This window comes from Agromyces subbeticus DSM 16689 (genome assembly GCF_000421565.1).
GTDB classification, from domain to species: Bacteria; Actinomycetota; Actinomycetes; order Actinomycetales; family Microbacteriaceae; genus Agromyces; species Agromyces subbeticus.
Genome location: NZ_ATXG01000004.1, coordinates 56,897 through 222,312, shown reverse-complemented (window position 1 = coordinate 222,312; position 165,416 = coordinate 56,897). Strand labels below are relative to the sequence as shown.

Genomic DNA, 165,416 nt, shown 5'->3' with positions numbered 1-165,416 from the left:
GGTGACGGCGGCGGGCTCGGCGGCGTCGCCGCTCACGACCTCGGTGGTCGCGTCCTGCGACGACGAGTCGCCGATGACCGAGATGGCGTTGCCGCTGAGCGTGATCGGCAGGTCGAGCGAGAGACCCGCTTGGGTTCCCGACAGGATGCCGTCGTCGCCCGTCGTCTCCGACGCGTGGGCGACTCCGGCGCCGAGGAGCGTGAGGCCCCCGGCGAAAAGGGTCGCGTACAGCGCCCTCAAGAGCAGTTTCTTCATGATCCAGTCCTCCTGAACTGATGGGGAATGTCGCTCCCGCGCAGGGAGCGATGACCGTCTTCCGCCTCACGTGCAGGCGGAACGGCCCCCGTCAGTCAGGGGTGGAGTCGGTGGGGTAGACCGGCGACGACGGCAGCTCGTCGTCGACCGAGTGAAGTGCGAGCGACGCGAGCGCGTCGAGTTCGAGGGCGGCGAAAGCCGCGTCTGAAGTGCCGGATGCCGCGCCGCCGGCGCCGGATCCTGATGCGCCCGAGCCGGAGCCGGTGCTGCCGGCGGGCGTGCTGGGCGCTGGCGAGCTGTCGCCGGGAGGCGCCCCGCCGTCACTGGGCAGGACCGTGCCCGACGCACCGAGAACGGCAGTGCTCGCCGCGGCGGTTCCGAGCGCGACGGAGCCCTGGGATCCGCCGAACGCCGCTGCGCCCGGTGGCGCACTCGACGATGCACCCGGCGAACCGCCGGGCTCGGGAAGCGAGGGAACGCCGGGCAGGCCCGGCTCGGAGCCGTCGGAATCGCCGGGAAGCAGCGGGATCGACGGAAGCTGTGGGAGCACGCCGCTGCCGTCGGTGGGCAGCGTTGGTGCGGTGCCGACGACCGCGCCGAGCGTGTCGTCGACGAGGCCGGTGACCGGCCCGAGCACGCCGCCGACGGTGCCGGCCGGAAGCAACTGGCCGACGATCGGCAGGCCGCCGACGAGGCCGTCGACGAGACCAGTGACGGGGGCGGTGATGCCGCTGACGGTGCCGCCGCCGGCGATGCCACCGCTTGTGACGGCGCTGAGGGTGCCGGTGACGCCGTTCACGACCGAGCCGACCGTGGTGTTCACGCCGCCGACCGCGGTGTTCGCGGTCTCGGTGACGGTGTCGACGGTGGCGGGAACGACGACGGCGACGGGTTCTGCGACCGGCGCGGGCAGCACCTCGACGACGGGTTCGACGACCTCGTTGACCGGGGTGACGACCGTCTCGACGACGCCGCCCACGAGACCGCCGACGGCACCCGTGACGTCGGTCACGCCGCCGAGCAGCGAGCCGACCGTGCCGAGCAGCCCGCCGCCGGAATCACGTTCGTCGGCCGAGGCGCTCGGGGCGCTCGAGAAGAGGCTGATCACGAGCCAGGCGGCCGAAAGCGCCGAGGCGAGGAGGGCATAGCGGAGCCACGGCACGTGCCGTGCGGCATCCGCGGAGCTCATGGCGACCACCTTCGTTTCCCTGCTCGCAAGACTACGGGGCGGTCTGCGCACGAGTCGACCCCCCGGACGGGGGTCGATTTCGACCGCGACACCTGACTGGATGTCGACCGGATTTCACCGGTTCGTGATATCGGCGACGGTCGTGCCTGCGAGAATCGTGCAATGCACCTGCTCGCTGCGCTCAGCATGAAGAACCGCGCGCTCATCGCCCTCATCACCGTCGTCGTCGCGATCTTCGGGGGCATCTCGCTCACGAGCCTGAAGCAGGAGCTGGCGCCGTCGATCGAGTTCCCGCAGCTGTCGATCGTGACGAGCTATCCGGGCGCGTCACCCGACATCGTCAACGCCGATGTCTCGACGCCGATCGAGACCGCGATCCAGGGCATCACCGGGCTCGAGTCGACGTCGACGACGAGCTCGACGGGCGTCTCCCGCGTCGTCGCGAGCTTCACTTACGGCACCGACCTCGCCTTCGCCGAGCAGAAACTGCTGTCGGCCGTCAACCGCATCGCCGGCCAGCTGCCCGACGACGTCGAGCCGCAGGTGCTCGCGCTCAGCCTCGATGACTTCCCGGTGCTGCAGATCGCGGTCACCGGCGTCGACGACATCAGCGCCCTCTCCGACGAGATCGAACGCACGACGCTCGGCGAGATCACCGATGTCGACGGCGTGCGCGATGCAACCCTCGTCGGCGAGGTCGGCCAGAGGGTGACGATCACGCCCGATCCCGCGAAGCTCGCGGCCCTCGGGCTGAGCCAGCAGGCGATCCGCGATGCGCTGCAGCAGAACGGCCTGCTGGTGCCGGCCGGCACCATCACCGAGGGCGACTCGACGTTCGCCGTGCAGACCGGGGCGCGCCTCACGAGCGTCGACGACATCGCGGCGTTGCCCGTGCTCGGCGCGACCGAGCAGCAGCTTCCGGATGTCCCGGTCGAGACGCCCGCCGAGGGCACCGAGCCGCCCGGCTCTGAAGATCCGGCGGCCGAGCTGCCCGGTGGGGCAGACCAGGGTGCGCAGGCGATCGCGGCCCCGACCGCGGTTCCCGTCGCGGCGACGATCGCCGACGTGGCATCCGTCGAGCTGACCGACAACCCCGTCTCGAGCATCTCGCGCGTCGACGGCGAGCCGGCCCTCACGATCTCGGTCACGAAGCTGCCGGCCGCGAATACCGTCGAGGTCTCGAACGCCGTGACCGCGCTGCTGCCCGACCTCGAGTCGTCGCTCGACACCACGAACGCGGGAGCAACGTTCACGGTCGTCTTCGACCAGGCGCCCTACATCGAGCAATCGATCGAGTCGCTCGCCACCGAGGGGTTGCTCGGCCTCGCGTTCGCCGTGATCGTGATCCTCGTCTTCCTGCTCTCGATCCGCGCGACCATCGTCACCGCGATCTCCATCCCCACCTCGGTGCTCATCACGTTCATCGGGCTGCAGGCGGCCGACTACACGCTCAACATCCTGACCCTCGGTGCGCTCACGATCGCGATCGGCCGCGTCGTCGACGACTCGATCGTCGTCATCGAGAACATCAAGCGCCACTTCGTCGAGGGCGTCGACCGGGCCTCGACGATCGTGCGCGCGGTGCGCGAGGTCGCCGGCGCCATCACGGCATCGACCATCACGACGGTCGCGGTCTTCCTGCCGCTCGCGCTCGTCGAGGGCGTGACGGGCGAGCTCTTCCGCCCCTTCGCCCTCACCGTCACGATCGCGCTCGCCGCGTCGCTCCTCGTCTCACTCACGATCGTGCCCGTGCTCGCGTACTGGTTCCTGAAGCCGGCGAAGCTCGCCAAACACGAAGATCCGGCCGAGGTCGCCTCGGCGGCGTTCGTCGACGACGTGTGGCTCGCCCCCGAGCTGCGCGACGAGTCGGGCTCGAGCGGGCTCGTTCCGGCCGGCTCGACCGCGGCCGCGACATCCGCTCGCCCGACGGCCGCTGCACCCGGCGCTGCCGCCGCGGTCGACGAGCTTGAGCACCCGTCGCGCCTGCAGCGCGGCTACCTGCCGATCATCGAGTGGACCCTGAAGCACGGCGCGGTCACCCTCGTCATCGCGGTACTCATCCTCGGTGGCACGGTCGCCCTCACGCCGTTCATGAAGACGAACTTCCTCGGCTCCTCGGGTCAGAACACCTTCCAGGTGACGCAGCAGCTGCCGGTCGGCACGAGCCTCGACGCCATGGATGCCGCATCCGAACCGGTCGAACAGGAGATTCGCGGCACCGAGGGCGTCGAGACCGTGCAGACGTCGATCGGCACCGGGCGGGGCCTCACCGCGGCCTTCAGCGGCGGCAGCTCGACCATCAGGTACTCGGTCACCACCGACGAGGGTGCCGATCAAGACGCGCTGCAGGCGACGGTGCGCTCCGAGCTCGACGAGCTCGACGACGTCGGCGAGGTGACCCTGGCGGCCTCGAGCGGCTTCGGCGCCTCGAGCGACATCGAGGTCGACATCACGGCGTCGAACGCCGAAGACCTGCAGGCCGCGACCGACACGGTCGTCGACGAGCTCGAGGGCATCGACTCGCTCGCGCAGGTGTCGTCGAACCTGTCGGAGTCCCAGCCCTACGTGGCCGTCGAGGTGAACCGAACGGATGCCGCGGCCGCGGGCTACTCCGAGGTCGCGCTCGGCGGCTTCGTGTCGGCCGCGATGCAGCCGCAGAGCGCCGGTTCCATCGTGATCGACGAGAAGACCCTGACGATCTACCTCGCCGCCGACAATCCGCCGACGACCGTCGAGACGCTCTCGGCGCTCGAGGTGCCGACGCCCGCCGGACTCGTGCGGCTCGATACCCTCGCCACGGTCGAGAACGTCGACGGGCCGGCATCCGTCACGACGGTGCAGGGACTGCGCAGCGCGACCGTCTCGGCGACGCCCTCGGGTGACGACCTCGGCACCGCGAGCGGCGCGGTGGCCGCCGCCGTCGACACGGTCGACCTGCCGGCCGGCACCACGGCGTCCATCGGCGGCGTCACCGCCGACCAGCAGGAGTCGTTCTCGCAGCTCGGTCTGGCGCTGCTCGCGGCGATCCTGATCGTCTACATCGTGATGGTGGCGACCTTCCGTTCGCTGCTGCAGCCGCTCCTGCTGCTCGTATCGGTGCCGTTCGCGGCGACCGGCGCGATCGCGCTGCAGGTGATCACCGGCATTCCGCTCGGCGTCGCCTCGCTCGTCGGCGTGCTCATGCTGGTGGGCATCGTCGTGACGAATGCCATCGTGCTCGTCGACCTCGTGAACCAGTACCGCGATCGCGGCATGAGTGTGCGCGATGCGCTCGTGCACGGTGCGTCCCGACGTCTCCGCCCGATTCTCATGACGGCGCTCGCGACGATCTTCGCGCTGCTGCCGATGGCGCTCGGCATCACGGGTCACGGCGGCTTCATCTCGCAGCCGCTCGCGCTCGTGGTGATCGGCGGCCTCGTGTCGTCGACCGCGCTCACGCTCGTGGTGCTGCCCGTGCTGTACGACCTCGTCGAGGGCGGGCGCGAGCGTCGCCGGGCGAAGCGTGCGGCGAAGGTCGTTGGCGGGTCGGAGGCGGCGGTGCCGCGGGAATCCGCGACGCGAGCGGCCGCCGATGCCGAGCCTGAACCCGGCGCAGATATCTAGGCCGGGCTCACCGCCGATGTCGACGTACGTGCTGATCCCCGGTGCCGCGAGCACGCCCTGGCACTGGCACTTGGTGGAGGCCGAGCTTCAGCGCCGTGGCCACGGGGTGGTGGTCGTCGACTTGCCGATCGATGACGACTCAGCCGGGCTGGCGGAGTACGCCGACGCGGTCGTCGATGCCATCGGCGATCGCGAGGGGGTCATCGTGGTGGCGCATTCCTTCGCGGGGTTCACGGCGCCGCTCGTCTGCGAGCGCTTGCGTGTGGAACGACTCGTGCTGGTCACCGCGATGATTCCGTCACCGGGGGAGTCGCCGAGCGACTGGTGGTCGAATACCGGGTACGAGCAGGCGCGACGCAAGCAGGAAGCGCGCGACGGCGGCACGTCCGACGAGATCGGCCTGTTCTACCACGACCTGCCGGCCGAGCTCGCCGCCGAGGCGTTCGGGCGACAGCGGCGGCAGTCGGGCACCCCGTTCGAGCAGCCGTGGGCGCTTGCAAGGTGGCCTGACGTGCCGACGACGTTCCTGTTGTGCCGTCACGACCGGTTCTTTCCCGCCGAGTTCATGCGCCGGGTCGCCCGCGACCGACTGGGAATCGTCGTCGACGAGATCGACGGCGGCCACTATGTGATCCTCAGTCGCCCGCTCGAGCTGGCCGACCGTCTGGAGTCGTACGCGGCCTGAACGGCGGGTTCATCTCGCAACCGCGCGGCGCGCGGACCAGACCGTTGGACGCCCGGCTACTCGGCGTCGGTCGACTGGTCCATCACGTAGATGGTCATGCCGCCGGCATCGCTGTACGTCGCGGAGTAGCCACCCGGGATCTCGGACGGCTCCTCGACGACCGTGAGGCCGCTCGGTCGGCCCTCGTGGAACGCGAGCACGTCGTCGACGATGAACAGTGGGCCGGCGGGCGCGGTCGGGTCGTTCGCGTCGAGCATCAGTTGCACGTCGGTGCCCGGCATCGTGAGCGCGATCGTCGTGTCGCCCTCGCGCCAGATCTCGTCGCACCCGAACCCGTCACGGTAGAGCGCGAGCGAGGCCTGCAGGTCGGACGTCGGCGCAAACAGGAATTGCAGTTTCATGAGCGGCCCTTCGTGTCGTAATTGCGTTTTGGCACAGCATAACGCCATTATGTAACCATGCGCGAGTGGATTCCGGTACCGACCTCGGCCAAGGGGCGGCTCGCGCTCGCCGCGGTGCGCGCGTTCGGAGCGCGCCCGTTCGACGCGGTCTCGGTCGGAGACCTCGCCGCAGAGGCGAATGTGACCACGGGCGCGATCTACCATCACTTCGGCAGCAAACTCGGGCTCTACGGGTTCGTGCGCGCCGACGTCGAGCAACGACTGCTCGATCGCATGGCCGGAGCGGCGAGCTCGGTCGCCGGCGACCGGGACTCGATCGCCGCGGTGCTCGGCGTCGGATTCGACTTCGCCGTGCGCCTGGAGTTCCAGCGGATACTGGCCGACGCGCCCACGGCCGTCGCGGGCGATGCCCTGGCCGACCTCCTCGACACGCTCGTCGCGCCTGCGGCGCCGCCACTCGGGCGCGTGCTGGCCGCTGCCTGGCGTGCGGCGGTGCTCGCGACGTGCGATGGCGGCGACGTCGAGGCGGCCCGCGCGGCGCTGCTCATGCTGCGCCTCGCGAGGTGAGCGGGGTCGGCGCCGGCTGCTCGCTGCTCGACGTGCTGCCCTAGTCGGTGCCCGACTCGGGGGATGCAGCGAGCCCCGCGATCTTCGCGAGCAGTGACGCGCGCTCCTGCTCGTTGCCGGTCAGCCGAACGGCGGTCTCGAGCTCGCCGCGAGCCTCGCCGGTGCGCCCGAGTCGGCGCAGCAGCTCACCGCGCACCGCGGGCAGCGGTGCGTAGCCGGCGAGCCTGCCGCCCTGCACGAGCTCGTCGACGATGCGCAGCGCGCTGGCCGGCCCCGTCGACATCGCGACGGCGACGGCCCGATTGAGGTCGACCACGGGTGACGGCGCGAGCCGCCCGAGCGCCTCGTAGAGCACGACGATGCGCGCCCAGTCGGTGTCGTCGACGGATGCCGCGACCGCGTGGCACTCGGCGATCGCCGCCTGAAGGCCGTAGGCGCCGCGGCCGCGGCCGACGCGATCGGCGCGTTCGAGCGCCTCGCTGCCCCGGGCGATCTGCGAGCGGTCCCAGCGCGAGCGATCCTGCTCGTCGAGGGAGATGGGGGTGCCGTCGCGCCCGGTGCGCGCAGCGAAGCGCGACGCGGTGAACTCCATCAGTGCGACGAGCGATTGCGCCTCGGGCTCGCGCCGCATGAGGCCAGCGACCATGCGCGCGAGGCGCAGCGCCTCGGCCGAGACATCCGGTCGCACCCAGGCCTCGCCGGTGGCCGGCAGGTAGCCCTCGTTGAAGATCAGGTAGAGCACCTGCAGCACCGAGGCGAGCCGCGCGGCGTACTCGTTCGGCTCGGGCACTTCGAACGGCACCTTCGCGGCGGCGAGCGTCTTCTTGGCGCGCACGATGCGCTGCTGGATCGTCGCGGTCGGCACGAGGAAGGCCCGCGCGATCTCTTCGCTCGAGAGGCCGCCGACGATGCGCAGGGTCAGTGCGATCTGCGCCTCTCGCGAGAGCACCGGGTGGCACGACACGAAGATGAGGCGCAGGATGTCGTCGTCGATGGTGTCGGGGTCCCAGAAGGTATCGGATGCCGCGGCGCCGTCGCGCTCGAGATCGTGCGCCATCGCGGCGTACCGCTCGTCGAGCCGCTCGCGGCGGCGCCAGCCGTCGATGGCCCGGCGCTTCGCCACCGCCGTCAGCCACGCGCCCGGGTTGTTCGGCACACCCTCGACTGGCCACTGCCGCAGCGCCTCGACGAGCGCCTCCTGCGCGAGATCCTCGGCCTGCCCGACGTCGCCGACGAACCGGGTGAGCGTCGCGACGATGCGCGCCGATTCGATGCGCCAGACGGCGGCCACGGCGCGCCGGGCCCGGTCGGCATCGGCTGGTGCCGAACCGACCGTGCCCGGGGCATCCGTCTCGTTCATCTGCTCACGTCTCGTTCGGCGCTCGTGCGGTCTCGGGGGGCGGTCACTCGGCCGGGGTGCCGAGCTTGCCTTCGGCTTCGGCGCGCCAGCCGGCCTCCTTCTGGATCCACTCGTTGTCTTGCGGGAAGTCCTCGAGCTCGGTGATTCGGCGCACCTCGAGCTTCGAGCCCGGGCCGAGGGGGCAGCGCTTGGCCCATTCGGCGGCCTCTTCGGGGCTCGAGGCCTGGATGATCCAGAAGCCGTTGAACAGCTCCTTCGTCTCGCCGTAGGGGCCGTCGGTGACGACGGGCGGGGTCGAGTCGAAGTCGACGACGAAGCCCTCCTTCGCATCGGTGAGACCCTCGCCGGCGAGCAGCACGCCCGCCTTGATGAGCGACTCGTTGTAGGCACCCATCGCGGCGATGACCTCGGTGAAGTCGAGGTTCTCGTATGCCTCGACGGCTGCGTCGTTGGACCGCATGATCAGCATGTACTTCATGGTGGTTCTCCTTCGTGGGAGGGGGCCGAAGTGCCCGCCTCACTCTGGCGTCGAACGAGCGGGGGCCGGATCGACATGTCGTGAGAATTTTCTTTCTCATGCTGCCAGTGCGCGGGTGCCCTCGTCATCCCTTCCGGAAGCGGGACGCGGATCCTGAAGCCGGCATCGGTGCCGGGCGCGCCTCTCGGGGCCGCCGAGAGGGGTGTGCTGTCATGGCGGAGTGACCGCGCCGAACCCCACTCAGTTCGACGGCGTCGCTGCCCCGTCGCCGTTCCCGCCGATCGCGGACTTCGCCTTCCTCTCCGACTGCCACACCGGCGCCCTCGTCGCGCCCGACGGGGCGGTCGGATGGCTCTGCGCACCGCGCTTCGACGCACCGAGCGTGTTCGGCGCGCTGCTCGACCGGCAGGCCGGTTACTTCAAGGTCGGTCCGTTCGGGCTCGACGTGCCCTCGGCCCGCGCCTACGAGCCCGGCACGAACACGCTCGTCACCACCTGGCGCACCTCGACCGGGTGGATCGAGGTGCGCGACGCCCTCACGATCGGGCCGCGACTCGGCCCCGACCTGACCACGCCGCACACGCGTCCGCCGACCGACGACGATGCCACCCACTCTCTCGTGCGCACGATCGCGTGCCTCGAAGGACGCGTCGAGGTCGAACTCGTCTGCGAGCCGGTGTTCGACTACGGCCAGACGGCCGCCACGTGGACGAGCGACGACGAGCATGTCGCGACCGCCACCGGCGGCGAGCAGTCGCTGCGACTGCGCACCGACATGTCGCTCGGCATCGAGGCCGGCCGGGCCAGGGCCAGGCACGTGCTGCACGCCGGCGAGCAGGTGTACAGCTCGCTGTCGTGGGCGGCCGACCTCGGCGGTGCGGCGAGCCTCGACGAGGCGGTCGCGCAACTCGACTCCACGACCCGGTTCTGGCGCGAGTGGCTGAGCGCCGCCCGCGTGCCCGACCACCAGTGGCGCGAGGCCCTCGAGCGATCGGCGCTCACGATCAAGGGGCTCACCTACCTGCCCACCGGCGCAACCGTCGCTGCGCTCACAACCTCGCTGCCCGAGACGCCCGGCGGCGAGCGCAACTGGGACTATCGCTACAACTGGATCCGCGACTCCTCGTTCACCGTGCAGGCCCTGCACTACCTCGACCTCGATTGGGAGGCCGACGAGTTCATCCAGTTCATCGCCGGGCTCGAGCCCAACGAGAACGGCGCGCTGCAGATCATGTACGGCATCGACGGCCGGCGCGACCTCACCGAGTCGACGCTGCCGCACCTGTCGGGCTACGAGGGGGCCAGCCCAGTGCGCATCGGCAACGGGGCGTTCGACCAGCGGCAGAACGACGTCTACGGTTCGGTGCTCGACGCCATCCTCATGCACACGCGGCGCAGCGGGCGTCTGCCGCGTGCACTCTGGCCGGTGATCCAGGCGCAGGCCGAGAACGCCGCCGCGGTGTGGCGCGACCCCGACCAGGGCATCTGGGAGGCGCGCGGCGAACCGCGCCACTACGTGTCGTCGAAGCTCATGTGCTGGGTCGCGCTCGATCGGGCGTCCAAGCTCGCCGAGATCCGCGGCGATGCCTCGCTCGTCTCGGCCTGGCGCGCGGTGGCCGACGAGATCAGCGCCGACATCCTCGCGAAGGGCGTGACCGAAGCCGGCGTGCTGCGACAGCACTACGACACCGACTCGCTCGACGCCTCGACCCTGCTCGCGGCGATCCACGGGTTCCTGCCCGCGAGCGACCCGCGACTGCGTGCCTCGGCGCTCGCCATCGCCGACGAGCTGACCGACGACGGCTTCGTGCTGCGCTACCGCACCGACGAGACCGACGACGGGCTGTCGGGCCGCGAGGGCACCTTCCTCATCTGCTCGTTCTGGCTCGTCTCGGCGCTGACGATCATCGGCGAGGGCGTTCGCGCCCGCGCGCTCATGGAGAAGCTGCTGCGCATCGCCTCGCCCCTCGGCCTCCTCGCCGAAGAGCTCGACACGAGCAGCGGCCGGCACCTCGGCAACTTTCCCCAGGCGTTCTCGCACCTCGCGCTCATCGAGGCCGCGCGGCGCATCATCGCGATCGAGCGGCTCAACGAGTTCCGCTGAGCGGCGCGGCGCGCGGATGCCTCAGCTCGCGCGTTCGAGCACGGCCCGCGTCGAGGCCTCGGGCCGAAGATCGAGGCGGCGCAGCAGTTGCGCGTTCGCCGCGACGATGACCGTCGAGAGCGACATCAGGATCGCCCCGACCGACATCGGCAGCACGAATCCGATGGGCGCCAATACACCCGCGGCGAGCGGCACCGAGAGCAGGTTGTACCCGGCGGCCCACCAGAGGTTCTGCTGCATCTTGCGGTAGCTCGCCCGCGACAGCTCGATCACCGAGATGACCGAACGCGGGTCGGATGACGCGAGGATCACGCCGGCCGAGGCGATCGCGACGTCCGTTCCGGCGCCGATCGCGATGCCCACGTTCGCCTGCGCGAGCGCGGGGGCATCGTTCACGCCGTCGCCGACCATCGCGACGCTGAGGCCCTCGGCCTGCAACTCCTGCACCTTCGCGGCCTTGTCTTCGGGGCGCACGCCCGCGTACACGCGGTCGATGCCGAGCTTCGCGGCGACCGTGCGGGCCACCGGCTCGGCGTCGCCCGTGATCATGACGACCTGCACGCCGAGCGCGTGCAGCGCGTCGACCGCCTCCTTCGACTCGGGGCGCACCTCGTCGGCCAGCGCGATCGCACCCGCGACCTCGCCGTCGACGAGCACGTGCAGCACCGTCGAGCCGGCTTCGGCCCAGGCGACGGATGCCTCGAGCGGCTGCCGCCCTTCTCGCTCGAGCATGCCGGGGCCGCCGACCTGCACGGCGCGCCCGTCGACGGTCGCGCGCACGCCGATGGCGGCGGACGCCGTGAAGTCGCGCGCGGCGCGGGCGCGGAAGCCGCGGCGGGCGGCGTCGGCGACGATGGCCTTCGCGAGCGGGTGCTCCGAGTCGCCCTCGGCCGACGCCGCGAGCCCGAGCACCTCGTCGAGGTCGTGGCCAGGTGCCGCCGCGGCATCCGTCACTGCAGGTTCGCCCTTGGTGAGAGTGCCGGTCTTGTCGAAGAGCACGGCGCCCACCGTGCGCATGGTCTCGAGGGCGAGACGATCGGTGACGAGCACGCCGCCCTTCGCCGCCCGCTCGGTCGCGATCGAGACGACGAGGGGGATGGCGAGGCCGAGGGCGTGGGGGCAGGCGATGACGAGCACCGTGATGGTGCGCACGACGGCGTCGTCGGGGTTGCCGAGAAGTGTCCACGCGATGGCCGTGATCACGGCCGCACCGAGCGCGAACCAGAACAGCCAGCCCGCGGCCGTGTCGGCGAGGCGCTGCGCCCGCGAGCTCGAGGCCTGGGCCTGTGCGACGAGGCGCTGGATGCCCGCGAGTGCGGTGTCGTCGCCGACCGCGCCGACCCGCACGCGGATCGCGGTGTCGGTGGCGACTGTGCCGGCGACGACGTGGTCGCCTGGCGCGCGGCTGACCGTCGACGACTCGCCGGTGATCATCGACTCGTCCATGGCGGCGGTGCCGTCGACGACCTCGCCGTCGGCCGGCACCCGGCCGCCCGGGCGAACGATCACGACGTCGCCGACCGTGAGCTCCGAGGGGGAGACGGTCTCGGTGCCCGACGGCGTCACTCGCTCGGCCTCGTCGGGCAGCAGCGCCGCGAGCGCCTCGAGCGCGCTCGAGGCCTGCATGATCGAGCGCATCTCGATCCAGTGGCCGAGCAGCATGATCACGATGAGGAGCGCGAGCTCCCACCAGAAGTCGAGGTGGTGGCTCAGCAGCATGAGGCTCGCGCCGAGCGAGGCGAAGTACGCGACGGTGATCGCGAGGCCGATCAGCAGCATCATGCCGGGCTTGCGCGCCTTCAGCTCCGACCAGGCGCCGGTGAGGAAGGGCTTGCCGCCCCAGAAGTACATGACCGTGCCGAGCACCGGCGAGATCCAGGGGATCACCGGATTGTCGGGGAGGGTGTAGCCCAGGATCGACGCGAACATCGGGCTGAACGCGATCGTCGGCACGGCGATCACGAGCATGATCCAGAAGAGGCGGCGGAACTGGCCGACGTGGTCGCCGTGGCCCGCGTGCCCACCGTGCCCCGCGTGATCGCTCGTGTCGTGGCCTGCGTGGTCGCCGTGCGCGCTCATTTCGTGGTTGCCGTGACCGTCGTGGGCCGCGGCTCCATGGCCCGAGTGGCTGCGCATGTCGTGTCCGGCGTGCGGGCCGTGGGTGCTCGTGTCGTGTCCGGCGGCCTGGTGCGCGGAATGATCATGAGCCGCCTGTGCGGGCACGGGCTCGTGCTCGGCTTCGTTGCCTGAGTCGTGGTGCTCGTGGCCACCGTGCGTCGTGCTCATCGTTCTCCTCCGTCTGCTGCTCTGGGTGAGCCTATACCCCAGTGGGGTATCTGTCATCTGGTGGAACGCGTGATGGCCCGCACTATTCCCGGCCCGGGCCGGCGACCGTTCGGTTTCGACGCTAGCAGTCGTGATCATGCGGTTCGCGGTGCGAGAACACGCGTGCACGCGGCATCCGTCTCGTGCTGTGATGGCCGCATGGACATCTTGGTGCTCGGCGGAACGCAGTGGTTGGGACGCGAACTCGCGGCGGAGGCGCTGCGCCGCGGCCACGCCGTGACCTCGCTGGCTCGCGGTGAGGCCGGCGCGGTGGCCGAGGGCTCACAACTCGTCGTCGCCGACCGCTCGCAGCCGGGCGCCTACGACGCCGTCGCCGATCGCGAGTGGGACGCCGTCATCGACGTGACCCGGCAGCCGGGGTTCGCCAAGCGCGCGGCCGCCGACCTCGCGGGGCGTGCAGCGCATTGGACCTTCGTCTCCTCCGGAAACGTCTACGCGGCGCAGAACGAGCCCGATGCCGACGAATCGGCAGAGCTGATGCCGCCGCTCACCGACGACGAAGCGACCGCCGAGACCTACGGCGAGGCGAAGTCGGCGATCGAACAGGTCTACCGCGACGCCCTCGGTGACAGGCTGCTCGTCGTGCGGCCCGGTCTCATCACCGGGCCGGGCGACCCCTCGGGGCGCGGCGGATACTGGGTGGCGCGTGCCGCGCGCGATGACGAGCCGATGCTCGTGCCCGACATCCTCGATGACCCGGTGCAGGCGATTCACGTCGACGACCTCGTCGCGTTCACCCTCGACGGCATCGAGCGGCGGCTCACCGGAGCGTTCAACGCGGTCGGCGATCGCACGACCTTCGGCGACTGGCTCGAGCGCTCGCGTGCGATCGCCGGGCACACCGGCGAGGTCGTCGCGGTGTCGCCCGAATGGCTCGCCGAGCAGGGCGTCGCCGAGTGGTCGGGCCCCGAGTCGCTGCCGCTCTGGATCATCGACCCCGAGTGGAACGCCTTCCTCGCCCGCTCGAATGCCGCGGCCGTGGCCGCGGGGCTGCGCCTTCGCCCGCTCGACCAGCTGCTCGCCGAAGTGCTCGAGTGGGAACGCAGCCAGGGCCTCGACCGCGAGCGCGGCGCCGGGCTGAGCGCCGACCGCGAACGCGAGCTGCTCGCGGCGCTCCGCGGCCCGTCGATCGAGTAGCGACGCAGGAGCGTTTCGAGACCCGGCGCGTGGTCTCGATACGGCGCTGGCGCGCCTACTCGACCGGCGAGCACCGTCTGGCATCGCAGACGGCGGTGATGACGGATGCCTCGGTTCGCGGCATCCGTCATTGCTAGCGTCGGGTCATGGGCACCGCTGCGCTTCCGAACGATCCACTCTGGCCCCGGGCCGGTGACTGGCCTCCGCTCGACGGGCTCGCCGCTGGCGAGCGCGCCGACCTCGCGCTGCTCGGCGTGCCGGCCTTTCGCACCTCGCTCTCGCCGACCGGTGCGCACGAGACGCCGGCGGCGATCCGTGCGGCGCTGCGCCGGTACAGCCCGGCGATCATGGCCGACCGTGGTGTGGGCGGTCGAGCCGACGCGCGATCCCTCGATGAACTCGTGCTCGTCGACGCGGGCGATGTCGCCGAACCCGACGGTGCCGAGGGCGAGTGGCGCGTGCGCGCGGCGGTCGCCGCGGCATCCGCTCGCTCGCGGGTCGTCGTCGCGCTCGGCGGCGACAACTCGCTCACCTCGCCGGTCGCGCTCGGCGTCTGGGGCGAGCGGCTGCCGACGGCCGGACTCATCACGCTCGACGCCCACTACGACCTGCGCGATGGCGTCAGCAACGGCTCGCCCGTGCGCCGTCTGCTCGAGGCGGGCCTCGACGGCCGCCGCATCGTGCAGATCGGAATCGCCGACTTCGTCAACTCGCGCGAGTACGCCGATCGAGCCCGCGACGCGGGCATCACCGTCGTGCACCGCGACGAGCTGCACCGCCGCCCCATGGCCGACGTGTTCGCCGAGGCGCTCGAGATCGCGGGTGCCGGCGGTGGCCCGATCCACGTCGATCTCGACGTCGACGTCTGCGACCGGGCGGTGGCGCCGGGCTGCCCGGCATCGGTGCCCGGGGGGATCTCTGCACACGAGCTGAGGCAGGCCGCGCGAGCGGCTGGAGGCGACCCGCGAGTCGAATCCGTCGACCTCGCCGAGGTCGATGCGACCGCGGATGCCCCAGACGGGCGTACCGTGAGACTGGCGGCGCTCTGCGTGCTGGAGGTCGCTGCGGGCGTCGCACTGCGCTGATCAGGCTTGGTGCGAGACCCTTCGACGGGAAGGACGCGATGTGAAGACCCTCGTGCTCATGCGCCACGCGACGTCGAGCTGGGACACCCCGGGCCTCGCCGATCACGACCGGCCACTGAATGAGAGCGGTGTGCGCGACGCACCGCGGATGGCCCGCCGCCTCGCCGACCGCGGCATCCAGCCCGACGTGATCCTCACCAGCACCGCCGAGCGCGCACGGTCGACGGCGGCCCTCGTGGGCGCGGCGCTCGGCACGAGCGTGCGGCGCATCGTCGCCGACGACCGGCTGTACTCGGCATCGGTGGATGCGCTGCTCAAGGTCGTGCGCTCGCTCGACAACCGCCTCGCGTGCGCGATGCTCGTCGGCCACAACCCCGAGATGACCGAGCTCGCCACGCGCTTCTTCCGCGATGCCGAGGCCATGCCGGCGGCCGCGGTCGCCGTGTTCCGCTTCGACACCGCCTCGTGGTCCGACGTGCGCATCGCCGCGTATGCCGGGCACAGCGCAGCGCCGCCCGTGAGCGTCACCTTCGACGCCCCCGACCGGCCGCACGAGCCCGGCCGCTGATCGCGGGTCGGCGCGGGCCCGGCCCGTGGCAGACTCGGGCACATGAAGACCCTGCTGCTGGTGCGCCATGCCAAGTCCAACTGGGAACAGCCGGACGTCGCCGACCACGACCGTCCGCTGAACCACCGGGGCCGCCGCGACGCGCCCGACATGGGCCGGCGCCTCGCCGCTCGCGGCGTCGCACCCGACGTGATCCTCTCGAGCTCGGCGGTGCGGGCTCGCACCACCGCGGCGCTTCTCGCCGCCGAGCTCGGCTACGACCCCGAGCGCATCGTCGGCGATGAACGGCTGTACGCGGCATCCGTCGACCGGGTGCTCGAGGTCATCGGCGAGCTCGGCGACGAGGTGTCGTGCGCGATGGTCGTCGGGCACAATCCAGAGACCGCGGCGCTCGTGCACCGGCTCTCGGGTGAAGATCACGAGATGCCGACGGGCGCGGTCGCCGAGTTCGCGTTCGACGTCGCGTCGTGGGCCGATCTCGGCGAGGCCGGACCGGTCGCCGCCCGCGTGGAGACGCCGCGCAGGTGACTGTCGATTCCGCCGGTGACAGCACGCGCCCGCGTCACTAGTCTCGATTCCAACGGGGAGGGATGCCATGTCGTTCATCACGCGGGGATTCAGCGGGCGCAGTCGTGAGCGCGACGAGCGGCTTCCACCAGGGCAGACGCTCGTGCACGACTTCCCGGTGCTGTCGGCGGGGCCGACGCCCGAGGTCGACACGGCCGAGTGGGAATTCTCGATCGTCACCGAGACCGGGGGTGAGCATCGCTGGAACTGGGACGAGTTCATGGCGCTCGAGATCGAGGAGATCGAGACCGACATCCACTGCGTCACGCACTGGTCGAAGCTCGGAACCCGGTGGCGCGGCGTCTCGCTCGACACGCTCTTCGAAGACGTCGAGACGCAGTACGACTTCGTCATGGCGCACAGCTACGGCGGGTACACGACGAACGTGCCGCTCGACGAACTGCTCGACGGCAAGGCCTGGATCGCGTTCGAGTTCGACGGCGAACCGCTCGATCCCGAGCACGGCGGACCCGCGCGGCTGATCGTGCCGCACCTGTACTTCTGGAAGAGCGCCAAGTGGGTGCGCGGCCTCGTCATGCAGGGCGAAGACGAGCCCGGCTTCTGGGAGCAGAACGGCTACCACCTGCACGGCGATCCGTGGAAGGAAGAGCGGTACTGGTGAGCGATCGGCCGAGTCTGTCGACGGATGCCGCGGCGCGTGCGGTGCCCGGCGGTGGCGCGCTGACGCCGGCGGCAACGGGGGCAACGGCCGCGCCGGCCGCGCCGGCCGCGCCGGCCGCACCGCCCGCGCGAAGCGCCGTACCGCGGGCGGCCTGGCACTCGGCCGCGGTTGTCGCCGTCACTCGCGAGACGCCCACCGCCGCACGCCTCGAGCTCGAGGTCGACGGCTGGCCGGGCAACGCCGCGGGCCAACATCTCGATGTGCGGCTCACCGCCCCCGACGGCTACACGGCGACTCGCTCGTACTCGATCGCGTCGTCGGGGCCGGGCAGCCGCGTGGTGCTCGCGGTCGACAAGCTGCCCGACGGCGAGGTGTCGCCCTTCCTCGTCGACGAGTTGCGCACGGGCGACCTGCTCGAGGTGCACGGGCCGCTCGGCGCCTTCTTCGTGTGGAGGCCGGTCGAAGAGCGCTCGCTCGCCCCCGCGAGGCCCGTGCAGCTCATCGCCGGCGGTTCGGGCGTCGTGCCGCTCTTCGCGATGGCCCGGGCGCACGCCGACGCCGAAGACCTCACGCCGTTGCGAATGCTCTACTCGGTGCGCACCCCCGACGACGTGTACTTCGCCGACGAGTTGATGGCGCTCGCCGAGGCATCCGACGCCTTCCGTCTCGACCTCGTGTACACGCGACGCATCCCCGCGGCGTGGCCGACGCCGCCCGGGCGCATCATGCGCGAGGCGCTCGCGGCCGCCGTGATCCCCGCCGCCGAGCGGCCGCTCGTCTACGTGTGCGGCTCGACCGGGTTCGTCGAACGGGTCGCGTCGTGGCTCATCGAGCTCGGGCACGATGCCGGCTCGATCCGCACCGAGCGATTCGGAGGCACCTGATGCAGCACCTCGACGGCAATGCCGTGGCCGGCCAGCTCGCCGACTACTTCTCGTTCGACGTCACCGCGGCGACCGCGCGCTGCAACGGCTGCGGCAGCATCGCGGAGTTCGCCCGTGCGATGGTCTACCGCAGCGGAGCCGGCACGGTGGTGCGTTGCGGCTCGTGCGACCAGGTGCTGGCGACCATCGTCGAGGCGGGCGACCGCGCCTGGATCGGGTTCAGCGGCGTCAGCGCGATCGAGGTGCGGCGAGGCTGAGCAGCATCGCGGTCGCGGTCGCGGCCGCGATCGCGAGTGGCGCTGCGGAAGGCGGTGGATTCATGTGGATCGGCTGGATCGAGTTCGACGTGCTGCTCGGCGACGTGCACTCGCTGAAGGGCAAGCGATCGGTCATCCGTCCGATCCTCGCCGAGCTGCGACGCGCGACCGAGGCGAGCGTCGCCGAGGTCGGCGAGCAGGACTTGCACCGGCGCAGCGTGATCGGAGTCGCGGCGATCGCCTCGGCCGCCGACCGGGTGACCGAGACGCTCGATCGAGCCGAACGACTCGTCGCCGAGCGGCCCGATATCACGCTGCTGTCAGCGCGTCGCCGCATGCACCACAGCGACGACGACTGAGGTCACGAGACGACCGAGCGGATGCCGCGGCTCACGCTCCGGCGACGACGGCGCCGTTCCTCCAGACCCGCGCGACGAGCGGCACCCCCGGCCGATAGGCGAGGTGCACGTGGCTCGGCGCGTCGAGCAGCACGAGATCGGCGCGCGCGCCGGGTCGGATCGCGCCGACATCCGTGCGCCTGAGCGCAACCGCACTGCCCGCGGTCGACGCCCACAGCGCCTCGGCCGGGGTCATGCCCATATCGCGCACGGCCACCGCGATGCAGAACGGCATCGAGCTCGTGAAGCTCGAGCCCGGGTTGCAGTCGCTCGCGAGGGCGACGGTCACGCCGGCGTCGATCAGCCGGCGTGCGTCGGGGTACGGCTGGCGGGTCGAGAACTCGACACCCGGCAGCAGCGTCGCGACGGTGTCGGATGCCGCGAGCGCCGCGACATCCGCATCGCTCAGGTAGGTGCAGTGGTCGACCGAGGCGGCGCCGAGTTCGACCGCGAGGCGCACGCCGCCGCCTTCGCTGAGCTGGTTGCCGTGCACCCGCACGCCGAGCCCGGCGGCGGCCCCGGCTTCGAGCACGCGACGCGACTGCTCGGGTGAGAAGGCACCGCGCTCGCAGAAGGCGTCGACCCAGCGGGAGTGCGGTGCGCACGCGGCGAGCATCTCGCCGATGACGAGGTCGACGTAGGCCTCGGCCGCGCGCGCGGTGGTCTCGGGGTCGTCGGCGGGGCCGTACTCGGGATTCTCGCGGAACTCGGCCGGCACGACGTGCGCGCCGAGGAAGGTCACCTCGTCGGTGACTTCGCGCGCGAGCCGCACGAGTCGCTCCTCGGCCTCGACCGAGAGTCCGTAGCCCGACTTGATCTCGAACGTCGTGGTGCCCTGCGCGTGCAGCTCGCCGACGAACCCGGCGAGGCGCTCGCGCAACTCGTCGTCGGTCGCCGCTCGCGTCGCCGCGACGGTCGAGCGGATGCCGCCGGCCTCGTACGGCCGACCGGCCATGCGCGCCGCGAACTCCTCGGCGCGGTCACCGCCGAACACGAGGTGCGTGTGGCTGTCGACGAATCCGGGAATGACGGCGCGGCCGCCGGCGTCGACGATGCGCGTTCTCACGGCATGGGGAACCGCCGAGGCGGCGCCGACCCAGGTGGTGCGGCCGCCCTCGACCAGCACAGCGGCGTCGCGGATGATGCCGAGCGGCCCGCCATCACGATCTGGGGCTGGGTCGTTCGTGACGAGCTCGCCGATGTTCGTCAGCAGCATGTCGACGTCGACGCCGACGCCCATGCCCACGCTGTCGCTCACGCGCTCCACCCTTCCACGGGCTCAGCCCTCCATCATGGGCACGCGCAGGCCGCGCTCGCGGGCCACCTCGACAGCGCGGTCGTAGCCGGCGTCGACGTGCCGCATGACGCCCGTGCCGGGGTCGTTCACGAGCACCCGGGCGATCTTCTCGGCGGCGAGCTCGGTGCCGTCGGCGACGATCACCTGCCCGGCGTGGATGGAGCGGCCGATGCCGACGCCGCCGCCGTGGTGGATCGACACCCACGTCGCGCCCGACGCGGTGTTCAGCAGGGCGTTCAGCAGCGGCCAGTCGGCGATCGCGTCGGAGCCGTCGGCCATGGCCTCGGTCTCGCGATAGGGGCTCGCGACCGAGCCCGAGTCGAGGTGGTCGCGGCCGATCACGACCGGAGCGCTGAGCTCGCCCGACGCCACCATCTCGTTGAACTTCAGTCCTGCGAGGTGACGCTCTTTATAGCCGAGCCAGCAGATGCGGGCGGGCAGGCCCTCGAAGTGCACCTTCTCACCGGCTTTCGTGATCCAGCGGCGCAAGTGCTCGTCGTCGGGGAACAGCTCGAGAATGGCGCGGTCGGTCGCGGCGATGTCGGCCGGGTCGCCCGAGAGCGCGGCCCAGCGGAACGGACCCTTTCCCTCGGCGAACAGCGGGCGGATGTAGGCGGGCACGAAGCCGGGGAACGCGAACGCCCGCTCGTGCGCGAGCCCGCCGAGCTCGGCCTCGCGGCGGATCGAGTTGCCGTAGTCGAACACCTCGGCGCCTGCATCCTGGAATCCGGTCATCGCCTCGACCTGCTTCGCCATGCTCGTGCGGGCGCGCTCGGTGAACTGCTCGGGGTCGGATGCCGCGAGCTCGTGCCACTCGGCGAGCGACACGCCCTCGGGCAGGTAGCTCAGCGGATCGTGCGCGCTCGTCTGGTCGGTGACGATGTCGATTGCGACGCCGCGCGCGAGCAGTTCGGGGAAGACCGTCGCGGCATTGCCGACGAGCCCGACCGAGAGCGGTGTGCGCGCCGCCTTCGCGGCGAGCACGCGCTCGACCGCGTCGTCGAGGTCGGCCGTGTACTCGTCGAGGTAGCCGTGCTCGACGCGGCGGGCGAGCCGGGTCTCGTCGACGTCGACGATGAGCACCACGCCCTCGTTCATCGTGACGGCGAGCGGCTGCGCGCCGCCCATGCCGCCGCAGCCGCCGGTGAGCGTGAGCGTGCCGGCCAGCGTGCCGTCGAACGATGCCCGTGCGATCGCGCCGAACGTCTCGTAGGTGCCCTGCAGGATGCCCTGGGTGCCGATGTAGATCCACGAGCCCGCGGTCATCTGGCCGTACATCGTGAGGCCGAGCTGCTCGAGCCGGCGGAACTCGGGCCACGTCGCCCAGTCGCCCACGAGGTTCGAGTTGGCGATGAGCACGCGCGGCGCCCACTCGTGCGTGCGGAAGACACCGACGGGCTTGCCCGACTGCACGAGCAGCGTCTCGTCGGCCTCGAGGCCCTCGAGCGTGCGCACGATGGCGTCGAACGCCTCCCAGTTGCGGGCGGCCTTGCCGGTGCCGCCGTAGACGATGAGGTCTTCGGGGCGCTCGGCGACCTCGGGGTCGAGGTTGTTCATGAGCATGCGCAGCGGCGCCTCGGTCTGCCAGCTCTTCGCGGTCAGTTCGGTGCCGCGGGCGGCACGCACGGTGCGTCGGGTGGTGGATGCTTCGGTCATGCTCCGATGCTCGCCCACCTGATCGGCAGCGGCAACGGATGTCGCTGCCGAGTTGTCTGGGATGCCAGACGCGGGCGCTCAGCTGAAGGGGCTCAGCCGACCGCGACGCCGCGAGCCGCCATGAACGGCTGTGCGTCGACTGCGGTGCCGTCGATGCGCACCTCGAAGTGCAGGTGGCATCCGGTCGAAGCGCCCGTGCTGCCGACCGCGCCGATCAGTTGCCCGGCGGCGACCGAGTCGCCCGGGGCGACGAAGATGCCGCCGTCGACCAGGTGCGCATAGCCGGTGGAGACGCCGGCGCCGTGCTCGAGCAGGATCCAGTTGCCGTAGCCGCCGTTGCCTCGTGCCTCGACGACGATGCCGCTCGTGGCCGCGAAGACAGGAGTGCCGCAGCTGGCCGCGACATCGGTGCCGCGGTGGAACTCGTTGACGCCGGCGAGCGGCTTGTTGGGTCGCGGCCCGTAGCCGTCGGTGCGCTTGCCCGCGACGGGGGCTGCCCAGCCCTGCTCGCTCAGCTGGCCGGCATCGCGCGGCAGCGAATCGATGAGGGAGACGCTCGTGGCTGCCACGCGCGTCTGCAGCCCCGAGAGGTCTTGGCGAGCGGCTGCCACGGCGCGTTCCACGTCGGCGACCGCGTCTTGCGCGGCCTCGACCGGCACGGCGTCGACGTCGGCCCATGCGGCGGCGGCCTGCTCTTCGGCCACGACGGCTTCAGCGTCGCGCTTCTCGGCGAGCTTCTGCAACTTGTCGGCGTCGCCGGTGATCTGCTCGACGCGAGCGACTCCGCCGAGGCCGGCGAGCAGGTCTTTGCCAGAGCCGAAGGCCGCGGCCATCGAGTTCAGGGTGGAATCGCCGCCGCGGGCCGCAGCGAAGGCGAAGTCTGCCGCGGTGTCGGCGTCGTGGCGCGCCTCATCGGCCCGTTCCTGCAGGTCTTCGGCGAGAGCGCGGGCGATCTCGCGTGTCGAGCGCGCCGTCTCGAGCTCGGCCTCGGCGGTGCGGAGGTTCGCCGTCGCCCGATCGAGGGCCGTGCGTGCCGTGAGCAGCGAGCTGAGCTGCGGGTCGGTGCCGTTCGAGACGCGGGCGTACGGCCCTGCCCCGACGAGCACCTGGCCGCGCGGGGCGGCGACGGGTGCGGTCGGTGCCGGTGCCGCCGGCGTTTCGGTGGTCGGCGGCGCGGGTGTCTCGGTCGGGGTGGGGGTCGGTTCCGGAGTCGGCGTCGGGGTGGGGGTCGGTTCCGGAGTCGGAGTCGGAGTCGGCGTCTCGGTCGGAGTCGGCGTCTCGGTCGGAGTCGGCGTCTCGGTCGGCGTCGGCGTCTCGGTCGGCTCCGGCGTGTCGGTCTGCTCCTCGGTCGCGGGAGTTTCTGCCTCGCCGGTTGGTTGATCGCTCGACTCGCTCGGGGCAGCCGGTGCATCGTCGGTCGCCGGCTCGGACGGCGCGACCACGGCATGGGTCGCCGGCACGATCTCTTCGGCCGTGGCCGGGCCGACGCCTGAAATGCCGAGCAGCACCGCGGCGGCAGCAGCCGCGAGGGCGAGACCATCGGGCCGGGCGCGGCCTACGCGAAGGGGCGTTTGCAGGCCACGGGGGCTTCGTTTCAGCGACATGGCTTCCGTTCGTCGTCGGCTTCGGGGCCGACGTCTCATTCAGTGTCTCAGGGCCGGCGCGACCGCACAACACCTGATAGTACGGCCGTCGAGCCCTGTTCGGGTGACAAATCTACGAAGTGTGCGCACCGCAGCGCCGGTCCGCACGAACTCGACACCTGTCGGCCACCTCTCCTTCTTCATCGTCACCCCGATCGCTCACCGGATCGCTCGATGCTGACCACGGCATCGCAGGATGCAGCGCTGCATCGAGATCCTCGCCGCGCTTCCGACCCGACGCCACACGGATGTGGGAGCCCATGCACACGTCACCGAGGATCGCCTTCTCGCAGTTCCGCTCCGGCGAGGACCCCATGCTGCTCGCGTGGGCCCGGTTCCGAAGCCGGCTGGCGCCGGCCCCCGACGTCGCATCGATCGGCGACCGGCTCGGCAGCGTCGCGAAGGAGCCGCTCAGTATCGAGCGCACGATCTGGCGGCTCTTCGCGTCGAACAACCGTGAGGTCGCGCGCAGCGCCCGCGTCTACGGTTCCTTCCTCGCGGCGCGCGAGCACGTCTTGATGCTCCAATCGCGAGTCGCCGAACTCGACGTGCAGTTCGTGCGGGGCCCGGAGACGGGGTCGTACGGGTGGACCGTGGCGCTCGATGATCGCGCCGCGGCGACCTGCGCTCGGTGGTACCCCTCGTCGGCGTGCACCGAAGCCGTGACGAGCGCCCTCGTCCTGCTCGATCACGCGGACGTCGCGAAAGAGTGGCGGTGGGCCAGTGGCGGCGGTGGTCAGAGGCCGGTGGCCGAGACGTCGACGTGGAGATGAGGTCAGCGCGCAGTTCGGCCGCTGGCACCGCCGGCATCGCCGGTGCGGCGCCGCGATGATGGACCCTCCAGGCCTCATCGCCGGGCGGTACCGGCTCGGCGAGCTGCTCGGCACGGGCGGTTCGGCATCCGTCTTCGCTTCGGTTGACACGATGACCGGGGGACACGTCGCCCTCAAACTGCTGCATCCCCACCTCGCTGAGCGCCCGAGCGCCCGCGATGCGTTCCTCGAGGAGGCTCGACGGGTGCGGCGTCTGCGCCACCCCAACATCGCCGGCGTGATCGATGTCGGAGTCGAGACCGCAGCAAGCGGCCCGGTCGCCTGGATCGCACTGGAACGCGCCGCCGGACGCAGCCTCTCCGAGCACCTCGGCGAGCATGGTGCGCTGAGCATCGTCGAAGCGGTTGCCGTGCTCGACGGTGTGCTGCGTGCACTCGAGGCTGCGCATGAGGTCGGCCTGGTGCACCGCGACGTCTCTCCTGCCAACGTGATGGTCGGTCGAGATGCTTCCGGGGTGATCGCGGTCGACGGGGTGCGCCTCCTCGATTTCGGGCTTGCGGATGCCGCGGGCAGGGCTGCCATCGGCACCGACATCCTGCGCAGCGAGGCCGAGGTGAACGGCGGCAGCCGTGTGGGTGTCATCGGCAACGTCGACTACATGTCGCCGGAGCATGTGCGCGGACTCGCCGTCGACGAGCGGGGCGACGTGTACCAAGCCGGGGCCGTGCTCTACTTCGCCGTCACCGCCCGCTCGCCGTTCCCGCGCCCGACCGCGGCGGCGACGATGCAGGCGCACCTCGAGAGCCCGCCACCGGTGCCGTCGGTGGTGGACTCGCGCATCCCGCGCGAGATCGACCGGATCGTGGTGCGCGCGCTGCTGAAGGATGCCGGCGACCGGTTCGGTTCGGCAGCCGAGATGCGGGCAGCGCTCGGCACGATCGGCGAGTCCCTCAACGCGACGCCGGTGACGAGAGTGCTCGGAGCGACGAGGGCGCCCACTCGTCTGCCGGTGAATGAACGCACCAGGGTGCAGCCGACGCGGGGCGTCGCACAGGCCGGCGGAACGACAGGGCGGCCGCGTGCTGCGCGGGGAGGCGGCACGATCGGCGCCTGGATCTCGGGCGGCGGGCTCCTCGTGATCGTTTCCGCGATCCTCGCGTCGGTGGCGGCCGGTGCCCCGGCGGTTCCGATTCCGACGCCCCCATCGCAGCAGCAGGTGGTGCAATCGCCGGCGCCATCCGAGGTGCCGCCGCCGTCGAGTGAGCCCGAGGCGCCGCCGGCGGTCGCGCGGGTCGCCATTCCGGATGTCACGCTCTCGAGCCTCGCCGACGCGCAGCGGGCGCTCGCCGATGCCGGTCTCGAAGTGGGCGAGCTCCTGGTCGTCGAATCAGAGCACCCGGGCGACACTGTGCTCGGGTCATCGCCGTCGGCAGGTGCATCTGCCGACGAGGGCTCCGTCGTCGCACTCACGGTCGCGTCGGGCTTCAACCGAATTCCACGCGTCATCGGGCTCTCGCGCGCCGAGGCGCTCGCCGCTCTGCAGAACGCGGGCTTCACGGTCGCGATCGGCACGACGCGCACCGCCGCGGTCGCGCACGGCACGATCGTCGGCACCGATCCGGTGGAGGGCGCATCGTTGATGTTGAAGACGACGGTCACGCTCCTCGAAGCCGAGCCGCCTCCGCGCGTCACGCCGTCACCGCCGCCGCCGACCGCGACTCCGCCGTCGTCCCCCGAACCGGGGGTATGAGAATCTCGGTGGCCGTTCCCAGTCCAGCCGTCCTTCGCGCAGGCGCCACCGATCGTTCACATCACGCGGCGACGGTGAACGCGTGAACCGGCGCTTCCGCGCCGATACCGGAACCCAGCACCCGAGCCCGAGGTCTCAGATGTCCCCGTCGTCAATTCGATCGGCGCGATCGTGAACGATGATCGCACCGCCGGCGGCACCACGACCACCGTGTTCTTCGCCGATCAAGAACCGCAAGCGCACCCGCCGGCCGAGGCGAGGGAGCTGAAGCCTCGCCAGTCGCGCTCCGACGCGGTCTTCCGTGCCGTCAGTTTCTCGGCCGGTGGCATGACAGTGGCCATCATGTTGTCCGTCGGCGTGTTCCTTTCGCTGCGCGCGGGCTCGGCGATGCAAGTGGCGGGCCTCGACTTCCTGTTCGAGCAGAAGTGGTCGCCCGAGACCGGGGAGTTCGGCATCGCCGCCGTGCTGTTCGGCACCGTCACGATCGCCGTCATCGCGATGTGCGTCTCGGTGCCCTTGGCACTCGGCACCTCGCTGCTGATCTCCGAAGTGCTCATGGGCCGGCTCAAGCAGTGGTCGATCACTCTCGTCGACCTGATGGCCGCGGTACCCAGCGTGGTGTTCGGACTGTGGGGGCTCTTCTTCCTGCAGGAGAGCATCATCCCGGTCTCGCGCTGGATCTCGACCTACTTCGGCTGGATCCCGTTCTTCGCGGTGACCGACGAGACCGGGGCGGCGATGACCGACGCGAGTGCGTTCACCTCGTCGGCGTTCATCGCGGGAATCGTCGTGGGGCTCATGGTGGTGCCCACGCAGACCTCGATCATGCGCGAGGCGTTCATGCAGGCGCCGGCCGGCGAGCGCGAGGCGGCCTACGCCCTGGGGTCCACGCGCTGGGGCATGATCACCGCGGTCGTCCTCCCGTTCGGCCGGGGCGGCATCATCGGCGGCACGATGCTCGGCCTCGGGCGGGCGCTCGGGGAGACGATCGCGGTCTACATGATCATCTCGCCGATCTTCGCGATCAACTGGCAGGTGTTGAAGACCGGCGGCAACTCGGTGTCGGCGCTCATCGCCCTGCGATATGGCGAGGCGAGCGAGTTCGCGCTGTCGGCGCTGATGGCAGCCGGCCTTGTGCTCTTCCTCATCACTCTCGTGATCAACTTCGCGGCCTCGTCGATCGTCGCCAGGTCGCGCTCCGGCGCCGAGAGCGAGGTGTGATGTCGCTCACCACGTTCGAACCCGCGCTCGCCGGTGAGCAGGAGACCGAGCCCCGAGCCGCGGTCCGCACGAGCCTCCCGGTGCGCGAGGGCATCGAGATCGGCCCGCGCCGCCGCATCCGCTCTGCCCGCCTCGACGACCGTTACGCACTGTTCGGCGCGGGCGCGGCCGCCCTGGCCATCGCGGCACTGCTCTTCGGCTGGATCGCGCCGCTCAGCGGCGTCGTCGGGTTCTTCGTCGTCGCGTTCCTCGCTTTCGTCGCGATCTACGCCCTGCTCGTGAGCAGCACCGGCGATGGGCGCGAGGTGACCGACCGGGTCATGACGGTCATGCTCGCGAGTGCCGGTGTCATCCTCTGCGGCGCCCTGATCTTCGTCGTCGTCTTCACGCTGCTGCGCGGGCTTCCAGCCCTCGTGCACGCGAACTTCTTCTTCCAGGACATGGAGTTCGCGGGCCCTCTCGACGGGCTCGACCTCGGCGGCGTCGCCCACGCGATCGTCGGCACTCTCATCCAGATCGGCATCGCCCTGGCGATCTCGATCCCGCTCGGCATCGTCACGGCGTTGTTCCTGAACGAGGTCGGCGGTCGCTTCGCACGCTTCGTGCGCACGATCGTCGACGCGATGACGGCGCTGCCTTCGATCGTCGCGGGCCTCTTCATCTACTCGGCGATCATCCTCGGCCTCGGGCTGCAACGGTCGGGGTTCGCGGCCGCGCTCGCCATCACGGTCATGATGCTTCCGATCATCGTCCGCGCGTCCGACGTGGTGCTGCGCCTGGTCGCCGGCAATCTGCGCGAGGCGTCGTACGCCCTCGGGGCGTCGCGCTGGCGAACCGTGTGGCACGTGGTGCTTCCCACGGCGCGCTCGGGCCTCGTCACGGCCGTGATCCTCGGCACTGCCCGCGGCATCGGCGAGACCTCGCCCGTGCTGCTCACCTCGGGCGTCACGAACGTCATGAACACCAACCCGTTCGAGGGCCCGATGATCTCGCTGCCGCTGCAGGTCTTCACCTTCGTGGGTTCGCCCGAGCCCAACATGATCGCGCGCGGCTTCGGCACGGCCGCCGTGCTGCTGCTGCTCGTGCTCGCGCTCTTCGCGATCGCGCGGGTCATCGGCGGACGAGGCCCCGCCGACCAGTCGCCGCGCAGCCAGCGCAGAGTGCGGGCCGCGTCGGTACGCGACGTCGAACGTATGGATGCCGCGTCCGCCCGCCGCGAGGCATCCGCTCAACCGCAGGAGGAACCGCAATGAGTCTGCTCACGCGTCGGATGACCAGACTGGTCGCCGTACTCGGCGCACTGGTGGTGGCAGTGAGTATCAGCGGCCCCGCGAGCGCCGCGGGATGGGAGCCCATCAACGGCACCGGGTCGACCTGGTCGCAGAATGCGCTCGACCAGTGGCGCAGAAACGTCTCCGCCAACTACGGCATGCAGGTGGGGTACACCGGGAGCGGCTCATCGGCCGGCCGCACCGACTACATCAACGGCGCCGTCGACTTCGCCGTCTCGGAGATTCCGTTCCAGTCGAACCCCGAAGACGGGTCGCCTCCCGAGGTGCCGCCGCGCGGGTACGCGTACATGCCGATCGTCGCGGGTGGCACGGCGTTCATGTACCACTTGAACATCGGGGGCAAGCGGGTCACGAATCTGCGCTTGTCCGGCGCCGTGATCACGAAGATCTTCACGGGCTCGATCACGAAGTGGAACGACCCCGAGATCCAGTCCGACAATCCGGGCCTCGCGATGCCCGACAAGGCGATCGTGCCCGTCGTGCGCTCCGACGGCTCGGGCTCGTCGGCGCAGTTCTCGCTCTGGATGTCGAAGCAACATCCCGACCTGTGGACCGCGGGCATGCGATCGCAGTTCCCGATTCCGGCCAACGGCAAAGGGCAGGCCCGCTCCGACGGCGTCGCCGGATACGTGAGCCAGGCCTACGGTGAGGGCGCCATCACCTACGTCGAATACTCCTACGCGATCGAATCGGGCTTCCCGGTCGCCAAGGTGCTGAATGCCGCCGACTACTACGTCGAGCCGACGGCGAACTCGGTGGCCGTTGCCCTGCTGCAGGCGCAGATCAACACCGACGCGGCTTCTGCCGAGTACCTCACCCAGATTCTCGACGGCGTCTACAACAATGGCGATCCACGCACCTACCCGCTTTCGAGCTACTCGTACATGATCGTGCCGACCGTCGTCGGCGGCACCTTCACCGAGGCGAAGGGCGCGACGCTCGGCGCGTTCGGAAGCTACATGCTGTGCGAGGGGCAGCAGCAGGCGGCCGATCTCGGGTACTCGCCCCTGCCCATGAACCTCGTGCTCGCGGGCTTCGACCAGATCAAGCGCATCCCGGGCGCGGGCTCGGCAAGTGTCGACCCGAACGCGTGCAACAACCCGACGTTCAAGCCGGGCGACTCACCGAGCAGCAACCAGCTCGCGCTCACAGCAGCGCAGCCTGCGGAGTGCGACCGGCGTGGTCCGAACCAGTGCACGACGGGCACGGCCGGTGCGAAGGAGGACACCCCGGTCACGGGCACTGGCGGAGGCGGCTCGGCTGCCGGCGGCGCTGCGGGCCCGGGTGCTGCCGACGCACCGGTCGCAGGAGGGCCCGCCGCCGCAGGCACAGCCGTCTACGACGAGTTCGGCAACCTGATCTCGGGCGATGGGGCCGTGGCGGGTGTCGCGACCGCTTCGCCGTTCACGATCGGCGACGACGGCTGGGGCTGGGAGGAGTCCGTCATGCTCGGTGCGGTCGTGCTGCTGCTCGGCGCGGTCATCCTTCCTCCATTCCTCTCGCCGAGGTTGCGGCGGGCCAACGGCCCAGGCGACACGTCGACGACAGGTGCGGCCCGATGAGCGAGCAGATGACGGATGCCTCGCGCGGCGCGGTCTGGACTCAGGCGGGCTTCTCCGGGCTCGTCGTCGGACTTCTGGTCGCGGGCGTCGTCGGATTCGGGAGCGCGGTGGTGCCGGCCGATCCCGCAGTCGCCGCCGACGAGCCCACGTCGAGCGCGGTGACCGTGACGAACGCCGCCGACGCGCTCGTGCCCGAGGGGGCACCGTTCCCCGATCTGTCGGTGACGGTTTCACAGACCAGCGACCTGGTGTCGCAGGGCATCCGGGTGAGCTGGACGGGCGGGGAGCTCTCTTCGGCGCCCGGAGGAACGGTCGGCGGGTCGAACTTCCTGCAGATCGCGCAGTGCTGGGGCGAGGATCCCGAGCACCCCGGGCACCCCGACCGGCGTACCTGCCAATACGGCGGCACGCTCGGGTGGGGCGCCATGCGCGATGGCTTGAGGTCGTTGGAGAGCATCGCCACTGAGGACGTGCAGTACAGCGGTGATCTGGGCGGCTTCGCCTATACCGGCATCCCGTTCGTCGCCTCGAATCCGGACGGCATCGTCGATGAGCGTGCCGCCCCGGCCGACCGCGTGCTGAACAACTTCACGACGAACGCCGACGGGCAGCCGGTCAAGAAGCCCGACGCCGAGATGTCGAACCTCAACACGAACCAGTTCTTCACGGCGTTCACGACGAATGAGGTCAAGTGGGCGGCGTCCGGTGCCGACGGGTCGGGCTCGGTGCCCTTCGAAGTGCAGACGGCCATGCAGTCCACCGCGCTCGGTTGCGGCTCTCCCGCCCCTCAGGCTGACGGAAGCGTCGTCGGCCAGTCGTGCTGGCTCGTCGTCATCCCGCGAGGCACCGGCGACTCCGGTGAGGCCGAGATCAAGCAATCGGGACTCTGGTGGGACGCCTGGGAACACCATCTCGCCGTGAAGCTCGACTTCAAGCCGCTCGGCGTACGCTGCGAGATCGGCGCCGCGGAACGACAGTTGGCGGGCAGTGAACTCGTCGCCGGGGCGATCGCGTCGTGGCAGCCCGAGCTCTGCCTCGGCGAGAACGGGTCGCCGTTCGTGCTCAGCCAAGGCAGCGAGGCCGACGCACTGGCGAAGGCGGCCGGCACGACGCCGAGTCCGCTGGCGTTCACGTCGCGCCCGCTCGATCTGAGCCGTGTTGCAGACACAGCCGACCCCGTCGCGTATGCCCCTGTCGCGCTGTCGGGCATCGCGATCTCGTTCTCGATCGACCGCCAGCCGCATCCGCAGGAGGCGACGCCTGAGGAGAAGGCGCGAGCGGGGCTGCCGATGACCGACTTGAAACTCACGCCGCGACTGGTGGCGAAACTGCTGACTGCGTCGTACACCGACTCGCTGCCGTCGGGCGCCGACAGGTCGCATATCGGCTACAAGAGTTTCGCCGAACCTGGGAAGAACTCACGCACGATCATTCAGGACCCCGAGTTCCGAAAGATCAACGACGACGAATGGTCGTCGCAGATCATCGTGTCGGCCTCGGTCGCCGACATGCTCACGCCGTCGGGCAGGTCCGACCTCGCCGTGCGCCTCTGGGAATACGTGCTCGCTGACCCCGAGGCGAAGGCATGGCTCGACGGCGCGCCCGACGAGTCGGGCATGATCGTGAATCCTTGGTATGCCACCAATCCTGAGGTGAATCCGACGGGTCAGGCCCTGGCGCTGCCGACCGAGAGCTTTCCCAAGGCCGACCCGATCGAGAAGCCCGACACCACCGTCAGCGACCCGGCGAACGGCAGCGGCCCGATCAACCTCGTGACCTGGCGCCCGTACAGCGGCAGTTACGCAGACGGCGCCTATCATGTGCTGCGCGGCGACGGAATGCTGCTCGGCGGTTGGGACAACGTCGCCGTGCCGCCGAAGTACGCCAAAACGGTGCGCGAGCTCTTCGGCAGCCAGAAGGTGATCGGGCTCACGACGTCACCCGCGGCCGAGCTGTACCAGACCGTGACGGCGTCACTTCGCAACCCTGCCGGGCAGTTCGTGCAGCCCACGCAAGCGAGTCTGGCCGCCGCCGCAGCCGCCATGACGCCCACCGCAGCACAGCCGAAGGTCGTCGCGTACGACCCGTCGGCCGCCGTCGCGAAGGCGGCCTCCACGTCGTACCCGCTCGCGATGCCGGTGTATGCGGCGCTGAATCCGAAGCAGACCGACGCCGCGCTCCGCGCGGTCTACGCGAACCTGATCCGCTTCGCGGCTCGAGATGGGCAGACGCCCGGGACCGATGTCGGCGAACTGCCGCCCGGCTATGCACCACTGCCGCAGCCTTGGGTCGACCAAGCGCTCGCCGCCGCGGACGCCATCGAGACCGGTGCGCTGCCGAGTTCGCCGCCGGCCGCAGGAAGCACCCCCACGGCTCGCGGTCAGTCCCTGACTCCGACTCGCTCGTCGCAGCAGCAGGCCCCGGCGGCCACGGATCTCGTCGCCTCGCCGACCGCGACTGGCGAATCCGCCGGCGACTTGATCGGTACCGCAACGCCCGACGACCCCGAGTTGGGCCTCTCGGCCGCGGCCGTGCCTGCGGGGCTCCTCGCAGGCCTCGGCACGGCGTTGGCGGTTCCGTTGATGACGCGCTTCAGGAGGCGATCGTGAGTGCCGCTGCACAGCCCACGTACAGCCGTCCTTCGCTGGACCAACGCCCGCTGTTCACTCTGCAGGCCCAGCCTCAGATCGGGGCGCGGGCGCCCCAAAGACTTGGCGGCCCCCCAATGGAGAGCCGCCAAGACGACCGCTTGTCAGAGCGGACGTTTGTCACACCACATCCCTCGAGAAAAGGAAAGTTGTGAACAAGAAGAAGGTTATCGCAGCCGCCGCTGCCTTCGGCGTGGCTGCTTCGCTCTTAGCTGTCGCTTCGCCGGCGAACGCCGAGCCGGTGTCTGGCAGTTACGTGGTCGTCGGCTCCGACACTCTGCAGGACGTGATCAACGCCCTGGCCAACGGCACGGGTATCACGGGTGGAAACGTCCGTTCGCTCGCGGGCGACCAGCCCATCGGGTCGTTCGACGCCACGGGCTCTTCCTCGATCCAGACCAAGCCGAACGGCGTTCGCTTCGGTCGTCCGAACGGCTCGAGCGACGGCGTGAAGGCGCTCAGCCGCTCGATCGACGGCGCGAACTACACGTCGCTGACCCCAGGTGGGCCCGCGAACGTCAACATCACCGGCCAAGTCGACATCGCGCGCTCGTCATCGGGTGCGACGCAGGTCGTCGACGGTGCACTTCGGTACATTCCGTTCGGGCGCGACGCACTCTCGTACGCGCACTCGGGCGGCGCGAACGCGGCGTTCGACAATATCGACCAGGCGACGCTCAAGGGCCTGTTCGAGTGCACGATCACGCAGGTCGGCGGTGTCACGGTCACCCCGGTGATCCCGCAGGCGGGCTCCGGCACACGCAAGGACTTCCTGTCGAAGATCGGCTCTTCCGAGTCGGGCATGCAGGAGGTGTCTGAGGGTGGCTGCGTCAAGGTCGGCCAGGAGCACGACACCAACAGTCTCGCCGACGGCTCGGCCTTCCCGGCGAACGCCGTGACCGCGATGTCAGCCGCTCAGTGGGTAGCGCAGAACACCGGTGCGGGCATCGACCGCCGCGGGACCGGCGTCAAGATCGGCTCGCCGATCGCCGGCACGCCGGCCGTCACCGGCACCGGCGCCTCGATGGTGCCGAACCCGGCGTTCTACTCCAACAGCACCTGGGGACGTGACGTGTACCTCGTCGTCGAGAACGCCCGCATCACAGTCGGCGACCCGAAGTACGACGCGGGCCTCGCCAACGTCGTGAGCAATGCCGCCGCCAAACTCAGCAACACCCAGAGCACGCTGCCCTCGCAAGCTGGCTCGGTCAAGAAGAAGTTCGGCTTCCTCGCGCCGTCGACCACGACGCCGTTCCGGGCGAACCTGTCCGCTTAGTCCCGCACCACATCGATTCCCCTTTCAATACTCGTAGAGAAGGAATGCAATGAACATCAGCAAGAAGTGGAGCGTGGCTGCGGCCACGGCTCTCACCCTCGCCATCGTGGGCGGCGGCGCGGTCTCCGCGAACGCGGCCCCTGGCGACCCCGTCAACCCGCAGCCGAACGGCTCGAAGGGCTCGTTCTTCCTGTACAACGCCGACACTGGAGAACTCGCCGACGGCGACACGACCCGCGTCTACACGCGGAGTGAAGGCCTCATCGCCTCGGCGAGCTCGACCGACGTGCTCGCCGAGATCAACCCGGCGCCCGCTCGGCCAGTCACGGGCGCGACGCCCTTCACGGGCGTGTACCGCTTCCTTTCGACGACTGACGCCGCCGACCGCGACGGTGGAACCAACACTTGGAACGCGTTCGCGACTGACGCGGCCGCGGGCCCCAACGGCGGAACCATGGTTCCCGACTTCACCCTCGACGCGATCTTCTCGGGCCCCGGTGGCATTGCGGATGACATCGCCGCCGGTGGCACCTACTGGTATGGCGTCGCCTACACGATCAACAGCGGTGTGACCGTCGTCGGCACCGTGTACCGCGAGATCAACATCACAGCCGGCTCTGGCAACTACACCGTCGGTGCGGTCGAGGTCGAGGGCGCTGCGCCTGCAGATCTGATCACCGAGGCCGACCTCGTCACGGCGAACCCGGCGCTCGTCACCGAGACCGTCGACAGCAAGCAGCTCGCGATCACCGCGGGTGCGGCGAACGCCAACAAGACCCTGAGCGTGGGCGTCTTCTCGGCGGGCGCGCGCAGCGAGCTCGGCACGGTCGTTCTCGATGCGAACGGTGCGGGCACCGTCGACGCGTCCGCCGTCGCGGTGGGCGCGGCGAGCAAGTTGTTCCTCTACGAGCTCAACGGTCCCGACGAGGCACTCGCAGCGTGGGACAACTTCACGCTCACGTCGACGGCGCCCGTGTACGACACGAGTGACACCACCGATCTCACGGTCACGGTGACCAACTCGGGTCGCTTCGAGCTGGTGGCTCCCGCCGCCACGCTGATCGACCTCGGCAACGTGCGTCGTAACCAGACGACCGTGCCGGTCGCGCTGGGTCAGTTCACGGTGTTCGACGACCGCGACGTGCTGAGCGGCTGGAACCTCAACGTCACCGCCGCGGACTTCGCGGGTGCGGGCAACACCACGGTCGCCAAGAACGCGCTGGGCTACGCCCCGCGCGCGGTTGCGCTGACCGACGGCGTCACCCTCGGCGCTGCCAAGGCCGCGGGTGCCGGTGCGTTCGGTGTTCTCGCCGAAGGCATCGCCGGCTCGTCGACCGCTGAGGTGGGTGCCGTTCTCGACACCGACCTGACGTTCAAGGCTCCGATCAACGCGGCCAAGGGCGTGCACACCTCGACCCTGACGCTCGACCTCGTCTCGAAGTAGTCCTCGAGCGGTCGTCAGGCAGATGACACCCGTGTGGGAAAGGCGCCTCGTGCGTCTTTCCCACACGGCGTGCGCATCTCCAACGATTTCACCCCGCCTCACGCGAGGCGCCTGAGCGAAATGCACAGCCCGTGACTGCAGTCCTCTTGCCCCAACTTTTCGCCCGTCGTGCCGCCCGAGGCATCCGTCGGGTCGTCGTCGTCGCTTTACTCGGCTGCATCGCCCTCGTGGCCGTGATTGCAGGCGACCCCTCGGCAGCCAGGGCCGACGACACCATCGGCATCTCGGGTCAGCCTGCCGGTGCCGACGGCACGCCAGACGGCCGCACCCGGTTCAGCTACAGCGCCGACCCGGGCCAGCAGGTCGCCGACCAGTACCTCGTGCGCAACGCCGGCTCGGTGACGCAGTCGTTCACGGTGCTCGCGACGGATGCGTTCAACGACGAAGACGGCAGCTTCGGTCTGCTCGAGACCGGGGCGGAGGCGACGGATGCCGGTGCCTGGGTGCACTTCGAGAGCGGAGCGAACCGGCTGCAGTTCGACCTCGCGCCAGGGGAGTCGCGACTCGTGCCGTTCACCGTCGATGTCCCGGCGGACGCCGGCCCAGGCGATCACGCCGGCGGCATCCTGGCCTCCGTCGTGACTCCGGGGGAGCAGGTCAACGTCGACCGGCGCCTCGGCACTCGCATGTACTTGCGCGTGTCGGGCGAGATCCAGGCTGCGCTGACGATCTCGAGCGTCGACAGTCAGTACGTCGGCGACTGGTGGAACCCGTTCAGCGGTGGCGTGCGGGTGCTCTACACGATCCAGAACACCGGCAACGTCGCCCTCGCCTCCAACGTCTCGCTCGGCGTTCGCACCTGGTTCAGCGCCCCCGCGTCGGCGAAGCAGGGCGACGGCAAGCCCGAGCTCCTGCCCGGGTTCACCCGGACCTTCGAAACCGAGGTCCCCGGCGTTGCGGCCTGGGGCTATCTCAACCCGTGGGTGACCCTCAATCCGTTCGTCGAAGGCGACGATGCGAGCAAGAAGATGCCGGTCTCGGCAATCTCACGCGACACCGTGCTCATCGCCCCGCCGTGGCCGCTCGTGATCGCCGTCGCACTCGTCGGCCTGTACATCGTGTTCAGCAAGTGGCGCCGCCGGGCCGACGCGAAGCGTGCCGCGGCGTGGATCGAACACACCGAGCGGGAGACGCGACGCAAGATCGAGGCCGAACGTGAGCGAGAGCTCGTGGGTGCCGCTGGACCGGCAGGAGTGAACCGTGATCGATGAGCGGCGTACGGTCGTCCGGCGAATCGGGACCCTCGGCGGCATCCTGCTCGTCGCGTCATTCGTCGTTGCCGGCTTGGCGACGGCAGATCGCGCGGCGTGGGCTGAAGAGACGGCGCCGGGCGAAAACCTGACGGTCGACGTGAGTGACGGGGTCGTGCCGCCGACGGGTCGGCCGACCGCGCCGCCGAAGGGGCCGCCCATCACACCGCCCGGTCGGCCCGGCGCGGGCCAGCAGGGCTCCGGCGCGTTCGTCGACACGGCCGGCGCACCGGCAGCCGTCCTGGCCGCTCCACCGGCGGCCGACGAGGTCAGTCTCGGCGGCGTGCTCTTCGTGGGCGGCCTCGCCGGTGGGTACTCACCGTCACTCGACCCGCTCGCCGGGCAACTGCAAGTGTGGTTCACCGTGCGCAACGCGTCGAAGTCGACGATCGACGGCTCGGCCGACTTCTGGCTCGAAGGGCCGTTCGGCAACCGCATCAGCCAAGTCGACGCCGTCGAGGTCGCCGCACTGGAACCCGGCGAGAAGCGAACGATCAGTGCCACGCTGCCGGGCGTGGGTCAGTGGACGTTCGTGACGGTTCACACCCGATTCACGCCGCCTGCGCAGGTCGACAACGCCGAACTGTCGCCGTTCACTCGCGACGCGAACGTGTTCGCGCCACCGTGGCTGATCGGTGTCGGAATCGTCGTCGGACTCGGATTCGCCGCGATCGGCCACTTCCTCCGACGGGTCGGCGCGCCGCTGCGATTGGGCGAGGCGGCGTGACGCTCACCGAACGGGATGAGTACGGGTTCGAGAGTTCCGACACCGACGGGGGCTTCTCGACCATTCCCAGATCATGGCCGACGCCACCAGCCAAGCCGCCGAAGCCGCCGAGAGTTCCGAAGCCCCCTCGCCGCATGCCGACGGCACCACGCCCGCCGATCGTGCTGTCGCCGCGTGAGCAGTTCATCCGTGGCGCACTCATCGTCTGCTCGGTGCTGCTGCTCGCACTCGTGCTCAATGTCATGGTCATCGGTCAGGTTCGCCATTTCGTGACGCAGCAACAACTGAGCGACACCTTCCGTGCCCAGCTGGAGGAGGGGGTCGCCCCGGTGAGCGAGGGCGACGTGCACGACGTGCTGTTGCCCGACGGTGCGCCGGTGGCACTGCTCGAGATTCCGCAACTCGGCATCAAGGAGATCATCGTCGAGGGCACCGACTCCGCCACGACGGAACTGGGCCCCGGCCATCGACGTGACACGGCGCTGCCCGGCCAGGCCGGCGTGAGCGTGCTGCTCGGCCGTGCCGCAGCGTACGGCGGGCCGTTCGCGCGCATCCAGGAGCTTGCTCCCGGCGATGAGTTCACGATGATCACCGGGCAGGGCGAGCACACGTTCGAGGTGATCGGGCTGCGCTACGCGGGCGACCCTGCACCCCCGCGCCTCACCGCCGGCGAGAGCCGGGTCATCCTCACGACCGCGCGCGGCGCGCCATTCTGGCCTTCCGGCATCGCGCGCGTCGACGCCCGCCTCACGAGCGAAGCACAGCCGAGAGGCGTGCGCCTGACGAACTTCGTCACGCTGCCCGAGTCCGATCGCGAGTTGCACGGCGACACGTCGATGCTCTGGGCGCTGGTGTTCGGCCTGCAGTTCCTCCTGATCGTCGAGTTCGCCGCAGTGTGGTCGTACCGGAACGTCGGGCCGCGCCGCACCTGGATCGTCTTCATTCCGCTCACCCTGCTCGCCGGCCTCTGGGTCACCGGCGAGATCGTGCGGCTGTTGCCCAACCTGCTCTGACCAGCGATCCGCCGACCCGCGACCCCCCTGACCCCGCGCCCCCTGACCCCGCGCCCCCTGAAGGAAGCCGACCATGACCGAAGACCTGACCACCGTCGAGGCGATTCCCGAGAGCCGCATCGGATTCCGCGGCATCCGACTGCCGAGCTTCACTCGTATCATGAGGCCCGAACCCGCCTCGAACGGCCTCGTCACGGCGCCGACCGAGCTCGCCACCCTCGAGGGCCGCAACATCTCGGCGTGGTTCGGCGATCACCAAGTGCTCGATCGGGTGTCGCTGACGATGGAAGCCGGCGTGATCACGTCGCTCATCGGGCCGTCCGGATGCGGTAAGTCCACGTTCCTCCGCATCCTGAACCGCATGCACGAGCTCGTGCCGTCGGCGTCGCTCGCCGGTGAGGTGCTGCTCGACGGTGAAGACATCTACGACCCGGCACGCAAGCTCGTCGAGGCGCGCAAGCACATCGGGATGGTCTTCCAGAAGCCGAATCCGTTCCCGGCCCAGTCGATCTACGACAACGTCGTCGCGGGTCTCACGCTGACCGGAACGCGTGTGTCGCGCGATGAGCGCGACGAGCTCGTCGAATCGTGCCTCACGAAGGCCGGCCTCTGGAAGGAGGTCAAGGACCGTCTGCGTGCGCCGGGTGCCGGGCTCTCGGGCGGCCAGCAGCAGCGGCTCTGCATCGCGCGATCGCTCGCGGTGCGACCGCGCGTGCTGCTCATGGACGAGCCGTGCTCGGCACTCGACCCGACGTCGACGCGCGTCATCGAGGAGACGATGCTCGAGCTGGCGGACGAGGTCACGATCGTCATCGTGACGCACAACATGCAACAGGCGCAGCGGGTCTCCCAGCACTGCGCGTTCTTCCTCGCCTCGCAGGGCACACCCGGCGCGATCGTGGAGCACGGCGACACCGATGCGATGTTCGCCGACCCGATCGACCCGCGAACGTTCGACTACGTGAACGGGCGGTTCGGGTGACGCCGGCACCGTGAGCCGAACCGCCCGGCAACCCGGCGGCGAGCGCCGCCTCAGCGTGCGCGGCTCACGGTCGACTCAGGCGAGCAGCCCCGCTGCATCCGCTGCACGCGACACCACCGCACCCGAGGCCACGAGCCCCGAGATCGCCTCGATCTCGGGGGAGAGGTAGCGATCGGGGCCGGGCACCGCGCCCGTCTCGGCCACGAGCGAGACGACGGCTCCCGTCGCGGCTCCCGGCACGAGCGGTGCCCGCAGCGCGAGCCCGCGGGCGGCGGTCATGACCTCGATCGCGAGCACGCGACCGAGCCCGTCGATCGCCCGACGGAGCTTGCGACCAGCAGCCCAGCCCATCGACACGTGGTCCTCCTGCATGGCCGACGACGGGATCGAGTCGACGGATGCCGGAACCGCGAGCCGCTTCAGCTCGCTCACGATGCCCGCGGCGGTGTACTGCGCGATCATCAGGCCCGAGTCCACGCCGACCTCGTGGGCGAGGAATGGCGGCAGGCCCTGGTTGCGCGCGCGGTCGAGGAACCGGTCGGTGCGGCGCTCGCTCATCGACGCGACATCCGCCACCGCGATCGCGAGGAAGTCGAGCACGTACCCGACGGGCGCCCCGTGGAAGTTGCCGTTCGACTCGACGCGTCCGTCGAGGGTGAGCACGGGGTTGTCGATCGCGCTCGCGAGCTCGGCGTCGGCGACGGATGCCGCGTGGGCGAGCGTGTCGCGGGCGGCGCCGTGCACCTGGGGTGCGCAGCGCAGGGAGTAGGCGTCTTGCACGCGAGTGCATTCGGGTCCCTTGTGGCTCGCCACGATGGGCGAGCCGGCGAGCAGCGTGCGCAGGTTCGCAGCGGATGCCGCCTGGCCGGCGTGCGGCCGCAGGCGGTGGAGGTCTTCGGCGAACACGGCGTCGGTGCCCATGAGCCCTTCGACGCTCATGGCCGCCGCGATGTCGGCGGTGGTCAGCAGCATCCGCAAGTCGTCGATGGCGAGGGCGAGCATGCCGAGCATGCCGTCGGTGCCGTTGATGAGGGCGAGGCCCTCCTTCTCGCCGAGGCGCAGCGGCGTGATACCGGCGGCGGCGAGGGCTTCACTCGCCGGTCGAGTAGCCGACGAAGGAGGCGTATCGAGACCCGGTGCGCTCGAGGTCTCGATACGCTCCTTCGTCGCTACTCGACCGACGGTATCGACGCGAACCTCGCCCTCGCCCATCGCCACGAGCGCGCAGTGCGCGAGGGGGGCGAGGTCGCCGGAGCATCCGAGCGAGCCGTACTCGCGCACGACCGGCGTGATGCCCGCGTTGAGGATGGCCGCGTAGGTCTCGGCGGTCTCGCGGCGCACACCGGTGCGACCGGTCATGAGCGTCGAGAGGCGCAGCAGCATGAGCGCGCGCACGACCTCGGTCTCGACCTCGGCGCCCGAGCCGGCGGCGTGCGAGCGCACGAGGCTCGACTGCAGCTGGGCGCGGCGGTCTTCGGCGATGAAGGTCGTCGCGAGTGCGCCGAAGCCCGTCGAGATGCCGTAGTGCGGCTCGGGGTCGGCGGCGAGGCCCTCGATGATCGCGCGGCTCGCGGCGACGGCGTCGAGCGCGGCGGGGTCGAGCACGACGGGTGCCCCGTGGCGCGCGACCGCGACGACGTCGTCGATGCCGAGGGCTCCGGTGCCGACGGTGACGGATGCCGCGGCGCGGACGGGTGCGGAGATGCTGCTGCTCATACCTCCGATTCCACACCGCGCTCGCGCGCGCGGGAAGCGTGCGCGCAGGGTCATCGTCCGGTATCCCAGATCTAGACTGAGCTCGGAGGAGAGATGACCGAGCAATCCAAGGTGCCCGCGGCCGACCAGACGCTCGCGATCCTCACCCACCTCGCGGCGCAGCGCGGGCCGGTGCCCGCCGCGACGATCGCGCAGGCACTCGCGATTCCTCGTTCGACCGTCTACCACCTGCTCGCCGTCATGCAGGAACGCGGCTTCGTCGTGCACCTGCCCGAAGAGCGACGCTACGGGCTCGGCGTCGCGGCGTTCGAGCTGTCGAGCGGCTTCTCGCGGCAGCAGCCGCTCGCCCGCCTCGGCCGGCCGCTCGTCGCCTCCCTCGTCGACCGGCTCGGCGAGAGCGGCCACCTCGCGGTGCTGCACGGGCGCGACGTGCTCTACCTCGTCGAGGAGCGCGCGCCGCGCCGCCCCTCGCTCGTCACCGACGTCGGCGTTCGCTTGCCCGCCCACCTCACCGCCACGGGCCGGGCGATGCTCGCCGAGCTGCCGCCCGCGCAGCTGCGCGCCCTCTATCCCGAGCGGTCGGCGTTCGCCGCGCGCGTCTCGGCCGGTGAAGCGGATGCCGCGGAGTGGAGCTACGGCCGGCTGAAGCGCGTGCTCGCGGCGGTGCGCGAGGCCGGGTTCGCCGCGGAAGACGGCGAGGTCACGGGCGGCCTCGCCTCGGTCGGGGTCGCGGTCGTCGACCATCTCGGCTGGCCGGCCGCGGCGATCGCGGTCACCTTCCCCGACGATGCACGGGCCGAACTGCAGGAGCAGGCCGTCGCCGGGGTGCGCGACGCGGCGGCATTGCTGTCACGGCGTATCCGCGGCATCCGCTGATCGGGTCTCCCTTCGGGACCACCCGTATCGCACCGGACCACCGACATCCGGGGTCCCGCGCGAAACGAGTGGTCCCGAACCCGGCGCGGGGTCACCGCGGGGTCAGCGCGCGGTCGGGGCGAGCCAGCGACGCAGCAGGCGGGTGATGAAGGGCAGCGCCCAGAATGTCATGACCGGGGTGAGCAGCAGTGTGGTGACGAGCACCTTCAGGGCGACGGCGAGGTCGTCCCAACCGGGCACGAACGAGGTGACGAGCAGCGTGAAGACGAGGTTCACCGGGAAGAAGCCGAGCCAGATCGTCACGGCCTGCTTCCAGCGCGGCGGCGCCGGCGGCAGTTCGTCGAGCGAAGTGGATGCCGCGGCATCCGCCACCGGAACCGAACCGGTCGCCGGGTCGTCGAACCAGCCCTCGATGCCGCTGCGTCGACGGCTGCGCTCGGAGCGCACGAAGCCCTGGCCCATCGAGAGCCACCAGGTGCGTTCCGAGGAGCGCTCCCACGCTTCGAGCGTCTCTTCGCTCGCGAAGCGGTAGAGCATGTGCCAGACCTGCGAGCCCTCGCCGGCGCGCACCCAGCCCGAGCCGAGGAACCCCGGGTACTTCGCGGCGAGATTCACGCCGGTCTGCACCCACGCGGTCGCCTCGGCGATGCGCTCGGGGTCGACCTCGCGCCGGATCGAGACCGTGATCGGTTCACCGGCCATTCGCCACCCCCTCAGCTGTCTTCGAGTGTAGGTGAGCGGCCGATTCAGCGGCGTCCGAGCGGTCGGTTCAGAGCTGGTCGGCGACCACCGCGGCAGCCCGCAGCCACGCGTCGTTCGTCTCCGACGACAGCGCGTCGAAGTCGATCGTGCCGCCGTCGACGAGCGCGTCGTCGTAGGGGATGGTCGTGACCGCGGCGGTGAGCGCACCGAAGTGATCGGTGAGGCGCTGCTCGAGCTCACGGTCGGGCTTTTCAGAGGGCGAGGTGAGAATCGTCACGGCCCGCTCGACCTTGTCGCCGAAGCCCTTCTCGGCGAGCCCGTCGAGCAGCCAGGCGGCACTCGCGGCGGTGTCTTCGCGCACCGTCGAGACGATCACGAGCTGGTCGGCCGCCGCGACGGCCGCCACCCAGTTCGAGGCGCGCATGTTGTTGCCGGTGTCGACCACGAGCAGCCGGTAGTAGCGCGACAGGGTGCGATGCAGGCGGTCGAACGCGGCGTCGTCGATGGTCGAGGTCGCCGCGGCATCCTCGTCTGAGGCCAAGACGTCGAAGCGGGCGTCGACCTGCGTGCGCACGTACTCGTCGAGCTGGCTGAGGCTCGCGACGCTCGGGTTCTCGAACCGCTCGAGGTCGTTGAGCAGGTCGACGGCGGTGCGGTGGTGGGGCGAGTGCTGGGCACGCCAGCCGAGCGTGCCTCGGGTCTCGTTGTTGTCCCACGCGAGCGTGGAGCCGCCGCGAAGCCGGCCGAAGGTCGCCGCGAGCAGCAGCGTGCTCGTCGTCTTGTGCGCGCCGCCCTTGGGGTTCAGCACCACGATCGTGCGGGGGCCGTCGAGCCGCTTCTGCACACGGGTGGTCTGCTCGTGCTTCGACTGCTCGGCCGCGCTCGGCTTCGGCGAGATGAGGCCGCCGCTGAGCCGGCGCACCCGGCCCTGCCAGCCGGTGGTCGCGCGCAGCGGGCGCACCCGCGGGCGGCTCGAAAGCAGGTCGTCGACCGTCGGGCGGTGCGGCTTTGCGCCGGCCGCCGTCGGGGACGAAATGGGCGTCGGTGCCGGGGGCACAAGCGCTGGTGCTGCTGCCGGGGCCGGTGTCGGGCTCGAGACCCGTGCCGGCGCCGCCGAGACGGGCGGCGGGGCGGATGCCACGGGGATCGAGAAATGCGGCGGCACGACGGGAATCGGAGCGGTCGAGGTCGGCGCGACCTCCGCGAACTCCTCGGCTGCGAGCGCCGATGGCGCCTCGGTCACCCGGCCGTCGGGTTCGACGGTCAGGGTCCAGTGCGACGAGTCGTCGATGAGCGAGGCCGTGGCGGCTGCCCCGAGGCGCTGCGCGCGATCCTGCACGAACGCGACGACCTGGTCGCGAAGTGCGCCGCCGTCGGCGGCTTGGATGCCGGTGACAGTGCCATCGGCGTGCACGTCGGCCTGCGTGGCGGAGGTCAGGAAGACCGTGACGCCATCCTGCGTGTTGGTCGGTGTCGACAAGACGTTCCCCTCGGTTGGTGCGCGTGGAGCGGAGTCGATGCGCAGCTCTGATGCAGTGTGCACTGCGTCTCGCTTCGGCGGTATGCGCGCATTCCGCCGCCCCGGCGCGTCGACGATCCCCACGATCAGTGTACGGGGATGCCTTGCATGGGCCCGATCGGGCCGCCTACCGCCCGCCGGCCCGGTTGGCAAGGGGTTCCCGCTCGACCGTCGCAGGGCATAGCTTCGCGGCATGGATCGGACTGGAACCGGTGACGGTGGATTGAACGACGACGAGCTGACCGAGAAGGACACGAGCTACAGCCCCGCGAGCGAGGCCGAGACCCGGGCCAAGCAGGCCGACCCGGTGCCCGACTCGCTCGAGCCCGACGTGGCGGAGCGGGTCAGGCTCGCTCCGGGCACCGGCGGGCCAGACGACCCGGGCGACGTCGAGATCGATGCCGGCGAGATCGATGCCGGCGAGATCGATGCCGGCGAGATCGACGTCGACGACGGCTCACCGCCTCGAGACTGAACACGTCGACCAATCCGCCGGCCCGGCTGCTCCGAACTTCCATATGCACGGCGATCGCCGTGCCTGAGAAGGAGGAATCTCATGCGAAACTCTCCGAACCGCATCGTTGCGGTCATCTTCGGTGCGGTCTACCTGCTCGTCGGGCTGCTCGGATTCGCCGTCACCGGCGGGGTCGGCTTCGTCGCGACTGAAGGAGGACTCGTCCTCGGCCTCTTCGAGGTGAATCCGCTCGCGAACGTGGTGCACCTGCTCATCGGTGCGGCCTTCCTGATCGGCGGCATCGTCTCGGCCGCCGCCGCGAAGGCGGTCAACGGCACGGTTGGCGCCACCTACCTGCTTCTCGGCATCGTCGGCTTCTTCATCGCCGACACCGCCGCCAACATCCTGGCGCTCAACACGGCCGACCACTTCCTGCACCTCGCGAGTGCGATCCTCCTGCTGGGTGTCGCCCTCGGCACCGAGCGTTCCGGACGCGTGGCGACGGCATAGGGGCCGGTCATGCAGGCACTGGTTGTGGCCACGCGCAGCTGGCCGATGCTCGCCGCCTTCGGCGCCGGACTCGTGCTGATGGCGCTCGCCGCCGGTGCCGGGGGAGCGGCGCAGCCCGCCCTGATCGTGCTCGGCATCGCCGCGCTCGGTTGGGGTGTGCTCGCGCTTCGGGCGGGGCGAGTGCTCGTTCCGTCCGTCGTGCTCGTCGCGACCGCCGTCACCCTCGTGGGGATGGCGGCGGCGGTCGCGACGGGCGCGTCAGTGGCGACGGATATCCCGCCGGGGCCACTCGCCGCGGCATCCGTGTTCATCGTCGTGATGGCACTCTCAGCAGGGCTCGAGCTCCGCGGTCGCACCCGCCGCGCTCGTCGAGACGAGCCCCTTCCCGCTGGTCGAGGAGCCAGCGCGCCCCGTCCCGCTGGTCGAGGAGCGAGCGAAGCGAGCGTCTCGAGACCCGCCCGCCGCGAGGCATCCGTCGCCGCACGGCTCATCGGCCTCGCCTCGGGCGCTGCACTCGTGGCCGCGCTCGCGACCCCCGCTCTCGCCGCAACCGAGGCGGGCGAACAGGCGGTGCCGCACGGCATGCATCAGCTCGACCCGATTGAGCAGCCGGGCGGCCACGGGCACTGAGCCTCACGCGCCGCCGGGCGCTCCGCCGTCGGCCGGCATGAGCGCCGTCGCGAGGATCACGGTGCGACGGCCATCGTGGCCGGCATCGGCGGCGATGTAGGGCGCGAGAAGTTCGCCGAGCCCCGCCTGGATCACCGCGAGGTCATCGCGAGTGACGTGCAGCCGCATCTCGCCGAAGCCGAGGAACTCGCGGAAATCAGGGTCTTCAGCCGCGCTCGCCCGGTCGAAGTTCTCGCCGACATGGGCGAGGAACGTGAGGAAGGCCTGCTGCAGTTCACGGCTGCCCATCTCGCGCAGCTCCGCGTGGTCGACGTGGGCCATGCGCTCGCCGAGGGCGAAGGTGCGCTCGACTGCACCGCGCACGCGGCGCTCGTCGACGACGGTCAGGATGTCCGCGTCGACGAGCGCGGCGACATGACGGTAGAGCGTCGCCTGCGGGATGTCGGGCAGGGCGCTGCGCAGGTCGGCCGTTGTGACCTCGCGCGCGCCGAGTTGCTGGATGATGCGCAGCCGCACGGGGTGCATGACGACATCGGCGATCGGCGACGGTTTGCGCATGGGCCCTCCGGCTCACTATTCTCAACGTGAGAACATTCTCATTGCTCTCGTTCGAGTATGCCACCGAAGGGATCCCGACATGATCACCGCATCGAGCGACACCGCGTCGCCGCAGACCGCCGGCGCACGCCGCACGACCACTCGCCGGGACCGGGCGATGAGCGGGGTGCCGATCGAGGTCGCCGGCCTCGCCAAGCGCATCAGCGGTGTCGACGCCGTGCGCGACGCGAGCTTCGTCGCGGCGCCCGGTCGGGTGACCGGATTCCTCGGGCCGAACGGGGCGGGCAAGTCCACGACGCTCCGGATGCTGCTGGGCCTCACCCGGCCCGACGCCGGCACGGCGCTCATCGGCGGCATCCGATACCAGGAGCTTCCCGACCCCACGGGCACCGTCGGCGCGGTGCTCGACATCGCCGCGGCGCACCCCGCCATGACGGCGCGCGGGCACCTGCGGAGCTTCGCCGCCCTCGGCGGCCACGACGCCGCTCGCGTCGAGCGGGTCGCCGAACTCACGGGCATCTCCGAGTACCTCGATCGTCGCGCGGGCACCTTCTCGACGGGCATGCGCCAGCGGCTCTCGCTCGCCACCGCCCTGCTCGGCGACCCCGACGTGCTCGTGCTCGACGAACCGTCCAACGGCCTCGACCCGGCCGGCATCGTCTGGCTGCGCACGTTCCTCCGCGAGTTCGCCGCGAGCGGCCGCACGGTGCTGCTCTCGAGCCACGTGCTCACCGAGCTGCAGCACGGCATCGACGACCTCGTGCTCATCGACCGCGGGCGCGTCACCTGGAGCGGCCCGCTCGCATCATTCACCGATCGCGGCACGAGCCTCGAGGCGGCGTTCCTCGAGCTCACGTCCACCGCAGCATCCGACATCGAAGGAGTCCGCGCATGAGCCGGCTGATCCGCGGCGAGTTCGCCAAGCTCTTCGCCACCCGTCTGCCCCTCTGGTCGCTCGTCATCGCGGCGTGCTGCGGCGGCGGGCTCACCGGGCTGCTCGCCCTCGTCGGTCCCGAGAACGCCACGCCGCCGCTGCCCGGGCTCGACACCGCCGAAGGCGTCGGCATCGTCGTCGGCATGAGCGGCCTGCTGCTCTTCGTGCCCGCGCTCATCGGCACGATCGCGGTGACCGGCGAATACCGGCACCGCACGATCGGCACGACCTTCCTCACCGCGCCGCGCCGGGGCCGCGTGCTCGCCGCCAAGCTGCTCGTGTTCGGCGCGCTCGGCATCGCCTACGGGCTCGTCGCCTCGCTCTTCGCCGGCACTGCGGTCATGGTCGGTGCAGCACTGCAGGGCGTCGAGCTCGGCGTGCAGCTCGGCGCGCTCGCGGCACTCCTTGGGCGCCTCGCGCTCGCGGCGGCCGTGTACATGATCCTCGGCGTCGCGATCGGCGCGCTCGCGCGGCACCAGCTGCTCGCGGTGGGCATCGTGCTCGGGTACTTCTACTTCCTCGAGCACGTGCTGATGATCATCCCCGGCGTCAACGTGATCCACCCCTATCTGCCCGGCGGGGCGACCGCGGCGCTGACCGACTTCACCTTCCTCAGCGACGCCATCGCCGAACAGCTGCCGCTCGCCGCGGCAGCCACCACCTCGCCATTCGTCGGTGCGCTCGTGCTGCTCGGTTACGCCGCGGTCGCGGCGTGGGTCGCCATCGCCATCCCGCTCCGCCGCGACCTGCGCTGAGCGCGCCCGAGCAGTTCCCGCCGGGCCATTGCGGCCGACGAGACCCACCCCTAGCCTGTGAACGTCAGTTGCTCCAACACATCGAGAGCCAACGACGATGGCGTCACGCTCGTGCACCTCGGGGGAGGTCGCGTCATGACCGGTCCGCATCACATCGCGCTCGTCGCACACGACAACAAGAAGGCCGCCCTGCTCGACTGGGCGGACTTCAATCGCGGTTCACTCGCGCGACATCACCTCTATGCCACCGGCACCACCGGCGGCATGCTGTCGACGTCGCTCGGGTTGCCCGTGACCCGCTTCCTGTCCGGTCCGCACGGCGGCGACCAGCAGATCGGGGCGAAGATCGCCGAGGGTCACCTCGACGTGCTCGTCTTCTTCTGGGATCCACTGTCGGCGCAGCCGCACGACCCCGACGTCAAGGCGCTGCTGCGCATCGCGACGGTCTGGAACGTGCCCACCGCGCTCAACACGGCCAGTGCCGACATGCTCATCTCGTCGCCGCTGCTGACCAACGGCTACGCGCACCAGCGGCCGCACCTGTCGCGAGGTCACGAAGTGCACGACCTCGCATCCGGTTGAGCCGGGCGCTGCCGAGCAGCGCGATCGTGAGCAGCGAGAGTGCGATGACCGCCTGCAGCGGGCCGAACCCGGTCACGAGCACGACCGCCACTCCGGCAACGCCGCATACGGCGTCGATCGCGGTGAAGGGTGTCGAGGGAATCGGGCGGCGGAAGGATGCCGCGACGGACGCGCCGCCCGGCACGCTCGCGGTGCCGGACGCCCGTCGCGCACGCTCGAACCGGCTGAAGAGGAGGGTGACGGGCACCACGACGGCCGCTGCCACACTCAGCCACATCGGCCGGCTCGCCCACCAGTCGACACTGAGCGGCTCGGGCAGCGCGAGGCCGAACGTCGCGTTCGCGACGAGCAGCGCGCCGGCGAGGCCGACGAGCACGGGCATGTGCCAGAGATAGACCGTCATTGCGCGTTCGCCCACGGCCGAGACCAGCCGCGAGGCATCCGCTCGCTCGACCCACGCCCTGATGGCCGGGCGTGCCAGCTGGAAGAGCGCGAGCTGGGCGATGCCGAGCAGCACGAGGCACACGGTCGGCGGGTTCAGGTTGACGTACATGTCGACGGAGTACAGGCCGCTCGCGGTGAGCAGGGCGAGGGCGCCGAGGGATGCCGCGGCGATGCCGACGAGCGCCGTGCGCCCGAGCCGGTCGAGGCCGCCGTCGGCCAGGTGGAAGCCGAGCTGCTGCACGAGGAGCCACACGAGCAGCAGGTTCAGGAAGCCGATGCCCTCGATGCCCGTCGACAGTCGCAGCGCATCGACGGCGACGCCGCCGCCGAGGAGGGCGATCGGGGTGAGCGTGCGCGCTCGTTCATGCGCACGAACCATGAGCGGCACGAGCGCCGAGGTGGCGAGGTAGACGCCGAGGAACCAGAGCGGTTGGCCGATGCGGAAGCCCGCGGTCGCCACGAGCTCCGGCGCGAGGCCCGAGAGGCTGAGCGCGACGAGCGTGCCGCCGACGACCGCGACGAGGGCGATCGCGGGCCGCACGAGCCGCTCGACCCGCGCACGAATGTAGTCGCCGTCGCTCGCGCCCCGACCGCGCATCGAGCGCCAGTGGTGGAAGCTCGAGAAGCCGCCGGCGATGAAGAAGAGGGGCATGATCTGCAGCACCCAGGTGACCGGGCCGAACCAGGCCTGGTCTTCGAGCGCGTTCTGCAGCACGGGGCCGTCGGGGCCGACGCTCACGCCGACCATCATCGCGTGCAGGGCGAAGACGACGACGAGCAGCAGCGCCCGGATCGCGTCGACGCTCGAGTCGCGGGCGACACCCGACGGGCGGGGCGCGGATGCCGCGGGGCGAGCCGCGTCGCCGGCCCGACCTGATCCGGACGAGCGTACGAGTGAGTCGGTCATGACCAGCCCCTTCCGGGCGGCCCATCCGCCCACGCAGGCAGGTTAGGAACGCGGCGGCGAGGTGATCATCACCCGGCGGAGCGGTTCCGTGCCCGTACTGCGGTAGGGGTGGCGCCGGAACGGCTCAGGAGCCGGGCTGCACGAGCCCCGTGTCGTACGCGAGCACGACGGCGTGCACGCGATCGCGCAGCCCGAGCTTCGAGAGGATCTTGCTGACGTGCGTCTTCACCGTCTGCTCGGCGATGAAGAGGGCGGCGGCGATCTCTGAGTTCGAGAGCCCGCGGCCGACGAGGGTGAGCACTTCGCGCTCGCGCTCGGTGAGACCGGCCAGTCTCGTGCCTGAGGGGCGTGGCGGCGGGCCCGAACGGGCGAAGTCCTCGATCAGCCGCCGCGTCACGCTCGGCGCGAGCAGCGCGTCGCCCGCTGCGACGATGCGCACGGCGGCGACGAGCTCTTCGGGCGTCGCATCCTTCAGGAGGAACCCGCTCGCGCCCGCGCGCAGCGCCTCGTAGACGTAGTCGTCGATGTCGAATGTGGTCAGCATCAGCACGCGCGGCACGTAGTCGCTCGATCGAGGCGGCGTCTGCAGCGCCTTCGTCGCCTCGATGCCGTTGCGGCCCGGCATGCGCACGTCCATCACGACGACGTCGGGTCGCAGCTCATGGGCCATCGACACGGCTTGGTCGCCGTCGGCGGCCTGCCCCACGATCTCGATGCCTGGCTGGGCCGCGAGAACGGCCGCGAACCCCGCGCGCACCATCGCCTGGTCGTCGGCGATGAGTACCGAGATCGTCACACCGTGCCTCCATCCGACCCGAGTGGAAGGGTCGCGAGTACACGGTAGCCGCCGCCGCGCCGGTGACCGTACTCGGCGCGCCCGCCGAGCAGCGTCGCGCGCTCGCCGATGCCGATGAGACCGTGGCCGCCGCCCTTCGCGTCGGGCCCCGGGGCATCCGCCGCCGCCTCGTTCTCGATGCACACGACGAGGTCGTCGCCGAGCACTTCGACCGAGACGAACGTGGCGGCACCGGGCGCGTGACGCACGACGTTGCTGAGCGCCTCCTGCACGATGCGATACGCGGCCATCGAGGCGAGGCCGGTGTCGGGCAGCGACTCGGCGACCGTCAGCGTGACCGGCACGCCGGCGCGTTCGACGGATGCCGCGAGCTCGGGCAGTTCGGTGAGCCCGGGCTGCGGGGCGGTCTCGGCGGCGGCGTCGGCGCTGCGCAGCACGCCGAGCAACTGCCGCATCTCGGTCATCGCCGAGCGTGCGGATGCCGCGATCTCGCCGAACTCGGCCTTGGCTTCTTCGCTCAGCCCCTCGACGCGATACGGCGCGCTCGTCGCCTGCACGTGGATGATCGAGAGCCCGTGCGCGACGACGTCGTGCAGCTCCCGGGCGATGCGGTTGCGCTCCTCGACGAGCACGCGCCGCTGCTGCTCGGAGGCTGAGTGCTCGCGCTCGCGGAAGAGCTGAACACCGATGAGCCGCCACTGGGCGAGAACGACGGCCACGGCGAAGGCGAGTGCCGTGACGACCGCACCGGTCACCATGCTGGAGGCCGCTCCGGCGTCGACGAATGCGAACGGCATCGTGACGGCGACCGCTGCCGCCCAGGCGACGACGCCCACCTTCCAGTCGTGCATGAGTCCGAGCACGATGAGCAGGGCGCCCTGGGCGATGATCGACGTCACGGGCCACGGCCACGGCGCCCCGTCGGAACCGGCCGAAAGCAGTGCGAAGACGAGCAGGCTCGCGGAGGAGAGCCCGGCGGCGAGCCATGGCCACCGCACCGAGATGGGCAGGGCGCCGGCGAGCGCGAAGCTCGTGGCGAAGGCGGCGAGCAGGTGCACTCCGTAGACGGTCGCGCCCAGCGGGATCGACACCGTGAGCAGCATGAACGCGAGCAGGGAAGTGCTCACGAGCATCCACGCACGGAACTGGCGCTCGTCGGCGCCGGGGCCGGGCAGTCCCCGAATGCCGCGGGCGACCGACGCGTCGCCGACCGCTGCGGTCGCCGCGGTGACCGTGACGGCGGGTGGCGCCGGCGGGCGGGGCGGTTCGCCGTTGGCGGTTCGATGGGTGCTTCGAGTCTCGTCCATTGTGTCCGTCACTCTGCCAGCGTCGCCGCGTCGTGGCATCCCCCTGAAGAGCGATTGGCCGCCCGTACCCGGGTAGGGGAAGCTGAGCGAAGTGGGCGGGTCAGCCGTGCGGCGCCCGGCCGGGCGGCGGCGTCACGCCGTCGTTCACGGAGTCGGGTCGCTGCCTGACCGAGTCGCGTACATCGCGCTGGCGCTGCTCGCGGTTCTTCGCGATGAGGCGATCGTCGCGAAGCGGGAGCTGCACCTGCTCCTCGGCGGCGATGCCAGAGCGCAACTGACGCGTGCGCTCCACTTCGGTGTCGAGCACGGCGCCGAAGATCAGGGCGAGTTGCGACAGCCAGATCCAGAGCAGGAAGGCGATGGCACCGCCGAGCACGCCGTAGGCCCGCTGGTAGCTGCCGAAGCCGAGCACGTAGAGCGCGAAGAGCGCCGTCGTGATCGCCCACGCGAGCAGTGCGCCGATCGCGCCGACGCTGATCCAGCGCACGTTGCGGCGCTTGACGTTCGGTGCGGCCCAGTAGAGCAGTGCGATGACACCGATGCCGATGGCGGCCAGCAGCGGGAGCTTGCCGAGGTCCCACCACACCGCCACGCCCTCGTCGAGGCCGAGCACCCGCGCGGTCGCCTCCGCGACCGGCCCAGTGACGACGAGGCAGACGGCGGCGATCGCCCCGAGCACGAGGAGCGCCGCGGAGAGGAGGAGGGTGATCGGCCGCATCTCCCAGAACGGGCGGCCCTCTTCGACTTCGTAGATGCGGTTCATGCCGCGGCCGAACGAACCGACGAAGCCCGACGTCGCCCAGAGCGCGCCGGCGAGCCCGGTCGCGAAGGCGAGCCCGGCGTGCGAGGCGTTCAGCAATTGGTCGATCGGTTCGCTCAGCGCATCGACGACGGACCCGCCGCCGAGCTCGGCGACCACCTTCAGTGCGTCGCCGACGACGGCCTCGGCGCTGCCGAAGATGCCGAGCATCGCGAGGGCGGCGAGCGTGGCCGGCAGCGAGGCGAGCACCGTATAGAAGGTGAGTGCCGCCGCGATGTCGTTCACCTGGTTGATGCGGTACTCGTGCACGGTGCGCCTGAAGATGACCCGCCAGTCGTCGCGCGAGAGCCGGATCGGCGAGTCGTGGCGAGCCGTGGCGTCGTCGTGCGCCGCATCGTGCGCGGACGGATGCACAACGCCCCGCGCAACGTGATCGTGGCGGGCTCCATCGTGCTCAGGCATGCCGCCTCCCATCGGGAACGCCCCCGAGCCTACGACGACGGCCTGCTGCAGCGCACGGGCTTGCCGGAAGCGCCGAGCGGCGGTAGGCGGCAAGCGGTCAGGCGAGGTGGGCGTGCAGGAATGCGGCGACGCGGGCCCGCCACGATTCGTCGAGGATGCCGATCGAGTGCTCGGCGCCGGGCGCCACCGTGAACTCGACCGGCACGCCGGCCGCCGCGAGCTCGGCGGCGAAACGGGCTGACTGGCCGAGTGGCACGACCTCGCCCTCGGCATGGCCGATCAGGAACGGCGGGTCGCTCGCGTCGGCGTGGTGCCCAGGCGAGGCATCCGCCGCCTGCTCGCAGCTCTCGTCGCGCTCGCGGGGCTCGCAGTCGAGGTACTCGCCGACGATGCGGCGCAGCCAATCGGATGCCCCGTCGGCGTCGAGCTCCTCGGCGCCGAGTGCCAGGGGGCCCGACAGCTCGGCGACCGCCGCCACCCGGGAGCCCTCGTCGAGCGGCCCGTCGCCCATGGTGCCGAGCAGCGCCGCGAGGTTGCCGCCCGCCGAGCCGCCGAACGCGCCGATGCGAGCCGGGTCGATGCCGAACCGCTCTGCCTGCTCGGGTGCGCGCAGCCACTCCACCGCGAGCGCGACGTCGTCGATCGCCGCCGGGAACCGTGCCTCCGGCACGAGCCGGTAGTTCACGGATGCCGCGACGAAGCCCTCGCTCGCGAGCCAGAGGCACACGTTGCGCCAGTCGGCGTTGGCCTTGTCGCCTCGCGCCCAGCTGCCGCCGTGGATCGAGACGACCGCCGGGAGGAGCGTCGAGGAGAGGTCGGCGCCGGCCGGGGTGCAGATGTCGAGCGTGAGCAGCGTGCCGTCCTCGCGCGCGCCGTACTCGAGGTCGGCCTCGACGCCGACGCCGGCCGGAGCGGTGAAGGTGCGGATGCCGACGATCGCGGTGCCTGCCAGCTCGCTCGCGGCATCGGAACCCCCGGGATCGATCTCGCGGAGCTGCGTGTGGAATCCCGAGAGCGCGCCGATGCTCGCGATGGCGGCTGCAGCGGCCGTGACGGCCCACGCGACCCGCTTGGCGCGGGTGCCGGAGCCGCCTGTGCTTCGGGTCGAGGTCACACCGGGCTCCGGTTCAGGGGTGGAGTGATGCTACCTCAGGTTCGCGAGCGATGGAAACGCTTACTCGAGCGCGGAGAGCGACTTCGCGAAGCACACCGAGTGCGCCTCGCCGACGTACTGGCCGAACTGCGGGATCTCCCGGTAGCCGTGGCGCGTGTAGAGCGCCTGAGCGGCGTCGTGCAGGTCACCGGTCTCGAGCACGATCTCGCGGATGCCGCGGCTCGCGGCATCCGTCTCGATATGTCCGAGCAGTGCGCCGGCGACTCCCATGCCCCTGGCCCCGGGATCGACGAACATGCGCTTCAGCTCGCCGCTCTCGGCATCCGTCTCGGCGACCAGCGCGGCGATGCCGACGGCGCGCTCGCCGTCGCGCGCGACGTAGAACGCCACCTCGGGCTGCTCGAGCGTGGTGATGTCGAGCAGGAAGTTGCTCTCGGGCGGGTACAGGCTCTGCGCGTAGGCGGTGCTGCCGTCGAGCAGGAGCTCGATCTCGGGCTGACGGGGGGATTCGACGGCGACGGTCACTGGGTGGCTCACTCGGCGAGCGTACGACTGGCGCATTTCGCCGGTGTTACGCGGTTCGCCGGTCGAGTAGGCCCGCCAGGGCCGTATCGAGACCGTGACGGGCCTCGATACGCTCGCTGGCGCTCGCTACTCGACCGGCGAGCGCCGCTTGCGGGACTTTCCCAGATGATTCCGGTAATGTTGCCGAGTCGGTTCTGGACACCGCGCTGTGCGCGGATGGGTTTGTGAGTCCAAAGGGCCGGTTTCGAGGCAGAGGCCTCGAATAGTCACCGTATGTGAACGGCCCCGGTCGACGATGCTCCGGGTTCTCAGTGTGCTGCGCCTGCAGTGGCGCTGCCATGTACATGAGTACAACCCAGGAAGTCACCATGCCCAAGAACAAGAAACCCCAAGGCGGCAGGCCCGCCAAGAACTTCGATCCCTCGTACGCGAAGGGCGGCTCGAAGGGCGGCCCGGCGCGCGCCGGAGCTCCGAAGGCCGGATCGCGCAGCGAAGGCCACCGCGGCTACCGCGCCGAGCCGGTCGACGCTCCCCGCAAGGATCGCTGGTCGCGCGACGAGCGCGTCGCCACCGGCCGTGCACCGCACCGTTCGGAGCGCGACAGCCGCGAGGAGCGCCCCGCGCGTTCGTTCGACCGCAACGATCGCCCGGCTCGTTCCTACGATCGCGATGCTCGCCCTGCGCGTTCGTACGATCGTGACGACCGTGCTCCTCGTACCGGTGACCGCAACGAGCGTCCCGCGCGTTCGTTCGACCGCAACGACCGCCCGGCTCGTTCGTTCGACCGCAACGACCGCAATGACCGCCCGGCTCGTTCGTACGATCGTGACGACCGTGCGCCCCGTACCGGTGACCGCAATGAGCGCCCTGCGCGTTCGTTCGACCGCAACGAGCGGCCCGCGCGTTCCTTCGATCGCAACGACCGCCCGGCTCGTTCGTACGATCGTGATGACCGTGCGCCCCGTACCGGTGACCGCAACGATCGCCCTGCGCGTTCGTTCGACCGCAATGATCGCAACGACCGCCCGGCTCGTTCGTACGATCGTGATGACCGTGCGCCTCGCACCGGTGACCGCGATCAGCGCCCCGCGCGTTCGTTCGATCGTGACGACCGCGCACCCCGCTCGAACGACCGCACCGATCGCCCGGCGCGTTCGTTCGACCGCAACGACCGCCCGGCGCGCCCCGCGTACCGCGAAGACCGACCGGCGCGTTCCTTCGATCGTGACGACCGCGCCCCTCGCCGTGATCGCGACGACCGCCCCGCACGTTCGTTCGACCGCAACGATCGGCCCGCGCGCACCGATCGCCCCGCTCGTTCCTACGACCGCGACGACCGTGCCCCCCGCCGCGACGTCGATCGCGCCGGCTTCAACGATTCGGGTCGCCGCGAATCGAGCTTCTACCCGGCCAAGGATGCGAACCACCGCCACTCGGCGAACGACGACGTTGTGCTCGAGCGTCTCGAGGCCGACGCCATCCAGGCGACCGAGGTCGATGGCGTGAGCTTCGCCGACCTCGGGCTCGGCGGCAACGTCGTGCGCGTGCTCAAGGAGCTCGGCGCCGAGTCGCCGTTCCCGATCCAGGCCGCGACCATTCCCGACGTGCTCGAGGGCCGCGACGTGCTCGGCCGTGGCAAGACCGGCTCGGGAAAGACCATCGCGTTCGGTGCTCCGGCCGTCGAGCGCCTCATGGCGCTCTGGGCTGCTTCGGGCAAGGCCGGCGGCAAGCGCCAGATGGGCCGCAAGCCCCGCGCGCTCATCCTCGCGCCGACGCGCGAGCTCGCCCTGCAGATCGACCGCACGGTGCAGCCGATCGCGCAGAGCGTCGGCCTCTTCACCACGCAGATCTACGGCGGCGTGCCCCAGGGCCGCCAGGTCGGTGCGCTCCAGCGCGGCGTCGACATCGTGATCGGCACGCCCGGTCGCATCGAAGACCTCATCGAGCAGCGTCGACTCGACCTCTCCGAGGTCGTCGTCACCGTGATCGACGAGGCCGACCACATGTGCGACCTCGGGTTCCTCGAGCCCGTGCAGCGCATCCTCCGCCGCACCGCGGAGGGCGGCCAGAAGCTGCTCTTCTCGGCGACCCTCGACAAGGGCGTCGCGACGCTCGTCGACGAGTTCCTCGTCGAGCCGGCCGTGCACGAGGTCGCCGGCGAAGACCAGGCGTCTTCGACGATCGAGCACCGCGTGTTCGTGATCGGCAACCACGAGAAGCGCGACATCGTCGCCGAGCTCGCCAACCGCGAGGGCAAGACGCTCGTCTTCTCACGCACCCGCGCGTTCGCCGAAGACCTCACCGGGCACCTCGAGGACTACGGCATCCGTGCCGTCGCCCTGCACGGCGACCTCAACCAGTCGCGCCGCACGCGCAACCTGCAGCAGCTCACGAGCGGCAAGGTCAACGTGCTCGTGGCGACGGATGTCGCGGCACGCGGCATCCACGTCGATGACATCGACCTCGTGATCCAGGCCGACGCGCCCGACGAGTACAAGACCTACCTGCACCGCTCGGGCCGCACGGGCCGCGCCGGCAAGACCGGCCAGGTCGTCACGCTCATCCCGCGCAACCGCCAGCGTCGCATGGTGGAACTGCTCGACCGGGCAGAGATCGACGTCGACTTCGTCGACATGCGCCTCGGCGACGACTTCCTCGGCGAGCTCGAGCGCGGCGCGGCCTCGCCGGTCGACGAGCTGAGCTTCGTCGACGTCGCGGCTGAGGCCGCTGATGACGTCGAGGCCGACGCGATCGCCGAGGTCGAACTCGTCACCGAGACCGAGACCGAGTCGGAAGTCGAAATCGTCGAGGTCGTCGAGGTCGTCGAGACCGACGTCACCGACGAGCAGCGCGCCGGCTGAGACATCCGCTCGCTCTGAGCTGAAGCTCGCACGAGTCGCACGATGGCCCGCATCCCACCGGATGCGGGCCATCGTCATTTCCGGCCTCGCCGGATCCCGGCGACCGGTTAGGCTGGCGCTCCGAAGCGGCGACGATGGAGGGCGAACGTGAAGCTCGAAGATCCGGTCGCCGAACGGCGCGAGCGGCGTCGGCGCCTCGAAGGGCGGCCGGCCCTGCTCGCCCTGATCATCGTGGCCGTCGTCGTCGCGACCGGGTGCGCCGTGGCTCTCGGCATCATGATCGGCGCGACGGCCGAAGACATCCGGCACTCCATCATCGACAGCGTCTTCGACGATCGGGAGTCGGGGCCGGTCTTCTGGAGGCCGGCGACGCCCGCGGTGCTGTGGATCCTCGCGACATTCGGCCTGCTCGGTTCCGCGGCGTCGGCATCGTGGGCGATCGATGCCTATCGTGGCGGCGAACGCACCCCCGTGGTGCTCGCTCCCGCGCTGGCGGCGGTCGTCGTCACCGTCGTCGCCATCGACGCCACGAGCTGGCTCGAGCCGCTGCAGGTCGGCACGCGCGTCGATCCCGTCTTCCACCACGACGTGCCGTGGAACGCCGGGTCGTGGGTGGCGTACACCGCGAACGTCTGGCTCCCGGTGCTGCTCATCGTCGCGGTCGCGGCCGGCCTCGTCGTCGTCGCCGTGCACAACCGCCGACTTCGCGAACAGCGGATGCTGCGCACCCGGCTTCTGCGCGACGGCGAGGGCGACCGCGTGCCCGGCATGCTCGTCGGGGTGACGGCTCGCACGGCGACGAACGACGTCGGGCAGCGCTCGGTGGTCGGCGCGACGGTCGAGGTCCGGTTCACGGATGCCGCCGGCGTCGGGCATCGGATCAGTCGCTCGACCCGACGACGAGACGTGCTGTCAGGCGGCATCGCGGTCGAGGTGCTCTACGACCCGGCTCGTCCCGACGACGAGCGCGCGGTGTTCCTGGCGTTCGACCGCGATCCGACGCCCGCGGAGTGGGTCGGCGCGATCGAGTGAGCCAAGCGGCCGAGGCCCGCTTATCGCGACGGTCGGCGACTGGCAGCGGCTGCGCGCCACGCCCGACCAGCGGGTGAGCACTGAGTCGTGCGCTGCACTCGGCCAGCATGGCTCGCGCCATGCGCCTCGTCGTCTCCGGTGGTCTCTCCGCTGCAGCCCTCGTCCTCCTGTTGAGCGGGTGCGTCGCGCCCGCGCCGGAGCCGATCACCGAGCCGACACCCGTCGTCGGCCTGCTGACGTGCGACGATCTCGCTCCGGAGGGCCTGGTGGCGGGAGCAATGACCGGTGCCGACGGAGTCGCTCCCGAGCCCGTGCCTGCGATTCGCCCGAACGACACGTTCGCCGCCGTGCAACTCGCGGCGGCCGGCGGCCTCGAGTGCTCGTGGCGGGTCGGTGAGGCCCCGACGACGATCTACGACGGCGCCGGCGCCGGCGGCTTCGCCTATCTCACCCTCGAGGTGCTGCCGAACGCTGCCGAGCAGTGGCAACCGGCCTGGGCGGGCGACTCGCCGTCGGACGACATCCTCGAGGTCGGCGGCATCGAGGCGTCGACGGCGGTCGGGGAGTCGGGGTGGCAACTCACCGCCCCTGTGGCCGAGTCGTGGGTGGCGATGCGTCTCAGCGCACCGGGGCTCGGCACGACGGGCACCCGCTACGACGGGCTGGCGCCCGACGAGGTGCTCGCGCGCCTCGGCGCACTCGCCGAGGCGTCGTTCGCAAACCTGCAGCAGGCGTCTTCCGCGCAACTGGCCTGGCCCGGCGCGGAGTTGCGGCAGGGCGACGCGGTCTGCAACGGCGGACTCGACCCCCAGGGAATCGGGATGGCGCTCAGCGAAACGTACACGGAGGTCGAGGTCCAGGATCCGACCGCGAGCGCACCGCGGTCGTTCCAGGATGCGGTCGGCGCCGCAGCGCGGTCGTACGCCTGCGACTACCTCACCGACACGACACGAGGGCCGCACATCGCGGTCGTGTACGGCGCGGGCGAACTGTTCGAGTGCTCGGTCAGCCCGACGTCTCGTCGGCCTTCCAAGAGCTCGACCTCACGGCCGTGCCGGGCTACGCCGTCGGTGATGCCGCGATCGTCGCGCTCGTGACCGACGGCCCGGCCTCGCCCGTGCTGCTCAAGGTCGGCGACTCGATCTACTCGATCCACAGCAAGGACGGTGCCGCGTCCGTGGCCGAGGCGATCCTCGGCCAGATCCGCTGACTTCGGCCGACCCGCTGGAAGGCATCGACAGGCGGAGCGCGCCGTCGCCATCGACGCGACACTCACGGTTGCGACCCTGTGCGTGGCGAAGAAGGTCGTGGTGACCGCCGCGCTCAACAACGCCGCGCGAGTGCCCGGTCGGTGACCTTCGGGCCGGCTACGGAGGCACGATCATCTCGGCGGTGGACTGCTACCGGTCACCTGGAGTTAGATCGCTCCCGGGCCGCGGCTACTCTCTGAAGCGGTGCGGTGCGAACCGCCGTTGTCCTTTGGGAGGTCGCAGACCTCCCGGAGCCATAGAAGATCAGGCACTACAGTGCTCGCATCCTTGTATATGCTCATGACGCAACCCGCCCCGGCCGATGGATTCGCCAGCGCCAATGATCCGAAAAGAGATCCGCCCGGTGTCGACCCGATACATCCGCAGCCGCGTAGCTGCTGGCGCACTCTTCATCACCTGCCTCCTCACCGCTACGGTGTCGCCCACTCAGGCGGAGCCCCTGTCCGACCAGCCGCTCGAAGATGTCAAGTCTGTGGAGGGCCCGCTCCCTCGTTCGCTGTGGAGCGACCTCCGCGCTGACGATGAGCCAGCGGCTATCGACGGAAGGGCCCCTAACGGGGCGAGAGAAGCTACGTCGGAGTCGGATGGACTCGCCAGATCGGCCGCTGCGCCGATCAGTCTCTCCGGCACGGTCGTGCTGACCGACGCCGAGGGCAATCCTGTCGTCGATTCGAGCGCTCAGCTCTACGTCAGGGTGCGTGCGAGGGGCGTGACATGGGGCTTCCCAGGCGCCTTCGGTTCGACGTTCTCGCTCACGAATCTTCCTGCGGGCGACGACTACTTCCTCGAGGTCGAGGACCTATCCGGGCGATACGCCACGACGTTCTCGGGTGGAACCCCGTTCGAGGCCGATGCCGAGGAGTTCGATGCGAGCGCTTCTGGCATCGAGATCAGAATGCCACTGGCCGCACAAGTCTCAGGACGGCTCGACGTCACGACCCAGGGGTGGCGGAACGATTTGGTGATCGAGGCATGGCGAATCGACGAAGCGGACGGCAAGCTCCGTCTCGTCCTCACCATGTGGGACAACCCGATGGCCAACCCCGGGTTCAATCTCGCGCTCTTTCCTGGCGCATACGTCTTCCGAGCCCATTCCGGCGGGGAACGTGATCTGAGTGCCGAATTCTTCCGCGAGACCGAATACCTCGACGAGGCGGAGGTCGTCAACCTCGCACCGGGCGAGCAGTTCTCGGGCCTCGACTTCCTGCTCTCGGAGTTCACATGGAAGGTGTATCGGAGTTCGGGTCCGGATCGCTACGCCACGTCGGTTGCGGCGACGCAGGCCTTCGATCCCGACCTCCCTGTGCTCTACATCGCGAGTGGCGAGAACTGGCCCGACGCTCTGAGCGCCGGCCCGGCGGCTGCCGCCAGGGGTGGGGCGCTCCTGCTGACGCAGCCGGGTGCTCTGCCGGCCGTCGTGGCTCGAGAGATCGAGCGCTTGGCACCCCGAGAGGTGGTCGTCGCAGGCGGGGCGGGTTCGGTCTCTCCGACCGTGTTCGAGCAGGTCCGATCGATCGTTCCGACGACGAGGCGGGTCGGTGGCGCCGACCGCTATGAGACGTCCCGGAACCTCGTAATCGACGCCTTCGTTGAGAAGCCGTATGACAACGTCTTCGTGGCCACCGGCCGCGACTTCCCCGATGCGCTCTCGGCGGGTGCGGTCGCCGGTCGCCGCCACGAACCGGTTCTCCTCATCGATGGGGAGCGGGCGGGAATCGACGCCGCCACGAGCGCCGTTCTCTCTGACCTCGACGTGTCGGCCGCCTTCCTCGCCGGTGGAACGGGAGCCATCACGGCATCGATCGAAACGGAGCTCGTCGAGTCCGGCATGGTCGCCCGCGTCGCCCGTGCTGCGGGAATCGACCGGTACGACACGAGCGCCAAGATAGCCGATGCATTCCCAGCTTCATCACTGAACGACCTCGTGTTCATCGCACAGGGCACCGGGTTCGCGGATGCGCTTGCGGGCGGCCCGGTGGCAGCCGCAGTCGGTGCGCCATTGCGACTGTCGCGGCCCGAGTGCATTCCCGAGGGCACGCTCTACGCCATGTGGATTCAGAGTGAGGACGAAGTCGTGCTCCTGGGAGGAGAAGGCGCCCTGAGCGAGGATGTCGCCTCGCTGACTGTGTGTGGTTGATCCCGATCGGCTGAAGTGAAGGGTCGAAGGCCCGTGTGCGGTGACCGCGCCCCGCTCGACCTCCCGGCCGCGGCGGGATACTCAGGCGGCCATGTCCGCGGTGCGCTAGTCACCCATGGTCCGGCGTCGCCGGTCCTCATGCTGGTGGGCGACTCCGTCTACCTGATTCAGAGCAAGTCCGTCGGCGAAGCGGTGCTCATGCAAATCCCCTGAGGCCGCGTCGCGCATGTCGTGACTGGCGCCCGCGACATCCGTTTGCCATAATTACTTCCTGAACGGTCGGTCACTAATTCCGATCGACGGATGCCGCGAGCCCACGCCTACGCTGGGTGCAGCGTTCCACCACAGACAGTGCGGTCAGGAGTGGCAGTGCCCATCAACAGCAGCGTGGCCGAGGCCTACCTCGTCGGAGGCGTTCGCACGCCGGTCGGCCGCTACGGGGGCGCGCTCGCCGGAGTGCGCCCCGACGACCTCGCCTCGCTCGTCGTCGGCGAGGCAGTGCGACGCGCCGGGCTCGAGCAGGCCGCGATCGAGGCGGGCGCGATCGACGAGGTCATCCTCGGTGCCGCCAACCAGGCCGGGGAAGACAACCGCAATGTCGGCCGCATGTCGGTGCTGCTCGCCGGGCTGCCCGACTCGGTGCCCGGCATCACCGTCAACCGGCTCTGCGCATCGGGCATGTCGGCGATCACGATGGCGGCGCAGGCGATCCGGGCCGGTGACGCCGACCTCATCATCGCCGGCGGCGTGGAGTCGATGACGCGCGCGCCGTGGGTGCAGGCCAAGCCCGAGAAGGCCTGGGCCAAGCCCGGTGCCGCGTACGACACCTCGATCGGCTGGCGTTTTCCGAACGCCAGGCTGCTGGCCCGTGACAAGGCGACGTATTCGATGCCGGAGACGGCCGAAGAGGTCGCGCGACTCGACGGCATCACCCGCGACGAGGCCGACGCCTTCGCCCTGCGCTCGCAGCAGCGAGCCGCTGCGGCCATCGCCGCCGGGCGGTTCGAGGCCGAGATCGTCGGCGTGCCGACTGCTCGCGGTGAGGTGCTCGTCGACGAGGGCCCGCGACCTGAGACCACGATCGAGGCGCTTGCCGGCCTGCGTGCCGTCGTGCCCGGCGGCTCCGTCGTGACGGCGGGCAATTCGAGTGCGCTGAACGACGGGGCATCCGCCATCGTGGTCGCGAGCGCGGCCGCCGTCGAGCGCTACGGCCTCACGCCACGGGCTCGTGTCATCGTCGGCACCTCAGCCGGCTTGGCGCCCGAGATCATGGGCCTCGGTCCGGTGCCCGCGACCGAGAAGGCGCTCGCCCGCTCTGGGCTGTCGATCGCCGATCTCGGCTCCATCGAACTCAACGAGGCGTTCGCCACGCAGTCGATCGCGTCGATGCGCCGCCTCGGCCTCGACCCCGAACGAGTCAACGCCGACGGCGGGGCGATCGCCCTGGGGCATCCGCTCGGCTCGTCGGGGTCGCGACTCGTGGTGACGCTGCTCGGTCGCATGGAGCGCGAGGGGTCACGGCACGGACTCGCGACGATGTGCGTCGGCGTCGGCCAGGGCGCCGCCCTCATCGTGGAGCGCGTGTGATGCGCGCGGGTCGCGAGACCTCGCGCTCCTCGTCGATCGGCGATGAGGGCCCGCTCCTCATCGAGCGGCTCGACGACCGGGTCGTTGCGACGCTCAACCGACCCGAGAAGCGCAACGCCATCGATCAGGCGACGATCGATGCGCTGCACCTCCTGTGCGCCGAGCTCGAGGCGATTCCGCGCACGCTCATCCTCACCGGGGCCGGTGGCACCTTCGCGTCGGGCGCCGACATCGCTGAGCTTCGCGAACGGCGGGCCGACGATGCGCGCGCCGGCATCAACGCTCACGCCTTCGTGCGGCTCGCGCTGCTGCCGATGCCCGTGATCGCCGCCCTCGACGGCTACGCGCTCGGCGGCGGCGCCGAGCTCGCGTACGCCGCCGACATCCGCATCGCGACACCCGCGCTGAAGATCGGCAACCCAGAGACGGGCCTCGGCATCATCGCCGCGGCCGGGGCGAGCTGGCGGCTGAAGGAGATCGTTGGCGATGCGCGGGCGATCGAACTGCTGCTGACCGGTCGCACCGTGGGTGCGGCCGAGGCGCTCGAGATCGGCCTCGTGAGCGAGCTGCACCCGGCCGATGAGCTGCTGCCGGCGGCGCACGCCATCGCCGATCGAATCGCCCGCAACGATCGCGCTGCAACGATCGCGACGAAGCGCGTCTTCCGGGCGCGGCGCGACGCGCACCCCGCCGTCGATCTCGACGAGCAGGCAGTGCTCTTCGAGAGCCCCGAGAAGCTGCGGCGCATGACCGAGTTCCTCGAGAGGAAGCGCAGATGAACGACACCGCGACGGGCGCTCCCGCCGACGTCGGCGTGCTCGGCGGCGGGCGCATGGGCGCCGGCATCGCGCACGCGTTCCTGCTCGCGGGGTCGCGCGTAACGGTCGTCGAGCGCGATGCGGATGCCGCGGGCGCGGCGTCGGCCCGAGTGCTCGAGTCGGTCGCGACCTCCGTGGCCCGCGGCACGGCCGACGACGAGCAGAGTGCGATCGCCGCGCGCTTCGCCGCCTCGACCGAGGTGGGCGACTTCGCCGGCTGCGACCTCGTCGTCGAGGCCGTGCCCGAAGACCTCGAACTGAAGATCGATGCCCTCACGCGCGTCGAGGCGGTGCTCGCGCCCGGCGCGGCGCTCGCATCGAACACCTCGTCGATCTCGATCGATCAGCTGGCCGCACTGCTCGACCGGCCTTCGCGGTTCGTGGGCCTGCACTTCTTCAACCCGGTGCCCGCATCGTCACTCGTCGAGATCGTGCGCGGCGAGGCGACCGACGGCCTGCTCGTCGAGCAGGCGCGGGCATGGGTGCATGCGATCGGCAAGACACCGATCGTCGTCGCCGATGCGCCCGGCTTCGCATCGTCACGACTCGGCGTGGCCCTCGGGCTCGAGGCGATCCGCATGCTCGAAGACGGCGTCGCATCGGCGGAAGACATCGACGCCGCGATGAGCCTCGGCTACAAGCATCCCGTGGGCCCGTTGCGCCTCACCGACATCGTAGGGCTCGACGTGCGGCTCGGCATCGCCGAGTACCTCTCGAACACGCTCGGCGAGCGCTTCGCCCCGCCCGCACTGCTGCGCCGCATGGTCGCCGAGGGCAAGCTCGGCCGAAAGACCGGCGAGGGCTTCTACCTGTGGGATGCCCCGTGAAAGGAACACCGATGACCGAGATTCTGCCGAGCTACGTGAACGGCGCGTGGTGGACCCCCGATGCCACGGCCGCCGCAACTGCGAATGAGGTGCGCGACGCATCGACCGGCGAACTCGTCGCTCGCGTGTCGACCGAGGGGCTCGATCTCGGCGCCGCGCTCGAGCACGCCCGCACGGTCGGGCAGGCCTCGCTCGGCGAACTCACCTTCCACCAGCGGGCGGTGCTGCTCAAGCAGATGGCGCTCGCCCTCACCGAGCGCAAGGCCGAGCTCTACGAGGTCTCCGCTCGCACCGGCGCCACCAAGCAGGACTCGTGGGTCGACATCGACGGCGGCATCGGCGTGCTCTTCACGTACTCGTCGAAGGGCAGACGCGAGATGCCGAACTCGAAGGTCTACGTCGACGGCGCTGTCGAGAACCTCTCGAAGGACGGCTCATTCCTCGGACGGCATATCTACACGCGCCTGCCCGGCGTCGCGGTGCAGATCAACGCCTTCAACTTTCCGGTGTGGGGTTCGCTCGAGAAGTTCGCGCCCGCCTTCCTCGCCGGCGTGCCAACACTCGTGAAGCCCGCGACGCCCACCGGCTACCTCGCCGAGGCGTTCGTGCGCATCCTCATCGAATCGGGTCTGGTGCCCGAGGGCTCGCTGCAACTCGTCTCGGGCAGCGTGCCCGACCTCTTCGACCACTTGCGCCTCGGCGACCTCGTCGCCTTCACCGGCTCGGCCTCGACCGCCGAGAAGCTGCGCCGGCACCCGTCGGTGCAGACCGGCGGTGTGCGCTTCACGGTAGAGACCGACTCGATCAACGCGAGCGTGCTCGGCACCGACGCGGTCGAGGGCACGCCTGAATTCGACGCCTACGTGAAGCAGCTCGTCGCCGAGATGACGTCGAAGGCGGGGCAGAAGTGCACGGCGATCCGTCGGGCGATCGTGCCTGCGGCATCCGTCGACTCGGTCATCGACGCCGTGCGCGCCCGCATCGCCGAGCGCGTCGTGCTCGGCGACCCGCGCGCCGACGGCGTCACCATGGGGCCCCTCGCCTCGCTCACCCAGCGCGACGAGGTGCTGCGCCAGGTCGGAAAGCTCACGGCCGGTGGCGGCGAGCTCGTGATCGGCTCGACGGATGCCCCGAGCGTCAGACGCTCCGAGGGCAGCGGCGGCGAGACATCCGACGGCGCATTCGTGGCGCCCATGCTGCTTCGATTCGCGGATGCCTCGAGCTCGGCGCTGCACGAGGTGGAGGCGTTCGGGCCGGTCTCGTCGATCGTGGGCTACGACTCGATCGCCGAAGCCGTCGCCCTTGTGGCTCGCGGCGGTGGCTCGCTCGTGACGAGTGTCGCGACGCATGACCCCGCGGTCGCCGTGGAACTCGCCGGGGGCATCGCGGCGTACAACGGCCGCGTGCTCTTCCTCGATCGCGACGATGCGCGTTCGTCGACCGGGCACGGCTCGCCGCTGCCGAACCTCGTGCACGGCGGGCCGGGTCGGGCCGGCGGCGGAGAAGAGCTCGGCGGCATCCGCGCGGTGCTGCACCACATGCAACGCACGGCGGTGCAGGGGTCTCCCGAGATGCTGACCGCCCTGACCGGGGTGTGGCACACGGGATCCGCATCGCAACCCGGCGGCGTGCACCCGTTCCGCAAGTCGCTCGCAGAGCTGAAGATCGGCGACCAGGTCGTGTCGGGCTCGCGCGAGGTGACGCTCGACGACATCGAGACCTTCGCGGCGTTCACGGGCGACACGTTCTACGCGCACATGGACGAGGCGGCAGCATCCGCGAACCCGTTCTTCCCCGGCCGGGTCGCGCACGGCTACCTGCTCGTGTCGTGGGCGGCGGGCCTCTTCGTGGACGCCGCGCCCGGGCCGGTGCTCGCGAACTCGGGCCTCGAGAACCTGCGGTTCGTGACCCCGGTGTCGCCGGGCGACTCGATTCGGGTCGAGCTCACGGCGAAGCAGATCACGCCGCGAGAGACCGACGAGTACGGCGAGGTGCGCTGGGACGCGGTGCTGAAGAACCAGAACGACGAGCTCGTCGCCTCGTACGACGTGCTCACCCTGGTCGCGAAGGAGCTCGCTCCGGCGTAGGAGCGCCTCGGCCTCTTTAGGACGGAAACTGACCACTACGCTGCGTACCGTCGTGGTCATGGACAACGACACCGACATCCGGCCCTTCCGCATCGACATCCCCCAGGCTGACCTCGACCATCTGAACGATCGACTCGCACGAACCCGGTGGCCCGACGAACTGCCGGGCGTCGGGTGGAGCTACGGCACTCCGTCGAGCTACCTGAAAGGACTGGCCGAGTACTGGCGAACGTCGTACGACTGGCGTGAGCACGAGGCGAAGCTGAACGCGTTCCCTCAGTTCACGACGACCATCGACGGCCAGAACATCCACTTCCTGCACGTGCGCTCACCCGAGCCGAACGCCCTGCCGTTGATCCTCACCCACGGTTGGCCCGGCTCGATCGTGGAGTTCTTGGAGGTCATCGGGCCGCTGACCGACCCTCGCTCCCATGGCGGCGATCCGGCCGATGCGTTCCATGTCGTCGTGCCGTCGATGCCCGGATTCGGCTTCTCGGGGCCGACGCACGAGACCGGCTGGGACCTCTCGCGAATCGCGCGTGCCTGGGCGCAGCTCATGCAGCGTCTCGGATACGAGCGCTACGGGGCGCAGGGGACCGACAGCGGATCGGTGATCTCGCCGCTGCTCGGCCGGTTCGACACTGACCACGTGGTCGGAGTGCATGTCAACGGCAGCCTCGGATTCCCGTCGGGCGACCCGGCGGAGTTCGCGCGCATGACGGAGGCCGAGCAGGCTCGGCTCGGCGCGCTGCAGCAGGAGATGGACGAGAGCTCGGCGTACGCGATCCTGCAGTCGACGAGGCCGCAGACGGTGGGCGTGGGGCTCTCGGACTCGCCGGCCGGTCAGCTCGCGTGGATCGTGGAGAAGTTCAAGGAGTGGACGGATCCTGCCAACGAACTGCCCGAGGACGCGGTCGATCGTGATGCGCTGCTCACCGATGTGAGTGTCTACTGGTTGACGGGCACGGCCACGTCGTCGGCGCGGCTGTATCGCGAGGGCCGGGCGAGCTGGGGGCAGCAGACGGTGCGATCCGAGGTGCCATCGGGCGTTGCGGTGTTCCCGGGCGACTTCGGCATCCGTACGATCGCCGAGCGCGATGACAACGTCGTGCACTGGTCGGAGTTCGACCGCGGCGGTCACTTCCCGGCCATGGAGGTGCCCGACCTCCTCGTCGGAGATGTGCGGACGTTCTTCCGCGGACTGCGGTGACGCGTGGCGGCGCCGGGCTCGTTCCGGCGTCGCCGTGCCGCGTCGCGGTGTGATCGGCCAGCCGGTGGGCGGAGGTCAGCCGCGGAGGGCGAGCACGAAGGGCAGCACCTCGGAGGCGCCGGCCCGGCGCAGCTCACGGGCGGCGATGGTCAGGGTCCACCGGCTGTCGGCCTGGTCGTCGACGAGCAGCACACCGCCCGCGGGCACGTCGAGGCCGTCGGCGGTGAAGCGCTCCCAGAGCCCGGCAAGGCGGAAGGCGCTGTTGCCACCGGGCTGGCCGGTCGGGCCATCGCCGGCCGACGAGAGAGCGCCGAGATACGGCAGGCGCCCGACGTCTGCGAGACCGCGGGCGAGCGAATCGACGAGCAGGGGGCGTGAGCGCGAAGGCATCGCGACGACGGCGACCGGGCGCTCGGCCCAGCCCCAGTCGGCGAGCACGCGCACGCACGCGGCGAGCACCTGGGGCGACACGGGAGCATCGGGCGCGCCGGCGGCGAACAGCTCGCGCAGCGTGCCGCCCCAGCCGAGGTCGGTGAGGCGGGCCAGCGCCCGGCCCTCGCCCGCTTGCTCGGCGGGGGGGATGCGCCCCTTCACCGGCACGCCGAGTCGGTCGGCACCGGTGGGCCACTGACGTCGCGGCTCGACGGGCACGCCGACGCGGTCGAGCGACTCGGCAGCCGACGCAGTTGCCGATGCCTCGATCTCGCGCGGGAACCAGACGCCCGCGCAGTTGTCGCACCGCCCGCAGGGCGCCGCCGTCTCGTCGTCGAGCGATCGCTGCAGGAACTCCATGCGGCATCCGCCGCTCTGCTCGTAGTCGATCATGTGCTGCTGCTCGGCCTCGCGCTCGGCCGCGATGCGACGATAGCGCTCGGCGTCGTAGACCCACGGCTCGCCGGTCGCGACCCAGCCACCCTGCACGCGCCGCACGGCGCCGTCGACGTCGAGCACCTTGAGCAGCAGTTCGAGCGGCGTGCGGCGGATGTCGACCATCGCCTCGAGCGCCGGCGTTGAGACGGGCGTGTCGCCGAGCGCGGCGATCACCCGCTCTGCGCGGTCTTGGTCGGGCATCGACGCGGTGGCGAAGTAGTGCCAGATGGCGCCGTCTTCGGTGCCCGGCAGCAGCAGCACGTCGGCACTCTCGCTCGCACGGCCGGCGCGACCGACCTGCTGGTAGTAGGCGACGGGCGAGGAGGGCGCTCCCAGATGCAGGACGAAGCCGAGATCGGGCTTGTCGAAGCCCATGCCGAGCGCGCTTGTGGCGACGAGCGCCTTGACCTCGTTGCGCTTCAGCATGCCCTCGGACTCGGTGCGCTCGTCGGTGTCGGACTGCCCGGTGTAGGCGCGCACCTCGTGCCCGCGTTGTCGTAGCAGGCGAGCGGTGTCGTTGGCCGCCGCGACGGTGAGCGTGTAGATGATGCCCGAGCCGGGCAGGTCGTCGAGGTGGCTGAGCAGCCACGCCAGTCGGCTGGGCGAGTCGGGCAGTCGCAGCACACCGAGCCGCAGCGACGCGCGCGCGAGCGGCCCGCGAATGGTGAGCACCTCGCCGGCGGTGCCGAGCTGCTCGGCGACGTCGGCGACCACGCGGCTGTTGGCCGTCGCCGTGGTCGCGAGCACCGGCACCTCGGCCGGCATCTGCGCGATGAGCTCGCGCAGCCGCCGATAGTCGGGGCGGAAGTCGTGGCCCCAGTCGCTGATGCAGTGCGCCTCGTCGACCACGAGCATGCCGATGCGTCGCACCAGCGCGGGCAGTTGCTGCTCGCGGAACGCCGGGTTGTTGAGCCGCTCAGGCGACACGAGCAGCACGTCGACCTCGTCGCGGTCGAGCTGGGCGAGCACATCGCCCCACTCGTGTGCGTTGGTCGAGTTGATGGCCACGGCGCGCACGCCGGCGCGCTCGGCCGCGGCGATCTGGTCGCGCATGAGGGCGAGCAGCGGCGAGACGAGCACGGTCGGCCCGGCTCCCTGCTTGCGAAGCAGCAGGGTCGCGACGAAGTACACCGCCGACTTGCCCCACCCGGTGCGCTGCACGACGAGCGCGCGCCGACGGCCCTCGACGAGCGCGTCGATCGCCTCGAACTGCCCGTCGTGGAACTCGGCGTCGTCGCGCCCCACGAGTTCGCGCAAGGCGACGAGTGCGGCGGCGCGAGTGTCGGCAGGCGGTGCGTCGAGGGTCATGGGGTCCACTCTGCTGCACGCCGCCGACAGACGGCTGGGCGATCGGATGTCGGGTTCCCAGCGCACCCGTATCCGATGCTGTGGAGGCGCGGTCAGGAGTTTCACAGCTGAGCACACGTCATGAATCGCGTCATCCGCCATCTCTTGGTTGGTGGCAATGAACAGCCACCCGTCCTCACCCGAGAGGACCAGCCCGACCGGCGTGCACCGCACGTCACGCATCGGCGCCACCCGTGCGCCCCTGCACCGGCACGCTTGCGCGATACCCAGCGCAGGCGCTGCCGGTCGTGCCCGAACCTCCCGGATGTGGAGCCGACGCAACTGCGCCGCGCCCCACGTGAGACGTCCGTGGAGAAAGGGAAGCAACAGTGATGAACATCGCGATCGGGTCATCCCGAGATCGTGCTCGACGACTGCAGACGCTGCTGGTGTTCGCGATCTGCCTCGTGCTCGGTGTCGCCGCGAACGTGCTCATGATCGGCACGGCCGCCCATGCAACCGGAGGCACGCCGATCTCGATCGACGACGTCGCCTTCGTGCACGACGAGTTCGACGACGGCAGCCAACAGGAGATCACCGTCAAGTGGAGCGTGCCGGGCGAGGCCGCGAACCCGGTGAGCGTGACCGTCGACCTGCCCGACGGGCTCAGCGGCCATGAAGACCGTTTCGCCATGATCGACCCAGACGGCGAGGCCGCGGGCGAGTGCGTCGTCTCGAGCTCGAACATCACCTGCACGGTCGACCCCGCCTACATCGACGGGCACGAGTTCGACATGCAAGGCGAATTCACCTTCCGGGTAAACGTGTGGCTCGAGAACCTCGAGACCGAAGAGCGGGTCTTCGAGTTCGGCGACGTCAGCGACACCGTCACCGTCGGCCCGAACCCGAGCCGCTGCTTCGAGAACTGCGAGTTCGGCGGCTGGGGCGCGTCGAAGAGCGGTTCGTATCGCAACCTCGAAGACACCATCACGTGGTGGGTGGGCGTGCCCGGCGGAGCCGACGGCATCCCCGCGGGCCGCGACATCGTGGTGGAAGACCAGCTCGACCTCGGCGCCTTCGAACTCGTCGGCGCCCCCGTCGTGTACGAGGCCCGTTCACTCGCCTACGACTCACTCGGCCGGCAGAACCCCGTCTTCGCAGCGAAGCCGGCATCGGAGGTCAACGTCTCGGCCGATGGCCTTCGCGTCGACTTCACCTCGGTGCGCGGACTCGGCACCCGAGCCCCCGAAGGCCAGCAGGGCATCACCGGCTCGATGTACGAGGTCGTGTGGACCGTGAAGGTGCTCGACGAGGGCAAGGCCAAGACCTACCAGAACACGGCGAAGTACAGCGTCGAGGGCGTCGAGCCCGGCACCACGACCGGCACGGCGACCCGCGTGTCGGGCTCGGGCACCGTGGTCGGGCGCAACTTCGGCAGGTTCCAGCTGACGAAGGAGCTCGCGGGCGACACGTCGCTCACGCCCCAGTTCACGGTGAACTACACGGCGACGCTCGACGGAACCGTGACCGAGCAGCGCACCATCCCGCTACGCGCCGGCGAGTCGTTCCTCAGCGATGAGCTCTTCAAGGGCACCACCATCACGCTCGACGAGATCACGCCCGTCGAACCGTCGAACGTCACGTGGGCCGACCCGGTCTTCGTGCTGCCCGACGGCACCGAGAGCGAGCGACTCGAGCTCACCTTCTCGTCGGCCGAAGGCAACCTCGGCGCCGTCACGCAGATCCGGCTGCAGAACCGCGCGACCCTGCAGAAGGGCTCGCTCTCGGCCCACAAGACCGTGGTGAACGACGACGGCATGCGTATCCCCGATGACACGACCTTCACCCTGAACTACCGTTGGGCCGCTGACGCGGGGAAGGGCATCCCGCAGGGCGGTGGCTCGGTCGAGCTACCGCTCGACGGCGAGCGCATCGAGATTCCGAATCTTCCCATCGGGGCGGTCGTCGACTTCATCGAGAGCACGCCGACCGCCGTGCCCGGTGCGAGCTGGCAGGCACCGGTGATCGAGCCCGCCCGAATCGTCGTCGACGCCTCGAGCCCCGACGTCGACGTCACCGTGACGAACACGCTCGCACGCGACTTCGGCGACTTCGAGATCGTCAAGCGCCTCGACGGCAACGCCGCCGGACTCGTCGACGACCCGACCTTCACGGTCGAGTGGTCGTACCCGGCCGACCCCGAGCGCGGCGTCTACGAAGCCGGCAACGGCGTGGTCGAGGTCACTGCTGGCGGTGCGCCGGCCGTCGTCGAGCACCTGCCCGCCGGTGCAACGGTCACGCTCGAAGAGGTGCTCGAGCGAGTGGAAGGCGGCACGTGGGCAGAACCCGTGTTCAGCCAGAAGACGTTCACCGTCGTCGCGGGCAACCGCCTCACGATCGACCTCGACAACGAGCTCACGCTGAACGCGGGCTACTTCTCGGCGCGCAAGGCGCTCGAGGGCACCGGCGCGATGCTCGTGCCGGCCACCGACGCGTTCACCATCCACTACAGCTACGAGGCCGGCATCGGCTTCGCGGCCGGTGAGGGCGAACTCGTCGTGGGCGCCGACGGATCGACGGCCACGAGCGGCCCGCTGCCCTACGGCGCCGTGCTGCAGCTCGCGGAACTCGCTCCGCAGCCCGTGCTCGGCGCAACCTGGGGAGAGACACCTGAGTTCTCCACCGACACAGTGACGATCGGCGACGGCACGACGGTCGACGTCGTCCTCACCAACACGATCACCCGTGACGTCGGGGCGTTCAGCCTGCAGAAGCAGGTGGAGGGCAGCGGCGCGTACCTCGTCGGGGCCGACCGTGAGTACACGTTCACCTACGAGTACCCCGCCGGCCCGAGCTTCGACGCGCTCGAGCCGACCGAGGTCGCGGTGCCGGCCGACGGCACGACCGTGACGGTCGACGACATCCCCGCAGGGGCCGTCGTCACCGTGCGCGAGGTGACGCCGGAAGCCGTCGTCGGCGGCACCTGGGATGCGGTGGAGTTCAGCGAATCGAACACCTTCGTCATCGGCAACGGCCAGCAGGCCGACGTGCTCGCCGTGAACACCCTGCACCTGAACGACGGATTCCTCTCGGTGCGCAAGGCGGTCGACGGCTCGGGCGCTTCGATGCTGCCGAGCGATGCGACCTTCACCGTGCGCTACGAGTACCCGGCCGGCAACGGCTTCTCTGGCGGTGCCGGCCTCCTCACGCTGTCGGCCGACGGCGCTGCCATGACGAGCGAGGCGATTCCGTTCGGTGCGGTGGTGACCCTCACCGAGCTCGCCCCCGCCGCGGTCGACGGCGCCAGTTGGGCCGGCGCCGTGTTCAGCGATGACGTCGTCGTGATCGGCGATGGCACCGTCGGCGCGGTCACGCTGACGAACACCCTCGAGCGGTATCCCGCCCCGGGCCTAGCCTCGACGGGCGTCGAGGGGCTCATGCCCGCGGTGGCGGGCGGGGCGCTCGCGCTCGTGCTCGGTGCCGCACTGCTGCTCATGGCCGCGGTTCGCCGCCGCCGCGCGTAGCGGTCGAAGACTGAAGGCCGGGTCGCGCATCCCCGAAGCGCGGCCCGGCCTTCTTCATGTCGCCAGTGGCTCAGACGGCCGGGGCATCCGCTCATTCCCCACCTCAGAGGGCCGATGAGCTCCGCGTCGAAGAATAGGGCGATCTGCGGATGTCGCGTGCCCGCCTTAGGGAGGAATCTCGAGTCATATCAACACAGGAGTCGACATGTACATCGCAGAATCCAGCTTTCCCCACCTCGTCGCTGCGAACGACGAACGACTCGCCACCGCACTCGAGCGCCGCAGGGTCGCCACCGAGCGCCGGTTGGAGTCGGCGGCGGCTACGACCAGACGGCCCCGGCGGGCGACCGCGCGCTGGGGCACCCGTCACCAGGTCGTCGACCCGGTCGATGCCGCCTGCTGCGCGACGGCGTGACGAACGATCGATGGAGGTTGCGGCGCTAAATGTTAGTGACTAACATTTAGAGACGTGACCGACACGCCGCGCCTCGACCCTGAGCGCACCACGAAGCGACAGCGCACGCTCGCAGCGCTCGCCGATGCCGGGCTCGAACTGTTCGAACGGCAGGGGTACGACGCGACCACGGTCGGCCAGATCGCGCGGGCGGCCGGTGTCACCGAGATGACCTTCTTCCGCTACTTCGCTGCGAAGGAGCACCTGCTGCTCGACGACCCCTACGACCCGGTGCTCATCGTCGCCATTGCGGGGCAGCCGCGCGCTGATCCACCGTTCCTTCGGGCCGCGAGCGGAGTGCGCGCCGCCTGGCGTGCGCTGCCCGAGCCCGAGGCGCCCATGATCCGGCGGCGGGTGCGCATCATCGCCCAGACGCCGGCGCTGCGCGGCGCGATGTGGCGGTCGACGGGCAACACCGAACGAGCGATCGTCGAGCAACTGGTGGCCGACGGCGCGACGCCCGGGGTGGCACGGGTGGCCGCGGCATCCGTGCTCGCCGCCCTCGTCGCGGGGCTGTACTCGTGGGCCGAGGGTGAAGACGCCTCGCTCGCCGACGCGATCGAAGACGCCCTCGACGTGATCGTGGTTCGGCGATGACGGCGTCGGCCGCGTCGGTCGCTCCGGTCGCACCGCGGCTGGATGCGCGACGACTCGTTCGCGAGTTCCCCGGCGGGGCCGGCGTGCACGACGTCGACCTCGCCGTCGCGCCGGGCGAGATCCATGCGATCGTCGGCCTCAACGGCGCCGGCAAGACGACGCTCATGCGCCTCGCGCTCGGCATGCTCCGCCCGCAATCGGGCACTGTGCGCATCGACGGCGTCGAGATCGCGGATGCCCCGGCGTCGCTGTGGGCTCGCGTCGGGCAGCTGGTGGAGCATCCGCTCGCCTACGCCGAGCTCGATGGGAGGTCGAACCTCATCGTCGCCGCCCGCCTGCACGGCATCGACCGCCGCGCTGCCGGCGACCTCGTCGACCGGGCGATCGCCGAGTTCGACCTCGCCCGGTATGCGAGCGTGCGGGCGAGTCGGCTCTCGCTCGGCAATCGTCAGCGCATCGGCCTCGCCGCGGCGCTGCAGCACGATCCGACGCTCATCATGCTCGACGAGCCGACGAATGCGCTCGACCCGTCGGGGGTGATCCTGCTGCGCGAGTCGCTGCTCCGTCGCGCCGGGGCGGGCGCTGGCATCCTCGTCTCGAGTCACCACCTCGACGAGGTCGCGCGCATCGCCGACCGCATCACCGTCATCAACGCAGGCCGTGTGGTGGGGGCGCTCGACCCGGCCGGCATCGACCTCGAGCGGGCGTTCTTCACGATGCTGCACGCCGACGACCGCGAGCGGGATGCCGCATGAGCGCGCTCTTCGGCACGGCGGTGGCGGTCGAGGCGGGCAAGGCGCGCGCGTCGCGAGTGATGCTCTCGATCACGGTGATCCTCGTGGCCGGTGTCGCCGCGCTCGCGAGCGGCATGCTGTTCGGAGTGGCATCCGGCGACGAGCAATTGCTCGCCAAGCTCGGGCCGCTCGCCCGAGCGGGCGGCTGGGCAGGGCTCGTCGGAGTGGTCGCGCAGATCACGTCCGCCGGCGGGTTGCTCGCATTCGGTGTGGCGCTCAGTTGGCTGTTCGGCCGCGAGTTCGCCGACGGCACGGTCGGCGGCCTCTTCGCGCTGCCGGTTCGTCGCTCGACCATCGCGCTCGCGAAGCTCACGGTCTTCCTCGCGTGGGCCGTCGGCGTCGCGGTGCTGCTGACCACCATCGTCGCAGTGCTCGGGCTGGCGTTCGGCTACGGCGCGACCGATGCGGCCGGCACCGTCGAGCTCGTGCGCATTCCGGTGCTCGTCGTGCTCACCGCGCTCATCGCGGTTCCCGCAGCGTGGGTCGCCACCCTCGGCAGGGGGCTGCTCCCCGGCATCGCGGCGACGGTGGTGCTGCTGGTGCTGGCCCAGGTGATGGCGGTGATCGGCGTCGGCGCGTGGGTGCCAGTCGTGGCGCCGGCGCTCTGGGCGATCGACCCCGGCGCCGTGCCGGCGGCGAGCCTCGCCATCGTGCCGAGCGTGCCACTCGTGTTCGGTGCGCTCTGCGCGCTGGCCTGGTCGCGCCTGCAGCTCGATCGTTGAGCTCGGTCCTCGAGCTCGGTCGCTGTCGGCCCTATTCGGCCGGCGGGTACTCCGCTGCCCAGTTGATCGCCGCGCGCTCCTGGTCGAGCGGGAACACCCGGAAGCCGCCCGGCACGAGCCCGCCGAAGGCCGTCGCGACGCCGGCGAGCACGTCGTGGTCGGTCACGATCGCCGCACGGCCCCAGCTCGAGAGCGGCAGGCCGACGAGCTTCGCGTCCTGCCACATGGCGCCGACCGAGAGGTGGTCGAAGTCGTCGCCCAGCACGGCAACGACATTCACGTGCTCATGCTCGGCGAGCACGGCGTCGATCGCGGGAACGAGCACGTCGCGGTAGTCGGCCGCGTCGATCGTGCCGATTGCTCGAAAGCCGATCACGCCGTCGGGCAGGTCTACGAGCGGTTCGATCATGCCGTTCCCCCTTCATCGCGGGCCGCTTCGTCATCGCCGCGGCGCCGAGTTCAGCCGAGCAATTCCTCGACGCGGTTCGCCGTGGGCATGCGCAGCCCGTCGAGCGCGACCGCGATGACGTCGTCGGCGAGCTTGTCGGCGTCTTCGCGACCGCCGGGGCGATACCACTCGACGATCGAGTTGATCATGCCGAACAGCAGGCGCGAGACGACGCTCGCATCGATGTCGGAGCGCAGGGTGCCCTCGGCCTGCGCCTCTTCGACGAGGGCGGTGACGGCCTTGTCGAACGCGCGGCGGCGGGCGAGGGCGCGGCGCTCGACCTCGGTGTTGCCGCGCACGCGCAACAGCAGGGTGACGTTCGCGAGCTTCGAGACGAGCACGTGCACGGCGCCGCGCAGCACCTGGTCGACCCGGTCGGCGGCGCGGCCGCCCGCGGCATCCGCTTCGTTCAGCACGCCCTCGAGGGCGCTCAGCGCATCGTCGAGGGCGCGTTCGAGGATCTCGTCTTTCGAGGCGAAGTGGTGGTAGATCGCCGACTTCGACAGCCCCAGGCGGTCGGCGAGCACGCCCATGGAGGTCGCGTCGTAGCCATACTGGTTGAAGGCGGCGACGGCGACCTCGAGAATGCCCTGCTGGTCGTAGCCGGGGCGGCCTCGTCGAAGTGATCCGTTGTCAGACATCGCCCTCATCTTCGCATCCTCGACCTGCGCAGCCGCGAAGTGACGCGAATCGACGTTCCGCACGCCATGGTGCGTCGATTCGCGTCATCTCGGCGTTCCGCTCAACGCGCCGACGAACGCAGGTCGTAGACGCGCTGGTACTTGCCCTCGCTGCGGGGCAGCGCGCCCGGCTCTTCGAGCTGCACGGCGACGGATGACCCGATGCCCTCCTTGATGCGCTTGGCGAGCACGACCGTGGCGGCCTGGCAGACCTCGACGTCGAGATCGGGGTGCCGCTCGATGCGCACGGTCAGGTCGTCCATCGTGCCGGTGCGGCGGAGCTCGAGGATGAAGTGCGGCGTGAGCTGTTCGATGCCGAGCACGATCTCCTCGATCTGCGTCGGGAAGAGGTTCACCCCGCGCAGGATGATCATGTCGTCGTTGCGACCCGTGATCTTCTCGATGCGCCGCATGCCGGGTCGCGCGGTGCCCGGCAGCAGCCGCGTGAGGTCGCGCGTGCGGTAGCGGATGACGGGGAACGCCTCTTTCGTGAGCGAGGTGAAGACGAGTTCGCCCATCTCGCCGTCGGCCAACTGCGCGCCGGTCTCGCCGTCGATGATCTCGGGCAGGAAGTGGTCTTCCCAGATGTGCGGCCCGTCTTTCGACTCGAGGCACTCGTTGCCGACGCCCGGGCCCATGACCTCGCTGAGCCCGTAGATGTCGAGCGCGTCGATGCCGAGGCGCTGTTCGAGCTCGTGGCGCATCTCATTGGTCCACGGCTCGGCGCCGAGCACCGCGACCTTGAGACTGGTCGAGCGCGGGTCGATGCCCTGCTCGACCATGCAGTCGGCGATCGTCAGCAGGTAGCTCGGCGTGCAGAGAATGGCGTCGGGCTCGAAGTCGACGATGAGCTGCACCTGGCGCGCGGTCTGGCCACCAGACATCGGGATGACCGTGGCCCCGAGCTTCTCGATGCCCGCGTGCGCGCCGAGACCGCCGGTGAAGAGGCCGTAGCCGTAGGCGTTGTGCACCTTCATGCCGGGGCGGATGCCGCTGGCCCGCAGCGATCGAGCGACGAGCGTCGCCCAGCGATCGAGGTCGCCGGTCGTGTAGCCCACGACCGTCGGCCGCCCGGTGGTGCCCGATGAGGCGTGGATGCGGGCGACCTGCTCCATCGGCACGGCGAACATGCCGAACGGGTAGGTCTCGCGAAGATCGGCCTTCGTGGTGAAGGGCAGCTTCGCGACATCCGACAGCGAGCGGATGTCGCTGGGATGCACGCCCGCCTCGTCGAACTTCTTCGTGTAGAGCGGCACGTGCTCGTAGGCATGCTGCACGGTCTGCTGCAGTCGCTCGAGCTGCAGCGCCTCGATCTCGGCGCGCGACATCCGCTCTTCGGGGTCGAGCTCGTCAGGGGCCGCGGGGGAGAGGCCTGAAACGGTGGGGGAGGTGGTCGTCGTCGACACGTGGTGCTCCTGGATTCGGTCGTCGGTCGAGTAGCGCGAAGCGCGTATCGAGACCCTCGAGTTCGTAGTGGTCTCGATACGCTCCGCTACTCGACTGACGGGTGGCTGCGATTGGTGGAGATCGAGCGGCCGCGGAACTCGGCGACGGGTTCGCCGCCCTCGTCGACGACCGAGACGTCGTAGAGTCCGGTACGGCCGCTTCGGGTGCGGCGCACCGCGGTCGCGGTGAGCGTCTGCCCGGCGACGGTCGACTTCAGAAAGGTGATGTCGGCGCCCGCCGCGACGGTGACGGTGTCGTCTTCGTTGCAGGCGATCGCGAAGGCGGTGTCTGCGAGCGTGAAGACGAGCCCGCCGTGGGTGATGTGGAACCCGTTGGTCATGTCGTCGCGCACCCGCATCGAGACGATCGCGATGCCCGGCTCGTCGCGCTCGACGACCATGCCGAGGGCGGCGGAGGCGGCGTCTCGCTGCATCATGGCGCGGTTCGGCGCCGAATCGGCCGTCGAGGTCGTCGTCGGGGCATCCGGCATCTGCAGCTCCTCATCGAGTTCATGCGATCGGCACGCCGTTGCTGCGGCGCACGACTTGACTATATACTAACTGAACGATCGGTTAGTAATGTCGGATGCCACGAGCGCCCGCAGACCCGGCGCAAGCCGCACAACACACAGGAGTCGACGATGACCTCTCCCGCTGACCTCAGCGTGGTCGAACGAGAACTCTCCCCTGAGGAGGTGCAGTTCGACGACCTCATCGCCAAGGACTCGCGCATCGAGCCGCGCGACTGGATGCCCGACGCGTATCGCAAGACGCTCATTCGCCAGATCTCGCAGCACGCGCACTCCGAGATCATCGGCATGCAGCCCGAGTCGAACTGGATCACGCGCGCGCCGAGCCTGAAGCGCAAGGCCATTCTCATGGCCAAGGTGCAAGACGAGGCGGGCCACGGCCTCTACCTCTACTCGGCAGCGCAGACGCTCGGCATCACGCGCGAAGAGATGATGCTGCAGCTCATCGAGGGCCGCGCCCGGTACTCCTCGATCTTCAACTACCCCACGCCGACCTGGGCCGACATGGGCGCCATCGGCTGGCTCGTCGACGGCGCCGCGATCTGCAACCAGGTGCCGCTGTGCCGTGCGTCCTACGGCCCCTACGGCCGCGCGATGGTGCGCATCTGCAAAGAGGAGTCGTTCCACCAGCGGCAGGGCTTCGAGATCCTGCTCGAGCTCATGCAGGGCACCGAGGCGCAGCGCGAGATGGCGCAAGACGCCGTGAACCGCTGGTACTGGCCGTCGCTCATGATGTTCGGGCCACCCGACGACGAGTCGCCGAACTCGGCGCAATCGATGGCGTGGAACATCAAGCGCTTCTCGAACGATGAGCTGCGCCAGCGCTTCGTCGGCATGCTCGTGCCGCAGGCCGAGGTGCTCGGCGTGACGCTGCCCGACCCCGAGCTGCGGTTCGATGAGGAGACCGGGCAGTACGACATGAGCGAGATCGACTGGACCGAGTTCAACGAGGTGCTCGCCGGGCGAGGCCCCGCGAACGCCGAGCGCCTGCGCCGTCGTCGCGAGGCGCACGAAGACGGCGCCTGGGTGCGCGAAGCCGCCGCCGAGTACGCCCGCAAGCAGGCCGAGCGGAGTGCGGCAGCATGACCGCCGGTCGAGTAGCGAGCGCCAGCGAGCGTATCGAGACCCTGAGGAGACGACGATGAGCACACCCGGCGAGACCGGCACCGAGGCGTGGCCCCTGTGGGAGGTCTTCGTGCGCGCCAACCGCGGGCTCTCGCACGTGCACGTCGGTTCGCTGCACGCGCCCGACCCAGACATGGCCGTGCGCAACGCCCGCGACCTCTACACCCGCCGTGGCGAAGGCATCTCGATCTGGGTCGTTCCGGCAGAGGCGATCACCACGAGCGACCCCGACGCGAAGGGCGCCTTCTTCGAGAGCCCGGCCGGCAAGAACTACCGCCACGCGGTCTACTACACGAAGAGCGAAGGGGTGAAGCACCTGTGAGCGGACACGGCGACGAGCACGCGCACGGTCACGTCTCCGTCGACGAGCTGAAGCTCGCCGAGGAGTTCACCGGTGCGCAGGCGGGCGGTGAAGGGCAGGTCGCAACGGCGGATGCCGCGGAGTACGCCCTGCGCCTCGGCGACGACGCCCTCGTGCTCGCCCAGCAGCTCGGCATGTGGATCGCCCGCGCCCCTGAGCTCGAAGAAGACGTCGCGCTCGGCAACATCGCCCTCGACCTCATCGGGCACGCCCGCTCGCTGCTGCACTACGCGGGCACCGCGACCGGCCGCAGCGAAGACGACCTCGCCTACTGGCGCGACGAGCCCGAGTGGCGGAACGCCTGGCTCTTCGAGCAGCCGAACGGCGACTTCGCCCACACGATCACACGTCAGCTCGCGGCATCCGTGTACCTCGTCGAGCTGTATGCCCGACTCGCGGACTCGACGGATGCGACGCTCGCGGCGATCGCCGCGAAGTCGCTGAAAGAGGTCGACTACCACCGCGACCACGCGACCCAGTGGGTGCTGCGGCTCGCCGGCGGCACCGACGAGTCGCGCCGCCGCATGATCGCCGCGATCACCGACACCTGGCCGTACGTCGACGAGCTGTTCCATGATGACGAGCTCGTCGAGCGGTTGACGGCCGACGATGTCGCGGTGCTGCCGTCGACGCTGCGCGAGCCGTTCGACGCCGTCATTGATGCCGTGCTCGCCGAGGCGGAGCTCGAGCTGCCGAGCGGCCGCACCGCGTTCATCGCCGCGGGCGGCGGACGCGAGGGCCGGCACACCGAGCACCTGGGGCCGCTGCTCGCCGAGATGCAGGTGCTCGCCCGCGCGCACCCGGGGGCGTCGTGGTGACCGCCACCGCCGGTCGAGTAGCGAGCGCCAGCGAGCGTATCGAGACCCTCGCAGGTGGCCTCGATACGCGTCCTCCTTCGTCGGTCGCTACTCGACCGGCGGAACAGGTCGCCCGGCCGGTGCCGACCGATCCCGCGGCTGCGCGCGCGTGGCACGTCGCCGCGACCGTGACCGACCCCGAGATCCCCGTGCTCACGATCGAAGACCTCGGCGTGCTGCGCGCGGTCGAGGTCGGCGACGACGGTGCCGTGCGCGTGCAATTGACCCCCACGTACAGCGGATGCCCTGCGCTCGACGCCATGCGCGACGACGTGCTGCTCGCGCTCACGCATGCCGGCTACGACGAGGTGCGCGTCGACCTCGTGCTCGCCCCGGCGTGGACGACCGACTGGATGAGCGAGGCCGGCAAAGAGAAGCTGCGTCGCTACGGCATCCAGGCGCCGACCGGGCACGCCGCCGTGCGCGGATCGGGCCCGGTTCGGGTGCAGCTCGCGGTGAAGTGCCCGCGCTGCGACTCGCTCGACACCCGCGAGCTCGCCCGATTCGGATCGACCTCGTGCAAGGCGCTCTACGAGTGCCGCGACTGTCTCGAGCCCTTCGACTACTTCAAGGTGCTCTGATGGCCGCCAAGAACCTCGGCTCGGTTGGTCGAGTAGCGAGCGCCAGCGAGCGTATCGAGACCTCGGGTCTCGATACGCGTCCTCCTGCGTCGGGCGCTACTCGACCGACGAGTGACCTCGCCGGCGCGGCATCCGTCGCCGGTGCGTTCCTGCAGAGCGCCGTCGGCGGCGAGCACGTGGCGAAGCGACGTCGCGCGCGGTTCCACCCGCTCACGGTCGCCGAGGTGCGCCCGCTCACCGACGACGCCGTCGAGGTCACGTTCGAGGTGCCCGACGAGCTCGCCGACGACTACAGCTACCTGCCCGGCCAGTACGTCGCGATCCGGGCCACCCTCGACGGCAAGGAGCTGCGCCGCAGCTACTCGATCTGCCGGCCGCCACAGCGCCCATCTGCCGGAATGGGGGGCAGCATCTCGGTCGCGATCAAGCGCGACCTCGGCGGGCGGTTCTCGACGTGGGCGAACTCCGAACTGAAGGCGGGCGACACCCTCGACGTGATGAGCCCAGAGGGCACGTTCACCTCGACCCTCGACGACCTCGACGGCAAGCACCTCGTCGGCATCGCCGCCGGATCGGGCATCACGCCGCTCATGGCGCTCGCGCACACGGTGCTCGCCCGCTCGGCGTCGGCGCGCTTCACGCTCGTCTACACGAACCGCTCGACGCGCGACGTGATGTTCCTCGAAGAGCTCGCCGAGCTCAAAGACCGCTACCCGGCGAGGCTCGCGCTGCACCACGTGCTCTCGCGAGAGCAGCGCACGGCGCCGCTGCTCTCGGGGCGCATCGACGCCGAGAAGCTCGAGCGCATGCTCGAGGTGCTGATCCCGCCCGCGACGGTCGACGAGTGGTTCCTGTGCGGCCCGTTCGAGCTCGTGCAGCTCGCGCGCGACACGCTCGCCGCGGCATCCGTGCCCGTCAAGCACGTGCGCTACGAGCTCTTCACGACCGACACCGCCGACCGCGTCGAGGGCGAGCGCGGTCGCCCCGTCGTCGTCGAGCGCGGCGAGCCGACTGTTGCGATCGAGTTCACGCTCGACGGGCAGTCGTCGACGGTCGAGAGCCCGGTGAGCGCGAACGAGTCCATTCTCAACGCGGCGCTGCGGGTGCGCCCCGACGTGCCGTTCGCGTGCGCCGGCGGCGTGTGCGGCACCTGCCGCGCCCGCCTCATCACGGGCGATGTCGCGATGACCGAGAACTACGCCCTCGAGCCCGACGAGCTCGAACGCGGCTACGTGCTCACGTGCCAGTCGCATCCGAAGTCCGACCGAGTCGTCGTCGACTACGACGTGTGACGCCGGTACCCTGCGAACGGGTCGAGGAAGACCCGCTGAACGGAGCATCATGATCGAACTGACCGTGACCGACGGCGTCGCCGAGATCGTGCTGAACGCGCCGGAGAAGCTCAACGCGCTCGACCCGGCGGCGATCGCCGAGCTGACGCAGGCCTACGTCGAGGCCGAGCGGATGTCGCAGCTCGGCGAGGTGTGGGCGCTCGTGCTGCGCGGCGAGGGGCGCGCATTCTGCGCGGGCCGTGACATCTCGGGCGTCGACCCGCGCGAAGACGACGTGCTGGGCTACCTCGGCGGCCTCGTCGAGCCGCTGCTGCAGCGCATGGCGGGGTTCCCCGCGCCGACGTTCGCGGTCGCCCACGGCGCGTGCCTCGGCGTCGGACTCGGCCTGCTCATCGCGAGCGACATCGTGTACGTCGCCGACACCGCGAAGATCGGCTCGCCGTTCGCGAACCTCGGGGCCACCCTCGACTCGGGAGGGCACGCCCTCTTCGTCGAGCGGCTCGGCGCGCACAAGACGATGGACCTCATCGTGACCGGTCGCCTGATGTCGGGCACCGAGGCGGTCACCGCAGGGCTGTTCTCGCAGGTGTTCGCCGCCGACGAGGTGACGGATGCGGCCCGCGCCGCGGCCCGAGCCGCGGCATCCGGAGCGACCCAGGCGTTCGTCGCCTCGAAGCGGCTCGTCGCCGCCCTTCGCGACGAGCGGCTCGGCCTCTGGGCATCGATGGCCGAGGAGAACCGCGCCCAAGCCGCGCTCTGCGACACCGCCGACTACCGCGAGGGCTTCGCAGCGTTCCAGGAGAAGCGCAAGCCGGTCTTCACCGGCTCACGCTGACCGCGGAGCCCTGCCCTGCGATCGACTCGAGATCGGCGTGCCCTCGAAGTAGTGCGTACCGAGTCCGACGGTGACTGCAGTGACGGCACCGGGCACCCACACGTCGGCGACGACGCCGTACGGCACCACGACCTCGAGCAGCACGCGACCCGCCTCGATGCGCCATGAACTCGTGATGCGGCCGTAGGGGGAGTCGAAGTCGACGCGGGCGTGCGAGAGCTGGCCCGTGACGAGCGGTCGCACGATGACGCGCCGCCAGCCCGGCGCGGCCGGAGCAAGACCTCCGACCGATCGGTGCAGCCAGTCGGCGACCGCTCCATAGGCGTAGTGGTTGAACGACGTCATGGTGCCCGTGTTCACGCTGCCGTCGGGCAGCATCGAATCCCATCGCTCCCAGATCGTGGTGGCGCCCATCGTGACGGAGTACAGCCACGACGGCGGTGCGGTCTCGAGCAGCATGCGATGGGCGACATCGGGGCGGCCGCCCACGCACAGGGCATCGAGGATGAGCGGTGTGCCGACGAAGCCGGTGGCGACGCGATACTCGGCGGCGATGACCAGTTCCACGAGGCGGTCGCCGGCGGCGTCGCGCGCGCCGGGGTCGGCGATGAGGTCCCAGCAGAGCGCGAGCGCGTAGACCGTCTGGCAGTCGCTGAGAACGCGCCCGCCCGGGGTGACGTACTCGTGGTTGAACGCACGGGCGATGCGCTCGGCGAGCAGTCCGTAACGCTGGGCGTCGTCGGCGCGGCCGAGCGTCGTCGCCGCGGCAGCGAGCAGGCCCGCCGACCGTGCGTAGTACGCCGTGGCCACGACGTAGGGGTCGGCCGCGGCCTTCGCCGGTTCCTCGGGCGGTGCCGTCGGGTCGAGCCAGTCGCCGAACTGGAAGCCGGTGTTCCAGAGGTGATCGTCGCCGGCGAGGCTCGTCACCTTCTCGACCCACGCACGCATCGACGGATACTGTCGTTCGAGCATGTCGCGATCGGCATACGACAGGTGCAGCGCCGACGGCACGATCGTTGCGGCGTCGCTCCACGCCGCAGCGGCGGGGTTCTCCTCGCGCAGCACGTCGGGCACCACGTACGGCACTCCGCCGTCTGGGCGCTGCTCTGCGGCGAGGTCCTCCAGCCACCCGGCGAGGAAGCCCGAGGTGTCGAAGAGCGTGGCGGCGGTGGGGGCGAACACCTGGATGTCGCCGGTCCAGCCCAGCCGCTCGTCGCGCTGCGGGCAGTCGGTGGGCAGGTCGAGGAAGTTGCCGCGCATGCCCCAGACGACGTTCTCGTGCAGTCGGTCGACGAGCGGGTCGGATGTCTCGAACCACCCGGTTCGGCGCAGGTCCGAGCCGAGCACGAGCGCCGTCACGTCGGCGGGTTCGAGCGCGGGCACTCCCGTGATCTCTGCATACCGGAAGCCGTTGAAGGTGAAGGTGGGATGCAGCACCTCGCGTTCGGCCCCGCTCAGCACGTAGCTCGAGGTCACCTTGGCGCTGCGGAGCGGACGCAGGGCGAGCTCGCCCGCCTCGAGCACCTCGGCATGGCGAACGGTGACCTCGTCGCCGGCACGGCCACCGCGCACGACGAGCTCCACCCAGCCGACGAGGTTCTGCCCGAAGTCGACGATCGTCGCGCCCGAGGGCGAGACCGACACCGCCGCGACCGGCACTCGCTCGGTCACGCGCACCGGGGGGCTTCGACGCGCCACGAGCCGCGCGCGGTCGCCCGGCACGATCTCGACGGGCTCGCTCGACGCGCGGTCGGGCACGTTCGGCACTCGCATGTCGCGACGCTCGCCGTCGTAGAGGTCGTCGAAGAGGATGCCGCTCGGGCTCGCCCGCCACGAGGCATCCGTCGCGATCACCCGGCGTGAGCCGTCGGTGAACTCGAGCTCGAGCTGCGCGAGCAGAGCGAGCCGGTCGCCGTAGCTCGAACGGTTGCCTGGCCAGACGAGCTGACCGCGATACCAGCCGTTGCCGATCATGGCGCTCAGCGTGTTCTGCCCTCGGCGAAGCTCGCCGAGCACGTCGTGCGCCTGGTACCGCAAGCGGCGCTCGTAGGCGGTCCAGCCCGGGGCGAGCACGTCGTCGCCGATGCGGGCGCCGTTCAGCGAGGCCTCGTAGACGCCGTGCGCGGTCGCGAAGAGCCGGGCGCGCACCGGCAGCTCGTCGAGGTCGAAGTCGGCGAAGACGAGCGGAGCGCCGTCGGCGAGCCCGCCGATCGACACCGGGCTCACGAACTCGGCCGACCAGTCGTCGACGTCGAGGAGGCCGATCTCGAGAGGAACGGAGTCGCTCCACTCGGTCCACCGAGGGCCGGAGCCGACGCGCACCCGCACGCGGCCGTGCTGCCGGGACTCGAGTGGGGCGAGCGGCCAGTCGACGAGCACGCTCTCACCGCTCGCGACGGCGGCGACGGATGCCGCGCCTGACGCATTCCGGAACTCGACCTCGTAGCGGTCGGACCGCCAGCCGGCGTCGACCGTGTCGAGCACCCACGAGAGCCGGGGCGCCGGGGTTCCGAGCGCAGCACCGGGATCGGCCTGCTCGAGCTGCAGGCGTTCGACCGTCGCGGTCGGCGCGTCAGGTGGTCGCGGCGGTTCTGCGGCGCCTGGTAGCACCGGGTTGTGCACTGTCATCTACTCGAGCCCGGTTCCGACGACGCCCTTGATGTACCACTTCTGAAGCACGATGAAGACGATCAGCACCGGGATCATGGCGATCACGGCGCCGGCCAGGCCGACGGCCGGCGAGATCGTCGAGTTCTCTCCGCCGGCGAGGGGCGCGAGCGCGACGTTGATCACCCGTTGCGCCGGGTTCGGCGCGACCACCAGCGGCCAGATGTACATGTTCCAGGCCGTCAGGAAGCTGATGGAGCAGAACGTCGCGAGCGCCGGCTTGGCCAGCGGCAACGCGATCGAGCCGAAGACGCGCGGCCACCCGGCACCGTCGATGCGGGCCGCCTCGATCAGGCCCGGCGGGAGCGTCGCGAAGAACTGGCGGAAGAGCAGGATGGCGAACGCGCACTGCGCGGCCATCGGGATGATGAGGCCGGCGAAGGAGTTCAGCCAGCCGAGCTGGAACGTCACGACGAAGAGCGGGATGAGCGTGAGGTTCGCGGGCACGAACATCGGCACGACGAGCGTCGCGAGGATCAGCCCCGTCCACTTGAACGGGATCTTGGCGAGGGCGAAGGCGGCGGGCAGCGAGATGAGGAGCTGGAGACCCACGACACCGAGACTGAAGATGAAGGTGTTGCCGATCACCTGCGGCGTGAGGAAGTTCCACGCGTCGGCGAAGTTCTGCCAGATGGGCGTCTCGGGCAGCAGCGGCTGCGGGAAGGCGTTGATCTCGCGTGCCGACTTGAGCGAGCCCGACACCATGAAGAGCAGGGGGATCGCGAGCACGAGTCCGCAGACGACGACGAGCGCGTAGCGAAAGGCGTTGTAGAGGCGCGGATGCATCAGCTGCGCTCCTTCCGGGTGCGGACGATCGCTCGAGAGAGCAGCACGATCACGATGATCAGTACGAGTTGGAAGAGGGAGAGCGCGCTCGCGTAGCCGATGTCGCGCTGCGTGAACGCGACCTTGTACGAGTACAGCGCGAGCGACTGCGTGGTGCCGAGCGGACCTCCGTCGGTCATGATCAGCGCGATCTCGAAGGAACCGCTGACGAAGCCGACGGCCTGCAGCACGGCGATGAGCAGGGTCGTGCCCCACACATTGGGCCAGGTCATGCTCCAGAGCTGACGCCACTTGCCGGCGCCGTCGAGCGACGAGGCGGCGTAGATGTCTTCGGGCACCCGCTGCAGGCCGGCGAGGTAGAGGATGATGACGATCGGCAGCGCGCCCCAGATCATCATGATCACGAGTGCGGGCCGCGCCCAGGTCGGGTCGGAGAGCCAGTTGGGGCCGTCGACGCCGAAGAGCGCGAGGAACTGGTTCACGAGCCCGCTGCGCCCGTTGTACAGGTTCACCCAGATGATGGCCGCGACCGCGGCGGAGGCGATCATCGGCGTGAAGTAGAGCACGCGCCAGGCGCCGATGCCGGGCATATTGCTGTTGACCACGACGGCGAGCAGGAACCCGATGATGATCGTGGGAATGACGCCCATGACGACGAACAGCACGGTCACCCCGAGGGCCTGCCACATGTCGGGGTCGGTGAACAGCCGGACGATGTTGTCGAGGCCGACGAAGACCGGTGTGCCGAAGAGGTCCCACTCGAAGAAGGCGAGCACGAGACCGCCGACGGCCGGCACGATCACGAAGATGAAGAAGCCGATCATCGCCGGCGAGACGAAGAGGGTGGCGGTGAGCGCGTCGACTCGGCGGTTGCGGCGACCCGGGGGGTGCGCTGCCGGCACGAGCGGTCGGGCGGCATCCGCGCTGGGCGGAGGGGTCTTCGTCAATGGTGGTGCTGTCACGGGTGGTTCCTCCGAACGGGATCCGGGTGCGGGAACCGACGTTCCCGCACCCGATTCTCGACCTACTTGGTTTCCTTGGCGATGGCGTCGTTCACGGTCGCCTCCGCCTCCTGGAATGCTTCGGCGATGTCGCGGCCCTCGAGGAGCACCTGCTGTGTCGCCTTCTTGGTCGCCTCGGACATGACGCTCGCGCTCGCGCCCGGCATCTGGGTGAGCAGCACCGCGGTGCGGGCGGACTCGCCGAAGATCGCGATGTTGGCGGGCGGGGGCGAGACGTCCTTCCAGGTGCCGTTGTCGATGCCGTCGTCGGTCGGCGGAATGACCCCGCCCACCTCCTGGGCGATCTTCATGCCGGCGTCGGTGTCGTAGAACCAGGAGAGGAACGCCCACGCGGCATCCTGGCTCTGGCTCGTCTGCGCGATCGAGAGGCCGTACGAGCCGCCGCCGGCCGTCGAGTTGCCGTCGATCGTCGGGAGCACCTGCACGTCCCAGTCGGCGTCGGCGAGCGTCGTCTTCGTCTGCGGCACGGCGCCGCGCGAGCCGATGCCCATCGCGATGCTGCCGGAATCGAACTTGAGCGTGGGGTCGTCGGCGGTCGTCGTGTACTCTCCCGACGCCGTGCCGTATGGGGCGAGCAGGGTCGTCCAGGCCTCGATGGCCTCGGGCTGCCCGATGCCCGACGTGCCCGTCTCGGGGTCGTAGACGAAGCCGCCGTAGGCCTGGATGACCGGACCGTAGACGATCTGCGCCGTGCCGTCGCCGAGCGGAGCGGCGAGCCCGGTGATCGCGCCACCGGACTTCGTCTGGATCTCCTCCGCAACCCGGTACATGTCCTCCCAGGTCCAGTCGGCCTCGGGGTACTCGGTGACGCCGACCTCGTCGAAGAGCGTCTTGTTGTAGAAGAGGCCCACGGAGTCGGCGCTCACCGGAAGACCGGTGACCTGGTCGGGGTTGTCGAGCGGGCGGTACTGCCCGACGAACTGCGGCAGGAAGTCGTCGATCGTCAGGTCGCCGAGCTTGCCGTCGTCGATGCCGGGGGCGAGATCGAGCGTGACGTTGTTCTTGGCGAGGGTGTCGGCGAGGAAGTCGACGTTGAAGAACACGTCAGGAAGCTCACCGCTGAGCCGGGCGGTCGCAAGCTGCTGCGCGTACTCGGCAGCGTCGTCGGTGGTGCTGCGCACCTCGACCGTGCGGTCGGGGAACGCCTCCATGTACGCGTCGGCGTATTCCTGGAACTGGGGCTCGAGGCCCGTGACGGTCGTGAGCACGATGGTGCTGCCCTCGACCTCACCGGCTGCGCCGGTGGCGTTCGAGCCGGCGCATGCCGCGAGCAGCGGCAGCACCGCGAATGCTGCGGTGGCGACGGCCAGTCGACGGTTGCGTGTAGGACGTGACGTCATTGTCCACATTTCCTTTCCTGTGGTGGGTGCAAGGGGCGGAGATGGCGTCGTCCGGGGGCAACACCGTTGTTGAAACCTTTCACTTCATCGTTCTTCACCCGCATGAGAATGTCAAGCGTCGATATCAAAACGTTTCAGAGCAGTGATCTGTCGCCGAGCAACCGGGACGGCGGCCACGCCAGCGTCGCAGCGCCGGGGTCATGATACGTTTCAACGATTCTCCGCACGAAAGGGACGTCGATGACGATGCAACCTCCGGGTCGAAGCGACGCGGCCGAACGCCTGGCGCATCCGAGTTCCAGCATGACGGCCGAGGGCTTGCGGGTCGATGCGCGCACGACGCTGCGCACCGATCGGTTCATCGCACTCGCGACGACTTCCCGCCCTCGCCTGTCGTGGACGGTGCCGCTCGTGCGCGATGGTCAGTCGCAGACGGCTTTCGAGGTGTGCGTGCTCGATGAGACCCGTTCAGCGACCATCTGGACGAGCGGGGTCGTCGAGAGCGGGGACCCATGGGTGCGGGTCGCCGTCGACCTGCCCGCCCACTCGCACCATCTCGCCACCGTGCGCACTCGGGACGAGCGCGACGAGTGGTCGGACTGGTCGAAGCCCGTGCCGCTCGAGACCGGACCCCACACGATCGCCGACTGGGGCGGCGCCGAATGGGTGTCCGCGCCGGCGCTCAGCGTGCTCCGCCGCGCCTTCGACGTCGCGAGCACTCCGCGCCGCGCGCGCTTGCACCTGACCGCGCAGGGACTCGTGCGCGCCAGCCTCAACGGCCGCCCGGTCAACCCCGCATCGAGCGATCCCTCGCGCGCCGATGCCGATCGCGCACTGTTCCGCAGCTACGACGTGAGCGATCTCCTTCGGCTCGGTGACAACGCGCTCGACCTCGCGATCGCGCATGGCGAGTGGAAGCGCACGGGTCTCGACCCGCGGGTGCTCGCGGTACTGGTGGTCGAGCACGGCGACGGCTCCCGCTCGTTCCACGGCACGGGCGAGGGCATGGTCTCGGGTGCCGGGCCGGTCACCATCGAGGACCCCTTCTACCTCGAGGCCCACGAGCCCGGTCGAGCGATCGAGTTCGCTGCGGCATCCGTCGCCGTGCTCGACGCGGCCGAGCGCCCTGCCGGGTTCGGCGAGCCGCCCGCGAACGTGACGCCCGACCCCGGCCCGCCACTGCATGTCGTCGAGACCATCATCCCCGCGCTGGTCGCCGCACCCGAGCCGGGCGTGCTGCTCTTCGACGTCGGGGTCAACGTGGCGGGGCGCAGCCGCCTGATGTTCGAGGCCGACCTGCCGGCAGGAACGGTGATCGAGACCGTGCACGGCGAGCACCTCGGCGCCGACGGTCGACTCGACACGACGAACCTGACGATGCCGTTCGATCTCGGGCGGGTGCGCCAGGCCGTGCGGTACACGATCGGAGCCGCGGACGGCGACGGGTCGAGCCGCGTGCTCGAACCGTGGTTCAGCTATCACGGGTTCCGCTACCTCGAGGTGCGTGGCGTTCCCGACGAGGCGATCGTGCGCGTGGAGGTGCGCACGCTGCACAGCGATCTGCGCCCGAGCGGCACGCTCGCCACCGATTCCGTCGCCGTCGACACGCTCATCACGCGCGGCCGACGAACCCTGCTCAACAACGTGCACGGCATTCCGGAGGACTGCCCGACCCGCGAGCAGGCGGGCTGGACCGGTGACACCGCGAGCGCCGCCGACTTCGACTTCTCGGCGTTCGACATGCAGGCCTTCTTCACCAAGTGGCTCGGCGACCTCCGAACGAGTCGGCAACCGAACGGCGCGATACCCGCGATCGCACCCGACGTTCGGGCTGAGCGCATTCCGTCCGATCCTGTCTGGGGTGCAGCGCTGCAGCGGGTGCTCGAAGGGCACTGGCTGCACTACGGCGACCTCGATGTCGTGCACGAGACACTGCCGACGCTGCGAGCATGGGTCGACTTCCAGCTCGGCTGCGCCACTGCCGACGGCATCATCGGGGGCTCGCCGATCAGCTACGGCCACGACTGGCTCGGGCTCGAGCAGACCCCGCCCGAGCTGCACCACACTGCGGCGACGCTCGATGCGCTGCGCGTGCTCGCCGAGTTCGAAGAGCTCGTCGGCGCCACGGATGTCGCGGCTGCGCGTCGTGCGCAGGGCGACGATCTTCGGCGGGCTGCGCGAGCGAGCTTCGTCGACTCGGCAGAGGGGCGCCTGTCGGTGGGCAACGGCTCTCAGGGCTCGCTCGCGATCGCGCTCGAGAGCGGATGGCTCACTGCCGCCGAATCGGTCGTCGCCGTCGGCCGGCTCGAACGCGACGTGCGTGCACGCGGCAATCGGCTCTCGTCGGGCTTCGCCACGACGCGCACCGTGGTTCGCGCGCTGGCGCGCCACGGTCATTCGCAAGCGCTCTTCGACGCACTGCACCAGCCGGCGGAGCCGGGCATCGGCGCGATGCTCGACCACGGACCCGGAACGTTCTGGGAGTGCTGGTGGATCGACCCAGAGAACACCGGCACCGGTTCCCTCGATCACATCGGTCTCGGCGGTCCATTCGCCGGATGGGCCTGGCAGTCCCTCGCCGGCGTGCGGCCCGTCGCGGGCGGATTCTCGCGATTCGTCGTCGAGCCGCGAATGGTCGACGGACTCACGACCCTCTCGCTCGAGACCCGTACGGTGCGCGGCACGATCGAACTGCACTTGCGCCGTGACAGGTCGAGACTCGAGCTCGACCTGGTCGTCCCCGTCGGATCGGAAGCGGTCGTGCGGCTGCCCGGCGCGGCCGAGGAGACGGTCGGATCCGGTCGGCATCGGTTCGTCGCCGCAGTGAGCGTGCCCGCGCGCGTGGCACCCGTGGTGCAACCGCCGTGGCGGCCGCCGGCGTGGGCGCCGTCGTCGACCGACGTCGACGGCGACGAGTTGCTGCTGCAGTCGGCGATCGCCGACCGGCGCTTCGAGGTGGCGGGGTCGGCCGAGTCGATCGCCGTGGTCGACCGATGTGTGTGCATGCCGGTGCCGCACGCGCAGCTCGAAGGGCCGCTCCTGCACGTGACCGGTGTGGAATCGCTCGCACCCGACGGCCCGCTGGCCAGAATCACCATGCCGGCTCCCGCCGACCTGTCGGACGCCCGATTCGTCTTCGCGATGTTCGACCTGTGCGCCGACGACTCGATGCGACCGGTCGAGACCGTTCTGCGCGTCGTCGCCGCTGATGGAACGACCCTCGAGACGAAACAGCGACTCTGGCCTGCGGGCTGGAATCGAACGACGCTCGATCTCGTCGGATGGGCCGGAGCGGCCTCGGTGGTAACGATCGAGGCCGGGCTCGACTACCTCGACGCAGTGGCGGAGGCCGGCTCCTCGGCATCGCCGCAGCGACCCGCTGCCTTCCACCTCGGTCGCGTCGGATCCTCCCGCGCGCGCCGCACCTGGCCGTAGGCACGCGGGCGTCTACACCACGGCACACGACGACGGACCGAGCTCACACGTCGAGGATCGCGACCGGGGTCGACTGGAACTCGCGCTCGTGCAGCACTGCCTTGAACCAGTGGGCCGACTTCTTGTAGGCACGGTCGCCCGTCTCGGGATGAACGCTGAGCAGACCGAAGCGCATCGTGTACGCGGCGGACCACTCGTAGTTGTCGAGCAACGACCACGCGTAGTAGCCCCGCACGTCGAGGCCCGACTCATGCGCAAGGACGGCGTTCTCGAGGAACGCGGCGAGGTACTCGATGCGCTCGTCGTCGACTTCCGCTCCATCACGCATCTCGCCCTCGAGAGCCGTGCCGTTCTCGGTGATGTAGATCGGCACGGTGACGCCGTACTCGTCGCGCACCAGACGAACGGCCTCGGTGAGGGCGTCGGGGTAGAGTTCCACCCCGTTGGAGAGGTAGTTCCCGCCCGGCTGATGGTTCTCGCCCTCGAATCGATCGGTCGCGTCCGTGTTCGAGTCGACCATCACGCGGGCGTAGACGTTGATGCCGAGGAAGTCGATCGGCTCGCCGGCGAGCCGGGCATCGCCGTCTTCGATCACGGGGAGCGTGCCCTCTGCTTCGAGCCGGTCCAGGATCCGCGGGCTGAGGCCGCCCGCGAAGAGCTCGTCGAGGAAGAACCGGAAGCTGTCGTCTTCATCGCGGAGTGCGATGCGGTGGTTCTCGAGTGTGTCGGCGACGACGTGACGCTTCCACACGTCGATGACGATGCCGATCTCGCCCGTTGCACCCGATTCGCGGAACGCGCGCACGGCCCTGCCGTGCGCGAGCATCGCGTTGTGCATCGCCTGCTTGCCCCGCTTGGGGTCGTCGAGCCCCGGAGCGAAGATCGGCATGCCGTACCCGACCCACAGCGCGATCGGCTCGTTCAACGTCGACCACAACGGCACGCGATCCCCGTACCGCTCGAATGCGACGCGCGCGAACTCCTCGAACCAGTCGGCGACGTCGCGATTCGACCAGCCGCCGCGGTCTTGCAATGCCTGGGGGAGGTCCCAGTGGTAGAGCGTGACATTGGGCTGGATGCCGGCGTCGATGAGGCCGTCGATGAGCCGGTCGTAGAATTCCAGCCCCGCCTCGTTCACCTCGCCGACCCCGTTCGGCAGGATCCTCGACCAGCTCAGCGACAACCGATACGAGTCGACGCCGAGGTCCTTCATGATCGCGATGTCTTCTTCGAACCGGTCGTAGTGATCGGCCCCTCGGTCGCCGGGCACATTGCCACGGGTGTTGCCCGGGGTCTGCGAGAACGTGTCCCAGATGGATGGACCCCGTCCGTCGCGGTCCACGGCTCCCTCGATCTGGTATGCGCTCGTCGCCACACCGAGAATGAACCCCTCGGGAATCCGTATCCGTGTCATCGTTCTCCTCTTCCTGGCGAGTCTGAGGTCATGGCGAATCCTGGGCGTGCAGGCGCGCGTACGCTCCCTGCGCCGCGAGCAGGGCGCCATGATTGCCCACCTCGACGATGCCTCCGTGATCCATCACCACGATGCGGTCGGCACCACGGATCGTCGAGAGCCGGTGCGCGACCACGAGTGAAGTGCGACCCTGCATGAGGGTGTCGAGCGCGCCCCTGACCTTCGCCTCCGATTCGCTGTCGAGCGCGCTCGTCGCCTCGTCGAGCAGCAGGATGCGAGGGTCGCGGATGAGTGCTCTCGCGATCGCCAGCCGCTGCCGCTGCCCGCCCGAGAGCCGGGCACCGCGCTGGCCGACCATCGTCTCGAGACCCTCGGGCAGCTCGTCGACGATCTCGGCGGCATTCGCATCGACGAGTGCTCGCCGCACGCGATCCTCCGAGACATCCGTCAGCCCATAGGTGACGTTCTCCAGGATGCTGCCCTCGAAGAGCACCGACTCCTGCGGAACGACTGAGACGAAACTCCGATAGGTGCGCAGGTCGAGGCGTTCCATGTCGCGTCCGTCGAGCAGCAGCCGACCGGCGGTGGGGCGGATGAATCCGAGCACAAGATTGATCGTCGTGGACTTGCCCGACCCCGACGCCCCGACGAACGCGACGGTCTCACCGGGCTGGATATCGAGGTCGATGTGATCGATGGTCGGCCGATCGGCATCCGGAAATGAGAACCCGACCCGTTCGAAGGTGATCTGGCCGACGACGCGGTCGACCACGGTCTTGCCCTCGTTGCGCTCGAGATCGGGATCCTCGAGCACCTCGGCGATCGACTTGATCGATTCGACGCCGCGCGAGACGATCGGGGTGAGCCCGACGAGCTGGGTGATCGCACTCGTCAGCGTCGCGAAGTACGTGCTGAGCAGCACCACTTGGCCGGCGGTGATCGGCACGATGCCCGAGATGGCCGCCCATCCCGCGAGCCCGAGACAGAGGGTCGACAGCACCTGGAACGAGACCCACGACATGCTCTCGAATCGGGAGTTCAGGCGGTCGAGCGCGAGGCCGGCCCGCTTGACGTTCTCCGCCGTCTCGGCCACGCGGGTCGAGGCGGTGCGTTCGAGCCCGTGCGCGCGCGTGATCGGGATGAGCGAGGCCATTTCGCCGACGCGTGCCGACAGGTCTTCCATCTCGCGCCGGAACGCCTCGTTGCGTCGGGCCGCGCGATGCCGCATGCCGGCTACGAGGCCGGCCGCGATCGGCACGGTGATCGCGAAGACCAGGAGGAAGGCGGGAGCCTGGATCGCCGTCACGGTGATCGAGCCGATCAGGATGCTGAGCGAGACTGCGACGACGGGGAAGACCTGCTGCATGAGCAGTTCGACGTTCTCGACGTCGCGAACGATCTTCGTCTGGATGATCGATGCGCTCTTGCGCGTGTGATAGCCGATGGAGAGGCCCTGCAAGTGGTCGGTCAGGGCATTGCGCAGGTCAGCGGCGACCGAGCGGTACGCCCTGCTGTACATCCGCACGTACCAGATGTGATTCGGGGTGTTCAGGAGCAGCACGAGCACCGTTCCGGCGACGAGGATCCAGAGCCGCCCGAAGTCGGCCCCGTCGCCCCCGCCTTCGGTACCGGCGACGACGGTGTCGATGATCTGCGCCGTGAAGACGGGCACGAGCCAGATGGGGCAGTCCTTGACGGCGTGGAACAGCACCGCCGCGACGACACGACCTCGATAGGGGCGAAGCATGCTGCCGATGGACCGGATGGGGTGACTTGCACGGACGTGCACAACAGCTCCGAAGCTCGGGGGCGGGTGCGGACCAGAGCGCGACGGCTCGTGATCGGTCACCTCGGGAAAGCGAGACTGAAAGGTTTCACTGACGAGTCATCATGGAGTGATGCTCCGGGGCTGTCAAGCACCGGTCAGCGTGGAGAGGAGCTCTCTCGCACGATGAGCTCGGGCGAGAGCTTCAACTGCTCGTGGCTGTGATCGGGGTCGTCGGCTTCGTCGAGCACGAGGCGGATGGCGTGCTCGGCGAGTAGACCCGTGGACTGGCGCACTGTGCTGAGAGGGACGATCGCGGACTCGGCGTAGTCGATGTCGTCGTAGCCGACGACGGCGATGTCGCGTGGCACGCTGAGCTGATCGGACATCACGAGCGCCTGCAGCACCCCGAGGGCGAGCAGGTCGTTCGCCGCGAACACGGCGTCGGGGCGCTCGGCGGCGGGCATCGCCTCGATGACCGCGCCGGCGGCGCGACCGTCGGCGATGGTCTGATCGTCGGTGTCGACGTGCGTGAGGCGCACGCCCTGGTGCTCGGCGCAGACCCGCTGCGCACCGAGCCACCGGTCTTCGACCTGATGCAGGGGCCCGCCGAGGAAGGCGATGTGGCGCCGGCCCGACTCGATCAAGTGGCGTGCGACGAGCTCGCCGCCGGCTCGGCCATCGAGTGTGACCGAGCAGAAATCGCGATCGGCGTGGATGTCGAAGAGGATGAGCGGCATGCCCCGGGCGCGCAGCCGCCGCATGCGCTGCGTGATGCCGTCAAGTGGCGCGACGAGCATTCCCCGCACCCGCTGCTCCTCGAAGAGATCGAGATAGCGATCTTCCCGGGCCTCGAGCTGGTCACTCGAGCCGAGCACGACGGTCTGGCCGGCCTCCTCGGCGGCCGCTTCGGACGCGTGCGCGAGGTCGGCGAAGAACGGGTTGGCCACGTTGAGCACGATCATGCCGAGCGTCGTGCCGGCGCCCATCTTGAGCTGGCGAGCGAGGTCGTTGCGCACGAATCCGAGTTCGTCGATCACCGCGAGCACTCGAGCGAGGGTCGTGGGAGAAACTCGATCGGGTTTGTTGAGCGCGTTCGAGACGGTGCCGACCGAGACTTGGGCCGCTTCGGCGACATCCCGTATGCCGACTGCCCTGCCCATCGCCCCTCCGACCGTTCGGTGTGAGCTCCATCCTAGGAGTCGGCCGGGCCGTGAACCGACCATTCGCCCGGCTCGATCTGAAACTTTTCAATTCGCAGCGGCGCTTCGGGTCGTCGACCACGCGCCCTGCATGTCCGCGCATCCGTGGCGGAACCTGTTGACAGTGGCCGGATTCTTGAATACGATGCGTGAAACGTTTCAGTATCACCGACATCGAGCAATGGAGCTATCCGATGGGCATGAGCAGCAACCGTTTCACGGCGAGTCGACGTTCGTTCCTCAAGGGGGCCGGTCTCGTCGCCGCCGCGACCACGCTGGTGGGGCGCACTGCGCAGGCCGAGACCGCAGCCGCGGCGGAGGCCGCGACCTATCGACTCGAGAACGGCTTCGTCAGCATCGCCGGCGCGTACGGCAAGCTGACCCGGCTGGCGTGCGATCCAACGGGCAATGGGCAGTACCAACCCACCGCATTCAGCTCGCTGTACATCGGCGAGTCCGACTTCTACGAGGCGGGCTTCAACGACGGCGTCGCGTGGACGGCGACCGAGACCACCCTGAACGTCACGGGCATCCAGATTCCGTCGGCGTCGGACCTTCGGCAGGCTCAGCTCAATGCGCCGGTGCCGCTCAACCCCGGACAGACGCTCGGCCAGACGTTCACGGCGTCGGCGCACCGCTTCTTCCGCGTGGGCGGCCAGTTCCCGACGTGGAGCAACCAGAACTCATCGATGAAGCTGACGCTCTACTCGGGTACCCCGGCGACCGGCCTGACCGAGATCGGCAGCACGGTCGTGAGCCCGGTGCAAGACAACGGCTGGGCCTACGTCGACGTGCCGGCCCAGCCGGCCGGCGTCTACTACCTCGAGGCGTCGGATGCCGCGGGCACGCCTGGGTGGTGGGCGCAGGGCGGCTCGACCACCGTCGATGTCGGCGGCTCGTCGTACGCCGATCGCACCCAACTAAGCGGGCGCACGATGACGATCGACGTCGTCGGCTTCAACGTCGATGGCCTCGCATCGTGGCAGTTCGAACTCAATGGTCCGACTCTGCAGCTGTCGTACGAGCTGGAATGGCAGGGCGACCCGCGCGCCGATCCGGGCCTCACGATGAACACCTCGTGGGTCAAGGACGGCTACTCGATCGACGCCGCCGACGGGGTGCTGTTCAGTCGCTTCATCGGTGACGACGGCTACTACATCCCGTCGCAGCAGTTGAAGCGCCGTGCCGCGTGGACCAACCCCGTGCTCGGCAACAAGTGGGTCGGAGCCACCGGAACCGGCCCGTACGACCTTCGCATCTCGGCGCCCGTGCCGATCCTCGACGGCACGATGGCCGCCGACTCGATGGCCCTCACGCTGAACACGGGCGGCACCGACGCCGCGACGGTGATCTCGCGTTCGATCGCCATCGAGGTGCAGCCTCACACCGACGCCCTGCCCGACGTCTTCCCCGTCTTCACCGCATCCGACGACGTGCGAGCCACCCAGCTCTCGACGTTCTACTGGGAGAGGGCGCTGAGCTTCCGGTTCAGTGGGCACGCCGCCGACTGGGCCGATTGGGAGGGCCGCATCCTCGACTGGACGGGAACGGTCGGCGCCGACGAGCAGTCCGCCAGCCTGCTCAACACGAAGCTCGACGACAACGGGTACGTCTGGTCGTGGCCGGACTCGCAGGGCTGGCCCTTTCCCGATCCGAAGCTCTACGACAGCAGACACTTCACCTCCAACGCGATGTACGTGCTCGCGACGTGGCGCTACTTCTCATGGACCGGGGATTCCGCGTTCCTCACCACCATGCTGCCGCGGGCGAGGAAGGCCATGGACTTCTACCTCGACTCCCTCGGCGGGAGCAGCGGAGCCGTGACGATCGACTCGCCCGACCACAGCGGGCGAGACGGCGCCGTTCCCTCCAACTACTGGGACATCACCTCGCACGGGCATCTCGACGCGTACGTCAACGCGTACTTCTACGGTGCCCTCGAAGCGATGGCGCAACTCGAGGACTTCGTCAAGGAGAAGAAGCGCGCGAAGCAGCTGAGAGCGCTGCGGCCGATCGTCGCGCAGCGCTACAACGAGCTCTTCTGGAACGACACCGACGGTCGCTACATCCAGTCCATCGATGTCGACGGAGTCGTGCACGACTACGGTGCGACCTACGTCAACCTCGAAGCCGCGTCGTTCGGACTGCCCTCCGAGGGCCAGGCCGCACGGATCTTCGAGTGGCTCGACCACGGCCACACCGAGCTGCAGGACTCGGTCGTGCTCATCGAGGGCGGCGGCCTGGCGCCGAAGATCGAGCCCGACCGCACCATGGGGCAGAGCTTCACCGCCAACGCCGCGTTCACGAGCGTCGCCGCGCGGTTCCCGACCTACGGCACGCGCGGCGCCACGTTCACGATGACCCTGTACCAGGGCGTGCCCGATGGCACGTCACCGGTGCAGATCGCCGAACGGCAGTTCAGCGACTGGGGCGACGGCAGCGTGGCGCACATCGACGTGCCGAAGCAGGCGCCCGGGGTGTACTACCTCGAGGTCTCGAACGTCACGGGCACGCTCGCATGGTGGTCGTCGATGACGTCGGTGCCCGGTGCGCTCGCGTATGCCGATGGGCTCCCCGCAGTGGATGCCAGGTCGCGGTTCGTGGCAGCACTGGGCGAGCACTTCGAGGGGCCGGCCGACATCTACTCGAGATGGGTCTTCGCACCGAGGGCGACGACTCGACGCAACAACTACTGGTTCTTCCTCAACAATCTCAACACCCCGTGGGAGCACCAGGTGCAAGACGGCGGAGCGATCCTCTACACCTCGGGCTTCGACGTGATGGCCCGTGCCCGATACCGATCGGCCGACGACGCCTGGGCGCGGTTGACCGCGATTCTCGATCGGTGGAACGAGCCGGACCACATCTCGGGCGGCACCCCGCTCTTCCGAGGCGAGAGCACCGTCGACAGCGGCACCGGCAGCACCTCCGTCGGAACGGACATCCCATTCCCCGAGAGCGGCCTCGTGCCCGCGAGCTTCATGTACGCCTTCATCGGCGTCGAGGCGGAGCCCGATGCCCTCGTGATCACTCCGAACCTGCCGTCGACACTGAGCCATGCCGGTGTGCGCAACCTGTACTGGCACGGCAAGCGATACGAGGTGCGGGTGACGCGCGACCGCATCACGGTGGAGGGCGGCGGCAACACGGTGACCCGGCCGTACAAGGCTGGCAAGCCGGTGCGGTTGAAGGCCGCACAACTCGCGCCCTGAGGCGCGTTGCTCGACCGCGCGTCTCAGTTCACTGGCCGGATTGGTCGTGGTCGGAGATGTCGCGGTCGAGGTCGTCTTCGATCAGCAGGTCGCGGCGCACGTGGTCGCTGCGATAGGCCGAGCGTCCGAGCATGTGCGCCGTCATCGGCTGGGTGAGCAGCTGGAACGTCATGACGAGCACCACCGTCGTGAGCACGCCCCACGTGGGCACCTGCACGACGATCGCGACGAGCACCGTCGCGAGGCCGAGCACCTGCGGCTTCGTGGCGGCGTGCAGGCGGGTGAGCACGTCGGGAAAGCGCACGATGCCGATGCCGGCGGCCATCGACAGGAAGGCGCTCACGAGGATGAGCAGCGCGACAGCGATCTCGGCGGCGCTCACGAGGCATCCTGCTTCGCCATGAATCGTGCGATGGAGATCGAACCGACGACCGCGAACATCGCGAGCACGAGCATCACCACGAGGGTGTCGGTGTGCGTGTTGATCGCCATCTCGGCGCCGAGCGCGCAGATCGCGATGGCGAGCAGCACGTCGGTCGCGAGGGCCCGGTCGAGAATCGACGGGCCGCGGATGATGCGGAAGACGGCCGCGATCGCACCGATGCCGAACATCACGCCAGCGATGATGCTGACGATCTCGAGAAACGTCATGCGCGGACTCCCTTCGAGTGGTCGTGTGCTGCGCGGCGTTCACGACGAGCGGCCCGAACGGATGCCGCCTGCCCGCGGGTGCCGATGGCGAGCACGATGCGCTCCTCGGTGCCGAGCACGTCGCGCCGCACCCGGTCGATGTCGGCCTGGGTGCGGGTGCCGAGCGCGTGCAGGTAGAGCAGGCCGCGCTCGCGGTCGATGTCGACCACCACGGTGCCCGGCACGACCGAGATCGCCTCGGCCGTGAGCGTCGTGACGAGGTCGGAGCGGGTGAGCAGCTGCACGGCGATGATCGAGTTCATCGGCTTCCACCGCGGGTCGATCGCGAGCACGGCGACCTGCAGCGACGCGATCGTGACGTCCCACATCATGCGGAGGCCGAGCAGCAGCCCGCGCCACACGTTGAAGCGACCGCTCAAGAGCACCGGTGGCAGGTACAGCACGCGGGTCACGCCGATCGCGAGCAGCACGCCGGTGACCACGGTGAGCACGGTGACCTGGTCCCAGAGGAAGACCCAGAGGAACACGAGGGCGACGAGGAGCGGCAACTGGCGCCAGACGGAGCGCCAGCGCGAGACATCCGCTGCAGCATGCGTCATCGGATGCCTCCCGGGAACACCGTCGAGACGTACACGCCTGCGTCGAGGAGGTTCTCGGCCGCGCGGCCGGTGAGGTCGAACATGGGGCCGGCGAAGACGGTCAGGCAGATCGTGAGCATCACGAGCGCGCTCGTCGCGACGACCATGAGCACTGGCGTCGTGCGGGTCGCGGTCACCGTCGCGCCCTCGGGCGCCTCGAGCACCGAACCGAGCAGCACCGACTCGTAGCCCTCGAGTTCTGAGCGACCACGCCAGAACGCCATGTTCCAGAACCGGGTGAGGGCGTAGAGCGTGATGAGCGAGGTGAGTGCGCCGACGCCGATCACGACCCAGATGAGCCAGGCCGTGCCCGGGGCATCCGCTGCGCCTTCTGCGCCGGCGAGGAACAGGCCGGTCTTGCCGAGGAAGCCGGAGAACGGCGGGATGCCGCCGAGGTTCAGCGCCGGAATGAAGAACAGCACGCCGAGGAGCGGCGAGGCCTTCAAGAGGCCCGCGAGCCGGTTGATGGAGGTCGCGCCGCCGAAGCGCTCGATGAGTCCGGTGGTGAGGAAGAGGGTCGTCTGCACCGTGATGTGGTGCACGACGTAGTAGATCGTCGCCGCGTAGCCGAGCTGCGAGCCGAGCGCGATGCCGAAGATCATGTAGCCGATGTGGCTGACGAGCGTGAACGAGAGCAATCGCTTGATGTCGGCTTGCGTGAGCGCGCCGAGGATGCCGATCAGCATGGTGAGTGCGCCGACCACCATGAGCAGCACCGTCACGTCGCTCTCGACGAACATCACCGTCTCGGTGCGGATGATGGCGTAGACGCCGACCTTCGTGAGCAAGCCCGCGAACACGGCGGTCACCGGTGCTGGCGCCGTCGGATAGGAGTCGGGCAGCCAGAACGACAGCGGGAAGACCGCCGCCTTGATGCCGAACGCGATGAGCAGCAGCAGGTGGAGCATGAGCTGCACGCTGTCGGGCAGCTCGGCGAGGCGCACCGAGAGCTGGGCGATGTTCACGGTGCCGGTCGCGCCGTAGACGAGGGCGATCGCGCTCAGGAAGAAGAGCGAGGAGACGAGGCTCACGATGATGTACGTGACGCCCGCGCGGATGCGCTCGCCCGTGCCGCCGAGGGTGAGCAGCACGTAGCTCGCCGAGAGCAGGATCTCGAAGCCGACGTAGAGGTTGAAGAGGTCGCCGGCGATGAAGGCGTTGAAGACGCCCGCCGACAGGATGAGGTAGCTCGGGTGGAAGATCGAGACCGGCGTCTCGCGATGCTGGTCGGCGATGCCCTGGCCCACCGAGTACACGAGCACGACGAGCAGCATGATCGCCGAGATCACGAGCATGATCGCCGAGAGTCGATCGACGACGAGGGTGATGCCCCACGGGGCATCCCAGCCGCCGACGTAGACGACCGCGGGGCCGGTGGTGTCGACGGCGACGAGCAGCACGGCGGCGATCACCGTGACCGCCGAGAGCACGCCGAGGCTCACGGCCATCTGCGCTCGGCGGTGCCGGCCGAGGATGAGCGCGCTCGCCGCCCCGAGCAGGGGCAGCAGCACGACGAGAGGCACGAGCACGGCGGTCACGGCTTGCCCTCCTCGTCGTCTCGATCACGAGCGGATGCCTCGAGCTCGAGCTCCTCTTCGAGGTCTTCGTCGGGCTCTTCGTCACTCGCGTCGATGAGGTCTTGAATGGCCTGGTCGTCGGCCGCCGAGCTGCGGATGAGGTCGGCCGCCTCTTCGGCGTCTTCGGTGAGGTCGGCGGTGTCGTCGACGAGGTCACCCTCCGCGCCGAGCTGGGCCAGCCACCACGAGCGGTAGATGAGCGCGAGCATGAAGGCGGTGATGCCGAGGTTGATGACGATCGCGGTCAGCACGAACGCCTGCGGAAGGGGGTCGGAGATCTCGTCGGCGTCGACGCCCTCACCGAGCAGCGGTGCGAGGCCGGGTGCGCCGCTCATCAGGTAGATGAGGATGTTCACGGAGTTGCCGACGAGCAGGAACCCGATGAGCACCCGGGTGAGGCTGCGCTCGAGCATGATCGAGACGCCGGCGCCGAAGAGCACGGCCATGAGCGCGACGAGGGTCAGTGAGGCGGTCACGATCGTGCCTCCTCGGTGCGTTCGACGCTGGGCTGGCGGGCGCCGTCGCCCGGCAGCCGGGCACCGGCCGAGTACTCGTCGCCGTCGGCGAACTCCGCGCCCTCACCGGGGGTGCCGCCGTGTTCATCACCGTGCTCGCCGTCGCCCGTCGTGAACGCGCCGTCGCCTTCGTCGGCCGTCTGCCGCTCCTCTTGGCGATCGACCTCGCCGCCGAGCGAGCGCAGGATGTCGAGCACGAGGCCGACGACCACGAGGTAGACGCCGATGTCGAAGAGTGTGGACGTGCCGATCGAGATCGTGCCGAGCAGCGGCACCTCGGTCTCGAACCACGCGGATTCGAACACCGGGCCCCCGAAGAGCAGCGAGCCCGCTGCGGTGCCGGCGGCGAGCAGCAGACCCGTGCCGAGCAGACGGCCGGCGTCGACCGGTGCCGCTTCGCCGAGTTCGTAGCGGCCGCCGGCGAGGTAGCGGGCGACGAGGGCGAGACCCGCGAGCAGGCCGCCCGCGAAGCCGCCGCCGGGGGCGTTGTGGCCGACGAAGAGCAGGAAGACCGACACGATGATCGCGGGGTGGAAGAGCAGCCGCACGAGCACCTCGATGAGGATCGAGCGGTTGCGCGGCGAGATGGTGCGGCCCGCCAGGAGCCACGTCTGCCGGGTCTCGGCGGCCTCGCCCGCGGCATCCGATTCGCCAGCAGTGTCGGCGAGGCTCGTGCGAGGCGCCCGAATGCTCCAGGCCGGCTCGGGCACCGGACGCAAGCGGTCGCGACGGTTGACGCCCTCGTCGACCGCGTCGAGGCGCGGCGCCCCGCCGGTACGGCCCGACACGAAGATGAGGCTCGCGACGCCGGTCGCCACGGCGACGAGCACCGAGATCTCACCGAGGGTGTCCCACGCGCGGATGTCGACGAGCATGACGTTCACGATGTTCTTGCCGTGCGCCTCGAGCGCGAGCGCGGGCAGACCGCCGGCGATGGTCGGCTGGATGCGTGCGCCGAGCGCGACGAGGCCGAGCACTGCCATGACGAGACCGGCGAGCGCACCGATGATGCCCCGCGCGAGCTTGTGCACCGGCGGGTTGCGCTGCGCGATCTGCTTCGGCAGCCGGCGCAGCACGAGCACGAAGACCACGAGCACGATCGTCTCGACGAGCGCCTGGGTGAGCGCGAGATCGGGTGCGCCCGACATGCCGAACAGCAGCACGAGGCCGTAGCCCGTGACGCTCACGAGCAGCACCGCGGTCATGCGCTGGCGAACCGTGGCGGCGGCGACTGCGGCGATCGCCATGACGAGGGCGAGGAACGGCTGTGCCGGGTAGTCGAAGAGGCGGATGCCGGCGGGCCACGACGTGTTCATGATGGATGCCGCGCCGAGCCCGCCGATGAAGACGGTCATGATGATCGCGAGGTAGCCGGGCAGGCCGCGGGCCTGGATCGCCGTGGTGATCGAGGCCGCGACCCGGTCGACGACCGACACGATGCCGAGGTAGCCGCGCGCCGAATCGAGCACCGGTGCGACGGAGGCCTGCAGACGGGCGACGCGCTGACGGCCCCACACGAGCAGGGCACCGAGCGCGAAGACGACGGCCGAGAGCGCGAGCGCCGGCTCGAGCCCGTGCCAGAGCGCGAGGTGGTAGTCGTGGCCGCCCGGCAGCTCGTCGGCGTAGCTCGCGAGCAGCGGTTCGATGAACGGAATGGCGAAGGTCGACACGACACTCGCCGCTGCGAGCAGCCCCGGGGCGACCGCGATCGCGGGGCTCTCGGCGTGCAGCGGCGTGTCAGCGACATCCGTCTTGGAGAAGAAGGCGCCCCAAATGAATCGCACCGTGTAGGCGACCGTGAGCACCGAGCCGGCGACCGCGCCGATGAGGGCGACCCACGCCCACGAGTCGCCGGCCGCGACCGCGTCGAGGAAGGCGGTGAACACGGCCTCTTTGGCGACGAAGCCGATGAGCGGGGGCACGCCGGCCATCGAGGCGGCGGCGATGAACGCGATCGTGGCGATCACCGGCATGCGCCGGCCGACGCCCGAGAGCTTGCGCCAGTCGCGCGTGCCGGCGGCGTGGTCGACGATGCCGACCACGAGAAAGAGAGCGGCCTTGAAGAGCGCGTGCGCGAGCAGCAGCGCGACGCCCGCGAGCGCTGCGTCGCGCGTGCCGAAGCCCGTCACCATGACGAGGAAGCCGAGCTGGCTCACGGTGCCGTAGGCGAGCAGAAGCTTGATGTCGTACTGGCGAAGGGCGCGCCAGCCGCCGACGAGCATCGTGAGCGCGCCGAGGCCGATGACGATCGGATGCCACACCTCGAGCTCCGCGTAGCCGGGGGCGAGGCGGGCGACGAGGTAGACGCCCGCCTTCACCATGGCGGCGGCGTGCAGGTACGCGCTGACGGGTGTGGGCGCGGCCATCGCCGCCGGCAGCCAGAAGTGGAACGGCACGAGCGCGCTCTTCGAGATCGCGCCGAGCAGCACGAGGGCGATCGCCCACTCGCCGGCCGCACCCGTGACGGGGTCGGCGATGAGTTCGGAGAGGCTCGTGGTGCCCCCGGCAACGGCGAGGATGACGAGGCCGACGAGCATCGCGAGCCCGCCGAACGTCGTGACGGTGAGCGCCTGCAGCGCGGCACCGCGGCTCTCTTTGCGGCCGGTGTAGTGGCCGATCAAGAGGTAGGAGAGCACGCTCGTGGCCTCCCAGAACGTGAACAGGATGAACACGTCGTCGGCCGTGACGAGGCCGAACATGACGCCCGCGAAGGCGAGGAGGAGGCCCGCGAAACGGCCGAGCGCGGGCTCGTCGTCGGCGAAGTAGTGCACGCAGTAGAGCAGCACGAGAGCGCCGACGCCCGTGACGATGAGCGCGAGCAGCAGGGCGAGCGCGTCGAGCCGGAAGCTCAGCGAGATGTCTAGGGCGGGAATCCACGGCACGATCTCGACGACGGGCGTGCCCGCGAGCACGCCGGGCAGCCAGGTCAGCAGCAACACGAAGACCGCGGCGGGCAGCAGGGCGATGACCGCGAAGACGCGTCGGCCGAGCCAGCGCGCAAGCAGCGGCATGACGAGCGCGGCAGCCGCGAAGGCAGCGAGGCTGGCGATCATTCACCCTCCTCGCGCTCGCACCGTCCTCCGAGTTTATCGGCAGGCGGTTTCGGGCCCGAGGCGTGTTGTATGCCCAGAGCGGAATCGAGGCGCGGAGGGCGGATCATTGCTCGCACCGGTGTGCCTGGCGGAGCGCCAGTTCATCCGCCGTCGCTGACTGTTCGAGAGCTTTTATGGAATCTCGATAAACCTCGATAAAGCTCCAAAGAGGCTTACATTGGCCGAGCTGCAGCGCAACCCCGCGGGCGCGTTGACGGGTATGTCGTGGTTGTTCCCGAGCGGCCAGCAAGCCGTGAAGGATGGGGTGTTCCGGTCTCAGTCAGGCCGCATCGTGGCAAATACCTTGACCGATGGTTGGACTGCCTACGACTCGCGGTATGGGTTCGATGGGGCTGGTCGTTTGGTGTCGGCGGTGATCCCGGGTCATGCGCTCACGTATGGGTTCGCGGCATCCGATGGGTGCGGTGTGAACGCTGGTGCGGGGTTGAACGGCAATCGTACGAGCTCGACCGATCTGCCCGATGGTGGCACGGCGGTGACCACGTCGTACTGCTACGACCACACCGACCGGCTGACCCAGACGACCGTGACGGGCGCCCCGGCGGGTCCAGGCTTGTCGCCGGTGGCCGGTGGTATCCCGGCCACCAAGTTGGTCTATGACGCGCACGGCAACACGAAGACCCTCGCTGATCAGACGCTCGGCTATGACGTGTCGGATCAGCATGTGAAGACGAAGCTGACGGACGGCACGGTCGTGGCGTATGTGCGGGATGTCACGGGCCGCATCATCCAGCGCACCCAGACCCCGGCGGGGCAGAACCCCGCAGTGAGCGTGACCCGGTGTGGGTTCACGGGTGGCGGTGACAGTCCGACGTTGACGTTGGATGGGCAGAACTCCGTGATCCAGCGGGTGGCGGGTCTGCCCGGCGGCGTCACCGTTGCCGTATCGGCTGGCGCCCAGTCGTGGTTGTATCCGAACATTCACGGCGACATCACGGTCGCAGCGGATGCCGCGGGCACCCGCAGCACGGGCGTGCACCGGTACGACCCGTTCGGTCAACCCGTTGATCCGCTGACCCGGCAGATCGGCACACCGACCGCGGATGACGCGGGGCCCGATACGTTGCCCGGTGATGCGGATTGGGGGTGGCTCGGCCAGCACCGCAAGCTCACCGAACACGCTGGTTCGATCATGACGATCGAGATGGGTGCCCGCCAGTACGTGCCCGCGCTGGGGCGGTTCCTCGAGGTCGACCCTGTTGAGGGCGGCGTAACGAACAACTACGACTACCCCGCCGACCCCATCAACAAACTCGACCTCAGCGGAGAACGAATGTGGGACGCGGCGTTCACTCCGCGTGATGCCGGTGGAGGCGGCCGCGGAGGTGGCGTATCGGCGCCCGCCGCGCTTCGCTCACCCGTTGTCTTGAAGAGTATGAAGGCGATCACCACGCGCCTTCGGGCGCACCATCAGGCAGGTGTCCGCATGTTCGAGAGCGGAGGGATTAAGCTCACGAATGGTCAGCAGCGTGCGGCAGCATCGTACCCTTACCTCCGCAAGGCGTTCCAGGGATACCAGATCGACAAGTGGGTGAAGCAATCCGTGGCGAATGATCCTGCTTTGAAAGGGGTGGGGATTACGAAGCCAGGTCAGGCTGGGCCGGACTTCTACCTGAAGGGTGGGAACCAGTGGTGGGACATGACAGCGCAGGGCCAATGGTCGATACACACCAGGAGGTACGGCAACTGGGGCGAAGGCACTGGACTGTTCTGGTGACTCTCGTCCAACGAGGGGCGATGAAGTGAGCAACGCCGCTCTTCGCCGTCGATGGTCAACGCCTGATGGGGCCATGCTCGCGGCACAGGCTGCGGCGTTTCTGTCGCAAGGCGGCGACACGCGCGGTGCCGAATTGTTCGGCACATTTCAAGGGCGCATTGATTTGCGCGGCCTTACTTTCGAGGATCCGTTCGTTGCGCCAAGGCTCGACGGGCGAGGACGCACCACGGGTGTCACAGATGACTTCGTTGAGCTCGATGGCGTACATCTGGCGAATATCGACCTGAGTCATTCGAGACTGCGATCGTTCAGGTTCTTTGGCGTCGCCATTGAGAACTGCGTCTTCGACCAAGCAGACTGCACGGACTGGCGCATGTGGAACACCCACGTGCGCGACAGCTCTTTTCTTGGCGCGAAGATGCGTGGAAGCGCCCTCGCTGCGTTGGCCGAACCTGGCCCGGTTGCTGAGACCGCTTTGCCGTTGTGGACAGGAGTCTGTTTCGACGGAGCGGACTTACGGGATACATCGATGTCGGCGGGCGCCGTGAATTCCTGCACCTTCGAGCGCTCGAAGTTGGATCGCGCAACATTCGAAAACGTCAGCATAAGCGACTGCAGATTCACCGGTTCCATCAAGCGGGCGGAGTTCTTCGGGTACCCGAGAGGCGGGAGCGGCCCGCGATGTCGACCGATGACGCGGGTGGACTTCAGCGAGGCGCACTTCGTCGACGTGACCTTCCGTGGATGCCGCTTCGTGGACGTTCAATTTCCGGAAGATCAACGACTCCTCATCGTCGAGGACATCCACTCGCTGGCACCTCTCGCGTTGCCGCTCCTCGCCGGCGATTCGCTCGAGGAGCGTATCGCGCGCGCACTGATCGAAAACGTGGGGCCCCCCGATCCGTCTGACTCGACTGCAGTGTTCGAAGCTGTGGGCGAAGATGATCCAGCGTTCGACCTAATCGCGCAGGTTCTCGAACGGGCGCGAACCGCTTCCCGTGACGAGCACTATCCGTTGGAGTGAAGCGATGTTCTCTGACGGTCTTCGAAGTCATGGACAGGCGATCGAGCGGGCAACCGTGTGCGAGGTGGCGGGGCTGGCCCCGAGCCACGGCCTCGGCCGGTACGCTCCAGTTTGTAAGTTGGCCCTGGGAGCAGCGCTGTGAAGCCGCGCATAGCCCTCGTTTTCGGTGCTTTCCTCCTCGTCATAGCAACGTTGACAACTCAAGTCGTGCGACTTGTTGCCGAAGGCATGAGCCTGGGTGAAGCGATCCTTTGGATCCTTGTCGTCGTAATCGGCTGCGTCGTCGGGGGCCTACTCGTAACGATTTTGGCGGGTGGAAAACACCGGCGGTTGCGAAATGTTCTTGCATCGAGGGGCGTGCAGCATGTCCACCTCATTTACTGGACGCAGGAGCTCCGTCATTCGCTCGAATCGGTCGCAGTCGTGACTGAGCGCGAAGCAAAGGCGTCGGAATACGGGGCGGTTTCACTCGACAGGGGAGGTCTTGCGTTCTGGTCGATTCAGAAAGCAGGCCAGGCCAATCCCCGGAGGGTCGCGCAGATTCCTTGGGGCGTGGTCAAGAGCGCCGAGAGTGCACTTCTTCCTCTCTCTGGCACCGAGTTTTACGGCATCGCCATCGGTGTTCGAGATGATCATGGCGACACGAAGCTCCCACTCATCGTCGCAAGTTCACGGTTTGGCGCCTTGGTATTTCGGCATTCCGCCGCCGCTCTCGAAGACGCGATCGATCGACGTGCTTCCATGACCGGACCGGCGTAGTGGCCGGGCAGAGTCGCTGAGGCGGTGTGGAGTGACCTGGTCTCAAGACATGGAGCCCAGATAGCCATCGAGCTCGTTGTCGGCGTCGGCGCCGACTCTACGGGGCCGGCGGCGTCAGCGGCGGATGATGCGCCGCTCGATGGCGGCGGCGACCGCTCCCGCCCGGGTGTCGACGCCGAGCTTCGTGTAGATGTGCGAGAGGTGCGACTTCACCGTCGCCTCCGAGACGAAGAGCTCCTTCGCCATCTCGCGGTTGCCGAGGCCCTGTGCCAGGAGTTCGAGCACGGCGACTTCGCGTTCGGTGACGACGGGGCCGGGGGAGGCCGCGCGGCGCACGAGCGTGGCCGCGACGGAGGGTGCGAGCACCGTTTCGCCGCGCGCGGTCGCCCGGATGCCGGCGAACAGCTCGGGCGCAGGGGCATCCTTCAGCAGGTAGCCGCTCGCCCCGGCATCGAGGGCGCGCAGGATGTCGGCCTCGGTGGCGTACGTCGTGAGCACGAGCACGCGGGGTGGTTCGTCGAGTGCCCGTAGCTCGGCGGTGACGGCCGCGCCGCCCGGGCCGTCGCCGAGATCGAGATCCATGAGCACGACATCGGGCCGGGTCGCGGCGACGACCGAGCGTGCCGTCGCGAGGTCGCGCGCTTCGCCGACGACTTCGAGGTCGTCGGTGCCCGAGATGAGCGCGGAGAGTCCAGCGCGAACGACGGGGTGATCGTCGACGAGCACGAGGCGCACGGTCATTCGGCCTCCAACGGCAGCTCGACCGACACCGTCGTGCCGTCGCCGGGGGCGCTCTCGATCGAGGCGCGACCGCCGAGCCCCGCGGCGCGGTCGACGATGCCTTGCAGGCCGCGGCCCCGCCCGGGGCGCCCCGGCTGTGCGCTCGATGCATCGGCCGCACGGCCGGCGACCGCGTCAACGTCGAACCCGCGGCCGTCGTCGCGCACGTCGAGCCGCACCTCGTCGGGGAGGAAGGTGAGCGTGACGGCGACACGGCCGGCCCCGGAGTGCTCGATGGCATTCGCGAGGGCACCGCGGGCGGAGCGGAGCAGGCCGCCCGCGACATCCGCCGCCAGAGGGACCGGCTCGCCATGCACGTGCAGACTCACCTCGGGGCGGGAGTTCGGCCCGGCCACCTCGTCGACGAGGCGCCGCAACGCCGACGGCAGTGCCTCGCCCGAGGCGTCGTCGGCGAGCTCGACGGGCGGCAGCCCGTGCACCACCCGGCGCACCTCGGCGAGTCCGTCACGCGCGGTCGCGGCGGCCACGCCGGCATGATCGCGCGCGACGTCGGGGCGCCGATCCCAGTCCTGCTCGGTCGCCGCGAGCAGCAGCGTGATGCTCGCCAGTCGCTGCCCGACCGAGTCGTGGATCTCGCGTGAGAGCCGCTGACGTTCGGCGAGTGCGCCGGCCCGGTGCTGCGCCTGCAGCAGCTCGTGCTGCGCGTCGGTCAGCTCGTCGAGCAGGGCCTGACGTGCGGCCGACTCGCGCTGCAGCGCGCGGTAGACGAGCACGGTCACGAGCGCGATGCCGATCGGGCCGGCGATCACGGTGGGGTCGACGCCCTCGGCGATGCGCAGTTCGGCGGCGGTGACGAGCGCCGTCATGAGCACGACGACGGTCAGCGCGCCGTGGAACGGCAGGACCTGCAGCACCGCGAACCCGAGCGGCACGGCGCACCAAGCGAACGAGGGGGCCGCGAGCGTCAGCAGTGCCCAGAGCACGGTGACGGTGACGACCCACGCGGTCGGCCACCACGAGCGCGTCGGCAGGAGCGGCCGGAGCGAGTACGCGACCGTGAGCAGCGCCGCACCGGTGAGCACGAACACGCCGTCGGCACCGAGGCCGTGGCGTTCGAGGTACCGAAGGGCAGAGGTGACGACGAGCACGATGAACACGAGCGCCAGCCAGCCGTCGAGCCGGGCGACGGGCGCGAGGATGCCGCGGACACCGCTGATCTCTGGGTCACTGCGGTCGGAAACGGACATGATCGCCCAGCCTAGGCACGCCGCGGCGCAGCCGGCATCATCCGATCGGCTACCCGATGGCAGCCGATCTCCCGACGCCGGCATGCGCGATGGGGATGGAGTCTGGATGAGCACGCCGAGACCGGCATGCAGAGAAGGGGAATCCCATGAAGCGCATCATCGCAACCGCGCTCGCCGCAGCGAGTCTCACCGCTGGAATCACGACCGCGACGATCACGACCGGCGCCGACCAGGCAACGGCAGCCGAGGCATCCGCTGCTCACCTCAACGGTCGCAACCAGGAGCAGAACCAGGGCCGTCCCGACCGGTACCTGCTGCCGGGTGACGCGGCGGGCTCCCGCTTCGAGGGCATCGGCGTCGACGAGCGTCGGGGACTGTTCTACGTGAGCGAGGTCACCGGCGGCGAGATCCACCGCGGCACTGCTCGCGATGCGCAGGCGGAGGAATGGCTCGCGGGCGACGGCACCGACGGCCGCTTCACGGCTCGTGGCATCACCGTCGACGCGGCGGGCAACGTCTACATCGCGGGCGGCCCGAACGGCATCGGCAACCCCGACCGCCCCGACCTCTGGGTGTACTCGCAGCAGGGCGAGCTGCTCGCCGCGCTGCGCGCGCCCGGCACCGCCGACGCCTTCCTCAACGACGTCGCGATCGGCGCCGACGGCGCCGCGTACTTCACCAACTCGAACGATCCGCAGATCTTCCGCGTCGCGCAGTCGGCCGACGGCTGGTCGGCCGAGCTGTGGGCGGATGCCGCGGGCACGGTCGATCGCGTCGCGGGCTTCAACCTCGGCGGCATCGTGCTCTCGGCCGACCGCAGCGCGTTCGTCGTCGCGCAGGGCAACACCGGGCAGCTGTGGCGCTTCGCCACGGCGGATGGCGCGGTCTCCGCGATCGACACGCAGGGCGCCGACCTCGTCAACGCCGACGGTCTCGTGCGACAGGGCAACGAACTCACCGTCATCCGCAACTTCTCGAAGATGGTCGCGACGATGCGGGTCTCGGCGGACGGCGACTCGGTGAACCGCGTCACGCAGCAGGCGAGCGACCCCGACCGCGTCTACACGACCGCGAAGATGCTGCACGGACGCCTGCTCGCGGTCGACAGCAAGTTTGACGAGCAGCCGGCACCCTCCGGCCCGTACGACGTCGTCGGGTCGCCGTGGAGCTGATCCGCATCCGTCGCAGTGGCGCCGTCGCGGTCATCGCGGCGGCGCTGCTGCTCGCCGGGTGCACGGCTGTGCCTGAGACATCCGCTTCGCCCCCTTCGACGCCCTTGAGCGCGACCCCACGAGAGGATGGTCGCATGACCGAGACCCCAGCTCCTCAGCTACCCGACCCCGACGGCACGCTGCTCGCTGCGGCCGCCGCGGGGGACGCCGCCACCGTCGACCTCGCGATCCGCGCGGGCGCGTGGCTCGAGGCACGTGACGAGCGGCAGCGCACCGCACTGCTGCTGGCCGTCACCGGCGACCACGTCGAGGCCGCGAAGCTGCTCGTCACCGCGGGCGCCGACCCCGATGCCCTCGACGACCGGCACGACACCCCCTGGCTCGTCACTGGTGTAACCGGCAGCGTCGCGATGGCCGAGGTGCTGCTGCCCGCCGACCCCGACTTCACGATCGTGAACCGCTACGGCGGCATCTCCGTGATCCCGGCGGGCGAGCGCGCCCACGTCGAGTACCTGCAGCGCGTGCTGCAGACCGACATCGACGTGAACCACGTCAACGACCTCGAGTGGACGGCGCTGCTCGAAGCCGTCATCCTCGGCGACGGTGGCCCGCGGCACCAGGAGACGGTGCGCGTGCTGCTCGAGGGCGGCGCCGACCGTTCGATCGCCGACCGCGATGGCGTCACCCCGCTCGAACACGCTCGTGCGAAGGGCTACGACGAGATCGTGCGGCTCCTGTCGTGACTCGTCGGCCGAGTATCGGGCGACGAAGGAGCACGCGTATCGAGACCACGTTGCGCGCCGCTGGGTCTCGATACGCTTCGCTACTCGACCGGCGAGTCAGGATGCGCCGTCAGGCAGCAGCACCGCCCAGATACGCATTGCGCACCTCGGGCAGCTCCACGAGCTCGGCAGGCGTGCCCTCGAGCACGACACGACCCCGCTGCATGACCACAGCCCGGTCAGCGATGCCGAACGAGGCGCGCACGTTCTGCTCGACGAGCAGCACCGCCATGCCGCGACCGCGCAGCTCGGTGAGCACCTTCATGATCTCGGCGACCACCTTCGGGGCGAGTCCGATCGAGGGCTCGTCGAGCAGGATCGCCTTGGGCGAGGCCATGAGGCCGCGGCCGATCGCGACCATCTGCTGCTCGCCGCCCGAGAGCGTGCCGGCAGCCTGACCGAGGCGTGGCTGCAGCCGGGGGAACAGCTCGAGCACGGCCGCGAGGTCGCCCTTGCCGCCGCGGCTCCACGCTCCGAGCATCAGGTTGTCGCGCACCGAGAGGGTCGGAAAGCACAGCCGGTTCTCGGGCACGTGGGTGAGCCCGAGCGCCGCCATCTTCTCGGTCGCCTTACCGGTGATGTCGACGCCGTCGAGGGTGACGGTGCCGGCGGTCGGGCGAATGAGGCCGTTGAGCGCGCGCAGCAGCGTCGTCTTGCCGGCGCCGTTCGAGCCGACGACGGTGACGATCTCGCCCGGCGCGACCGAGAGGCTCACCCCGTGCAGAATCGCGAGCTTGCCGTACCCGGCGTCGAGGTCGCTGACGGCGAGGGTCATGACTGTTCCTCCAGCTCTTTGAGCTCGGCCTCGGCCTCTTCGGCGTCGGTGCCGAGGTAGGCGACGATGACCGCGGGATCGTTGCGCACCGACTCGGGGTCGCCGTGCGCGATGAGCACACCGTCGTCGAGCACCGCGACGGTGTCGGCGAGCGCCATGACCTGGGCGACGTCGTGCTCGACGAGCACGATCGTGAGCCCGGCGTCGCGCAGCGCCCGTAGCAGCGTGGCGAGCAGCTCGCGCTCGTGGCCCGAGAGCCCGGCCATCGGCTCGTCGAGCAGCAGCAGGGCGGGCTCGGCGGCGAGCGCCCGGCAGACCTCCATCATGCGCTGGCGACCGAAGGGCAGGTCGCCAGCGGCGAGGCCCGCGACGTCGCCGAGCCGCATCGAGTCGAGGATGTCGCGGGCGACCTCCTCATGCGTGTACTGCTCGCGGCCCTGCAGCCCGAGCATGCCGCGCAGGATGCCGGCTCGGCCCTTGCGGTAGCGGCCCATGTAGACGTTGCCGACGACGTCGGTCGACGAGAATACCTGCAGGTTCTGGAACGTGCGGGTGAGCCCGGCCTCGGCGCCGACGTGCGGCTTCCTGCCCTGGATCTCGTTTCCGAGAAAACGCACGGTGCCCGACGTCGGCGCGATCGCGCCCGTGATCATGTTGAAGCACGTGGTCTTGCCGGCGCCGTTCGGGCCGATGAGGCCCATGATGCGCCCGGCCGGCACGGTGAAGCTCACGTCGTCGACGGCGACCACGCCGCCGTAGCGCTTCGTGAGCCCGGTGACCTCGAGGATCGGCTCGCCGGCCGCGATCGGTGTCGAGACGGTGGGGATGCGAGGGGCGGATGCCGCGGCATCCGTCGTGTCGTCGAGACCCTCGGTGCCGGCGCTCGCGGCGCTCTCGCCGGGTAGCCCGCCGAAGGCGCGCGTCGGCACATCGCCCGCACCCGCGTCGGCGGTGCCGTCGGGCACCGGCCGCGACGCGGCATCCGCTCGCTTGCCCATGCGCCTACGAATCGCCGCCCACGCCGTCTTCACGACTTGATAGAGCCCGCCGGGCAACAGGATGATCACGAGAATGAGCACGAGGCCGTAGCCGATGAGCTGCACCTCGCCGGTAGCGCCGGGGATGATCGCGGGGATCAGCTCGCGCAGGCCCTCGGAGAGCAGCTCGACGATGAACGCACCCGCGATCGCGCCCCACACCGAGCCGAGCCCGCCGATGACGACCATCAACAGCAGTTCGACCGAGACGTGGAATTCGGCCACCTGCGGCGAGACGATCTGCACCTGGTAGGCGTAGAACACGCCGCCGAGGCCGGCGAAGCCCGCCGAGAGCGTGAAGACCTTCACGCGCAGGGCGTAGGTGTTCACGCCGAGCGACTCGGCCGCGAGCTCGGAGTCGTTGACCGACGAGAGCGCGCGGCCCGCCCGCGAGCGGGTGAGGTTCAGCGCGAGCACGAGGCCGATGAGCACGAACGGCGCGACGAACCAGAAGAAGAGGCCGTTGTTGTCGATCGGGATGCCGAAGACCTCGGGCCGGCCGTAGCCGTAGATGCCGGTCGTGCGCCCGGTGAAGTCCCACTCGCGCACCGCGATCATGACGATGAAGCCGAGCCCGAGCGTCGCGAGCGCGAGGTAGTGACCGCGCAGGCGCAGCATCGGCAGGCCCACGAGCAGCGCCGCGAGCATCGCCGCGACGACCCCGCCGACCGCGGCGACGAGGGCGGGCTGCTCGAACTTCTGCAGCAGGATCGCGTGCGTGTAGGCGCCGATCGCGAAGAACGCCGCTTGGCCCAGCGAGACTTGCCCCGCGAGGCCCATGAGCAGCGAGAGGCCGATGGCCGGCAGCGCGAAGATCATCGAGAAGACGGCGATGTTCATCATCGACGAGCTCGCTGTGAACGGCACGATCGCGATGATGACCGCGAGCACGGCGACGCCGATGATGGTGCCGCGGTTGTTGGGCCAGAAGCCGGTCTTCGACCGGATGGCGGCGTTGTTCAGCAGTGACATCTCACACCCTCACGGCGTTCGGGCGCAGCACGAGGCCGGCCGGTCGGATGATGAGCACGATGATGAGGATGAAGAACGCGACGGCGTCCTTCCACCCGGATGCCACGTAGCCGGCGACGTACGACTCGATGATGCCGAGCAGCAGCGCGCCGACGATCGCCGCGCGGAACGAGACGAGCCCGCCGAGCACTGCCGCCACGAAGCCCTTGAGGCCGAGCAGCAGGCCGCCCGACCAGATCGAGAGGTAGATGGGCGAGCTGACGACGCCGGCAGTCGCGCCGACGAAGCCGGCGATCGCGAAGGCGATGACGGATGCCACGGCGGGCGAGATGCCGACGATGCGGGCCGCGACCGGCTGCTCCGCGCTCGCGCGCAGCGCCTTGCCCCAGCGGGTCTTCTCGTAGAAGAGCAGCACGCCGCCGCCGACCACGACGAGGGCGCCGAGCATCCACAGTTCTTGCGAGCGGATGCTGACGCCGCCGAGGGTGAGGTCGTTGCCCGGGAAGGCGGGCAGGCGCCGGCCCTCGGCACCCCAGATCAGCAGCATGATCGCCTGCAGCAGGGTCGAGACGCCGAGGGTCAGGATGATCGAGACGAGCGTCGTGAGGTTCTTGACGCGGGCGATCACGAGCCGCTCGATGAGCACCGAGGCGAGCGTCACCGACACGAGCGCGATGAGGATGGCGACCGGCAGCGGCAGCCCGGCCGTGACGAGCGAGATGCTGCCGAGGCCGGCGAGCGTCGCGTAGTCGCCCTGGGCGATGTTCACGACGTGCCGCACCGTGTAGGTGGCGATGAGGCCGACGGCGAGCAGGGCGTACACAGATCCCTGTGAGAGCCCTGCCACCGTCAGCTGGAGGAAGTCGGTCAACGGATGCCGCTCACTCTTCGTAGAGGGTCCAGCGGCCGCCCTCGGCGAGCGCCATGATGAGGGCGTCGGCCGTGAGGCCCGAGTGGTTGTCAGGCGTCATCGTGAAGATGCCCGAGATGCCCACGAGGTCGGTGGTCGCCTCGATCGCGTCGCGCAGCCCCTCGGGCTCGGTGCCCGCGGCCTCGATGGCCTGCGTGCCCACGAGCCAGGCGTCGAACGCGTGCCCGGCGAAGCTCGAGGGGGAGCTGCCGAACTCGGCGGAGTAGTCGGCGATGAACTGGTCGATGACCTCTTTCTGCGGGTCGTCGTCGGCGAGCTGGTCGGCGACGAGCAGGCGGCCCATCGGCGCGATGACGCCGTCGGCGGCGGGGCCCGCGGCCTCGAAGAACGCGTCGTTCGCGACACCGTGCGACTGGTAGACCGGCTTGCCCACGCCGAGCTGCACGTAGGCGGCCTGCGCGAGACCGGCCGACGGGGTGATGCCCCAGATGATGACGGCGTCGGCGTCGGCACCGCGGATGTTCGTCATCTGCGCGGTGAAGTCGGTCGCGCTCGGCTCGAAAGACTCGGTCGCGGTGAGCGTGATGCCGCGCTCTTCGCCGAGCTCGGTGATGATGTCGGCGATGCCCTCGCCGAAGCCCGTCGCGTCGCGAACGAGGGCGACCTTCGTGTAGCCCTTCGACTCGGCGTCGTCGAGGATGCGCTCGAGCACGACGAGGTCGTTCTGCGCGGTCTTGAAGACCCACTCCGAGCCGTCGACGATCGCGGCGTTCGCGGCGACCGAGATGGTGGGCACCTGCGCGGCCTCGACGAGCGGGCGCATCGCGAGCGACGGGCCGGTGCGCGAAGAGCCGATGATGAGGTCGACGTCGTCGTTCTCGATGAGCTGCGTCGTCGCCTTCGCGGCGCCGTCTTCGGTCGACTGGTTGTCTTTGATGATGAGCTCGACCTCGCGGCCGTCGATGCCGCCGTCGGCGTTGAGCTGCTCGGCGAGCATGTTGAGCGTGTTCTGCTCGGGAACGCCGAGGTTCGCGCCGACGCCCGTGATGTCGAGCACGGCGCCGATCTTGATCGGGCCCTCTTCCGAGGCGCCGTCGCCACCGGAGTCGCCGCCGAAGTTCGACGCGCCGCAACCGGTGAGTGCGAGGGCGATGGATGCCGCGACCGCGGCGGGAACGAGCAGACGGCGTTGCACACGGTGCATGGGTGAACTCTCCTTTGAGCCCTGGCGGGTTCTCGTCACTGAGTAGGGTGTTGATTCATGACCGACCATTCGGTCACTATTTCGACTCTCTCGACGATACGTTGCGTGAGGAGGCATCCGCAAGCCGCCGTTATGCAACGGAGACACGGATGCTGCGGCTCGGCGCCGCCCGCGGGCTTGGCAGGATGGAGGGATGCCGATTCTCATCGATGTGCACGAGCTCGCCGAACGCCTCGAGGCAGGGCTGCGCACCGTCGTGCTCGACGTGCGCTGGTCGCTCGCCGAACCCGACGGCTCGGCGGCGTACCGCGACGGGCACGTTCCGGGCGCGGTCTACGTCGACCTCGACCACGAGCTCGCCGACCACGCCGTGACAGGGGAGGGGCGGCATCCGCTGCCCTCGGAAGCCGCCTTCACGACAGCCATGCGGCGGTGGGGCCTGCGCGACGGCGACGCGATCGTGGTCATGGACGACCTCGGCAACCAATCGTCGGCTCGCGCGTGGTGGCTGCTGCGGCACGCCGGCGTCGACGACGTGCGCATGCTCGACGGGGGCCTGGCAGCCTGGGTCTCGGCGGGGCATCCGCTCGAGACCGGAGACGTCGTTCCCGAGCCGGGGGATGCCGCCGCGCACTTCGGCTCGATGCCGGTCATCGACATCGACGCCGCTGCCGACTTCGCCACCGGCGGCGTGCTGCTCGACGCCCGCGCCGCGCCGCGGTACCGCGGTGAGGTCGAGCCCATCGACCCGCGCGCGGGTCACATTCCGGGCGCGCGATCGGCGCCGAGCGGTGACAACCTCGATGCCGGCGGGCGGTTTCTGCCCGCCGAGGTGCTGCGCGAGCGGTTCGCCGAGCTCGGCATCACGCCCGGCATCGCGGTCGCCGCCTATTGCGGATCAGGCGTGACCGCCGCGCATGAGGTCGCGGCCCTCGCCATCGCCGGCATCGGTGCTGCGCTGTACCCGGGTTCGTGGAGCCAGTGGTCGAACGACGATTCGCGTCCGGTCGCCACGAGCGCGTCGCCCTCGCCGGTGGCGTAGCGAGCGCTTCCCGTCGGTCGAGTAGCGAGCGCTAGCGAGCGTATCGAGACCCGGTGAGCTGGTCTCGATACGCGTCCTCCTTCGTCGGGCGCTACTCGACCGGCGGAGCTGCGGCCGAGCGCTACTCGACCGACGAGACGGTCGCACCGACGCGGTCGTCGGCGCGATACCGCACGCCGACGGTGCCCGGATCCGCGACATCGAGGCTTCGAGTGACCGAGGCGCCCGACTCCGGCAGATCGATCGTCGCGGCGACGGACCCGTTGACGACGAGCTCCACATCGGTGCCCGGCCGCCCGGACACGGTGACAGTCGCGTCGCCCTCGCCAGAGCGATCGACGGTCACCACGGGTACGACGAGTTCGACGACGGTCGAGACGGCGCCGCTCGTCGTGCCGTTGGCGTCGGTCTGCACGATCGAGACCCGAGTGTCACCTGCGTCGAGTCCCTCGAGCAGCATGGTCCAGAGGCCGGTCTCGTCGGCATTCGCCGAGACGCGACCTGCTGTCGTCGTCGCCGACACGCGCGCCCCGGGCGAGGCCGTGCCACTGACCCGTGGTGAGACGAGTCCCTCGGCCGTGTCGACGGCGGTGATGGCCGGTGCGGGCCTCTCGGCGCCTTCGGACGATGGCGTCGCGCGCTGGGCCGGAGCCTTCGCCGGCGCCTTCGGGGGCGACTGGTGCGGCAGCGGCACTGGGGGCTTCGCAGACGACGCCGGACGCGGAGCGCTCGGCGATTCCACGTCGTCGGGTGCCGATGAAGCTGACCGCTGGCCGTCGATGTGAGGGTCGGAGAGGTTGGTGTCGGGCACGGCGTGGGCCTGGGCGTCGGGATCCGGCCGGGCACCCGGCGCCTGAGCAGCACCGATCTCGACGGGGTGCCCGTCGGTCGAGAGCAACCCGGCCTCATGCGCGAACCCGGCGGTCACGATGAGTGCGAGCATGGCGGCCGAGGTGCCGGCAGCAACGAGCGACTGTCGGCGTGGCGACGGCGGAGCAGCCAGTGCGGCCACCTTCGAGCGCCCCCGGCGAGGCCGTGGTGCCGCGGCGGGGACGACCAGTCTGCTGCGGCACAACGCCGGCTTCTGGCGCCGCGGCGGCTTCGTCGCTTGCGGCGCAGCATTCTGGCCGTCATCCGCTCGTGCGGGCGCGGTGTCGACCATCGCGAAGGCGGCCGGAAGCGCTGCCAGCACACGGGCGCGAGTGGGCGTCAGTGCGCTGAGGTCATCTGGCGTGTCGTGGCGGAGCAGTTCGAGCAGCTCGGCGCGAGCGCGACTCAGTGAGGCCTCGATGCTCACTTCGCCGAGCTCTGTGCGAGCGGCGATCTCAGGCACCGAGAGCCGCTCGACGATGGCCAGACGAAGCAGGCCGACTGCGTCGGCGGGCAGGTGGCCGAGCGCTTCACTCACCCGGGCAGCGAAGTCGGGTGTCGTGACGAGGTTGCTGAAGCCGGGATGGTCGGACATGGGGGCGCAGCCCTCTCTCGGGCGGTCGGTGACGCGGGGGAGGTTCGAGTGCGGCTGGGAAGACGGATGTCGCCGCGGCTCCCGACTCTCAGCGAATCGAGGCGGTCGACAGGATAGCGGATCCTCACGATGCGTGGGCGGGCGCCTGTGGAATGGTGACGGTCTGGCGGCCGAGTCGCCTCACTCGTGCGGCACCGGTATTCCGGCAGCGCGCAGCTTGGCCTCGGTCAGCGCGGTCAGCCGGGTCGAGATCGGCGCCTGGTTCTCGCCGTGAGTGTTGATCAGCGTGTACTTGGCGGCGGCGCCGATCCACGCTCGCATGACCTCCGGATCACCCAGCAGAGCCGGGTTCGCGAGGTAGAGATCGGCCATGGCGGCGGCGAGTTCCTCGATGCGCGGGTCGTCGGGGTCCCAGTTCTCGGCCTCCCACCCGAGCTGGATCAGTTCGACGTACCGAGGATCGTCGAGTCGAAGCTCGGTCTGGGCCACGAAGGCGTCGAAGCCATCGGGCAGCAGAGCGCGGGCCAGCACCAGACCTTCGCGCTGGCCGGCCACGTAGTCGGCACTGAACCCGAGCGTGCGCATGCGGTCGAGCACCGCGCACGCACGATCGGGCAGCAGGGCTCGGTCGCCGTCGGCGAGCCGGTGCAGGGTGCTGCGACGCTCGATCAGGTCGGCGATCTGCGCGGTCAGTCGTTGCTCGACATCGGTCAGGGCGGCGGCGAACTGCTCGGAGCCCGCGTCGAGCAGGGAGGCGATCTCGGCCAGCGGCACGCCCGCCGTGGCCAAGGTGCGAACCTGCACGAGCCGCAGCAGCTCTTCGGAGCCGTAGCGCCGGTACCCCGAGCTGTCGCGCTGCGGCTCCTCGACCAGGCCGAGCCGGTGATAGTGCCGCACGGTCTTCACCGTGACACCGGCGAACGCCGCCGCGAGGCCGATCGTGAGTCCTGCGGTCACGCCCTCAACGACCCCTCGGCTCGAGGGCGGCGACCTCGCGAACCGCGGCGGCGACAGCCGGGGAGTCCTTGCGCAGGATGCTGCCGTGGTTGCTGGCGACCTTCGAGCTGATCTGCAGGTTCGGGTTGCGCGCCAGTACCGGGTCGACGGCCTTTCGCATCTGCTCCTGCAGGTCGTCGCGGCTGCCGACCGCCTCTCCGGAGGCGACGACGTATCGAACCGGCACGGTCAGGCCGTCGAGGATCGGTTCGAGCGCGGCATGCAGCCGGTGCGACTCGATCGCGAGCTCGGCATGCACCTCAGCCGAGAATCGCGCGGCCATGCCGAGCCGGCGAGCCAGCGGCATCATCGGCCTCATGCGTCGGAACACCGTGCGGATCTCGTCGTGGCCGGCCTCGTCGGTCCAGCCGACCGGGTAGGGCCCGTCGACGCCCACCACGCCCCGAGCACGCGCAGGGTTGCGGCTCGCCCAGTGCACGCCGAGCAGGGCTCCGTACGACCAGCCCACCAGCAGCGGCCGGTCGACACCTCTCGCCTCGAGCACGGCGTCGATATCGCGCATGCACGCCTCGAACGAGTAGTCGGCCGAGAGCTTGGATTTTCCGCGTGCTCGCTCGTCGAAGGTGATGTGGCGCACCTCCGAGCCGAGCTCGGCGACGACGCCGCGCCAGTGGCGCTTCGAGGCGTACGAGCCATTCAGGTACACCACGGGGATGCCGGGGCCGCCGGTGTCGGTCACGGCCAGCGCCGTGTCATCGACCGGCACCATGCCGGTCCAGGTCGTGTGCGATCGGGTCGATGTCGATGTGCTCATGTCGTCAGCGTGCACCCTGACCCAAGGTCAAGGTCAACAGGTGTTCCCGATCCTTCTCGACGACCCTGCGTTTTCAGTGACGCAGGCGCCATCCCTACGATGCACGCCGGCCGATCGCGATGAGCGTCGTCACGTCGATCGAGGTCACGCCTCGTTCAGCGAGTGCGGCGAGGTAGCGTTCGCGCACGCCGGCGATCATCTCGTCGTCGAGCTCGTCGAGCTCGTCGAGCAGCACGCGCAGCGCAGTGCCGAGCACGAGCGACCAGGCGAGGTCGGGTGTGAGATCGAGGTGCCGCTGCACGGCTTCGGCGCGCACCCCGACGAGCCCGAGGCCGGTCAGCCACTGGGCGAGACTGCCGGGGGTGTCGATCTGTTCGAGGCCGGCCGAGCGCGGCGCGCGCTCGTCGAGACCCTCCCCACCGTCGGGCAGCGCCGCGGCGAGCAGTTCGGGCAATGGGTCGAACGCCCCGCGGGCCCACACCGTGATCGCCACGCGGCCGCCGGGGCGGGCGCGTTCGATCAGGTGCCGCGTGCCGGCGTCGAGATCGGGGAAGAAGAAGACGCCGAGCACGCACTGCACGAGGTCGTAGCCCGTGGGCTCCCAGCTCGTGACATCGTCGACGTGCAGGCGCAGCTGCGGCATCCGCTCGCCCGCTCGCTCGCGCGCGACCGCGACCAGCGGCTCGGCGAGATCGACCGCGTCGACGACGCCGCCGATGCCCACGAGCTCGGCGGTCGGCAGCGCCGATGCCCCGTCACCGCAGCACGCATCGAACACGAGTTCGTCGAAACGGGGCCGCGCGCGTGCCACCGCGGCGGTCGAGATCGGATTCCAGAGCACGTCGTCGAGCTCGGTGAAGGATGCCGCCGCGGCCGCGAATGCTCCACCGAAATCAGGTTCCCCCACCGTGCTCCCCATCTGCTCATTGTGGCCCTGATCGGCCCGGATCGAGGGAAATCGGGCGGTCGTGCAGCGAATCGGGCGGTGCGTCGCGGCGACATCCGATGCCCTTCGTCGGCGATCGAACCGGCCGATTCAGGCAATCGAAAGCAGAACGGTGCAGACTGGAGCCACTCTGCTCACGATCGAATCGAGACATCCCCTCATGAACCGTGCCCTGCGCCGCGCCGCGCCCCTCGCGCTCGCCTCCGCGGCAGCCCTGCTCCTCGCCGGTTGTGCCGGCAGCCCAGCACCCGAGGCATCGGAGACTCCCGCCGCCGCCGCGTGCATGGACGTGAAGCCCGGCGAGCTCAGCGACGGCGTGACCGTCGAGGGCGAGTTCGCCGCATCGCCGACCGCGACGTTCACCACGCCGCTCCAGGCCGACGAGCTCGAGCGCACCGTCGCGATCGAGGGCGATGGCGACGAGACCGTCGCCGGCGACCCGATGAACGTCGTCGTCACCGCCTTCTCGGGCACGAGCGGCGAGTCGCTGTTCTCGCAGCCCACCACGATCACCGCGGGCGACGAGGCCGTCTTCGAGTCGTTCCGGGCCGGCATCGACTGCGTGCCGGTCGGCTCGCGCACCGTGACCGTGGCGCCCGCGTCGACGCTCTACGGCGAGACCGGTAACGAGACCATCGGCGTCGCACCCAACGAGACCGTCGTCATCGTGATCGACATCGTCGAGGTACAGCAGCCGCTGAAGCCCGCCGAGTGGACCGAGAACGTGCCCGAGGTGAAGTTCGGCGCCGAGGGCGAGCCGCCCACCGTCACCCTGCCGGCCACCGACCCGTCGACCGAGCTGCAGCTCAAGGTGCTCGAAGAGGGTGACGGCGCCGAGGTCGGCGAGGGCGACAACGTCACCGTCAACTACCAGGGCATCAGCTGGGACACCGGCGAGATCTTCGACCAGAGCTACACGCGCGGCGAGCCGGCGAGCTTCACGACCGACGGCGTGATTCCGGGCTTCGGCGCGGCGCTCGTCGGCCAGAAGGTCGGCACGAAGCTCATCGTGACGATTCCGCCGGAGCTCGCGTACGGTACGGATGCCGCGGCGCACGCGCTCGGCGGCCAGACCCTCGTGTTCCTCGTCGAGATCGTCGACACCGCACCCGCCGCGGAGTAGCGCGCTGATCGAAGGGCCGGACGGCATGCCGTCCGGCCCTTCGTCGTTCCCGCCGTCCGGCCTTTCGGCTGGCGTGCCCCGGTCAGCGGCCCCAGGTCAGCCACGCGATGACCGCGCTCGCCGCGAGGAAGCACGCCACGAACACGGTGTCGCGTGCCCGCCAGGGTGAGCGGTAACGCTCGGTGCGGGTGGGATGCGCGCCGAAGGCCCGGGCGTCCATGGCGAGGGCGACGCGCTCGGCGTGCCTGATGGCCGAGGCGAGCAGCGGCACCGCATAGCCGAGGGCGCGTCGCACGGCCGCGACCGGCCCGCGCCCGGCATCCGTGCCGCGCACGCGGTGAGCGGCCCTGATGATCTCGAGCTCGTGGCCGAACCTCGGAACGAAACGCAGCGCCGCGAGCGCCGTGTAGCCGAGGCGGTACGGCACCCGCAGGTTCTGCACCATCGAGCGCACGAACTCGGGACCGGTCGAGGTGACGCCGGCGATGAGCGAGAGCAGCAGGATCGCGAGGATGCGCAGCGCTGTCGCGAGTCCCACGAGATAGGCGGCGAGCGAGAAGCTCCAGTCGCCGATCGAGACGAGGGTGACGGATGCCGCGGGCTCGCCTGTCACGCTCGACGGATCGATCCATACGCCGAACGTCACCCCGAGCACGAGCGCCGCGACCGGCGTACCGAGCAGCAGCGCCGCAACCGCGCGCCCCGGCAGCCGGGCACCGACGAGCAGCACCGCCGCGGCGAAGACGACGAACGCGAGCGGCACGGCGATGCCGCGGCTGAACATCACGAGCACCATCACCGGCAGCGGTGCGGCGAGCTTCGCGATCGGGTTCAGGGCGGAGAGGAAGCGGGCGGGGCGCCGCGAGCGGTGGGCGGCGAAGGGGTCGAGGGCGCCGGATGCCGCGTGGTCGCCGCCTGCCGGAAGCACGCCGCCGCCCGCGCTCACGAGCCCGCCGCCGAGGAGACGGGCAATTGCGACATCCGACTCACACCGTGCCATGACGGATGCCGCACGAGCCCGCGCGTCGCCCGGGCGAGGGGCGGATGCCGCAGCCCCGCCTGCTCGACGAGCGGCCCGGCGAGCACCTCGGCCGCGGGGCCGACGGCGAGAAGCCGGCCGTCGTGCATCGCGGCGATGTGGCTCGCGTAGTCGGCGACGAGCTGCAGGTCGTGGGTGACGACGAGCACGGTCGTGCCCTCGTCGTTGAGCGTGCGCAGCATGTCGAGCAGCTCCGATGCGCGGGCGCGGTCCTGCCCGAACGTCGGCTCGTCGAGCGCGAGCACTGGAGCTCCCGCGATGAGGGCGGTGCCGACCGAGAGGCGCCGCTTCTGCCCGCCGGAGAGGAGGAACGGATGCTGCTCGCGCAGCGACTCGAGCCCGAACCGTCGCAGCATCGCGTCGATCTGCGGTTCGGCCTCGGCATCGGGAGTGCCCTGCACGCGAAGGCTCTGGGCGAGCTCCTCGGCGACGGACGGGGCGATGAACTGGTGCTCTGGGTTCTGGAACACGAAGCCGATGCGCCGGGCGCGATCGCGGGCGTCGCATCGGGCCGGGTCGACGCCCTCGACGACGGTCGGGCCGCGCCGCCCGCCGCGTTGCACCGAGAGTCCGCGCGCTCGAATGACCGGATCGGCCTCGATGACACCCTGACCGAGCCGCCGGGAGACGGCGGCGGCAGGTGCGGCGTGCGGCGACGTCGGCGAGTGCACCGCGGGCCGAGGCGACAGCGCCGTCGACCGAACGGGCGAAGACGCGCTGAGCGGTGCCGGCAGCACGGGCACGGCGTCGAGCGCTGCGCCGAGCTCGGCCGGCGTGAGGGGCAGCGGGTCGAGCACGACGCCGGCGTCGCGCAGCCGCATCGCGGCGAGCGTCGACACGGGCAGCCAGACGCCGAGGGCGGCGAGCTCGTCGGCGCGCTCGCGCAGCGTCTCGCGGGCGGGGCCGTCGATCACGAGTCGTCCGTCGGCGTCGAGCACGATGACCCGGTCGACGATGTCGACGGCCGCGTCGAGGTTGTGCTCGACGAGCACCACGGCGTGGTCGCGGTCGCTCGCGAGCTCGCGCAGCACGGCGTAGACCTCGTCGATGCCGGCGGGGTCGAGATTCGCGGTCGGTTCGTCGAGCACGAGCACGGGCGCCGCCATCGCGAGCGCGCACGCGATCGCGAGTCGCTGGCGGCCACCACCCGAGAGGGTGTCGGGGTTCTCGGCGCGGCGGCTCCAGAGACCCACGAGCTTCAGCGCCCGCTCGGCGCGTTCGAGCACCTCGGACGCCGCGACGAGCTGATTCTCGGGCGCGAAGCACACCTCGTCGAGCACCGTACCGGTGACGATCTGGGCGTCGGGGTCCTGGAACACCATGGCCACGTGCTCGCTCAGCGCGCCCACGGGGTGCTCGCTCGTGTCGAGCCCAGCCACGAGCACCGTGCCGTCGAGCGTGGCGGGCACCGCGTGCGGGATGAGCCCGTCGAGCGCGAGGGTGAGGGTGGACTTGCCGCAACCGCTCGGGCCGAGGATCAGCACGACCTCGCCGCGTGCGACCGTGAACGACACGTCGATCGGGGTGGCCGATCGCGCTCCCTCGTGGCGGATGCTCACGCGGTCGAGCTCGAGGAGCGGCGGGTGGGGCATGGCTGGCCTGGGCGGGTTTCGATCGGCGGACGGCCCGCGACGCGGCATCCGTGGTGGTTTGAGGAAAGCCTAACCTCACCAGCCGAGCCGCCGCTGGCCCGTGCCGCAGCTCTCTCGGGAATGCCCCGGTCAGCTCCGATGTTGTATCAGTGTTCGGGTGTGGAACCACCGCACCGGAAGGAGGAGAACGTGGGCATCAGCTATGTCGAGTTCGAGGACGAAGCCGGGATCCTGCGTCGCTATCGGAAGCACGTGAACGGCCGGGGCCTCGTCGCCACGACCGCCAAGGTCGACCCCAGCGCGTTCGTCGACCCGACGGCCTACGTCGACCCCGGTGCCGAAGTGCAGCGGGGCGCCCGGATCGGCCCGGGCGGATGGGTCGAAGGCGACGCGATCGTCGCCGAGCGCGCCGTCGTGGGCGTGAACGCGCACATCGGCCGCCGCGCCGTCGTCGGACGCAACGCGGTCGTCGGCCCGTACGCCACGATCGGCAGCGACGCCAAGGTGCAGAACGGTGCACGCGTGCCGCGCGAGCTCACGCTCGCCGACGGCGACGAGTACCGCGCCTCGACCGACGACCTGCGCCGGCTCGGCCTCGCGGCCTGAGCCGGCAGCATGCCCGGTCGGCAGCACCGGTCGGGCGAACCGACGGCCTACTGTCTCGCCATGGCGATGCGCATGCGCTCGTCGGGATCGATGAAGTGGTCGTGGTCGTCGTCGCCGAGATCGATCTGCACCCAGCCGATCCTGCCGGTGAAGCGGCTCGACTGCGGGGTGTAGTCGGGGCTGACGGCCGTGCCGGACTCGTACCCGATATCGGTCGTCTCGTCGGCTGAGAAGACCATCGCCTGGGTGGCATCGACCCGTCCGGTTCCGACGGCCTCGCCGTCGTAGTACAGCGTGACGCCGCCGCCCTTGGCGAGCCCGCCCCCGTCGTACGCGAACTCCATGCGAACCTGATGCGTGCCCGCCGGAATCGGCCGGTCGGCAACGGCGTCGAACGACTGGATACCGAGCACGTTGTACACGAACTTCGCACGCCCCTCCGTGGCGTAGAAGCTCCACCCCCCGAAGCGCCCGCCTTGAGCGATGAGCACGCCGTTCGCCCCGCCGTCGGGCACCTCGACCTCGGCCGTGACCGACCACGACTTGTTCTTGATGCTGACCACGCTGTTCTCGGTGAGACGCCCCATGCCGGAGAAGAACTGCTGCGAGGTGCCGCGGATGAGCGTCGGCCGCCCGGCCATGTCCGCGTTCATGCGTTCGCCGGTACGGTCGTCGATGGGGAGCACGTTGTACTTCACCGCCTCGATCAGCCAGAGGCGCTGCAGTTCGTGCAGCTTGTCGGGCTGCTCCGCCGAGAGGTCGCGCGCCTGGCTGAAGTCACCGCCGCTCCCGTCGTACAGCTCCCAGACGTCGTCGTCGAACGCGGGCAGCGTGCCGCCGACCATCTCCCAAGGGGTGCGATGCTTCGTCACGGCGCTCCAGCCCCGGTGGTAGATACCGCGGTTGCCGAACATCTCGAAGTACTGCAGGTCGTGTCGCTCCGGGGCATCCGCGTCGTTGAAGCTGTAAAGCATGCTCGTGCCCTCCATGGGCGACTGCTGCACGCCGTTGACCATGGTGGGCTCAGGCAGCCCCGCCGCCTCGAGAATGGTCGGGGCGACGTCGATGCAGTGCGTGAACTGCGTGCGCAGCCCGCCCTTCTCGGAGATTCCGTTCGTCCAGTGCACGATCGTGCCGTTGCGGGTGCCGCCCCAGTGCGAGGCGACCTGCTTGGTCCACTGGAACGGTGTGTCCATCGACCAGGCCCAGCCGACCGCGTAGTGGTTGTAGGAGCTCGGCGACCCGAATTCGTCCATCTTCGAGCGCATGAACTCAGGGGTCTCGAGGGCGGCCATGCCATTGAAGTTCGCCATCTCGTTGAATGCGCCGTTGACGGTGCCTTCAGCGGATGCCCCGTTGTCGCCGATGATCACATAGATGAGCGTGTCGTCCATGACGCCGAGGTCGTTGATCGCGTCGAGCACTCGGCCGACGTGGTGATCGGTGTGTTCCAGGAAGCCCGCGTACACCTCCATCTCGCGCTCGAGCACGGGCTTGAGGTCGTCGGGCATGTCGTCCCAGGCCGGGATCTCCGCGTGTCGCGCCGTGAGTTCCGCGTCGGCCGGGATCACGCCGAGCTCCTTCTGGCGAGCGAAGGTGCGTTCGCGCTGCACATCCCAGCCATCGGCGAAGGCGCCGGCGTACTTCTCCGGCCACTCCTTCGGCACGTGGTGTGGTGCGTGCGTGGCGCCGGGGGCGAGGTAGACGAAGAACGGCTTCTCGGGCGCGAGCGCCTTCTGCATCCGGATCCAGCTGATCGTGTGGTCGGCGAGGTCCTCGGTGAGGTGATAACCCTCTTCGGCCGTCTTGGGCGGCTCGACCGGGGCGGTCCCCTCGTACAGCGCCGGATCCCACTGGTTGTTCTCCCCGCCGAGGAAGCCGTAGAACGTCTCGAACCCGCCGCCCGCCGACGGCCACGCATCGAACGGGCCGACGGGCGAGGTCTGCCAGACCGGCACTTCATGGCATTTGCCGAACTGGGCCGTGGAGTACCCGTTGAGCTTCAGGGTCATCGCGATCGGTGCCATCGTATTCGGCCGGAGCGAACTATTGCCGGGTGCCGAGGTTGCCGTCTCGGTGATGCTGCCCATGCCGACGGAGTGATGGTTGCGGCCGGTCAGCATGGCTTGGCGGGTCGGCGCGCAGAGTGCGGTCGTATGGAAACGGTTGTACTTCAGGCCGCCGGCGGCCAGCTTCTCGAAGTTCGGCGTGCGGCAGGGGCCGCCGAACGCGCTCGTCGCTCCGAAGCCCACGTCGTCGAGCAGGATGACGAGCACGTTCGGCGCGCCATCAGGCGGAAGCAGCACCTCGATCGGCGGATACGCGGTCTGCGGGTCCTTGGCGTCGTAGGTTGTCAGGCCGGGCACCGGGCGATCCGGAATGGGCAACATCGAACGTGCATGGCGATCAGGAATCATGACTTCCTCCAGTGAGGTCGCAGAGTGATGACCCGAGCCAAGCTAGCCATCCGGCGCGCATTCCGAATCACCCACTTCGGGTGATGCGCGCCCGGCCGCGGTCGAGCAGCCTGAACCCGAGCGCGGCAAGCTGTCGCGCAGGCGGTCGGATTCGACGAACGGAGCACCATGGACGAGCACGCGTTGGATGAGCTGGGCCCGGTCGACTATCTGGTGGTCGAGTTTCCGGCAGGCGAGGCGAACTTCACCGGGGAGATCGTGCGGGAACTCGTGAACCTGGTCGACGCGGGCACCATTCGGGTGATCGACGCCATGGTGCTGACGAAAGACGAGAACGGTGCACTGGATGCCGTGGAACTCGCCGATGCCGGCGACCTCGGCGCCCTCGTGGAGATCGAGTCGCAGTTGGCCGAACTGCTCGCGGCAGACGACGTGGCGCACCTCGCCAACGCCATGGAACCAGGCAGCACCGCGGGGGTGCTGGTCTACGAGAACCTCTGGGCGGCTCCGTTCGCCGCAGCGACCCGCCGCGCCGGCGGTCAACTGATCGCGAACGGCCGAATTCCCATTCAGGCCATCATCGCCTCGATCGAGGCCGATGCACTTCACGAGACGGCAGGAGTCTGAGATGCCTTTGAGACGAGCACGAATCGGACGCGTCGGCGTCATCGGCGCCCCGGTTGCACGTGCGGCGGTCGTCACGGCCGCGGTGCGTCCGGGACCGGCACCCGTTGCGAAGGCCGCCGTCGTCGGCGCAGCTCTGACACCCGGGCGACGACGACGCATCTAGCATGGTCGCCGAGACGTTCGACATCGTCGTGCGAGGGGAGCTCGTGCCGATGATCACCGATGAGCTCGACGGGTTCGAAGTGATTCCGACCGGTGCGGGCACGACGCTACTGCGCGGGGTGGTTCCCGACCAAGCTCGCCTGATGGGCGTGCTCGACCTGCTTCGGAGCTTCAACATCGAGATCGAGGCGGTCATGCACGTGCAGCATCCGCCGGGCTGAGCCGGCCGGCCTGCGATCCGAGCAGCCCCAGTTCTTGTGCGCGCGCGATCGCGGCGCTTCGCCCGTTGACCCCGAGCTTGCGGTAGATGTGCGCCATGTGCGTCTTCAGCGTGTTGACCGAGACGAAGCAGAGTTGTGCGAGTTCTGCGCTCGTGGAATGGCCGGGCAGGCGGTCGAGGATCTGGAGCTCGCGCTCGGTGAGCGGGTCGATGAGCTGGTCGTTCGCCGTGGGCGCGCGCAGCTCGTCACGGCGGAGCAGCACGGCCTGCGCGATGCCGCCGCGGGCGGCCGCGAGTTCCGCGACGAGTTCGAGCGGCTGTGGTCCGGCATCGACGAAGAGCGCGACGAGGCCCTCGGGAGCGGCGAGGTCGAGTGCGACCTGCATCTCCTCGAGAGCCGTGGCATGCTCGCCGAGCGATTCGGCGATCCAAGCCGCTGCCATTGCGCGGAGGATCGTTCCGCGCGGGCCGGCCGCGGTGAAGACCGCGTCGTCGGCCGCGAATCGGCGGCTCGCGGCATCCGGCTGCCCGAGCGCCAACTCTGCAGCGATGGCCTCGAAGGTGCTCGCGGCGCCCGTCGATTCCTCGATCTCGCCGAGATGACGCGCATCGGCACTCCGCCCGGCGCGGCGCAGCAGCGACATCTGCGTCGACCGCAGCCGTTCGCGGATCACCGGCGCCGGTGCAGGTGCTGCGCCGAGCCGCACGAGGTCGACCATGCCGAGCGCTTCGTCGTGACGGCCCTCGGCGCTGGCGAGCAATGCGCGCTGGTGCCGCGTGATCCAGCCCAGTTGCGTGCGGTGGTTGGCTTCGGCCCGGATCCCGCCGTCGCGGAGCGGCGCCGCGGCGGCTTCGGGCCGGCCGCGCTCGAGTGCCACCAGCGACTGCGCGAGATAGGCGTCCGCGATGATCGGATGCGTCAGCAGCCCGACCTCACTCGCCGTGTGCACCGCCTCGGCCGCAAGCTGCTCGGCCTCGGTCGTTCGGCCGCTCCAGATCCGCAGCAGCGCGAGTGAGCCCAGCATGCCGACACGGAAGGGAGGGTACGCGATGCCGTCGCTCGCGAACGCGCGTTCCATCCAGATTCCCGCAGCGTCGAGATCACCGGACAGGAAGAGCGCCCGCCCGCCCGAGCCCAACGCGAGCGTCATCATCAGCTCGGGCGTCGAGAGTCCCATGATGTCGGGCAGCGACACGTCATCGCGTCGCACGATCAGCTCGAGCAACTCGATCGCCTCTTCGGCGGCCCGCAGGCAGGTCTCGGGGTGGGAGCTCCACTGCGTCGTCGCCGAGATCCACGTGAGTGCGACCGCCCGTTCGCCGAGGCTCGCCTGCGGGTCGCCGGCGACCCGGCTCAGCAGTTCGACCGCTCGCGCAGCCTCGCCCTGCATGCCCACGAGGATGCCGAGTTCGATCGTGACGTCGCGTCGCGTCGCACGCACGTGCTCGGGCACGCTCGTGATCCAGCGGATCACCGTGCGCATCTCGCCTCGTTCGAAGATGTCGCTGCCGCGGGTCATGATCGTCGCGAGCGCTCGGTCCCAGTCGCGGGCGCGCAGGAGGTATTCGACGGCAGGCACCAGTTCCCCGACGGCGAGGTGGAAGTCGGCGGCCCGCTCGAGCAACCGCACCTCCTCTGCGGCATCCTCGGCGCGCAGGCGATAGCGCAGCAGGTCCCTGAAGAGGTGATGGAAGCGGTAGCGCTCGCGCCTCGAATCGAGGCCGACGACGAACATCGATTCGAGTTCGAGCTGTTCGAAGAGGCGCTGGGCGTCGTCGCGTTCGAGCACGTGGTCGACGAGGTCGGCGGTGAGGATGTCGAGCGGCGACATCCGCAGCAGGAGCTCTCGTTCGGCGGCGGGCACCGCGTCGAGCACCTCCTCGGTCAGGTAGTCGGCGACGAGGCGGTCGCTGCCGTCGAACTCGGCGACGAACTCGGCGCTCTCGGCGGTGTCGGCGTGGAAGCGCAAGGTGAGCGCCGCCAGTTGCAGGCCGGCCGCCCAGCCCTCGGTGCGGCGCACGAGCACGTCGATCGTCTCGGTGCCGAGGTCGCGTCGCGCGACGCGGGAGAGCAGGCTCGCCGACTCCGCGTCGGTCATGGCGAGGTCGGACTGACGCAGCTCGAGCAGCCGGCCACGCAGCCGGAGCCGACTCCAGGCGATCGGCGGGTCGATCCTCGTCGAGATGACGAGGTGCACGTTCGGAGGCAGCGCGGCGACGAAGCGGCCGAGGTCTTTCAGCAGTGCCGTGTTGCCGAGATGATGCAGGTCGTCGAGCACGATCACGATGGGTGGGAACGACTCCAACTCCACCCGGAGCGCACTCAGCAACGCCTCACCGAGGCCGCCGGTGTGCAGCGCCGAGAGCCGTGCCAGCTGGCGAACGGCGGGGCGCACCTGTGCCAACGCCTCGAGCAACCGGCTCGTAAATCGCACCGGGTCGTCATCGGCCGGCTCGATGTCGATCCAGGTGAACGGCAGCGACGGGTGATCAGCAGCCCATTGCTGCAGCAGCACGGTCTTGCCGGCTCCGGCCTGCGCGACGACCAGCGTGACCGGCAGGCTCAACGCAGCGGCGAGCCGCCGCTTGAGCGCCGGTCGCTCGATCAGATATTCGGATGTGAGACGTTCGACCACTCATGCCCCCGCAACTCGGCGCAGAACTCTCTCTGGGTCAGTATGCCTGAGCGAAAGCCCGGCCCACCCCACCCGAACGGGGGTCACGCATGCGTGTCATCCGATCGGGGTGATGTGCCGGTCGTGCCGGTCGAACTAGCTTCGAGCCGACGCGGCGTGATTCCCACGATCGCGAAGGGAAGGGAACGCTCATGAGCATCTGGGATTTCTTCGCATGGTTCTTCTGGTTCTACATCGCGGTCTCGTGCCTCATGCTCTACATCTCGGTGCTGTTCGATGTCTTCAGGGATGACACCCTGAACGGCTGGGGCAAGGCGATCTGGGTGCTCGCGCTGATCGTGCTGCCGTTCCTCGGAGCGATCATCTACCTGATCGCCCGTGGCCGCTCCATGTCGGGGCGCAACGCTGCGAGGGCGCGGGCCGATTCGGACGAGAGCGCCGACTACATCAGGAGTGTCGCCGCGACGACGTCGGCGCCCGCCGAGATCGAGTCCGCGAAACGGCTGCTCGACAGCGGAGCGATCACGGCCGAGGAGTTCGAGGTGCTCAAGGCGAGGGCGCTGAGCTCTACCGCTTAGCCCCCGCGCAAGAGCTGTGGCGTCTCAGGCGCCGGTCTTACGCTGGAGCACATGTCGAATTCTGCAGAGACCGACACGACCGACACGACCACGGCCACCGAGGCTCCGAGCCCCGACTGGTGGAAGTCCGCCGTCGTCTACCAGGTGTATCCGCGCAGTTTCCAAGACAGCGACGGCGATGGCATCGGCGACCTCCGCGGCATCCTGAACCGGCTCGATCATCTCGAGCGGCTCGGGGTCGACGTGGTCTGGCTCTCGCCGATCTATCGCTCGCCGCACGCCGACAACGGCTACGACATCAGCGACTATCGCGACATCGATCCGGCCTTCGGCACGCTCGACGACTTCGACGAGCTGTGCGTGGCGCTGCACGGGCGCGGCATGAAGCTCGTGATGGATCTCGTGGTGAACCACACCTCCGACGAGCACCCGTGGTTCATCGAGTCGCGCTCGAGCCGCGACAACCCGAAGCGCGACTGGTACTGGTGGCGCCCGCCCCGCGAGGGCGCTGCGCCCGGCACGCCCGGCGCAGCGCCGACGAACTGGGAGTCGTTCTTCGGCGGCTCGACCTGGCAGTTCGACGAGGCGACCGGCGAGTACTACCTCCACCTGTTCGACGTGAAGCAGCCCGACCTGAACTGGGAGAACCGCGAGGTGCGGGCCGCGGTCTACGAGATGATGCGCTGGTGGCTCGATCGCGGCGTCGACGGGTTCCGCATGGACGTGATCAACCTCATCTCGAAGCATCCTGAGCTGCCCGACGGCCCGGTGCGCGAGGGGCGCCGCTACGGCGACGGTTACGCCTTCTACGCCGGCGGGCCGCGCCTGCACGAGTACCTGCAGGAGATGTACCGCGAGGTCTTCGGAGGCCGAACCGGGCTCATCACCGTCGGCGAGACGCCGGGGGTGACGATCGACGAGGCGAAGCTGTTCACCGACCAGGCGCGGCGCGAGGTCGACATGGTCTTCCAGTTCGAGCACGTCGGGCTCGACCACGGCGTCTCGAAGTTCCGCCCGCGACAGCTCGCGCCGGGCGAGCTCGCCGCCTCGCTCACCCGCTGGCAGGAAGGTCTCGCCGACGTGGGCTGGAACAGCCTCTACCTCTCGAACCACGACCAGGCGCGCTCACTCAGTCGCTTCGGCGATGACGACGGCTTCTGGCACGAGTCGGCGACCGCGCTCGCCACGATGCTGCACCTGCAGCGGGGCACGCCCTACGTCTATCAGGGTGAAGAGCTCGGCATGACGAACGCCCCGTTCGACGAGATCGGCGACTACCGAGATGTCGAGTCGCTGAACCATTATCACGCGGAGGTCGCGAGCGGCACCGCGGCCGCCGAAGCGGTCTCGGGCCTCGGGCTCATGAGCCGCGACCACGCCCGCACACCGGTGCAGTGGGATGCCTCACCGAGCGCCGGCTTCACGAACGGCACGCCGTGGATCGCCGTGAACCCGAACCACACGAGCATCAACGCGGCCGCGCAATACGGCGACCCGTCATCGGTGTTCGAGTACTACCGGCGCCTCATCGCCCTGCGCCACGAGCGGCCCGTCGTCGCGCACGGCAGCTTCGAGCGAGCGGATGCCGGTCACCCCGCGATCTTCGCCTTCGAGCGCGTGCTGGGGGCCGAGCGACTGCTCGTCGTGGTCAACCTGTCGGGCACCGAGCACCGGCCCGAGTTCGCTCCGGAACTCGTGGAGCGATGGGGCGGCGCCGAGGTGGTGCTGACGAACGCGGTGACGGATGCCCCGCCCTCGACCCCGTCGGAGCTGCTGGGGCCGTGGGAGGCGAACGTCTTCGCGCGCTCGTCGGCCGAGTAGCCCGCTCGTCGGTCGAGTAGCGACGAAGGAGCGTATCGAGACCCCGCACGTGGTCTCGATACGCTCGCTGGCGCTCGCTACTCGACCGGCGAGGGCGCGGCGGCGAACAGCTCGCCCGCGAGCAGCTCGAGCGTCTGCTCGCGCCCCGGCGTCGCGTCGTGCGGCTCGGTCTCGTACGAGCCGCCGATGGGCGCGAGCATGATCTCGTCGATGCCGTGACGCTCGGCCAACGTGCGCAGTTCGCCCGCCGCGCTCGCCGGGTCGGCGATGATCCAGCGCTTCTCCATGGCGGCGATGATCTCGTCGCCGATCGAGTCCGTCGGCGCTGCGAGCGCCTCTTCCACGGTCTCGAGCGGCAGCATGGGCCGGTTCGTTCGCAGCCGTGCCATCGAGTGCAGTTGCGGCAGTGCCCGCGCCCGCGCCTCCTCGACCGTGGGCGCGACCGAGGCGTTCACCGTGAGGAACGTCTCGGGCACCGGGTGCGCCTCGCTCGGCTGGTACTCGGTGCGGTAGAGCTCGAGCGCCCGTTCGAGGCCCTCGCCCGAGAAGTGGTTCGCGAAGACGTACGGCAGGCCGAGCGAGGCGGCGAGTTTGGCCGAGTAGTCGCTCGATCCGAGCAGCCAGAGCGTCGGGACATCCGTCGCCGCCGGGGTCGCCGTGATCGCGTACTCGCGCCCGCTGGTGAGACGCAACGTGGCGCCATCGGGCGAGAGCAGCGAGAGGATGTCGGCGATGTGGTCGGGGAAACGGTCGACGTCGGCGGTCGGTCCCGAGATACGCAGCAACTGGGTGATCACCGGATCGCTGCCCGGCGCGCGACCGATGCCGAGATCGATGCGACCGGGCGCGAGCGCCTCGAGCGCCGCGAACTGCTCGGCGACGACGAGCGGCGCGTGGTTCGGCAGCATGACGCCGCCTGACCCGACCCTGATGCGCTCGGTCTGCGCCGCGATCGCGGCGATCAGCACGGGCGGCGTCGTCGAGGCGACCGACGGCATGTTGTGGTGTTCGGCGAACCAGTAGCGGGTGAAGCCGAGCCGGTCGGCCAGCTGCGCCAGGCGAACGGATGCCGCGAGCGCGCCCGAACTCGTCTGGCCGCTGCGCACCGGAATCAGGTCGAGCACGGAGAGGCGCGGTGAAGAAGTCATCCCTCTCGCCAACCCGCCCGCGACGCGCCGTATTCCGAGCCGCGCGCGCCTGAGGGTCGCCTGAGTGGGGGTGTCGCTCGCGAGCCGTGCTTCATAGGCTGGAGTGTGAGCGACATCGCTGTCGCACCACTCGATTCCTGGGGAGGAAACGATGACGGTTCACTACGAATTGCCCACGGCAGCCGACTTCGCGACGCTGGCCGGCCCGCACCATCCCGCGATCACGGTCTACGTGTCGGCATCCCCGGTGGTGAGCGAACGAGAACGCGCCGAGATCGCCGTGAAGAGCGCCTTCGACGAGGCGTTCGAGCGATTGAAGGGCACGGAGGTCTCCGGCACCGACATCGCCGCGATCCGTGCCGAACGCGATCGCATCCTCGGCGACCAGACGCTCTGGGGCTCGCTCGCCCGCTCGATGGCGGTCTTCGTTTCGCCGGGATTCAGCGAGGTGTTCGTGCTGCCCAACCGGCTCGACGACGCCGTGCACGTCGGCTCGCACTTCACGCTCGGTCAGCTGTTGCGTGCGCCGAGTCAAGATCAGGAGGCGTTCGCGCTCACGCTCTCGGCCAACGAGTGGGGGCTCTGGCACGCGACGCCCACCGAGCGGGCCGTGAAGCTCGACGTCGACGCCGCCTTCGACAAGAGCCTCGACGACGCGATCAACCGCGACCCGTCAGACGACGACAAGCCGCGCGGGGGCATGCACGGCGACCGCGGTGTGCAGGGCGACGAGCGCAAGAAGGGGTTCTTCGAGTTGTACGCCAAGCGCGTCGCCGACGCGGTGCGCCAGGAGCTCATGCACCGCGACGCCGACGAGCACGTGCCGCTCTTCGTCTTCGCCGCCGAGCCGTTGCTCAGCCTCTTCATCGACCGGGTGCACAACGGCCGACGCATCGTCGGTGTCGCCGGCGCACCCGATCGGCTCGGCGCCGCTGAAATCGACGATGCCGTGCGAGAGCAGCTGTCGTCCATGAACATCGCCGAGGCGGATGCCGCGCTGCGCGGGCTGACCGAGGGCACCGCCGGCCGCGTCGAACGCGACCTCGCCGCGATCGGACGCGAGGCCGCCGAGGGCCAGGTCGAGGTGTTGTGGTTCGACTTCACGAAGTCGGTCAACGGCACGCTCGACCGCGAATCGGGCGCGATCCGGTTCGCGAGCGGTCAGGGCGCCGGAGAGCAGCTCGACGACGGCACGCACGCCGGCGACCTGCTGCCCCAGTTGGCCCTGCTCGTCATGTCGAAGGGCGGCAAGGTCGTCACGGTGCGCAGCGACGATCTCGACGGCGCGGTCTGGTCTGCACCGGCGATGGCCGAGTTGCGGTTCGCCCTGGCGTAGCGACCTTCGTCGGGCGACGAGACATCGGATGCCGCGGGCGCAGGCGAGCCGCGGCATCCGCTCGTTCGAGGCGACCGTCGGGTCGGTCGCTCGAACCGGGTGTTCGGTCAGCGGCGCGCGCCCACGCGCTCGCGGAGCGGCAGGATGAAGCCCTCGCGCCAGCGGAACCGGATGACGACCTCTTGTGCGCGGGCGTCTTCGATGATCGCCTCGACCGCGGTTTCGGCAGGCCGGTGCGGGCCGTCGGTGCGTGGAGGCGTCTCGCGAATCTCGAGCCAGAGGCTCTCGGGGTGGGGCACGACGCCGGGGTTCGCGGCGACGAGTTCGAGCTTCCAGCCGGGGCTCGCGCAGAGGCCGGAGCCCGAGACGTGGATGAGGCGGATGCTGGGCGTTTCGATGACGATCGCGCGGAAGTCGGCGGCGGAGAATTCGCAGTGCTGCAGTGCGTTCATGCATTCGAAGCTACGGCCTGAAAAGTGAGACGTCCTCAGTGCTGGCGCTGAGATCGGCCGGGGCCGGCGCTGAGATCGGGCGATCGGGGGCCTGGGTCGAATCGATTCGTTTCGGCGGCTCCGCCCCTATGCTGAACCAATGCGATTCGGAATGTTCGTTCCCCAGGGTTGGCGCTACGACCTCGTCGGCATCCCGCCGGCCGAGCAATGGCAGGCGATGCACTCGCTCGCCGAGCTGGCCGATGCCCCCGATTCGGCGTGGGAGTCGATCTGGGTCTACGACCACTTCCACACGACGCCCGTGCCCTCGGCGACCGAGGCCACGCACGAGGCCTGGAGTCTCGTGGCGGCGTTCGCGGCGTCGACCTCGCGCGTGCGGCTCGGCCAGATGTGCACGTGCATGAGCTACCGCAACCCCGCCTACCTCGCGAAGGTCGCGGCGACGATCGACGTCATCTCGGGCGGCCGGCTCGAGATGGGCATCGGCGGCGGCTGGTACGAGCACGAGTGGCGGGCCTACGGCTACGGCTTCCCCGAGATCCCCGAACGGCTCGGCCGCCTCCGTGAGGGCGTCGACATCATGCACCAGGCCTGGACCACCGGTTCGGCCACGCTCGACGGCAAGTACTACCAGGTCGACGGCGCGATCGTGCAGCCGCAGCCGCTGCAGGCGGGCGGCATCCCGATCTGGATCGCCGGTGGCGGCGAGAAGGTCACGCTGCGCATCGCCGCCAAATACGCGTCGTACACGAACTTCGCCGGCTCGGCCGAGGAGTTCGCGCACAAGAGCGAGGTGCTGCGCGGGCACTGTGAGAAGCTCGGCACCGATTTCGACGCGATCACGCGGTCGTCGGAGTTCCACACCATCGTGGGCGCCGACGACGCGGATGTCGCGCGACGCGTCGCAGCCGTCGAGGCGCGGGTCGCACCGTTCCTCGGGCCCGAGAAGACCGCCGCCTACATGTCGGCCTATCGCGGCCCCAGCGGGGCGGTCGGCACGCCCTCGCAAGTGGCCGCGAAGCTCGCCGAGCGCCGCGAGCTCGGTCTGGGGTACTCGATCCACTACTTCCCCGAGGCGGCGTACGATCGCTCGGGGCTCGAGCTCTTCGCGGCCGAGGTCATCCCCGCGCTGCAGTAGTCGGTCGGCGCCGCCTCATCGCAGAGGTGTCGCACTGGAGTACCCGATGTGCGCGTGAGTACCGCCCTGCGCGCACTTCGGGAGTACTCACGCGCGCATCGGGTACTCGAGCGTGAGGTGGCCGGCGTGGCGACTAGCGGAGGCCGCGCATGAGCAGGCCGAGCAGCCGCGGAAGGTCGTCGGATGCCTCGGCGCGGGCGCCGGTGTCGCGGCGGGGGCGTGACGCGGCCCACGCGAGCGAGCCGGCCATCACGAAGAGGTCGCGTGCCGAGACATCCGCCGTCACGGCGCTCTGTTCGCGGGCTCGATCGAACAGTCGACCCGTCGCGTCGACCAATGTGCTGCACGAGGCGCCGAGCGGGGACTGCTTGTTGTTGATCGACTGGACGATGGAGTCGGGCAGGCCGTCCCACGTGTTGGCGTGCCGCGCGAGCGCGAGCAGCCAGGTGTCGAGGGCGGCACCGGCGTCATCGTCGGCGAGCAGCTGCTCGGCGAGCTCGTTCAATGCCAGACGGCTCTCGACGAGGGCTGCCTCGAGCAGGCAGTCGCGATTGGGGAAGTGCCGGTAGAGAGTGCCGGGACCGACGCCGGCACGGCAGGCGATGTCGTCGAGCGAGGCCTGTGTGCCGTGCTCGGCGAACGCGTCGCCGGCCACCCGCACGATGGCTTCGTAATTGCGGCGCGCGTCTGCGCGCATGGGCCGCGTCGGTGCGGCGGCTTCGATGCTCACGGTTCCTCCTGCGGGGCCGCAGGACGGCCCCTCTTGACAAAGCGGAGACTATCTCCGTATTGTCGTCGACAAGGGGAGACTCTCTCCGGATAACAGCGTAACCCAATGAGACCAGGAGCACCACCAATGAGCGAAGCGCCACCCGCGACCGTCTCCGAGACATCCGTGAGCGACGAAACGAGCGGCACCCCGGCGACGCGACGAGCAACGGGTTCCGCCAGCGCCGCGGCATCCGTCACCGCCCAGACCGGCACCCGCCAGACGGCCACCCGACTCACCGGCCGCACACTGCTCGGCCTCATCGTCGTCTTCATCACCCAGCTCATGCTCGTGGTCGACGCGAGCATCGTGAACGTCGCGCTGCCCCACATCCGCGACGAGCTCGGCTTCAACCCGACGAACCTCTCGTGGGTCGTGACGTCCTACGCCCTCGCGTTCGCCGGACTCATCCTCTTGAGCGGTCGTATCGGCCAGATGATCGGGGCGCGGCGAGCGCTCATCATCGGCACCGTGATCTTCATCGCGGCATCCGCGCTCGGCGGCTTCGCCGTGAACCCCGAGATGCTCGTGACGGCTCGCGTGCTGCAGGGCGTCGGCGCGGCGCTCGCGGCGCCCTCGACCCTCGTACTGCTGCTCGAGAACACGGTTCCGGGCGCACAGCGCAACCGGGCGATGGCCCTCTTCGTGCTCGCGGCGGGCTCGGGCGGCGCCATCGGCCTGATTCTCGGCGGCGTGCTCACGACGAGCCTCGGCTGGGAGTGGGTGATGTTCGTCAACGTGCCGATCGGACTCGTGATCGTCGCCGGCGCGCTCGCCTTCCTGCGCGAAACCTCGCGCAGCCGCGCCCGGCTCGACCTCGGCGGCGCCTTCACCTCGACGCTCGCCATGGTCGCGCTCGTCTACGGCTTCACGGTCGCTGCCGAGTCGGGGTGGCTCGACCCGCGCACCCTCGTCGCCTTCGCGGTCGCCGCCGCGGCGCTCGTCGCCCTCGTGCTCATCGAGCGTCGTCACGCGAGCCCGGTCGTGCAACTCGCCTACTTCCGCGCCCCGCGCACCGCGGTGCCGTTCTGGGTCATGCTCTTCGTGCCGGCCGGCATGTTCGGCTTCTTCTACTTCGCAACGCTGTTCACGCAGAACGTGCTCGGCTACGACCCGCTCGGCACGGGGCTCGCCCTGCTGCCCTTCGTCGGCAGCATGCTCATCGTCAACCAGCTGACGCCGCGATTCGTGGCACGGCTCGGCGAGCGGATCGTGGCGGTGACGGGCCTCGCGCTGCTGGCCGGCGGCATGCTCTGGATGGCGCAGCTCGGCACCGAGAGCACCTTCCTCTCCGGCATCCTCGGCCCGGCGATCGTGCTCGGCTTCGGGGCCGGCCTGACCTTCGCGCCGATCACGTCGATCGTCATGGCGCAGGCGCCGTCTGCCGAGTCCGGCCAGGCGTCGAGCCTGCTGCAGGGCATGCAACAGCTGGGTGGGTCGATCGGCGTCGCGGGCCTCACGACGGTCTTCGCGGCCGTCGCCGTCAGCGGCGGCGAGGCCCGGGGCATCGCGGCGGCGCTCATCGGGGGCACGGCATTCCTCACGGTCGCGCTCGTGCTCTTCGCAGTGTGGGGCCGGCGGGCACCGTCGGTCGACGGCACGGATGACACGCCCGCCGCCGCCCGGGCCCGACACGATGCCGCCCCGCGCGGACGAAACCTCGCAGCCGAGCTCGCGTTCAACCGCCCCGTCGACTGATCTCGCGAGATTCGCCGCGCCGACAGCCCCAGCGCCCTCTGTTGAGGAGCAGACTGGGGCGGTCGGCGTCGACGGTGCGCCTGGGTGGGGGATGCGAATGTGCAGATCGTGCGTGGCCGCTGAGCCGATGACATCGACGGCCGAGCGGTGCACCTCGTGAAGAAGTGGTCTGTCATCGCGATCCTCGGCAGCGCGCAGTTCGTGATGGTGCTCGACGGAACCGTCATGAACGTCTCGATCTCCACCGTGGTCGACGACCTCGACACGAGCGTCGCCGCGATGCAGGGCGCGATCACGTTCTACACCCTCACGATGGCGGCGTTCATGCTGCTCGGGGCGAAGCTCGGCGATATCTGGGGTCGTCGTCGAGCGTTCGTGATCGGCTCGTGCGTGTATGCCGTCGGATCGCTCGTGACGGCGCTCAGCCCGAACGTCGCGTTCCTCTTCCTCGGCTGGTCGGTGATCGAGGGGCTTGGCGCCGTGCTCGTGATTCCGGCGATCGCCGCGCTCATCGCCGACAACTACGAGGGGCACGAACGGGTCACCGCCTACGCGATCATCGGCGCTGCCTCCGGTGCCGCGGTGGCGGCCGGGCCGCTCATCGGCGGATTCCTGACGACGTACCTGAGCTGGCGCTACGTCTTCGTCGCCGAGGTCGTGATCATGATCGGCGTCGTGCTCTTCTCGCGCGCAGTGACCGACCGCACTGGAGCCCGGCCGGCGCGCATCGACCTGCTGAGCGTCGTGCTGTCGGCCGCGGGCCTCGTGCTCGTCGTCTTCGGCATGCTGCAGAGCAAGACCTGGGGCTGGGTCATCCCGCTGCAGTCGCCCGAGATCAACGGCGTGGCGATCGCGCCGCTCGGCGTCTCACTCACGATCTGGCTCATGCTCGCGGGGGCACTGCTGCTCTGGGCGTTCGTCGATCGGCAGCGGCGCCTCGTGGAGTCGGAGCGCGCGCCGCTCGTCGATGTCGCGCTCTTCGCCATCCTGCGGCTGCGGAGCGGCCTCACCGTGCTCGCGGCGCAGTACGCGCTCACGGCCGGGCTGTTCTTCATGGTGCCCGTGTACCTGCAGATGACGCTCGGGCTCGACGCGCTCGAAACCGGCATCCGGATCTTCCCGCTCTCGATCTCGCTCATCCTCTTCTCCATCCTCGGCACCAAGCTGTCGCTCATCTGGTCGCCGCGGCGCATCATCAGGGCGGGGCAGATCATCCTGGTCGTGAGCGCCGTCGTGCTGCTCGGAGCGGTCGATCTCGAACTCGAGAACCTCACGTTCGGGGTTGGCATGTTCGCAGCCGGTGCCGCGCTCGGGCTGCTCGCCTCGCAGATCGGCAATGTCAACATGTCGAGCGTCGACGAGGCGCAGTCCAGCGAGGTCGGTGGGCTGCAGGGCGTGTTCCAGAACCTCGGCTCCTCGCTCGGTACCGCACTCATCGGCTCGGTGCTCATCGGTGCGCTCGCCACTTCGTTCGGCTCGGCAGTCGCGACGAGCGAGCTATCGGCCGACACCCGCTCGGTCGTGCAGCAGGCGACGGCGGGCGGCGTCGAGATCGTGCCCGCGGCATCGGTCGACGACCTGGCAGAGCAGGCGGGACTGAGCGAAGCGGATGCCGCGAAGCTGACGGCGATCTACGAGCGGTCGCAGATCGAGTCGCTGCGGGTGGCGTTCGTCGCGCTGATCGTCATCGCGCTGGGGTCGCTGTTCTTCTCCAGGGGCATACCTGCCGATGTCGCCGGCCGACCGCGCGATGAACAGACCGACGACGCGGCGATCGGGGAGAAGCGATGAGCGCCGCGAGCGCCGCAGGCGCGGCTGAACCGGCACCGACCGACTTCGTCGCGCGCGCCGACTGGGGCCGAGCGGCCAGGCGCCGGGTGCCGCGGTCTGCGCATGCCGAGTGGCAGCCGGCGGCCGACCGCATCGATCCCGTCTCACTGCTCGAGCAGCAGGCCGCGACGCGCGTGGCCGAGCTCGTGCCGATCCGCCACGCGCGCATGATGGTGTCGCCCATCAACTTCTTCCGCGGTGCCGCGCTGCTCATGGCTGCAGATCTGTCGACGACGCCCGACTCGGGCATCGTCGTGCAGCTGTGCGGCGATGCCCACCTGTCGAACTTCGGCGTGTTCGGCACCCCCGAACGCAGGCTGCTCTTCGATATCAACGACTTCGACGAGACGCTGCCGGGCCCGTGGGAGTGGGACCTCAAACGACTCGTCGCGAGCTTCGAGGTGGCCGGGCGCCACCGCAGCTTCAGCGACGCCGATCGTCAGGCGATCACCCGCGCTGCGGTGCGCGGCTATCGCGAACGGATGCGCCGTGCCGCGGAGTCGCGCGTGATCGACGCCTGGTACGACCGGCTCGACGCCGACGACGTCTCGCGGTGGGTGCGCACCGAGCAGCAGGCTCGCGGCCTCGACAAGCGGCTCGTGAAGCGCACCGACGCGGCGCTCGCCAAGGCGCGCTCGCGCGACAGCGTTCGTGCGCTCTCCAAGCTCGTGCACGTGGTCGACGGCCAGCTGCGGATCGCTGCGGCCCCGCCGCTCATCGTGCCCGTCGAAGACCTGCGACCGGCCGGGCGCTCGGCGGCCGAAGACGAGCAGGTCATCCGCGAGGTGCTGCGCGACTACCAGACCACGCTGCCGGGCGCGCGGCATCCGCTCGCGGAATACAGTTACCTGCACCTGGCTCGCAAGGTCGGCGGCGTCGGAAGCGTCGGCACCCGAGCGTCGATCGTGCTGATGCGGGGTCGCGACGACGACGACCTCCTGCTGCTGCAGGCCAAGCAGGCCGAGGCGTCGGTGCTCGAGCGATTCCTGCCGCCCACCCCGTACGCCGAGCACGGTGAGCGCGTCGTGCGGGGGCAGCGGCTCATGCAGGCCGCGACCGACGTCTTCCTCGGCTGGCAACGCGTGACCGGACACGACGGCGTTGCCCGCGACTTCTACCTGCGGCAGCTGTACGACTGGAAGGGCGGCATCGACATCGACGAGATGCTGGTGTCGGGTGCGGAGCTGTATGCACGCGCTTGCGGCGAGACCCTCGCACGGGCCCACGCCCGCTCAGGCGACCGGGTGGCGATCGCGGCGTACCTCGGCTCGAGCGATCGCTTCGACCGGGCGCTGGTCGAGTTCGCGGTCGCGTACGCCGACCAGAACGAGCGCGACTTCGACGCCTTCACGACGGCCGTGGCATCCGGTCGCCTGTCGGCGAGCTCGCCGAGCTGAGCCGGGAACCGTGGGCGAGAGCGCTTGCTGTTGTCGCCTCGCGGTTGCCTCAGCGGGTCCGCGTGCCCCCCGCGCATCCACCCAGCAGATACGCACGTTCTGGAACGCTCAGAGCGTGCGTATCTGCTGAGTCGATTCGGGGAGTGTTGTGGGCCAGCCGCTCGCCGGGCGGGCGACGCCCGCTTCGTCGGTGACGGCGGCGTAGGGGAGCGCGAGCAGGTCGCCGGCCATGAGATCGGCGGGCAGGTCGACCGGCCGAGGGGCGAGGCATCCGCTCGCCGCCGACCCGACACTCGCCGCGGCCCTGACGCTCGCTCCGGCCCTGATCGTGGTCGGCGTCGTGCGTGCGACCGAGACCCGGCCGATGAGTCGGGCTTCGGCCCACGCGGGGTCGAGCGGCTCGAGGTCTGCGTCGATCGTGACCGTGCGGCCGCCCTGGTCGACGGATGCCTCGAGCACGCACACGACCGCGACTCCCGTGCTGCCCGTGACCGCGGTGGCGGGGCGAGTGCCGGAGCCCGCTCCGGTGCCGGGCACGACGGCCCGCCCGAGGTGCACGGCGGGCGTGCCGCACAGCTCGGCCAGTCGGAGCAATGAGACACCGCCGACCTCGACATCGGTGATGCTCGGGTCGGTCGCCGCGGGCCAGAGATCGGGATCGATCGGATCGGGGATCGATCGCCGAAGCGTCGGCAGCAATCGCGTGAGGGTCATCGGACGTGCACCGCCGCTCCGTCGCAGCACGAGTGGTGGTGAAGACTCGTGATCGCGCCGGTGGTCGAGGGCATGCCTCAGTTCTACGCCCGATCGCCAAGGGGGCGCCCGTTTGTTACGCGCTCCGAACGCCGAGCGCCGGTTTGCTCATGCGTTGCTTACGCAGCGATGGGCTCGCTGCTACGCCGCGGTGGCCCCGCTGCTACGCCGCGACGGCCTCGTCGAGCTTCGCCGCGAGCTCCGCGTCGGTCGGCTCGGTGAAGTGGGTGCCGTCGGGGAAGACCACCACGGGGATCTGCGTGCGACCGCTGATCGCCTTCGCCCGGTCGGCGCCGTCGATGACGAGTTCGAGATCGACGTAGTCGTACTCGACCTCGAGTCGGTCGAGCAGCGCCTTCGATCGGCGGCAGTCACTGCACCACTCGGCGCCGTACATCGTGACGCGGGCAGGGGTGAGGTCGGAGGCAGAGGAAGTCATACCAATAACCTACGTAGGTACCCTGTGCGGTATTCCCAGCTACGGGCGCCAGTGCCAGACTCGACCCCATGCGGTTCGAGACGACGATGACCCAGACCGGCAACAACACGGGCATCGAGGTGCCACCCGAGGTGATCGAGGCGCTCGGCGCCGGCAAGAAGCCGCCCGTCATCGTGAAGGTGAATGGCTACGAGTACCGCAACACGGTCGCGGTCATGGGCGGCCGGTTCATGATCTCGTTCAGCTCCGACAAGCGCGCGGCGACCGGCATCCGCGGCGGAGACCCGATCGTGGTCGACCTCGAGGTCGACACGGCACCGCGCACGGTGGAGGTCCCGGCAGATCTCGCTGCGGCCCTCGACGGCGCACCTGGGGCGGGGGCCGCGTTCGACGCGTTGTCGCCGAGCGCGAGGAAGGCGCACGTCACGTCGGTCGAGGGCGCGAAGGCGGCCGAGACGCGGCAGCGCCGCATCGACGGCATCGCCGCGAAGCTCTCGGGCAGCTGACGCCGCCGGGTCGTGCGAACCCGCGCAGGGGCGGAAGATCGATCAGCGCACGCCGACCAGTCGGATGAACGCGCTCAGCTGCGCCACTCCCTCTGGCGTGTAGGGCAGCGCGTCGAGAAGCCCTGGGGAGTAGAGCAGGTACGCCGCCCACTTCGCTCGCGAGATGGCGACGTTCAGCCGGTTCTTGAGCAGCAGGAACTCGACACCGCGCGGGGCCGCTGCCGCTGATGACGCGGCAAGAGAGACGATCGCAACGACAGCCTCTTGGCCCTGGAACTTGTCGACCGTGCCAACGGGCACCTCGGTGAGCCCCGCAGCATCGAGTGCCGCGCGCACGACGGTGAGCTGCGCGTTGTACGGAGTCACGACGATGAGGTCGCGCTGGGCGAGCGGCCGAGAGCGAGCGGATACCGCGGCATCCGCCGACTCGACTGACTCCGCCGACTCCGCCGACTCGACCCAGTCGCGCCCGAGGAGCGACAACGCGAGTTCGACGACGGCGAACGCCTCTTCGACCGACGCCGTCGTGTTGCCGGCGTGCTCGACGGGAATCGCCGTCAGCCCGGGTGCGACACCCTCGAGGCTGCGCTCGGACGCCACGCGGTGCGAGTGCAGTTCGCCCTCGTACGAGAGCAGCGAGACCGGCCGCGCGACGGCGGGGTGCATGCGCCGGCTCTCGGCGAGGAAGTACCCGAACTCGGCGGGCAGCACGTCGTGGCCGTCGGCGATCCAGCCGAGTGCCGAGGTGTCGACGGGTTCGGGATGGTTGCCCTGGCTCACTTGCGGCAACTGCTGCGGGTCGCCGAGCAGCAGCAGGTTGCGGGCGGCGACGGCCGTGGCGATCGTCGAGGCGAGCGAGAACTGGCCGGCCTCATCGATGACGAGCAGGTCGAGCGAGCCGCGCGGCACGCGGTCGGTGTTGGAGAAGTCCCACGCGGTGCCGCCGATCACGAAGCCCGAGCTCTGGTGCGCCGCCGTGAAGTCGGCCACCCCGTTCTTCGCGATCGCGGTGTAGGTGTGGGCGCCGGGCGCGCTCGGGTCTTTCGGGGCCTTGGCCACGAGTTCGGCGTCGAGCCCCGCGCCGATGACGGTGTCGAGCACGTTCTCGACGACGGCGTGCGATTGCGCGACGACGCCGACCTTCCACGCGTGCCGGCCGACGAGTTCGGCGATCACGTGCGACGCCAGATAGGTCTTGCCGGTGCCGGGTGGCCCCTGCACGGCGAGGTAGGAGCCGTCGAGCGAGCGCGCCGAGGCGACGACCGCAGCCACGTAGTCGTGGTCGGCCGAGAGCGGAGCGAGCGGCACGCCGCCGCGAGTGCGCGGCGGCACCCGCCGCAGCACGTCGATGGCGGGGTTCCTCGGCCACGCGGGGTAGGCGCGGGCAACTCCCTCGGCCCACTCGAAGATCGCACCCTGCTGCCGGCCGGCGGGCGGCGGTGTGCCGGGCACGATGGCCATCGGCAACTCGTGCCACGTGGAGCCGGCGATGGCACGCTCTTCGACGACGAGGCCGTCGTCGAGCACCTCGAGCACCCGAACCGCGTTCTGGCCGCGCGAGCCCGGGCGCAGGCCTTGCCGCGCGAAGGGCGCCGGCGGCTCGTAAAGCGCGAAAAGCTCGGCACCGATGCTGAACCGCGAGCCCGGCGCGATGCGCCCGCGCAGCATCACCTCGCGCCGGTCGACGCGGTGGTGGTCTTCGCGGTACCAGCGCTGGGTGACCGCGGATGCCTCGGGGTCGACGACGAGCACGTCGCGATGGTCTTCCCACGCGTCGAGCGGCTGCTCGACCCGGAAGAAATGGGCCCACCAGAAGCTCTTCGCTTCGCGGTCGTGGTAGTCGATGGCCGCCGCCGCGAGTGCGAGCGCCGTGTGGTCGGCGTCGCGATCGGGGTCGTCGGGCGGCCCGGCGATGGCCTGCAGGTGCAGTGCGAGCGGCGAGGGCTCGTAGACCTTGCCCGCGGCCTTCGCGGCCTGCACGAGCATCGACTCGGGCACGGGCTCGACCCCGGCGTCGCGGGCGAGGCCCAGCAGCCAGTCGCGCAAGCGCAGGGTCGAGACGCAGTCGTAGCGGTTGTAGTCGGCGAGGTCGTCGAGCACGTGCTGCGCGGCCGCCGAGCCGCTGAGACCGGTGACCGGGTCGGTGCCGCCCGTGGCTGCGTACTCTCGGGCCCGCACGTACTCGAGGATGGAGTCGCCGCCCGACTTCACGTCGGCCTCGCGCAGCTCGGTGCCCATGTAGAGGGGCTCGAGCTTCTTGATCGAATACGAGCGGCTGCCCACGCGCACCGCGCGCTTCACGACGGGATAGAGGTCGACGAAGACGCCGTCGTTGAGCAGTTGGTCGACGGCGGCCTCGCCGACGCCGTGGCGCGCGGCCATGGTGAGCAGGTGGGTGCGCTCGTAGCTCGCGTAGTGGTAGATGTGCATGTTCGGGTGCGCCGCGCGTCGTAGCGCCACGAGTTCGAGGAACTGCTCGAGCGCCACCCGCTCTTCGGCGAAGGAATGCGCCCAGAGCGGCGTGAACTGCTCGTCGTTGTCGACCATGCCGAAGAGGTAGTCGAGGCCCCAGTCGTCGGCCGCGCCCTCGGTGTAGAGCGGGTCGCCCTCGAAGTCGAAGAACAGGTCGCCGGCGTCGGGCTCGGGAATCGCGGCGAGCGAGGCCGCATCGCGTACGACGACGGGCGGGGGCAGCGGTGGGTCGTCGGGGGAGCGGAGGCCCGAGGCATCTGCTTCCGCCTCAGCCGCTTCGGCCTGGAGCTGCAACCGCGCCTGCACCCGGAGGTTCTCGATGGTCGCATCGAGCACGCCGGGCACCGGGCCGACGGATGCCGCGAGCTCGTCGATCGTCGTGATGCCCGCCTCGAACAGTGCGGTGCGCTGGGTGACCCTGAGCCCGGCGACCAGAAGCACGTCGCGGTGGCCCTGCACCTCGAGGTCGCACGTGGGACAGCGCCCGTCGAGCGCGTAGCGCGGGTCGCCCCACTCGACCGGGCCGGTCTCGGCGAGCCGGTCGGCGACGATCAGCTCGAGCCGCTCGCGGCGCAGGCGGTAGACGGGGGCGATGTCGTCGAGCCGGTGCACGCTCGTCGAACCGTCGCCGAGCAGCAGCTCGACGGTGTCGGCGCACGGCACTCCGGTGCGTTGCAGCTGCTCGGCGTAGGCCGCGAGCTGCAGCAGTGCCGTGACCCGCGCCCGGCGCGCGAGCTTGGAGTCTTGCACGAGGTAGCGGCCGTCGGGCTGGCGCACGATGAAGTCGGCGAACCCGATGAAGCCCTCGTCGGCGAACGTCGCCTGGAAGACGACGGGTGCCCCCGCGGCGAATGCGGCCTGCGTCGCGGCGACGGCCGCCGCGACCGCTTCAGCGTCGCGCACGTCTGGGCGCTCGATCTCGACCACGCCCTCGCCGAGCTCGGCACGGTACGACTCGAGCACTCGCAGCTCGTGCTGGTCGCCGAGCCGGCCCGAGCGCTCGAGCATCGCGTCTTCAGGATCGGGCACCTTCTCGATGCGGCCGAGTTTGGCGTCGAGCGCTCGCAGGAAGGCGAACTCGCACTCGGATGCCTTCTTCAGATCGCTCGCGCTCGTGACGACCGAACCGTCGACCAGATACATCCGGGCCCCTTCCGCCGCCAGGCTCTCACCGTATCGGCGGCGGCCGACATCGGGGCCATCCGGTGCTGCGAACTCAGCCGGCGCTGCGAGCTCAGCCGGCAGGTGACGCGGCGACCAGCAGTGCGCCGCGCGGCATGCCGAGCATGCCCTCGACGGCGTGCCCGATGAGCGAGCCGCGCGAGGCGGCCTCGCCCCAGAGCACGAGGGCCTGCGCGTTGAGCCCGTCGATCATGCCGAGCAGCTGCCAGGCGACGGATGCCGCGTCATCAGTCTCGAACTCCCCGGCCGCGACGCCCGACTCGATGACGCCCTGCACGACCGCCTGCCAGGAGTCCATCTGCTGACGCACGCTCGCCGCGAGCGCGTCGTTGCGCCGACCGAGCGCCCACGCCTCGACCCAGACGACGGTGACGTCGTCTCGAGTGCCGTCGAGCAGCGTGGTGAGGAGCACGGCGAGGCGTTCACGCGGGGTCGGGTGCTCGGCGAGCAGCGACACGACCTCGTCGATCTCGGCGCTCACGACGCCCGCGAAGGTCGCGGCCACGAGCGCCTCCATGTTGGGCTCGTAGTGGGCGACGAGCGCGGGCGCGACATCGATGCGCGTGGCGACGCTGCGCAGGGTCACCGCGGCGAGGCCCTGCTCGAGCGCGATCGACCGCGCGGCATCCGCGATCTCGGATGCACGCTCGGCCGGGCTCTTGCGTTCGGCCTTCTTGCGAGGAGGTCTTGACATCGTGGCCCCAGTCTATGTACATTCGCTGCAGTTGTTGATCATCTGATCAATAGTGATCGTGTCCCCGATCACGACGAAATGAGACCCCCAACATGAGCAACGAAGCCAACCGGGCCCCCGCCACCCCCGCCACCCCCGCCCCCGCCGACCGCGCCCCCACCGCCGACCGTGCCGGCCACGTCGAGCAGCACGGCGCCGACCACATCCCGACCTCCGAGCGCCACGGCCGCCCGCGCGAACTCTTCTGGGTGTGGATGTCGGCGAACGTCATCTACCTCTACTTCGTGATCGGCGGGGTGCTCATGCTCCTCGGCCTCTCGCTGTGGGAGGCGCTGCTCATCACGGTGCTCGGCAACCTCTGGTGGGCGGTCGTGGGCCTCCTCGCGATCAGCGGCCCGGCCTCGGGCACGCCGAGCGTCGCGGTCATGCGGGCCATGTTCGGTGTGCGCGGCAGCCGGGTCTTCGGCGCGGGCCTCGGCGTCGCCATCGGCATCTTCTACGAGATCATCAACATCGCCTTCGCGACCCTCGCCGCGCTCGCGCTCGTGGGCCAGTTCGGCGTCGCGCTGCCGCCGGGCGCCGAGTGGGCCGTGCTCGTCGTCGTCGCGGCGCTCAGCTTCGTCATCGGCGTCTACGGGCACGCGACCATCCTGAAGCTCGCACCGTACTTCTCGGCCGCGCTCGCCGTGGTGTTCATCGTGCTCGCCGTGTTCGTGTTCGGCGCCGCCGACTTCGCCTACGAGCCGGTTCCGCTCGCTCCCGCGGAGCACTGGGCGATGCTCCTGCTCGGCTTCGCGATCGTGGCGTCGAGCCCGCTGTCATGGGGCACGGGCGCCGACTACGCCCGCTACCTGCCGACGGATGTCTCGAAGCGCGCGGTCGCCTGGTGGACCGCGCTCGGCGGCTTCGTTCCCGCCATCGTGATCGGCACGCTCGGCGTCATCGCCGGCACCGCGATCGACATGACCGACCCGCAGCTCACGATCGCCGAGATCGTGCCCGGGTGGTTCACGCCGGTCTTCCTCGCCATGATCGTACTGTCGAGCATCACGAACAACGTGCTCGTCGCCTACTCGACGGGCCTCTACGCCCAGGGCCTCGGGCTCCGGGTCTCTCGCGCAGCGACCGTCGTGATCACGGGCGCCGTCGCGACTGCGATCGCGGGCTGGTTCGTGTTCCTCGCGCCGAGCTTCCTCGACACGCTGAACGCGTCGCTCGAGCTCGCGGTGACCGTGCTCGGCCCGCTCGTCTCGATCTACGCGGTCGACATCCTGCTGCGACGCAACCGCTACGACGGCCGCGCGCTCACCGACGAACGCCGTGGCAGCCCGTTCTGGTACGACCGGGGCGTGTTCTGGCCGGGTGTCGCCGCGATGCTCGTCGCCACCACCGTCGCGGCCCTCTCGGCGAACACGACGCTCTACGTCGGCCCCATCGCGGCCGCGCTCGGCGGCGCCGACCTCTCGGCCATCGTCGGCCCACTCGTCGCGGGCGGGCTCTACGCGGTGCTGTGGCTCACCACGAATCCCTACCGAGACCCGGCTGCGCGCCCCTCTGCATCCACCCGCAATGATGAGAGCACGGATGCCGCGGCATCCGTCGACCGCACCCTGGAGGTACCCGCATGACCTGGCACATGCCGTCCGAGACCGCACCCCACGAGCGCACCTGGATGGCGTTCCCGGTGGCCGACACCCCAATCGAGGTGTCTGCCGAGGAGACTGCGGCGACCTTCGCCGCGTGGGCCGAGGTGGCGAATGCCGTCGTCGAGTTCGAGCCGGTCACGATCCTCGTCGACGCGAACGCGCTCGACGTGGCCCGCGAGCTGCTCGACCCGCGCGTGGAGGTCGTCGAGTGCCCCGTCGACGAGTACTGGATGCGCGACCACGGACCCACCTTCGTCGTCGACGATGAACGCCCCGGCGTGCTCGGCGCGGTCGACTGGACCTTCAACGGCTGGGGCGCGCCGAGTTGGGCGCGCTGGGACAAGTCGGGCGAGCATGCCCGCTTCGTCGCCGAGCTCGTCGGAGCCGAGCTCGTCTCGAGCGCGCTCGTGAACGAGGGCGGCGGCATCCACGTCGACGGCGAGGGAACGGTGCTGCTCACCGAGACCGTGCAGCTCGATCCGCGTCGCAACCCCTACGCAGACAAGCGCCGCGTCGAGGCCGAGATGGCCCGCACGATCGGGGCGACGAAGGCCATCTGGCTGCCGCGCGGCCTCACCCGCGACTATGACGACTTCGGCACGAACGGACACGTCGACATCGTTGCGACCATCACCTCACCGGGTCAGGTGCTCGTGCACGCGCAGCGCAACCCCGAGCACCCCGACTTCGAGGTCAGCCGCGAGATCGTCGCGCTGCTCGCCGGGTCGACGGATGCCGCGGGTCGTACCCTCGAGGTCACCGAGCTGCCCGCGCCGTCGGTCATCCGTGACGACGAGGGCTTCGTCGACTACAGCTACGTCAACCACCTGGTCGTGAACGGCGGCGTCATCGCGTGCGGCTTCGGCGACGACGAGGCGGATGCCGCGGCGCGCGAGATCCTCGAGGCGGCCTACCCCGGTCGGCGTGCCGTGACCGTCGACGCGCGGCAGATCTTCGCCGGCGGCGGCGGCATCCACTGCATCACGCAGCAGCAGCCGGTGGTGGCGCGATGAGTGATGCCGCTCCTCGCCACTTCGACGTGGTCGAGGCGTCGATCGCCGAGTTGCGCGCAGCGCTCGAGTCGGGCGCCGCGACATCCGTGAGCCTCGTCGAGGCGTACCTCGCCCGCATCGCGGCGTACGACGTTCCCGGCACCGCGACCGCGCTCAACGCGCTCGTCGTGCTGAACCCCGACGCCCTCGTCGATGCCCGTGCCTCCGACGAGCGCCGCGCCCGCGGAGAGTTGCTCGGTCCGCTCGACGGGATCCCGTACACGGCCAAAGACAGCTACCTCGCCGAAGGGCTCACCGCCGCTGCCGGTTCGCCCGCGTTCGAGCACCTCGTCGCGCAGCGCGACGCCTTCACGATCGAGCGCTTGCGCGGCGCCGGAGCGGTGCTCATCGGCCTCACGAACATGCCGCCCATGGCGAACGGCGGCATGCAGCGCGGCGTGTACGGCCGCGCCGAGAGCCCGTACAACGCCGACTTCCTCACAGCCGCCTTCGGCTCGGGCTCGTCGAACGGCTCGGGCACCGCGACCGCAGCCTCGTTCGCGGCGTTCGGTCTCGGCGAAGAGACGTGGTCGTCGGGCCGTGCGCCCGCTTCGAACAACGCGCTCTGCGCGTACACGCCCTCGCGCGGCGTCATCTCGGTGCGCGGCAACTGGCCGCTCGTGCCGACCATGGACGTCGTCGTGCCGCACACCCGCTCCATGGCCGACCTGCTCGAGGTGCTCGACGTCATCGTCACCGACGACCCCGAGACGCGTGGCGACTTCTGGCGCGCGCAGCCGTGGGTCGAGATTCCGGCCGCGTCGGCGGTGCGCCCTCCCTCGTACCGGGCGCTGCAGTCGACGGATGCGGCGGCCACGGGCGGCTCGCTCGCGGGCAAGCGCTTCGGTGTGCCGCGCATGTACGTCAACGCCGACCCCGAGGCGGGCACAGCCGAACCCGGACGCACGCCCGGCATCGGCGGCTCGACAGGGCAGCGCATCGAGACCCGCGACTCGGTGATCGAGTTGTGGGAGGCGGCCCGGAGTGACCTCGAGGCCGCCGGTGCCGAGGTCGTGCTCGTCGACTTCCCGGTCGTGTCGAACTACGAGGGCGACCGACCGGGCGCACCCACGATCGAGACGCGCGGACTCGTGAGCCACGAGTACCTGCGCCGCGAGATCGTCGACCTCTCTGCTTGGGCCTGGAACGACTTCCTCGACGCGAACGGCGACCCCGCGCTGCATGCGCTCGCCGACGTCGATGGCGAGCGGATCTTCCCGCAGCCCGAGGGCACGCTGCCCGACAGGTACGCGGGATTCGAGGACGACATCGCCGAGTACCCCGAGTGGGCGCGCTCGCACCCCGGCGCGACGTTCGCCGACATGCCCGAGCTCGAAGCCGGCTTGCGCGGCCTCGAGGAGACCCGCCGCATCGATCTCGAGCAGTGGATGGACGAGCTCGGGCTCGACGCCGTGGTCTTCCCCGCAGTCGCTGACGTCGGCCCGGCCGACATGGACGTCGACGAGGCATCCGCCGATCTCGGCTGGCGCAACGGCGTGTGGGTCGCGAACGGAAATCTCGTGCCGCGCCACCTCGGCATTCCGACCGTCACCGTGCCCATGGGATTGATGCGTGACATCGGCATGCCGGTGGGCCTCACCTTCGCCGGGCGGGCCTACGACGACTCGGCGCTGCTCGCGCTCGCCGCCGCGTTCGAGGCGCTGCCGACCGCGACGCCGCGCCGCGTAGCACCGCCGCGCACGCCGTCGCTCTGAGCCGGGCGCGGCGGGCCGAGGCTCGCCGCAGCCCGGGCTAGTCTGGCGCCATGGCGGTCAGTCCGAGCCGTACGGCGGTCTACGCGCGTCGGCGCAAGCGTCGCATGGCGCAGCACACGCACGACCTCAGCGACGAGCAGTGGGCCGCGCTCGCCGCCGAGTGGCCGGGCTGCGCCTACTGCGGTGCGAGCGACCGGCCCCTGCAGCGCGACTGCGTCCAGCCGATCTCACGCGGCGGCCGTTACACGCTCGGCAACGTCGTGCCGGCCTGCGGCTCGTGCAACGCGAGCAAGTCGAACGACGAGGTCACGTCGTGGCTGCGGCGCAAGAAGCTCGACGAGCGGGCATTCCTGCTGCGGCATCACGAGGTCGGCGTTGCGCTGGCGCTGCGGTTCCCGGTGCCCGAGGCGCTGCAGGACTGAGCCCCTCGACGGCATCCACGTCGACCGCTGAGCACGAACCCCTACAGAGGGCGTGACTCCGCCATCGTCCGTCGGTAGCGCTCAGGATGCATCAATCGCAACGCCGTCGTCGAGATCACCGTCACCTGCGTCGCGAGCAGGCGGCTCGCGACCTTGGAGTCGCGGAGCTGCGCCGCCGCCGTCGATCACGTCTGTCTCGACCAGCAGCACGATCCCGTCGTCGTCGAAGTCGTCGCTGACGAAGGCACCGCGAGCATTCTGGGAATGCCGCCAGCACAGGGTGGAGAGTGCGCCGTTCCGTCGGGTTGTGGAGGACGACTCAGCCCGGTGCGGCCTGTGCTGCCTGGTATACGCCGGTGACCGCGGCTGTCGATCAGCTGACGTCGACCGTGACCTCGTGCAGGCCGGTCGCGCCGTCGGGCACGACGCCCTGGCGGTCTGCGATCTGCATTTCGCCGTCGGCGCCGAGGGCACGCACCCGTACGGTGTGCGTTCCCGCGGCGGCATCCGACCACTCGTAGCGCCACTGCACCCAGGTGTCATCCGAGATCGCCGTCGCGAGCTCGGCTTCGCGCCACTCGCCGTCGTCGATCTGCACTTCGACGCCGTCGACACCGACGTGCTGGTGCCAGGCGACGCCGGCGATCACGGCGGCGTCGGCGGAGACCGACTGGCCTCGGCGCGGCACGTCGATGCGCGACGAGAGCTTGATGGGGCCGCGCTCGCTCCAGCCGCGATCGGTCCAGTAGGCGGATGTCGCGTCGAACCGGGTGACCTCGAGGTCGACGACCCACTTGGTCGCCGAGACGTAGCCGTAGAGGCCGGGCACGACCATGCGCACGGGGAAGCCGTGCTCGGCGGGTAGCGGCTCGCCGTTCATGCCGACCGCGAGGATCGCGGCGCGGTCGTCTTGCAGCACCTCGAGCGGGGTCGACGCCGTGAACCCGTCGACGCTTCGCGAAAGCACCATGTCGGCGTCGGGGGTCGGCGATGCGCGGGCGAGCAGTTCGCGAATCGGATACCCGAGCCATACCGCGTTGCCGATGAGCTCGCCGCCGACCTCGTTCGAGACGCACGCGAGGGTCGTGATGCTCTCGTCGAGGGGCAGGGCGAGCAACTCGTCCCACGTGATCGTGATCTCGCGTTCGACCATGCCGTGGATGCGCAGACTCCAGTCGGCGGGGTCGACGGCCGGCACGGCAAGGGCGGTGTCGATGCGGTAGAACTCGCCGTTCGGCGTGATCAGCGGGGCGAGGCCGTCGATGCCGAGCTCGGCGCCGGCGGGCACGGTCGCAGTGGTCGCCGCCTTCGGCAGGATGATCGCGTCGCGCACCGCGCTGATGGCCCGGGTGCCGGCCTGCAGCGCATAGCCGCCGGCCGCGGCGATCGCGCCCAGCACCACGGCGCCGCCCGCCCAGCCGAGGAACCGCCGCCGGTCGACGCCTGCGTCGCCCTCGCCGGTTGAGGAGTGACGTGTCACCTCAACCCGCGATGGCAGTCGCATCACGAGCAGCCGCAGTGCCACCACTGCCGCGATCGCCGCGAGCGCCGACGGTGCGATCGCCAGCATCGGCGCGTTCGCGCGAGTCGAGGCGGCGATGGCGCCGGCCACTCCCACGAGCCCGAACAGCACCTGACCCCACGGCGGCCTGCGCGCCTCGAGCACCCCGGCGGCACCCGCGACCGCGAGCAGCACGAGGCCGATGCCCACGAGCAGCGCGGCCTTGTCGGCGGTGCCGAACAGGCCGATCGCGGCATCCTTCGCCCACGGCGGCGCGACGTCGATCAAGAGCGCGCCGACGACCACGAACGGGCTCGACGCGGGCGCGAGCACGGCGGCGGAGAGTTCGCCGACTCCCGCTCCGAAGGCGACGGATGCCGCGCCAGCGGTCGCGGGCAGCACCAACCTGCGTGCGGGGCCTGCAGAGCCGCTCGTCTCGGGCATGCGCACAGCGTACGCGCGTCGTGCGCACATGGGCTTTGCGCGCATGGCTGTACGCGCATCCGCCCGCGCGAATGTCAGCCCCTCGTGTCAGAATCGTGAGTTGCGGGCGCGCCGGCCCGCGCCGAGGGGAGCAGCCGAATGACCGCGACCGACCAGATCACTGAGCCCGCCACTGAGCCCGCCGTCGAGCACGCCACCGCGGGCACCGCAACGACGGGGCACATCGCCGACGCGCACGACCTCATCGAGGTGCGCGGTGCTCGCGAGAACAACCTGAAGAACATCTCGCTCGACATCCCGAAGCGCCGGCTCTCGGTGTTCACGGGCGTGTCGGGCTCCGGCAAGTCGAGCCTCGTGTTCGGCACGATCGCCGCCGAGTCGCAGCGCCTCATCAACGAGACCTACTCGGCCTTCCTGCAGACGTTCATGGCCTCGCCGTCGCGCCCCGAGGTCGACAGCCTGCGCAACATCTCGGCCGCGATCATCGTCGACCAAGAGCGCATGGGTGCCAACTCGCGCTCGACCGTCGGCACGGCGACCGACGCCAACGCGATGCTGCGCATCATCTTCTCGCGGCTCGGCCAGCCATACGTCGGCCCGAGCTTCCACTTCAGCTTCAACGTTCCCGCCGGCATGTGCATGCGCTGCGAGGGCATGGGCGAGGTCAACGACATCGATCTCGACGAGCTCTTCGACCGCGACAAGTCGCTCGCCGAGGGCGCCATCACCATTCCCGGCTACACCGCCGACGGCTGGATGGTGCGCATCTACTCCGAGGGCGGCTTCCTCGACCCCGACAAGAAGATCCGCGACTACACCGAGCAGGAGCTGAGCGACTTCCTCTACAAAGAGGGCGTCAAGGTCAAGGTGCAGGGCATCAACATGAGCTACGAGGGACTCGTGACCAAGGTGCAGAAGAGCCTGCTCTCCAAAGACCGCGACGCGATGCAGCCGCACATCCGGGCGTTCGTCGACCGCGCCGTCACGTTCACCGCCTGCCCCGAGTGCGGCGGCTCGCGCTTGAACCAAGAGGCGCTGGCGTCGAAGATCAAGGGCATCAACATCGCGGATGCCGCGGCGATGCAGATCTCCGACCTCGCCGTGTGGCTCGAAGACCTCTCCGACCCCGAGATCGGCCCGCTCGTCGAGTCGCTCAAGGAGACGATCGACTCGTTCGTCGAGATCGGCCTCGGCTATCTGAGTCTCGACCGCACCTCTGGCACGCTCTCGGGCGGTGAGGGCCAGCGCGTGAAGATGATCCGCCACCTCGGCTCGAGCCTCACCGACATCACCTACGTCTTCGACGAGCCGACCGTCGGCCTGCACCCGCACGACATCCAGCGCATGAACGAGCTGCTCGTGCGCCTGCGCGACAAGGGCAACACCGTGCTCGTGGTCGAGCACAAGCCCGAGGTCATCACGATCGCCGACCACGTCATCGACCTCGGCCCCGGCGCCGGCCGGGCCGGCGGCGAGATCTGCTTCGAGGGCGATGTCGCGGGCCTCCGCGCCTCGGGCACGCTCACCGGCCGTCACCTCGATCACCGTGCCACCCTGCGCGAGACGGTGCGCGAGGCATCCGGTCACCTGCAGATTCGCGATGCCCGCCAGCACAACCTGACCGGTGTCGACGTCGACCTGCCGCTCGGCGTGCTCACCGTCGTCACGGGTGTCGCCGGTTCGGGCAAGTCGTCGCTCATCCACGGCAACGTGCCGAAGTTCGACAACGTCGTGGTGGTCGACCAGGCGCCGATCCGCGGCTCGCGCCGGTCGAACCCGGCCACCTACACGGGCCTGCTCGACACGATCCGCACGGCGTTCGCGAAGGCCAACGGCGTGAAGCCGGCGCTGTTCAGCGCGAACTCGGCCGGCGCCTGCCCCAACTGCAAGGGCATCGGCCTCGTGTTCACCGACCTCGCCATGATGGCCGGCGTCGCGAGCGTCTGCGAGGAGTGCGGCGGCAAGCGTTACACCGCCGAGGTCCTCGAATACACGCTGCGCGGCAAGAACATCAGCGAGGTGCTCGACATGCCGGTCGATGCGGCACTCGAATTCTTCGAAGAGAAGCCCGCGCGGGCCGTGCTGCAGCGGCTGAGCGACGTGGGCATCGGGTACCTCGGCCTCGGTCAGTCGCTCAACACGCTCTCGGGCGGTGAGCGCCAGCGCCTGAAGCTCGCGATCAACATGGCGAAGAAGGGCTCGATCTACGTGCTCGACGAGCCGACGACGGGCCTGCACCTCGCCGACGTCGACAAGCTGCTCGCGCTGCTCGACCGGCTCGTCGACGACGGCAACACCGTCATCGTCATCGAGCACCACCAGGCCGTGATGGCGCATGCCGACTGGATCGTCGACCTCGGCCCCGGCGCCGGCCACGACGGCGGGCGCATCGTGTTCGAGGGCACGCCGCGCGAGCTCGTCGAGGCGGCGGCGACGGATGCCGCGACGCTCACGGGCACGCACCTGCGGGCGTACGTCGGGGCGTGAGCCCAGTGGGTTGAGGAGCGAGCGAAGCGAGTGTCTCGAAACCCGCTTGCCCCGGCGTGCGGGGTTTCGAGACGGCGCTGGCGCGCCTCCTCGAGCAGCTAGTGGCTTCGCACGAACTCCGCGACCTGCGCCGCGAGCCCGGCTCCGATCTCGGCCGCCGGGCGCTTGGCGCCCTTCACCTCGAACGAGTGATTCGCGTCGTCGACCCAGTCGAGCGTCGCGTTCGGCCCGATGCGGCGCACGACGTCGTCGAGCTGCTCGTTCGGAGCCGCGAACGGATCGTTGCGCCCCTGCAGGAAGAGCATCGGCACCGTGATGCCCGGCAGGTGCTCGTCGCGCGGCTTCTCGGGCTTGCCCGGGGCATGCAGCGGGTAGCCGAGGAAGACGAGCCCCGCAGCGGCCATGCCCTCGGCCACCGCCATGGATGCCATGCGCCCGCCGAACGACTTGCCCGCCGCCCAGATCGCTTTGTCGGGGCACCCGTCATCGGCCGCGCGTGCGGCCGCGACATGCATCACCGCGCGCCAGGTCGCGATGGCGAGCGGTGGCCGGTCGGGAAACCGGCGCCCCGCTTCGCGGTACGGGAAGTTGAACCGCATGGTCGCGAACCCCTCGGCGTCGAGCGCGCGAGTGAAGCCGCTCATGAACGGATGCTCCATGCCGGCGCCGGCACCGTGCGCGACGACGATCGTGGCCGCTGCGCCCGACGGCCTGGCGTACACGGCCGAGACGGGCACGCCGTCGATATCGATCGTGATGGACTGCTCGGCCGTCGTCATGCCTCAATGCTGCCGCATGCGGGTGCGTCGTGCTCCTGCCGCTGGCTACGAGTCGAACAGCTCGAAGATGCCGCCGATGCCCTCGATCACGTTGCCTGCGCCATCTGCGAGATCGCCGACGGCCGCGGTCAGCTCGATGACGCTGCCGGCGGCCTCGATGGCGAGTGCGATGTCGGACGTGGCCTCGACGAGATCGCCGAGTGTCGCGAGGTTGCCGAGCTCGTTCACCTCGAGCTTGAGCTTCGCGATCCACTCGCGCTCGAGGCCGAAGAGCACGGCGTAGGGCAGCAGTCGCTCGTGCAGGTGGAACCGGGCGACCGCCGCCTCGCCGGGTGCGGCGGGCGAGGGCGCGGCGGGCGAGGGCGTGGCGCCCGGAGATGCGTCGGCCGCGCCGGGCGCCGTCGGTCGCGGAGCGTCCGAGGCATCCGTCGCTCGAAGCTCTGCGCCGCTCGGCGACTGCAGCACCCTCAGTCGCTCGGCTTCGGCCAGCCGGATGTACTGCCGCAGGCCGGCGAGGTGCTCGCGCCGGGAATCTGCGGCCGGCAGGAACTTGCGCCACGACGCCGGGGTGACGAAGATGGTCGCGATCGTGGCGCCGAGGGCGACGAGCGTCGCGATGAGTGCCGGCCAGTCGCCGCTGACGATCGTCGTGACGAGGAACAGCGCCTCGACGAGCATTCCGAGGTAGGCGAACACGGTGAGCGTGACGCCCGGCCAGGTCACGCGCCGCTCAGCCACGAGCCCGTCGCGCGCGAGGGCGTGCTCGGTGTTCAGCAGCAGGCTCTTCAGGCGGCCGGCCAGCGCTCGACGGTCGGCGGAGAATCGCCGCACCCGAGTGCCCGTGTGGTCGGGGCCGAAGAGCGCCTCGAGCAGCGCACCCTCCTCGGTCGTCAGCACGATGCCGGGCACGAGTTCGACGCCGATCGGGTCGCGCTTGCCCTCGCCGGCGAGCAGGCGCACCTTGCGCTTCACGGCGAGGTCGATGAGAGC

General features: G+C 70.0%; 137 protein-coding genes (1 of these 137 cut by a window edge). 76 read left to right on the top strand and 61 right to left on the bottom strand.

Features of this window, described 5'->3' with window-relative positions; genetic code table 11:
• A partial coding sequence (locus tag H521_RS0108960; RefSeq protein WP_022892689.1) for a chaplin family protein occupies positions 1–255 on the bottom strand: 255 nt, incomplete at its 3' end.
• Between the two features lie 91 nt (positions 256–346).
• Positions 347–1,444, bottom strand: a complete 1,098-nt coding sequence (locus H521_RS0108955; RefSeq protein WP_022892688.1) for a hypothetical protein — start codon at positions 1,442–1,444, stop codon at positions 347–349.
• Between the two features lie 162 nt (positions 1,445–1,606).
• Here H521_RS0108955 and H521_RS22445 point away from each other — a divergent pair, with 162 nt between their 5' ends.
• Together H521_RS22445 and H521_RS0108945 are read left to right on the top strand one after the other, a co-directional pair.
• Positions 1,607–5,047, top strand: a complete 3,441-nt coding sequence (locus tag H521_RS22445; protein ID WP_022892687.1) for an efflux RND transporter permease subunit — start codon at positions 1,607–1,609, stop codon at positions 5,045–5,047.
• Positions 5,016–5,732: an alpha/beta hydrolase gene (locus tag H521_RS0108945; protein WP_245560961.1), complete on the top strand. Its 717-nt coding sequence runs from the start codon at positions 5,016–5,018 to the stop codon at positions 5,730–5,732. Before H521_RS22445 ends, H521_RS0108945 begins: the two co-directional genes overlap by 32 nt.
• Before the next feature lie 56 nt (positions 5,733–5,788).
• Here H521_RS0108945 and H521_RS0108940 read toward each other — a convergent pair whose 3' ends face one another.
• On the bottom strand, positions 5,789–6,133 hold the full coding sequence (locus tag H521_RS0108940) for a VOC family protein (RefSeq protein ID WP_022892685.1): 345 nt from the start codon (positions 6,131–6,133) through the stop codon (positions 5,789–5,791).
• A gap of 57 nt (positions 6,134–6,190) precedes the next feature.
• Here H521_RS0108940 and H521_RS0108935 point away from each other — a divergent pair, with 57 nt between their 5' ends.
• Complete coding sequence (locus H521_RS0108935) at positions 6,191–6,700, top strand: TetR/AcrR family transcriptional regulator (protein ID WP_022892684.1); 510 nt, start codon at positions 6,191–6,193, stop codon at positions 6,698–6,700.
• A gap of 40 nt (positions 6,701–6,740) precedes the next feature.
• Here H521_RS0108935 and H521_RS0108930 read toward each other — a convergent pair whose 3' ends face one another.
• Together H521_RS0108930 and H521_RS0108925 are read right to left on the bottom strand one after the other, a co-directional pair.
• The gene (locus H521_RS0108930; protein WP_022892683.1) at positions 6,741–8,060 is read right to left on the bottom strand and encodes an RNA polymerase sigma factor; all 1,320 of its coding nucleotides are present in this window, start codon (positions 8,058–8,060) and stop codon (positions 6,741–6,743) included.
• 43 nt (positions 8,061–8,103) lie between these two features.
• Positions 8,104–8,538 carry a YciI family protein gene (locus H521_RS0108925; RefSeq protein ID WP_022892682.1) on the bottom strand — a complete coding sequence of 145 codons (435 nt, stop codon included), beginning with the start codon at positions 8,536–8,538 and terminating at the stop codon, positions 8,104–8,106.
• Between the two features lie 220 nt (positions 8,539–8,758).
• On the opposite strand from H521_RS0108925, the gene H521_RS0108920 reads away from it, so the two are divergent.
• Positions 8,759–10,642 (top strand): glycoside hydrolase family 15 protein, encoded by a 1,884-nt coding sequence (locus H521_RS0108920; protein ID WP_022892681.1) that lies wholly within the window; start codon positions 8,759–8,761, stop codon positions 10,640–10,642.
• A gap of 21 nt (positions 10,643–10,663) precedes the next feature.
• Here H521_RS0108920 and H521_RS0108915 read toward each other — a convergent pair whose 3' ends face one another.
• Positions 10,664–12,928, bottom strand: a complete 2,265-nt coding sequence (locus tag H521_RS0108915) for a copper-translocating P-type ATPase (protein WP_022892680.1) — start codon at positions 12,926–12,928, stop codon at positions 10,664–10,666.
• Between the two features lie 198 nt (positions 12,929–13,126).
• Here H521_RS0108915 and H521_RS0108910 point away from each other — a divergent pair, with 198 nt between their 5' ends.
• The 8 genes from H521_RS0108910 (at position 13,127) to H521_RS0108870 (ending at position 18,467) form a co-directional block, all read left to right on the top strand.
• Positions 13,127–14,125 (top strand): NAD-dependent epimerase/dehydratase family protein, encoded by a 999-nt coding sequence (locus H521_RS0108910; protein ID WP_022892679.1) that lies wholly within the window; start codon positions 13,127–13,129, stop codon positions 14,123–14,125.
• Between the two features lie 146 nt (positions 14,126–14,271).
• Positions 14,272–15,210: an arginase family protein gene (locus tag H521_RS0108905; RefSeq protein ID WP_022892678.1), complete on the top strand. Its 939-nt coding sequence runs from the start codon at positions 14,272–14,274 to the stop codon at positions 15,208–15,210.
• A gap of 40 nt (positions 15,211–15,250) precedes the next feature.
• Positions 15,251–15,778, top strand: a complete 528-nt coding sequence (locus H521_RS22440) for a SixA phosphatase family protein (protein ID WP_022892677.1) — start codon at positions 15,251–15,253, stop codon at positions 15,776–15,778.
• Between the two features lie 42 nt (positions 15,779–15,820).
• The gene (locus H521_RS0108895; RefSeq protein ID WP_022892676.1) at positions 15,821–16,306 is read left to right on the top strand and encodes a SixA phosphatase family protein; all 486 of its coding nucleotides are present in this window, start codon (positions 15,821–15,823) and stop codon (positions 16,304–16,306) included.
• Positions 16,307–16,373: 67 nt separating this feature from the next.
• On the top strand, positions 16,374–16,967 hold the full coding sequence (locus H521_RS0108890) for a sulfite oxidase-like oxidoreductase (protein WP_022892675.1): 594 nt from the start codon (positions 16,374–16,376) through the stop codon (positions 16,965–16,967).
• Complete coding sequence (locus H521_RS22435) at positions 16,964–17,851, top strand: FAD-binding oxidoreductase (protein WP_022892674.1); 888 nt, start codon at positions 16,964–16,966, stop codon at positions 17,849–17,851. Before H521_RS0108890 ends, H521_RS22435 begins: the two co-directional genes overlap by 4 nt.
• Positions 17,851–18,108: a DUF6510 family protein gene (locus H521_RS0108880; RefSeq protein WP_022892673.1), complete on the top strand. Its 258-nt coding sequence runs from the start codon at positions 17,851–17,853 to the stop codon at positions 18,106–18,108. The genes H521_RS22435 and H521_RS0108880 overlap by 1 nt, the downstream gene beginning before the upstream one ends.
• Before the next feature lie 62 nt (positions 18,109–18,170).
• Positions 18,171–18,467, top strand: a complete 297-nt coding sequence (locus tag H521_RS0108870; protein ID WP_022892672.1) for a DUF503 domain-containing protein — start codon at positions 18,171–18,173, stop codon at positions 18,465–18,467.
• Between the two features lie 31 nt (positions 18,468–18,498).
• Here H521_RS0108870 and hutI read toward each other — a convergent pair whose 3' ends face one another.
• The 3 genes from hutI to H521_RS0108855 all read right to left on the bottom strand — a co-directional run bounded on the left by hutI (position 18,499) and on the right by H521_RS0108855 (position 23,063).
• Complete coding sequence (gene hutI, locus H521_RS0108865) at positions 18,499–19,722, bottom strand: imidazolonepropionase (protein ID WP_026482101.1); 1,224 nt, start codon at positions 19,720–19,722, stop codon at positions 18,499–18,501.
• Between the two features lie 63 nt (positions 19,723–19,785).
• Complete coding sequence (hutU, locus tag H521_RS0108860) at positions 19,786–21,459, bottom strand: urocanate hydratase (RefSeq protein ID WP_026482100.1); 1,674 nt, start codon at positions 21,457–21,459, stop codon at positions 19,786–19,788.
• 92 nt (positions 21,460–21,551) lie between these two features.
• Positions 21,552–23,063 carry a M23 family metallopeptidase gene (locus H521_RS0108855; RefSeq protein WP_156891337.1) on the bottom strand — a complete coding sequence of 504 codons (1,512 nt, stop codon included), beginning with the start codon at positions 23,061–23,063 and terminating at the stop codon, positions 21,552–21,554.
• Between the two features lie 299 nt (positions 23,064–23,362).
• Here H521_RS0108855 and H521_RS0108845 point away from each other — a divergent pair, with 299 nt between their 5' ends.
• From H521_RS0108845 to H521_RS0108790, 12 genes are all read left to right on the top strand, one after another.
• Positions 23,363–23,875 (top strand): hypothetical protein, encoded by a 513-nt coding sequence (locus H521_RS0108845; RefSeq protein WP_156891335.1) that lies wholly within the window; start codon positions 23,363–23,365, stop codon positions 23,873–23,875.
• A gap of 55 nt (positions 23,876–23,930) precedes the next feature.
• A complete protein-coding gene (locus H521_RS0108840) occupies positions 23,931–25,625 on the top strand; it encodes a protein kinase domain-containing protein (protein ID WP_084512162.1) in 1,695 nt (564 codons plus the stop codon).
• A 171-nt stretch (positions 25,626–25,796) separates the two neighbouring features.
• On the top strand, positions 25,797–26,846 hold the full coding sequence (gene pstC, locus H521_RS22430) for a phosphate ABC transporter permease subunit PstC (protein ID WP_022892665.1): 1,050 nt from the start codon (positions 25,797–25,799) through the stop codon (positions 26,844–26,846).
• On the top strand, positions 26,846–28,099 hold the full coding sequence (gene pstA / locus H521_RS22425) for a phosphate ABC transporter permease PstA (RefSeq protein ID WP_022892664.1): 1,254 nt from the start codon (positions 26,846–26,848) through the stop codon (positions 28,097–28,099). The genes pstC and pstA overlap by 1 nt, the downstream gene beginning before the upstream one ends.
• 17 nt (positions 28,100–28,116) lie before the next feature.
• The gene (locus H521_RS0108825; protein ID WP_022892663.1) at positions 28,117–29,700 is read left to right on the top strand and encodes a phosphate ABC transporter substrate-binding protein PstS; all 1,584 of its coding nucleotides are present in this window, start codon (positions 28,117–28,119) and stop codon (positions 29,698–29,700) included.
• Entirely contained in the window at positions 29,697–32,309 is a 2,613-nt protein-coding gene (locus tag H521_RS0108820) for a hypothetical protein (protein WP_022892662.1), read from the top strand. The genes H521_RS0108825 and H521_RS0108820 overlap by 4 nt, the downstream gene beginning before the upstream one ends.
• Positions 32,310–32,499: 190 nt before the next feature.
• Entirely contained in the window at positions 32,500–33,624 is a 1,125-nt protein-coding gene (locus tag H521_RS0108815) for a hypothetical protein (protein WP_022892661.1), read from the top strand.
• Positions 33,625–33,673: 49 nt separating this feature from the next.
• Positions 33,674–35,068, top strand: a complete 1,395-nt coding sequence (locus H521_RS0108810; protein ID WP_022892660.1) for a hypothetical protein — start codon at positions 33,674–33,676, stop codon at positions 35,066–35,068.
• 131 nt (positions 35,069–35,199) lie between these two features.
• Positions 35,200–36,339: a COG1470 family protein gene (locus tag H521_RS22420; RefSeq protein ID WP_156891333.1), complete on the top strand. Its 1,140-nt coding sequence runs from the start codon at positions 35,200–35,202 to the stop codon at positions 36,337–36,339.
• Positions 36,329–37,105: a hypothetical protein gene (locus H521_RS0108800; protein ID WP_022892658.1), complete on the top strand. Its 777-nt coding sequence runs from the start codon at positions 36,329–36,331 to the stop codon at positions 37,103–37,105. The genes H521_RS22420 and H521_RS0108800 overlap by 11 nt, the downstream gene beginning before the upstream one ends.
• Positions 37,106–37,239: 134 nt before the next feature.
• A complete protein-coding gene (locus H521_RS0108795) occupies positions 37,240–38,118 on the top strand; it encodes a sortase (RefSeq protein WP_084512159.1) in 879 nt (292 codons plus the stop codon).
• 160 nt (positions 38,119–38,278) lie between these two features.
• Positions 38,279–39,100 (top strand): phosphate ABC transporter ATP-binding protein, encoded by an 822-nt coding sequence (locus tag H521_RS0108790; protein WP_040424286.1) that lies wholly within the window; start codon positions 38,279–38,281, stop codon positions 39,098–39,100.
• Between the two features lie 75 nt (positions 39,101–39,175).
• On the opposite strand, the gene hutH is transcribed toward H521_RS0108790, so the two are convergent.
• Positions 39,176–40,816, bottom strand: a complete 1,641-nt coding sequence (gene hutH / locus H521_RS0108785) for a histidine ammonia-lyase (RefSeq protein WP_022892654.1) — start codon at positions 40,814–40,816, stop codon at positions 39,176–39,178.
• A 93-nt stretch (positions 40,817–40,909) separates the two neighbouring features.
• On the opposite strand from hutH, the gene H521_RS0108780 reads away from it, so the two are divergent.
• Positions 40,910–41,692: an IclR family transcriptional regulator gene (locus H521_RS0108780; RefSeq protein ID WP_022892653.1), complete on the top strand. Its 783-nt coding sequence runs from the start codon at positions 40,910–40,912 to the stop codon at positions 41,690–41,692.
• Between the two features lie 102 nt (positions 41,693–41,794).
• Here the strand turns inward: H521_RS0108780 and H521_RS0108775 are convergent, their stop codons facing one another.
• Positions 41,795–42,394: an antibiotic biosynthesis monooxygenase gene (locus tag H521_RS0108775; RefSeq protein WP_022892652.1), complete on the bottom strand. Its 600-nt coding sequence runs from the start codon at positions 42,392–42,394 to the stop codon at positions 41,795–41,797.
• A gap of 67 nt (positions 42,395–42,461) precedes the next feature.
• Positions 42,462–43,874 (bottom strand): MinD/ParA family ATP-binding protein, encoded by a 1,413-nt coding sequence (locus H521_RS0108770; protein WP_026482095.1) that lies wholly within the window; start codon positions 43,872–43,874, stop codon positions 42,462–42,464.
• A gap of 232 nt (positions 43,875–44,106) precedes the next feature.
• Here H521_RS0108770 and H521_RS22415 point away from each other — a divergent pair, with 232 nt between their 5' ends.
• The 3 genes from H521_RS22415 to H521_RS0108755 all read left to right on the top strand — a co-directional run bounded on the left by H521_RS22415 (position 44,107) and on the right by H521_RS0108755 (position 45,507).
• Entirely contained in the window at positions 44,107–44,388 is a 282-nt protein-coding gene (locus H521_RS22415; RefSeq protein ID WP_156891331.1) for a hypothetical protein, read from the top strand.
• An 81-nt stretch (positions 44,389–44,469) separates the two neighbouring features.
• Positions 44,470–44,877, top strand: coding sequence for a DUF4383 domain-containing protein (locus tag H521_RS0108760; protein WP_022892649.1), 408 nt, complete (start codon positions 44,470–44,472; stop codon positions 44,875–44,877).
• A 9-nt stretch (positions 44,878–44,886) separates the two neighbouring features.
• Entirely contained in the window at positions 44,887–45,507 is a 621-nt protein-coding gene (locus H521_RS0108755) for a hypothetical protein (protein ID WP_022892648.1), read from the top strand.
• Positions 45,508–45,510: 3 nt separating this feature from the next.
• Here H521_RS0108755 and H521_RS0108750 read toward each other — a convergent pair whose 3' ends face one another.
• Complete coding sequence (locus tag H521_RS0108750; RefSeq protein WP_022892647.1) at positions 45,511–46,065, bottom strand: helix-turn-helix domain-containing protein; 555 nt, start codon at positions 46,063–46,065, stop codon at positions 45,511–45,513.
• A gap of 79 nt (positions 46,066–46,144) precedes the next feature.
• Here H521_RS0108750 and H521_RS0108745 point away from each other — a divergent pair, with 79 nt between their 5' ends.
• From H521_RS0108745 to H521_RS0108735, 3 genes are all read left to right on the top strand, one after another.
• Positions 46,145–46,960, top strand: a complete 816-nt coding sequence (locus tag H521_RS0108745) for an ABC transporter ATP-binding protein (protein ID WP_022892646.1) — start codon at positions 46,145–46,147, stop codon at positions 46,958–46,960.
• Positions 46,957–47,754 (top strand): ABC transporter permease, encoded by a 798-nt coding sequence (locus tag H521_RS0108740; RefSeq protein ID WP_022892645.1) that lies wholly within the window; start codon positions 46,957–46,959, stop codon positions 47,752–47,754. Before H521_RS0108745 ends, H521_RS0108740 begins: the two co-directional genes overlap by 4 nt.
• 135 nt (positions 47,755–47,889) lie before the next feature.
• Entirely contained in the window at positions 47,890–48,336 is a 447-nt protein-coding gene (locus H521_RS0108735) for a methylglyoxal synthase (RefSeq protein ID WP_026482093.1), read from the top strand.
• Here the strand turns inward: H521_RS0108735 and H521_RS22410 are convergent.
• The 6 genes from H521_RS22410 to H521_RS0108705 form a co-directional block, all read right to left on the bottom strand.
• Positions 48,245–49,687 (bottom strand): acyltransferase family protein, encoded by a 1,443-nt coding sequence (locus H521_RS22410; protein ID WP_022892643.1) that lies wholly within the window; start codon positions 49,685–49,687, stop codon positions 48,245–48,247. The genes H521_RS0108735 and H521_RS22410 overlap by 92 nt on opposite strands.
• A 124-nt stretch (positions 49,688–49,811) precedes the next feature.
• Positions 49,812–50,483, bottom strand: coding sequence for a response regulator (locus tag H521_RS0108725; RefSeq protein ID WP_022892642.1), 672 nt, complete (start codon positions 50,481–50,483; stop codon positions 49,812–49,814).
• Positions 50,480–51,802 (bottom strand): sensor histidine kinase, encoded by a 1,323-nt coding sequence (locus H521_RS22405; protein WP_169513976.1) that lies wholly within the window; start codon positions 51,800–51,802, stop codon positions 50,480–50,482. Before H521_RS22405 ends, H521_RS0108725 begins: the two co-directional genes overlap by 4 nt.
• Before the next feature lie 88 nt (positions 51,803–51,890).
• Positions 51,891–53,012 (bottom strand): YihY/virulence factor BrkB family protein, encoded by a 1,122-nt coding sequence (locus H521_RS22400; protein WP_169513975.1) that lies wholly within the window; start codon positions 53,010–53,012, stop codon positions 51,891–51,893.
• Positions 53,013–53,109: 97 nt separating this feature from the next.
• On the bottom strand, positions 53,110–54,126 hold the full coding sequence (locus tag H521_RS24980; protein WP_022892639.1) for an alpha/beta hydrolase: 1,017 nt from the start codon (positions 54,124–54,126) through the stop codon (positions 53,110–53,112).
• A gap of 60 nt (positions 54,127–54,186) precedes the next feature.
• Positions 54,187–54,663 (bottom strand): GNAT family N-acetyltransferase, encoded by a 477-nt coding sequence (locus H521_RS0108705; protein WP_026482092.1) that lies wholly within the window; start codon positions 54,661–54,663, stop codon positions 54,187–54,189.
• Between the two features lie 356 nt (positions 54,664–55,019).
• Here H521_RS0108705 and H521_RS22390 point away from each other — a divergent pair, with 356 nt between their 5' ends.
• The 9 genes from H521_RS22390 (at position 55,020) to H521_RS0108650 (ending at position 68,481) form a co-directional block, all read left to right on the top strand.
• A complete protein-coding gene (locus H521_RS22390) occupies positions 55,020–57,512 on the top strand; it encodes a DEAD/DEAH box helicase (RefSeq protein ID WP_022892637.1) in 2,493 nt (830 codons plus the stop codon).
• A gap of 147 nt (positions 57,513–57,659) precedes the next feature.
• Positions 57,660–58,544: a hypothetical protein gene (locus tag H521_RS22385; RefSeq protein WP_022892636.1), complete on the top strand. Its 885-nt coding sequence runs from the start codon at positions 57,660–57,662 to the stop codon at positions 58,542–58,544.
• A gap of 119 nt (positions 58,545–58,663) precedes the next feature.
• The gene (locus H521_RS0108690; protein WP_156891327.1) at positions 58,664–59,641 is read left to right on the top strand and encodes a hypothetical protein; all 978 of its coding nucleotides are present in this window, start codon (positions 58,664–58,666) and stop codon (positions 59,639–59,641) included.
• Positions 59,642–60,449: 808 nt separating this feature from the next.
• Positions 60,450–61,952 (top strand): cell wall-binding repeat-containing protein, encoded by a 1,503-nt coding sequence (locus tag H521_RS0108680; protein WP_022892633.1) that lies wholly within the window; start codon positions 60,450–60,452, stop codon positions 61,950–61,952.
• Positions 61,953–62,339: 387 nt separating this feature from the next.
• On the top strand, positions 62,340–63,539 hold the full coding sequence (locus H521_RS0108670; protein ID WP_026482091.1) for an acetyl-CoA C-acyltransferase: 1,200 nt from the start codon (positions 62,340–62,342) through the stop codon (positions 63,537–63,539).
• On the top strand, positions 63,539–64,318 hold the full coding sequence (locus H521_RS0108665) for an enoyl-CoA hydratase/isomerase family protein (protein ID WP_022892630.1): 780 nt from the start codon (positions 63,539–63,541) through the stop codon (positions 64,316–64,318). Before H521_RS0108670 ends, H521_RS0108665 begins: the two co-directional genes overlap by 1 nt.
• Positions 64,315–65,184 (top strand): 3-hydroxyacyl-CoA dehydrogenase family protein, encoded by an 870-nt coding sequence (locus H521_RS0108660; protein ID WP_022892629.1) that lies wholly within the window; start codon positions 64,315–64,317, stop codon positions 65,182–65,184. The genes H521_RS0108665 and H521_RS0108660 overlap by 4 nt, the downstream gene beginning before the upstream one ends.
• 11 nt (positions 65,185–65,195) lie before the next feature.
• Positions 65,196–67,271, top strand: coding sequence for a phenylacetic acid degradation bifunctional protein PaaZ (gene paaZ / locus H521_RS0108655; protein WP_022892628.1), 2,076 nt, complete (start codon positions 65,196–65,198; stop codon positions 67,269–67,271).
• Between the two features lie 58 nt (positions 67,272–67,329).
• Entirely contained in the window at positions 67,330–68,481 is a 1,152-nt protein-coding gene (locus H521_RS0108650) for an epoxide hydrolase family protein (protein WP_022892627.1), read from the top strand.
• A gap of 75 nt (positions 68,482–68,556) precedes the next feature.
• Here H521_RS0108650 and H521_RS0108645 read toward each other — a convergent pair whose 3' ends face one another.
• Positions 68,557–70,659: a RecQ family ATP-dependent DNA helicase gene (locus H521_RS0108645; protein WP_022892626.1), complete on the bottom strand. Its 2,103-nt coding sequence runs from the start codon at positions 70,657–70,659 to the stop codon at positions 68,557–68,559.
• 371 nt (positions 70,660–71,030) lie between these two features.
• On the opposite strand from H521_RS0108645, the gene H521_RS0108640 reads away from it, so the two are divergent.
• The 5 genes from H521_RS0108640 (at position 71,031) to H521_RS0108620 (ending at position 76,729) form a co-directional block, all read left to right on the top strand.
• Positions 71,031–74,162 (top strand): DUF5979 domain-containing protein, encoded by a 3,132-nt coding sequence (locus H521_RS0108640; protein ID WP_022892625.1) that lies wholly within the window; start codon positions 71,031–71,033, stop codon positions 74,160–74,162.
• Positions 74,163–74,367: 205 nt separating this feature from the next.
• Positions 74,368–74,577, top strand: a complete 210-nt coding sequence (locus H521_RS0108635; protein ID WP_022892624.1) for a hypothetical protein — start codon at positions 74,368–74,370, stop codon at positions 74,575–74,577.
• A 54-nt stretch (positions 74,578–74,631) separates the two neighbouring features.
• The gene (locus H521_RS22380; RefSeq protein ID WP_022892623.1) at positions 74,632–75,213 is read left to right on the top strand and encodes a TetR family transcriptional regulator; all 582 of its coding nucleotides are present in this window, start codon (positions 74,632–74,634) and stop codon (positions 75,211–75,213) included.
• Complete coding sequence (locus H521_RS0108625) at positions 75,210–75,968, top strand: ABC transporter ATP-binding protein (protein WP_022892622.1); 759 nt, start codon at positions 75,210–75,212, stop codon at positions 75,966–75,968. The genes H521_RS22380 and H521_RS0108625 overlap by 4 nt, the downstream gene beginning before the upstream one ends.
• Positions 75,965–76,729 carry an ABC transporter permease gene (locus H521_RS0108620; protein ID WP_022892621.1) on the top strand — a complete coding sequence of 255 codons (765 nt, stop codon included), beginning with the start codon at positions 75,965–75,967 and terminating at the stop codon, positions 76,727–76,729. The genes H521_RS0108625 and H521_RS0108620 overlap by 4 nt, the downstream gene beginning before the upstream one ends.
• Positions 76,730–76,760: 31 nt before the next feature.
• Here the strand turns inward: H521_RS0108620 and H521_RS0108615 are convergent, their stop codons facing one another.
• The 4 genes from H521_RS0108615 to paaI all read right to left on the bottom strand — a co-directional run bounded on the left by H521_RS0108615 (position 76,761) and on the right by paaI (position 79,793).
• Positions 76,761–77,138: a SpoIIAA family protein gene (locus H521_RS0108615; RefSeq protein WP_022892620.1), complete on the bottom strand. Its 378-nt coding sequence runs from the start codon at positions 77,136–77,138 to the stop codon at positions 76,761–76,763.
• A 50-nt stretch (positions 77,139–77,188) separates the two neighbouring features.
• Positions 77,189–77,818: a TetR/AcrR family transcriptional regulator gene (locus tag H521_RS22375; protein ID WP_156891323.1), complete on the bottom strand. Its 630-nt coding sequence runs from the start codon at positions 77,816–77,818 to the stop codon at positions 77,189–77,191.
• Between the two features lie 101 nt (positions 77,819–77,919).
• Positions 77,920–79,185, bottom strand: coding sequence for a phenylacetate--CoA ligase PaaK (gene paaK, locus H521_RS0108605; protein ID WP_022892618.1), 1,266 nt, complete (start codon positions 79,183–79,185; stop codon positions 77,920–77,922).
• A 164-nt stretch (positions 79,186–79,349) separates the two neighbouring features.
• The gene (paaI, locus tag H521_RS0108600; RefSeq protein ID WP_022892617.1) at positions 79,350–79,793 is read right to left on the bottom strand and encodes a hydroxyphenylacetyl-CoA thioesterase PaaI; all 444 of its coding nucleotides are present in this window, start codon (positions 79,791–79,793) and stop codon (positions 79,350–79,352) included.
• A 150-nt stretch (positions 79,794–79,943) separates the two neighbouring features.
• On the opposite strand from paaI, the gene paaA reads away from it, so the two are divergent.
• The 6 genes from paaA (at position 79,944) to H521_RS0108570 (ending at position 84,883) form a co-directional block, all read left to right on the top strand.
• Positions 79,944–80,918: a 1,2-phenylacetyl-CoA epoxidase subunit PaaA gene (gene paaA / locus H521_RS0108595; RefSeq protein WP_026482086.1), complete on the top strand. Its 975-nt coding sequence runs from the start codon at positions 79,944–79,946 to the stop codon at positions 80,916–80,918.
• A gap of 55 nt (positions 80,919–80,973) precedes the next feature.
• Positions 80,974–81,279, top strand: coding sequence for a 1,2-phenylacetyl-CoA epoxidase subunit PaaB (paaB, locus tag H521_RS0108590; protein ID WP_026482085.1), 306 nt, complete (start codon positions 80,974–80,976; stop codon positions 81,277–81,279).
• A complete protein-coding gene (paaC, locus tag H521_RS0108585) occupies positions 81,276–82,136 on the top strand; it encodes a 1,2-phenylacetyl-CoA epoxidase subunit PaaC (RefSeq protein ID WP_022892614.1) in 861 nt (286 codons plus the stop codon). Before paaB ends, paaC begins: the two co-directional genes overlap by 4 nt.
• Positions 82,137–82,255: 119 nt before the next feature.
• The gene (paaD, locus tag H521_RS0108580) at positions 82,256–82,756 is read left to right on the top strand and encodes a 1,2-phenylacetyl-CoA epoxidase subunit PaaD (protein ID WP_022892613.1); all 501 of its coding nucleotides are present in this window, start codon (positions 82,256–82,258) and stop codon (positions 82,754–82,756) included.
• Positions 82,756–84,048: a 1,2-phenylacetyl-CoA epoxidase subunit PaaE gene (gene paaE, locus H521_RS0108575; protein ID WP_022892612.1), complete on the top strand. Its 1,293-nt coding sequence runs from the start codon at positions 82,756–82,758 to the stop codon at positions 84,046–84,048. The genes paaD and paaE overlap by 1 nt, the downstream gene beginning before the upstream one ends.
• A gap of 49 nt (positions 84,049–84,097) precedes the next feature.
• Positions 84,098–84,883, top strand: a complete 786-nt coding sequence (locus H521_RS0108570; protein ID WP_022892611.1) for an enoyl-CoA hydratase/isomerase family protein — start codon at positions 84,098–84,100, stop codon at positions 84,881–84,883.
• Here the strand turns inward: H521_RS0108570 and H521_RS22370 are convergent.
• From H521_RS22370 to H521_RS0108550, 4 genes are all read right to left on the bottom strand, one after another.
• The gene (locus H521_RS22370; protein ID WP_022892610.1) at positions 84,875–87,511 is read right to left on the bottom strand and encodes an alpha-L-rhamnosidase; all 2,637 of its coding nucleotides are present in this window, start codon (positions 87,509–87,511) and stop codon (positions 84,875–84,877) included. The genes H521_RS0108570 and H521_RS22370 overlap by 9 nt on opposite strands.
• Entirely contained in the window at positions 87,512–88,336 is an 825-nt protein-coding gene (locus H521_RS22365) for a carbohydrate ABC transporter permease (protein ID WP_022892609.1), read from the bottom strand. It lies immediately after the preceding gene.
• Positions 88,336–89,298, bottom strand: a complete 963-nt coding sequence (locus H521_RS22360) for a carbohydrate ABC transporter permease (RefSeq protein WP_156891321.1) — start codon at positions 89,296–89,298, stop codon at positions 88,336–88,338. The genes H521_RS22365 and H521_RS22360 overlap by 1 nt, the downstream gene beginning before the upstream one ends.
• 62 nt (positions 89,299–89,360) lie before the next feature.
• Complete coding sequence (locus H521_RS0108550; protein ID WP_022892607.1) at positions 89,361–90,698, bottom strand: ABC transporter substrate-binding protein; 1,338 nt, start codon at positions 90,696–90,698, stop codon at positions 89,361–89,363.
• Between the two features lie 240 nt (positions 90,699–90,938).
• Here H521_RS0108550 and H521_RS0108545 point away from each other — a divergent pair, with 240 nt between their 5' ends.
• Complete coding sequence (locus H521_RS0108545) at positions 90,939–94,133, top strand: family 78 glycoside hydrolase catalytic domain (RefSeq protein ID WP_022892606.1); 3,195 nt, start codon at positions 90,939–90,941, stop codon at positions 94,131–94,133.
• Positions 94,134–94,176: 43 nt separating this feature from the next.
• On the opposite strand, the gene H521_RS22355 is transcribed toward H521_RS0108545, so the two are convergent.
• From H521_RS22355 to H521_RS0108530, 3 genes are all read right to left on the bottom strand, one after another.
• Positions 94,177–95,547, bottom strand: a complete 1,371-nt coding sequence (locus H521_RS22355; RefSeq protein WP_022892605.1) for a GH1 family beta-glucosidase — start codon at positions 95,545–95,547, stop codon at positions 94,177–94,179.
• Positions 95,548–95,575: 28 nt separating this feature from the next.
• A complete protein-coding gene (locus H521_RS0108535; protein WP_084512177.1) occupies positions 95,576–97,294 on the bottom strand; it encodes an ABC transporter ATP-binding protein in 1,719 nt (572 codons plus the stop codon).
• Between the two features lie 176 nt (positions 97,295–97,470).
• Positions 97,471–98,475, bottom strand: a complete 1,005-nt coding sequence (locus H521_RS0108530; protein WP_022892603.1) for a LacI family DNA-binding transcriptional regulator — start codon at positions 98,473–98,475, stop codon at positions 97,471–97,473.
• A 188-nt stretch (positions 98,476–98,663) separates the two neighbouring features.
• Here H521_RS0108530 and H521_RS0108525 point away from each other — a divergent pair, with 188 nt between their 5' ends.
• A complete protein-coding gene (locus H521_RS0108525) occupies positions 98,664–101,726 on the top strand; it encodes a GH116 family glycosyl hydrolase (protein WP_156891319.1) in 3,063 nt (1,020 codons plus the stop codon).
• A gap of 28 nt (positions 101,727–101,754) precedes the next feature.
• On the opposite strand, the gene mnhG is transcribed toward H521_RS0108525, so the two are convergent.
• The 6 genes from mnhG to H521_RS22335 are packed head-to-tail and all read right to left on the bottom strand — an operon-like array spanning position 101,755 to position 108,160.
• Positions 101,755–102,108 carry a monovalent cation/H(+) antiporter subunit G gene (gene mnhG, locus H521_RS22350; RefSeq protein ID WP_040424223.1) on the bottom strand — a complete coding sequence of 118 codons (354 nt, stop codon included), beginning with the start codon at positions 102,106–102,108 and terminating at the stop codon, positions 101,755–101,757.
• The gene (locus tag H521_RS0108515) at positions 102,105–102,377 is read right to left on the bottom strand and encodes a monovalent cation/H+ antiporter complex subunit F (RefSeq protein WP_026482083.1); all 273 of its coding nucleotides are present in this window, start codon (positions 102,375–102,377) and stop codon (positions 102,105–102,107) included. The genes mnhG and H521_RS0108515 overlap by 4 nt, the downstream gene beginning before the upstream one ends.
• Positions 102,374–102,976 carry a Na+/H+ antiporter subunit E gene (locus H521_RS22345; protein WP_040424221.1) on the bottom strand — a complete coding sequence of 201 codons (603 nt, stop codon included), beginning with the start codon at positions 102,974–102,976 and terminating at the stop codon, positions 102,374–102,376. The genes H521_RS0108515 and H521_RS22345 overlap by 4 nt, the downstream gene beginning before the upstream one ends.
• Positions 102,973–104,553 carry a Na+/H+ antiporter subunit D gene (locus H521_RS22340; RefSeq protein WP_022892601.1) on the bottom strand — a complete coding sequence of 527 codons (1,581 nt, stop codon included), beginning with the start codon at positions 104,551–104,553 and terminating at the stop codon, positions 102,973–102,975. Before H521_RS22340 ends, H521_RS22345 begins: the two co-directional genes overlap by 4 nt.
• The gene (locus tag H521_RS0108500) at positions 104,550–105,068 is read right to left on the bottom strand and encodes an NADH-quinone oxidoreductase subunit K (RefSeq protein WP_022892600.1); all 519 of its coding nucleotides are present in this window, start codon (positions 105,066–105,068) and stop codon (positions 104,550–104,552) included. The genes H521_RS22340 and H521_RS0108500 overlap by 4 nt, the downstream gene beginning before the upstream one ends.
• Complete coding sequence (locus H521_RS22335) at positions 105,065–108,160, bottom strand: Na+/H+ antiporter subunit A (protein ID WP_022892599.1); 3,096 nt, start codon at positions 108,158–108,160, stop codon at positions 105,065–105,067. The genes H521_RS0108500 and H521_RS22335 overlap by 4 nt, the downstream gene beginning before the upstream one ends.
• A gap of 217 nt (positions 108,161–108,377) precedes the next feature.
• Here H521_RS22335 and H521_RS0108490 point away from each other — a divergent pair, with 217 nt between their 5' ends.
• The 3 genes from H521_RS0108490 (at position 108,378) to H521_RS25780 (ending at position 111,720) form a co-directional block, all read left to right on the top strand.
• A complete protein-coding gene (locus tag H521_RS0108490; RefSeq protein WP_022892598.1) occupies positions 108,378–109,937 on the top strand; it encodes an RHS repeat-associated core domain-containing protein in 1,560 nt (519 codons plus the stop codon).
• Positions 109,938–109,962: 25 nt separating this feature from the next.
• Positions 109,963–110,961 carry a pentapeptide repeat-containing protein gene (locus H521_RS0108485; protein ID WP_156891318.1) on the top strand — a complete coding sequence of 333 codons (999 nt, stop codon included), beginning with the start codon at positions 109,963–109,965 and terminating at the stop codon, positions 110,959–110,961.
• Between the two features lie 138 nt (positions 110,962–111,099).
• Entirely contained in the window at positions 111,100–111,720 is a 621-nt protein-coding gene (locus H521_RS25780) for a hypothetical protein (protein WP_156891316.1), read from the top strand.
• Between the two features lie 114 nt (positions 111,721–111,834).
• On the opposite strand, the gene H521_RS0108480 is transcribed toward H521_RS25780, so the two are convergent.
• Both H521_RS0108480 and H521_RS0108475 read right to left on the bottom strand, forming a co-directional pair.
• Positions 111,835–112,461 (bottom strand): response regulator, encoded by a 627-nt coding sequence (locus H521_RS0108480; protein ID WP_022892596.1) that lies wholly within the window; start codon positions 112,459–112,461, stop codon positions 111,835–111,837.
• The gene (locus H521_RS0108475) at positions 112,458–113,708 is read right to left on the bottom strand and encodes a sensor histidine kinase (protein ID WP_022892595.1); all 1,251 of its coding nucleotides are present in this window, start codon (positions 113,706–113,708) and stop codon (positions 112,458–112,460) included. The genes H521_RS0108480 and H521_RS0108475 overlap by 4 nt, the downstream gene beginning before the upstream one ends.
• Positions 113,709–113,854: 146 nt before the next feature.
• Here H521_RS0108475 and H521_RS22330 point away from each other — a divergent pair, with 146 nt between their 5' ends.
• Entirely contained in the window at positions 113,855–114,880 is a 1,026-nt protein-coding gene (locus H521_RS22330) for an SMP-30/gluconolactonase/LRE family protein (protein WP_022892594.1), read from the top strand.
• A 134-nt stretch (positions 114,881–115,014) separates the two neighbouring features.
• Complete coding sequence (locus H521_RS0108465) at positions 115,015–115,623, top strand: ankyrin repeat domain-containing protein (protein WP_156891314.1); 609 nt, start codon at positions 115,015–115,017, stop codon at positions 115,621–115,623.
• Between the two features lie 109 nt (positions 115,624–115,732).
• On the opposite strand, the gene H521_RS0108460 is transcribed toward H521_RS0108465, so the two are convergent.
• Genes H521_RS0108460 through H521_RS0108445 form a run of 4 tightly spaced genes read right to left on the bottom strand, consistent with a single transcriptional unit; the run spans position 115,733 to position 120,521 of the window.
• The gene (locus H521_RS0108460; protein WP_026482081.1) at positions 115,733–116,437 is read right to left on the bottom strand and encodes an ABC transporter ATP-binding protein; all 705 of its coding nucleotides are present in this window, start codon (positions 116,435–116,437) and stop codon (positions 115,733–115,735) included.
• Positions 116,434–118,446 carry a branched-chain amino acid ABC transporter ATP-binding protein/permease gene (locus tag H521_RS0108455; RefSeq protein WP_026482080.1) on the bottom strand — a complete coding sequence of 671 codons (2,013 nt, stop codon included), beginning with the start codon at positions 118,444–118,446 and terminating at the stop codon, positions 116,434–116,436. The genes H521_RS0108460 and H521_RS0108455 overlap by 4 nt, the downstream gene beginning before the upstream one ends.
• A 1-nt stretch (position 118,447) precedes the next feature.
• Positions 118,448–119,317 (bottom strand): branched-chain amino acid ABC transporter permease, encoded by an 870-nt coding sequence (locus tag H521_RS0108450; protein ID WP_022892592.1) that lies wholly within the window; start codon positions 119,315–119,317, stop codon positions 118,448–118,450.
• Between the two features lie 10 nt (positions 119,318–119,327).
• Positions 119,328–120,521, bottom strand: coding sequence for an ABC transporter substrate-binding protein (locus tag H521_RS0108445; RefSeq protein WP_022892591.1), 1,194 nt, complete (start codon positions 120,519–120,521; stop codon positions 119,328–119,330).
• A gap of 193 nt (positions 120,522–120,714) precedes the next feature.
• Between H521_RS0108445 and H521_RS0108440 the strand changes: the two genes are divergently transcribed.
• The gene (locus H521_RS0108440) at positions 120,715–121,563 is read left to right on the top strand and encodes a sulfurtransferase (protein WP_022892590.1); all 849 of its coding nucleotides are present in this window, start codon (positions 120,715–120,717) and stop codon (positions 121,561–121,563) included.
• 121 nt (positions 121,564–121,684) lie between these two features.
• Here H521_RS0108440 and H521_RS0108435 read toward each other — a convergent pair whose 3' ends face one another.
• The 4 genes from H521_RS0108435 to H521_RS0108420 all read right to left on the bottom strand — a co-directional run bounded on the left by H521_RS0108435 (position 121,685) and on the right by H521_RS0108420 (position 125,718).
• On the bottom strand, positions 121,685–123,028 hold the full coding sequence (locus H521_RS0108435) for an Ig-like domain-containing protein (RefSeq protein WP_022892589.1): 1,344 nt from the start codon (positions 123,026–123,028) through the stop codon (positions 121,685–121,687).
• A 180-nt stretch (positions 123,029–123,208) separates the two neighbouring features.
• Positions 123,209–123,985, bottom strand: coding sequence for a MerR family transcriptional regulator (locus tag H521_RS0108430; RefSeq protein ID WP_022892588.1), 777 nt, complete (start codon positions 123,983–123,985; stop codon positions 123,209–123,211).
• A 4-nt stretch (positions 123,986–123,989) separates the two neighbouring features.
• A complete protein-coding gene (locus tag H521_RS0108425) occupies positions 123,990–124,799 on the bottom strand; it encodes an alpha/beta fold hydrolase (RefSeq protein WP_040424261.1) in 810 nt (269 codons plus the stop codon).
• 94 nt (positions 124,800–124,893) lie between these two features.
• Positions 124,894–125,718, bottom strand: coding sequence for a class I SAM-dependent methyltransferase (locus H521_RS0108420; RefSeq protein ID WP_022892586.1), 825 nt, complete (start codon positions 125,716–125,718; stop codon positions 124,894–124,896).
• Between the two features lie 187 nt (positions 125,719–125,905).
• On the opposite strand from H521_RS0108420, the gene H521_RS0108415 reads away from it, so the two are divergent.
• Complete coding sequence (locus H521_RS0108415; RefSeq protein ID WP_022892585.1) at positions 125,906–126,868, top strand: FKBP-type peptidyl-prolyl cis-trans isomerase; 963 nt, start codon at positions 125,906–125,908, stop codon at positions 126,866–126,868.
• Between the two features lie 82 nt (positions 126,869–126,950).
• On the opposite strand, the gene H521_RS0108410 is transcribed toward H521_RS0108415, so the two are convergent.
• Positions 126,951–127,868, bottom strand: coding sequence for an energy-coupling factor transporter transmembrane component T family protein (locus H521_RS0108410; protein ID WP_084512174.1), 918 nt, complete (start codon positions 127,866–127,868; stop codon positions 126,951–126,953).
• Positions 127,811–129,499, bottom strand: coding sequence for an ABC transporter ATP-binding protein (locus H521_RS0108405; RefSeq protein WP_022892583.1), 1,689 nt, complete (start codon positions 129,497–129,499; stop codon positions 127,811–127,813). Before H521_RS0108405 ends, H521_RS0108410 begins: the two co-directional genes overlap by 58 nt.
• A 189-nt stretch (positions 129,500–129,688) precedes the next feature.
• On the opposite strand from H521_RS0108405, the gene H521_RS0108400 reads away from it, so the two are divergent.
• The gene (locus H521_RS0108400; protein WP_022892582.1) at positions 129,689–130,105 is read left to right on the top strand and encodes a UDP-3-O-(3-hydroxymyristoyl)glucosamine N-acyltransferase; all 417 of its coding nucleotides are present in this window, start codon (positions 129,689–129,691) and stop codon (positions 130,103–130,105) included.
• A gap of 47 nt (positions 130,106–130,152) precedes the next feature.
• Here H521_RS0108400 and H521_RS0108395 read toward each other — a convergent pair whose 3' ends face one another.
• Complete coding sequence (locus H521_RS0108395; protein ID WP_022892581.1) at positions 130,153–132,522, bottom strand: arylsulfatase; 2,370 nt, start codon at positions 132,520–132,522, stop codon at positions 130,153–130,155.
• A gap of 168 nt (positions 132,523–132,690) precedes the next feature.
• Between H521_RS0108395 and H521_RS0108390 the strand changes: the two genes are divergently transcribed.
• Positions 132,691–133,149, top strand: coding sequence for a DUF6325 family protein (locus H521_RS0108390; protein ID WP_022892580.1), 459 nt, complete (start codon positions 132,691–132,693; stop codon positions 133,147–133,149).
• 164 nt (positions 133,150–133,313) lie between these two features.
• The gene (locus H521_RS0108385; RefSeq protein ID WP_022892579.1) at positions 133,314–133,532 is read left to right on the top strand and encodes a hypothetical protein; all 219 of its coding nucleotides are present in this window, start codon (positions 133,314–133,316) and stop codon (positions 133,530–133,532) included.
• On the opposite strand, the gene H521_RS22325 is transcribed toward H521_RS0108385, so the two are convergent.
• Complete coding sequence (locus H521_RS22325) at positions 133,504–136,167, bottom strand: winged helix-turn-helix domain-containing protein (RefSeq protein WP_022892578.1); 2,664 nt, start codon at positions 136,165–136,167, stop codon at positions 133,504–133,506. The two genes, H521_RS0108385 and H521_RS22325, sit on opposite strands and share 29 nt — an antisense overlap.
• Before the next feature lie 191 nt (positions 136,168–136,358).
• On the opposite strand from H521_RS22325, the gene H521_RS0108375 reads away from it, so the two are divergent.
• Complete coding sequence (locus tag H521_RS0108375) at positions 136,359–136,745, top strand: SHOCT domain-containing protein (RefSeq protein ID WP_022892577.1); 387 nt, start codon at positions 136,359–136,361, stop codon at positions 136,743–136,745.
• A 51-nt stretch (positions 136,746–136,796) separates the two neighbouring features.
• On the top strand, positions 136,797–138,566 hold the full coding sequence (locus H521_RS0108370; RefSeq protein ID WP_022892576.1) for an alpha-glucosidase: 1,770 nt from the start codon (positions 136,797–136,799) through the stop codon (positions 138,564–138,566).
• Positions 138,567–138,643: 77 nt separating this feature from the next.
• Here the strand turns inward: H521_RS0108370 and H521_RS22320 are convergent, their stop codons facing one another.
• Positions 138,644–139,714 (bottom strand): LLM class flavin-dependent oxidoreductase, encoded by a 1,071-nt coding sequence (locus tag H521_RS22320; RefSeq protein ID WP_022892575.1) that lies wholly within the window; start codon positions 139,712–139,714, stop codon positions 138,644–138,646.
• A 151-nt stretch (positions 139,715–139,865) separates the two neighbouring features.
• Between H521_RS22320 and H521_RS22315 the strand changes: the two genes are divergently transcribed.
• Positions 139,866–141,050 (top strand): baeRF11 domain-containing protein, encoded by a 1,185-nt coding sequence (locus H521_RS22315; RefSeq protein ID WP_022892574.1) that lies wholly within the window; start codon positions 139,866–139,868, stop codon positions 141,048–141,050.
• 107 nt (positions 141,051–141,157) lie between these two features.
• Here H521_RS22315 and H521_RS0108355 read toward each other — a convergent pair whose 3' ends face one another.
• Entirely contained in the window at positions 141,158–141,502 is a 345-nt protein-coding gene (locus H521_RS0108355) for a hypothetical protein (protein WP_022892573.1), read from the bottom strand.
• 139 nt (positions 141,503–141,641) lie between these two features.
• Here H521_RS0108355 and H521_RS0108350 point away from each other — a divergent pair, with 139 nt between their 5' ends.
• Entirely contained in the window at positions 141,642–142,640 is a 999-nt protein-coding gene (locus tag H521_RS0108350) for an LLM class F420-dependent oxidoreductase (protein ID WP_022892572.1), read from the top strand.
• A 133-nt stretch (positions 142,641–142,773) separates the two neighbouring features.
• Here H521_RS0108350 and H521_RS0108345 read toward each other — a convergent pair whose 3' ends face one another.
• Positions 142,774–143,370 (bottom strand): TetR/AcrR family transcriptional regulator, encoded by a 597-nt coding sequence (locus H521_RS0108345; RefSeq protein WP_026482074.1) that lies wholly within the window; start codon positions 143,368–143,370, stop codon positions 142,774–142,776.
• 126 nt (positions 143,371–143,496) lie between these two features.
• Between H521_RS0108345 and H521_RS22310 the strand changes: the two genes are divergently transcribed.
• The 3 genes from H521_RS22310 to H521_RS0108330 all read left to right on the top strand — a co-directional run bounded on the left by H521_RS22310 (position 143,497) and on the right by H521_RS0108330 (position 148,334).
• Positions 143,497–145,107 (top strand): MFS transporter, encoded by a 1,611-nt coding sequence (locus H521_RS22310; protein ID WP_022892570.1) that lies wholly within the window; start codon positions 143,497–143,499, stop codon positions 145,105–145,107.
• Between the two features lie 156 nt (positions 145,108–145,263).
• Entirely contained in the window at positions 145,264–146,898 is a 1,635-nt protein-coding gene (locus H521_RS0108335) for an MFS transporter (RefSeq protein WP_026482073.1), read from the top strand.
• Positions 146,895–148,334, top strand: coding sequence for a DUF2252 domain-containing protein (locus H521_RS0108330; protein ID WP_022892568.1), 1,440 nt, complete (start codon positions 146,895–146,897; stop codon positions 148,332–148,334). The genes H521_RS0108335 and H521_RS0108330 overlap by 4 nt, the downstream gene beginning before the upstream one ends.
• A 108-nt stretch (positions 148,335–148,442) precedes the next feature.
• Here the strand turns inward: H521_RS0108330 and H521_RS22305 are convergent, their stop codons facing one another.
• Both H521_RS22305 and H521_RS0108320 read right to left on the bottom strand, forming a co-directional pair.
• On the bottom strand, positions 148,443–149,048 hold the full coding sequence (locus tag H521_RS22305; protein WP_022892567.1) for a hypothetical protein: 606 nt from the start codon (positions 149,046–149,048) through the stop codon (positions 148,443–148,445).
• 202 nt (positions 149,049–149,250) lie between these two features.
• Positions 149,251–149,526: a glutaredoxin family protein gene (locus H521_RS0108320; protein ID WP_022892566.1), complete on the bottom strand. Its 276-nt coding sequence runs from the start codon at positions 149,524–149,526 to the stop codon at positions 149,251–149,253.
• Positions 149,527–149,594: 68 nt separating this feature from the next.
• Here H521_RS0108320 and H521_RS0108315 point away from each other — a divergent pair, with 68 nt between their 5' ends.
• Positions 149,595–150,032, top strand: coding sequence for a YdeI/OmpD-associated family protein (locus tag H521_RS0108315; protein WP_022892565.1), 438 nt, complete (start codon positions 149,595–149,597; stop codon positions 150,030–150,032).
• Positions 150,033–150,074: 42 nt separating this feature from the next.
• Here the strand turns inward: H521_RS0108315 and H521_RS0108310 are convergent, their stop codons facing one another.
• Both H521_RS0108310 and H521_RS0108305 read right to left on the bottom strand, forming a co-directional pair.
• Positions 150,075–153,647, bottom strand: a complete 3,573-nt coding sequence (locus H521_RS0108310) for a TM0106 family RecB-like putative nuclease (RefSeq protein ID WP_022892564.1) — start codon at positions 153,645–153,647, stop codon at positions 150,075–150,077.
• A 91-nt stretch (positions 153,648–153,738) separates the two neighbouring features.
• Positions 153,739–154,380 carry a TetR/AcrR family transcriptional regulator gene (locus H521_RS0108305; protein WP_022892563.1) on the bottom strand — a complete coding sequence of 214 codons (642 nt, stop codon included), beginning with the start codon at positions 154,378–154,380 and terminating at the stop codon, positions 153,739–153,741.
• A 92-nt stretch (positions 154,381–154,472) separates the two neighbouring features.
• On the opposite strand from H521_RS0108305, the gene H521_RS22300 reads away from it, so the two are divergent.
• Genes H521_RS22300 through H521_RS0108285 form a run of 4 tightly spaced genes read left to right on the top strand, consistent with a single transcriptional unit; the run spans position 154,473 to position 159,215 of the window.
• Positions 154,473–156,008 carry a purine-cytosine permease family protein gene (locus H521_RS22300; RefSeq protein WP_022892562.1) on the top strand — a complete coding sequence of 512 codons (1,536 nt, stop codon included), beginning with the start codon at positions 154,473–154,475 and terminating at the stop codon, positions 156,006–156,008.
• Positions 156,005–157,039 carry an agmatine deiminase family protein gene (locus tag H521_RS0108295; protein WP_022892561.1) on the top strand — a complete coding sequence of 345 codons (1,035 nt, stop codon included), beginning with the start codon at positions 156,005–156,007 and terminating at the stop codon, positions 157,037–157,039. The genes H521_RS22300 and H521_RS0108295 overlap by 4 nt, the downstream gene beginning before the upstream one ends.
• Positions 157,036–158,793, top strand: a complete 1,758-nt coding sequence (locus H521_RS0108290; RefSeq protein ID WP_022892560.1) for an amidase — start codon at positions 157,036–157,038, stop codon at positions 158,791–158,793. The genes H521_RS0108295 and H521_RS0108290 overlap by 4 nt, the downstream gene beginning before the upstream one ends.
• A gap of 50 nt (positions 158,794–158,843) precedes the next feature.
• Positions 158,844–159,215 carry an HNH endonuclease gene (locus tag H521_RS0108285; protein ID WP_022892559.1) on the top strand — a complete coding sequence of 124 codons (372 nt, stop codon included), beginning with the start codon at positions 158,844–158,846 and terminating at the stop codon, positions 159,213–159,215.
• A 373-nt stretch (positions 159,216–159,588) separates the two neighbouring features.
• Here the strand turns inward: H521_RS0108285 and H521_RS0108275 are convergent, their stop codons facing one another.
• Positions 159,589–161,160, bottom strand: coding sequence for a molybdopterin-dependent oxidoreductase (locus tag H521_RS0108275; protein ID WP_051159231.1), 1,572 nt, complete (start codon positions 161,158–161,160; stop codon positions 159,589–159,591).
• A 138-nt stretch (positions 161,161–161,298) separates the two neighbouring features.
• Between H521_RS0108275 and H521_RS0108270 the strand changes: the two genes are divergently transcribed.
• Positions 161,299–163,647 carry an ATP-binding cassette domain-containing protein gene (locus H521_RS0108270; RefSeq protein WP_022892556.1) on the top strand — a complete coding sequence of 783 codons (2,349 nt, stop codon included), beginning with the start codon at positions 161,299–161,301 and terminating at the stop codon, positions 163,645–163,647.
• A gap of 98 nt (positions 163,648–163,745) precedes the next feature.
• Here H521_RS0108270 and H521_RS0108265 read toward each other — a convergent pair whose 3' ends face one another.
• Both H521_RS0108265 and H521_RS0108260 read right to left on the bottom strand, forming a co-directional pair.
• On the bottom strand, positions 163,746–164,426 hold the full coding sequence (locus tag H521_RS0108265) for an alpha/beta hydrolase family protein (RefSeq protein WP_022892555.1): 681 nt from the start codon (positions 164,424–164,426) through the stop codon (positions 163,746–163,748).
• A 45-nt stretch (positions 164,427–164,471) separates the two neighbouring features.
• A protein-coding gene (locus H521_RS0108260; protein WP_022892554.1) for a DUF2207 domain-containing protein crosses the window boundary here: on the bottom strand, positions 164,472–165,416 show its 3' portion. Its footprint extends 186 nt past the window's final position; only the last 945 of its 1,131 coding nucleotides appear in the window; its start codon lies beyond the right edge, outside the window; the stop codon is at positions 164,472–164,474.

What these genes read in the sequence shown, in the direction of transcription:
- H521_RS22375 (WP_156891323.1), bottom strand. Translation starts at nt 77,818, where the DNA reads ATGTCTGACAACGGATCACTTCGACGAGGCCGCCCCGGCTACGACCAG.
- paaK (WP_022892618.1), bottom strand. Translation starts at nt 79,185, where the DNA reads ATGTCGCGCGCCGAGATCGAGGCGCTGCAGCTCGAGCGACTGCAGCAG.
- H521_RS22415 (WP_156891331.1), top strand. Translation starts at nt 44,107, where the DNA reads ATGGATCGGACTGGAACCGGTGACGGTGGATTGAACGACGACGAGCTG.
- H521_RS0108275 (WP_051159231.1), bottom strand. Translation starts at nt 161,160, where the DNA reads ATGCCCGAGACGAGCGGCTCTGCAGGCCCCGCACGCAGGTTGGTGCTG.
- H521_RS22365 (WP_022892609.1), bottom strand. Translation starts at nt 88,336, where the DNA reads ATGCATCCGCGCCTCTACAACGCCTTTCGCTACGCGCTCGTCGTCGTC.
- H521_RS22315 (WP_022892574.1), top strand. Translation starts at nt 139,866, where the DNA reads ATGACGGTTCACTACGAATTGCCCACGGCAGCCGACTTCGCGACGCTG.
- H521_RS0108515 (WP_026482083.1), bottom strand. Translation starts at nt 102,377, where the DNA reads ATGACGTTTCTCGAGATCGTCAGCATCATCGCTGGCGTGATGTTCGGC.
- H521_RS0108295 (WP_022892561.1), top strand. Translation starts at nt 156,005, where the DNA reads ATGACCTGGCACATGCCGTCCGAGACCGCACCCCACGAGCGCACCTGG.
- H521_RS0108545 (WP_022892606.1), top strand. Translation starts at nt 90,939, where the DNA reads ATGACGATGCAACCTCCGGGTCGAAGCGACGCGGCCGAACGCCTGGCG.
- H521_RS0108915 (WP_022892680.1), bottom strand. Translation starts at nt 12,928, where the DNA reads ATGAGCACGACGCACGGTGGCCACGAGCACCACGACTCAGGCAACGAA.
- H521_RS22370 (WP_022892610.1), bottom strand. Translation starts at nt 87,511, where the DNA reads ATGACAGTGCACAACCCGGTGCTACCAGGCGCCGCAGAACCGCCGCGA.
- H521_RS22445 (WP_022892687.1), top strand. Translation starts at nt 1,607, where the DNA reads ATGCACCTGCTCGCTGCGCTCAGCATGAAGAACCGCGCGCTCATCGCC.
- H521_RS22310 (WP_022892570.1), top strand. Translation starts at nt 143,497, where the DNA reads ATGAGCGAAGCGCCACCCGCGACCGTCTCCGAGACATCCGTGAGCGAC.
- H521_RS0108570 (WP_022892611.1), top strand. Translation starts at nt 84,098, where the DNA reads ATGATCGAACTGACCGTGACCGACGGCGTCGCCGAGATCGTGCTGAAC.
- H521_RS0108940 (WP_022892685.1), bottom strand. Translation starts at nt 6,133, where the DNA reads ATGAAACTGCAATTCCTGTTTGCGCCGACGTCCGACCTGCAGGCCTCG.
- H521_RS0108330 (WP_022892568.1), top strand. Translation starts at nt 146,895, where the DNA reads ATGAGCGCCGCGAGCGCCGCAGGCGCGGCTGAACCGGCACCGACCGAC.
- H521_RS0108425 (WP_040424261.1), bottom strand. Translation starts at nt 124,799, where the DNA reads ATGAGCACATCGACATCGACCCGATCGCACACGACCTGGACCGGCATG.
- H521_RS0108895 (WP_022892676.1), top strand. Translation starts at nt 15,821, where the DNA reads ATGAAGACCCTGCTGCTGGTGCGCCATGCCAAGTCCAACTGGGAACAG.
- H521_RS0108750 (WP_022892647.1), bottom strand. Translation starts at nt 46,065, where the DNA reads ATGCGCAAACCGTCGCCGATCGCCGATGTCGTCATGCACCCCGTGCGG.
- H521_RS0108945 (WP_245560961.1), top strand. Translation starts at nt 5,016, where the DNA reads ATGCCGAGCCTGAACCCGGCGCAGATATCTAGGCCGGGCTCACCGCCG.
- H521_RS0108775 (WP_022892652.1), bottom strand. Translation starts at nt 42,394, where the DNA reads ATGGCCGGTGAACCGATCACGGTCTCGATCCGGCGCGAGGTCGACCCC.
- paaB (WP_026482085.1), top strand. Translation starts at nt 80,974, where the DNA reads ATGAGCACACCCGGCGAGACCGGCACCGAGGCGTGGCCCCTGTGGGAG.
- H521_RS22335 (WP_022892599.1), bottom strand. Translation starts at nt 108,160, where the DNA reads ATGATCGCCAGCCTCGCTGCCTTCGCGGCTGCCGCGCTCGTCATGCCG.
- H521_RS0108935 (WP_022892684.1), top strand. Translation starts at nt 6,191, where the DNA reads ATGCGCGAGTGGATTCCGGTACCGACCTCGGCCAAGGGGCGGCTCGCG.
- H521_RS0108660 (WP_022892629.1), top strand. Translation starts at nt 64,315, where the DNA reads ATGAACGACACCGCGACGGGCGCTCCCGCCGACGTCGGCGTGCTCGGC.
- H521_RS0108620 (WP_022892621.1), top strand. Translation starts at nt 75,965, where the DNA reads ATGAGCGCGCTCTTCGGCACGGCGGTGGCGGTCGAGGCGGGCAAGGCG.
- H521_RS22330 (WP_022892594.1), top strand. Translation starts at nt 113,855, where the DNA reads ATGAAGCGCATCATCGCAACCGCGCTCGCCGCAGCGAGTCTCACCGCT.
- H521_RS22355 (WP_022892605.1), bottom strand. Translation starts at nt 95,547, where the DNA reads ATGACACGGATACGGATTCCCGAGGGGTTCATTCTCGGTGTGGCGACG.
- H521_RS0108870 (WP_022892672.1), top strand. Translation starts at nt 18,171, where the DNA reads ATGTGGATCGGCTGGATCGAGTTCGACGTGCTGCTCGGCGACGTGCAC.
- H521_RS0108820 (WP_022892662.1), top strand. Translation starts at nt 29,697, where the DNA reads ATGAGCGAGCAGATGACGGATGCCTCGCGCGGCGCGGTCTGGACTCAG.
- H521_RS0108530 (WP_022892603.1), bottom strand. Translation starts at nt 98,475, where the DNA reads ATGGGCAGGGCAGTCGGCATACGGGATGTCGCCGAAGCGGCCCAAGTC.
- H521_RS0108640 (WP_022892625.1), top strand. Translation starts at nt 71,031, where the DNA reads ATGAACATCGCGATCGGGTCATCCCGAGATCGTGCTCGACGACTGCAG.
- H521_RS0108635 (WP_022892624.1), top strand. Translation starts at nt 74,368, where the DNA reads ATGTACATCGCAGAATCCAGCTTTCCCCACCTCGTCGCTGCGAACGAC.
- H521_RS0108420 (WP_022892586.1), bottom strand. Translation starts at nt 125,718, where the DNA reads ATGGGGAGCACGGTGGGGGAACCTGATTTCGGTGGAGCATTCGCGGCC.
- hutU (WP_026482100.1), bottom strand. Translation starts at nt 21,459, where the DNA reads ATGACCGAAGCATCCACCACCCGACGCACCGTGCGTGCCGCCCGCGGC.
- H521_RS0108390 (WP_022892580.1), top strand. Translation starts at nt 132,691, where the DNA reads ATGGACGAGCACGCGTTGGATGAGCTGGGCCCGGTCGACTATCTGGTG.
- H521_RS0108370 (WP_022892576.1), top strand. Translation starts at nt 136,797, where the DNA reads ATGTCGAATTCTGCAGAGACCGACACGACCGACACGACCACGGCCACC.
- H521_RS0108285 (WP_022892559.1), top strand. Translation starts at nt 158,844, where the DNA reads ATGGCGGTCAGTCCGAGCCGTACGGCGGTCTACGCGCGTCGGCGCAAG.
- H521_RS0108460 (WP_026482081.1), bottom strand. Translation starts at nt 116,437, where the DNA reads ATGACCCTCGCCGTCAGCGACCTCGACGCCGGGTACGGCAAGCTCGCG.
- H521_RS0108445 (WP_022892591.1), bottom strand. Translation starts at nt 120,521, where the DNA reads ATGCACCGTGTGCAACGCCGTCTGCTCGTTCCCGCCGCGGTCGCGGCA.
- pstA (WP_022892664.1), top strand. Translation starts at nt 26,846, where the DNA reads ATGTCGCTCACCACGTTCGAACCCGCGCTCGCCGGTGAGCAGGAGACC.
- H521_RS0108855 (WP_156891337.1), bottom strand. Translation starts at nt 23,063, where the DNA reads ATGTCGCTGAAACGAAGCCCCCGTGGCCTGCAAACGCCCCTTCGCGTA.
- paaI (WP_022892617.1), bottom strand. Translation starts at nt 79,793, where the DNA reads ATGCCGGATGCCCCGACGACGACCTCGACGGCCGATTCGGCGCCGAAC.
- H521_RS0108410 (WP_084512174.1), bottom strand. Translation starts at nt 127,868, where the DNA reads ATGGCACGGTGTGAGTCGGATGTCGCAATTGCCCGTCTCCTCGGCGGC.
- H521_RS0108650 (WP_022892627.1), top strand. Translation starts at nt 67,330, where the DNA reads ATGGACAACGACACCGACATCCGGCCCTTCCGCATCGACATCCCCCAG.
- H521_RS22400 (WP_169513975.1), bottom strand. Translation starts at nt 53,012, where the DNA reads ATGCCTGAGCACGATGGAGCCCGCCACGATCACGTTGCGCGGGGCGTT.
- H521_RS0108910 (WP_022892679.1), top strand. Translation starts at nt 13,127, where the DNA reads ATGGACATCTTGGTGCTCGGCGGAACGCAGTGGTTGGGACGCGAACTC.
- hutI (WP_026482101.1), bottom strand. Translation starts at nt 19,722, where the DNA reads ATGCTGCTGACGAACATCGGCGAGCTCGTCACGAACGACCCAGCCCCA.
- H521_RS0108890 (WP_022892675.1), top strand. Translation starts at nt 16,374, where the DNA reads ATGTCGTTCATCACGCGGGGATTCAGCGGGCGCAGTCGTGAGCGCGAC.
- H521_RS0108315 (WP_022892565.1), top strand. Translation starts at nt 149,595, where the DNA reads ATGCGGTTCGAGACGACGATGACCCAGACCGGCAACAACACGGGCATC.
- H521_RS0108810 (WP_022892660.1), top strand. Translation starts at nt 33,674, where the DNA reads ATGAACATCAGCAAGAAGTGGAGCGTGGCTGCGGCCACGGCTCTCACC.
- paaZ (WP_022892628.1), top strand. Translation starts at nt 65,196, where the DNA reads ATGACCGAGATTCTGCCGAGCTACGTGAACGGCGCGTGGTGGACCCCC.
- H521_RS0108465 (WP_156891314.1), top strand. Translation starts at nt 115,015, where the DNA reads ATGACCGAGACCCCAGCTCCTCAGCTACCCGACCCCGACGGCACGCTG.
- H521_RS22345 (WP_040424221.1), bottom strand. Translation starts at nt 102,976, where the DNA reads ATGACGCATGCTGCAGCGGATGTCTCGCGCTGGCGCTCCGTCTGGCGC.
- H521_RS0108690 (WP_156891327.1), top strand. Translation starts at nt 58,664, where the DNA reads ATGCGCCTCGTCGTCTCCGGTGGTCTCTCCGCTGCAGCCCTCGTCCTC.
- H521_RS22390 (WP_022892637.1), top strand. Translation starts at nt 55,020, where the DNA reads ATGCCCAAGAACAAGAAACCCCAAGGCGGCAGGCCCGCCAAGAACTTC.
- H521_RS0108440 (WP_022892590.1), top strand. Translation starts at nt 120,715, where the DNA reads ATGCCGATTCTCATCGATGTGCACGAGCTCGCCGAACGCCTCGAGGCA.
- H521_RS0108955 (WP_022892688.1), bottom strand. Translation starts at nt 1,444, where the DNA reads ATGAGCTCCGCGGATGCCGCACGGCACGTGCCGTGGCTCCGCTATGCC.
- paaE (WP_022892612.1), top strand. Translation starts at nt 82,756, where the DNA reads ATGGCCGCCAAGAACCTCGGCTCGGTTGGTCGAGTAGCGAGCGCCAGC.
- H521_RS0108905 (WP_022892678.1), top strand. Translation starts at nt 14,272, where the DNA reads ATGGGCACCGCTGCGCTTCCGAACGATCCACTCTGGCCCCGGGCCGGT.
- H521_RS0108405 (WP_022892583.1), bottom strand. Translation starts at nt 129,499, where the DNA reads ATGCCCCACCCGCCGCTCCTCGAGCTCGACCGCGTGAGCATCCGCCAC.
- H521_RS22305 (WP_022892567.1), bottom strand. Translation starts at nt 149,048, where the DNA reads ATGACCCTCACGCGATTGCTGCCGACGCTTCGGCGATCGATCCCCGAT.
- H521_RS0108385 (WP_022892579.1), top strand. Translation starts at nt 133,314, where the DNA reads ATGGTCGCCGAGACGTTCGACATCGTCGTGCGAGGGGAGCTCGTGCCG.
- H521_RS0108755 (WP_022892648.1), top strand. Translation starts at nt 44,887, where the DNA reads ATGCAGGCACTGGTTGTGGCCACGCGCAGCTGGCCGATGCTCGCCGCC.
- H521_RS0108310 (WP_022892564.1), bottom strand. Translation starts at nt 153,647, where the DNA reads ATGTATCTGGTCGACGGTTCGGTCGTCACGAGCGCGAGCGATCTGAAG.
- H521_RS0108305 (WP_022892563.1), bottom strand. Translation starts at nt 154,380, where the DNA reads ATGTCAAGACCTCCTCGCAAGAAGGCCGAACGCAAGAGCCCGGCCGAG.
- H521_RS0108350 (WP_022892572.1), top strand. Translation starts at nt 141,642, where the DNA reads ATGCGATTCGGAATGTTCGTTCCCCAGGGTTGGCGCTACGACCTCGTC.
- H521_RS0108550 (WP_022892607.1), bottom strand. Translation starts at nt 90,698, where the DNA reads ATGACGTCACGTCCTACACGCAACCGTCGACTGGCCGTCGCCACCGCA.
- H521_RS0108825 (WP_022892663.1), top strand. Translation starts at nt 28,117, where the DNA reads ATGACCAGACTGGTCGCCGTACTCGGCGCACTGGTGGTGGCAGTGAGT.
- H521_RS0108375 (WP_022892577.1), top strand. Translation starts at nt 136,359, where the DNA reads ATGAGCATCTGGGATTTCTTCGCATGGTTCTTCTGGTTCTACATCGCG.
- H521_RS0108320 (WP_022892566.1), bottom strand. Translation starts at nt 149,526, where the DNA reads ATGACTTCCTCTGCCTCCGACCTCACCCCTGCCCGCGTCACGATGTAC.
- H521_RS0108740 (WP_022892645.1), top strand. Translation starts at nt 46,957, where the DNA reads ATGAGCCGGCTGATCCGCGGCGAGTTCGCCAAGCTCTTCGCCACCCGT.
- H521_RS0108780 (WP_022892653.1), top strand. Translation starts at nt 40,910, where the DNA reads ATGACCGAGCAATCCAAGGTGCCCGCGGCCGACCAGACGCTCGCGATC.
- H521_RS22320 (WP_022892575.1), bottom strand. Translation starts at nt 139,714, where the DNA reads ATGACTTCTTCACCGCGCCTCTCCGTGCTCGACCTGATTCCGGTGCGC.
- H521_RS0108745 (WP_022892646.1), top strand. Translation starts at nt 46,145, where the DNA reads ATGATCACCGCATCGAGCGACACCGCGTCGCCGCAGACCGCCGGCGCA.
- hutH (WP_022892654.1), bottom strand. Translation starts at nt 40,816, where the DNA reads ATGAGCAGCAGCATCTCCGCACCCGTCCGCGCCGCGGCATCCGTCACC.
- H521_RS0108395 (WP_022892581.1), bottom strand. Translation starts at nt 132,522, where the DNA reads ATGATTCCTGATCGCCATGCACGTTCGATGTTGCCCATTCCGGATCGC.
- H521_RS0108735 (WP_026482093.1), top strand. Translation starts at nt 47,890, where the DNA reads ATGACCGGTCCGCATCACATCGCGCTCGTCGCACACGACAACAAGAAG.
- H521_RS0108645 (WP_022892626.1), bottom strand. Translation starts at nt 70,659, where the DNA reads ATGACCCTCGACGCACCGCCTGCCGACACTCGCGCCGCCGCACTCGTC.
- H521_RS0108435 (WP_022892589.1), bottom strand. Translation starts at nt 123,028, where the DNA reads ATGTCCGACCATCCCGGCTTCAGCAACCTCGTCACGACACCCGACTTC.
- H521_RS0108455 (WP_026482080.1), bottom strand. Translation starts at nt 118,446, where the DNA reads ATGTCACTGCTGAACAACGCCGCCATCCGGTCGAAGACCGGCTTCTGG.
- H521_RS0108790 (WP_040424286.1), top strand. Translation starts at nt 38,279, where the DNA reads ATGAGGCCCGAACCCGCCTCGAACGGCCTCGTCACGGCGCCGACCGAG.
- H521_RS0108265 (WP_022892555.1), bottom strand. Translation starts at nt 164,426, where the DNA reads ATGACGACGGCCGAGCAGTCCATCACGATCGATATCGACGGCGTGCCC.
- H521_RS0108930 (WP_022892683.1), bottom strand. Translation starts at nt 8,060, where the DNA reads ATGAACGAGACGGATGCCCCGGGCACGGTCGGTTCGGCACCAGCCGAT.
- H521_RS0108535 (WP_084512177.1), bottom strand. Translation starts at nt 97,294, where the DNA reads ATGCTTCGCCCCTATCGAGGTCGTGTCGTCGCGGCGGTGCTGTTCCAC.
- H521_RS0108625 (WP_022892622.1), top strand. Translation starts at nt 75,210, where the DNA reads ATGACGGCGTCGGCCGCGTCGGTCGCTCCGGTCGCACCGCGGCTGGAT.
- H521_RS22300 (WP_022892562.1), top strand. Translation starts at nt 154,473, where the DNA reads ATGAGCAACGAAGCCAACCGGGCCCCCGCCACCCCCGCCACCCCCGCC.
- H521_RS0108290 (WP_022892560.1), top strand. Translation starts at nt 157,036, where the DNA reads ATGAGTGATGCCGCTCCTCGCCACTTCGACGTGGTCGAGGCGTCGATC.
- H521_RS0108845 (WP_156891335.1), top strand. Translation starts at nt 23,363, where the DNA reads ATGCACACGTCACCGAGGATCGCCTTCTCGCAGTTCCGCTCCGGCGAG.
- H521_RS0108840 (WP_084512162.1), top strand. Translation starts at nt 23,931, where the DNA reads ATGATGGACCCTCCAGGCCTCATCGCCGGGCGGTACCGGCTCGGCGAG.
- H521_RS0108270 (WP_022892556.1), top strand. Translation starts at nt 161,299, where the DNA reads ATGACCGCGACCGACCAGATCACTGAGCCCGCCACTGAGCCCGCCGTC.
- H521_RS0108615 (WP_022892620.1), bottom strand. Translation starts at nt 77,138, where the DNA reads ATGATCGAACCGCTCGTAGACCTGCCCGACGGCGTGATCGGCTTTCGA.
- H521_RS0108925 (WP_022892682.1), bottom strand. Translation starts at nt 8,538, where the DNA reads ATGAAGTACATGCTGATCATGCGGTCCAACGACGCAGCCGTCGAGGCA.
- H521_RS0108415 (WP_022892585.1), top strand. Translation starts at nt 125,906, where the DNA reads ATGAACCGTGCCCTGCGCCGCGCCGCGCCCCTCGCGCTCGCCTCCGCG.
- H521_RS0108760 (WP_022892649.1), top strand. Translation starts at nt 44,470, where the DNA reads ATGCGAAACTCTCCGAACCGCATCGTTGCGGTCATCTTCGGTGCGGTC.
- H521_RS0108480 (WP_022892596.1), bottom strand. Translation starts at nt 112,461, where the DNA reads ATGACCGTGCGCCTCGTGCTCGTCGACGATCACCCCGTCGTTCGCGCT.
- H521_RS22410 (WP_022892643.1), bottom strand. Translation starts at nt 49,687, where the DNA reads ATGACCGACTCACTCGTACGCTCGTCCGGATCAGGTCGGGCCGGCGAC.
- H521_RS0108665 (WP_022892630.1), top strand. Translation starts at nt 63,539, where the DNA reads ATGCGCGCGGGTCGCGAGACCTCGCGCTCCTCGTCGATCGGCGATGAG.
- H521_RS0108475 (WP_022892595.1), bottom strand. Translation starts at nt 113,708, where the DNA reads ATGTCCGTTTCCGACCGCAGTGACCCAGAGATCAGCGGTGTCCGCGGC.
- H521_RS0108795 (WP_084512159.1), top strand. Translation starts at nt 37,240, where the DNA reads ATGCCGACGGCACCACGCCCGCCGATCGTGCTGTCGCCGCGTGAGCAG.
- H521_RS0108880 (WP_022892673.1), top strand. Translation starts at nt 17,851, where the DNA reads ATGCAGCACCTCGACGGCAATGCCGTGGCCGGCCAGCTCGCCGACTAC.
- paaA (WP_026482086.1), top strand. Translation starts at nt 79,944, where the DNA reads ATGACCTCTCCCGCTGACCTCAGCGTGGTCGAACGAGAACTCTCCCCT.
- H521_RS0108355 (WP_022892573.1), bottom strand. Translation starts at nt 141,502, where the DNA reads ATGAACGCACTGCAGCACTGCGAATTCTCCGCCGCCGACTTCCGCGCG.